Origin of the sequence: Bradyrhizobium sp. WYCCWR 12699 (assembly GCF_032144035.1) — a bacterium.
Taxonomy (GTDB): Bacteria; Pseudomonadota; Alphaproteobacteria; order Rhizobiales; family Xanthobacteraceae; genus Bradyrhizobium.
This window is the reverse complement of record NZ_JAVTJN010000033.1, coordinates 1-224,054: the sequence shown is the minus strand read 5'-3', so window position 1 is coordinate 224,054 and position 224,054 is coordinate 1. Positions and strand designations below refer to the sequence as shown.

Below are 224,054 nucleotides of genomic sequence, written 5' to 3'. Positions count from 1 at the left end.
TTCAAGTCGCGGGACGGCCAGCAGTTCTACGCCGTCGAGAAGGACGGCGCGATGGACTATCTCGAGGAAGACCGGCTGACGCCGGCTCCCCGCGTCGAGCTCGCGGCTTAAAGCCCACTCCATTCTATCGCGCTAGCGCGCGAGCCGGTCGAGACGCTCCGCGAATGGATCGTCGCCGCTCGCGATGCGATCGTTCGTGATCAGCAGCAGGCGATCGCGGCCCGCCGCAGCGTCCCAATGCGGCAGATCGGGGCCGTTGGGATCGCCGCTCCTGGCGAAGTTGACCCAATAGGATCCCATGCGCCTCGCAACCTCGCGATCACCGCGCGAGAAGATGCCCGCCCCGGGTACGCCTTCCGCGCCGAAGATGAATTGCAGCTCCCGCCCGTGCCCGCCCTCGGGACTGGCGCGCCGGGCTTCCGGCACATAGGCGAAGCGATAGCGAAAGGTTGCCGTGCCGCTTGCGGCATGCAGGCGGGCCAGCAGTCTTGCGGGCTCGGAAAAGACCTTGTCGGTATAGAACCTTGCCGCAAGGTCTGAGGACCTGACGATCTCGGGATAGAGCTTGCGCAGCTCATCGCTCGGGATACCTGACGCTGCCACCTCCTCCTTGGTATCGAACTCGCTGTCGAAGCCGGTCTCGTCGTCGTTGGAGCCGATGATCAGGGGAATGCGGCTTTGATGTCCGGCCGCAAAGCCGGCGGCAATGTCCTCGGTCACCAGGCTTCCATCCATCATCGGCGCGAAGCTGCGCCGCGACGTCTCCAGGAGACGATTTTGAGAGGCCAGCAGGCGACGCGGCTCTGCGGCGCGCACATCCGCCTGCGGTCCCAGCGCCGTCACGAACTGCCGGCCCATCGCCTCCGCCTCCTGCACCGAGCGCAGTCGCGCGCGCGCCGGGAGTGATTGCAGGATGGCTTTCTGGAACAGACCACGCGCGTGCGCGGACAGCATCAGTAGCGCGATCGACGTCGCGCCTGCGTCGCTGCCGAACAAGGTGACATTATCGGGATCACCGCCAAAGGCCGCGATGTTGTCGTGAACCCAGTGCAGCGCGGCGATCTGGTCCATCAGGCCGTAATTGCCGGAGCCGCCTTCCGACAGCGCGGGATGAGCAAGCCAGCCGAGCGCGCCGAGGCGATAATTGGCGGTCACGACGATGAGGCCGGCCTGCGCCAGCCTCGCACCATCGAACAGATGCTCATTGGCCGTGCCGCCGACAAAGCCGCCGCCATGAATGAACATCATCACCGGCAGCGGACCGTCGACCCCGAAGGGACGGAACACGTTCAGCGTGAGACAATCCTCGCTCGCATCACGCAGCGCCGGTTGAAGGCACGGCGCGCCATACGCGTAGGCAGTCTGCATCTCCGAGCTTTCGGGCGTCGGCTGCGGCGAACGCCAGCGCAGCGCGCCGATCGGAGGGGCCGCATAGGCCAGTCCCTTGAACGACGCCACTTCGCCTTCGACGGCGCCGAGCATCTGTCCTTCACGCGTCAGTGCGAACGGAAACTGTCCGACCGGCTGAGCCACGGCCGAGCCGGCGAGCAAAAAAAATGCGGAAGCCGCAATGAGCGCAAGCAGGGATCGCATCTCGGGATCTCGATGCGCGGACAGGTTCCCGTGAGGTTATGTCCGCGGCGCGCCAGGAGGCAAGCCTCGCGGCGGCTCACTCATCGCGCTTTGCGAGAATCTCCGCCAGCGCGTGCCGCGCGACGATGCCGAGCTCACCGAGCGTGGCGTGGCCGGCCTGCGCGGCCTCGATCAGGCGCTCGGCGATGAACCTGCGACTGTCGTGATCGCCGCCATGCGGCAATTGCCGGCATGTCTCCTCCAAGACGACGTCCATGTTCGCTTTGGTCCGCTCACTCAACTCTGGCATGACGCTCGGTCGCTACGCGTGGCTTGTAACCGCAAGCATACACAGGCGGATCGGGCATGATTATCCGGGTAATCACGGCCATTGTGCATCGCGATGCGTGTAGCGCCGCGACATTCACGTGGCCACGATGCCGCCGCAAACGACCACCGAAGATTGCACTTGCTCTGATGACAAGCTGAACCTGCAGCGATAGCCTGCCGGCAAAACGAAACATACGGGAGGAATGCGATGTCTGACGCAATGGTTGCTACTCGTGCCACCGAGAAACGCGGAACCGCTCAGCAGGTCGATGTCGCCGTGGTCGGCGCCGGATTTGCCGGCCTCTATCTGCTGCATCGCCTGCGCAAGGCCGGTTTCTCGACCGTCGGCCTCGACGAGGCCGGTGACGTCGGCGGCACCTGGTATTGGAACCGCTACCCCGGCGCACGCTGCGACATCCAGACCATCGATTACAGTTACACCTTCGATCCTGAGCTCGAGACCGCCTGGACCTGGTCGGAGAAATACGCGACCCAACCCGAAATCCTGCGCTATCTCGGCTTCATCGCCGACCGCTACGATCTCAGGCGCGACATCCGCTTCAAGACCAAGGTCACCGAAGCCAAATGGGACGAGCAGGCCGAGCGCTGGCTCATCACCACCGACAATGGCGAACCGGTTTCCTGCCGCCATTACATCATGGCCACCGGCTGCCTCTCGGCGCCGAAGCCGCCGGAGATCGACGGCGTCAAGGATTTCAAGGGCGAGGTCTATTTCACCGGACGCTGGCCGCATGACGGCGTCAATCTCGCGGGCAAGCGCGTCGCGGTGATCGGCACCGGCTCGTCGGCGATCCAGTCGATCCCGCTGATCGCCGAGCAGGCGGCGCATCTGACCGTGTTCCAGCGCACGCCGAACTTCGCATTGCCGGCGCATAACGGCCCGGCGCCGTCGGACCGCAAGACCTTCTTTGAAAGCGATCGCTCAGCCTATCGCGAGCAGGCGCGACAGTCGATGGCCGGCGTGCCCTATCCGCAGCAAACGGTCGTGAGCTGGCAGCTCAGTGACGCCGAACGTCGCGAGCGGTTCGAACGGGCCTGGGCGGCGGGCGACCTCGTCCACATCCTGACCCAGCTCTGGGCCGACCAGGCCGTCGATATCGACGGCAACAAGATCGTCCAGGACCTGATCCGCGAGAAGATCCGCGCGGCCGTGAAGGATCCCGAAACGGCGGCTGCGCTGATGCCGGATGACCATCCCTTCGGCGCCAAGCGCCCCTGCCTGGAGACCAATTACTACGCCACCTACAACCGGCCGAACGTCACCCTGGTCAATCTGCGCCAGGAGCCGATCAAGGCGATCACCGCCGGCGGCATCACGACGGCCAAGCGCAATTTCGACGTCGATGTCATCGTGTTCGCGACCGGGTTCGACGCCATGACCGGCGCGATCCGCGCCGTGCATCCGATCACCGGGCGCGGCGGCAAGTCGCTCACCGACGTCTGGGCGCAGGGACCGCAGAGCTATCTCGGGCTCACGGTGGAAGGCTTCCCGAACTTCTTCATGATCACCGGCCCCGGCAGCCCCTCGGTGCTCTCGAACATGGCGGTGTCGATCGAGCAGCATGTCGACTGGGTGGTCGACCGCCTGGCCGCGCTGCGCAATGCCGGCTTCACCACGATGGAGCCGACCGAGACGGCGCAGGCCGGCTGGAACAGGCACATGGCCGACTGCTCGATGCTAACGCTGCACCGGCTCGCCAACACCTGGTACACGGGCGCCAATGTGCCCGGCAAGGTGCAGGGCCTGATGCCCTATACCGGCGGCGTCGGCCCCTATCGCAGCATCTGCGACGAGGTGGTCAGCCGCGGCATGCTCGGTTTCAAGCTCACCGGTCCGGGAGGCGCCGGGCAATGCAATGACGGCGAGGTGGTGCGCCTGCAGCCGGACGTGCGGCTGGTGCTGGGCCTGCTCGCGACACTGAACCTGCCGCCGATCGAGTCGATGGGCGCGGAAGGCGCGCGCGCCTTCGTCAACGAGTTCAACAAGGGCCGGCCCGCAGGGCGGCCGATCGGCGACATCGTCGATGGCACCCTGCCCGTCACGGGCGGCGCGTTGCCTTACCGCGTCTACAAGCCGGCTACGCCGGGACCGCATAAGGTCGTGGTCTATTTCCACGGCGGCGGCTGGGTGCTCGGCGACGAGCAATCGGACGAGCCGTTCTGCCGCGACATGGTGCGGCGGACCGGCATGATGTTCGTCAGCGTCGGCTATCGGCACGCGCCGGAGCATCGCTTCCCGACCGCGGCCGAAGACGGCTATGCCGCAACGCGCTGGATCGCCGAGCACGCCGAACAGCTTGGCGGCAGCCCGGGCCCGGTGCTGGTCGCGGGGTGGAGCGCCGGCGGCAACGTCGCCGCCGTCACCTGCCAGCTCGCCCGCGACCGCGGCGGGCCCGAGATCGCCGGCCAGCTCCTGATCTGCCCGGTCACCGATTGCACCTTCGATCGTCCCTCCTACAACGACAATGCGGTCGGCTACTTCCTGACGCGCTCGCTGATGTACTGGTTCTGGGACCTCTATTGCTCGCCCGCCGACCGCACCGATCCGCGGGTCTCGCCGCTGCGCGGCAAGGTCGCCGGACTGCCGCCGGCCTTCGTGGCAACCTGCGAGTTCGATCCGCTGCGCGACGAAGGCATCGCCTATGCCGAGGCGATGTCGGCCGCAGGCGTCCCGGTCGAGCAGTTGAAGGCGCACGGCCATTTCCACTCGTCCTTCACCATGGTCGACGTGGTGATCACCGGCGTGCCGGGCCGGGTGCAGATGGCGGAAGCCTTGCGGCGCTACGCCGGGCTGCCGCCGGAGGTCAGTCGCGAGGAGCCTGGTCCTGGCTTCAAGATCGCGGCGGCGGCAAGCTGATTGCGGCAAGGCGGCCGGGAACCTTTTTCCGGCTGCTGCGTTGGGTCGCCGTGGCATTGAGATGCAGCGACAGGTGTAGGCCCCGGCCCGCGAACCCGCGTGCTGGGGCATTTTTTGCGTGAGGCGAGACGATGGGGGACGTTGTCGGAGAGTCCAAGGTCGATTTCAGTGCGCCTGCGGTCTTGTACAAATGGCCGTCCCTGGCAAATCAGCGCCGGGAGGATAGCACGCCCTATCAGGTGATCGAGGGCACGCTGGACGAATGCATTTCTGCTTTCACGGCAAAGCCGGCGACGACCCGGCATCTCTATGAGATCCGCACGGCAGCGCAACCGCCGCTGGTGACCGAAGTCCTCTCGCCCGAGCACGTCATCGAGCTGTCGCGCTGGCGAGAGTTTCTCTGACACTTCACGGGATCGCGCAGGAACCTTCTGCTGGTTTTTCCCGTTAACGGGATCGGAAGCCAAGTCCGGAAGCCAAGTCGCGAGTGCCCTGAGGATGCTTGAAGCTGGCGTATCGTCCCCCGTCGTGCCCTATGGCGCAGACCAGACCTTGTTCGTGGTGATCGATCGCCGCGATGAGGCGACCGAAATTCGCATCGAACGCAACGATCTCGAAGCGACCATCGGCGAGCTCGTCGCCGGCTGCTTCAACGACCCCATCAAGGTGATCTCGTTCAACACGCTCGAGCATTGGATGAAGGACATCTCGACCGACGTCGCCGGCGAGATCCGCGCGCGCTGCGACATCGACGGAATAGAGCTGCCGGACTATCTCAGCGACTTCGTCGAAAGCCATTCATAGAAAGAATTCATAGAAGGCCATTCGTGGAAAGTCCGGCGCGCTAGAAGTGCCGCGCTGTTTGCGCTGGCAACAAAAAAGCGCCGCTTCCGCGGCGCTTTTCGTGTGACACCCACTTAGTGGTGCCAGAACAATGCCAGCAGCAGAACGATCGGCAGCGGCACGCCAAGCAACCAAAGCAAAGCACCTCGTCCAAAACCCATGATGTCCTCCTCTTCTCTCCTGCCCAGATGACGCAGGAGGCGCGAAGAAGTTCCCCGGTTCGCGGGGAGGACGAATGCGTTCAGAGCATGGTTTGCTGGAGCTAAGCGCGCCGGTACTTGCCGGCGATGACGTCGATCTCGCGGCGGCGTTCGTCGGCAAAGGCCAGGAGCTTTTCGATCGTCAGCGTATCCGTGATCCGTTTGGCGAGCCGCTCGGCGCGCGCGGCCTGATCTTCGAGATACTGGATCGTGTTCAAGCGTCCGTCTCCCCAACAGCCCCAAATTGTCCGGACACCCATGGTGCTTGAGAAGCCGCTAACAGCCGGTTAAGCGCGCCGCGTCGTCTTGACGAGCGCGCTATTGCACGACCTCGAGGCGGACGTTGGTGATGCCCTTGTCGACCATGCCGAGCGCCTCGGCCGCGGACGGCGAGATATCGACAACGCGGCCGCGAACATAGGGCCCGCGGTCGTTGACCCTGACCGTGACGAAACGGCCGGAGTTGGTATCGGTGACGCGGAGCTTGGTGCCGAACGGCAGGCTGGGATGCGCCGCGGTCAACTCGTTCTTGTCGAACCGCTCGCCGCTCGCGGTCTCCGTATCGGAATAGAAGCTGGCGAGGCCATGCGACGCGGTCTGCTTGGCGTTACCGTCGGGGACGCGCGCCCGGCTGATCGGGCGCGGATGCAGCGCCGCCACGCGGTGCGGCCGCTCGACCGCGGCCTGCCTGTTGACGCCGGCGAGATCGGCCTTCTGGCGGCCGACCGGCGATTGCGCGCAGGCCGCAAGCGAGGCGGCGCCGGCGATGGCCAGCAGCAGCCGGCACGAGGTTGCGAAGGAAATCCGGGCAGTTTCGGCACGTGCAATGCAAGACATGGTACGCCCCTCCGAACGGGAGCGATTTTCGGTGGGCAATGAGGGCAGAACCTTGTCGGAACAAAAGCAGGCGTGGGGCCGCCGCCGTTTCGCGCCAGCTGTGACGATTCCACCACAGTGACGCGTCCTGAATCGGGACAGATTCGGCGAAAATCAGCGCGATACAATGCGCCAGATGATGGGCCGCGTGTCCGGCTGGCTCTCGGCCGGCTCCGCATCATCCTTCAGGAGCTGCGCGAACTCACGCCAATAGAGTCGTCGCCAGGTCGTCTTCAAGCTGGCGAGAAAATCGAGCTCTCCCGGGCATGACGATGCGGAAACGTGGCGCCGTTATCGCGCCGTTTGGGCGCGGGACGACTGCTCAGTAATGCGGCTCGTACATCTGCGACTGCACCAGGGCCTTGACGTCATTGGGCGCCGGCCCGTCCGCGAGCCCGCGCTGATAGGCAACGTCGGCAACGGCCGCGGCGATGCGGACCGAGACTTCGCGGATGCGCGGCAGCGCCGGATAGAGACTGCCCTGCGCGAGATCGTCCTTGCCGACGCAATCGGCGAGCGTATGGGCCGCCGCCATGAACATCTCGTCGGTGACGAGGCGCGAGCCGCTGGCGATGACGCCGAGGCCGACGCCCGGGAAGATGTAGGAATTGTTGCCCTGGCGCGGCACGAAGCTGCGGCCGGCCAGCTTGACCGGATCATACGGGCTGCCGCAGGCGAACAGCGCACGGCCCCCGGTGTAGCGATAGGCATCCTCCGCCGAGCATTCGGCCTTCGAGGTCGGGTTGGAGAGTGCGAACACGATCGGCTGTTCGTTGAGCTCCGCCATCGTCTTGAGCACCTCCGGCGTGAAGGCGCCGCCGACCGCGGCGACGCCGATGATCGCCGTCGGCTTCAGCGTCTTGATCGCAGTGAGGAAGTCGGCGATCGGCGCCTGATCGGTGTGGGCATAGCGGAGCTTGTGGCCGGACAGACCTTCGCGTCCGCCGACGACGAGACCGCGGGAATCCACCAGCCAGTTGCGGCGGAGCGCGTCCGCCTCGGAGGCGCCTTCCGCCATCATCGCGGACACCACGAGATCGGCGATGCCGGTTGCCGCCTCGCCTGCGCCCAGGAACAGGATCTTCTGGTCCTTCAACTTGCCGCCATTCACACGCAGCGCCGAGAACAGGCCGGCCAGCGCCACCGCCGCGGTGCCCTGGATGTCGTCGTTGAAGACGCAGGCTTCATCGCGATATTTGTGCAGCAGCTTGAACGCCGAATGATTGGCGAAATCCTCGAACTGGATCAGCACGCCCGGAAAGGTCTTTCGCGCCGCCTGCATGAATTCGTCGACGAAGCTGTCATAGGCTTCGCCGGTGAGCCGCCGCTCGCGCAGGCCGAGATAATAGGGATCGCTCAAAAGCTCTTCGTTGTTGGTGCCGACGTCGAGAACGATCGGCAGGCACGCTTCCGGATGCACGCCGGCGCAGGCTGAATAGAGCGAGAGCTTGCCGACCGGAATACCCATGCCGTTGGCGCCGAGATCGCCAAGTCCCAGAATGCGTTCGCCGTCGGTGACGACGATAAGCTTGGCCTGATAGGGCCAGTTCTCCAGGAGCTCGGCGATCTGGCCGCGATCGCGCGAGGAGATGAACATGCCGCGCGGCCGCTGGAAGATCAGGCCGTATTTCTGGCAGGCGAGCCCGACCGTCGGCGTGTAGATGATCGGCTGGATCTCGTCGATATTGTCGACGACGACGCGGAAGAACAGCGCCTCGTTTCGGTCATGCAGCGCGTTCAGCGCGACGTATTTTTCGAGGTCCGTCGGCAGCGTGCGCAGATTGGTGAGGACGCGCTGCGCCTGCGTCTCCATCGTCAGCACGCAAGGCGGCAGCAGGCCGCGCAGGCCGAGTGCTTCGCGCTCGGATTCCGTGAAAGCGGTGCCCTTGTTGAGCAGGGGATCGCGCAGCAGCGCCATGCCTTGCGGCGGATTTGACGACGTCGATTGGGCAACGACCCGGGCAGGTCTATTCACGAATTCCCCCAAGAAGCACATTGAACCGCGCACATTGTCGGCCAGCGCTCCATTGAGATCAAGGACGCAGACACTGAGGCACCGATTGTGATCTCGCACCGCAGCGAGATTTGCGCCAACGATTGGCAGTTGCGCGCGTAAAAGTTAACGCGGCAAGGCTCTCTACCCCTCGTCATTCCGGCTTGATGTTAGCCGCCTTCACGATCGGCCACCATTTCTCGGTCTCGGCCTTCTGGAACGCAGCGAGCGCTGCGGGCGTCTGCTGGTCGGTTGGCGGTATCTCCTGCCCGAGTTCGGTAAAGCGCTGCTTGACCGCGGCATCGGCGAGCGCGGCGACGATCGCCGCGTTGATCCGGGCGACGATGTCCTTTGGAGTGTTCTTCGGTGCCCAGATGCCGTGCCAATAGGAAATATAAAGCCCTGACAGGCCCGCCTCGTCGACGGTCGGAATGTCGGGAGCGGAGGCAAGCCGCGTCGGCGATGTCACCGCGAACGCCTTGACCGCGCCGCTCTTGACGTGTGCCAGCGAGTTCGCCGCCTGGTCGAACATGATGTCGATCTGGCCTGCGACGAGATCGATCATGGCGGGCCCTGCGCCGCGATAGGGCACGAACTGGAAATCGGTGCCTGTTTTATCCTTGAAGAAGACGGCGGCGACGTGGGCTCCCGTGCCCGCCCCTGAAGTTCCCGCGGTGGCCTTACCGGAATTGGCCTTCAGCCATGCGATCAGCTCCTTGAGATTGTTCGCCTCGAGCGACTTCCGGCCGACGATGAGTTGCGTGCCCATCGCGATCATTGCGACCGGCTCGAAATCGCTCACGACGTCATAAGGCAGCTTGAGGATCGCGCCGTTCAGCACATGGGTGCCCCAATGACCGATCGTGATCGTCGTGCCGTCAGGCGTCGCGCGGGCGGCGCGGGCACCTGCAATGCTGCCGGAGGCACCGGCGACGTTCTCGACCACGACCGTGGTGTGCAGCTCGGCAGCGATCCGCTCCGACAGGATCCGCGCCAGCGTGTCGGTCGGACCGCCCGCGGCGAACGGTACGATGAGGGTGATGGGACGCGATGACTGAGCGCCTGCCGGCGTGCACCACATCGCGCATGCGATCAACGCGCCAATGACGATCGCATGACCGCGCAGCACAGCCCACAGCCCCCGCATCAGTCTCTCCCGCCCTTTTTGTCGCCCGCATGTTGGCAGCGGGCTGGAGGGCGAGTGAACGCTGCCGGGCGACCCGAGGCAAGCGGTAAGTTGATAACGCGGTTATCCGGCCGCGCGCCGCGGCGTCAGATTGGCGGCGCTGTCGGCCGGCGGCGCGATATGCATCAGGATGGTCTGGGTGGCGGATGCGACGTTGATGCCGTTCTGCTGGAAGCGCAGCTTCATGCGGCGGTTGAATTCGCGCTGGACCGGCCAGCGCCCGGCTTCGGTGCAGCGGATCTGGCCGACGATCGACACCATCGCGCCGTCCACCTTGTCGATGCCCCAGAGATCGAGGTCGCCGCGGATCAATGCGCGGAAGTCCGGCTCGCGGCGCATCTCCTCGACGATGTCCTTGAGGATCTGGCCGGCGCGGTCGGTGTCTTCCTTATAGGCGACATTGACGCTGACGGAGGCGTTGCCCGCGCCGCGGCTCGCATTGGTGATGGTCGTGACCGCGCTGAACGGCACGATGTGAACGGCGCCGTCGCCCGCGCGCAGACGTATCGTTCGAATGGAAACGTTCTCGACCACCCCTGACAGGCCCGACACGCTGACATTGTCGCCGACCTGCACCGTGTTCTCCAGCAGCAGGAACAGCCCGGTGATGAGGTCCTGCACCAGCTTCTGCGAGCCGAAGCCGATGGCGATGCCGACGATGCCGGCACCCGCCAGCAGCGGCGCGACATTGACGCCGATCTCGCTCAGCGCGGTGAGGCCGACGATCGTGGCGATCAGGCAGAGCAGCGCGGTGCGCAGCATCGGCTGGAAGGTGCGCAAGCGCGCGGCGCGGGCGTAGTGCCCGTCCCGCGACAGCGTGTTGATCTGGCGGTCCAGGAGCGCGTTGCTGGCCTCCCAGATCGCCGCTGCGATGAATACGGCGAGGCCGATCGTCACCACGGCCGAGATCAGCCGGCTGCCGATCTGGCCGCCATAGAACCAGACGATGGCGTCCACACCCCAGACTTCGAGCATCGCCACGAAACCGATGAAGACGATCACGCCGGAGACGATCCTGCGCAGCAGCGGCAGGTAGCGGTTGGCGCGGATCTCGAGACCCGGAAAGCGCTGCAGGATCTCCGGCTGGATGCGGAAGCCACGGTCGATCAGGCTCAGCGTCAGCATGATGGCAACGCGCGTGATCACGGCAACGACGATAGTGCCGACGAAATATTGCAGCAGCAGCGAATAACCGTTGCGGATGTTGAGCGCCCACACCGCCCAGAGCGCGAGATCGAGCGCGATGGCGAGATAATGCCATCCGCCGGCGATGCGGTTGCGCAGGCGGGCCGCGATGCCCTGCCGGTCGGCCGGCGCCCGGATGGCCTCGGCGACCTGCCGGCGGCATTGCAGGATGATGACGACGACGAAGAGATGCACGATCAGCATCACCATGCGGAGCAGCGCGGCATAGCCGGCGCGGTGCAGGCCGAGCAGCAGCGCGACATTGGCAAAGGCGATGCCGGAGACGCCGACGCCGACGATGCGGCGCGCCCAGATCTCGACATAGGCGGCCGTCTCGGCGCGCACCGGAAACAGACCGAACGGCCCGGCCAGCGCCCGGACGACGCAGATGAGTCCGCGCGAAAACGCATAGGCGTTGACGACCGCGAGGATCACGAGGCGAACGGTGGTGGGCTGGCCGATCTCGGTGCCGAGCAGCGCCGTCGCGACACCGACGAAGAGCAGCACGGGAAGCAATTCGAGGACGAGGCGCCCGAACACGAAAGGCAGGCGCTGCATGATCTGCCAGACGCGCGCCAGGCTGTGACGGCGCTTGTGCAGTTCGGGCGCGGGGGTGACATCGGCAACCGACGACGGCGGATCCGCAATCGGCAACACCTGCGCCGGCAGATGCGCGGTTTGCGGCACACGCCCCTCGAGGAAGGCAACCGGGCGCCGGATCAGGCGAAACAGCACCCATTCGGCCGCGAGTGCGCAACCGACCACCAAGGCGAGCTTCCAGGCGATCTCGATCAGAAGATTGTAGGCCGCGGGATCGTTCGCGGTTCGCACGATCCAGTAATAGAACGCCGGGAAATGCGTGATCGTCCGCGCCACGCTGGCGATCTCGCTCGAGATCTCGCCGATCTCCTCCGACACCGTGAGCAGGAGCTGCGCACCGAGTCCGTCGGCCGAGAGCGGGATCGGCGACTTCTGCTCGGGCGCGGGCGTCGCAGGTTGCTGCGGACCGGACGCATTGGCGATCAGGCGTAGCGTATCGATCATCTGCGCGCGCTTCTTGTCGTCCTGAAGCGTCTCGAGCGCACGCTTGGCCTCGTCCGGCGACAACGCGGCGGCATTGTTCGCGGCCGGCTGAGGCGGCTGGGCGCGGGCGCTGGGGAAGGAGAAGAACGCGAGGAAGAGAACGGCGAGAACCGCCGGGGCAAGCTTATGCGACACGAGGAGTCCTTAAAAAAATGCATGCGCCGGCGGCGTCGGGACCACCGAAACACATGCGTCATGTCGGATTGAAGCTATTCGCCTCGCGCCTGTGTCGGAAGTTGGCCTTCGAGGCGACATTCTCTTGGCATTTGCCGCAATGCAGGGTCGGGGAACCTCGTCTCTGCAGAGTTCAGACGCCGAAGCGTGGTCCGTGCAACGCGATCCGTCCATTGCGGGATTCCCGCAGTTCGACTTTACAAGTCGTCACGCCCGGGCTTGTCCCGGCCATGGCGATGTGGTGACCAGTGCACCCCAAGTGCACAAATCATCCGCGGATCGCTCCGTCATTCCGGGAAGCGGCCCGGAATGACGGCGAGGAGGAAGGAGGGAGAAACGCAGGATGTCAAAGGCAGCTATCGCGGTCGGCCTCGTCAAGGCCATCCATACGATCGGCGACCAAAATACAGCGCCGGGAAGGTAGGGGCTCTGCCTTACTGATGCAGCCCGCTAAACCTTGACCCGGCGTGCCGTTCGCGGTTTCTGCCGCTATGCGATAGTCCGAACGAGCTCCATCGCACTTAACGCGGCTGGATTTGCGGAGGTGGTGTCATAGACCTCCCCTTGCTCATGAGGTGGACGTTGCGTGTCGCTTGTTTGCGACCGACGGCATGGTCCTCCTGTGCCACAAAACTGTCAAGCGGGATCAATCGGCGAAGAGATCACAATTGAGCATGCCGGTTCCGGGAGTGATCGGAACAGCGCCTGTTTTGCCCGACGCAACAACTCTATTTCGTGTAAATCGAAATGACTTTTCAACGATCGGCAAACCCTTGATTTTGCTCACGCCGTCTACTTTGCATGGGGTTGTTTTCGCGATTTCTTCGCTTGGCTCCTCTTGTCTTCCTTCTCCAGCGCCGTGCGCACCGCGTCGAACTCCTTCAGCGAGGCCTTGTCGGCGCGGGGAAAGCGCAGGTCGAGTTTTTCGAGCGTCGCATTGATCACCGAGCCGATCACGACGCGCGCAAACCATTTGTGATCGGCCGGCACGACATACCACGGCGCATGGGCCGTCGCGGTGTGCCGGACGATGTCCTGATAGACCGCCTGGTAACGCGGCCACAGCGCGCGCTCCTTGATGTCGTCCATCGAGAATTTCCACTGCTTGGCCGGGTCCTCCAGCCGATCGAGAAAGCGCTCGCGCTGCTCGTCCTTGGACACGTTGAGGAAGAACTTCAGCACCACGGTGCCGTTGCGGCAGAGATAGCGTTCCCATGCCGAGATGTCCTCGAACCGCTCCTTCCAGATGTTCTTGGTCAGCAGCTTCTGCGGCAGCTTCTCCTTGGCGAGAAGCTCCGGGTGCACGCGCGTCACCAGGCATTCCTCGTAATGGGAGCGGTTGAAGATGCCGATATGCCCGCGTTCGGGCAGCGCGATCACATGGCGCCAGAGGAAGTCGTGGTCGAGCTCCTTGCTGCTCGGCGCCTTGAAGGCGTGGACCTCGCAGCCCTGCGGATTGATGCCCTCGAAGATCGCCTTGATGGCGCTGTCCTTGCCGCCGGCGTCCATGGCCTGGAACACGATCAGGAGCGACCAGCGATCCTGGGCGTAGAGCTTCTCCTGAAACTCGACCAGCCGCTTCTTGTTGACGTCGAGGAGCGCCTGCGCCGTCTCCTTGTCGAGATCGCCCTTCTCGCTGGTCTTGTGATCCTTGAGATGAAACTTGCCCGAACCGTCATAGCGGAATGGCGTGATGTAGCGGTCAAGTTCCTGGGCGGGCGATTTGGACGGCTTCTTGCTCATGAGCGCGGGGCACCTTGCGTTGCGGCTTCAGTCGGTCGAGCAAGCTACCAAGGATGCCCTTGGGAAGGAATATGATGAAGAGCACGAGCAGCACGCCGTAGACGAGATTGTCCCAGCCGACGGCCTTGGTGCCGAAGCCGATGCGCAGGGTCTCGGCCAGCAGAATGGTGATGATGGCGCCGAAGGTCGGGCCGAGCGAGACGAACAGGCCGCCGACGATGGCCGCGAACACCATCTGCAGCGACACCGCGATGCCGCTGACGGTGTCGGGGGTGATGAACATCTGGTACTGGCAGTAGATCGCGCCCGCGAGCGCCGTCATCAGCGCGCTCAGCAGCGTGATCTTCAGCTTCTCCGCGGTGACGTCGACGCCGGCGGCCGCCGCCGCGTCCTCGTCCTCCGAGATCGCCTCCAGCGCATAGCGGGCCATGCTGCGGTCGACCCAGTGCCAGACCACGATGCCGAACAGCCAGACCCCGAGCGCGATCAGATACCAGGTCGTCTTGTCGTCGAACTGCAGCGCCCACAGCTTGTTGCCGGATGCGCGGTTCGGCGTGTAGCCGAGCGAGCCGCCGGTATAGTCGCGTGTCGCGGTGATGACCTGGAGCACGATGCCCGACAGCGCCAGCGTCACCAGCACGAAATAGTGGCCGGTGATGCGGAAGCGGAAGCAGGGATAACCGACGATCAGCGCCAGCGCGCCGGCCGCGACCATGCCGATGGGAATGCCGATCCAGGGCGACAGCCCGAGATGATTCCAGAGCAGCGCGGTGACATAGGCGCCGATCCCCATGAAGCCGCCATGGCCGAGCGAGACGAGGCCGAACCGCCCCATCATCGACCAGGAAGTGTAGGCGAACGACCAGATCAGGATCAGCACCAGGATGTGCAGATGATAGGGGTCGCGATAGACGAAGGGCAGCGCGACCAGTGCCGCGAGCCCGATGCCCCAGGCTGCCAGCCGCCCCTGCCCCATCATCGGCGCCTCGCCAGGAGGCCCGCGGGCCGGATGAACATCATGACGATGAAGAAGGCGAAGGCGAGCACGTAGCCCCATTCGAGATCGGAGAACAGGCCGCCGAGCGAGATGATCTCGGCGAATACGAAGGCCGCGATGAAACCGCCGATGAAATTGCCGAGCCCCCCGAGCACGCAGATCAGGAAGGTGATCGGCCCGAACGACAGCCCGACGAAGGGGTGCACGTCATATTGCAGCACCAGAAGGCAAGCGGCGAGCCCCGCGAGCGCGCCGCCGAGTGCGGAGGTGATGAGATAGATTCTCTTGGTGTCGACGCCCATCAGCGCCATGATCTGGCGGTCCTGCGAGATGGCGCGGATCGCGGTGCCGGTGAAAGTGCGCGTCATGAACAGATAGACCGCGACCATGCCGACCAGCGCCGCCAGGAACGACAGCAGCCGGGCGTAGCTGAAATTCATGTCGCCGAAGGCGAGCACCGGCAGGCGGATGCCGAGGTTGCGGAAGTCGATGCCGAAGGCGACGGTGGCAAAGCTCTGCAGCACGAACAGAACTCCGCCGGTCGCGAGCAGCTGGTTGATCGGCGGCGCGGTCAAGAGCGGCGCGATCACGAGGTAATGCAGCGCTGCGCCGAGCAGCGCGACCAGAACAACGGTGAGAGGCGCTGCGACGAAATAGCTGAGACCGTAGACCTGCACCATGAAATACATGGCATACATGCCGATCATCACGAGCTCGGCGTAGCAGATCCAGGTCACGTCGATGACGCCGAAGATCAAATTGAGCCCGAGCGCGAGCAGCGCCAGCACGCCGCCGAGCAGGATGCCGTTGATCACGGCCTCCAGCAAATAGATGTCGAAAATGTCCAGGAACGCCTGCATCAGCCTCACACCCCCAGATAAGCTTCCTTGACCGTGTCGCTCGCCAGCATCTCGGCCGAGGTGCCGGACGCCCTGATCGTGCCGGCCTCGATCAGATAGGCGCGGTCGACCACTTTCAGCACCTGCTGCACGTTCTGCTCGACGATCAGCACGGTCAGCCCGCGGCTGCGGATCCGCTTCACCAGTTCGAACACCTGCTGCACCACGACGGGCGCAAGGCCCGCCGAGGGCTCGTCCAGCAGCAGCAGCTTCGGATTGGACATCATCGCGCGGCCGATCGCACACATCTGCTGCTCGCCGCCGGACATGGTGCCGGCCATCTGGTGGCGCCGCTCCTTCAGGCGTGGGAACAGGTCGAACACGACCTCGAGCCGCTCGGCATAATGGCCCCGCGCCTCCTTCATGAAGGCCCCCATCTTGAGATTGTCGTCGACCGAGAGCTGCGGAAACAACCGCCGGTTCTCAGGCACATGCGCAATGCCGAGGCTGACGATCTTGTGCGGCGGCGTCGCCACGACGTCCGTGCCCTCCATCCGGATCGAGCCGCGCGCGGGGCGGATCAGGCCGGAGATGACGCGCATCAAGGTGGTCTTGCCGGCGCCGTTGGGGCCGATGACGCCGACGGCTTCGCCGGCCTTGACGTCGAGATTGACGTCGAACAGCGCCTGGAAGGTGCCATAGCCGGCATTGACGCCGCGGAGCTCCAGCATCACGCGCCTCCCGCGCGGCGGCGCGCTTCGGCGGCCGCGGCCTGCGTGGTCTCGGCATCGGTACCGAGATAGACCTCGATGACGCGCGGATCGCCCGCCACCGCACTCGGCAGGCCTTCCGAGATCTTCTCGCCGTGGTCGAGCACCATGACGCGATCGACGACGCGCATCAGCACGCCCATGATATGCTCGACCCAGATGATGGTGATGCCGAGCTCGTCGCGGATGTTGCGCAGCATGTCGGCGGCCTGATCCATCTCGGCCTCGTCGAGGCCGCCGAGACTCTCGTCGGCGAGCAGCAGCTTTGGCGCGGTGGCGAGCGCCTTGGCCAGCTCGAGCTTCTTCAGGCCGGCGGCGCCGAGACCATCGACGCTGGCGTGGCGATCGGTCGGCAGACCGACCATCGCGAGGGATCGCTCGGCAGCCTCTTCCGCCTTGACGCGGCTATGTCGGCCCTGGCCGTAGAAACCGGCGAGCGCGACGTTCTCGAAAATGGTCAGGCGGCGAAAGGGGCGCGGAATCTGGAAGGTGCGGCCGACGCCGCTGTTGATGATCCGGTGCGGCGCAAGGCCTGCGATCTCGTGCCCGGCAAACATGATCGAGCCCGAGGTCGGCGCCAGCGTGCCGGAGAGCATGTTGAAGATCGTGCTCTTGCCCGAGCCGTTGGGGCCGATCAGGCCGAGGATCTCGCCCTGATCGACCCGAAACGACACGTTGTTGACGGCGGTGAAGCCGCCGAACCGCTTCACCAATCCGCTGACTTCCAGCACCAAAGCCCTCCGCTGCTACTGGTTGCTGTAGGTGGTGCCCTTCGGCAGCGGCAGCACGGCGTCGCGCTGCGCCTGGCTCTTCGGCCACACCACGTGAGACTTGTCGTCGAGATACTGGATCACGACAGGGAACGAGCGCTCGTTCTGCCCGGCCATCGGCGTGCCCTCGCCGTAGAACTTCACGCCGAAGCCGAGCATGGTGCCGCCTTCGGGGATGTCGGTGTCGAGCGCCGCCTTGCGCAGCGCCTCGGGATCGACGCCGCCATATTTCTTGATCGCCCGCGGCAGCACATCCGCCATGAACACATAAGTGTTGGAGGCACCGATGCCGACATGGGCGGAGCGGATGGCGACGCCGGGCTTGATCTTGTCGAACTCTTCGCCGACCATCTTGATGACGGGCGGGAGCTTCGGATCCATGGTCTTCTGGTTGGCGAGCCAGATCGAGATCGGGTCGGTGTTGAAGATATAGGCGGCGTCGGCCCCCATGCCTTCCTTCAGCTTCTCATAGACGCCATAGCCGGCGCCATGGCCCATCAGCGCACCGAACTTCAGCCCCTGCTCGCGGGCCTGGCGCAGCAACAGGGTGATGTCCGGATTGTAGCCGGTGTGGAAGATGACGTCGGGCTTGGCGCGCTTCAGCTTGGTCACCAGCGGGGACAGATCGGGCGCGGTCGCCGAATAGCCCTCTTTGAGCACGACGTTGAAGCCGGCCTTCTTCGCGCCGGCCTCGTTGCCCTTGGAGACGTCGACGCCATAGGCGCCGTCCTCGTGGATGATGGCGACGCGCAAATCCTTCGGTTCCTTGCCGAGCTTCTCCTTGGCGTTCTGCGCGATGAAATCCATCGTCATCATGCCGAACTGGTCGCCGCTCGCCTGCGGGCGGAACACGTATTTGTAGCCTTTCTCGTTGAACACGGCCGACGAGATGCAGGTCGTCATCCACATGAACTTCTTGAGCTGCTCGACGCGGGCGGCCACCGGTACGCACTGGGCCGAGGAGAAGAAGCCGAGCACCATGTCGACCTTCTCCTGCTCGAGCAGGCGGACGGATTCGTTGATGGCGATGTCGGGCTTGCTCTGCGCGTCGGCATAGACCGCCTCGATCTTGTAGCCCTCCACGCCGGTCTTGGCGAAATGGTCGAGGATGATCTTCGCGCCGACATAATTGAGCTCGGAGCCGCCGCCGGCCAGAGGCCCGGTCAAATCAAAGACGACGCCGATCTTGATCTTCTTGTCCTGGGCCTGGGCGGACGCCGCCAAGCCCGTCGCTGCTATCGCGACCACCAGCCCATGTAGCAACCGGGCAGCCATGCGCAGGCGCATCAAAACCTCCCTGGACGATTGTGCATTGCATTCGTCTTGATCTTGCTTGCCCCCATCACATGGGCAGAGCGCAGGGATGTCAAGTCTTGCGCATCAGCGCGAGGCGAACTGCTGCTCGACAAAGGCCGTGACAAATCGCGGCATGGTCGGCCTGAGATCACTCATCCCGCGCACGAGATGAATGGCCGACAATTCGGGCTCGTCCTCGCTGGCGAGGTTGGCTTCGATGCGGGCGCGCGCCTCCTCGCCGGACATATCCAGGTTGAGCACCTGCATCATCGCAATCGCAGGGCCGCTGACGATGCAATGCCAGTCCGGCTCGGCCCGAAAGTCCGCCGCGGTGAGGCCGGTCTCTTCCTCGAGCTCGCGGACGACGCTGCCGGGAATGTCCAGCGTGTCACCCCTGACGTCGTCGAGATCGGGCGTGCCCGAGGGGAAATAGATTCGGCCCGCATTGGCGGTGTGCGGCGCCATCTCACCCATGACGAAGGCGCCGTCGGCGCTGCGCAGCGCGCCCATGCCAAAGCCGTTGAACACGGCAGGCCCGGGAAAGCCCCAGTCGCGCCAGGCGAGGAAGCTGGCGAAATCGGTCTCGAAATAGGTCGCAGCGAAACAGCCGTCCGCGAACACGGGATCGCGCCCGAGCAGGACGCGGCCATTCCATATCTTCGGCCGCTCGCGCTGCTTTTCGGCGAAATGCGCCGCGATCTCGTCGCGCCGTTCCTCCGCGAACGGCCAGACGATCGGCCGCACGGCAAGATCGAGCGTGGTGACGCGATGAATGATCGGTGACGTCATGAGCGACGGCTACCCCATCTTCGCGTCAGCTATTTGGCATTCCCCGTAGTCTTCTTGGCCTGCTCGACGAACTTGTTGGTGAAGGTCTTGCCGACATCGATCTTGGCATTGGCGACCTCGGGCGAGCCGACGCTGAACACCGAGAGCACGGCGTCCGCGCCCTTCGGGTCCATCTTGCCGGTCTCCGAGTACATCGGGATCGTGTTCTTCAGCGCGGCGAGATAGAGGTCCTTGTTCTTGCCGACCGTCTCCTCCGGCATCTTCGCCATGATCTCCTCAGGGGAGTGCGAATGGATCCAGGCGAGCGTGGCGAGGATCGCGTCGGTGAGCGCCTGCGTCTCCTTCTCGTGCTTGGCAACCCAGGCTGCCGTCGAGTACAGCGCGCCGCCCGGATATTCGCCGCCGAAAGTCTCGAGCGTGTCCTTCTGCGTGCGGGTGTCGGAGAGGATGCGCAGATCCTTGTGGCTGCCCTGGAGGACGGTGACGGAGGGGTCGAGCATCACGGCCGCGTCGATCTGGCCCTGCTCCATCGCGGCGACCGCGGTGGCACCGAGACCGACGCCGATCACGGCGGCGCTGGTGGGATCGACGCCGTTCTTCTTGAGCATGTATTTCAGGAAGAAGTCGGTGGAGGAGCCGGGCGCGCTGACGCCGACCTTCTTGCCGGCGAGATCCTTGACCGACTTGATGTCGTTGGTGCGCGAGGGCGCGACCACCAGCACGAGGCCGGGATAGCGGTCATAGACCACGAAGGACTGCAGCTCCTGCTTCTTGGCGGCCAGATTGACGCAATGGTCGAAATAGCCAGAGACCACGTCGGCGCTGCCGCCGAGCACGGCCTTGAGCGCGTCCGAGCCGCCCTTGAGGTCCACGAGCTCGACGCTGAGGCCGGCCTTCTCGTATTCGCCGAGCTGCTTGGCCAGTACCGTCGGCAGATAGCACAGGCAGGAGCCGCCGCCGACCGCGATGGTGACCTTGCTTTGCGCCGCGGCAAATCCGGTGGTGAGCGTCAGCGCGAGCAGCGCGCCGGCGAGCCTGGCAATCGTGTTCTTCATTGGTTTCCTCCGTTCGGCCGGCGGCACCATAGAGCAGCAGGACCGGCTTGAGAAGCGCGCCTTAAGGCACTGGCCATCGGCCTTTCGGCGCAATAGCATGGGCGCACAAGAACAATTCCTGATGGGGAGGATCATCCATGAATCGCTTCACTGCCGGGCTCGCGCTGGCCGCCGCCTTTGCCGCCGGATGCGGCGCGAACCAACTGCTCCGGCCGGCGCTGGCCGCGGAAAACATCACCGCGCAGATCATTCACACCGGCGAGACGGAAGGCGACGCGCTCGGCCCCGCCAACGCCGTCGGCTTCCGCTCGAAAATGTTCGCGAGCGCCGACGGCGCTACGATCTCGATCCAGGTCGGCAACGTGCCCAAGCACATGCACCCCAACACCAACGAGATCCAGTACATCCTGGACGGGACCGGGACGATCTGGCTCGGCGACAAGGAAGTGACGGTAAAGCCGGGCGACCTCGTCATCATCCCGAAGGGCACGCCGCACGGCGGGACCAAGCCGATCTCGGGACAGGTCAAGGCGATCGCGATCAAGACGCCGCCGCAAGCGCCGGATGATACCAAGCTGCTGGATTGAGACCCCTCAACCGGCGCGGGCGAATGCTCGGGCTCGCGCCGCTGCGCGGACCCGCTTGGTCGATTCCGGCGCTAGATCGGGCGCGCCTGCTTCCGAATCTCGTTCGCGATCGGCTTGAGAGTCTCCCCCGGAAGCTGGCCAACGAGCGTGTAACCCATGCCGCCATCCGCCCACACGAAGCCCGCGACATCGCCGGTCGATTGCGGCATCATCGGCGTGTCCAGGTTGCGGTTGCTCATCGGGCGCGTCAGCACAACGAGGCGATCCCCGCGATCGTCATCGTACATGAACATCGCGGCCGGGCCATGGGACGTCGCAACCAGGCGCCCCCCCATCAGCCTGTAGCCCGAGACAGAGAGGTCCGGCACCTTCACCGCCTGCTTCAGCCGAGTCGAGACCCATCGCGTGAGCTCCGCACTCTCGGAGGCGCGAATCTCGACCGGACGCACGCGGTCCGGTGCGTAGACGACATAAGAATAGGCTGCCTCCCGTGCCAGCGCCGACAGTCCGTTGGAACCCTCCTGCAACACGCTGCGCATGGTCCACCCGCCGAGACCGCCGATACCGAGGAGCAACGTCGCAGCGATCGCTCCCCACGTTCGCAGGGGACGTCGTCTTCGGCTCTCGATGACGCGCGACAAGTTCAATTCTGCCGGCAACGGCTCGTCGGCGATCGGCGCAAGCGCGCCGCGCAGCTGCTCGCGCTGGGTAGCGAAGGCCGCAACGCGCGCGGCAACATCCGGATGATCGTTCAGGTAGGATGCGACCTCCGCGCGACGCTCGGGCTCGAGCGCCTGGTCCACATAGGCGTGGAGATCATCCTCGGTGATCGGCCGCTGGTTCATTTCACGCTCCGCAAGGCCACGACATTTCCCGCCGCAGTGCCATCCATCTCCTGCTGCAGCCTCTCCCGCGCACGCGACAGGCGCGACATCACGGTCCCGATCGGGATGTTCAGCACCACTGCCGCATCCGCGTAGGAGAGGTCCTCGACCGCGACCAGCAACAACACGGCCCGCTGCTCCTCCGGGAGTTTCGCAAGCTTGGCAAGGACGTCCTGATAGATCAGCCTGTGCTCTTGCTCCGCCGCGCTGACAAGTTCCCGCTCGCCTGCATCGTCGATCGGCATATGCCTGCCCCGCGCTGTCGCCTGGCGAATCTGAGTGACAGCCAGGTTGTGAAGGATGGTGAACAGCCAGGCGCGCACGCTGCCGTCGCGCCGCTGGTGCCAGCGGCTGACGGCGCGCTCCAGGCAATCCTGAACCAAATCGTCGGCCGCGGCGCGTTCGCGCGTGAGCGCGCGGGCATAGCGGCGGAGCGCGGGGATTAGCGGCTCGACTTGAACCAGCATGTCCTTCATCAAGCGCTCCGCCATCTCTCGATTGGCGTTCGAACCGGAATCATTGAGCCTCGATCTGGACCGCCTCGCCCGGCATCGCCGCGTCGCCGGACGCGATCACCAAATAGCGCTTTGCGGCCGCGGCAGACTGGTCGACGATCTGCCGGATCGGACCGGCCGCGTTGACGATAGCGGATCCGGCCGGATTGGTCATGAAGGCCGCCAGCGGCTGCAATGGGCCGCCCCCGTCACTACGCTCCGCAAGCGCCAACACATATTTCCGCTTGGGCTGAAGTCCCGTCACTGAAGCCTGCAGGATCTGGATCAGGCCTTGATCGAAGAGCGAGACCGTGGTCGGCGCCTTACCGTGCTTTGTGCCGCCTTTCGACGCGAGCGCCAGATGAGCCACCTGGCCAGCCACGCCGAGCGCCTGCAGGTTCTGGCGGTCATCCGGGTCAGGCGCAGCATTCGGAACATAGGCGATCGCTTGCGGCGCCTGGCCGATCGGAACGTTCCCAACCACTTTGTTGGTCGCGGTGTCGATGGCCGCGAGCGCGTCGGCGTTCTCCAGCCCCACATAGATGCGGGTGCCGTCGCCGGACGGCCACACGCCGTGCGGCAGATTGCCGACCGGGATCGTGGCGACTTGCGAGAAGTCGTCGGTGCGGAACACCTTCAATTCGTTCAAGCCGCCGACGGTGACATAGGCGAACGTGCCTTTGGCGGTGTGCGCGAAGTTGACGTGATTGGTGATCGGCCCGGTGTCGATGGTCTTGATTGCATTGAACGGCGGCCTTGCGTTGAACACTTGTGTCCGGCCGACGTCCTTCAGCGTGAACCACACCTGATCTCCATCGGGCGTCGCCGCAATGTTCGGACAGAACGGACTTTCTTGCTTCACCGTAGCGATGATCTTGTGCTCGACGACCGAGACGACATCGGTCTCGGGATTGAAGGACGAGCAGATGTAGCCGTATTTGCCGTCAGGTGAGAATATCTGCATCCCCGGCCCGTTCGGCGTCGTGATGCGGGTCTTCTCCTTGAAGCTCGTTGGATCGATGACGGAGATGTAATTCTCGCCGCGGACGGTAACCCAGACCTCCTTGCCGTCGGGTGTAAAGAACGCCTCGTGTGGCGACCGCCCGACATAGGTCACGTGCCTGACCGCGTTGGTCGCAGTGTCGATGAAGCTCACTGAGTTCGAGCCGATCGACACTACGGCCAGCGTCTTGTGATCGGGCGAGAAACCCATGCCGTGCACGAGCACCTGCCCCTTGTAGAGCGGGCTGAAATTGCCGGGCTGCGGGTCACCAAGCCGGATTACGCCAAGCAGTTTGTTGTCGGCAGGGTCGGTGACCGAAACCGTGTTCGAGAACTGCTCAGCCGCGTAGACCCGATCGTGATGACTGATCGGAATGTCGGGGGAGGACAGCGCGCCAGGCGCCTGCCCCGCCCATGCGACGGAGCCGGTGGCGAGCATGGTGGCCGCCAGGAAAATGGTCCTCATCATATGGCTTCGAGACTTGGTCATCTGCCGCTCCTACTTCTTCATTCCAGTGGACATGTCCATCCGCATTACAGGATGATGATGAACAGTTGCGATGGGAACGGATTGCGGCTGGGTCGGAGCAGGCGTGGTGTCGGTCGCCGGCTCGCCGATGGCGAGCTTCATGGCAGCGATCTCCTGCATCTGGTCGACGATGATTTCCTGAGCGATGCGCCGAAGCTGCTCGTTCTTACCGTACCGCAGCTCGATCACGGCCATGTCGATGGCGCCCTGATGATGCGGGCTCATCATCGCGACAAAGTCGCGATCGATGTCGCCGGTCGGTTTGACCGCCATGTCGTTCATCATCCTGGTCATGGCGGCATCATTCTCTTGCAGGAAGGCGCTCTCTTCCGTGCTCGGCGCAGCAGGTGGGTTCGGATGGGACTCGTGCGCGAAGACGATTGGAGGAAGCGCGAAAGCGACGAGAATGCGCGCGGCAAGGAACGCTGTGCCGAGCCCGAGCCTCGGCCATCGACATCTGCCTGCACGCGCCGCTACCGCGGGGCGAAACTGTGAGGGGGGCATCCTGAACTCCCATGCAGGTGGTTGCATGGAGGTTTGACGCGTGGGCGCGCGTTCTATTCCGGCCGGTCGATCACATAAATGTCAGCTGTCGGGGGCGGCGGCCTAGCCGCGCCCGTCCACGGTCGGCCGCCAGACCAGCAGACGCCGCTCGACCAGCGTCACGCCGAAGTCGATCAGGATGACGAAGGCCGACAGCACGAACATGCCGGCGAATACGCCGGCGACGTCGAACACGCCTTCGGCCTGCTGGATGAGATAGCCGAGGCCCGCCGCCGATCCCAGATATTCGCCGACGACCGCGCCGACCACGGCGAAGCCGACCGAGGTGTGCAGCGAGGAGAACATCCAGGACAGCGCCGAGGGCCAATAGACGTGCTGCATCAACTGCCGCTCGCTCATGCCGAGCATGCGGCCATTGTCGAGCACGGTGCGGCTGACCTCCTTGACGCCCTGATAGACGTTGAAGAACACGATGAAGAACACCAAGGTGACGCCGAGCGCGACCTTGGACCAGATGCCGAGGCCGAGCCACAGCGCGAAGATCGGCGCCAGCACCACGCGGGGCAGCGCGTTGACCATCTTGACGTAGGGGTCGAACACCGCGGCCACCAGCGGCTGGCGCGCGAACCAGAAGCCGATCAGCACGCCACCGAGCGAACCGATCACGAAGGCGAGGATCGATTCCGTCAACGTGATGGCGAGATGCTTCCAGATCACGCCGGAGGCGAACCACTTTACGATCTGGCTGAAGACGTCGAGCGGGTTGGAGAAGAAGAACGGCGGCAGCAGGACCTTGCCGAACACGGGGACGGTCGACAGCACCTGCCACAGCACGATGCAGACGACCGCGACCAGGACCTGCAGCGCGAACAGCGTCGGACGCGACATCAGACCGCCTCCGCCGCTTGCGTGGATTGCGCGTAGCCCTTCATCACCTCGTCCTTGAGCACGCTCCAGATCTCGCGATGCAGCTCGTGGAACTCCTTGTCCAGCCGCACCTCGAAGATGTCGCGCGGGCGGGCCAAGCCGACGCGCCAGTCGCCGATGATGCGCGAGGACGGACCAGCCGACATGATCACGACGCGGTCGGCGAGCGCGATGGCCTCTTCCAGATCGTGGGTGACGAACAGCACCGCCTTGCGGTCGGCGTTCCACAGATCGAGCAGCAGATTTCCCATCACCTGGCGGGTCTGTGCATCGAGCGGCCCGAACGGCTCGTCCATCAAGAGGATCTTGGGATCGCGGATCAGCACCTGTGCGAGCGCCACGCGCTTGCGCTGGCCGCCGGAGAGCATGTGCGGATAGCGGCCCGCGAAGGCGCCAAGGCCGACGGAGGTCAGCCATTGCTGCGCGCGCGGCAGCGCTTCGGCCCGCGGCGTGCCCTTGATCTCGAGCCCGATCGCGACATTGTCGAGCGCGGTCTTCCAGGGGAACAGCGCATCGGCCTGGAACAGATAGCCGGCATCCCGGTTCAGCCCCGCGAGCGGCTGGTCGAAAATCCTGACACTGCCGGCGGCCGGCTTCAGCAGCCCGGCCGCGACGTTGAGCAGCGTAGATTTGCCGCAGCCCGTGGGGCCGACAATGGCCACGAACTCGCCCTGCGCCACCGTGAGATGGGCCTTTTCCACCGCCGTATAGACCCGCCCGTCCCCGAGCCGGAACGCGACCTTGGCATCTTCCAGCGCCACCGCCGTGGGCGTCGACATATGCTTCCTCCGGATTTCGCTTGATGCCTTAGCCGCTCGCGCGCGCAAGTTCAATCAAGCCGCCAAGCGTGCTAGGCATGCCGTGCCCTCCAAGGGAGGGGAAGGAAGAATGAGCTGCGTCGAATGCCTTCCAAGCCGACCATCAGCTACGCCCACGTGACCAAGCGGTTCGGCCCGCTGAGGGCTGTCGACGACGTCTCGCTCGACGTCGCCGAGGGCGAATTTCTGGCCATCGTCGGCGGCTCGGGCTCCGGCAAGACGACGCTGCTGCGGCTCGCCAACCGGCTGATCGAGGCCGATGGCGGCACCATCACGGTCGGCGGCGAGGACGTGCAAAACGTCGACCCGGTCGCGCTGCGGCGGCGGATCGGCTACGTCTTCCAGAGCGGCGGGCTGTTTCCGCATTTGAGCGTCGCCGACAATATCGGGATCACGCCAAAGCTGCTGGGCGAGCCGGCTTCGGCGGTCGCCGCGCGGGTCGACGAGCTGCTGGAGCTGGTGCAGCTCGAGCGCGATGCGCATCGCGACCGCCTGCCGGAGGCGCTCTCCGGCGGCCAGCGCCAGCGCGTCGGGGTCGCGCGGGCGCTTGCGGCGAGGCCCCGCATCATGCTGATGGACGAGCCGTTCGGCGCGCTCGATCCCCTCACCCGCGACGCGCTCGGCGACGACTATCGCTCGCTGCATCGCAAGCTCGGCCTGACCACGGTGATGATCACCCACGACATGACGGAGGCGATCCTGCTCGCCGACCGCATCGCGGTGATGCGAGAGGGGAAGCTGCTCGCCCAGGGCACTCCCGCCGAACTGTCGCGGAGCAGCGACGCTTACGTGCTGGAGCTGTTGCGCACGCCGCGCCGCCAGGTCGAGCGGCTGAACGCGCTGCTGCCGCAGGGCGGTGCGGCATGAGCTTGCTTGCCGATCCACGCTGGGGCGAGGCGCTGGGGCATCTGCCCGATTATCTCGGCAACCATGTGCGGGTCAGTCTCGCCGCGCTCGCGCTTGGACTCGCCGTCAGCCTGCCGCTGGCCATCCTGACGCGCAACCGCCCGGCGCCGCGCGCCATCCTGCTCGCGATCGCCAGCATCGTGCAGACCGTGCCGGGCCTGGCGCTGCTCGCGCTGTTCTATCCGCTGCTGCTGCTGGCGGCATCCGTGACGCTGGCCTGGTTCGGCGTGTCCTTTTCGGCGTTCGGCTTCCTGCCCGCGATGCTGGCGCTGGCGCTCTATTCGATGCTGCCGGTGCTGCGCAACGGCATCACCGGGCTCAACGGCATCGATCCCGCGCTGATCGAGGCCGCCAAGGGCGTCGGCATGACCGCGCGGCAGTCGCTGATCATGGTCGAGCTGCCGCTGGCCCTGCCGGTGATGATGGCGGGCATCCGCACCGCCGCGGTGTGGGTGATCGGCACGGCGACGCTGTCGACGCCGATCGGGCAGACCAGTCTCGGCAATTACATCTTTGCGGGATTGCAGACCCAGAACTGGGTGCTCGTGCTGTTCGGCTGCTTTGCCTCCGCCCTGCTCGCGCTCGCCGTCGATCAGTTGCTCGGCCTGATCGAGGTCGGCCTGCGCCAGCGAAGCCGCGCTCGCACCGTGCTCGGTGCCTCCGGTATCGCGGCGCTGGTTGCGGCAACGCTGGTGCCGACCATGGGACGCTCGCCGCAAGGCTATGTCGTCGGTGCAAAAACCTTCGCCGAGCAATATGTGCTGTCGGCGCTGATGCGGGATCGGCTGCAGGCGGCGGGCCTCTCGGCCACGGCGCGCTCGGGCCTCGGCTCCAGCGTGATCTTTGGGGCATTGAAGGCGGGCGACATCGATCTCTGTGTCGATTATTCCGGCACGCTGTGGGCCAACCAGCTGCATCGCACCGACATCAAGCCGCGCGCCGAGCTGATCGCGGAGCTGAAGACAGCGCTGGCGAAGGACAACATCACGCTGCTCGGCGAGCTCGGCTTCGAGAATGCCTATGCGCTGGTGATGCCGAAGAAGCGCGCCGAGGCGCTCGGCGTCCGCACCGTCGCCGATCTCGCGGCGCATGCGCCGACGCTGTCGATCGCCGGCGATTACGAGTTCTTCTCGCGCCCCGAATGGGCTGCGCTGCAGAAGGCCTACGGCCTTTCGTTCCGCGCCCAGCGCCAGATGCAGCCGGACTTCATGTATGCGGCGGTGGCCAGCGGCGAGGTCGACGTCATCGCCGGCTACACCAGCGACGGCCTGATCGCGAAATACGACCTCGTCGCGCTTGACGACCCCAAGCGCGCGATCCCGCCCTACGATGCGATCCTGCTGCTCGCGCCGAAGCGCGCGGGGGATGAGCGGCTCAAGGCGGCGCTGCAACCGCTGCTCGGAAAGATCGATATCGCCACCATGCGCGAAGCAAACCTGCGCGCATCCGGCAACGACGCGAACTCGTCGCCGGATGCGGTGGCGAAGTGGTTGTGGGAGAAGGTGGGCGGGCGATAGGGTGGGGTTTCGTAGGGCGGGCAAAGGCGCGTAAGCGCCGTGCCCGCGTCTTTGGATAACGCGCGACAGGTAGTGGGCACGCTTCCGCTTTGCCCACCCTACGCACGTAGCTATCGGCGCTACAGCCCCCGGATCATTCCCGCGTCGATCAAGAGGCGGTTCAGCCGCCGCGCTTCGGCGCCGTCCCTGCAGGCGTAGAAGACGCCCTTGCAGCGGAGCATAATCTCCTTCTGCTCGGCAAAAGACGGGTCGAGCGGGATGCCCGCGGCCTCCTGGATGACCAGCGGCAGATAGGGGCCGTCGATCGTGTCCATCACGGCATCACTTTTCACCGGCTCGAAATTGACGGCATCGATCGCGTAATAGGTCGCATAGAGGCGCGGATCGTAGGCGTCGAGCCTCTTGCCGATGGCGCCCTCGTCGAGCCCGGGCTCGAGGATCCCAGGCGCGAACTCCGGCTGATGATCGCCGTATCGCACGATCAGGAAGGGCTCGCCGGGGAATGTCTTCTTTAGCCCCGCGACGAACGCCTTGTACTGCTCGGCGCTCATCGCCTGCCGGCGCAGATATTCGTCGATGGACGCCACGTTGCCCGGCGCGCGCCAGTTCGGCAGCAGGTCGGGACGGAAGCGCGTCTCCCAGGGGAAATGATTGGCGCCGAGATAGATGAAGGTGAACAGCGGCTTGTTCGGCGGCTGCTGGCCCATCAGCTGGAGCGCCTTGCCGTAGAAGAAGCTGTCGGGCTCGACATCCTTGGCGCCGAGATCCTTGGAGTCGAGGAAGCGTTCGACGCCGGTCGTCATCTGGAAGCTGCGCGCCGCCATGAAGCCGCCATAGGCGGGATAGAGCGACATCGTGTCGTAGCCGCAGCGGCGCAGCGCCAGCGGCAGGCCGCGCTCGACGCGGTTTGAAGCGATGCGTGTCACGAAATAGGCGAAGCGGCCGAACGAACGCGAGGAGAGTCCCGCGAGCACGTTGTATTCGGTGAACCAGCTCGGCCCGCCATTGCTTTCGGCGAGGAACGTGCGCTGCTTGCCGTCCCAAGATTTGAAGTGGCTGCCATAGCCCTGCGGCACCTTGATGCCGGCGGCGGCGCGGATGTCGAAGCTCGATTCATCATGGATCATGATGATGTTCGGCCGGCGGCCCGCGGGATGGCAGGAATCGACCAGCGGCATGTTGAGCCGCTCATTGCTCGCGGCGGCCGATTCCATGAAGCCGTATTGCACGAAATCGGAGACCGAGCTGACGCCGGAGCGGAAGAACTTCGACAGATAGCCGTCGTCGTAATAGCCGCGCCAGGCCTCGTCGGGATGATAGAGCGAATAACCGACCAGTGCGGCGAGACAGGCCAGCTTGCAGGCGAGCGCGGGCAGGCGGCGGATGCGGAACGGATCGAGCCACCACAGCGCATACATCAGCGGCAGCGTGACGAAGCCGGCCAGGATCACCGACCAGCGCAAATTCGGGAAGATCGTGAACAGGAAGGCGACGGTGTCGCGGTCGATCATCATCAGGTCGATGAAGTTGACCGTCATCTGCACGACGTCGTGCTTCAGCCGCGACAGCAGCACCAGCACGACCACCATGGTCAGCGACAGCGCGCCCGAGAGCGCCGGCCGGCGCAGCAATGCGATCCAGAAGAAGTTGAGGATGCCCCAGGCCAGCGCGAAGGAGAGGCGCGAGCCGAAATCGGTCTCGGTCTGGTACATCAGCGCGAGCGCGGCCAGATGCGGCGCGGCAACGGCGAGCAGCCGCCAGATGCCGAGCGCGGCGACGCTCGCCAGCACGGCGGTGGTGGCAGAAGGACCTGGATTGGGCGCGGACGCCATCGAGGACACGCAACTCTGGTCCGGTGCGGTGATGCCAAGCCGTCTGGCCGGCCCGAAACGACCAGGGCCTCCGGCGCAGCCGGAAGCCTGCACCATGTCATAAAACTGTAACGGAACGGTCAAGGACAGGCAACGCGTGTCGTGATTTGACCGGCGCTTAATCCTGGTGGGCGACGAGGCGTCAGCGCTGCCCGACCCGCATGGTGAGGAGAAAGACCGGCGGCGGTTGCCCGCGGCGTCAGGATTTCGCGATGCCGGCGATGAACAGATCCAGCACGCCCTCCGCCATCCGCTCGATCTCACCGGCCTCGACGCCCCAGCGCGGAAAGTGGCCGTCGAGATTCATCCTGGCAAAACCGTAAACCAGGGCGCGGCCGGCGACCTGAATGCGCTTGAGGTCCGCCGAGCGCAGCAGGCCCTGCTCCGCCGCGTCAGCAAGGATCCCCTCGGTCAGCGCGATCAGCTCGGCATTGTCGCGCGTCAGTTCCGCGGAGCTGCCATGGACGAAGTAACGTCCAGTGGAGATGATCTCGAAATGGGCGGGATTGCGCATGGCCCAGCGCAGGTAGGCAAGGCCGAAGGCGCGGAAACGGGCGAGCGGCGCGGCGGCCGGGGCCTCGCTCAGGGCCGCGTCGATCTCCGCACGAAAACGCCGCTGCGCTTCCTCGGCCACTGCCGCCATCAGGGCGTCGCGGTTCGGAAAGTGCCGAAACGGCGCACCCGGCGACACCGCGGCCCGGCGGGCGGCCTCGCGGACCGAGACCTCCGCTCCTTCGGCCGCAAGCTGCAGCGCAGCATCAATCAGGACGCGGCGGAGGTCGCCATGGTGATACGGCCGGACTTGGGCTCTGGGACGGCGGGCACGCGGCTTGGACGGTTGACGGGCGGGCATGGGCGCTTCCTAGCATCACCCGAACGTGAATGTAAGCATCGATTACACCGTTGACCAACGCGCAGCATCGAAATGTAATCAGTGATTACATAGCGGAGGGAAGCATCATGTCGCAACGTCAAGGTTGGCTCGAAGGCTGGCGGCTGCTGGCCGCCCTCGCCCTCAGCCTGGTGGTCCTCAGCCTGTGGATCGCCTCGATGCGGCAGTTCGAGATCGAGGGCGTGCGGATGGTCATCCGTTTCACGGCGCGCAGCTCGCTGCTGCTGTTCTGCCTCGCCTTCAGCGCCGCAGCGCTGGCGCGACTGTGGCCCAATGGCTGGACGCGCTGGCAGCACCGCAACCGCCGCTATCTCGGCCTGAGCTTTGCCGCGTCCCACGCTATCCACGCGGCCGCGATCATCCTCTTCGCCAACATGGACCCGGTCGGCTTCGCGGCCGCGACCTCACCCGCCTCCTACATCTTCGGCGGCATCGGCTATGCCGTCATCATCGCCATGAGCGCGACCTCCTTCGACCGCGCCGCCGCGCTGATCGGACCGCGCGCCTGGCGGACACTGCATCTTGCCGGCGGTTATTATCTCTGGCTCCAGTTCATGGTCTCGTTCGGCAAGCGCGCGCCGGCGATGCCGCTCTATGCCGCGTTCCTCATTCCGCTCCTGATCGTGATGGCGCTGCGCATGATCGCGATGGCCCGCCATCCACGCGGGCAGACCGTCGCGGCGGGCTGAAGCGCCCATCTTTACTGCGGCAGGAATCCGAGCCGCTTGGCGATGATGCGATCGAGCGTCCGCTTCGGCAGCACGCTCGCGATCAGATGCCGCATCGGGTCCGGGGTGATCTGATAGCGCACCTTCGGGCTCGCCGCGGTGAGCGCCTCGAACACGATCTCGGCGATCCGCTCCGCAGGCAGGCCCTTGGCGCCGAGGTCCATCATGAAGGCCATGACCTTGTTCAGCGCCGGCAGGTAGGGCGAGTTCTGGTAGACGGAGAGATCGATCTCCTCGGCCTTGCTCCAGATCGGCGTCTTCACCGCGCCAGGGGCGACGATGATGACGTCGATGCCGAACAGCATCAATTCACGGCGCAGACTTTCGGAAAGGCCTTCGATGGCATGCTTGGAGGTGCAATAAGGCGCCGACAGCGGATTGCCGTTCTTGCCCGCGACCGAGCTGATCATCACGATCCGCCCTTTCGGCCCCTTCAGCGAGGGGTCGGCGCCGAGCAGCGGCCCGAAGGCCTGCGTCGCGATGACGGGGCCGATCACGTTGATGTCCATCTGGCGACGAAAATCGTCGGCCGACAATTCGAGCACGGGGCCGGCGACCGCGACACCGGCATTGTTGACGAGGCCGGCCAACGTCTCGCCGCCCAGCGCCTCGCGGGCCGTCCGCGCGGCCGCCAGCACGGCGGCTTCGTCGGTGACGTCGAACAGCAGAGGAGAGAAATTGGTGCCGAACTCGGCCGTCAGCCGATCGGCATCGGCCTGCTTACGGACGCTGCCGAAGACGCGATAGCCGCGCCCGATCAGGAATTTTGCAGTAGCCCAGCCGATGCCGGTGGACGCACCGGTGACGACGACAGATCGCATGGTCCTCTCCCTCAGGTTCCCGCGATCATGCCTTGGATTGTGACCGGTGTCCCAGACAAGTGCAGCGAAGCGAGCGCAGAGCCGGGACCCAGGAGCCGCAACCCCGGACCAGCAGCGCACCACTTGCGTGCTGCGCTGCATCCGGGGGACGCAAAGCTCAGTTCTTCGACTTGTCGACCAGCGCGCCCTTCTTGATCCAGGGCATCATGTCGCGGAGTTTCGCGCCGACTTCCTCGATCGGGTGCTGAGCGAGCTTGGCGCGGGTCGCCTTGAACGAGGTCTGGTTGACCTTGTTCTCGAGCATCCAGTCGCGGGCGAACTTGCCGCCCTGGATGTCGGCGAGAACCCGCTTCATCTCGGCCTTGGTCTCGGCGGTGACGATGCGCGGACCCGTGACGTACTCGCCGTATTCGGCGGTGTTGGAGATCGAGTAGTTCATGTTGGCGATGCCGCCTTCATAGATCAGGTCGACGATCAGCTTCACTTCGTGCAGGCACTCGAAATAGGCCATCTCCGGCGCGTAGCCGGCTTCGACCAGGGTCTCGTAGCCGCCCTTGATCAGTTCGACCAGGCCGCCGCAAAGCACGACCTGCTCGCCGAACAGGTCGGTCTCGCACTCTTCCTTGAAGGTGGTCTCGATGATGCCGGCGCGGCCACCGCCGACGGCCGACGCGTAGGACAGGCCGAGGTCATGGGCGTTGCCCGAGACGTCCTTGGCGATCGCGATCAGGCAGGGCACGCCGCCGCCGCGCTGATATTCCGAGCGCACGGTGTGGCCGGGACCCTTCGGCGCGATCATGAGCACGTCGAGGTCGGCGCGCGGGTCGAGCAGGTTGAAATGGACGTTGAGGCCGTGCGCGAACACCAGCGCCGCACCCTTCTTCATGTTATCGTGCAGGTGATCGCGATAGATGTCGCCCTGGAGCTCGTCCGGGGTCAGCATCATGACGAGGTCGGCCCATTTGGCGGCTTCGGCGACTTCCATCACCTTGAAGCCGGCGGCTTCCGCCTTCTTCACCGAGCCCGAATCCTTGCGCAGCGCGATGGCGACTTCCTTGACGCCGGAATCCTTCAGATTGAGCGCATGGGCATGGCCCTGGCTGCCATAGCCGACGATGGCGACCTTCTTGCCCTTGATCAGGTTCAGGTCGGCGTCGCGATCGTAATAAACACGCATAGGTCGTTTCCTCGTTCAGGGCCGAAAATCGGCCAATGGTCAGTGTCCGAAGGGTGAAATTTGCGGATTTCGGGGGCTGTCTAGAGCATTTCGGCCCCAGAGGGAAACCCGTTTCTGCATGGAAATCCGCGACATCATGCATCCATGAAAACGGGGTAGAGGGAAGCCAGCAGCAGGATCGCCATCAGAATATTGAAGGCGCGGACCAGCCGCTCCGAGGTCAGGACCGGCCGTAATGCGGAGCCGAACAGGGCCCAGACCACGGTCGAGACGGTGCCGACGATCAGGCTGATCAGGGTCTGGATCGCGATATTGAGCGGGAATTGGGCGATCGCCGCATAGGCGGTGATGGTGCCGATCACGATCACCCAGCCCTTGGCATTGATCCATTGGAACATCGCCGCGCCCCAGAAGGTCATCGGGCCTCGGCCATCTCCCTCCCCCGGCCTGGTCGGACCGGACATGGCGATCGCGGCGGCAAGATAGATCAGGTAGGCGGCGCCGGCATATTTCAGGATGGTCTGGAGGATCGGATAGGCCAGGAACACCGAGCCGAGCCCGAGGCCGACCGCGGCGACCATGAAGGCGAAGCCGAGGACGATGCCGACGATGTGCGGGATGGTCCGCCGGAAGCCGTAGGTGAGGCCCGACGACAACAGCATGATGTTGTTCGGCCCCGGCGTGAAATACATCACGACCATGAAGATGAGAAAGGCATAGAACAGCGACTGGGACATGCTCACCTCACGCCGTCTTCGTCGACGGTTCTTCGGGTAACGCGTTGGGCCGCTTCGCCAGCACCATGACGGCGATACCGGCGATCACCGTCAGCATGCCGGCCAGCCGCAGGGGCCCGAACCGCTCGCCGAACACGATGCTCGAGGCCGCCGAGCCGACGAACGGCACCAGCAGCGCGAACGGCACCACCTGCGCGGCGGGATAGTCGCGCAGCAATCGGCCCCACAGCCAATAGGCGATGCTGGTGGAGATGGCGCCGATCGCCAGCAGGCAGATGAAGCCGGTGAGCGACATGTGGATCAGCGACTGGAGGGTCGGCGCCGGCCCGTTGACGACCAGCGCAAGCGCGAAGAGCGGCACCGCGGCCGTGAGGCACAGCCAGGCAAACAGATCGAACATCGGCGCGCCGCGCGCCCCGCGCAGCAGAAGATTGCCGATCGCAAAGCAGACCGGAGCGATCATCAACACCACAAAGGCCGCGACGCTGAAATCGTAGCCGACCGTGCCGCAGATCATCAGGAGGCCGATTGCGGCGATGCCGATGCCGAGCGTCTGCACCGGCGTCGGCCGCTCGCCGAATGCGATCGCGGCGAAGCCGATCGTGAACAGTGCCTGGCTCTGCACCACGACGCTGGTCAGCCCGACCGGCACGCCATGGGCGATACCGTAGGCCTGGGACAGGAACTGGCCGAGGAACAGCGTGAAGCTGATCGCGATCAGGAGCGACCAAGCGACCTTGGGCTTCGGAATGAACAGGCACGGCGCCGCCGCAATGGCGAAGCGCATCGCCGTCATCAGCTCCGGCGAGAATTCGTCGAGCGCGATCCGGCTCGCCACGAAGGCAAGCCCCCAGATGATCGCCACCAGGAGGGCGATGAGGATATCGGCCGGCTTCATTGTTGTTCTCGGCTCTGCCCTGTCGTGCAGTCCTGTTGTTGTTCGTTTTAGCCTTGCTCGCCGGCTCTTGGTTTGCGCAGCAGATAGGTGCCGTGCATCGGTGCGTGGTAATCGGCCGAGACCAGCGTGAAGCCGACGTCGGTCAGCATCCGCTCCATCACCCAGCCGAAGGTGGAATATTCGTCCCGCATGTGCGTGACGACGCCATCGCGCGAAAAATCGTGGTTCTTGATCTGGAAATCGGCCCATTGCTCGACGTCGCGCTCGACCGCGTCCGGCATCGATGCGTAGACGATGTCGCGCAGATAGAACGTCGCGCCCGGCTTGAGCGCGCGAAAGATCCGCGACATCGCCACCGCCTTCCAGAAATCCGGCAAATGATGCAGCGTGAATTCGCTGACGATCAAATCGTAGGATTCCGGCCGATAGGCGAAGCTGAGCAGGCCTGCGGACTGGGTGCGCACGGGCGCCTTGCGATCGCGCGCGTAGATCTCGGCAAGCGCCAGCATCGCCGGCGAGATGTCGATGGCGTCGACCTCGGCGCCCATCAGCGCCGCTTCGGTCGCCAGCACGCCGTTGCCGCAGCCGATATCGGCGATGCGCCAGCCGCGCTGGACCCCCAGCATTTTCAGCGCGGCGCGCGCCCGCAGATCGGCATCGTCGTGGGCGTCGTAGATCGAGGCCACAGCGGGCTCGATCCCCATCCGGTTCCGCTCGTTATAGTACCAGTCGCGCGCCAGCATGATTCACATCCCTTCAGGCCCGCGGCCGATCGCGGCAACGCCGGTGCGCGACACCTCGACGAGGCCGAGCGGGCGCATCAGGTCGATATATTGATTGATCTTGTCGGTATTGCCTGTGATCTCGAACACAAAGCTCTCGGTGGTGGCGTCGATCACCCGGGCGCGGAACGCATCCGCCAGCCTCAGTGCCTCGACGCGATGCTCGCCCTGTCCGCGCACCTTGACCATGGCGAGCTCGCGCTCGATCGAACGCCGGGTCTGGGTCATGTCGACGACCTGGTAGACCGGGATCATGCGGTCGAGCTGGTTCTTGATCTGCGCGATCACCATCGGCGTGCCCGTCGTGACGATGGTGATGCGCGACAGATGCTTCTGGGCCTCGGTCTCGGAGACCGTGAGGCTTTCGATGTTGTAGCCACGGCCCGAGAACAGGCCGATGACGCGCGCGAGCACGCCGGGCTCGTTCTGCACCAGCACGGCGAGCGTGTGGGTCTCGTTCGGATCGTGGCGCTCTTCGATGAAGTAGGCGGATGCGGGCTGGTTCATTGTCGTCCCCTCAAATCTCTCTCGTCACACCAGCGCCTTGCCGCCGGCGAAGGCCTTCGCGGTCGCCTCGTCATTCGCCTGCTCCGGCAAAAGCATCTCGTTGTGCGCCTTGCCGGAGGGAATCATCGGGAAGCAGTTTTCGAGCGCCGCGACGCGGCAGTCGAAAAGCACCGGGCGTTTGACCGAGATCATCTCCTGGATGGCGCCGTCGAGATCGCCGGGCTTGTGCACCTGGATGCCGACGCCGCCATAGGCCTCGGCGAGCTTGACGAAGTCCGGCAGCGCCTCCGAATAGGAATGCGAGAGACGGTTGCCGTGCAGCAGCTGCTGCCACTGCCGCACCATGCCCATGTACTGGTTGTTCAGGATAAAGATCTTGATCGGCAGCTCGTACTGCACCGCCGTCGACATCTCCTGCATCGTCATCTGCACCGAGGCATCGCCCGCGATGTCGATGACGAGGCTGTCGGGATGGGCCACCTGCACGCCGACCGCGGCCGGCAGGCCGTAGCCCATCGTGCCGAGACCGCCCGACGTCATCCAGCGATGCGGCTCCTCGAAGCCGTAGAACTGCGCCGCCCACATCTGGTGCTGGCCGACTTCGGTCGTGATGTAGGTGTCCCTGCCGCGCGTCGCCTCGAACAGGCTCTGGATTGCGTGCTGCGGCAGGATGACGTCGTTGCTCTTCTTGTAATAGAGCGAGTTGCGGGCGCGCCATTGCGCGATCTGCTGCCACCACGACTTGATGTCAGGCCTCTTCGCCTCCGCCTTGAACACCTGCAGGATGTCGCCGAGGATATTGCCGCAATCGCCGATGATCGGCACGTCGACGCGGATGTTCTTGTTGATCGAGGACGGGTCGATGTCGATGTGGATCTTCTTCGAGCTAGGGGAGAACGCATCGACGCGGCCGGTGATGCGGTCGTCGAAGCGCGCGCCGACGCACAACATGACGTCGCAATCATGCATCGTCATGTTGGCTTCGTAGGTACCGTGCATGCCGAGCATGCCGAGCCAGTTCTTGCCCGACGCGGGGTATGCGCCGAGGCCCATCAGCGTGGAGGTGATCGGGAAGCCGGTGACCTCGACCAGCTCGCGCAGCAGCCTGGTCGCCTCGGGGCCGGAATTGATGACGCCGCCGCCGCTGTAGATCACGGGGCGCTTGGCGTTCGCGAGCAGCGAGACGGCCTTGCGGATCTGCGTCGCATCCCCCTTCACGCGCGGCGCGTAAGAGCGGTGCACGTCGGACTTGCGCGGCGGATGATAGGTGCCGGTCGCGAACTGCACGTCCTTGGGCACGTCGACCAGCACCGGGCCGGGACGGCCGGAGGTCGCGACGTAGAAGGCTTCGTGCAGCACTTTTGCGAGATCGTTGACGTCCCGCACCAGCCAATTGTGCTTGGTGCAGGGCCGCGTGATGCCGACCGTGTCGCATTCCTGGAACGCGTCGTTGCCGATCAGATGCGTCGGCACCTGGCCGGAGATGCAGACCAGCGGGATCGAGTCCATCAGCGCGTCGGTCAGCGGCGTCACCATGTTGGTGGCGCCGGGGCCGCTCGTCACCAGCGCGACGCCCGGCTTGCCGGTCGAGCGCGCATAGCCCTCGGCGGCGTGGCCCGCGCCCTGCTCGTGGCGCACCAGGATGTGCTGGACCTCGCTCTGCTGGAAGATCTCGTCATAGATCGGAAGCACCGCGCCGCCGGGATAGCCGAAAATGTCAGTCACGCCGTGATCGATGAGCGCGCGAACGATCATCGCGGCGCCGGTCATTTGGTTCGGATCGTGGCTCTTGTCGCTCATTGGCTTGCTCCGGATGCGCTGTTGTCAGCGGCTTCGTTCGTGTCGGGTTTGGGAAATAAAAAAGGCCCCGAAGAGGGCCCATGCACACCGCCTGTCATGTGGATGGCAGCTAGCCATCCCCGGCGGTGTGCCTGGGTACGACGGCGATAAGCAGTTTGGTAATAATGTTACGCATGGCAGGTGCCCGGCTTCCCAAAGGTTGCGCAAAACATAGCGGCCAAAGCCCGGATGTCAAGGCAATGCGGCCGTTCCCGCGCGATTTTGGCAGTGTAGCGGTGTTCCCCGGGTTCGGCGAGAGGTAAATTGGGGAACCCGGAGGGAAAGTGTGTCAGCCGCCGTCCCGCGCCGCCCTCACGACGGCCGCAAGCCACCCCCTCGCCTCCTCCGGCCTGACCCATGCGAAGTCCGGCAATTGGTGCCGGAACCAGGTGAATTGCCGCTTGGCGTAGTGGCGGGTGTCGCCACGCCCGATGGTGGCGGCCTGCTCAAGGCTGAGCTCGCCGCGCAGATGCCGGATCAGGGCCGGCACGCCATGGGCCTTCATCGCCGGCAGCAGCGGATCGAGCTGCCTCGCGGCGAGCCGCTCGACCTCCTCCAGCGCGCCGGCCTCCAGCATAGCATCGAAGCGGGCGTCGATCCGGGCATAGAGCGCGTCGCGCTCGGGCGCGAGGAAGACGGCGCGAAAGCTGTCCTTGGGCAGCAGCGGCGGCTGACCCTCCCGGTGCCAGTCGAGCAGCGACCGGCCGGTCGCTTCAATCACTTCGAGTGCGCGCGCGATGCGGGTGCGGTCTCGCAGGTTCAATCGCTCCGCGGCGCGCGGATCGCGGGCGGCGAGTTCCGCATGCAGCGCCTCCGCCCCGTTCCGCTCCAGCCGCGCGCGGACGTCCTCGCGCACCTCGGCAGGGATGGGCGGCACCACCGAGAGTCCCGCCGTCAGCGCCTTGAAATAGAGCCCGGTGCCGCCGATGAAGATCGGCAGGCGGCCTTCGGCGCGCGCCTCGTCGAGCGACTTGGCCGCATCAGTAACCCAGGCGCCGGCCGAGAAATTCACGGCGGCATCGACATGGCCGTAGAGACGGTGCGGAGCGCGCGCTTCCTCGTCACGGGTCGGCCTCGCCGTGATGATGCGCAGATCGCGGTAGACCTGCATGGAATCGGCATTGATGACGATACCGCCGGTGGCGAGCGCGAGCTCCAGCGCCAGCGCCGACTTGCCGCTGGCGGTCGGTCCTGCGATAAGCACGGCCTCGCCAACGGGCCTTCTGCCGACTTGCTCCTCGCTCACGAAAACCTCAAATGTCCCTCGTCGCCACGCTGATCTGCAACCCCGACAATCCCGCGCTCGAATCCACCATCGTCGACGGGGCCCGCGCCGTGCTGCCGCAGGCATCGCCCGCACACTGGCTGTTCGACGGCGTCGCGGTCGATATCCCCTTCGGTGCCGACAGTAACCTCGAAGCCGACCGCCACGCCATCGAGCAGCGGCTGCGCGAGCTGCGCGGCGACCTGCCCATTGACATCGTGGTGCAGCCTGTCGGCTTCAGGCGCAAGAAGCTTTTTCTCGCCGACATGGATTCCACCATGATCGGCCAGGAATGCATCGACGAGCTCGCCGATTTCGTCGGGGTGAAGGCGCATGTCGCCGCCATCACCGAACGCGCCATGCGCGGCGAGATCGAGTTCGAGCCGGCGCTGCGCGAGCGCGTCGCACTGTTGAAGGACCTGCCCGCCAGCGCGGTCGACGAAGTGCTGGAAAAGCGCATCACGCTGACCCCGGGCGGCCGCGCGCTGGTCGCGACCATGCGGGCCAACGGCGCCTATACCTGCCTCGTCTCCGGCGGCTTCACGCTGTTCACGACCGCGGTCGCGGCCAAGATCGGCTTCCAGGAGAACCGCGCCAACGAGCTCGTCGTGCGCGACGGCAAGTTCACCGGCGAGGTGAAGGAGCCGATTCTGGGCCGCGCGGCGAAGCTCGCGACGCTGGTCGACCTGATGGAATCGTTCGATCTCGACGACATCGACTCGGTCGTGGTCGGCGACGGCGCCAACGATCTCGCGATGATCCAGGCGGCCGGGCTCGGCGTTGCCTATCACGCCAAGCCGGCGGTTGCGGCGGCGGCGGCCGCGCGGATCGATCATGGCGATCTCACCGCGCTGCTTTATGCGCAGGGATACAAGCGCGAGGAGTTCGTGGAGGGGTAGCCACCTCCCCTCCGCCGTCATCACCCGCGAAGGCAGTGATCCAATATTCCAGAGACAGAGCGGGGATACGGGGAGGCCGCGGCGTACTGGATGCCCCGCCTTCGCGGGGCATGACAGCGAGTGTGGAGCGAAAAGCCAGCCTTACTGCACGCTCAGCGCCACGAAGCGCAGCTCGCCGTCGGCATTGGAGACCAGCAGCAGCACCGACTTCTTGCCGTCCTTCTTGAGCTGATCGACCCGCTTCTGGATGTCGGCACCGCTCGAGACCGCTTCCTGCGCAACCTCGACGATGACGTCTCCGGCCGAGAGGCGCTTCTCCGCGGCGTCGGAATTGGCGTCGACATTGGTGACGACCACGCCCTTGACGCTGTCCTTGATCTTGTAGCGCGTACGCAGATCCTTGTTCAGCGCGGCGAGATCGAGGCCGAGCGCCTTCTGCGTCACCGGCTTTTCCGGCGCCGGCTCGTCGGTCTTCACCGTGGCCTGCACCTTCTCGGGATCCTGGAGGCGGCCGAGGGTGACTTTCTTGGTCTGCTCCTGGCCCTTGCGGATGATGACAACATCGACCTCCTTGCCGACCGCCGTGTCGGCGACGACGCGAGAGAGGTCCTTCGGATCCTTGACGTCCTTGCCGTCAAACTTGACGACGACGTCGCCCGGCTCGATGCCGGCAGGCTTGGCCGGGCCCTTGTCGTCGACGCCCGCAACCAGCGCGCCGCGCGCGGGCTTGATGTTGAGGCTCTCGGCGATCTCGTCGGTGACGCTCTGGATGCGCACCCCGAGCCAGCCGCGGCGCAGCTCGCCGAACTGGCGCAGCTGATCGACGACGCCCACGACCGTCTTCGACGGCACGGCGAAGCCGATGCCGATCGAGCCGCCCGAGGGCGAGATGATCAGCGTGTTGACGCCGATGACGTCGCCATCGAGGTTGAACAGCGGACCGCCGGAATTGCCGCGGTTGATCGACGCGTCGGTCTGGATGTAGCTGTCGTAGGGCCCCGAGGAGATGTCGCGGTTCTTGGCGGAGACGATGCCGGCGGTGACCGTGCCTCCCAGGCTGAAGGGATTGCCAATCGCGACCACCCAGTCCCCGAGGCGCAGCTTGTCGCTGTCGCCGAACTTCACCGCGACCAGCGGCTTCGGCGGCTTGATCTTGAGCACGGCGAGATCGGTCTTCTTGTCGACGCCGACCAGCTCGGCCTTGATCTTGGTGCCGTCGTTGAGGATGACGTGGATCTCGTCGGCATCCGCGATGACGTGATTGTTGGTGACGACGACACCCGCGGTATCGATGATGAAGCCGGACCCGAGCGAGTTGGTCTTCTTCGGGGCGCTGCCGTTGTCGCCGCCCTTGCTGCCGCCGGGGCCCCTGCGGTTCTTGAAGAAGTCGTCGAAGAACTCTTCGAAGGGCGAGCCGGGCGGCAGTTGCGGCATGGTGTTGCTGCCGCCGCCCTTGGCTTCGACGGTCTGCGAGGTCGAGATGTTGACGACCGCGTCGATCACCTTCTCGGCGACGTCGGCAATGCCATCCGGTCCGCGCGCCTCTGCCGGCGTGCCGAACACGCTGAAAGCACTGACGACGAGCGCGGCCAGCCCTAAACGCAAGCGGGTCGGGGCAATGGTGGCAGCGGGCATTGGTTTCTCCAGAGAAAAGGATTCGGGTCCAGACTGCGCTCGAACGGGGGGACGGCGCAAGCACGGAGCTTAACGGCCTCAAGACCCCGATAATACGGCGAAAACCCGTCTTTCGGCTTCACTTTGGCGTTGGTGCGAGGGTCTAGACCGGACGCCGCATCACCCAGATCAGGATCAGGCCGGCGACCGCCGAACCGATCCCGACCACCCGCAGGATATTGTCCGGCGTGGCGATGGCGCTCTTCATGGCCTTGCGCATCCAGTTCGGACTGGCCGCAAACATCAGGCCTTCCAGCACGAACAGGATGCCCAAGCCGATGAGGAAATCGGAGAACGCAATGGACCTCATCGGATTGGAACCTCCCGTGACGCTGTTTTCGTTTGGACGAAGGGCGGCGAGATTCGCCGCCCTCTATCTAGCTTACGGCTTCGCCGGCGTCTCGGTGGCCATCTTGCCGGACGGGTTGCTGAAGTACCGGAAGAAATCCGAGTCCGGCCGCAGCAGGAAGCGGGTATCGTTCGACTTCAGGCCGTTCTCATAGGCGGTCATCGACCGGTAGAAGGCGAAGAAGTCGGCGTCCTTGCTGTAGGCTTCCGCAAACAGGCGGTTGCGCTCGGCATCGCCTGCACCGCGGGTCTGCTCGGCCTGCGAGTTGGCTTCCGCGATGATCACGGTCGCCTCACGGTCGGCCTTGGAGCGGATCTCCTGGGCCTTCTGGCCGCCCTGCGCGCGGAACTCGGCCGCTTCGCGCTCGCGCTCGGTCTTCATGCGCTGATAGACCGCCTGGCTGTTCTGCTCCGGCAGGTCGGCACGGCGGATCCGGACGTCGACGACCTCGATGCCGTAGCCGTCGGCCTCGTGATCGAGCTGATCGCGGATGCGCTGCATCAGCTTCTCGCGGTCGTCGCGCACCACGTTGATGAAGGTGACTTCGCCGAGCACGCGGCGCAGCGCCGCGTTGAGGAGCGTGGTGAGCTGGATGTTCGCAGCCTGGATCGAGCCGACGCTCTGATAGAAGCGCAGCGCGTCCTTGATGCGGTAGCGCGCGAAGGCATCGACCACGAGCCGCTTCTGGTCGGACGCGATCGCTTCCTGCGACGGGTTCTCCAGGTCGAGAATCCGCTTGTCGATGTTGATCACCGAATTCCACGGCGCCTTGAAGTGCAGGCCGGGGGCGGTGACGACGTCGACGGGCCGGCCGAACTGCAGCACGATGGTCTGCTCGGTCTGCTGCACAGTGAACAGCGACATGTAGCCGACGACCACGACGAACAGGAGCGCGATCAGCGTGACGAAACCTGTGACCGGAGACCTCATCGGTTGCCTCCGCTCGACTGCGGACCGGTGGTAGGCGGCCGCTTGGTGGTCAATTCGCCCAGCGGCAGATAGGGCACGATGCCCTGGCCCGAAGAGCCGCCATCATAGACGAGCTTGTCCGCGCCGCCGAGCACGCGCTCCATCGTCTCCAGATAGATTCGTTCACGCGTCACGTCGGGCGCCTTCTTGTATTCGTCGTACACCTTCAGGAAGCGCGCGCTCTGGCCCTTGGCCTCGGCGACCGCCTGCTCCTTGTAGCCTTCGGCGGCCTGCTGAATCTGCGCCGCCCGTCCGCGCGCCTGCGGCACGACTTGGTTGGCGTAGGTCTGCGCTTCGTTCTGCAGCTGCTCGAGATTGGCGCGCGCCGCCTGGACGTCGCGGAAGGCGTCGATGACCTGCGCGGGCGGGTCGACCTTCTGCATCTGTACCTGGCTGATCTGGATGCCGGCCCCGTAACTGTCCAGCGTCTTCTGGATCAGCTCCTGGACGCCCTGCTCGGTAACGTTGCGCGCACCGGTCAGGATCGGCTGGATCTGCGATCGGCCGATCACCTCACGCATCGCGCTTTCGGCGACCGCCTTCACGGTGCCTTCGGGGTTCTGAATGTTGAACAGGAAATTGCCGACGCCGTTGGGCTTGATGCGCCACAGCACGGTGAAGTCGACGTCGACGATGTTCTCGTCGCCCGTCAGCATCAGGCTCTCTTCCGGCACGTCACGGATGGAGCGGCCGCGCCGTGCGGGATCGTCGATCAGCGTCATGCCGATCGAGATGGTGTTGACGCGCAGCGCCTTGGGCAGCAGCACGGTCTCGATCGGATAGGGCAGATGATAGTTCAGGCCCGGGTCCACGGTGCGGACATGCTTGCCGAAGCGCAGCACGACGCCCTGTTCTTCGGACTGCACGCGGAAGAAGCCCGACAGCAGCCAGAACGCGATGATGAGCAGGATGATCAGCGTGATGCCGATGCCGGAGAAATAGCCGCCCGGCATGATCTGCTGGAGGCGATCCTGGCCGCGGCGCAGAAGGTCTTCCAGATCCGGCGGCCTCGGCCCGACCGGTTGCGGGCCTGAGCCCCATGGTCCCTTTGGACCCGAGCCCCATGGGCCACCGCCCTGATTCTTCCACGGCATTCGACGCTCTCCTCGGCAGGGTGGAATTGCCCCCGCCCGCTTTGTCCGGTCCGGCTTTATAGGGGACAGGCAGGTCCCTTACAACGCAGCCCTGACCGTCTTCCGAGCTATGCTCGGGCACGAAAAAGTCAATGTAAACATTGACGAAAGCGGTTAATGGCCGCGCCGCCGACGATATGTCACATAGGAGTAGTCGGCGCTGTCGAGGGGGCCGGCGGGATGGCGGACGCGTCCAACCTCGTCCCATTCCGCCTTGTCGATGTCGAAATGCGTGTCGCCTTCGGGCCGGGCATGCACTTCGGTGATCTCGAGGCGATCGGCGCGGTCGAGCCATTGCCGGAAGATCTCGGCGCCGCCGATCACCGCGATCTCGGTGACCGAACGCCGCAGGGCATCGCCAAGCGCAACCGCGCCGGCATCCGCGGCGGATGTCGTGACGACGGCCCCATTGGCGCGATAAGCCGCATCGCGCGTGATCACGATATTGGTCCGGCCCGGCAGGGGACGGCGGGGCAGCGATTCGAAAGTCTTACGGCCCATGATCACGGGCTTGCCGATGGTCAGCGCCTTGAAGCGCGCCATGTCGGACTTCAATCGCCACGGCATCGCATTGCCCGCGCCGATGACGCCATTCTCCGCGATCGCGACGACGAAGACGATCTCCATCAGGCAGAGCTCCCGGCAAGCCGTGTCAGCGCCGGCCCGGTGACGCGGCACAGCGTCCAGTCGTCCATCATGACGGCGCCAAGCGATTTGTAGAACGCGATCGACGGCGCGTTCCAATCGAGCACCGCCCATTGCAGCCGCGACCAGCCGTTGTCGACGCATTCCTTCGCGAGATAGACCAGCAGCGCCTTGCCGAGGCCTTTGCCCCGATGCGACGGCCGCACGTAGAGATCCTCGAGATAGATGCCGTGGCGGCCGCTGAAGGTGGAGAAGTTCGAAAACCAGACCGCAAAGCCGACGGCTTCACCGTTCCACTCGGCAATCGCGCAGTGGAGCTGCGGCCTGTCCCCGAACAATGCGTCGGCGATATCGGCCTCGGTTGCCTCGACCTCATGCGAGAGCTTCTCGTACTCGGCGAGCTCGCGGATGAAATCGAGGACGAGCCCGGCTTCACCCGGGCGCACGCGGCGGATGTTGAGCGACATCCGAGTCAGACCGCGACTTCCGCCTTGATGTGCGGATGCGGGTCGTAGCCAACGAGCTCGAAATCCTCAAAGCGGAAGGACGACATGTCCTTCACGTCAGGGTTGATCCGCATCACCGGCAACGGACGCGGCGTCCGCGTCAGTTGCAGCCGCGCCTGCTCCAGGTGATTGGAATAAAGATGGGCGTCGCCGAGCGAGTGCACGAAGTCGCCGGGCTTCAAGCCCGTGACCTGCGCGACCATCATGGTGAGCAGCGCGTAGGAGGCGATATTGAAGGGCACGCCGAGGAAAACGTCGGCCGAGCGCTGATAGAGCTGGCACGACAGCTTGCCGTTCGCGACATAGAACTGGAACAGCAGGTGGCAGGGCGGCAGCGCCATCTTCTCGACGTCGGCGGGATTCCAGGCGGTGACGATCAGCCGGCGGGAGTCCGGGGTGCGCTTGATCATGTCAACGACGTTGGCGATCTGGTCGATGCTGCGGCCGTCGGCCGTGGGCCAGGAGCGCCATTGGTGGCCGTAGACCGGGCCGAGATCGCCATTGGCATCCGCCCACTCGTCCCAGATGGTGACGCCGTTGTCGCGCAGATATTTGATGTTGGTGTCGCCCTTCAGGAACCACAGCAACTCGTGCACGATCGCCTTCAGCGGCAGCCGCTTGGTGGTCAGCATCGGGAAGCCCGCGGACAGATTGAAGCGCATCTGATGGCCGAACACCGAGAGCGTGCCGGTACCGGTGCGATCAGTCTTCTCCGCGCCGTCTGAAAGAATCCGCTCGAGCAGGTCCTGATACTGGTGCATGTGCGACTATGCCTTTGGGAAGGCGGCGAACTTAGCGACCGCCCCCGCGCTGCAACAGCGGCGATTCGCTGTCCGTACCGATTATACCCGGAAAAATGAGTGGTCTCGGCGCAAACGACAAGGGGCGGAACTCGGCGTCCCGCCCCTCGCCTATCAGCTTGAAAGTACAGCTTAAGTGGCCGGCTTCAGCACCGGGGTCCACTTCGCGATCTCGTTCTTGACGAGGGTGGCCAGCGCTTCCGGCGTGCGCTCCGCAGGGGTCGGGATGACGCTGCCGAGCTCGAGCAGGCGCTTCTTCACGGTCTCGTCGTCGAGCGCCTTGCTGGCCGCGGCGGTCAGGGTGGCCACGATCGCGGCCGAAGTTCCCTTGGGCGCGAACATCGCATTCCAGGCCTGGGCCTGGAATTTCGGCAGGCCGGCTTCCGCCGTCGTCGGCACGTTCGGCAGCGACGGATTGCGCTCCGGCGTTGCGATCGCGTAGGCCTTGATGGTGCCGGCGTTGATCTGCGGCACGGCGTTGACGATCTGGTCGCACATGTAGTCGACCTGGCCTGCCACCAGCGCGTTCATCGCAGGTCCCGTGCCGTTGAAGGGCACGCCGACCGGCTTGATGTCGAGGATCGAGTGCAGGAGCTCGCACGAGACGTGCGAGACCGAGCCCACGCCGGCATGCGCGGCGTTGACCTTCTCGGCATTGGCCTTCACGTAGGTCACGAACTCCTTCAGGTCCTTCGCCGGAAAGTCCTTGCGCGCCAGGATCAGGATCGGCGTGCCCGCGAGCAGCGCGATCGGCTCGAAGTCCTTCTCGGGATGATAAGCGAGTTTGGGATAGAGCGGCACGGAGGCGGCATGCGTGCCCATGTGCCCGGTGATCAGCGTGTAGCCGTCATTGGCCGCACGCGCGGCGCGCGTGGTCGCGGTGGTGCCGCCGGCGCCGACCACGTTCTCGATGATGATGCTCTGTCCGAGCGTCTGCGCCATGTGCGCGGTGACGATGCGCGCGACGACGTCGGTCGGGCCGCCGGCCGCGAACGGCACGACCATGGTGATGCTGCGGGTCGGGTAGGTCTGCGCCTCGGCTGGCGCAACGAACGTGCAAAGCGAGGCGAGCGCCGCGGCACATGCGCCCGTGAGCGCGCGAATGAAGGTCATGTCGATCCCCTTTGGACACAAAAATGCCGGCCCAAGGGCCGGCATTTCCATTTCACAAAGCCGTAACACAAGTCGATTGGACTTCCGAATGCGGCGTGCCGACGCAGGAGCGCGACCTCAGTTCTCGGATTCGGTGAACACCTCGTCGCGCTTCGATCGGAGCGCTGGCAGCACGGTGAGGACGAGAAGGGCCGCAGCGACCGCCAGCAGCACCGCCGACAACGGACGCGTCAGGAACACGCTCCAGTCGCCGCGCGAGATCAGCAGCGCACGGCGCAGGTTCTCCTCCATCAACGGTCCCAGCACCATGCCGAGCAGCAGAGGCGCCGGCTCGAAATCGTGCTTGATCAGCCAGTAGCCGACGAGACCGAACACGCCGGCAAGGATGACGTCGACTGGCGCGTTGTTCACCGAATAGATGCCGATCGCGCAGAAGATAACGATCGAGGGGAACATCAACCGGTACGGCACGCGCAGCAGTCTCACCCAGATTCCGACCAGCGGCAGGTTGATGATGATCAGCATCAGATTGCCGATCCACATCGAGGCGATCATGCCCCAGACGAGGTCCGGCTGCTTCTGCATCACTTGCGGGCCCGGCACGATGCCGTGAATGGTCATCGCGCCCACCATCAGCGCCATCACCGCGTTCGGCGGGATGCCGAGCGTGAGCAGCGGGATGAAGGAGGTCTGCGCCGCGGCGTTGTTGGCGCTCTCCGGCCCCGCCACGCCCTCGATCGCGCCGCGGCCGAACCGCGACGGGTTCTTGGCGAGCTTCTTCTCGAGCGTATAGGCGCCGAACGACGCAATCGTCGCGCCGCCGCCGGGAAGGATGCCGAGGATCGAGCCGAGCACGGTGCCGCGCAGGATCGCGGGCGCCGAATCGATCAGATCCTTTCTGGTCGGCATCAGGCCGGTGATCTTCTGCTGCACGAGATCGCGGCTCATCTCGGCGCCGGCGTCGAGATTGCGGATGATCTCGGCAAAGCCGAAGACGCCCATCGCCACCGTCGCAAAGCCGAGACCGTCGGCGAGCTCCGGAATGTTGAAGGCCATGCGGGAGGCGCCGGTCTCGATGTCCGAGCCGACCATCGACAGCAACAGGCCGAACACGATCATCGCGATCGCCTTCAGCACCGAGCCCTTGGCCAGCACGACCGCAAAGATCAGGCCGAGCACCATCAGCGAGAAATACTCCGCCGGACCGAACGCCAGCGCGAGCTTGGTCAGGGGCGCGCCGAGCACGGCGATGAGCACGGTCGCGACGCAGCCGGCGAAGAACGAGCCGATCGCGGCGATCGCCAGCGCCGGGCCGGCGCGGCCTTGCCTCGCCATCTGGTGGCCGTCGATGGCCGTGACGACCGACGTCGCCTCACCGGGTATGTTGACCAGGATCGACGTGGTCGAGCCGCCATACTGGGCGCCGTAATAGATGCCGGCGAGCATGATCAAGGCGCCGACCGGCGGCAGTCCGAAGGTGATCGGCAGCAGCATCGCGACGGTCGCGATGGTGCCGATGCCCGGGAGAACGCCGACCAGCGTGCCGACGAGAGCGCCGATCAGGCACATCAGCAGGTTGATCGGCGAGAGCGCGACGACGAAGCCGTGAGCGAGGTTGGCAAAAAGGTCCATCACGCCCTCACTGATTCAGGAAACGCGGAAACATCGGCATCGGCAGCCCGAGCACGTATGGAAAAAGGATCGCACAACCTACCGTCAGGCAGGCGCCGACGATCGCCGCTTCACGCCAGCGCGTCTCCTCCGAGCCCATCGCGGCGATCATGAAGCTGACAAAGGCCGTGACCACGACGCCGAGCGGCCGGATCGCCAAAGCGAAGAACAGGATCGCGGCCACCACGAACAATGGTCCTCGCCAGGCATAATGGGCCATCGCCGGCCCATCGGTCAGAAGACCGGTCAGGGCGATGCCGGCGGACAAGGCAACCAGCAATCCGCCGAACATGCGCGGCGCGGTGCCTGCGCCGAAGGAGAAGCCCCGCATGCCCTGCAAATCGCTCCCGGCCCACAGCGCGAACAGGGCAACCGCCATGAGGACGACGCCTCCGACATAATCCTGCGCCGACCGGACCGTCATGAACAGCGTGAGAATAGCCACCACGAACAGCGGGTAGGAATAGATCAGCGCGAGCAGCACATCCGATGACGCCTTCTTGGTGTCACCGCTGGCCGCACCGATCAACGCTCCTGGCGCGCCGGCGAGCAACGCCGTGGCGTGGCCGATCACCACGGCGGCCGGGCCGCGGCCGGTACCCCATCCGAAGATCGTCCCGATCGACCAGATCAATTCGAAGATCTGCGGCGCAATCGCCAGCAGACAAAAGCCGACCGCCAACCGGGTGTTTCGGGTGGCCGTCGTTGAGTGGCCCATCGTGTCGGCCATGCATGTCTCCTCCGCGACCCGTAAGTCACGAGCACTGTTGTTCTAAATCGGCTGGAACTGGATCCCCCGCCCGGATCACTGCCTAGCGATTTTCATTACACAATGCCAGCAAAACCCAACAGGCCCCCGACAAGCAGAAGCCAGAGTGGATTGAGGCGCGAGACCGATACAATGACCGCAACTATTGCGGTCAGAAGCAGTGCAGCAATTGTGCGATCGGTCGACTGGGCCAGGATCAGGGCACTCGCCGCCATCAATCCGATCGAGAGAGGAACCAGTGCAGCCTGAATCAGGCCGGGCCAGCGCGATCGGCTCGGCCTGTTGAGGAGCCGGCTGACATAATAGGCAAGCAGCGCCGTCGGCAGACACATCGCCAGCGTCGCCGCCAGAGCGCCGGGAATGCCGGCGACGGCATAGCCGATTAACGTCACGATAAGCACGTTAGGACCTGGCGAAAGTTGCGCGATCGCATAGGCATCGCTGAACTGCTTCTCGGTCATCCAGTGATGGACCTCGACCGCGATGCGGTGCATCTCGGGCACCGCCGCCGCGGCGCCGCCGACCGCGAACAGCGACATCAGTCCAAAGGTGGCGATCAGCGCCCAGATCGGATTCTCGGCGTTCATGCTGCTACTTTCCGTCGCAGGAAATAAGTGGCGCCGACACTCACAGGGATCGCGGCCAGCAGCACCGTCGGAAGCGGCAGGCGGAGCACGCCGATGGCGAGGAACACACCGAGCATCAGGATCAGCGCGAGGGGGTCCGTCCGCTTCAGCAGGGGCTTCATCATGCGGAAGACCACCGCGATCAAAAGGCCGACCGCCGCACAGGAGACGCCTGCGAGGATCCGCCGCAGCACCTCCACATCGCCGAACCGGGCATAGATGATCGCAAGCACCGTCATGATCAGGGTCGGCGGCAGCAGCAGCCGGCGAAGGCGGCAACGCCACCGGCAATCCCGCGCAGCCGCGCGCCGAACACCATCGACAGATTGACGATGTTGGGCCCTGGCAGGAAATGGCAGAGCGCAAAAGTCTCGTTGAACTCGTCCGCATTCATCCAGCGGTGCTGCTCGACGATGGCCCGCCGGGCAAACACCAAGACCCCGCCGAAGCCCGCCAGCGACATCCGGGCGAAAGCAAGGAACAGGTCGAGCAGCCCGGGCGGCACGGCGGCAGCGGCTGGATGGTCCGGCTCTTGTGGGGCCGGTGCAGAATCCTCGGACATGTCAGAAGCTTAGAACGGCGGCCGTGACGCGGCCAAGCCTGGCGGGAACCTATCTCAAGGGAACCTCGGGATGGCCGCTCGAAACACCTGTCATTTGAAACCTTTGCCCCCTATATTGGGGGTGCCGGTTCGCCGGCTATGGAAATAAACGGTCGTCGTAATAAACCATTCGGACCCGGGGGCGGTACCCGGCGCCTCCACCAAAGCCCACCAACGGACACTCCGGAAGCGGGCTTTGGCGGGGGCGAAATAGGATCGACGAGGGCGTAAAGGGCGTGCTTTTTCCCGGTATTGTTCCGCCGTTATCGGGCTACTGCAATAGTTGCCAACGACAACTTTGCTCCGGTTGCTCAGGCTGCGTAACGCAGTTTGAAAGACCATCTTAAAGTCCTAACGGGTTAAGCTCCGTTAGGCGGGGTTCGGAGGCACCTGGCAACAGAAGCCTCCACTTACCTTATTCCTACCCCGGCGATTTCCTGCCCGACGGGACTCCTGCTGACCCGTCAGGCGCGGTACTATCGCGGCTTGGCGAGTCGGGCCGGCAGGGCCCCACTCCTGCAATGCAACAGGACGACCATGGCGACCGATCATATCCGATACGATGTGCTGGCCCGCGACGCGCTGCGCGGCGTGCTGCGGAAGGTGCTGACCGATGCCGCGTCCCATGGACTGCCCGGTGAGCACCATTTCTTCATCACCTTCGTGTCGAAGGCCGAGGGCGTGAAGCTGTCGTCGCGGCTGCTGGCGCAATATCCGGAAGAGATGACGATCATCCTGCAGCACCAGTTCTGGGATCTGACCGTGCTCGAGGACCGCTTCGAGGTCGGCCTGTCCTTCGGCGGCATTCCGGAGCGCCTGATCGTGCCGTTCAGCGCCATCAAGAGCTTCCTCGATCCGTCCGTGAAATTCGGCCTTCAGTTCGACACCTCCGACGTCGCCGAGGTCGCGCCCGAGACGCTGCCCGCCGCTCCTGCCCCGTCCGCGGTCGCGGTGCCGGCGCCTGCCGCTCAAGCGGCGGAAAGCACGGAAGAGCCGGCGGCCCCGAACCAGGGTGGCGCCGAAGTCGTGCGGCTCGATCGTTTCCGCAAGAAATGATCTAGATTGGGCCGGAGCCCGTCGCGCCCGGCCAAACTCCCTATATAGAGGCACATGAAGAGGCCGTGCGGCGTTTCGCGCGGCGGAATGGATGCGCTCATGGCCAAATCTGCTCGCCCCAAAACTGCTCGCCCCGCGACCCGCACCGAGACCGACAGTTTCGGCCCCATCGAGGTCCCCGCCGATCGCTATTGGGGCGCACAGACCGAACGTTCGCGCCAGAACTTTCGCATCGGAACGGATCGCATGCCGATCGCGCTCGTGCACGCACTCGGCATCGTCAAGCTCGCCGCCGCGCAATCCAATCTTGAACTCGGCCTGCTCGACCAGCGCCGCGCGGGTGCCATCATCCGCGCCGCGCGCGAGGTGATCGAGGGCAAGCTCGACGATCATTTTCCGCTTGTCGTGTGGCAGACCGGCTCCGGCACGCAGACCAACATGAACCTCAACGAGGTGATCGCCAACCGCGCCAATGAACTGCTCGGCGGCGAGCTCGGCGCCAAGAAGCCGGTGCATCCCAACGACCACGTCAACATGAGCCAGTCGTCGAACGATTCGTTTCCGACCGCGATGCACATCGCGGCCGCAAGCCGCATCAACGCCGACCTCGTCCCTGCGCTCAACGAGTTGCTCCGCGCGCTACGCAAGAAGGAGAAGGCGTTCGCGAAAATCGTCAAGATCGGCCGCACCCACACCCAGGATGCGACGCCTCTGACGCTCGGCCAGGAGTTTTCCGGCTATGCCGCTCAGGTCGAAAGCGGCATCGCGCGGCTCAAGGTCGCGGTGAAGGACCTCCATCCGTTGGCGCAGGGCGGCACCGCCGTCGGCACCGGCCTCAACTCGAAGCCGCGCTTTGCAAAACTGTTCGCAAAGCATGTCGCCGGCATCACGAAACTCCCCTTCACCAGCGCCGCCAACAAATTCGAGGCGCTGGCCTCGAACGATGCCTATGTACTGGTGCACGGCGCCATCAATTCGGTGGCGACGGGCCTGTTCAAGATCGCCAACGACATCCGCCTGCTCGGATCCGGCCCACGTTCGGGGTTGGGCGAGCTGATCCTGCCGGAGAACGAGCCGGGCTCGTCGATCATGCCGGGCAAGGTCAACCCGACGCAATGCGAGGCGATGACCATGGTGTGCTGCCAGGTGTTCGGCAATCACACCGCGATCACGGTGGCCGGCAGCCAGGGCCATTTCGAGCTCAACGTCTACAAGCCCGTGCTCGCCTACAACATGCTGCACTCGATCCGCCTGATGGCCGATGCCGCGCGATCCTTCACCGAACATTGCGTCAGCGGCATCCGTGCCGACGAGAAGCGCATCGACGAGCTCATGCAGCGCTCGCTGATGCTGGTGACGGCGCTCGCCCCGAAGATCGGCTACGACAACGCCGCCAAGGTGGCCAAGACGGCTCATGCCAACGGCACCACGTTGAAGGAGGAGGCGCTGCGCCTCGGCCTGGTCTCGGCCGACGAGTTCGATCGCCTGGTGCGCCCCGAGAAGATGACCAGCCCGGGATAAAATTCCGAATTCCGATTGCCATCCGTAATGATACGGACCCCCACGCCTTAGAAATGTGCGGCTTTGGGGGCGGGATTTGATTACCGTCAATGTTCTGGCGGGACGGCGTGCTACGCAGCCCTTCTGCCCCCTCGACGGGGCCAATTTCATCCTTTGATGGCCCAAGGGGCCGATTGACGAGGACGAGCGAATGGCGATCAAGTCATGTGGGGCGCAACGCGGCACCCTGTTACGGAATGTTTCATCCAGCCTGAAGAGGATCGGATGATGGAGACGCGACATGGGGAACGTCATCAACCTGAATCGTTTCAGGAAGCGCGCCGAGCGGCAAGCCTCGGCGAAGCAGGCGGAGGCCAACCGGACGAAGTTCGGGCGCACGAAGGCGGACCGGTCGGCGGAGCAGACGCGCGCGGACAAGGCGAAGGCGCACCTGGATCAGCATCAGATCGATCGCGAGGAGCAGCCATGAAGTCGCCCGTCGTGAAACGGTCGATCGTCGTCGCCGGGCACAAGACAAGCGTTAGCCTGGAAGAGGCGTTCTGGAACGGCATGAAGGAGATCTCCGGCCTGCGCAACATGACGTTGTCCGAGCTGGTCGGCGAGATCGACAACAACCGCCAGCAGGGCAATCTGTCGTCGGCGATCCGTCTGTTCGTCCTGGACTACTTCAAGAGCCGCGCCATGGCCGCCCAGCCGGACAAGGTCCCGGCCCAATAGCCAGCCGTCGGGGGCGCCTTCGAGGGCGCCCCGCCGCCCGCACTTTAAAATCACTCTAAGGTGCGGTTTCAACGAGCGCATTCGCTTGACCTCAATGCCTTGCGTTGAAAATACAGGGCATGACCGACACCAATAATGACACGCGCCCGCATATGCCGCTGGGTCTGGCCCAGCGCGGCTATACCGGCGTCATCCAGCACCTGTCCGCGCGCGAGGCGGGCTCGGCGCTCTCCGACATCGAACTCGAGAGCCGCCTGATCGAGCTCGGCTTCGTCGAGGGCGCCCGGGTCGAGGTCCTGCACGAGGGGCTGGTCGGGCGCGATCCGATCGCCGTGCGGGTCGACAGCATCACGATCGCGGTCCGACGACGCGAGGCCATGGCCGTCATCGTCGCCTAGATGGCGACCGGACGCCTCATCCCAGGCTTTTCGACAAGCCTTTCGCCAAGCCGTTTGCCAGGCCTTTGATCACATGGAATTACCCCTGCTGCATCTCGCCCTGGTCGGCACGCCCAACAGCGGCAAGACGTCGCTGTTCAACGCCCTGACCGGCAGCCGGCAGAAGGTCGCGAACTATCCCGGCGTCACGGTCGAGCGCAAGGAAGGCTTCTTCGTCACCCCCCTGGGACGCCAGGTGTCGGTGGTCGACCTGCCCGGCACCTACTCGCTGCGCGGCCGCAGCCCGGACGAGGAGATCACCCGCGACTTCGTGCTCGGCAAGGCCTCCGGCGAGACCGTGCCCGATCTCGTGCTGTGCGTGGCCGATTCCACCAATCTGCGGCTGACCATCCGCCTGCTGCTCGAGCTCAAGCGCACCGGACGGCCGATGGTGCTCGTGCTCAACATGTTCGACATCGCCGCCCGCCGCGGCATCACCGTCGACGTCGAGCGGCTCGCCAAGGAGCTCGGCCTGCCCGTGGTCACCTCGATCGCGGTGCGCAAGGGCGGCACGGCCGACCTCCTGAAGCTGACCGACGAGATCTCGGCCAAGCTCGCCGCCGAGGCGGAGGCCAACAGCTGGCGTGCGCTCAGCGTCTCCGAACTCCGCGCGACCCAGCGCGAGGCCGACCGCATCATCGCCGACTGCGTCAGCCTGCCTACGAGGCCCGACACCTGGACCGCGCGGATCGACGCGGTCGTACTGCATCCCGTCGGTGGTCTCATCGTGCTGATGCTGATCCTGTTCGTGATGTTCCAGGCGGTGTTCGCCTGGGCGCAGCCGGCCATGGACCTGCTCAAGTCCGGCTTCGACTCGCTCGGGGAGCTGGTGCAGGCCACCCTGCCCGACGGCCTGTTGCAGAGCTTCCTGCAGAACGGCGTGATCTCCGGCGTCGGCAGCGTCATCGTGTTCCTGCCGCAGATCATCCTGATCTTCCTGTTCATCCTGCTGCTGGAAGATTTCGGCTACATGGCGCGCGCCGCGTTCCTGATGGACCGCATCATGGGCGGCGCCGGCCTGCATGGCCGCGCCTTCATTCCGCTGTTGTCGAGCTTTGCCTGCGCCATTCCCGGCATCATGGCGACGCGCGTGATCGACAACAAGCGCGACCGGCTGACCACGATCCTGATCGCGCCGCTGATGACCTGCTCGGCGCGCATTCCGGTCTACACGCTGATCATCTCCGCCTTCATTCCGGCAAAGGACATCTGGGGCTTCATCAACCTCCAGGGTCTCGTGATGTTCGGGCTTTATGCCTGCGGCATCGTCAGCGCGCTGGCCGTTTCGTTCCTGATCAAGTTCTTCATGCTGCGCGACTATGCGCCGGCGCCGTTCATGCTGGAGCTGCCGGACTACAAGATGCCGCGGCTGAAATCGATCGTGATCGGCATCTACACCCGCGCCAAGATGTTCCTGGTGCGCGCGGGCACCACGATCTTCTCGATGATGGTGCTGATCTGGTTCCTGGCCTCGTTCCCGCAGCCGCCGGCGGGCGCGACCGATCCAGCGATCGACTTCAGCCTTGCGGCGATGATCGGCAAGGCGCTCGAGCCGCTGCTCGCCCCGGTCGGCTTCAACTGGCAGATCGCGGTCGCGCTGATCCCGGGCATGGCGGCGCGCGAGGTCGCGGTCGCAGCCCTCGGCACCGTCTACGCGATCGAAGGCGGCAAGGAAGCGGCCGAGCAGATCGGCCAGGTGCTGGCGACGAAATGGTCGCTCGCCACCGCCCTGTCGATGCTGGCCTGGTACATCTTCGCACCGCAATGCGCCTCGACGCTGGCCGTGATCCGGCGCGAGACCGGCAGCTGGACCTGGATGGCCGTGACCTTCACCTACATGCTGGTGCTGGCCTATGCCGCGAGCCTTTTGACGTACAACGTCGCGGTCGCGCTCGGGGCTGGATAGCCCCTCCGAAACTAAAACCGCGAAAACAACCCCATGCACAGTAGGCGGGGTTGTGAAATCAACGACTTAAGTTTGACACGAAGGTCATCCGACCGAAGCTCCGCGCGGTTGCCTCGTCGGGCAAAACGGCGTCGTGGCATTGGCCAGTGAACGTCTCGGTGAGTGGATCGGCCGCACCGACTGAACCTGCCCGTGTTCAATTTTGAACCCAGGCCGAGAGCAGTCCGGCGCGACCCTTGGAAACGGCTCGCCGGGAACCGGGCCGCTGCTAAAGAGTTCCTTCTACGGGCCTACTTTGGTCCCGGTCCCGGCCCATCGATGCTGTGGGCCAGCGCTCTTCCAAGACATGCTGAGGGGGTTCAATGACTGATCCATCAGGGGCTGCTCCGGCCAGTGCCCTCAAGGATTTGCCGAGAATTTCGACAGGCAGCGAGGGTCTGGACGACATCCTCGGCGGCGGCCTGGACCCCAACAGGATGTACCTCTATGAGGGACGGCCGGGGACCGGCAAGACCACGATCGCGCTGCAATTCCTTCTCCGGGGTGTGCGCGACGGTGAGCGTGTGCTCTATATCTCGCTGTCAGAGACACGGCGGGAGCTCGAGCTTGTCGCGCATCGGCACGGCTGGTCTCTGCAAGGCGTCGATATTTTCGAGTTGGTCCCGCCCGAGACGACGCTCGATCCCGACCGGGAGCTCACAGTCTTCCATCCCGCGGAGATGGAGCTCAGCGAAACGACCGGCCTGATCTTCAAAGAGGTCGAGCGGATCAATCCTACCCGCGTCGTGCTCGACAGCCTGTCCGAGCTGCGCCTGCTGGCCCAGAACCCGCTGCGCTACCGGCGCCAAGTGCTGGCCTTGAAGCACTTCTTCACCAACCGCAACTGCACTGTCGTGCTGCTCGACGATCTGTCCTCCTCCCAGGACGATCTGCAGCTGCATTCGATCGCACACGGCGTCGTCATGCTCGAGCAAATGGCTATCGATTACGGCGCGGAGCGGCGCCGGCTTCGCGTGATCAAGATGCGCGGCATTCGATTTCGCGGCGGGTACCACGATTTTACGATCTCGCAAGGTGGCTTGCGGATCTTCCCGAGGCTCGTCGCAGCCGAGCATCACAAGGCGTTCCACGGCGAGTTCGTGTCCAGCGGTAACGCCGAGCTCGATCAACTGCTGGGCGGCGGGCTCGAGCGCGGCACCAACGCGCTTCTCCTCGGCTCTGCCGGTGTCGGCAAGTCCTCCCTCGCGCTGGCCTATGCCATCGCGGCGGCGGAACGCGGCGAGCACGCCGTGTTCTTCGCCTTCGATGAAGGCCGTGGGACGATCGAAGCACGTGCTCGGACACTGGGCCTGCCTCTGCAGGAACATCTGGATTCCGAGAAAATCCGCTTCCAACAAGTCGATCCTGCCGAATTGTCGCCCGGAGAGTTCGCGGCGACGCTGCGCCGGAGCGTCGAGATCGACAACGCCAGGGTTGTCATCATTGACAGCCTGAACGGCTATTTGAACGCGATGCCGGACGAGCGCTTCCTCATCCTGCAAATGCACGAACTCCTCAGCTATTTGGCCCAGCAAGGCGTGCTGACGATTCTGATCCTTGCCCAGCATGGGCTCGTCGGCCCGATGGATACGCCGCTCGATATCAGCTATCTGAGCGATGCAGTGGTGATGCTGCGCTATTTCGAGTTTGGCGGAACGGTGCGGCGCGCGCTCTCCGTCGTCAAGAAGCGCAGCGGCAACCACGAGCACAGCATCCGCGAGTTCCGGCTCGGCGGCACGGGGATCAGGCTCGGTCCGCCTCTGCAGGAGTTCAGCGGCATTTTTTCCGGCAATCCCCGTTATACCGGCACGGTGCTGCCGGAAGGACCGGCTGAATGAGCGCCGACCGGGACAACCGTGTTCTGATATTCGCCCCGATCGGCCGCGACGGACCGGCATCGGCGGAGCTTTTTCGCGGCGCGAGCCTGGAAGCGGTCAATTGCCGAAGTCTGCCCGAACTCGTTGCCGAGATGAAGGGTGGCGTTGGAGCGGTTTTCTTGGCCGAAGAGGGATTGTTCGGCAATGACACGGCGCCGCTCGCACAATGGATCGCGAACCAGCCGCCATGGTCCGACCTGCCTTTTGTCGTCCTCACCAGCCACCGGGAGCAACCGGCTGTCGTTGCATGGCGACGCAGCATCGTCGACCTCCTGCGAAACGTTTCGCTGCTCGAACGTCCGGTGCAGCCGATCACGCTGACCAGCGCGGTTCAATCCGCGATGAGGGCGCGGCGGCGCCAATATGAAATCCGGGCCCTGCTCCAGGCCCGTGAGCAGACCGCTCAGGAGCTCGAGAAGCTGGTGGTCGAGCGGACGCGAGAGCTGGAAGAGGCCAACGAACAGCTTCGCCTCGAAATGAACGAACGCACGCGCGTCGAGGAGACCCTTCGTCAGGCTCAGAAGATCGAAGCCATCGGCCAGCTCACCGGCGGCGTCGCGCACGACTTCAACAACCTGCTGATGGTGATCTCGGGCGGCCTCGACATGCTCGACCGCCAGACCGATCCGAACCGGCGCCGGCGCCTGATGGACGGCATGACCCAGGCCGCTCAGCGTGGCGCCAGCCTGACGAGGCAGCTCCTCGCATTCTCGCGCCGACAGAAGCTTCGGCCGGAGCCCGTCGACGTTGCCGCACAGATCGGCGGCATGCGGGAACTGCTCGATCGCAGCCTGAGGGGGGACGTCCACGTCGAGTTCGATTTCCCGGACTCGCTATGGCCGGTCGAGGTCGATCCCGGGGAGCTCGAACTGGTCGTCCTCAACCTCGCCGTCAACGCCCGCGACGCCATGCCCAACGGCGGGACGATCGTCGTCCGCGGGGAAAATTTGCCCGGCCTGAAAGACGATCCGATATCGGGTGATTATGTCCGCCTCTCCGTCGTCGACACTGGCATCGGCATGGCTCCGGATATCCTGTCGCGCGTATTCGAGCCGTTCTTCACGACCAAGGACGTCGGCAAGGGATCGGGGCTCGGGCTCGCGCAGGTCCATGGATTTGCCACGCAGTCACGGGGCACTGTCCGAATCCAGTCGGAGGTCGGCCGCGGCACCAGCATCGAGCTGTACCTGCCGCGATCGTTCGACGTTCCTTCGAAAGAGCGACATCTCATCGACCTCACACGCATACGGCCGAAGAAGAGCAATCATGGCCGAATCCTCCTGGTCGAAGACGACGACGAGGTTGCCGCCCTCGTGGGCGAGATGCTCGGCCAGCTCGGTTACGAAGTCACGCGTGCCGCCAGCGCCGCCGCTGCGCTCGGCGCCTTGGCTGATGGCCGCTCCGTCGATCTGATCTTTTCGGATATCATGATGCCGGGCGGCATGAACGGGGTCGAGCTCGCCCGGGAGATCAAGAAAAGGCGAAGCGACATCCCGGTGCTGCTGACCAGCGGATACGCCGAAGCTTCGGTCCATGAGGCGCAGCGGGCCGGCATCCAGATCCTGGCGAAACCTTACCACATCGACGAGCTGGCCGCCGCGTTGAGCACAGCAAAGTCGAACCTTCAGCTCGATTCAGAATCGCAACGCTCCGGTTCCTGTTGATCTCGGCCCTGACGGGACGGCCTTTCCGAAGGGCTGGGAGCCTTACCGGAAATATCCCAACACGAGATCGACATCCGCGCTGCGGGCCGCCGTGCCGGTCAGCTCGGCGTCGATGACGCGGCGACAGGCGTCGATCGCGGCATGGTCGCCGAGGTCATTGGCGGCTTCCAGCACGAGCCAGGCCGCGTCCACCGACGCCTTGTCCGGCGCTCCGCCGCCGATCTCGGCGGGGGCGACGCTGGTGAGGTTCTTCTTGCGAACGGCAGTGCCGAATTGAGGCAACATTGCAGATACTCCCCTGTCTTTAGTGTACCTGTCAGTGAACTTGGAGCTCGGGCTGACGGCCCGCGTCGTTACCCGTGCCGGTCTTGCGCGACTGGTAGAACTTCAAGATGCTGCGCGAAGTCTCGATCTTGAGGCGACCGTATTCGCGCTCGTTGTCCTGCAGCTCGCGCGCCGTGATCAGGTGATCCTTGGCGCCGAGGAACAGCAGCGACATCGTGGTATCCCAGGAGAAGTCGAGCGCCTTGCACAACATCAGGATCATCTCGCGGTTACGGTCCATCAGCGCGCGCTCGATCACGTCGACCGGGAGCGAGGAGAGCAGCGACAGGCCGATCTGCACCTCGTCGAAGCGGTGCTGGCGTGCATAATTCGAGATCGAGTCCTGATTGAGATTGCCCTGGCGGTACTGCGTCGTCACCACGCGCTTGGCGACGAAATAGCTGCGCGAGGACGGACCGAACTTGGACTGGAGATCGCCGGTGACTTCGGTCACCGAGCTCTGGATCTGCGCCATCATCTCGGGCCGCTCGGTCTCGAGGCGGCGGCGGACGTCTTCCGAGGCCTTCGAGATCAGCTGCTGGAAGACGTGGCGCGGCACGTCCTTGCGCAGGCCGAGCTGCTCGGCAAGGATCGAATCGCCCTCGGCGCGACGGACCATGTGCAAGAGGCCCGAGCCGGAGAAGCGCGCGCCCTCGTTCTTCGCAACCGACGTCACGACCTCCTGGTTGCCGCGCTTGACCAGCACGTCGGTCACAGCCTCGCCGATCGACTTGCGCTGGGCGATCGCCAGCAGATGCGACTGGCTCTTGGTCAGGGCGCTCTCGATCAGCATCTTCTCGTCGATACGGTTGGAGTCGCGCAGCACGGGACCGGCAACCTCGATCTCGTCGTCGAGCGCGAGCTTTTCGATGACGTTGAAGGGAGCGTGGTCGCAAGCCGACATCAGCTCCGACAGCTGCGCCCGCGCGGCGACCTCGATCTCCTCGGCGAGCCGGCCGATCACCTCGCCGAACGTGCTGATCTCGTCGTCGCTGTAGCGGCCGGTGATCAGAATGTCCGTCGCATGCCACAACGCCTTCGCCCGGCTCTCATCGGTGCCGCGCGCGATCGCGTCGTCCAGATCCTGCAGAAGCGATTTCGCCCCGTTCATCTCGATCACCCCAGTTCTTGGCCGTTCTTTTGCGAACCGTTGCGTCTCAACTGACGCGACGCCGAATTCCTCTGAAGCGACGTTAGAGTTGAAACGCGAGAATTCGGTAAAATCGGCAAATCAGTTTTGCCGGGCAAAATTCATTCAAATGCGAGGGAATGGGTTTACGGACGCACAGACTTGCAGTCGTCCAGAGACCAGAGGCACCGAAAGCCTCTCCTGCGTCATGGCCGGGCTTGTCCCGGCCATCCACGCCTTGCCGCACGACACGAAGAACGTGGATGCTCGGGACAAGCCCGGGCATGACAAGGAAACCTCACGGATTCTGCGGCGTCAGCACCAGCGGCGGCTTCGGCTTTGGTCTTGCGGGCGGCGGACCCGGGGCAGGCCTGACGTCGATGGCTGGCGGCAGCGGCGCGAGCTGCTGGCTGGCAAGCGGCGGGCTCGGCGCGGCGGGGGCGGCCTGCGGGGCCTTCGGCGTCGGCGCCGCCTTTGGCTTCAACGGCGCGCGGCGCGGATCCTGGCCCGGCAGCGGCACATTGGCGGGCGCCTGCTCGGGGGCCGGATCAGGAGACACCAGCGTCGGCAGCGCCGCCGTCGCCGGCGGTGGCTCGCCGCGCTCGATGGCATCCAGCCGGCGCGTCTCGCGGTCGATCGTGCGCACCGCAAGCCAGGAGGACAGCGGCGCAAGATCGATCGTGCGATTGAGCTTGTCGGGAGGCCCCGCCGCGAACAGCTGAATCTCCGGCGGGGCGCCGGAGAGGCCGGTCATGATCGGCGTCAGGCTGGCGCGGATGTCGGCCTGGTCGGCGGGAATGTCGTAGCCGCCGGAAACGATGGCGCGGGCGTTCTTGGCTTCCAGCGGAGTCGCGCCGACGCGCAAGCGTCCATCACGGATCGTGAACGGGATTTGCGCGGAAGCCACGGCGATCGGCGCGGCGGCAAGCGCGGGCTCGACCAGCTGCCGCAAGCGGTTGTCGTCTGAGACCTGGCCGCCGTCGCTGGCGCGGATCGCGATCTCGAAGGCGCGCGGATTGAGGCCGCTGATTTCCGCGGAGTCCAGCGTCACCGTGCCGTTGCCAGCGAGCGCGCCGGTGAGCGCCGCGACGCTGCGGCCCTGGCTGGTCAATGCCATCTGCACTGAGGCGCGCCCCTTCGGCAGCGCCAGATCGCGGTAGCGCAGCGCCGCTGCATCGACATTGCCGAGCTCGATGCGCGCGTTCAGAGCAAGGCCATTGGCACCGTTGCGCGCGTCAAAGCTCGCCGACATCTCGCCGCCGCCAACGCCGCCCTTCAGCGCATCGAGCGCGAGCGACTGGCCGTCGCTGCGGATCGTGCCGCCGAACGGGCGCAGCTCGATGCCGCCGGGCAACGTGCCGCGCAACGCCTGGAAGGCGATCCGGCCGCGCCAGCCGGTGATGAGCCCTCCACCCAGGGGGTCGCTCGCATCGTGTCCGGCTGCGCCGATCGCCATCGCGAGCGCCGGCGCCAGATCGAGCGTATCGAGACCGACTTCGCCGTCGACACTCTTGTCGGAATCCAGCATCACCGCCAGATGGCCGCGCAGATGCGAGCCGGCCGCATTGCCGTCGAGATCGTCGAAGGTCAGGCGATTGCCTGAAAGCCCGACGCGCGAGGACAGGCTGACGTTCTGCGCCGATTTGTCGGTCCGGCTGACGCCGAGCAGCGGCGCCAGATTGACGTTGCGCACACGCAGATTCACGCTGCCTTTCGGCTCCGACAATTCGACACTGCCTTGCGCGTCGGCATCCAGCCCGCCGCCACTGAGCTTTGCACTCACTTGCAACGGCCGCCGCCAGGCACCGGCCAGCTTGCCCTCGAACTGCGAGGCGCCTTCGCCTGCGGCCACCACGCGATCGAGCCCGAGCAGCGCCAGCAGCGCGCCGGCCTGCGGCGTCGACACCTTCGAGTCCAGCGTGAAGTCGCTGCTCTGCAGGCGGTTGAGATCGATGCCGCCGATGGCGGCTGCCGGCATCTGCGCGGCCAGCGTCGCGGTCGCCTTGAGCTGCGGCGCGTCGAGATCGAGCACGGCGCGGGCATTGCTGCGATCGGCATGCTCGGCATTCTTGTCGAGGCTGAGATCGAGCTTGAGGCGCGTCGCGCCGGCCAGCGGCGGAAGAGCATCGAGCCGCGCGCGGACCGAAGGCGCGAACGGCTCGATCAGCGCGGTGAGCTCGCGCAGCGAATTGGCCGAGGATTTCAGCGCGAGCTTGCCGGTGGCCTTGGCGCGGTCGAAGCTGCCGCTCGCCTCGGTGGTGACGCCGCCGGCCTGACCGAAGCGCAGCTGCTCCAGCGACAGCGATGCGGGGCCGTAGGCAAGCTTGGCCGCGAACGGCCGCAGCTCCTGGCCGGCGGAGATCGCGCGGCCGATGTCGAGCGAGAGTTTTGCTTCTTCCGGCCACTCGCCTTGCGGTCCCGCGAGCGCGCGCACGAAGCTTGCGGCCGCGTCGAGGTCGAGACGGTCGGCCTTGAGGTCGGCGTCGATCCGCGAGCCCTTGCTCGCGCCTGACTGCACGAAGGCGATGCGCCCTTCGACGGTGCCGCCTTCGATGTCGGCCTTGAGCTTGTCGACGGCGAGATGATTGGCGGCGACGATGACGTCGCCGGCAAGGCGCAGCGGCCGCGTGCTGCGGCGGTTGATCTCGCTGCGGCCCTGGAGCCAGGCCACCAGCGTATCGGGATCGGAGGATTCGACGCTGAGGCGGCCGCTGAAACTGTCGGCGCCCGGTGTTGCGCCGTTGAGCGAGAGCTGCGTCATGCCGGGCGCGCGCAGCTCGAGCCGCTGGAAGGTCCAGGACCGTCCGTCGGTCTGGAGTTCGGCCGTGATGTTCTGGAGCGGACGGCCGCCGAGCATGATCTGGTCGGAGTTGAACTCGATCTGGGCCGGGATCGGCGCCTGCGGAATCGCGGCGAGGCCTGCGCGCAGCGCCGGCAGGATGCGCAGCGGCTCGGCATCGTCCTTGTCCGTATTCTTGGCTGCGAGCTTGTCGGCATCGACCTGCCGCGCCGACAGCACCGCGCGCAGCAGCGGCGAGGCGCCGAATTTGAGGTCGCCGACGCCGCCGAGCTTCAGCGCGCTGTCTTCGGCGCCGAAGCTCGCGTCGATCTGCTCGAACTTGGCACCGGCCGGCTCCGCCTTCAGCTTGGTCGTGAGCTTCCACGGCGTCGGCCCCGCCTCGCCGGCCTTCTTCGCAGCGGGCACGGCCAGCGTCAGCGCGCCCTCGAATTTCGGCAGGCGATTGTCGAAGGCGAGCACGCCTTCGAGATCGGCGAGGATGGCGCGCTCGCCGGGATCGATGTTGAGGTGGAGACGGGTGGCAGTGCCGTCGGGGCTCGGACCGGACGAGACGCGGAACGGATAGCGCACCCCGTTGGCGGTGAAGCGGCCGTCGCCGCGCACCGAGCCCGCCAGCGAGCGAACGTCGCCGGAGAAGGCGATGTCGTTCAGCTCCAGCGTCGAGCGGCTGGCGGCATCGTGCAGGGCGATGCGGCCGGTGAGATTGAGCCGCTCGATGGCCAGCGAGGCCAGATTGAAGGTGCCGCTCGCGGTGGAGGGCAGATCGACCCGCCCCCGCGCATCGAGGCCCAGATCGACCGCCATGCCGCCCACCGAAAGCTCGGTGGCGCGCCATTCCCCCCGCATCAGGGAGCTGAGGCTGAACTCGACGTCGAGCTTGTCGGCACGCAGCCGGCCGAGATCGTTGTTGCCGCCGAAGGTGACCTGGCGCAGCCGCAGCGTCGGCGCCGGCAACAGCCGCGCGTCGAGCTCCCCCGCGACCCGCACCGGCACGCCGATGATCTTGCCAGCCTCCGCCTCGAACTGGGGCCTGAACTGGTTCCAGTCGACGTAGTAAGGCCCGATCAGCGCGGCCAGCAGCGCAATGATGAAGGCAATCGCCAATCCGAGCAGCGTCGTCTGCACGGGTCTCCCCTCGGCCAAACCGGCAACCGGACCAAACCCTGGCCTTAGCGGACTTCAGGCGTGCCGGAACAGCCCCTTATATAGGGGGAAGTGTGGCGAAGTCACAGCGACTGTTGCGCGCGGAGGTTAATGCCCGGGGGCGCCTCACCAGCTCGCCGGCAGCCGCTTGAGGCCGCGCAGCACGAAGGTCGGCCGCCATTCCGGGTTTTCGACGTCGTCGATACGCAAGTCCGGCAGCCGCCGCAGCAGCGTCGCGATGGCGATCTCGGCCTCGATGCGCGCCAATTGGGCCCCCAGGCAGAAATGGATGCCGCCGCCGAACGACAGCGGCTTCACGTTCGCCCGGGTGACATCGAGCCGGTCCGGCCTGTCAGGGTAGACCGCCGGATCGCGGTTGGCCGAGCCGAGCAGGCACAGCACTGTCTCCCCCCTGGGGATCCGCTTGCCGCCGAGATCCTCGATATCCTCCAGCGCGACGCGGCCGGTCATCTGCACCGAGGAATCGTAGCGCAGAAACTCCTCGATCGCGCCCTCCATCAGCTCGGGCCGCGCCTTGAGCAGCGCGAGCTGGTCCGGATTGCGGTGAAGCGCGAGCAGCCCGTTGCCGATCAAATTGACCGTGGTCTCGTGGCCGGCGCCGAACAACAGGATGATGTTGGCGGTCAGCTCCTCATTGGTGAGCTTGTTGCCGTCCTCCTCGGCCTGCACCAGCTGGGTGGTGAGATCGTCTCCGGGATTCTTGCGGCGCAGCTCGAACAGCTGCTGGAAATACATCTGCGCCATCAGGTTGCCCGCGTTGCCCTTCTGGATCTCCTCGGGCGTGAGGGGCACGGGGTCGAGCAGCCGCCCGCCGTCGCCCGAGTTCTTGTAGAAGACCTCGCGATGGTCCTCGGGGATGCCGAGCATGTCGCAAATGATGGTGACGGGCAGGCGGAAGGCGAAATCCTCGATCAGGTCCATGTGGCCGCGGTCGATCACGGCATCGATCGCCTGGTCGACGACCTGCTGGATGCGGGGCCGCATGTCCTCGACGCGGCGCGCGGTGAAGGCCTTCACGACGAGGCCGCGCAGGCGGGTGTGATCGGGCGGATCGGCCTGCAGCATCCAGTGGCTCATGCTGCGGAACACCGGCTCGTCCATGATCTTGTCGCTGTAGCGGCGCTTGGAGCGCTCGACGAAGTCCTTGCCGAAGCGCTTGTCGCGCATCACCAGGCTGACGTCGGCATGGCGGCTGGTAACGAACTGGCCGAACGGCGTCACATGGACCGGATCGATCCTGCGCAGCCGGTCGTAATGCGGATAGGGATCGCGGATGAAATCCGGCGAGAGCGGGTTGAACAGCGGCGCGCCGCCGGCGCCTTGCACGTGCTCGTTCATGGTGACCTCAAAACGGTTGCCGCATGACACGAATACGCCGAGCGCAGCCGCACTGCCCGGCGTAACCATCCCTCGAAATTATAAACTCGATACATTGTTGTATCGAGTTGCATTCTGCCCTACCCTCGTCCGATGTCAAGGGTGAGAACCAGGCCGACCAGGGACGATACGCGCGACAAATTGTTCGAAGCGGCCGCGCGCGTGTTCGAGGAGGACGGCATCGGCGGCGCCAGCATCGAGGCGATCGCGGCGGCGGCAGGCTTCACCCGCGGCGCGTTCTATTCGAACTTCAAAAGCAAGGACGAGCTGATCATTGCCATGCTCGAGAACCATGTCGAGCAGTCGATCCGGCGCAACATGGACATCCTCGCCGAGCACGACAATCTCGACGATTTCATCGCCGCACTGAAGACGATGGACCGCAGCAAGCAGGATCCGCTCGGCCGCTCGCCGCTGCTGCACATCGAGATGATCCTGTTCGTCGCGCGCGCCGAGAAGCGCCGGCCCGAACTCGCCAAACGTCTGCGCGCGCGGCGCAAGCTGATCGCCGACATCGTCGAGGCCACGTTGAGAAGCAACGGACGCAACACCAATCTGAACCCGCCCTGGATGGCGTCGGTGGTGCTGGCGCTGGAAGACGGCTTTCGCCTGCACCGGCTGATCGATCCCGAGACGACGCCGGCCGACAGTTTTCTGCGTGCGATCACCGATCTCAGGCGCAGGACGGGATTGGCGTCGAGCCAGGGCGAAGCGTCGTAAGGCGCGAGCCGGCTTTGTCTCGCATGCGGCGGCTCGGGCGGTGAGTGCGGCCTTCCAGTCGCTGCGAGCACGAGCCTTGTCGTTAGCGGCGCGCGGCCGGCCCCCGATTCCGCGCTAGCTCGCTCCTATTTTTTCTTTGCAGGTCCGAAATCCGGCTGCCAGGCGGCTTCCTTGCGGCTCGGCGCCGCGGCGATGACCTTGGACTTTTCCTTCTTCGGCTTCTTGGCTTCGCGATTGTTGCGTTGCTGACCCTTTGCCATGCCACTCTCCTCTGTAGGTTCAAGTTCGTCGAATTCATCCGGCTGAAGCACCCGTCCGCGCGGGGTGCATACCCTGACGTCCATGTAGCCTTCGCGCAACAGCTTTCGGGCAAGGCGTAGTGCGACCGTCGCATTGCCGCGGCCGAGATTGGAACTGCCGTATTCGTTGGTCCCGCTGACCAGATACGGCACGCGCGTCGGCCTAGCCATTTAGAAGGGCCGCGGCGCACACCAGAAGCAGAAGAAACAACGGAACGATCACCGGCGGCACGATCCATTCCAAGATCTGAACACGCGACATCGAACGCTCCTGCGAAGCCTTCGGCGGGAGCACACGTGACCCTCAGTCACCGGTCGAAGCCGTTGAGACGTGCGGTGATGGCCGCGACCTTACGCCCGCACAGCAGCGATAGCGAGCGCTAAATGCCTCACGGGCGTCTGTCGCGCTGTGACACTGCCGTTCTCGAGCGCGGTGACGATAGTGCTGGCTATTGCCGCGCCAGGAGCGCATGCTCGCGGGCAGCCGGCACCGGTTGGGGCTTCACTTGCGAAAGGCAGGCGTGCATGACCATCCGCTCGCGGCGAGAAACCGTCACGTTCAGGCATCCGTTCCGCGTGCGCGGCATCGACCGCGTCTTGCCGGCTGGCGCCTATGAGGTCGTCACTGACGAGGAGACGATCGAGGGCCTGACCTTTGCCGCCTATCGCCGCGTCGCCACGATGATCACCGTGCCCGCCGAAGGCGCGGGCGGCATCATGGAGATGCTGCCGATCGGCTCGATCGATCTTGCGAACGCGCAAGCCGCAGATGCGAGCATCGCCAATGACTGATCATACCGTGGATCTCGACAAGCACCGCGGCATGGCCGCACAGAAGGCCACCGACCTGCGCCGCGCGCTGGCGGAGGTCGAAGCCAACACCAGAGAGCTGCGCGAGCGCGAGGCCGATCTCGAGCACCGCATGATGACGGTGCCCGCCGCGTCCTGGCCGGAGGCCGCGGTGAAGGCGCGCCATTTGCTCAATCTCTACGCCGCGAACCTGCCCACCGAGGACACGCGCCACCGCGCGCTGGTGACGGCGCTGCTCGATGATTTCGCCCGGCTGTCGGGGGAGAGCTGAGGCGAACGACCGCCGCCTGCATTCTCAACGCGCTCCATGCGCGGCGGGAACGCAGGCGGCCGGTCACTCGCGGTGATTTGAGGGGCGCGATCGTGCCTGGCGATCACGCAACGGAGCAAACCATGACGTTGACCAGCGGCCGCTTCATCAGCCACGAATACGACCGGATGATCGTCCGGTTCTCGATGCATGACGGCGCCAGGGAGGTTCCCTGCGCCATCTCGACCTCCGCGATGGATGATCTCGAGCGTGGCCCGCAGGTCAGGCCCGAGCAGCGAGAGGCTCAGTTCACCCGCCTGCGCGATCGCATCGAAGCACGCGCGGCGAGCAAATATCACGCGACGGAGTTCGAAGGCACCCCGCCGGGCATCGTGCTGCGTGGCATCGATTTCAGGACATAGGAAACGGCGGCACCGCGACGGCGGATGTGCGGCGGAAGGACCGATATCGTCTCGGTCCCATGATCGCAGCCAACCCCGAGGTCGTCTCTACTCGGCCTTTGCCTTGATCTCCGGCAAGGGCGGCTTGCGTTCAAAGGGCTTCTTTTTCGGCGGCGCGGGCAGCAACCCCTCTCTGATCGCCTGCTTGCGGGCAAGCTTGCGGGCGCGACGAATGGCTTCGGATTTCTCGCGAGTCTTTTTCTCCGACGGCTTTTCATAGGAACGCCGCTGCTTCATTTCGCGGAAGACGCCCTCGCGCTGCATCTTCTTTTTGAGAACACGGAGCGCTTGGTCAACATTGTTGTCTCTGACGAGTACGTGCAATTGATTCTCCCTGCTGGGGGGCTGCAAATGCGACACGTCCTGCAGGGCAGCCCATTGCGCAGGAGTCTCATTGCGATTTTGGAGGACGGTAGCGGCGACATTCGTCGCGGCCTCGGATGAGCTGATCTGCTTGTCACAGCGATGCAGCTTCGTGGCGTGAACGTGACCACTGTCGTACAGCGCTGTCAATCGCTAAGGTCCCTGCTTGCGAGGTCGACGGACGCAAAGCGCCGCGATCGGAGCCGACGACATGCCTCGCAGGAAAACAAATCGGCCCCACTCCTTGCAAAATCGTGAAAACCATATATATTGGCCTGGTTCGATTAGCCGCTGTGCCTTGTTGAATGCGCCCGCGGGCTCCTTTTCCAGAGACATCGACGAAGTTGAAGATAACGCGCGATTGTTGCGCGGAATGCGCTTGCGCGCTTTGGAGAAGAAAATGGCAACAGGTACTGTCAAGTGGTTCAACGGCCAAAAGGGCTTCGGTTTCATTCAGCCAAGCGACGGCAGCAATGATGTGTTCGTTCACATCAGCGCAGTCGAGAGAGCTGGCCTTGCCGGTCTCGCAGAAGGCCAAAAGGTCAACTTCGAGGCCAAGACCGACAAGATGCGAGGCAAAGTCAGCGCCGAGAACCTCTCGCTGGCTTGATATCGTGGCGCCGTTTCACGGATGTACTGAAACGGCCGCCCTACCCGCTCAATCCCAGGATTGAGCGGGTTTAGTCGTTTACGGAGCCGGGTGAACGATGAGCACAAAGAAGACGGCAGAACCATCAGCCGAAAGCGTTGCGCGATCCGATCGGCGGCGTTTGGCCGCTGAAGAGGGCGTGCGGGCCATGGCTGACGCCGAAAGGCAGGCCATCGACGTTCGCAAGAACATGGCGCGGCTCCGAGCTGCGCGCGAGGCCAAGGAGGCGGCTGACGAAGCTGTTCGGCTCGCTTTGCCCCCACCGGCGCTCAAGAAGCGTTCGAAGAAGCCGACGCGGTAATCGTCTTCAAGACGCCGCCGAATTGAGGGGGCCGATCCCATGCCGGAGACTGCAGATCGTGCCTAGAATCAAACCCGACCACGGAACCATCACCTTCTTTCTCGCGTCCGGTGCAACTCGGCAGATGTGCCAGCTCGCCACGACGTTCAACACGCAGAAGCAGGCCTTCAGCTATTTGCAGAGGAATCGAACCGAGTTCGAGCGTATTGCTCGGTCACGGCTTGCTTCAGGCGAGCTCGAAGACGGGATCGTCGTGCTTTCGATGCTTTAGCCAAAGCGCTCGGGCTGTATGGCCGGCTCGCCGCGATCTCAATTGATCGGCTGAACTTTTTCGCAAACGAATATCGCCCTCAACACCGGTCCGCTCGCATCCCGAACATTGACGGCCAAACCGTCGCTGCTGGCGAGTGGCTCGAGCTGTCTGGCGATGTCGGCCAGAGACATCGCGGCCTCGACCTCCGCGGCGCGTTGGCCGGCCAGATCCAGGCCTTCTTCGTCAACGACGAGCGCTTCACCATCCCAGATGTCGAAGTAGAAGTGCGACATCTAACGCGTCCTGTCGGACGGGCTTGGTCGGTCAGCTTCCCTCGCCAACCGTTCAGCCTTCAATCGTTCCCGGTTATCCTTGAAAGCCTGTTCCGCTTTCTCGTAGTCGGTCGCCGGCTTCGCCGCGGCCTGCTTGAAGTGGCTATTCGCCTCATCCTCTGCACGCGATTGGGAATGCCGTTTCATCTTACGTCCTCTATCTCTCTGGCGGCTCGAAGTCCTCCGGTATGGGGGCTTCCAGGTGGTCGCCTCATTCCTGGATCGGCTTGCCGCGTTTGGCACGATCAATTCGCACGCGTCCGAACTCCTTGGGTCCATCGAGCAGATCCTGCTTGCGGATTGCCCGATCGTCCGCTGTCGTCGTCGCGTCGCCCATGCGATCAATCGTATCGCCGGCCATTTCGCGGGCGCGCAGCTTCTGTCGATCCTGGTCGGCGTGCGTAAGCCCCAGCTCCACCAGGCGAGTTATTGCCTGGGACAGGCTGGGCGTTTCCTCCTGAAGCGCCATCCATGCCGTGATGGCTCCGAGCAGCGGTTGCGACGGTCGAAAACCTGCCGATCGAACAAAGGGAATGGCGTCTTCCGGTTTCTTCGTCGGGCCCATGCATTCTCCAAACTGGATACGGCGTGGCGCCCCTCCGCGGATATCATAGATCAAACCGCCGGCGTTCCGATACGTTCCTATTGGCCGCGGAAGATCGCCGGCTAGGCAATTATGCCGACCGCTTCACCGCGGCCATGCCGGCCGGTCCCACCCCGAGCCGCGCCAGCATCGTCTTTGCCTGCTCGGCGCAATGCTCGATCAGCCAGCGCTCGAAGGCGACGGGGGGAAGCGCGGGGGCGTAGAGGAAGCCCTGCACGACGTCGCAGCCGAGCTCGGCCAGCGTCTTGCGCTGGCCCTCGGTCTCGACGCCTTCGGCGACGACGGTCATGCCGAGGCCCTGGCCGACGCGCACCACGGCGGTGGCGATGGCGAGGGCGCCTGCATCCTTCTCGATATCGCGCATGAAACTGCGGTCGATCTTGAGTTCGCGGATTGGCAGATGCGCGAGGCGGCTGAGGCTGGAATAGCCGGTGCCGAAATCGTCCACCGAGAGGCTGACGCCGAGCTCGCGGATCGCGTTCATCGTCTCCAGGGCGGCAACGCTGTCCTGCATGAACGCGCCTTCGGTGATCTCCAGCATCAAGGCTTCCGCCGGCAGATCGTATTCGGCGAGGATGTCCTTGAGCCGCGCGGCCAACGTGACGTTGCGGAAATTGATCGGCGACAGGTTCACCGACACGCAGGGGATGTCGAGACCGGCGCGGCGCCAGCTCGCCATCTGCCGGCAGGCCTCGCGCACCGACCACAGGCCGATCTGCTCGATCAGGCCGCACTCCTCGGCGAGCGGAATGAACTTGGCCGGCGAGACGTCGCCGAGCTCGGCGTCATGCCAGCGTGACAGCGCCTCGACGCCGTGGATCGCGCCGTCGGAGCTGCGGATCTGCGGCTGGTAACTCAGGCTGAGCGCTCCTTCCGCGATGGCGCGACGGAGCGCTGCGATCAGCGCCAGACGTTGCTCGGTGAGCCCGTTCATCTCGGCGCTGAAGATGCGATGGGTCGAGCGCCCGGCCTGCTTGGCCATGTACATGGCGGCATCGGTCTGCTGCATCAGCGTATCGATGTCGGTCGCATGATCGGGATAGAGGCTGATGCCGATGCTGGCCGACATCGGCATCAGCTTTGATCCCAGCCTCAAGGGCGCGGCTAGCGCCTCGGTGATCCCGGCCGCGACGCGCTCGGCGTCTTGCGCGTTGCGCTGCGGCAGCAGGATGACGAATTCGTCGCCGCCGAGCCGTCCCAGCATGTCTTCGGGGCCGATCTGCTCGCGCAGACGCTGGGCCAGCTGGATCAGCAGCTCGTCACCGGCGGCGTGACCCAGCGTGTCGTTGACGTCCTTGAAATGATCGACGTCGAGGAAGGCCAGCGCGATATGGCTGCCGGTCGGGCAGGCATCGATCGCGGTGGTGATCAGATTCCGCAGCTGCGCGCGGTTCGGCAGGCCGGTGAGGATGTCGTGATAGGCGAGCCGCGCGATCTCGGCGCGTGCCTCCTTGCGCTCGATCGCGAAGGCTCCGAGATTGACGCAGGCCTCGACGATGCGCCGGTGCCAGTTGCTCGGCGCGCGAGGCTCCCGATAGTAGAAGGCGAAGGTCGCGATGACTCGGCCGTCCTTGGCCTTGACCGGGGTCGACCAGCAGGCGCGCAGGCCGATCGCAAGCGGCATCGCCTTGTAGGGTTGCCAGCGGTGATCGGTCTCGAGGTCGGTCGCCAGCACCGGCTCGCCGTAGAAGGCGGCGGTGCCGCAGGAGCCGACATTCGGGCCGATCGCAATCCCGTCCAGCGCGCGGGAATAATCCTCGGGCAGCGAGGGACCGCCGAGCGGGTGGATCAGGCCGGCGGCATCGACGTGGAGCAGCGAACAGACGACGTCCGGCGCGATCTCCTCGACGCGGCGGCATAGCCTGTCGGCGATGTCGGTAATCGGAACTTCGTCCGCGAGCGAGCCCATGATGAGCTGCTGCAGCGAGCGCAACTGCTTGGTCTCGGTGATGTCCTCGAGCAGCGCGAAGATGTGCCTGACCTGGCCCTTCTTGTCACGGAAAGCATCGATCCGGGCGCAGACCCAGATCTCCTCGCCGTCCTTGTCGTAGGCCAGCACTTCGGCTTCGCCGCCGCGACCGCCATGCATCAGGCGCTTGACGAGCCTCTCGACCGCCCTGCGATCGGTGTGACAGCCGGCGATCAGCTCGCCTGCGCGGCGGCCCTCGGCCTCACCGCTGGCGTAGCCGAACAGCGCCGTGAAAGCCGAATTGACGTAGACGATGTTCTGCTCGGTATCGGTGATGATCACCGCCCGGTTGGTCTGATCGGAGACGGCGTGGAGAAGTCCGATCCTGACGCGGCGCTCGGCATCCGCGGTGACGTCGCGCGCGAACACGACGCGATGGGTCGCGCCGTCATGCGCAATCGACGACAGCGATATCGCGGCACGGATCCGGCTGCCGTCGTTCCGCACGAGGCTGATCTCGTCGCGGAATTCCGCGACCGGATCGGCTTGGAGGCATTTCAGGCTGAGAATTCCGGCATCGCGGCCGAGCGCGTCGGTCCGCGCGAGCTTCCAGATCCGCTCCGCACTGGCGTTGAAATGCGTGATGCGATGCGCGCTGTCGACGATGACGACGCCATCGTCGGCGCGTTCCAGCGCAGCAAGCAGCACGTCCGAAGTTTCTGTCACAAGACCATCGCAAGCAGACATCGGTGGACCCGGGGCATCGGGAAGAAGCGGCAATCGGCCCGAGGCTAACGCTCCGATGGTGTCCAAGACGTTTTTGCAATCCCCCTCGCATTTGCCAAGCCGCGACATGCTTAACATTCGGCGAAGGAAGCGCAGGTAATGCGGTGTGCCCGGAACTCACTCCGCGGTTCGGCCCTGGAGTTCGTGCAGCCGGCCGGCGACGGCCCGCACCTTTCCCGGCGATGCCCGCCAGATCGACAGCGCCGACAATCCACTCACGATCATCGCGATGCCGAAGGCGAGCGTGTAGTCGCCGGCGCGATCATAGAGCAGCCCGGTCACCCACGGTCCGGCCGCACCGCCCGCCAGCGCCGCCAGCATGATCGTACCGAAGATGCTGCCCTGGTGCTTGCCCTGGAATATCTCGAACACCACCGCGCCCATGATCGAGGTGAGGCCGTAGCCGAGCGCACCTTGCGCGAACACCATGACATAGACGAGCCAGAGCGAGGGTTGATACTTCAAGGCGATCAGCGCGGCGAAACAGATCACGAAGCCCGCACAGCTGATCGCCCAAACCCACTCCCGTCCGATGCGATCGGAGACATGGCCCAGCACGATCTGGCCGGGAATGCCGAGCAGGCTGACGATACCGAGCGCCCACACCGCGACACCGGGACTGAAGCCGATGTCGAGCAGGAATTTTGTCTGATGCACCTGCACCGCGTACCAGATGTACAGGCCGGAGAAATAGCCGATCGCGATCCACCAGAAGCGCGCAGTCGCCACGGCGCGTTTCAGCGTCCAGTCGGTGTTGACCCAAACGGGATCGACGATGTTGGAGATCGGTTGGGCATCGCCCGCAGCCGGGGCGGCATCGCCGTCCGGCTCGAGGCCGATGTCCTGCGGGCGCTTGTGCAGCAGCAAGTTGACCGGCGCCAGCACCACCAGGATGAGCAGGCCCATCGCGGTGCAGGCGGTGCGCCAGCCGGTCTGTTCGATCATGTGCTGCACCCATGGCAGCAGCGTCACCGAGCCGATGCCGACGCCGGCGAAGGCGATGCCGATGGCAAAGCCGCGCTTGCGGATGAACCAGTTCGGCAGGAACAGCGACTGGCCGGAATAGCCGAGACACACCGAGCCGGCGCCGACCATGACGCCGATGGTGACATAGAGATGCCAGGGCGCGCTGGTGAGCGGCGCGAGCAGCAAGCCGCCCCCCATCAGCACGACCCCGAGCTCCATCACCGCGCGCGGGCCGGCGCGGTCCATCAAGCGGCCGATCAGCGGGCTGACCGCGCCCGACACGACGAAGCCGAAAGAGAACGCGCCGGCGGTCACGCCACGCTCCCAGCCGAATTCGGAGATGATCGGCGGAAAGAACAATGAGAAGGCGGTACGCGCGTTGACGCCGATGGCCATGGTGACGAAGGTCACGGCGACCACGACCCAGCCGTAGAAGAACGGAAGCCGCATGATGTGATTGTTTCACCCCTAGATAGCGCTACCGACCATCCGGAGCCGTCCGGGTCAAGCGCTTTTCGCGTGTACGCTCGAGCCGCGGGGCTCGCATGATGCCAGAGCCTGGGCATGATGCTTCCGCATCGTCATGGCCGGGCGTGTCCCGGCCATCCACGCCCTTGTCACACGAGACACAGAACGTCGATGCCCGGGACAAGCCCGGGCATGACGGCTTCTTGTTCAAGGACCTTAGAGGCGGTGCGCTCAGGCGGCGTCGCGGCGCGACGGTTTGGCGGGGGCGTCGAACAGGATCCGCTCGATCGGCTGCGGGCGGCCGAACAGATAGCCTTGCGCGAAATTGACGCCGAGCGCCTTCAGCCGCTCGTACTCCTCGCGGGTCTCGACGCCCTCGGCCGTCACCGACATGTCGAGCCCGCGCGCCAGCGTCACGATCGAGGAGATGATGGCGGAGCTGCGCGGCTGCTGCGTGAGATTGCGGATGAACGACTTGTCGATCTTGATCTTGTCGAACGGGAACGCGGTCAGGTAGCTCAGCGAGGAATAGCCGGTCCCGAAATCGTCGAGCGCGAGCTCGATGCCGAGCTGCTTGAGCCGCTGCATGAAGGCGTGGTTCTCGCCGCCGCGTTCCAGCAGGACGGATTCGGTGATCTCGATCTCCAGCCGGTGCGGCGGCAGGCCGGAATCCGCGAGCGCCGCGCAGATCACCTCGAACAGCTCGGCTTCCTTGAACTGGATCGGCGACAGATTGACGGCGACCGCGAGATCGGAAGGCCAGCCGGCCGCATCAGCGCAGGCGCGCCGCAGCACGAATTCGCCGAGCGGCACGATCAGCCCGGTCTCCTCCGCAAGCTGGATGAACTGGTCTGGTGGGATCAGGCCGCGGGTCGGATGCCGCCAGCGCACCAGCGCCTCGAAGCCGCGCCGCGCGCCGCTGAGGGCGTCGATGAACGGCTGGTAATGCACCTCCAGCTGGCACCGCGCGATGGCATCGCGCAGGTCCCCCTCAAGCGTATTGCGGGCCTCCAGCTCGGCCGACATCGCCTCGTCGTAGATTGTGAAGCAGTTGCGGCCCGCCGATTTCGACCGATAGAGCGCAAGGTCCGCCTTCTTCAGCAACTGCTCCTGATCGCTGCCGTGATCCGGCGCGATGGCAATGCCGATGCTGGTGCCGATCTCGACGCGGTGGCCGGGCAGGAGGAACGGTTCGGTCAAGAGCTTGGCGATCCGCGCCGCCAGCTCGGTCGAGCAGGCGCGCTGATCCGCGCCGGCTTCCTGGATGACGGCGAACTCGTCGCCGCCGAGCCGCGCCAGCACGTCGTTGGCGCGCACGGCGGATTTCAGCCGCTGTGCCACCTGGCGCAGCAGCGCATCGCCGGCACCGTGACCGAGGGAATCGTTGACGTTCTTGAAGCGATCGAGGTCGAGCATCAGGATCGAGAACGGCAGGCCGCGCACGCCCAGCTGGCTGTTCATCTCGTCGAGCCGGGTCAGGAAGAAGGCGCGGTTCGGCAATCCGGTCAGGATGTCGGTCTGAGCGAGCTCGAGCACCCGCCGGTTGGCCAATGACAGCCGCCGTGAATTGCGGCTCGCGAGCATGAGATAGGTCGACAACGACAGCGTCAGCAACAAGCCGACGATCAGCACCGCGCCCGCGCGATCATAGGTCGTCTCCAGCGCACCGCCCGCGGTTGGAACCGCCCGCACCTGCCAATCGGTATCGCCGATCTTCAGGCTGCCCGACCAGTGCAGCGCCCGCGCGACGTCGCGCATCGACTGCGGCGCCGTGGCCGCCGACGAATAATCCGGCAGCATCTGCTCCAGGCCGACGATCTGCGCCGTGAATGGCGGATAGACGTTCATGCTGACCGCAGGGCTCGCGCCGGTGGTCACGCGAATGGTCTGAATCAACAGCGGCAGGTCGAAGATGCCGACCACGAAGCCGGCGAGATTGCGACGCCGGTCCGCAACCGTCTCGCGCGACGTTCCCTTGGCATAGACGGGAACGGCAACGAGGACGTCGGGCAGCCGGCCCCCCTCCTTCGGTTCGAACAGGCGCGTGCGGATGGCCGCGACCTTGTCGTTGTCGCGCGCGCGCTCCAGAACCGCACGGCGTTCCGGAACGGTGGCGTAGTCCATGCCGTAGACCATCGAGGTCTTCGGCTGGGTCGAGTAGAACACCGGAAAGTACTCGTCGCCCTGTGGCGCAGTCACGAATTTCTCGCCTTGAAGCGCCTTGATGCGATAGCCGGACACACCGTCGGTGATCGCCGCAGTCTCGTATTCGACGCGTTCCTTGCGGTTGACGCGCGGCAGCCAGGCAATGCGCAGCATGCCGGGATGGCGCTCGAACAGGCGGGCGCTGAAGGTCTCGAACTCGCTGCGGGTGACTTCGTCGTTGGTCGATTCGAACAGCGTGCGCAGCGCGACGAGCCTCGAGATGTACTCGCCCATGCCGTTCTGCATGACGATCGCTTCGGTCTCGGCCGCGTTCTCGAACTCGATCCTGTTGACGCGATCTTCCCACCGCGCCACGGCGGCCGCACCCACGACTGAGAACAGAAGGCCGACGCCGACCGCGACGAGCGCAGGGCGATAGAGCCCGAGCAGCGGCGCGGCACGCCACCATCCGCTCATCCGCCTTCGATCCTGATCGTTCTGATCGCGATCGCCCATCTTGAAAGCCGCCGTCCCCTATCCCGCGACAGCCGGAACCTCTGGTTGAGGCTGCGGCCCGGCTATCGGAACAAGACCGCGGTTAAGAACTGCACAATTTCGGAACCGGATCGTTTCGCACTGCATGGATTAGTTAACGAAGTGCGCGAATGACCGGGCATAGTGGAAACAACTTGCCGGTTTTGCCCGGAGTACTACGGCCCTTCGATACCGTGCCGCTTAGCGAGCTATTCAGGCTCGCAGGGATATGTTGCGGAAGGTTTCTTCCAGCATCCGGCAAGACCTCCCGATGTATCGATTTCGATCGACGAGATCCGTTGTCCTGACCTTCCTGCTCCTGGCAGCGACCGCGCTCGCCGCCAGAGGCGATGAGACCGGCGTCAGCGAGGATGCGATCCTGTTCGGCCAGGCCGCCGCGTTGGAAGGCCCCTCCTCCGCGCTCGGACAGCGCATGCGGCAAGGCATCGTCGCAGCCTTCACCGAGATCAACGCCAAGGGCGGCGTGCACGGCCGCAAGCTCCAGCTCATCAGCCGCGACGACGGCTACGACCCCGATCGTTCGGTGGCCGAGACGCTGCACCTGATCGAGGACGACAAGGTGTTCGCGCTGATCGGCGCGGTGGGCACGCCGACCGCGATGGCGACAATTCCGATCACCAGCGCCAGGAACGTTCCCTTCATCGGCCCGTTCAGCGGCGCCGAATTCCTGCGCGACCTCGAGCTCACGAACGTCGTCAACATCCGCGCGAGCTATGGCGCGGAAGCCGAAGCCTGGGTCAAGCACCTCACCGAGGATCGCCACTTCACCCGCATCGGCATCTTCTACCAGGACGATTCCTTCGGCCGCGACGGGCTGAGCGGTGTGAAGCGCGCACTCGCCAAGCGCGGCCTCGAGCTTGCCGCCGAAGGCACCTTCGAGCGCAACACCCGCGCGGTGACGGCCGCCTGGCGAACGATCAAGCGTGCCGAGCCCGAGGCCATCGTGATGGTCGGGACCTACGGGCCCTGCGCGGAGTTCATCAAGCTCGCACACCGCAGCGGTTTCTATCCGACCTTCGTCAACATCTCCTTCGTCGGCGCCACCGCGCTTGCCAGGGAGCTTGGCCCCGAGGGCGAAGGCGTCATCGTCTCGCAGGTCGTGCCGTTTCCGTGGGACCGCTCGCTCGAGCTCGTCGCCGACTACCAGGCGGCGCAGAAGGCGTTCGATCCGACGCTGACGCCGGACTTCGTGTCGCTGGAAGGCTATCTCTCCGGCCGCCTCGCGGCCGCGGCGCTGGAAATCGCCGGGCCGAAACCGACCCGCGCGAGCCTGCTCCGCGCCATCAACAATGTCGGCCGTTTCGACATCAGCGGCAGCACCGTCACCGTCGGCGTGCGCACATTCGACACACCGCCGAAGGTGTTTCTGACGGTGATCCAGAAGGACGGGACGTTCAAGGCTGTGGACCGGCTGTAGGGCCGCTTCACGGCCGCCGCGTCCAGCGGTCGGCGTTCACCGCGCCCGGCGGCACTTCGCCCTTCACGATCGCTGCCACCTGCCGCACGGTTTCCAGCGACTGATATTCGATCGCCTGCGGCGTCAGCCCGCCGACATGGGGCGTCGCGATGACGTTCGGCAATCTCGCCAGCTCCGGCGTCGGCATCTGGTCCGGCGCGCGGCCGACGTCCAGCGCGGCGCCGGCGATGCGGCCCTCGCGCAACGCCCGCGCCAGCGCCGGCTCGTCGACGAGATTCCCGCGCGAGAGGTTAATGAAGACGGCATGCCTCTGCATGCGCGCCAGCGCCGCTTCGCCGATCAGATTTTCGGTCTGCTCGTTGGCGATCGCGAGGCAGACGACATAGTCCGACGCGGCGAGCAGCTCGTCGAGGCCAAGCTGGCGGATCGCGGCATCGCTGACGTCAGCGAACGGATCGCAGACCAGCACCTCCATGCGCAGCACCTTTGCCACCTCGGCAAGGTATCGCCCGATGCTGCCATAGCCGATGATGCCGAGCCTGCTGCCGGCGAGCTGGCGGCCCATCCGCGCCTCCGGCTTGCGGCCGGCCTGGTAGTCCGCCGTCGTCCGCGAGACGCCACGCGAGAGATCGACCATGAAGCCGAGCGCGAGTTCGGCGACCGCCTGCACGAAGCCGGGGCCAGCGCGGGTGACGAGCACGCCGGCCGCCGAGGCCGCCTCCACATCGACGTTGCGGATATCTACGGCGCAGCGGACGAAAGCCCACAGACGCGGCAATTGCGCAAAGATTTCGCCGCGCCCTTCCGTCATGCGGTCGGCGACGATGATGTCGGCGTCCTTCGCGGCACGCACGAGGCCGGCGGCGTCCAAGGTTTCGTCGCTCTCGTGCAGGATCACCTCGGCGGCCGCCCGCAGCCCGTTGAGGCTACGGTCGCCGTAATAGTTGCGCCGCATCTCCGGCGTGTGCGCGAGCAGGACCTTCACGACATCTCTCCTTCAGTAGCCGAACGCCCGCGGCAGCGCGGTGCTCAGCCACGGCACGAAGGCGATGACGAGCAGGCAGAGGAACAACAGGCCGAGATAGCCCATGATCGGCTTCACCGTCTGCTCGATCGGCACGTTGCCGATCAGGCAGGCACCGTAAAGGCCGAGCCCGAGCGGCGGCGCGAACAGGCCGATGCCCATGGCGATGACCAGCACGACGCCGAAATGCAGGGGATCGACGCCGAGCTGCACCGCGACCGGCAGCAGCAATGGCCCGAAGATGATCAGCGCGGCCGCGCCTTCCAGCACCGAGCCCATCACGATCAGCACGGCGATCGCCAGCAGGATGAACAGCCAGACGCCCGAGGTCTTGGAGAGCCCGAGCATGAAATCGCCGACCGCATGCGGCACCTGCTGCAGGGTCAGCGTGAACGCCAGCGATTGCGCGGCGGCGACGATGAACAGGACGAGACCCGCGCGCGTCGCGGCCTGCACGAAGCTGTGCGCGGCCGATCTGAAGCTGAGCTCCCGGAACACCACGCTGCCGACGACCAGCGCATAAGCCACCGCGAAGGCCGAGATTTCGGTCGCGGTGGCAAAGCCGCTTTTGAAGCCGAAGAAGATCATGAAGATCAGGCCGAACGATGCGATCGCACCGCTCCACAGCCCCGACACCGGCATCTGCGGCTCGACCTCCTCGATCCGCTCCGGCCGCTTGCCGAAGATGATGGAGACCGCAATCAGCACAGAAGCCATCAGCGCCGACGGCAGCAGGCCGGCGACGAACAGGCCACCGATCGACAGATTGGCCACGAAGCCCAGAATGATCAGGTTGATGCAGGGTGGAATGGTCTCCGCCATCACCGCGGAGGCCGCGAGCAGCGCCACCGCGCCGCCCGGATTTTGCCTGGAACGACGCGCGGCCGGGATCAGCACGGAGCCGACCGCTGCGACATCGGCCATCTTCGAGCCCGAGATGCCCGAGAATAGCACCATGGAAGCGACCATGACGACGTTGAGGCCGCCGCGCATGCGCCCGACCGCGCGCTGCAACAGCTCGATCAGCCGCACCGACATGCCGTTGGCTTCCATGAGATAGCCGACGAGGATGAAAAAGGGGATCGCCAGTAGCACGAAATTGTCGATGCCGCGCGCCATCTGCTGGGCGAAGATCACGCCGGGCAGCGCGCCTTCGACCCAGATGAAGATCAGCGCGGCGAGCGCCAGCGCAAAACCGATCGGCAAGCCGCCGAACAGGGTTGCGAAGAAGCCGATCAGCATCAAGGTGCCCGCCGACGGCACCGAGGACGGCGACAGATAGTCCCAGGCCAGATAAAGGCCGGTGACGACGATGATCGCGATGAGCCCCCTGACGATGTCTGGCAGCGGCCTTGCGCAGAGATGGTCGATCGCGAACACCGTCATGAACAGCGCGCCGACCCCCATGGGATAGAAGGTCAATTCCAGCGGCAGGCCTGAGCCGGTGGTCTGGCCTGCGGTCAGCGAACCCAGCTTGATCGCGTTGTAGGCGACGTATCCGGAAATCAGCACGATCAACAGCGCGCTGGCGGCATCGACCAGCGCGCGCAGCCGCACCGGCAAGAGGTCGCGGAAGAAGGAAACACCGACATTCTCGCCGCGCGCGAGCGCGCTCGCCGCGCCGAAAAAGGCCGAGCCGACCATCAGCCCGCGCGCAACATCGTCGGACCATTCAACCGGCGCGTTGAAGAAGAACCGCAGCAGGACGGAGACGCAGACCACCACGAGATCGGCGGCGAGCAGGATCGCCGCGATCGCATCGCTGACGCGCAGCAGCAGGGCGATGCTGCCGTGGCGGCCGCCGGAAACGGGCACGGCGGCTGTCATCGTCATCAGGCTTGCGTCGCGCGGATGATGTCGATGACGGCCTTGGACTCCGGCCGCGCCTTCATGAAGTTCTCGGTCTGCGGCGCGACGCGCTTCTTGAACGCCTCGCGGTCGCATTCGGCCACCGTCACGCCCTTCTCGGTCAGGGCCGCAAGCGCCTCCTTCTCGACCGCGAGCCCATGGGCCCGGGTGTCGGCCGCGGCCTTCTTCGCAGCATCGAGGAAGCCTTCGCGCAGCTTCGGATCCATGCGGTTATAGGTCATGTCGCTGAAATAGATCGCGAGCGGCGAGAAATTATGCTGGGTCAGCGCGTAGAACTTCGACGTTTCGAAGAACTTGCTGGCCAGGATCGTCGGCGGATCGTGCTCCAGACCGTCGAGCACGCCGGCCTGCAGGGCCGTGTAGATTTCGCCGAACGCCAGGGGCGTCGCAGCAGCGCCCATCAGGCGCAGGCATTCGGTGATGACGGGGTTGGGCAGCGTCCTGATCTTGAGGCCGGCGAGATCCTCCGGCGTCTTCACCGGCTTCTTCGCCAGCACGCTGCGCGAGCCGAAATTATAGGCCCAGGCGATGATGCGGATGTTGCCGCCCTTGAGCAGCGCGTCCTCGATCGGCTTGGCCGCGCCGGCGTCGAACGCCTTGGTCTGCTGCGGGAAGCTCGAAAACAGGAAACCGAGATCGTAGGTGCCGACCAGTGGCACCAGATTGGCCGAGATCGACGAGCCCGACACCATGAGGTCGATGACACCGAGCTTCACCGAGTTGATGACGTCGATCTCCTGGCCGAGCTGGTTGTCGGGGAAGAAGGCGACCTCGATCTGCTCGCCGAGGCCATTCCCTTTCAGGTTCTTGACGAGGTTGTCGTAGTAGACCCGGCCGTTGGCGAATTTGGGATCGTTCGGCAGCGAGGAGGAGCATTTCAGCTTCAGCGTCGCAGCTTCGGCGCGGCCGATGATGGCGGGAGAGAGCGCGAGGCCGGCGGTGACCGCCGCCGATGACTTGATGAACGCGCGACGGTTCACGGGCACGATGGTCATGGTGCGGCTTCTCCCACATTGTTTTTGTTCGCCGCAGTCGTTGCTGGCGGCCTGTTGCGTGAACTCTATGGCCAAAGCGACGGAACAGGCAAGCGGGCGGCCGGCAAGCGCAAAGCGGCAGGGAGCGCGTACAGCAGGCGACCAGCGCGGCTGAACGACCGCAATTCCCCGGGGATTCGCGACGGGGGATCGACCTGCAGCCACATCCGCGCAACGGGCGCGGTCGCGCCGGGCCGGCATCGATCCAATTGGAGCATGGATCAATGCGCAACTGACATGGATGGGCCGAGAATGATGCCCTCCGGCCCGGCAGGCGCCCTGCCCCATTTTGCCGCACGCCGAACGTGATCCAGTACACAGACGGACGCATGGCGGCACCTTAGAAAAAGTGACATCATCGCGCGCATTGCCGATGGAGGTGACACCATGCGCCGTCCAGTCTTTTCCAATTTGCTTCTTGCATCCGGCCTTCTTGCGCTCGCTCAGTTGATGATTCCGACGGAGGCCGCGGCCGAAGCGCGGCTCGCGCTGGTGATCGGCCAATCCGCCTATCGCACCGTGCCCGAGCTGCCCAACGCCGCCAACGACGCCAAGGGCATGACAGAGCTGCTCGGCAATGCCGGCTTCACCGTCACCACCGCGGCCAATCTGGCGCAGAACGAGATGCGCGCCGCGATCTCGGATTTCGCAGGCAAGGTCAGCGCCAGCGGCGCCGACACCGTCGCGCTGGTGTTTTATGCCGGCCACGGTCTGCAGATCGACGGCGAGAACTATCTCGTTCCTGTCGATCTCGATCCCAAGCGCGAGGCCGACATTCCGCTCCAGGGCGTGCGCCTCAACGACCTGCTCAACACCCTCGGCGCGCTGCCGACGCGGGCGCGCATCTTCATGCTCGATGCCTGCCGCAACAATCCGTTCCCGGCGCTGAGCGGCGCCGGCCACGGCCTTGCGATCGTCGACACCAAGGCCGGCGCGCCCGGCTCCTTCATCTCCTATTCGACATCGCCGGGCGCCGAAGCCGAGGACGGCAGTGGCATCGACAGCCCCTACACCACGGCGGCGCTGACCATCGCCAAGCAGCCCAACCTGCCGATCGAGGAAGTGTTCAAGCGCATTCGTGTCGCCGTCGCACAATCGACCGACGGCCGGCAGATTCCCTGGGAAAGCTCCTCGCTGACCACCGACTTCAAGTTCTTCGGCGAGAGCAGCGGTCAGCCGTCCCTTCCGGGCGCAAATTGGATGGCGCTTGCCAGTGGCACGCGTAGCCTCGAGGACTGGCGCAAGGAATTGCAGGGCAAGCCTGCCATGGTCGCCTATGAACTCGTCATCACCGACGACACGGTGCCGGCGTACCAAGCCTATATCGAGCTGTACGCGCAGGACACCCGAACCCCGCGCGTGCGCACCGTGCTGGAACGGCGCCGCCAGATGCTGGCCTGGGAGCGCGCGACCGCGATCAACACCCGCGCTTCGTTCGAGGCTTATCTGGCCAATTGGGACAACAGCGACCTCGCCGCGACCGCGCGCCGGCTGCTGCTGCGCGTGCAAAACCGCAATTACGGCGTGCCCGTCGCCGCCGCGGCGACCCCGGTCGCCGTCGCAATGGCTCCGACCTGCCCGTGCTCGGCGCCGACACCGCCGGCGACGCCCGCCAATCCGAGCGTCGCGCCCATCATCAAGAAACGCGTCGACGACACTCCGCCCAAGCGCAAGGTGGTCGAGACGCCGCCGAAGCGCCGGCCGCCGCCCGACGAAGTGGTCTACGAGCGCGCGCCACCTCCCGGACCGCCGCCCGGCGCCGTGATGCAGGGCATCGGCGTCGGGATCGGCATCGGCATCGGAATGGGCGGCCGCGGCGGCGGCGGCGACCATTACCGCGGCGACTACCGCAGATACTGAGACGGTCCAGCTTCGACATCGCACCGGCTCGCGCCCAATCGCGCGCGAGCCGGATTTATTACGTCAGCGCCGGATAATCGCGCTGGATGGCCTCCCGGATCCAGCCGGCCTGGATTGCGCGAAACAGGATCTGCGCCGTCCTGAGATCATTGGCCTTCATGCAGAGGTCGACGATGCGGCGGACCGCATCGTCGCGCATCAGATCGTCTGCAATCTTCATCGCGATTTCCATCGCGACGCGGGCCGCACGCTCATAGCGCTCACGCTCGCGCGTGGCACTCTGCGCGGAGCCTCCGACGGCCTCCGCGCCCGCTCTGGCGGCCTCGCAGATGTTGCGGATTCGCTCCGCCGCGTCGATATCGCCGAGCGGCCCCAGGATCGCCTCATCCCAGATGTCGGCCGGCTGCCGCCTTGCGAACCACTTCATTGCCCCCACCAATGGTCGTCGTTGCTTGCACCGTTCAGGACGTGCGGCGCGGCCCGATCGCCTCGAACTGCGCCTTCTGCTCGTCGTTGAGCGTGGCGTAGAAATCATCGAGCGCCGCGCGCACCGACTTGATGCCGTCCAGCATCGCATCCAGCCGCTTGCGGATCGTGGCCATGCGGGCCGGCGGTGTCATGACCTCATTGGGCTCGCATGTTGCTTTCAGCGATGCGCTGGCCTTGACGCTGGTATCCTGCAGCACCTGAAGCGCCGCGCGCTGGGTGTCGCTCGGACGAAGTCTTTCCTCGATCGTGGCGCCGGGCCAATCGAACGCGGCGGGCACGCTGCAAGTCTGCACCGGCGATCCGCCCGCATTGTTCGATGCGCTGGCGCGCCGCTGATCGTCAGCGAGGGCATTGAAGCGCGCCTTCTGTTCGTCGTTGAGCGAACCATAGAACTGGTCGAGCGCGGGCTGGACCAGATCGACGGCCTTCTGCATCGCCTCGATGCGTTGCTGCATGGCCGCGAGCCGGCCGGGGGCCGTCGCTGCAGCCTGCGTCGGACAGGATGTGCGGATCAGAGCTGCCGCGTCGACCGAGGCGTTGCCGAGCGCATCGAGAGCTGAGCCCTGCGCATCCGTCGGCTGCACCGCGGATGCGATCTGATCGATGGGTAGCCCCGCGATGGCGCGGCGGTCACTGCCGCAGAGCTGATCGAGCGGTGCGCTGCGCGCCCGCCGTCGCCCCTGCGGTTGCTGCGGCAGATAGGCCGACAGGCGATCAAAACCGTAGGGGCCGAAAATGCCGGCATAGATGTCCGGGTAGCCATAACCCCAGAAGCCGAGCCCGTCGCCCCAGATCGTGTAGTCGTAGAGATCGTTGTAGGCGAACGGCCAGAACAGCGGACCAACCCAGCCATAGCCGCCACCCGCATGTTGCCACCAGCCGCTGCTCGCGCCGCTCCAGCCGGCGAGTGCGGCCGCGGCGGCGAGCTGCGCACGCGCCGCCGGATTGCTGATCAGCCGGCCGTTGCGGAATGCGCTGGAGTTGATGGCATTGCGGAAGCTCGCGGGGGGGATCGCCGCGTTGCGGATCTGACCAAAATTGGGCCCGCCGCGCCGGGCACCCGTGGTGAACCGCATGCCGCGATGATGTCCGCCGCCATGTACATGCCCGCCGCCATGACCGCGGAAATGTCCGCCGCCGTGATGGCCACCGCCGTGTCCGCCTCCGTGGCCGCCGCCATGACCCCCGCCATGTCCGCCCTTCGCCAGGGCCGCGCCCGCCAGCATGCAGGCAAACGCCATTGCGGCAATTCCAATGACCGGTCGCACCATCGCATCCTCCCGCAGAGCCGCGCCATTGAGGCACCGGAACTTGGCGGGAATTGGAACCGGCAGGATTGCCGAAAGTTCCCGGTCTACGCCTCGGGCACAATCTTGCCGGGATTGAAGATGTTGAGCGGATCGAGGGCCTTCTTCAGGGCCCGCATCGCATCCAGTGCCTCGGGGCCGAGCTCCGCCTTCAGATATTTCTGCTTGCCCTGGCCGATGCCGTGCTCGCCGGTGCAGGTGCCGTCCATGGCCTGCGCGCGCTCGACCAGGCGATGCATGAACTCTTCGCCGCGCGCCATCTCGGCGGCGTCGTTGGTGTCGCAGACCAGGGAGCAATGGAAATTGCCATCGCCGACATGGCCGACGATCGGCGACAGCAGGTTGAGCCGCTTGAGATCCTCCTCGGTCTCGCTGACGCACTCGGCAAGGCGAGAGATCGGCACGCAGACGTCGGTCGCGACCACGCCGATGCTGTCGCCGGGCCGCAGCGCCTTCACGGACCAATAGGCGTCGTGCCGCGCCTGCCACAGTTTGGTGCGGTCCTCCGGCTTGGTGGTCCAGGAGAAATCGCCGCCGCCGCAATCTTTCGCGATCTCGCCGAAAGCCTTGGACTGTTCGGCGACCTCGATCTCGCTACCGTGGAATTCCATCAGCAGCAGCGGCGTCTCCGGCAGCGTCAGCTTGGAATAGGCGTTGCAGGCCTGCACCTGCGCGGCGTTGAGCAGCTCGATACGCGCCACGGGAATGCCGGTCTGGATCGCCAGGATGACGGCCTGACAGGCCCCGTGCACGGTCTCGAACGACACCGCGCCGGCCGCGATCGTCTCGGGAATGCCGCGCAGGCGGATGGTCAATTCCGAGATGATGCCGAGCGTGCCTTCCGCCCCGACGAACAGATGGGTGAGGTCGTAGCCCGCCGATGACTTCTTGGCGCGCGTGCCCGTGGTGATGATCTCGCCGTCGCCGCGCACCACCTTCAACGCCAGCACGCTGTCGCGCATGGTGCCGTAGCGCACCGCATTGGTGCCGGAGGCGCGGGTCGAGGCCATGCCGCCCAGCGAGGCATCCGCGCCGGGATCGATCGGGAAGAACAGGCCCTGGTCGCGCAGGTGCTCGTTGAGCGCCTTGCGGGTCACGCCGGGCTGGATCACGCAGTCGAGGTCCTCGGCATGCACCGCGAGCACCTTGTTCATGTCGCGCAGGTCGATCGAGATACCGCCGGCGGGCGCGTTGACCTGGCCCTCGAGCGAGGTGCCGGTGCCGAAGGGAATGACGGGGACGCCGTTCTTGGCGCAGATCCGCACCACGTCCTGGATGTCGGCGGTCTCCTGCGCCATCACCACGCCGTCCGGCGGCTGGTTGGGAATCCAGGTGGTGGTATGGCCGTGCTGCTCGCGCACGGCCTGCGAGGTGATCAGCCGGTTACCGAAGCGTGCGGCGAGCTGCTCCAGCGCGCTCGCGAGGGCTTTCGGCTCCGGCCGCGGCGGATTATTGGTGATGGTCGTACCCACGGAATTCCTCCCGACAGAAGAACCGTGGCAAAGGACATAAAGCCGGTCAAGTCAAGCGACCGGACGCATAGCTTGGGAAGGAAACATGCCGGAGACTGCCGCCTCGACGCCCAAAGCAGAGCCGTTCCGCGCCGCGATCATGCAGATCGAGCCGCAATGGATCGACTACAACGGCCATCTCAACATGGCCTATTACAACGTGATGTTCGACCGCGCGATCGACCAGCTCTGGAGCGAGCTCGGGATCGGGCCGACCTACATGAAGCAGCGCGGCGGCTCGACCTTCACGGCCGAATGCCATGTGCGCTATCTGCGTGAAATCCACCTCGGCGATCCCGTGCAGATCCTGGTGTGGTTGCTAGAGGCCGACGACAAGCGGCTGCATACATTCGAGGAGATGCGGCACGCGACCGAAGGTTGGCTGTCGGCGACGTCCGAGAACATGTCGCTGCACATGGACATGAATGCGCGGCGCGTTGCGCCGTTTCCGCCCGATATCAGCGAGCGCATCGCTGCGGTCACGAAGGCCCACAGCGCGGTCCCGCGCCCCGAGGGCATCGGCCGGAACGTGGCGATGCCCTCGAAGCGCTAAGCGCTATACCCTGTTGCGGCCGCGGGCCAGGCCGACCACGGCCGAGACCAGGAACAGAACGACCGCGATGAAGAAGATGATCTTGGCGATCTCGATCGAAGCGCCGGCGACGCCGCCGAAGCCCAGGATGCCGGCGATCAGTGCGATAACCAGAAACGTCACAACCCAGCCTAGCATGGTCAAACCCTCGTCTTGATGTTGTCTGCGTCGACGCGGCTCGCCGCGCCACTTGCCCAGACAATCTCGAGGCGGGAACGATGGTTCCGGGCCCTGCAACAGCGAAATTCGTGGTCCGCGAAGGAACAAATTGACCTGCCGCGCACGTGGAAAACCTGTTTTCGCCGCCCCATATAGCCACCATCCCTGTTAGAAGGCTCCCTCCCGTCACCCCGCGGTGTCATCGTGGGGCCAAATGATTCGCATGACCGAGCCGAGCAAGATCACTGGCGTACCCGACCACCAGCCCGCAGCCGGCGGCATCGCCGCGCGTGCGCGCGCCTCGGTGGGCCCGAAATACCTGTCCGGGCTCAATCCAGAGCAGCGCGAAGCGGTGGAGACGCTGGACGGCCCGGTCCTGGTGCTGGCGGGCGCCGGCACCGGCAAGACCCGCGTGCTGACGACGCGTATCGCCCATATCCTGAGCCAGGGCCGCGCCCGCCCCGCCGAGATCCTGTCGGTGACCTTCACCAACAAGGCCGCGCGCGAGATGAAGCACCGGCTCGGCCAGATGCTCGGCCACGCCGTCGAGGGCATGCCCTGGCTCGGCACCTTCCACTCCATCGGCGGCCGCATCCTGCGCGTCCATGCCGAGCTGGCGCAGCTCAAGTCGAACTTCACCGTGCTCGACGTCGACGACCAGGTCCGGCTCTTGAAGCAACTGCTTCAAGCCGAGAGCATCGACGACAAGCGCTGGCCGGCACGCATGCTGGCCGGCCTGATCGACGGCTGGAAGAACCGTGGCCTGATGCCCTCGCAGGTGCCCTCGGGCGAAGCCGCTATGTTCGCCAACGGCAAGGGCGGCAAGCTCTATGCGAGCTATCAGGAGCGGCTGAAGATCCTGAACGCGGCCGATTTCGGCGATCTCCTGCTGGAGAATATCCGCATCTTCCGCGAGCACCCGGATATTTTGCGGCAGTACCAGCAGCGCTTCAAATTCATTCTGGTCGACGAGTACCAGGATACGAACGTCGCACAATATCTGTGGCTGCGGCTGCTGTCGCAGGCGCCGTCGGATTCGTCCTTCACCTCTCCCCGCGCACGGGGAGAGGTCGCATCGCCCGGCAGCGCAATTGCGCCCCTGAGCGATGCGGGTGAGGAGGACTCTCCGCAAGCTGAACCCGTGAAGACAACCTCTCTCCCCGTGCAGGACGGGGAGAGAGAGCAGAAGCCTCACGTCAAGAACATCTGCTGCGTCGGCGACGACGACCAGTCGATCTATGGCTGGCGCGGCGCCGAGGTGGACAACATCCTGCGCTTCGACCACGATTTCCCGGGCGCCAAGGTCATTCGCCTGGAGCGCAACTACCGCTCGACCGGGCACATCCTCGCCGCCGCCTCGCATCTGATCGCGCACAACGAGGGCCGGCTCGGCAAGACGCTGCGCACCGAGGATCAGGACGGCGAGAAGGTCACGGTCACAGGCTCGTGGGATTCCGAAGAGGAAGCCCGCGGCATCGGCGAGGAGATCGAGCAGATCCAGCGCAAGGGCGAGAAGCTCAACGAGATCGCGATCCTGGTGCGCGCGTCCTACCAGATGCGCGAGTTCGAAGACCGTTTCGTCACGCTCGGCCTGCCCTATCGCGTCATCGGTGGCCCGCGCTTCTACGAGCGTGCGGAGATCCGCGACGCGCTGGCCTATTTGCGCGTCATCAACTCCCCGGCCGACGACCTCGCCTTCGAGCGCATCGTCAACGTCCCGAAGCGCGGCCTCGGCGATGCCACCGTGCAGATGCTGCACGACCACGCCCGCAAGCGCCGCATTCCCCTGTTCGAGGCGGCCCGCGCGGTGGTCGAGACCGACGAGCTGAAGCCGAAGGCGCGCGGCTCGCTTCGCGACGTCGTCGCGCAGTTCGACCGCTGGCGCGCCCAGCGCGAGGTCACCGCCCACACCGATCTCGCCCAGATCGTGCTCGACGAGAGCGGCTATACCGAGATGTGGCAGAAGGACCGTTCGGCCGACGCCGCGGGCCGGCTGGAGAATTTGAAAGAACTCGTGCGCTCGATGGAAGAGTTCGAGAACCTGCAAGGGTTCCTGGAGCACATCTCGCTGGTGATGGACCGCGACAGCGGTGCCGACGAGGACGCGGTGTCGTTGATGACGCTGCATTCGGCCAAAGGGCTCGAATTCGACAACGTGTTCCTGCCCGGCTGGGAGGAAGGCCTGTTCCCGAGCCAGCGCACGCTGGACGAACAGGGCCGCGCGGGCCTCGAAGAAGAGCGCCGGCTCGGCCATGTCGGCCTGACCCGCGCCCGCCGCCGCGCCATGATCTATTTCGCGACCAACCGGCGCATCCACGGCACCTGGTCGACCACGATCCCCTCGCGCTTCCTCGACGAATTGCCGGCGGCCAATGTCGAGATCACGGAGTCCAAAGGCGGTTCGGCCTGGGGCGGCACTGGCGGCTACGGCGCCTCGCGCTTCGACGACATGGAGGCGTTCGGCTCGACCTATTCGACGCCGGGCTGGCAGCGCGCCCAGGCCAACCGCAACCGCGGCGGCGGTCGCAATGGCGGCGGCGGAAGCGGCGGCTTCGAGGAAGAAGCCGCGACGTTCTCCTCCTCGTCATCCGGACCGGATTTCGGCAGCTTCTCCTCGCGCCGTCGCGCTCCCCTGACGATCGAGGGCGAGCTGGTCGCCAAATCGACCGGCACGACGTCCGAATTCTCGCTGTCAGACCGCGTCTTCCACCAGAAATTCGGGTACGGCCGCGTCACCAAGATCGACGGCAACAAGCTCACCATCGCCTTCGACAAGGCCGGCGAGAAGAAGGTCGTGGACAGTTTTGTGCAGCGGGCGTGAGGCCTGGGATATGGCACAATACGTTGCTGTCATTGAGGACACCGATCCCGAAGCCGTCAGCTTGTGGTTTCCGGACCTGCCCGGCTGCATTTCCGGCGGCGACGACGTCGACGAGGCCATGGAGAATGCTCCAGAGGCCCTCGCATTCTATGCACAGGAGCTTGGTGCCGACGGCCGCCGGCTTCCTCCGCCGCGGACGCTGGACGAACTCAGGGCCGATCCGGAGTTTGCCGACGACCTGGGAAACCACACCGTCGTCCTGATCGAATGGCCACCCCTCGACACCGCCGAGTGAGGACTGTTCGCCGCACTCGCCTGGCCTTCGACGGTTCTCCTCCGAACAGGTCTTGACCATCGCGAACTTCCCCGTATCAGATAAAGCCATGGTCCGGGGCTCCATCACACTGATCTTGCTGACATTGGGGATGCCGTCGCTCAGCGCGGCGGAGACCATGAGCTTTGGCGATTCGATCGGAAAGCTGGCGGCGAGCTGCGGCGCGGAAATCGTCGCCAATTGCCGCGGCGTCAACCCGGACTCGACCCGCCTGAAGGAGTGCCTGTCGCGCAACCGCGACGTGCTGTCCCCGCAGTGCCAGAGCGACTATCTCGGCGCCTTCGACGCCATTCAGAAGCGCGTTGCCGCGCGCGTCACGGTGGCGAATGCCTGCCAGCGCGAGATCGTCAAGGTCTGCGGCGGCTCGACCAAGGAGACCAGCAAGTCGATCCCCTGCCTGGTTTCGACCCCCAAGGGCATCAGCAACAACTGCCTGAAGGCCGTCGACGACGCGGGGTATCGCTGATGCGCGCGACGAGGCACTTCATTGCCGGACCGGCCCTCGCGTTTGGCCTCGCTTGGCTCGCGGGCACAGCCGTCGCGCAGACGGCGGCGCCGACCCGCGACGACATCGTCGGCAAGCTCAACCATCTCGAAGAGCCCGGCGAGGTCGATCTTCCCGCGCTGAAGACGCAGGTGATGGAGCGCGCCAAGGCCAGGATCAAGAACGATCCCGGTCCGGTGAACCGGCCGCCGATCGCGCCTGATCTCGCAAAGCTGCCCGCCTTCAACGCGCAGATCCAGTTCGATGCCGACACGCCGATCATCCAGCCGGCATCCTACCAGACCGTCGGCCGCATCGCGGACGCGCTGGTTCATTCCTCGCTGCTGCCCTACACGTTCCTGATCGTCGGTCACGTCGAATCCAATTCGAAGACGCGCGAGGCCAATGCGATCCTGAGCCAGCGCCGCGCGGACGCGATCCGTGACGTGCTGGTGAACACCTTCAAGATCTCGACCAAGCGGCTGCATCCGATCGGCCTCGGCGAGGAGCAGTTTCTCGACCGCGCCAAGCCGACGTCGGCCGTCAACGGCCAGTTGCAAATCCTGACCTATGCCAAGGTGCCCGAGGAGGCGCCTGCGCGTCCGGCCGCAGCGCCCGCGCCTGCGGCGAAAAAGCCCGCCAAGAAGCGCTGAGCACACGGGCTTCGCACCCGGTGGAACCCTTTGAAGTCCTGATCGTTTTGTAACCTGTCCGGGGCGCACCCATACGGCTTTGCGCGACAAAAGCGCCGGTTTGTGCACCGCCCTGTCCAGTGCTATAGCCACTGTTCGCCCTTCCCGATCCCGTGCTGCATGAGACCAAAATGGGTGGCATTTTTCAGCGCCAACTTGCCGTTTACGTCGAGTACCATCGCGATCCCCGGAATACGGCGATGCATGTGGTTGGTATTCTTCTGTTGTTCACCGGCGCGGTGATGCCGCTGACGCTGGTCCGGCTTCCGCTGTTCGGTTTCGATGTCAGCCTGGCGGTGATCCTGGCCTTGCCGGTGCTGATCTATTGGCTGCTGCTGGATGTGGCGCTCGGGATCGGCATTCTGGCTGTTTCCATCGTGCTGTTTTCGGTGGCGACGACCATTGCGGCGCAGGTCAGCACTGCGAGCATGTGGGCTATTTTCGCCGCGCTGGTGGTGCTCGGCCTCGCCGCACAGACCATCGGCCACAAGGTTTTTGAGGGCCGCGAAGCCTCGCTGTTCACTTTTCCTTCGCATCTTTTGCTTGGACCGATGTTCGTCATGGCAAAATTATTCATTGCATTGGGCTTCCGTCGCGACCTTGCCGCGATTCTGGCGCCTCTTCCGGCGAATTCCCTTTCAACCCGATAGTTCTAGAAGCGAAACAGCAACCTTCTGCATGGCTCTCGTCCTGGTTACCGGTGGCAGTGGCTTCATCGGACATCATCTCGTCGAAGCGCTCCGCGCCCGTGGGCAGCGGGTGCGCGTGCTCGATGTCCGCGCGCCGGCCGCGGGGAACACTGACGTCGAACACGTGCAGGGTTCGGTGCTTGACGGCGCCGCGGTCGATGCTGCGATCGCCGGGGTCGATCAGGTCTATCACCTCGCCGGTCTGCCGGGCATGTGGGTCGCCAACAAGCAGGACTTTCACGAGGTCAATTGCCGCGGCACCGAGATCGTGCTTGCGGCCGCGATGAAGCGCGGCGTGTCGCGCTTCCTGCACTGTTCGACCGAATCGATCCTGTTCCCCTATTCCGACCTGAACGGCGTCCCCGCGGAAGAAGCGTTGCAGCCGGCCGATGCCATGCCCGGCGCCTATACGCGCTCGAAGTCGCTCGCCGAGCATTGCGCCGCAAAGGCCGCGGCCGATGGCTTTCCGCTCGTGATCGGCACGCCGACCATGCCGATCGGTGCCGCCGACCACAATCTGACGCCGCCGACCGCGATGCTGTGGTACTTCCTGCAGAAGAAGGTGCAGCCGCATCTCAACTTCCTGGTCAACCTCGTCGACGTTCGCGACGTGGCCATGGGCCTGGTGCTGACCATGGAGCGCGGCCGCCTCGGCCAGCGCTACATTCTCGGCGGGGACTGCGTCCCGCTCGGACGCATCCTGCGGATGATGTCGGCGATGAGCGGCCGCCGGCAGTTTCCGGTCGTCGTCCCCGGCAAGATCGCCGAGCTCTCCGCGATCATGCTGGAATACATCTCCGATCAATTCACGCGCCGGCCGCCCAACGGCACCGCCGAGGGCGTGCGCATCGCGCTCGCCGCGAGCGATCTTTCGATCGGCAAAGCCTGTAACGAACTCGGCTATTCGCCGCGTCCGATCGAGCCGGTGCTGCGCGAAACCATCACCCATCTGCTCGCCCGCAACGGCCAGCAGCCCACCGGCGCCATCGAGCATCGCACGCTCTCCTCGCGCGCAGGCTGAAGCCGCCGCCCAACGCAAAGAACCTTCATGTCATTCGATTTCAGCAAGCTTCTCTCCGTCGCCTGGGGTGGCTGGACCACGGCCTGGCCGACCGAACTCCTTGCCCTGGTCTGGCTCGCCTTTCTCGCCAGCTGGGTTGGTGCCTCGTTCTGGCAGGGGCGGACCAAGAAGCAGGTCATGACGCTGGAGTCGCAGCGCTATCGCCTGCCGATCCTGGTCGGCGGCATCCTGTACACGCCATGGGTTGCACAGCTCCTGGGCTGGAAGCCGCTTTGGGTGCTCGGCAATACCGGCATCTACATCGCTGCGGTCCTCTCCGCGGCCGGCATCGCCTTCGCCTGGTGGGGCCGGCTGCATCTCGGAAAATTCTGGTCGAACACCATCACCCACAAGGAAGATCACCGCGTGATCGACACCGGCCCCTACGGCATCGTGCGTCACCCGATCTACACCGGCTTGATCTTCGGCATGCTCGTCACCGGCATCGCGATCGGCCTCGTAACGACGATCCTCGGCGCGATCCTGATCTCGCTCGGCATGTGGCAGAAGGGCCGGATGGAAGAGGTGTTCCTCTCCAAGGAGCTCGGCGAAGACGCCTACGGCGCCTATTGCCGCCGCGTGCCGATGATCATTCCGTTCCTGTCGCCGCGTTAAGGGCGTAGCAACTGGCCCTCACTCTCGTGTCCCGGACGCGCTGCGCTGCGCTGCGCCCCGGGGGCACCAGCGCACGCTTCTGCGCACCAAGGAACCGCACCTCCCCTTGCCCGTTAGCTCCTCGACATCTGCACCACGCAGAGCATCGAGCCGAGCCCAAGCCATGTCGGACGCCTACGATTATTTCCGCGAGCACGCGATCGCCGCCTTGCGCAAGGCGCGGGCGCTGCCGCCTGGGCGTACCAAGCAGAAGCAGCGCACGGTCGCGCGGGTCTATCATCTGCTGTCCAGAGAAGCCGCGCTCGCACCCAACGTCCATCACCTCGACGATTTTCGCGCGGCACGGCAGCTCGAGCGGCAGATCGGCCGTTGATCTCCGGGCATCACCCGACGGCGCTCGTCCCATGCAAATTCGATCGGCTGCCATTCCCAGGGAATAGGCCCCAGCGGCATGCCGCATAGGTTGACGCCGGCCCCGTCAGCCAGTTGGATGCGCGCGCAAACAGGGGCACCTCATGACCTTCTCCAGCATCTTCGCGCAGTTCGTCGCGATCCTCGGCGGCATCGCGCTGCAATGGCGCAAGATGACGGGCACCGAGCCCGCGCCGGCCTGGGGCCTGACCCCCGCCATTCCCGAAGCGAAGCCGCAAGGCGCGATCCCGACCTTGAAGATGCCGACCGCGCGCGGCTGGAACGAGGGCCAGAAACCGACGGTCGCGCCGGGCCTTGAGGTCAACGCGTTCGCCACCGGCCTCGACCATCCGCGCTGGATCGAGGTGCTGCCGAATGGCGACGTGCTGATCGCGGAGGCGACGCAGATCGCGGGCGCGCCGAGGAGCGTGTTTCACTATGCCATGCAGGCGACGATGCGCCGCGCCGCCGCGCTCGGCGTGTCCGCCAACCGCATCACGCTGCTGCGCGACAGAGACGGCGACGGCGTCGCCGAAGTTCGCGGCGCCTTCATGGAGAACCTCAATCAGCCCTTCGGCATGGCGCTGGTCGGCGACACCTTCTATGTCGGCAACACCGACGGCGTGATGGCGTTTCCCTATGTCGCGGGGGCCGACCGCATCACCGCGCCGGGCAAGCGCCTCACGACTTTCAAGCCAGGCGGCCACTGGACGCGCAGCCTGCTCGCAAGTCCAGACGGCAGGAAGCTCTATGCCGGCGTCGGCTCGCTCAGCAACATCGCCGAGATGGGCATGGAGGTCGAGGAAGGCCGTGCCGCGGTGTACGAACTCGACCTCATCGCCGGTACGCATCGCATTTTCGGCGCCGGCCTGCGCAATCCCGTAGGCCTGGCCTGGGAGCCGAATACGAACGTGCTCTGGACCGTCGTCAACGAGCGCGACGGGCTCGGCGATGAGACGCCGCCCGATTATCTCACCTCGGTGCGCGACGGCGGCTTTTACGGCTGGCCCTATTGCTATTGGGGCAAGACGGTTGACGACCGCGTGCCGCAGGATCCGGCGATGGTCGCCAAGGCGCTGCAGCCGGACTACGCGCTCGGCGGCCATACCGCTTCGCTCGGCCTGTGCTGGATGCCCGCGGGCACCCTGCCCGGCTTCGGCGACGGCATGGTGATCGGCCAGCACGGCTCGTGGAATCGCAGCAAGCTGTCCGGCTACAAGCTGGTGTTCATCCCGTTCGAGAACGGCAAGCCGTCCGGTCCGGGTCGCGACATCCTGTCGGGCTTCCTGTCCCCCGACGAGAAGGAATCCTACGGCCGCCCGGTGGGCGTGACGATCGGCCCCGACAAGAAATCTCTGCTGATGGCCGACGACGTCGGCAACGTGATCTGGCGCGTCACGGGAGCGTAGAGCCTCACGTCCCCACGCACAGGGTGGCGCGCTGCTTCTTGAGCAGCGCAATCACCGACAGCGCCGTGATCAACCCGGTCTTGGGATTCTCCGACGGGATGTTCTCGATCCCCATCGAGAACCGTGCCGAATCCGCCTCGACCTCGATGCGGTGAACGTTGCGTGTCACGGTCGGGTCGGCCCAGACCTGGATCTGGGTGCGATCAGGCCCGATGCCCGCCAGCGACAGCGCAACGGCGACATTGACGTTCGCCGGAAAGCCTTTTGCGGCTTCGCGCGCGCTGCCCTCGAACAATTTCAGCGGCTCGCGCAGATTGTCGATATCGATGTTGTTCTGCACGATGAACGGCGCACCCTTCAGCCCGTCGATCGGCTTGCGCGTCACCATCTTCACGGAATGAATGGTGCCGATGGCGGCGGCGTTGACGGCGTCGAGCCCGATCAGCGCGCCGGTCGGCACGATGATGCGGCCGCCATTGGCGCGGGCGAGATCGACGAGATCGAAATTATCGAGCAGGCCGCCGACGCTGACCACGACCGCGGCCTTGCCGCGCTTCACCGCGGGCTCGACGATGGAGCGCAGATGATGGCTCGGCGCGCATTCGACCACGATGTCCGCGGCCTCGCCGAGCTGGTCGATCGGCAGGATTTGCGGCGGGCGGCGCAGGCTATCGAGGAACGCCTGATGCTTTGCGGGATCGCGCACCGCGACGGCGGACAGCGCCAGCCCCTCGATGCCCTGATCGAGCGCGGTCGCGATCTTGCTGCCGATCGAGCCCAGCCCGGCAATGGCAACGCGCAATTCACCCGGCGTCTTTTGTTCGCTCATCGCATCCACCTTCTCGCCCAGCCTACGTCATAGCCCCTCACGCCACCCGCGCATAGCGGCGCAGGCGCGCCTCCAGCACCGCCAGAATGGCATCGCGAGCCGGATCGCGCGTGCCGCGCAGCCAGACGGCGGCGAGCGGCAGCCGGCCGACCGGGCCGCTCTGCCTCAGCCGGAGCGGCACGAAGCGCACGCCCGACACCGCCATCCGCGTGGTCCAGCGCGGCACGATCGCGACGCCGAGCCTGGTGGCCACCAGATGGATGATGGTCTGCTTCTCGTCGGCGACCTGCACGATGCGCGGCGTCAGCCCGGCCTGCTCGAACAGCTTGATCGTGAGATCGTGGCTGTGCGGCCGCGAGCGGCGATCCGGCACCAGCATCGCCTCGTCGGCGATGTCGGCCAGCGTGATCGACTTGCGCCTCGCCAGTGCATGCCGCTGCGGGAACGCCACGATCGCGTTCTCCTGGAGCAGATCGCGGAATTCGAGCCGCTTGTCCGCGCGGCCCGGCGGGCGGACGAAGGCAAGATCGAGCGCGCCGGTCAGCACCTTCGGCAGCAGCCGGACCGTCTTGTCCTCGAGAAGCTGCACCGCGATGTCAGGATGGCTCCCGCGGAAGTCGCGCAAGAGCGGCGGCAGCAGCCCGGCCGCCGCGCTGTCGATGGCACCGATCCGCAGCCGCCGCGCGGCTCCCGCACGCGAGCGATTGCGAAGGCTGTTCTCGACCGCCTCGACCTTGGCGAGAATGGCGCGGGCATCGCGCAGCAGCGTCGTGCCGTCCTCGGTGAGCGACACCGCGCGCGTCGTCCGCGCAAACAGCCGCGTGCCGAGGTCCTCCTCCAGCAGCCTGATCTGCCGGCCCAGCGCCGAGGGCAGCATCTGGAGCTGCTGCGCAGCGCGGCCGAAATGCAGCTGCTCGGCTGCCGCCACGAAGCACCGAAGCTGATGCAATTCCATTCCCGGCCCTCTCACCTCAGACGGCGATGATTATATCATTTTTTTGTATAAACCAGCGCCGCTTGAGACGGTTTGGGCCACCGTCTAGATTCGGCGCCGACGCAGCCCGCCGGATCCGGCGCGGCACCACCGACATCCCAAACGGAGCCTCCCCCATGCGCACCCATTCGATCGCGGCCATTCCCGCCGACGGCATCGGCCCCGAGGTGATCTCGGCCGGCATCCGCGTGCTGGAGGCGCTGGCACAGCGCAGCGGCGATCTCGCCTTCGACGTCAAGACGTTCGACTGGGGCTCGGACTATTACAAGAAGCACGGCGTGATGATGCCGGCCGACGGTCTCGCTGAGCTCAAGAAGTTCGACGCGATCTATTTCGGCGCGGTCGGCGCCCCCGATGTGCCCGATCACATCACGCTGTGGGGCCTGCGCCTGCCGATCTGCCAGGGCTTTGACCAATACGCCAATGTGCGGCCGACAAAGATCCTGCCCGGCGTCGCCTCGCCGCTGCGCAATGTCGGCGTCGGCGATCTCGACTGGGTGATCGTGCGCGAGAACTCGGAAGGCGAATATGCCGGCATGGGTGGCCGCGCGCACAAGGGCCTGCCGGAAGAGGTCGGCACCGAAGTCGCGGTGTTCACCCGCGTCGGTGTCACCCGCATCATGCGCTATGCGTTCCAGCTCGCGCAGTCGCGCCCGCGTAAATTCCTGACCGTCGTGACCAAGTCCAACGCGCAGCGCCACGGCATGGTGATGTGGGACGAAATTGCCGCCGAGGTCGCGACCGAATTCCCCGACGTGACCTGGGACAAGATGCTGGTCGATGCCATGACGGTGCGCATGACGCTGCATCCGAAGAGCCTCGACACCATCGTCGCGACCAATCTGCACGCCGACATCCTCTCCGATCTCGCCGGCGCGCTGGCGGGAAGCCTCGGCGTGGCGCCGACCGGCAATATCGATCCGCAGCGCCGCTTCCCCTCGATGTTCGAGCCGATCCACGGCTCGGCCTTCGATATCACCGGCAAGGGCATCGCCAATCCGGTCGCGACGTTCTGGACCGGCGCGCAGATGCTGGAGCATCTCGGCGAGAAGGATGCAGCGATGCGGCTGATGGCGGCGGTCGAGAAAGTCTGCGCGGCCGGCGTGCTGACGCCCGACGTCGGCGGCAAGGCGACAACGAAGGAGGTCACGGACGCCGTGATCGATGCGATCCACGGATCGAATGTTTGAGAACGCCCTGCGTCATGCGCCGGCTTATCCCGGCCATCCACGATCTTTCGTGCGGCACCGAGAACGTGGATGCCCGGGACAAGCCCGGGCATGATGAACGAGGAAGACCGCCCGCCCAATCAACACCGCTTTTACAGCGGCAAAGCCCCTTATTTCCGCTTCGGCGGAGCCGCCGGCGGCGCGGCCATCGCGGCCGCAGGCTCCGGCGGCGTCAGGTGGCGCGGGACGATGATGGTTTGCCCCGGCGTGAGCTGCGCATTCTCGGCAAGCGAATTGCTCTGCGCGAGCGTCCACAGCGGCACGCGATTGGCGGCGGCGATGCTCTCCATGGTGTCGCCGCGGCGCACCGGCACCCGCACGCCGGAATCCCACAATTCGACCAACGTATCGGCAGGTACGAGATAGCGCAGCGGCACGGCATCGGCCTGGGTCTGCGGCGGAATGCGCGGCAACTGCGTCACCATCTCGAGGATCTGGCGATGGATGTCATCGGACTTCTCGATGTTGATGTGCGAGACGCGCGCGTTTTCCTTCAGGTCGTAGCTGGCGTAATGACCGCGAAAGCCCGGCACCGCGACGACGTCGCCTCCGCCGAGCACGCTGTCGGACAGGAAGATGTTGATGAAGCGCTCGACATTGAGCGGCACGTCACCGGTCGCGTGCGCGGGATCGATGGCGATGACGAGGCTGATCGGGATGTTCTCCTTGGCCGCCATCTCGGAGATGACGACCGAGCACAGCCCGCCCATGGAATGGCCGATCAGCACGATCGGCGCCGGGCTTTCCTTGTAGCTGGCGATGACACGATTGCCGATGAACCGGCACAGGGTGAACTCATAGACGTTGGCCGAGAAGCCGGCCTTCGTCAGCTTCTCCTCGAGCCGGTCCATGCCGGTCGAGAAGATGGGCCCCATGGCACCGCGGAACAGGTAGATCTTCGGCGGCGGCAGCGGCTCGAACGGCGGGGGCGGCGGCGCGGCAGGGACGGCGGCCGCCGCGGGCTTCGACTTGGCGGGTGAAGCGGCGGCCGGGCCGATGCTTAAGGCGAGCAGCGCAATCGCTGCCAGCGCAAGGATTCGCCTTGGTTCGAGCATCAGTCCAGCAGTCCCACCGTGGGAGGCAGAGGCCTCTCCCGCAGCGGTTCATGACCGCGGATTTGGCGGATTTTGCGGCGCCGAAACTGAGCCGATTCGTCTCAGTTCCTCGCCGGAGCCGTTGCCGCCGCGGAGCGCGCCTGCCGCGGCGCGCCGCGCTCGGCGACCGGCAAGGCCGGTGCGCGCGAGCGCATGATCGCGGCGTCGATCTCGGCGATGACGCGGCGCTGGATCGCCTCGTTCTTGTCGATCGAGATGTGGCCGACGCCGGTGCCGCGCACGTCGACATTGTCGAGCTTGCCGCGCAGGCCCTGCGCGGCCCGCACCGGCTCACCGGGACCGTCGCCGATATAGATGTTGATGTAGCGCTCCGCGCCGGTCGAGAGCCTGGTCTTGAACACGGAGTCGAGACCGATCGCGAGCTTCACGGGCACACCGAGCTGGTTGAGCTTGGCGATCATGTCGGGCAGCGCCGTGGCGCCGGAGGAATGGCCGACCAGGATGATGGTCTTGAGACGGCCGGCCTTGTAGGCGGTCGCGGCTTCGTCGGCGAGCGAGGACCAGGACACGAAGTTGGCGACGGTGACCGGGACGCCCTGCGCCTGCAGCCGGGCGCCGATTGTGTCGAGCCCGAGCGAGAAGATATTGAGCACGCCGCGGAGCAGGTAGACATGCGTGGTCGCGGCCTGGGCCTGGCTCGGTGCCGCGTTGGCGGGGGCAGGGCTCATGGCAACAGCTGACAGCAGGAGCAGGCCCATCGCCCAGACGCGGAGGGCGGACAATTGGGTGGCGCCGGCGGTGTGACGGCCGTTCGGTCTCATCGATGTTTTCCCTGGGGACATACGCTTTGCGATTGGCCGGAATCGTAGCCATGGCCTGCTCGCAGACGCAACAAAGAGCCGCGTGAACGGCAATCTTAGCCACAGCCCGTGACCATCGCGCAACACTTGCCTGGAACCTGCCACCGAAGAGCCTGTTTTGAGACCATTTTTCTCCAGCCGATTGCGGCCGGGCAATGGCATTCCTATCTCAGGGCTCCGCTGACCCGCCCTCCCGGCAGAGGCCAGCCTCCCCCTCCCCAGCCCTTGCCCCTCATCCTCGCGGCCATCATGTCCTCCATCATTTCCGTCGCCAATTTGTCGAAGACCTATGGGTCCGGCTTCAAGGCGCTCAAGAACGTCAATCTCGATATCAAGCGCGGCGAGATCTTCGCGCTGCTCGGCCCGAACGGCGCGGGCAAGACCACGCTGATCTCCATCATCTGCGGCATCGCCAATCCGAGCGAGGGACGCGTCCTGGTCGGCGGCGAGGACATCCAGACCTCCTACCGCAAGGCACGCTCGCTGATCGGCCTCGTGCCGCAGGAGTTGCACACCGACGCCTTCGAGAGCGTGTGGGCGACGGTGAGCTTCTCCCGCGGACTGTTCGGCAAGCCGAAGAACCCTGCGCATATCGAGAAGGTGCTGAAGGACCTCTCGCTGTGGGACAAGAAGGACAACAAGATCATCACGCTCTCCGGCGGCATGAAGCGCCGCGTGATGATCGCCAAGGCGCTGTCGCATGAGCCGCAGATCCTGTTCCTGGACGAGCCCACCGCCGGGGTCGACGTCGAGCTGCGCAAGGGCATGTGGGAGGTCGTGCGCACGCTTCAGCAATCCGGCGTCACCATCATCCTCACCACGCATTACATCGAGGAAGCCGAGGAGATGGCCGACCGCATCGGCGTCATCAACAAGGGCGAGATCGTGCTGGTCGAGGACAAGGCGACCTTGATGCAGAAGCTCGGCAAGAAGCGGCTGACGCTGCATCTGCAGGGCAAGATCGCCGCGCTGCCGGAAAGCCTTCATCATTACGAGCTCGAGCTCTGCGACAACGGCGCGACGCTGGTCTACGACTACGACACCAAGGGCGAGCGCACCGGCATCACCAGCCTGCTCGGCGATCTCCGTACCGCCGGCATCCGCTTCAACGATCTCGACACGACGCAATCGTCGCTCGAGGACATCTTCGTCGACCTCGTGAGGACGTCATGAACCATCGCGCCATCCGCGCCATCTATCTGTTCGAAATGGCGCGCACCTGGCGCACGCTGCTGCAAAGCATCGTCTCGCCGGTGGTCTCGACTTCGCTTTATTTCGTGGTGTTCGGCGCCGCGATCGGCTCGCGCATCAGCCAGGTCGAGGGCGTCAGCTACGGCACCTTCATCGTGCCGGGCCTGATCATGCTCTCGGTGCTGACGCAGAGCATCGCCAATGCCTCGTTCGGGATCTACTTCCCGAAATTCACCGGCACGATCTACGAGATCCTGTCGGCACCGATTTCCTACTTCGAGATCGTGCTGGGCTATGTCGGCGCCGCCGCGACCAAGTCGATCATTCTGGGCCTGATCATCCTGGCAACAGCCGGGCTGTTCGTGCCGCTGCATATCCATCATCCCATCTGGATGCTGGCTTTCCTGGTGCTGACGGCGGTGACGTTCAGCCTGTTCGGCTTCATCATCGGCATCTGGGCCGACGGCTTCGAGAAGCTGCAGATGATCCCGATGCTGGTGGTGACGCCGCTGACCTTCCTCGGCGGCAGCTTCTATTCCATCGACATGCTGCCGCCCACCTGGCGCACGGTGGCGCTGCTCAACCCGGTCGTCTATCTGATCTCCGGCTTCCGCTGGAGCTTTTACGAGATCGCGGACGTCAGCATCTCCGTCAGCATCGGCATGACGCTGGCGTTCCTGGTGATCTGCCTGGTCGTGATCTGGTGGATCTTCCGCACGGGTTATCGGCTGAAGAATTGATCTGTCGTTCCGGGGCACGCGATGCGTGCGCCCCCGGAATGACGTCAGCGGCCATCACCTGTAACAATGGAAGTGGTGATACCCGTCGTAATATCCGCGGCAGCGGTGGCGGTAATGACGGTGGGGAATGCCGAACACGCCCTCCACCGCACCCACGGCGCCTCCAACACCGGCCCCGACTGCGCCACCAACCACGCCGCCTACGGGACCGGCAATCCGGTTGCCTTCATACGAGCCTTCCTGCGCACCGCGCACGATGCCCTGAGCGTGGCCGGCGTGCGGCAAGGCCAGCAGCGCAAGCAGGCTGGCTGCGGCGAACAGCAGGCGGACGGGCAAGCCGGCCGGGAGCGCTGCGGCGGAGATACGGGCTTTGTTCATGTTCGACCCCAGGGGAAATAAAAGAGGTAGCGGCGGCGGACGCCGCCTGTCGAGGGTGGTGGTGCTCAACGCCCGGGGCAGCCGGATGGTTGCGCCTTTGTGACGAATTGCCGGCGTTGTGAACGCGCGTCAGCTCGCGAAAATGTCAGCAGCGCCGGCTGCCGAGCGGCACAAAGCGGCCTTGCTTAAGCCCGACGTCACGTTAACGATGGCTGAAGCAGGCCGCTGGAACGAAAGCCGGATTGCAGGCATACTGCACGCCGGGGACGGAGAGCCGCGGCGGCTAGCGAGAAGAGGCCGGAGGCCAGGATTCAAATGCGTTTCCAGATGCGTTCATTTTTCATTGCTTTCACGTCCCTGATGCTTTTGAGCGCGGGCACCGCGCAGGCCAAGGTCGAGATCACCGTCGACAAGGACAATCAGCAGATGACCGTCGCGGTCGACGGCGTCGCGCGCTATCACTGGCCGGTGTCGACCGGCATCCCCTCGCGCGAGACGCCGAACGGCGCGTTCCGCACCTTCCGCATGGAAGAGGATCACTACTCCAAGGAGTTCGACGACGCGCCGATGCCGCACGCGATCTTCTTCACCAAGGTCGGTCACGCCATCCACGGCACGGATTCGGTCGGCCGTCTCGGCTCGCCCGCCTCCCATGGTTGCGTCCGGCTGTCGCGCCAGAACGCCTCGACGCTCTATGCGCTGGTGCAGCAGCAGGGCGTGCTCAACACCACGGTGACGCTGACCGGCTCGGCTCAGGTGGCGCTGGCGCGCAATCCGCGCGGTCGCGCCAATGCTGCGGTGGCCCGCGCTCCCCAGCAGCCCGTCGAGGAGCAAGTCGCTACCACAGGCGATCCCGTGAACCTGACGCCGCCGGCGCAGCCCGCTCGCCGCTACATGCCGCAGGACGACAACTACATCTATCCCGCGGACGGCAGCGACACCGGCGCGCGCTATCCGGCGCCGCGTTCGGCCACCCGCCCGCTCTATGACGCGCAGGTCTATCAGCAGCAGCCGCAGCAATATTACAATCAGGGCTACGGCCAGCAGGGCTATTATTATCAGCCGCAACCCCGGCAGGTTTATCAGCCGCGCGGCTATTACTACCAGAATTGAAGCGGTCGCTTCTCGCCGCCGTCGGTGGTCAGCGCTAACAAGCGATAGCTATTCGAGGCACCATGCCGTCACGTGCCACGACTGTTCTGACCGTGCTCTCAGTTCTGATCATGGGGCGGGCCATGGCCTTTGATCTCGAGGCGCATCGCGGCGGGCGGGCGCTGTTGCCGGAAAACACCCTGCCGGCCTTCGCCAACGCGTTGTCGATGGGCGTGGACACGCTGGAGCTCGACGTCGGCGTGACCGCGGACGGCGAGATCATCGTGTCGCATGAGCGCGGGCTCAATCCTGATCTCACGCGCAACGCCGATGGCGCGTATATTCCCGCGCCCGGCACGCCTTTCGTGAAGCTGCGGCTGGACGAGGTCAAGACCTACGACGTCGGCCAGATCCGGCCGGACAGCAACTATGCAAAGCAATTCCCCGACCAGCGCGCCATGCCGGGGACGCGCATTCCGACGCTGGGCGAGCTGTTCGCGCTGGTGCGGAAATCCGGCAACGCGCGGGTGCGCTTCAACATCGAGACCAAGATCGACCCGAACCATCCGGACGACACGCTCGATCCGCAAGCGTTCGTCACGAAGCTGCTTGGGCTGATCCGGTCCGAGGCGTTTTCCGACAGGGTCATGATCCAGTCCTTCGACTGGAGGACCTTGCAGCTCGTCCAGCAGCAGGCACCGAAGATCCCGACGATGTACCTGACGCTCCAGCGCGGCTCGGGGCAGACGGTGGCGCTGGACAAGGCGACGAACTGGACCGCCGGCTTCAGCCCGGCCGATCACGGCGGCTCGCTGCCGCGGACGATCAAGGCAGCAGGCGGCGCGATCTGGTCGCCCTATTTCGGCGATGTCACCGCTGCGCTCGTTTCCGAAGCTCGAGCGCTCGGATTGCGCGTGGTGGTGTGGACGGTCAACAAGCGTGAGGACATGGCGCGGATGATCGAGCTCGGCGTCGACGGGATCATCTCGGATCGCCCGGATCTGCTGCGACAGGTGGCGGGCGAGAAGGGAATTGCGCTGCCGGCGGGGACGCCGGTCGAGCCTTAGAAGCCTCTCACCTTGTAGCCCGGATGGAGCGAAGCGCAATCCGGGAAAAGTGCCCATCACGCACGAGCGGCCCCGGATTACGCTTCGCTTCATCCGGGCTACGAAGTTACGAAGTGGCCCTACTCCCCGTCCCGCAAGCGCCGGTACAGCGCGCCCAGGATGTTGGAATAGTCGTCCGTCCAGACCCGCACCCTGTCGTCGGCTTCGGTCTGCTCCCAGGACTTGGATGAGGCAAGCCGGCCGATATCTGCTTCCTCCCGCGCGGAGATGACGACGTCGGTGGAGAAGATGTAGTCACCATCCCGCCCGGAATCCTCGTTGAAGACCCAGCTCTTGAGATCGTTGGCATCCGCAATGCCGACCACGACGGTCTCGAGATCGAGATGCCGGTTGGAGACGTGCATCACCACGGCGCCGTGCGGCGCGAGCTTGTCCTTGTAGATCTTCATCGCCTCTTCGGTGGCGAGATGAATCGGGATCGCATCCGACGAATAGGCATCGACGATGATGAGGTCGTAGGCGCCGTCGGGCTCTTTGGCAAAGGTGAGCCGCGCATCGCCGATCACCGGCTTCATGTCCGGCATGCAGCTCGAGATGTAGCGGAAATTCTTGGGGTCACGCGCCGCATCCACCATCGACTGGTCGATCTCGAAGAATTTCCAGTCCTCGCCGGGCACTGCGGCACACGCGAGCGTGCCGGAGCCGACGCCGATCGCGGCGACCTTGAGCGGCGTGCCCTTGCGTTCGCGGATCGCGCTGACGGCCTGACCAATGCCGCCGTCCTTGTGGTAATAGGTGATCGGCTCGGGGCGGCCCGCGACCGGCGTGCCGTCATTATTGCGGAAGCGCTCGGCTCCGTGGATGGTGGTGCCGTGCATCAGCACATGGAAATAGCCGCCGGGCGTCACCACGATCTTGTGCACGCCGAAGAAGCTGCGCACCGTCGTGACGCGGCCCTCGTCCGCGGGATAGACGCGGATCAACGCCAGCGCGAGCACGACGGTGGCAAAGATCTTCCAGCGTCCGGCATTGAGCGCCAGCGCGAGCAACGCGGCAAGCACGCCGACGCCGCCAGCGACCCAGACGCGGTGATCCTCGAACCAGGTCGAGAGATGGCCGGTGGCGTATGACGGCGCGACGAGCGCGATCGCAAGCGCGGCGAGCCCCAGCCAATACCATTTGACGACACCGGCAAACCGTTCGTTTGCGGCCGGCCGGCACAGCGCGGCAAGCGCGACCAGGATCGGATATTCGGCGATCCAGGAGAAGGTGAAGGGCGCGACGAGGCCGGCAAAAAGCCCGCCGACCATGCCGCCGAACGACAGCGCGACATAGAAGCCGGTGAGATATTTGGCTGCGGGGCGGGTCCGTGCCAGCTCGCCGTGGCAGGCCATGGCGATGACGAAGAAGCACAATTGATGGCCGCCGAGCGTCAGCAGCAGGTTCTGCTCGCCGCCGAAGGCGAGCAGGACGACGACGCCTGCGATCGCGACCGGCTGCAGCATCAGCATCCATTTGTGCGGCAGCAGCGGCCGCGACTGGAACACCACGACCCAGGTGAGCAGATACAGCGACAGCGGCAGCACCCACAGCAGCGGCGCCGCCGCAACGTCGGTCGAGATGTGCGCGGTGACGGCGATGAGCAGACCCGACGGCACCGCGGCCAGGAAGATCCAGCGCAGCCGCGTCAGGAAAGCCGGCGCTGGCGCATTGATGTCCTCGGTTTTCGGGTCGACGACCGCCAGCTTCGGCGAGCGCAACAACAGCGCGCCACAGGCGGCGATCAGGAGAATCAGGACGCCATAACCGGCGGTCCAGAGCCGGTTCTGCGTGTGCAGTGTGAACACCGGCTCCAGCAGGAACGGATAGGACAGCAGCGCGAGGAAGCTGCCGATGTTGGAGGAGGCATAGAGGAAATAGGGATCATGTCCGGCCGGATGGCCGGTGCGAACGAACCAGGCCTGCAACAGCGGATTGTTGGCGGCGAGCGCAAAGAACGGCAGGCCGATCGAGACCACGAACAGGCCGAGCAGCCAGAATGCATAACCGGACGCGGGCGGCTCGCCATAGGTCGAGGCGATACCGAGCGGCAGCGTGGCAAAGGCCGCGATCAGCAGCACCAGATGCACGGCCACCGGAACGACGCGGCTCCTCGCCTGCATCAACAGATGCGCATAGGCATAGCCCGCCAGCAGCAGCGACTGAAAGAACACCATCGCCACCGACCACACCGCCGGCGAGCCGCCGAGCCGCGGCAGCACCATCTTCGTGAACAGCGGCTGCACCGAGAACAGCAGCAGCGCGCTGACGAAGATCGCAGCGGTGTAGACCGTCAGCAGCAGCCGGTTGCGCGAGGCGGACGGCTGCTCCGTGGCGGCGGGTTGCACGATCGAATCCATGGAAGCTCCGGTTCAAGACCCGGCGGGCGCCGGACGCGCGCAATGGAGCACAAGGCGCCTGAACGGGCAATAAAGGGGCGCGTGATGTTGCAGCGAGGATTGCTTGATATAGAGATGTCATTCCGGGTCTGGTCCTTCGGACCATCCCGGAATGACGGTGGAACAATTTGAAGCTCTCATGACCGAAACCGACGTCGTCATCATCGGCGCTGGCCATAACGGCCTTACCTGCGCGGCCTATCTCGCGATGGCGGGCCTGCGCGTGCATGTGGTCGAGCGCCGCAAGGTCGTCGGGGGTGCCGCGGTCACGGAGGAGTTTCACCCGGGATTCCGCAATTCGGTCGCGGCCTATACCGTGAGCCTGCTCAATCCGCAGGTGATCCGCGATCTCAAGCTCACCGAACAGGGCCTGCGCATCGTCGAACGGCGTGCCCAGAACTTCCTGCCCGCGCCCGACGGCAGCTATCTCCTCACCGGCGAGGGCCGGACGAAGGCATCGGTCGAGCGGTTGAGTGCGCATGACGCAGGCGCGCTCGACGGATTTTCACGCGAGCTGGAAGACATCGCCGACGTGCTCAGGCAGTTCGTGCTGCGGGCGCCGCCGAACCTCGTCGACGGCTTTGGCACCGCGGCCATCCGCGAAGGCGTCAACGCCTGGAAGACTGCCAATATCCTGCGCGGCCTCACGCTGGAGCAGAGCCGCAGCCTGCTCGACCTCTTCACCCGCTCGGCCGGCGAGATGCTGGACGAGCGCTTCGAGCATGATCTGGTCAAGGCGCTGTTCGGCTTCGATGCCATCGTCGGCAACTATGCCAGCCCCTACGCCGCCGGCTCGGCCTATGTGATGCTGCATCACGCCTTCGGCGAGGTGAACGGCAAGAAGGGTGTCTGGGGTCACGCCATCGGCGGCATGGGCGCGATCACGCAGGCGATGGCGCGCGCGGCGCGCGAGCGGGGCGTCGTGATCGACACGGATGCCGGGGTGCGCGAGGTGATCGTCGAGCGCGACCGCGCGGTCGGCATCGTGCTGGAGAACGGCGAGACGATCCGCGCGAAATATGTCGCGGCCAACGTCAATCCAAAGCTGCTCTACACGCGCCTGATCGCGGCTGAGGCGCTGCCTGCGGACTTCCTCGCCCGCATCCGGCACTGGAAGAACGGCTCCGGCACCTTCCGCATGAACGTGGCGCTGGACCGCCTGCCCTCCTTCACGGCGCTGCCGGGCGAAGGCGACCATCTCTCGTCCGGCATCATCCTGGCGCCGAGCCTCGACTATATGGACCGCGCCTATCTCGACGCGCGGGCGCAAGGCTGGAGCCGCTCGCCCGTCGTCGAGATGCTGATCCCCTCCACCCTCGACGACACGCTGGCGCCCGCGGGACAGCATGTCGCGAGCCTGTTCTGCCAGCACGTCGCGCCGGAGCTTCCGGATGGAAAATCGTGGGATGACCATCGCGACGAAGTCGCCGATCTCATGATCGCGACGGTGGACAGCTACGCGCCGGGTTTTGCGGCGAGCGTGCTGGGCCGCCAGATACTGTCCCCGCTCGACCTCGAACGGCAGTTCGGACTTCTCGGCGGCGACATCTTCCACGGCGCGCTGACCTTGAATCAGCTGTTCTCGGCACGGCCCATGCTGGGCCATGCCGATTATCGTGGACCGTTGAAGGGCCTCTACCATTGCGGCTCCGGAGCGCATCCCGGCGGCGGCGTCACCGGAGCGCCCGGCCACAATGCGGCGCAGGCGATCCTGAGGGATCACCGGTCGCTGTTCGGAAGCCGTGGATAGGCCTGTGGATTGCCTGTGTACAGCCTGTTGGCAGAGCTGTGGAGAGGCTGCGGATGATTGGGCCAGAACCTCGTGACGAGCCCGGGGAAAACACGGTGGAAAAGCGCAGGGACAATTGCGGGAAAAGCGGGTGGATAGCGTCCTGGATAAGCAGCGGACAACCTGTGAGTCATCGAAAGCGCTGGCCAAAAACGACATCGCCCGCAAGGGGGAATTCCCCTCGCGGGCGGTGATCAGGAATAGCCTCAGAAGAAAAACAGCCCCCGCTGGGAAGTGGAGGCGGAATTTACTTCAAGGAGGTGTTAATCGACGTGAACTTGTCGTTCATGGTGCTACCCAGGCTGTTCACCACGGTGATGATCGCCAGGGCGATGCCCGCGGCAATCAGACCGTATTCGATCGCCGTCGCACCGGACTCATCCGACCAGAACTTCCAAATCATGCTCTTCAAGACTCGCCTCCGTTTCAATTTCAAATTGCACTGTCTGAATTCGACATCCGAAAATGTACGGGGCGCGACCTTCGACCCGGTTAACCCGGCAACCGCAACTTTCGCGGAAAATCGCCAACAAAAGTTCCAAAAATTGAACCCAATGGAACCCTGAATGCAGCCTTCTCCAACCCATCGCGCCAGCTTTTCGATCGGCAGCGAGGCCGACGCGAGGCGCGTCGTCGACGTGCTCACCGAGGTGTTTTTCGAGGGCGACGCGGCGGTCGCGGCGTTCGAGCGGCCGGACGGACAATGGGACGTCACGCTCCATTTCGCGGAGGCGCCCGATCAGGCTTGGCTGCGCGAACTCATTGTGAATTCAGCAGGAAATGAGATTGCCGCGACGCTTGTCTTCGACACGATCGAGGCGAAGGACTGGGTCAAGGCCAGCCTGGAAGACCTGGTCCCGGTGCCGGCCGGCCGCTTCGTCGTGCACGGCAGCCACGACCGCGACCGGGTGGCGCCGAACAAGCTCGCCATCGAGATCGAGGCGGCGCTCGCCTTCGGCACCGGCCACCACGGCACGACGCGCGGCTGTTTACTGCTGCTTGACCATGTCCTGAAGAGTTCCCGTCCGAGGAACCTGCTCGACCTCGGCACCGGGACCGGCGTGCTGGCCATCGCCGCGGCGAAAGCGCTGCATCGCCACGTGCTCGCCTCCGACATCGACCCGCCGTCGGTGCGGGTGGCAGCCGAAAATGCGATGCTGAATGGAGCCGGCACCCATGTGCGGGTGATCCGCGCCACCGGATTCGCCGCGCCGGATTTCGGACGGGCCGGTCCGTTCGACCTGGTGCTGGCCAACATCCTTGCCAACCCCTTGCGGCAATTGGCGGGCCCGATGGCGCGGCATCTCGCGCCCGGCGGACGCGTCATCCTCTCCGGCCTGCTGACGCACCAGGCCCCCGCCGTGATCGCCGCCTATCGCGCGCGCGGCCTCGTGCCGTTGAAGCATCTGCGAATCGAGGGGTGGAGCAGTCTGTTATTGCGACGCACTCACAGAACCTAGTCGTACCGCGCCCACCTTCTAGCTCTAGTTGCGCAAGCCGAATGATGAGGTACATTACGCTTCAAATTGATTTGAATTCTGCCATTTTCAGGGTGATCGCGGATGACCCAGAGCATCATATTGCTGGCGATTGGAGCGGTAGTCGTTGCATCGCTTTTCATTTGGTCGAGACGCTCTCCGACGCCGAGCGGAGCAGATACCAGCGCCAACAACAAGAAGTACGATGAGATCGTAAGGCTTGCCATCGACGATGCCGCGCAACTATTGGCGTATGCCTCACGGACCGGCACTTCGTTGAATAGCGCCGACGTACAGGCCATCATTCTGGCGCATAGCGCGGGAAATTCAATCACGCCTGAGCAAGAAGCCACTTTCTGGACCGCGGCGTCTGCGATTTCCAAGGCTATCTCTCCAGTCACCTTGGAAACGATCAAGTCAACGAATTCCGCCGACGGAAAGAGCGCCGCCGCACGAGCGGCGAGCAGCTATCGAATTCGAACGATGGTCACGCTCGTTGCACTCCTTGTATTTCAAATCTATGGCTCGTGGGCGCCACGATCTGCACAGATCTGAAGGAAATCAGGGGACGACTCGAAACCCTCGCCGAGCAGGGCAGCAAAGAGGGGGCAGCGGCGAGAGCTCTGAACGACAAGGATCCAGACTATGCCGCAAAGAAGGTTCTAGCGGATCAAGTTTTTGACCGCTGGGACAGCCTGTTGTGGCAGGAAAAGATAAGCGCTTGGGCAGACTTCGAGGTATTGAGGAACTGGAACGTCCTGAAATTGGTGCTCATTCCAAAGAGCGAAAGCGCACCCCTTCCAGAGTCGAGCTTGGCAACCACAAAGGACGGAGAGCGTCGCGCGGACGAAATCAAAGAGACTGATCACTTTCTTTGGGTCTTTACCCCCGGAAATGCTGAGCAAATTCAAACGGCTCAAATCGTTCTTACTGCCCTGCTGAAGTACGTCTTGCCGATCTTATACGGCGCGCTCGGCGCAAGCGCCTACATCGTGCGAATGATCGCGGACGAAGTCAGGAGCTACACCTTCTCACGCGACTCGATTGTGCGTTACGAGCTTCGATATTACTTGGGCGCGGTGGCGGGCTTTTCCATCGCCTGGTTCACTTCAGAATCGAAATCCACTGAAACAGCCGGAATATTGCAATCTCTTTCGCCCTTAGCGCTGGCGTTCTTGGCGGGCTATAGTGTCGATCTTCTCTTTTCATTCCTGGACAGGTTGGCTTCTGCCTTCTCATCTCCGGCGCCTAAGCAAAGCGGTTGACGTGCGCCGGCACAACCTCAATCACCAGATGAAGAACCGATCGGCTGACTTTTCTTGGATTTCACGGCAGCGCGTTTGGCGCGGCGCTCGGCGATCCGGTCGATCATCTGGTTGATGACGCTACGCGGCTTCTGCGGTGCCGCCGCGGCCGCGCCGCGGCGCGCCGGCGGCGATATCTTTTCAAACGAGAACGCTGGCATCACGTGTCCCCTCGTCGTTGAGATGAACCACCTGCTCGAATGTCCCTGTCACCCGGACGAAGCGCGGCAGCCGCATCCTTTACTCCACTCATTCGAATGGAACCATTCAAGCACAGTCCATGCCAGATGCGACGCAAATGCGACGAGATTGCGGACTGATCCCCATGATCCTAAAGTGATCCACCATGTTCGAAGCACACTTCCAGACATTCGAGGAGCCAGAGGCCGGCGTCGCATTGACGGCGCGGCTGGCGGCACTTCGCGAAGAACTCGCCCGTCGCAAGCTCGCCGGCTTCGTCGTTCCGCGTGCCGATCAGCAGCAGAACGAATATGTGCCGCCGTCGGAAGAACGGCTGGCCTGGCTGACCGGATTTACAGGCTCCGCGGGATTCGCGGTGGTTCTGGCCCAGGAGGCCGCGTTGTTCGTCGACGGCCGCTACACGCTGCAGGCGGCCAAGCAGGTCGATGCAAAGGCCTGGGCCGTGGAATCGCTGATCGACCCGCCGCCGGAGAGCTGGGTGTCGGCGCATCTGAAAGCCGGGGACCGCCTCGGATTCGATCCGTGGCTGCACACTTTTGCGGCAGCCGAGCGCCTGTCCGCCGCCTGCGCCAAGGCCGGTGCCGAGCTGGTCGCGGTCGACAGCAATCCGATCGACGCGATCTGGCAGGACCGCCCCCAGCCGCCGCTCGCCCCCGTCGCCGTGCACGGACCCCAGCATGCCGGCGTCACGGAAGCCGAGAAGCTGACGCAGATCAGAAGCGAGATCGGCAAGCTCGGCGTCGACGCGCTGGTGCTGTCCGACAGCCACGCGGTCGCCTGGACCTTCAACATCCGCGGCGCAGACGTCGCCCATACGCCGCTGCCGCTGTCCTACGCGCTGGTACCGAAAGACGGACGTCCCACCATCTTCATCGATAGCCGCAAGCTCTCAAACCTCACGCGCGACCATCTCGAGCAATCCGCCGACGTGCGCGAGCCCGATGCGATGGCGCCGACGCTGATGGCGCTCGCCAAGGGCGGCGGGTCGATCGCGCTCGACGGCGCCACCGCGGCCGACGCGCTCAGCCGGCTGATCGCGGCCGCCGGCGGCAAACCGCTGCGCGGCAGCGATCCGATCGCGCTGCTCAAGGCCGTCAAGAACCCGATCGAGATCAAAGGCACGAAGACGGCCCACGTGCGCGACGCCGTGGCGCTGGCGCGTTTCCTGGCGTGGGTCGACCGGGAAGCGCCAAGCGGCAAGCTCACCGAGATCGACGCGGTCGAGGCGCTGGAGACGTTCCGCCGCGACACCGGCGCACTGAAGGACGTGTCGTTTCCGACCATCTCCGGCACCGGCCCGAACGGCGCCATCGTGCATTACCGCGTCACGCGCAAGAGCAACCGGCGGATCGCGCCCGGCGACCTCCTGCTGATCGATTCCGGCGCGCAGTACGAAGACGGCACCACGGACGTCACGCGCACCATGGCCGTCGGCGAGCCGACCGACGAGATGCGCGACCGCTTCACACGCGTGCTGCGGGGCCATATCGCGATCGCACGTGCGATCTTCCCCGACGGCACCACGGGCGCGCAGCTCGACACGCTGGCACGGCAATATCTCTGGGCCGCCGGCGTCGATTTCGAGCACGGCACCGGCCACGGCGTCGGCAGCTACCTCTCGGTGCACGAAGGACCGGCGCGGATTTCGAAGCTCGGCACCACACCGCTGAAGCGCGGTATGATCCTCTCCAACGAGCCCGGCTATTACAAGACCGACGGTTTCGGCATCCGCATCGAGAACCTCGAACTCGTCGTCGCCGCCGACATCAAGGGCGCCGAGAAGCCGATGAACGCGTTCGAGACGCTGACGCTTGCACCGATCGACCGCCGGCTGATCGACGTCGCGATGCTGAGCAAGGACGAGCTCGACTGGCTCAACGCCTATCACGCGCGCGTCCGAGCCGAGGTGCGGCCGGCGCTGGACGAAGCGACCCGGGGCTGGCTCGATCAGGCGACGGCGGAGCTGAAGACGTAACGCATACCGCCACGCGATGAGCGCAAGGCTGCTTCCCAACCGCCGCCGTCATGCCCCGCGAAGGGGCAATCGAATACGCCGAGGCCTCTCGATTCAATCAGCGTAGCCTCTGGAATACCGGATTCCCCGCATTTGCGGGGAATGACACCGAAGTTGAGGCGCGAGCGCACAACATCCCGGCACGCGCGCCCCGTAAGATAGTGCCTCCGCCCTCCCTCATCGCAACCCTCCCGGAATCCGTATAGCCGCATTCCGAAACGCCGATATCGGTCTTGCGCGAGCGCGCTACAGTCGATTCGAACTGCAACGAGATGGGCCCGCATGCACGGCATGATCAGCAAGCCGCCGAAAGCGGCAACCAACCTTGCGACCTCGCGCGGGGTGCTGCTGTTGCTGGTCGTGATGACCGGGATTGCGCCGATCTCGCTCTACATCCTGGTTCCGGCGCTGCCGGTGCTGGCGACGAATTTCGGCAGCGACATCTCCATCGCGCAGATGACGGTGTCGCTCTACATGGTCGGCATCGCGCTGTCGCAGCTGATCATGGGGCCGCTGTCCGACCGGTTCGGCCGCCGCCCGGTGCTGCTCGGAGGGCTGGCGCTGATGGTCGTGGCGAGCGTCGCCTGCATCTTTGCCGAAACCCTGCCGCAGCTGATCGCAGCCCGCTTCTTTCAAGCCCTGGGCGGCGCCGCCGGCATGGTGGTGAGCCGCGCCATCATCCGCGACATCTATGAGCGCGACCGCGTCGCCTCGATGATCAGCCTCGTGGTCGCGGCGCTGATGTTCGGACAGATGGTCTCTCCGCTCACCGGCGGCCTGATCGAGACCGCGTTCGGCTGGCGCGCGATCTTCTACGCCATCACCATCGCCGCGATCATCGTCGCCGTCGGGATCGCATTCGCGCTGCCCGAGACCCGCCGCAGCCGCGCGGCCGGCAGCGGCTTCCGCGGCGACGTCGGCATTCTGATCAAAAACCGCGCCTTCGTCGGCTATGTGATGTGCCAGGTGCTGGCCTCGCAGATCATCTTCACCTTCGCGGGCGGCGGCCCCTACATCGTGGTGACGCAGATGGGCCGAACCAGCGCCGAATACGGCGCCTGGTTCGCGACAACGGGATTTGCATTTCTCGTCGGCAATCTGCTCTGCGTGCGCTTTGCGCCGCGGCATTCGCTGGAAAAGCTGATCTGGTTCGGGCTCGCGCTCCAGCTCGCCGGCAGCCTGCTGAATCTGCTGTGGAGCTTCACCGGCTGGAACGAGGCGCCAAGCTGGCTGTTCGGCACGCAGATGATCGTGATGGTCGGCAATGCCTTCGTGATGTCGAACTCCGCCGCCGGTGCCATCAGCATCCGCCCCGAAGCCGCCGGCGCCGCGTCGGGCGCCATGGGCTTTCTGCAACAGGGGATCGGCGCGCTGATGTCGCAATTCGGCGCCTATCTCGGCGGCCATTCAGCCACGACGCTGCCACTGACCGCGGCCGTCCTCGCCGTCTCGCTGCTCTGTGCCTGCATGATGATCTTCATCGTCCCGCGCCGCGAGGTGATGGTGAGCGAGACGATGATCGAACAGGCGGAGGAGGAAGAGAGCGGGATCATGTGACTCATTCTTCCTTCTCCCCTTGTGGGAGAAGAAAAGACCCCTCACTCCCCGATCAACTTTAGCCACTCGTCCTCGGTCAGCACCTTGACGCCGTGCTTGTTGGCCTCCGCGAGCTTCGAGCCCGCGCCGGGGCCGGCGACGACGAGATCGGTCTTCTTCGACACCGAGCCCGACACCTTTGCGCCTAACCGCTCGGCGGTGGCCTTGGCCTCGTCGCGGGTCATCTTCTCCAGCGATCCCGTGAACACGACCGTCTTGCCGGCGACGGGCGAATTGCTCTTCGGTTTCTCGGCGTCGACGATCTCGACCTCCTTGGTCAGCCGCTCGACGATGCCGCGATTGTGGCTCTCGCCGAAATAATCGGCGATGCTCTTGATCACGGTGTCGCCGATCTGGTCCAGCGCGTCCATGTCGGCCATCGCCTCCTCGTCGCCGTCGGCGACCTTCAGGCAGGCGTCGTGGAAGGCATCCCAGGAGCCGTAGCCGCGCGCCAGGGCCAGCGCGGTGGTCTCACCGACATGGCGCATGCCGAGCGCATAGACAAAACGCTCCAGCGCGATCTTGCGCCGGCTCTCGATGGCTGCGAACAGATTGCGTACTGAAGTCGCACCGTAGCCCTCGATCTCCTCGAGCTTGAGCTTGGAATTGCGCTTCTCCAGCGTGAAGATGTCGGCGGGCTCCTTGACCCAGCCTTCATCGAAGAAATACTGCAGCTGCTTTTCGCCGAGACCGTCGATGTCGAAGGCACGGCGCGACACGAACAGCTTCAAGTGCTCGATCTTCTGATAGGGACAGGCGAACTCGCCGCTGCACCGGGCGCGGGATTCCTCTTCGCCGGCAGCCGTCTCTCCGCGCACGACGTCGGTGTGCAGCGGGCATGGGCATTTCTTCGGGAAGGAAAATTCCTTGGCACTCTTCGGCCGCTTGTCGAGCACGACGTCGACGATCTGCGGAATGACGTCGCCGGCGCGCTGGATCACGACGGTGTCACCGATCCTGATATCGCGACCCTCGCGCAGCACTTCGCCCTTGTTGCCGATGCCCTTGATGTAGTCCTCGTTGTGCAGCGTGACGTTCTGCACGATCACGCCGCCGACGCCGACCGGCTCGAGCTTGCCGACCGGCGTGAACGAGCCGGTGCGGCCGACCTGGATCTCGATGTCGCGCAGCACCGTCATGGCGCGCTCCGCCGGGAATTTGTGCGCGATGCCCCAGCGCGGCGTGCGCGAGACGAAGCCAAGACGCTCCTGCCAGTCGATGCGGTCGACCTTGTAGACGACACCGTCGATATCGTAGTCGAGCTCGGCGCGCTCTTCCTCGATGCTCTGGTGGAACGCGACCAACTCCTCGACCGAGTGGCAGAGCTTGGTCAGCGGATTGGTCTTGAAGCCACAGCGCTCGAACCAATGGATCATGCCGGTCTGCGTCTCTTCCGGCATCGCGCTCATCTCGCCCCAGGCATAGGCGAAGAAGCCGAGCGGACGCGAAGCGGTGATGGTCGGGTCCTTCTGCCGGAGCGAGCCCGCGGCCGAATTGCGCGGATTGGCGAAGATGGTATCGCCCGCCGCCTTCTGCCGCTCATTGAGCGCGAGGAACGCCTTCTTGGTCATGTAGACCTCGCCGCGGACCTCGCAGATGTCGGGGACGTTGCGCCCCTTCAGCTTCTGCGGCACGTCTTCGAGAGTACGAATGTTGGCGGTGACGTCCTCGCCCACCGCGCCGTCGCCGCGTGTCGCCGCGGTGACGAGCTCGCCGCCCTCGTAGCGCAGCGACATCGACAGGCCGTCGATCTTCGGCTCGGCGGAGAAATTGACCTCGTCGTCGCCGAGCTTGAGGAACCGCACGATGCGGCCGACGAAGTCGCGCACGTCCTCTTCGGCAAAGGCGTTGTCGAGCGACAGCATCGGAACGGAATGCCGGACCTTCTTGAAGCGGCCGGACGGCGCCGCGCCGACCTTCTGCGAGGGCGAGTCCGCCGTGACGAATTCCGGAAACCGCTTCTCGATGGCGTTGAAGCGCTGGCGCAACGCGTCGTATTCGGCGTCGGTAACGGAGGGCGCGTCCTCTTGATAGTAGCGCTCGTTGTGCCCCTCGATCTCAAGCGACAGCCGCATGTGCTCGACCTTGGCCTGGGCCTTGGTGAGATCGGCGACGTCGCGAAGCGGTTTTGCTTTGGATTTTGCTGCTCTGGCCATGATGCTTGGATACGACAGAGCGGGCGGCAGGGTAAAGGCGTGTGGAAATCTCGTGCTCCGCACGCAGCGCAACGTTCCCGGCGAAGCGCAGCATCGTCCGGTGCGGTGCGCTGCAGAGCCGAGGCCACCTGGCAGCGCTCTGGATCCCGGCTCTGCGGAGCGGCACTGCGCGCCGCACCGCGTCCGGGACACGAACCTAGCTCGCCGCCTTGAGCAGCCGTTCCGCGGCCGCCCGCGCCTCGGCCGTGATCTCGGCCCCCGCCAGCATGCGGGCGATTTCCTCGCGGCGGTGGTCGGCGGCCAGCGCGTTGACGCGGGTGGCGACGCGCTTGCCCTTGTCGAGGGCGTCCTTGGAGATGAGCAGGTGCTGGTCGGCGCGGGCGGCGACCTGCGGGGCGTGGGTCACGGCCATCACCTGGACCTTGCCGGCGAGCCGCGCCAGGCGCCCGCCGATGGCGTCGGCGACGGCTCCGCCGACACCCGTGTCGATCTCGTCGAACACCAGCGTCGGTGCCGAGCCGCGATCGGACAGCACGACCTTGAGCGCGAGCAGGAAGCGCGATAGCTCGCCGCCGGAGGCGACTTTCATCATCGGCCCCGGCTTGGTGCCCGGATTGGTCTGCACCCAGAACTCGACCCGATCGAAGCCCTGCGGGCCCGGCGCGGCCTCGTCGGTCGCGACCTGGGTCGTGAACTTGGCGCGTTCGAGCTTGAGCGGCGCGAGCTCGGCATTGACGGCCTTGTTGAGCTTCTCGGCCGATTTCTGCCGCGCCGCCGACAGCTTCTTGGCGGCCGCTGCATAGTGTGCGTCGGCCTCGATCGCAGCCTGCTCCAGCTTCTTCAGGCGCGAAGCACCGGCATCGATCAGCACGACGTCGGCGGCATATTTGGCGGCGAGCGCTGCGAGCCCGTCGACCGGCGTCGAATATTTGCGCGAGGCAGCGCGCAACGCAAACAGCCGCTCCTCGATGCGCTCGAGCTCGGCCGGGTCGAAATCGGTTGCGGCCAGCGCGGCCTGGAGATGCTGGTCGGCCTCCTCCAGCGCGTTGATCGCGGCGTCGATCGCCCTCACGGCAGGCTCGACCAGGGCCGGCGAATTGACGCCGCGGCGCTCCAGCCGGCGTACCGCGGCCGACAGCGCCGCCACCGGCGAATGGTGGCCGCCGACCGCCTCCTGCGCCTCGCGCAGATCGGAGGCGATCTTCTCGCCCTGCATCATGGTGGTGCGGCGCTGGGCGAGCGAGGTCTCCTCGCCGTCCTTGGGCGCGAGCTGCTTCAGCTCGGCGGAGGCGTGGCGCAGATAGTCGGCCTCGCGCGCGGCGCGCTCCATGCCGGCGCGATGCTCCTCCAGCGCGGTGTTGGCGGTCCGGCGTGCGTCCCAGAGCGTCTCGACCGCAGCGACGTCCTTCTCGAGGCCCGCGAAGGCGTCGAGCAGGCGGCGATGGGTGGCGGCGTCGACCAGCGCGCGCTCGTCGTGCTGGCCATGGATCTCGACCAGGGCGGCGCCGACGGCCTTCAGCGTCTGCACGCTGATCGACTGGTCGTTGATGAAGGCGCGGGTGCGGCCGTCGGCGAGCTGCACGCGGCGCAGGATCATCTCGCCGGTATCGTCCAGACCGTTCTCGGCGAGGATCTTCGCCGCAGGGTGATTCTTGGGGACATCGAACACGGCGGTGACCTGCCCCTGCTCCGCGCCGTGACGCACGAGGCCGGCATCGCCGCGGCCGCCGAGCGCCAGCGCAAAGGCATCGAGCAGGATGGATTTTCCCGCACCGGTCTCGCCGGTCAAAACCGCAAGGCCGGTGGCGAATTCGATATCGAGCCGTTCGATCAAGACGATGTCACGGATCGATAGACGCGCCAGCATGGAACCAAATTTCCTAGCCGAGGCCCATCTTCTTGAAGGTCTTGCTGATCCAGGACCCCTGATTCTCGCTCGGCTCGAGACCGCCGGATTTTACAAGATTATAGGCGTCCTTGTACCAGCGGCTGTCAGGAAAATTGTGGCCAAGCACGGCCGCCGCGGTCTGTGCCTCGCCGACGATGCCGATCGCCATATAGGCTTCGGTCAGCCGGTACAACGCCTCCTCGACATGGCGGGTGGTCTGGTACTGCGTGACGACGGTCTTGTAGCGGTTGATGGCGGCTGTGTAGTCGCGCTTCTGCGCGTAATAGCGGCCGGTATTCATTTCCTTGCCGGCGAGCTGGTCGCGCGCGCCCTCGATCTTGGCCTTGGCCGAAGTGGCATATTCCGAGTTCGGATATTTGCGCACCACCTCTTCCAGCGCGGCGATCGCCTTCTCGGTACGGGCCTGGTCGCGGCTGACGTCCGGGATCTGGTCGTAATGGGAGGCGGCGATCAGATATTGCGCATAGGCCGCGTCCGGGCTGCCGGGATGCAGCGTGACGTAGCGGGTGGCCGCGCCGATGCAGCCGTCGTAGTCGCCGCCCTGATAGGACGCATAGGCGGACATCAGCAGCGATTTGCGGGCCCACTCGGAATAAGGATGCTGGCGGTCGACTTCTTCGAACTTCTTGTTCGCCGCCTTCATGTCCTTCTTCTCGTTCATGAGGTACAGGCCCTCATTGTAGATCTTGTCGGCGGGCTCCTCGACGAAGGTGTCGTCCTTGGCGGTGAACTTGTCCCAGAGCGAGCCGGTGCCGCAGCCGGCGAGCGGCAGCGCGAGAAGAATGAAGGTGACAGCCTGAAGCAGCCCACGGGCTCGCAAGGAGACCGAGAAATATCCGCGCGTCGTACGCTGTGCCGACATGAGTTTAAGCCCTGACGCCCTGTGAGCGGTGCCCGCCAGCCCATGAACCCCGTCATGGGCGCGAAATGTGTTCGTGGTGCCTGCCATGCGACCACGCCGATGGATCCGAAAAGCGATCTTTAACCAACCGGATAGGCAGGCATTCCGCCCGGATTAAGGCGAACTTGCCGCAATGCTAGCTGATCATGGTTACCAGGAGTTTCCCGGGGTAAGCCGCTGCCAGAGGCCGCGACACCAGCTCTGTTCAGGACACGTCCGGCCCGTAGGCCGCAGCGACCCGGCCGCCGACGATACCGCGACCGACTTCGCCCACGGGACGCGTGGTCCGGCGGGCCGCCTCGCCCTCGACCACCCGCCAGGCGGTACGGTCGGCCAGCAAGGCGGTCAGGACGGCGTGGTTCAGCTTGTGGCCGCCGCGCACCGAGCGGTAGGCGCCAAGCAGCGGCAGGCCGGCCAGCGCGAGATCGCCGATCACGTCCAGCACCTTGTGACGGGCGCATTCGTCGGCGTAGCGCAGGCCTTCGGGATTGAGGAGGCGTTCCTCGTCGAACACCACGGTGTTGCCGAAGGAGGCACCGCGACCGTAGCCCGCGGCCCAGAGCCGCGCCTGATCGCACATCAGACCGAAGGTCCGGGCGCGAGCGACCTCGCGGCGGAACCGCTCCGGCACCAGCTCCAGCGTGTAGCTCTGCCGGCCAATCACGGGATTGGCGAAATTGATCTCAACTTCAGCGCGGAAGCCGTCGGCATAGGGCCGCAATTCGCCAAAGGAGTCGCCGATTGCGACCGAAATGGGTTTCAAAACCTGAATGAAGCGGCGTTGTGCGGGTTGGGTGACAATGCCGGCCTGATCGATCGCCGCAACGAAGGCCGCGGCGCTGCCGTCCATGATCGGCACTTCGGGACCGTCGACCTCGATGGTGGCGTTGTCCACGCCCATGCCCCGCAGTGCAGCAAGCACGTGCTCGGCGGTGGAAACGAGCGGTCCCTCGCTGTCACCCAGCACGGTCGCGAGATCCGTCGCGACCACTTGTCCGGCGGTCGCCTGAACTTCGCGGTCACTTCCCTCAAGGCCCGTGCGGACAAAAATAAAACCTGCGTCGACAGGCGCAGGCCCAAGCGTGAGAGTGACGGGAAGACCGGAATGAACGCCCACGCCTGCCACCGAGGCTTGCGCACGAAGCGTTGTTTGCCGGCTAAATTTCATCAGGAACCCGCCCCACTACGACCCATTGCGACTTATACGAGACCCACTTGGCCGGCTAGTGCCGGCACCCCTGCGAATCCGTATCCCCAAGTCACGCCAAACCATAGTCACTGCCTCAAACAGCGCCAACTCACGCTTTTTTACCGATTGTTACCCCAAACCCGCCGTATTCGCGCCAAGGCTTAACCAAATTGCGCCGAGCTTTTGGGCCGCTTCCGGCAATTCTACCGAACACCCGAACTCGTAATTAATGATTTAAAATCAGTTGTTTGACTGCGCAATCCGGGTATGCACGGGACAAAAGGAAAGGTCCCGGCAAGCGTGTTGCCGGGACCTTTTTTCGTCTGCCTTATTATAACAATCCTCAGGTCGCCTGCCGCCGCAGGAAGGCCGGGATATCAAGATGGTCGTCACCCTGTGGCGCCGGCGCAACAGGCGCGGGACGGCCATGCATGTCCAGGCCCTGCGGCGCGGGACGGCGGGCATACTCCGATACCGGCTCGCTCGATGCGATCTGCTGCGCCACGGTCTTCTGCGGCCGGCGCTCAGGCAGCGGCGGCATTGCGGGACCGGCGGTGCGGGCTGCGACCGGCGGCTCGCTCTCTTCGTCACGACGGCCGAGGCCGACATTGGCGAGGCGCTGGAGCAGCGACAGGCGGCTCTTCGGCGGCGTCTCCTCCTCGACCTCACCGCGAGCCTGGCGAAGCTCGGCCTGGGCCGGCATCGGCAGCTCGTCGATGCGCGGCATCCTGGGCGCACGGACCGGGCGCTCGGCCTGCGGCGGGATGAAGGTCTCGGGCGTCATCGGCTCCTGCATCGCGAGCGGGGCCTGCTCGGGCTCCGGAAACAGGGTTGGCTTCTGGGCGATCGGGCGCACGGTGACGTCGCCGTAGGTCTGCATCGGCGCCGGCGCCTGCGGAACGTCCGCCACGGCAGCCGCGATGGCGGCGAGCGCGGCGCGCTCGACGTTCGGACGGGGCGCCATCGGCGCAGCAGCGACCGGAGCCTGGCTTGCAGCCGGCATCTGCGCTTCCAGCTTCTGGGCGCGCTCGGCCATGCGCTGATTGTCGGCGCGGAGGCGCGCGGTCAAATCGGCGAGACGGCTCTCGGCGGCTGCGGCCGGAGCCGCGGGCGCCTGCTGGGCCTGCGGCGCCGCGTTCGCGACGGGAGCGGAGGTGGCCTGGCTGTTGCGGGCGATCGCGGCCTGTTCGATGCCGGTGGCGACGACGGAGACGCGGATCAAGCCGTCGAGCGCTTCGTCGAAGGTCGCGCCGACGATGATGTTGGCGTCCTGGTCGACTTCCTCGCGGATGCGGGTCGCGGCTTCGTCGACCTCGAACAGAGTGAGGTCCTTGCCGCCGGTGATGGAGATGAGGAGGCCCTTGGCGCCCTTCATCGAAGAGTCGTCGATCAGCGGGTTGGCGATCGCGGCTTCAGCGGCGGTCAGCGCGCGCTTGTCGCCGGAGGCCTCGCCGGTGCCCATCATCGCCTTGCCCATCTCCTTCATCACCGCTCTCACGTCGGCGAAGTCGAGATTGATCAGGCCTTCCTTGACCATCAGATCCGTGATGCAGGCAACGCCGGAGTAGAGCACCTGGTCGGCCATCGCGAAGGCGTCGGCGAAGGTGGTCTTCTCGTTGGCGACCCGGAACAGGTTCTGGTTCGGGATGATCAGCAGGGTATCGACCACTTTGTGCAGCTCGGCGATACCGGCTTCCGCCGTGCGCATGCGGCGGGCGCCTTCGAAGTGGAACGGCTTGGTCACGACGCCGACGGTGAGGATGCCCATGTCGCGCGCGATCCTGGCGATCACGGGAGCAGCACCCGTGCCGGTGCCGCCGCCCATGCCGGCGGTGACGAACACCATGTTGGCGCCGGAGAGATGGTCGCGCAGCTCGTCGATCACCTCTTCCGCCGCGGTGGCGCCGACGTTCGGCTGCGAACCTGCGCCGAGGCCCTGCGTGACCACCGTGCCCATCTGCACGATGCGCTGCGCCTTCGACATCGTCAGCGCCTGCGCGTCGGTATTGGCGACCACGAAGTCGACGCCCTGAAGGCCGGCCGTGATCATGTTGTTGACGGCGTTGCCACCGGCGCCACCGACGCCGAACACGGTGATCCGGGGCTTCAGTTCGTGAATATCAGGAACGTTGATGCTGATGGTCATGGTTGCTGCCTCTCGATCACGCGCGCGTGGGTTCGCCCCGGCCGGTGGCCGCGGGAGTTGGTGAAAATCGATAATTGCGGACAGGAGTCATCAGAAGCCCTCGCGTAGCCATCGTCCGACCTTTCCGAAATAACCGCCGGTCCCTGTCTTGACCTGCTGCCGCGTATGCCGCGGTTCGACATGTTCGAGGTGAACATATTGCGGGTAGACGAGAAGTCCGGCCGGCACCGCGAACGCGGCGTTCTTCGCCTCGTTGGGCAGCCGGCCGAAGCCGAGCGGACGTCCGACCCGCACGGGCCGGCCGAGAATCTGGGTGCCGAGTTCGACGAGGCCGGTGAGCTGCGAGGCGCCGCCCGAGAGCACGACGCGGCCGTTGCGCTCCGAGGCGAAGGGCGAATCCTTCAGCTTGTCCCGAACCATTTCGAAGACTTCCTCGGCACGGTGCTTGACGATGTTGGCGATGGTGGCGCGGGAGACGATCTGCGGCAGATCCTGCTCGTCACCGGCCGTCGGCACAGACATCAGCTCACGCGAGTCCGATCCGCCGGTGATGACGGTGCCGTATAACGTCTTGATTCGCTCGGCATCGGCAATGGTCGCGGAGAGTCCGCGCGCGAGATCCATCGTGATGTGTTGCCCGCCGACCGCAAAACCCGCCGCATGCACGAAACGGCCGCCTGAATAAACGGCAATCGTGGTGGTGCCGGCGCCCATCTCGACGACGGCGGCGCCGAGATCGGCCTCGTCGTCGGTCAGCACCGACAATCCGGCGACATAGGGGCTCGCCGCCATGGCTTCGACATTGATGTGGCAGCGCTCGACCGCCAGCATCAGGTTCCGCGCCACGGTGGCGTCGCAGGTGACGACGTTCATGTCGACGCCGAATTGATGGGCGACCATGCCGCGGGGGTCGCGGATGCCCTTGACGCCATCGAGCGTGTAGCCGACCGGCAGCGCGTGCAGCACGGTGCGGCCTTCGCCGGTGGCGTGGCGCATGCCGGTGGAGGTGACGCGGCTGACATCGGCCTGCGTCACGGCACCACCACGGATGTCGGCGGCAGCTTCCACCAGCTGGCCGGACAGCCGGCCGCCGGAGACCGAGAGCAGCACGGACTCGACCCGCACCTTGGCCATCTTCTCCGCGAGCGCGACGGCCTGGCGCACGGCCTGCTCGCATTCGCCGAGATCGATCACCGCGCCGGCCTTCATGCCGCGCGACTGGATCTGGCTGTATCCGATCAATTCCACCGCATGGGTGCGGCCGCGCAGCGCCTCGCTCGGCGCCGACGGCTTCAGCCGCGCGATCATGCAGGCGATCTTGCTGGTGCCGATGTCGAGGCAGGCGACGAGGCCGCCGCGCTTGTGCGGCATCGGGCGCGTCTTCGGGGTCTGGGTGCGATCGAGACCGGTCATGCAGCGTCCCCGGCCTTCTTTTTCTTCTTGTCCTTGAACAGATCTTCGCGCGCCTTGGCGGCGTCTTCGGACAGCTGCACCACCAGGCGATCGGGCAGGCGCATGTCGACGGCGACGATATCGCGGGAGAACAGCCTGTCCTCCTTGTCGAGCTTGGACAGCATCGCGAGCGCGTTGCCGATGTCCTGCTCGGGCAGGCGAATGTCGAGGCCGTCCTTCAGCCTCAGATTCCAGCGCCGCTCGCCGACATAGATCGCAGCTTTCGTCACGGAATTGACCTGCGGATAGCGCGCCAGCAGCGCGAGGAAATCGCGGGCCTGGGTCTCGGCGCCCTTGCCGACCACGAGCGGCAACGACAGGAAGCGGCGCGAGACGTAGGGCTCGAGCACCGCGCCGTCATCGGCGATGACCGAAAGCCGGCCGGCCTCCTGCCACAGCGCGAACGCCTTGCGCTCGGTCAGCTCGATCATGAGCTGGCCCGGATAGAGCTTCAGCACGGTCGCATCCGCGATCCAGGGATTGGCCTTGAGCTTGTCGCGCACCGCGTCGGCGTCGAGGAACAGCAGCGAGGAGCGGCCGCTGACGCCGCCGATCGCCAGGATCTCGTCCTGGGTGAGCTGCTTGCGGCCGTTGATCACGACCGAGGTGATGCGGAACCCGGCGGAATTGGCCAGCGCGTTGCGGGCATCGCTGACCGCGGTGACGAAATCCTGGAGATGGCCGCCTTTAACGATGCCGAAGCCGGTGCTGCCGATCAGCAGCAGCACGGTCATGCTGATCCCGACCCGGCGCGGCAAATAGCGCTCGACCAGCGCGACCACGCGCGGCGGCGGCTCGCGCTCGACTGCGGCCTTGGCCTTCGCCCTGGTCTTGATCCTGTCCTTGGCGGCGGCACGCGCCCCGGCGTGCTTGTCCTGCAGCCACTCGCGCAGAAGCACGACCGCTCCGACAGCGGCCGCCTTCAGGTCAGCTTGGGGCCTCAGCGATCTGAAAAGAGACCGGGTGAGGCTTCCTGCTCCATCCATTGCACGAGCTCGTCAACAGTTAGTCCGCGACATCGCGCGGATCCTGGCGAACATGACGTCTTGAACATGCCGGGCCGGGTGCTGGTCTTCAGCAGAAGAAAACCTCTCCCCTTCAAAGCGTTCGCTGGAGGTGACATCACCCGCGACAGCTCACGCGCCGGCAGCCAAAGCGCCATATGCGCCGCCAGCGTTAACCTTCGGACGTCCTGGTAAACAAAAGGTAAAGTTCGTTAACGTCCGGCGCATTTTGCCCCGGTGTGTGAGGCATTTATGCCGCGATGTCCGGCATTTTACCGGTTTTGGACCCCAAACCGGCCCGTTTCGCCCATTTGGCCGTTAACCAGTCCTAATTATTTCCGCACGGCCCGCCCGGCGAGCTCCACGAGGCCGCGCAGGAAGTCGACGAAGGCGATGCCTTCGGCTTTCAGCGCCTTGGGGTAGAGCGAGGACTTGGTCAGCCCGGGCAGCGTGTTGGTCTCGAGATAGACGAGGCCCTTGTCCGAGACGATGAAGTCCGACCGGGAGTAGCCGCTGCAGGACATCGCGCGATGCGCCAGCATCGCCTGCGCCTTCAGCGCGGCGGTGATCTCGGGCGCGAAACGGCCGGGGCAGATCTCCTGGGTCGACTTCAGCAGATATTTCGCGGCGTAGTCGAAGCTGCCCTCGCCCGGAATGATCTCGATCGGCGGCAGCGCGATGATCGAACCATCGGCGCGCTCCAGCACACCGCAGGTCGCCTCGATGCCGGCGATGTAGGGCTCGATGACATAGTCTTCGTGCTTGGCCGCGTTACGGACGGCGACGAGATCCTGCTTGGCGTTGACGAAGATCAGACCGTAGCTCGAGCCGTCGCGCGCCGGCTTTGCGATCAGTCTTCCGTATTCGGCGAAGGCTTCGTCGATGTCGTCGAGCGCAACGTTCGGCGGCGATGCCACGCCGCCGAGCGCGGCGAAATGCTTGGCCGCGATCTTGTCGAAGGCCAGATGCGAGGAGGCCGAGCCCGATCCGGTGAAGGGCACGCCGCGCGCCTCGCACATCACCTGCAATTCGCCGTTCTCGGCACGCCCGCCATGCAGGCCGAGCACCAGCACGCGGTTCTCGGCCTTGGCCTGGTCGAGCGCCTGCTCCAAGGGAATACCACGCGTGCCCGGCTTGAACTCGTCCTCGAAGGGACGGGCGTGCTCGAGCAGCTGCTTGGACTGCACGACATGCACCTTGTCCTCGACGTCCCACCACCAGAGATCAGCCTCGGGCAGCGCCTGATGCAGCGCCTGCGCCGAGGCGACCGAGACGAGACGCTCGCGGTTGGAGCCGCCGAAGAGGATGGTGATGCGCATGGTCATGGTCTGCAATCTCTCCATTCGTCATTCCGGGGCGCGACGAAGTCGCGAACCATGGTGCGCAATTGCGCACCTGAGAATCCATTTCCCCATCGTCTCTGCCGTCCGATGGATTCCGGTTCTCGCTTCGCGAGCCCCGGAACGACACTCACGCGGGAATCCCGATCCGCTTGATTTCCCAGTGTAGCTCAATCCCGGAATTCGCCTTCACGCGTTCGCGTACGGTCTCGCCCAGCGTCTCGATATCGTGCGCGGTGGCATCGCCATTGTTGATCAGGAAGTTGCAGTGCATCTCCGAGACCTGCGCACCGCCGACGCGCAGGCCACGGCAGCCGGCGACGTCGACCAGCTTCCAGGCGGAATGGCCGGGCGGATTCTTGAAGGTCGAGCCGCCGGTCTTCTCGCGGATCGGCTGCGCTGTCTCGCGATGGCTCTGCACCTCCGCCATCCGCGCGCGGATCGTCTCCGCATCCCTGATCTCGCCGCGAAAACGCGCGGAGGTGAAGATGATGGAGGGATCGACGCCGCTATTGCGATAAACGAACTTCATGTCGGCATTGGAGAAGACGTGCTTGGTACCGTCGCGACCGACGCCGCGCGCCTCGATCAGCACGTCCTTGGTCTCGCCGCCATTGGCGCCCGCATTCATCCGCAGCGCGCCGCCGATGGTGCCGGGAATGCCGAAGTAGAATTCGAGCCCGCCGATATTGGCGGAGGCGGCCACCTCCGCCACGCGCTTGTCGAGCGCGGCCGCGCCGGCGGTCACGACGTCGCCGCTCGCGCTCGCTTCGCCGAAGGCGCGCGGCGCCAGGCGGATCACGACGCCCGCAATGCCGCCATCGCGCACGATGAGGTTGGAGCCGACGCCGACGACATAGACGGGGATGTCGGGCGCAAGACGCGCCAAGAAGTAAGCGAGATCGTCCTCATCCGCCGGCGTGAACAGCACCTGCGCCGGACCGCCGACGCGAAACCAGGTCAGCTCGGCCAGCGACTGGTTGGCGAGCAGCCGGCCGCGAAGTTGCGGCATCGCGGCTTTGAGGTCGGGCGTGATGTCGGGGAAGCTCACCACCCTACCCCAGCGCCTTCAACTGATCCGGCAAGGCATACGCCCATTGCGTGATGTTGCCGGCCCCTAAGCACACGACGAGATCGCCGGACGTCGCGAGCCGCTTGACGATGCCCGCGAGCTCCGGTGCCGCCGGCAGCGGCACCACCTCGCGATGCCCATGGGCGCGCAGGCCTTCCACGAAATGGTCGCGGTCGATGCCGTCGATGGGCGCTTCGCCGGCGGCATAGACGTCGGCAACAACAACCGCATCCGCGTCGTTGAAGCAGGTGCAGAATTCCTCGAACAGTGATTGCAGGCGGGTGTAGCGATGCGGCTGCACCACGGCGATCACCTTGCCGGTGTAGGAATCGCGTGCCGCTTTCAGCACCGCCGCGATCTCCACGGGGTGATGGCCGTAATCGTCGATGACGGTGACGCCGTTCCACTCGCCGGTTTTGGTGAAGCGGCGCTTGACGCCGCCGAAGCCGGCCATCGCCTTGCGGATCGCATCGTCGGACACACCGAGCGCATGCGCGACCGCAATCGCTGCCGTCGCGTTCGACGCATTGTGCCGGCCCGGCATCGGCAGCGCGAGATCGGCGATCTCATGCGTGGTGCCGGCCTTGCGGTCGCGGATCACGACCTTGAATTTCGAGCCGCCGCCGCCCGCGGTGAGATCGACAAGCCGCGCGTCGGCCTGCGGGTTCTCGCCATAGGTGATGATGCGGCGATCCTCGATCTTGCCGACAAGAGTCTGCACCACGGGATGGTCGATGCACATCACGGCGAAGCCATAGAATGGCAGATTCTCGACGAAATGCCGGAACGCGTCCTGCACGGCCTCGAAGGTCTTGAAGTGATCGAGATGCTCGGGGTCGACATTGGTGACGATGGCGACATCGGTCGGCAGCTTCAGGAAGGTGCCGTCGCTCTCGTCCGCTTCCACCACCATCCAGTCGCCGGCACCCAGCCGCGCGTTGGAGCCATAGGCGTTGATGATGCCGCCGTTGATCACGGTGGGATCGAGGCCGCCGGCATCGAGCAGCGTTGCGACCATCGTCGTCGTCGTGGTCTTGCCGTGGGTGCCGGCGATCGCGACGCAGCTCTTCAGCCGCATCAGCTCGGCCAGCATCTCGGCGCGGCGCACCACGGGAATGCGCCGTTCGCGCGCCGCCATCAGTTCCGGATTGTCGCGCTTGATCGCGGTGGAGACGACGACGACTTCGGCGCCGTCGACATTCTCGGCCTTGTGGCCGACCGAAACCTTCGCGCCCTTCTTGCGCAGTCGGTCGAGATTGTAATTGTCGGAGGCATCCGACCCCTGCACGGCATAGCCGAGATTGACCAGCACCTCGGCGATGCCGCTCATGCCGATCCCGCCGATCCCGACGAAGTGGATGGGTCCGATCTCGCGCGGCAGTCTCATGCTCTGTTCCCTGACCTCGCCGCCTTCCGCAGGCGGCATCTGGCGAAGGTCACGGCCAAATCAGCCGCGCGCCTTTCTTACTGGATGCCTCGCTTTAGAAGGCGAAGACAAGGGCTTTTTCGCGTCAGATTCCCGCAACCTTGACCACCAGATCGGCCAGCCGCTCCGCGGCATCGAGCCGGCCCGCGCCACGGGCCGCTGCGGCCATGGCGGCGAGGCGCGCGGGTTCGGCGGCGAAGGCGGAGATTTCGGACGCCAAACGGTCGGAGGTGAACTCGGTCTGCGGGATACGGATCGCGCCATCCACCTTGACCAGCACGCCGGCATTGGCGAACTGGTCCTGGTCGATCGAGCCCGGCAGCGGCACCAGGATCGAGGGCCGGCCGATTGCCGCGAGCTCGGCCACCGTGCCGGCGCCGGAGCGCGATACCACGAGATGATTTGACGCGAGCCGGGCCGGCAGGTCGGTGAAGAACGGCGCCAGCTCCACCTTGATCTTCAGCCCGTCGTAGACCGCGCGGACGCGGCTCATGTCCTCGTCGCGCACCTGCTGGGTGAGAACAAGCCGGCCCCACAGCGCAGGCTCGAGCCGCTCGATCGCACCGGGCACGATGTCGGCCATGATGCGCGCGCCCTGGCTGCCGCCGACGACGAGCAGGCGCAGCGGGCCGTTCACCTCGGGCGCAGCATAGGGCACGGCGGCAGCAGCGAGCACCGCCGGCCGCATTGGCGTGCCGACGGTGGTGGTCTTGGCCGACAGCGCGGGATCGCGGTCGAGCACGCCCGGCAACGACGTCGCGATGGCGCGCACGCGGCTCGACAGGAACCGGTTGGCGCGGCCGAGCACCGCGTTGGCGTCGTGGATGATGCCGGGCACGCCGGCGAATTTCGCCGCGACCAGCGGCGGCAGCGTCGGATAGCCGCCGAAGCCGACGACTGCGACAGGCTTCAATCGCTTGATCAGTCCGTAAGCGGACAGCGTGCCGGCCACGAGCGTGAGCCCGGCATAGGCGAGCTGAAGCGGATCGCGGCCGCGCGCGGTCTCGCTGGCCACGACGTCGATCATGTCCTTGCTGAACAGCCCGCTATAGCGCAGCGCGCGCTCGTCCGTGACGAGGCGGACGCGATAACCGCGCCGGATCAATTCGACGCCGAGCGCCTCGGCCGGAAACAGATGGCCGCCGGTGCCGCCCGCGGCGAGAAGAATCAGGGGGGACGTGGTCATGGTGGCGGAGTTTTACAGGGAGTTTTCCGTCATTGCGAGTGCGGCAACGAAAGTGTTCGTGCCCCGGGCGCGGCGCAGCGCGCTGCCCTTCGCAGCGTGGTGCGCTGCTGAACCGGGGCCCATTGGTTGCAGCATTCTGGATCCCGGCTCTGCGCTCCGCTTCGCGGAGCTTGTCCGGGACACGTGCAACTACGCGTAACTCCGCATCGCCTCGGCGTGGCCGCTGGCTTCGACCTCGGTGCGCGGGCGCAGCCGCGTCAGCGCCAGCATCATGCCGACGCCATAGGCCAGCGACACGATCGAGGAGCCGCCATAGGAGATGAACGGCAGCGTCATGCCCTTGGCGGGGATGAGCTGCAGGTTGACCGACATGTTGATTGCGGCCTGCACGCCGAACAGGATCGCAAGTCCCGAGGCGGCGAAGCGCGAGAACATGTCCTCGTTGGCATAGGCGCGCGACAGCGTGCGGATGACGACGAAGGCGAACAGCGTCAGCATCGCAAGGCACAGGATGATGCCGAACTCCTCCGCGGCGACTGCGAACACGAAATCGGTGTGACTGTCCGGCAGGCTGCGCTTGGCGATGCCCTCGCCCGGGCCCAAGCCGAACCAGCCGCCGTTGTAAAAGGCCTCCATGGCGGTATCGACCTGGAAGGTGTCGCCGGAGGCCGGGTTCATGAAGCGCTTGATGCGGCCCGCGACGTGCGGGACGAACAGGTAAGCGCTGAACAGGCCGGCCGCCGCGGCGCCGGCGAGGCCGAACACCCAGATCATGCGCATGCCCGCGATGAAGAACAGAGAGCCCCACACCATCAGGATCAGCATGGTCTGGCCGAAATCCGGCTCCATCACCAGCAGCGAGACCAGCATCAACAGCAGCACCAGCGCCATCGTGGTCGCCGGCATCTCGGGCCGCTTGGTCGATTCCGCAAACAGCCAGGCCGCGATGACGACGAAGGACGGCTTGGCGATCTCGGAGGCCTGAATGTTGACGCCGAGCAGCGTGATCCAGCGTCGCGAGCCCTTCACCTCAGGGCCGATCGCGAGCGTCAGCACGATCAGGATGATGCTCGCCGCGAAGATGATCAGGGCCGAACGGCGGATCGCGCGCGGCGACAGGAAGGACACCCCGAGCAGCACGATGCAGGACGGCACCAGGAACAGCACGTGGCGGCTGAAGAAGTGGAAGGGATCGAGCCCGATGCGGGTCGCGACCGGCGGGCTCGCCGCCAGCGACAGGATCACGCCGGTCAGCATCAAGGCCAGGATCGCGCCCATCAGCGGCTTGTCGACGGTCCACCACCACTCGGAAAAGGGGGTGCGTTCTTCACGGGAGAGCATGGGCGGCCGCTTTCGGACAGAGGTCAGCCCATTGGTCGCCGAGGTTGGTTACCGGGGGGTTAAGGAGGCCGTTATCTTTTCGAGATAGCCTTTGATCTAAGGGGCTCGATGGCATCAGGCAGGTAGGTGTGCAGGTCTAATGCGATGTGCAGGCGGGCCATCGACTTCAGCAAATCACTACTGAATGTCTCGCCTGAATGTTCATCAAGGAACCAGCCGACTGAAAGAGTTGCCTTCCCACCCGTGGATGACAGCTTCCGCAGCACCGTTCGATGAGGCTGAAGCCGTTCCAGCGCAGCCTCGATTTGCCTAGCCACCGTTTTTCGCGATGTCGGCCCTAATTCAATCAAACAGTAAGAGCTGTCGCGTTTGCTGCCAAGCGGCATTCCTTTCGGCACAGGTTGTTCATCCCCCCTCTTCCAAATGCGTTTTGGCTCAAATCCGAGAGCCTTGCACAGGCGCGAAAGATCGCGGGTCGGGTGCGTCAGTTTGAGAGAGACCGTCGCCCGGTACCGATTCACCTCACACCACCGGCTTCACACCCGGCAGCGCCTGCACCAGCTCGCGAAACTTTGTGCCGCGGATTTCGAAGTTGCGGTACTGGTCGAACGACGCGCAGGCCGGCGACAGCAGCACGACGGCATCGGCGAGACCTGAGTCTTCCGCATCGCGCGCGGCGTGCTCGACCGCAACGTCGAGCGTCTGGCTGATCTCGTGCGCAACCGAGCCGAGGGTGCTCGAAAACTCCTGCGCGGCCTCGCCGATCAGATAGGCTTTTCGGATGCGCGGGAAGAAGCCCGTCAAACCGGTGATGCCCCCGGCCTTCGGCTTGCCGCCGGCGATCCAGAAGATATCGCCGAAAGACGACAGCGCATGCGCGGTGGCGTCCGCGTTGGTGCCCTTGGAGTCATTGACAAACAGCACGTTGCCGCGGCGGCCGACCTGCTCCATGCGATGCGCAAGGCCGGGAAAGCTGCGCAGGCCGTTCTGAAGCACATCGAGGCTGATGCCCATTGCGAGTGCGGCGGCGGCCGCGCACGCCGCATTCTGCGCGTTGTGCTGGCCGCGCAGCGAACCAATGCCGCCGAGCGCGGCGATCTCGCTGCGCGCACCGCCCGCGGTGCGCACGATATTGCCGTGCTCGACATGGATGCCCGACGCCAGCGGGTTCTTGACGGAGATGCGCACCACATTCTTGCCCGAGCGGTCGAGCCGGTCGGCGATGTCGCGGCAAAAGCCGTCGTCAACGCCGACGATCGCGGTGCCGCCTCCTTGCACGCCCGCAACGAGGCGCTCCTTCACCGCGGCGTAGCGCGCGATGGTGCCGTGACGATCGATATGGTCTTCGCTGACATTGAGCAAAATGCCGACGGAGGGATCTAGCGAGGGCGTGAGGTCGATCTGGTAGGACGACATCTCGATGACGTGGACGCGGCCCATGCGCGGCGGCTCCAGCGACAGGATCGCGGTGCCGATATTGCCGCCCATCTGGGTGTCGTAGCCGGCAACCTTCGTGAGGTGCGCGATCAGCGCCGTCGTGGTCGACTTGCCGTTGGTCCCGGTGATGGCGACGAACGGCGCATCCGGCGCATGGCGCCGCCGCTCGCGGCAGAACAGCTCGATGTCGCCGATCACCTCACAGCCCGCCTCGCGCGCCTTCAGCACGCTCCAATGCGGGACCGGATGAGTCAGCGGCACGCCGGGCGCGAGCACGAGCGCCGCAAAGTTCGCCCAGGACACGTTGCGCAAATCCGCGGTGATGAAGCCGGCCTGCGCAGCCTTGGCGACGTTCTCGGCGTTGTCGTCGGCCGCGATCACCTCGGCGCCGCCGGCCTTTAGCGCGTGGCAGGAGGCGAGCCCGGAGCCGCCGAGGCCGAACACCGCGACGGTCTTGCCGGCAAAAGAGGTGACGGGGATCATCGAGCGATCACCGCAGCTTCAGCGTCGACAGGCCGGCTAGCGCCAGCATCACCGAGATGATCCAGAACCGGATCACGATCTGCGGCTCGGTCCAGCCGAGCTGCTCGAAATGGTGATGGATCGGCGCCATGCGGAAGATGCGCTTTCCGGTCAGCTTGAACGACACCACCTGCACGATGACGGAGACCGCCTCCAGCACGAACAGGCCGCCGATCACCGCTAGCACGATCTCGTGCTTCACCGCGACCGCGATCGCACCGAGCATGCCGCCGAGCGCGAGCGAGCCGGTGTCGCCCATGAAGATCGACGCCGGCGGCGCGTTGAACCAGAGGAAGCCGAGGCCGGCGCCTAGAAGCGCGCCGCAGAGCACCGCGAGCTCGCCGGTGCCGGCGACATATTTGATCTGGAGATATTCGGCGAACACCGCGTTGCCGGCGAGATAGGCGATCATCGCAAAGCTCGCGGTCGCGATCATCACGGGCACGATGGCGAGGCCGTCGAGACCGTCGGTGAGGTTCACCGCGTTGCCGGAGCCGACGATGACGAAGGCACCGAAGATCACGAAGAACCAGCCGAAATGCAGCACGGTGTCCTTCAGGAAAGGAATCGTCAGCGCGGTGGACGCGGGATCGCGGTTCAGCCGCACCAGGGCGTAGCAGGCCACCAGCGCGATCGCCGCCTCGATCAGCAGGCGAAGCTTGCTGCCGAACCCGCTCGTGGTCTGCTTGGTCACCTTGAGGTAGTCGTCATAGAAGCCGACGAAGCCGAAACCGAGCGTCACCGCCAGCACGATCCAGACATAGGGGTTGAGCGGATTGGCCCAGAGCACGGTACCGACGGTGAGGCCGGACAGGATCATCAGCCCGCCCATCGTGGGCGTTCCCTTCTTGGCGAGATGCGATTGCGGACCGTCGGTCCGGATCGGCTGGCCCTTGCCTTGGCGGATACGCAGATGGTCGATGATCCAGGGCCCGAACAGGAACACGAACAGCGCACCGGTGACCACCGCGCCGCCGGTGCGGAAAGTGATGTAGCGGAAGACGTTCAGGAAGGTGCGAACGGCACCGAAGCCCGGAAATGTGTTGGAGAGCTCGATCAGCCAGTAAAACATTCAGACGGTCCTATGGCGCCTCTGCACGCACGATCTTGGCGTGCCTCTCGCGCATTCGCTGGTCTTCATCATGGGTCGCGCGCCCCCAGGGAAACCGGACGGCTTCGCGCCGCAAAGGGTGGGATTCGGGAACGGCGCCTTCCAAGCAGTTTACGCCTTTGCCTGCAAGGCGGCCACCAGGCCCGGCACAAACTTGTTGACCCAGAACATCTTCTTGCTGCCCTTGACAACCACGACATCGCCTGCCTGCAGCAGGCTCGCGACCTCGACCGGCTTCAGCGTGGCGGGGTCGTCGTGCCAGCCGAGACCCTTGCCTGACGGCAGCACGTCGTAGAGGTGCCGCATCAGAGGGCCGACGCAGTAGACCCCGTCGATGCCGTCGAGGTGCTTGGCAAGGGCGGTGTGATAGTCCGGGGCGTCTTCGCCCAGCTCCAGCATGTCGCCGAGCACCGCAATGCGGCGGCCGCCGGTCATGTTGCGTGCCTGCAGGCTCTGCAGCGCGGCAGCGACGCTGGCCGGATTGCCGTTGAAACTGTCGTCGATCACGGTGATGCCGCCGATCGTCTGCTCGACGCCGCGGCCGGTCATGATGCCGACCCGGTCGAGCTTGATCGCGAGCGTCGCCGCATCGAGATTGGCGGCACGAATCGCAGCGAGCGCGGCCAGCGCATTCTGAACGCGGTGCGGCGCGCCCGGCGTCAGACTGAAGGCAAGTTCCTTCTTGCCGATCATGGCCACGATCTGCCAGCTCTCGCCGTGCGGCGCGTGCGCGACCTCGTGCACCTCGGCGTGCTCACCGAAGCGGACGACCTTGCCCTTCCATTCCGACGCCTTGAGCCCGGCGGGCAGCACCAGCACCCCGTCCTCGGGCAGGCCGAGCGCAATCGAGACCTTCTCGCGCCTGATGGCTTCGAGCGAGCCGAGCTTTTCCAGATGCACGGGCTGGACATTGACGACGAGCGCGACCGTCGGCCGCGTCAATTCGCTGAGCCGCGCGATCTCGCCCTTCTGGTTCATGCCCATCTCGACGACCCAGAGGCTGGCATCGGTGCGCGCATTGCAAAGCGTCAGCGGCACGCCCCAGAAATTGTTGAAGCTCGAGGGGCTGGCATAGGCGTTCGGATAGGCCGCCAGAAATTCCTTGGTGCTGGTCTTGCCCGCGCTGCCGGTGAGCCCGATCACCGGCCCGTTGAACCGCGCGCGCGCGGCGCGTGCGAGGCCCCAGAGGCCGTCGATCAGCGTATCCTTGACGACGATCTGGGGAATGCGGATGCCGGCGATCTCATGCGGCACGATCATCGCGACCGCGCCGGACGCCTCAGCCTTGTCTGCGAACTCCCAGCCGTCTCGCGCGCTGGCAAAGGCCGAGACGAAGCCGCCGCTCGGCGTGCCTGATAGCGCGACGAACAGGCTGCCCGGTTTCACCAGGCGGCTGTCCTGGGTGACGAAATCGATCGGAGTGTCCGGGAACGATCCGTCCGCGCCCAGCGCGCGCGCCACTTCGGCAACCGTCCATATCGGCGCGCTCATGCAACCCTCGACGCTAATGCGGCGGCGACCGCCTCGTGATCACTGAAGGGCAAAACCTCTCCGCCGACGATCTGCCCGGTCTCGTGGCCCTTGCCGGCTACGAGCAGCGCATCGCCCTCCTGCAATTCCTCGATCGCGGCGCGGATGGCAGCGGCACGGTCGCCGATTTCGCGGGCGCCCCTGGCGGTAGCGAGGATCGCGGCGCGGATCGCTTCCGGCCTCTCGCTGCGCGGATTGTCGTCGGTGATAATGATTCCGTCAGCGTTCTCGGCTGCGATCTCGCCCATGATCGGACGCTTGCCGGCATCGCGGTCGCCGCCGGCGCCGAACACGACGACCAGCCTGCGCCTGGCATAGGGACGCAGCGCCTGCAGTGCCTTCACGAGCGCATCGGGCTTGTGCGCGTAGTCGACGAAGATCGGCGCGCCATTGCGCTCGCCGACGAGCTCGAGTCGTCCCTTGGCGCCTTCGAGATGCTCAAGGCTTGCAAGCACGTTGGCCGCATCGCTGCCGGTCCCGATCGCAAGACCCGCCGACACCAGCGCGTTCTCGATTTGGAATTCCCCGACCAGCGGCAGGCGGATCGCATAGCGCTTGCCGCGATGCTCGAGCCCGAGCACTTGCGAAAAGCCTTCGACCCTGGCGTCCGCGAGACGAATGCCCTCGCCTGCCCCGTCGCCGTTGCGACCGACCGCCATGACGCGCAGGCCGCGCGCCTTCGCAGCGCCGATCGCTTCCGCCGAGCAATCATGATCCGCCGAGATCACCGCCGCGCCGCCGGGCGGCACCAGCTCGCGGAACAAGCGAAGTTTCGCGGCAAGGTAATGCGCGACGGTCGGATGATAATCCATGTGGTCGCGCGAGAGATTGGTGAAGCCGCCGGCGGAGACGCGCACGCCGTCGAGCCTGAATTGATCGAGCCCGTGCGACGACGCCTCGAATGCGAGATGGGTGACGCCCTCGCGCGCGATCTCGTCGATCTGCCGGTGCAGTGCGATCGGATCCGGCGTCGTCAGCGAGCCATAGACCGTACGCTTGGGCGAGACGAGACCGATGGTGCCGATGCTGGCGGAGACATGCCCCAGCCGCTCCCAGATCTGGCGCGTGAAGGCTGCAACAGAGGTCTTGCCGCTGGTGCCGGTCACGGCCGCGATGGTCGCCGGCTGGGCGGGGAAGAAGCTTGCGGCGGCCAGCGCCAGCGCACGGCGCGGATTGGCGACGGCGATGAACGGCACCTTGCTGCCATCCGGCGCATGGTCGCCGACGACGGCGACCGCGCCCGCGGCAATCGCGGCGTCGACGAAGCGCGCGCCATCGGTCTTGCTGCCCGCCAGCGCGAAGAAGAGATCGCCCGGCTTGACGACGCGGCTGTCGAGCGCAAGGCCGGTCACATCGAGCGCGGCGATAGCGGGCTCGATCGCGGCATCATTGCCCAGAATATCCAGACCCAGGAGGTCGCGCAGCTTCATGGTCTTCCAGTCGACATGCCCTGCCGGGAAGCCGAATACGGGTGGAGAATCCCGACTCAGCCGCGGCGAAAAGCCTACCCCGTTGATTACTGGGTTGTCCTGGATGCTGCAAGAATAAGGCGCTCCGCAGGCGGCAGGTCGAACCGCGGCTCGACGCCCAGGAGCGGCGCGATCCGCTCGATCACCTTGCCGCCGGTCGGAACAGCGTTCCAGCCCGAGGTGATGAAACCCTTCGTTTCCGGAATGGCCTGCGGCTCGTCCAGCATGATCAGGATCTGATATTTGGGATCGTCGCAAGGCATGATCGCCGTGAAGGAGTTGAGCACGCGCTTCTTGGCGTAACGACCGTTGATGACCTTTTCGGACGTGCCGGTCTTGCCGCCGACGTAATAGCCCTTGATATCGGCGGTCTTGGCGGTGCCAATCTCGGCGTTGAGCCGCATCAGGAACCGCATCTTGTCGCTGGTCTCGGTCTTGATGACGCGCTTGGCGATCGCCGCGGCTTCGGACTCGCTGCGCTTCATGAAGGTCGGCGGAATCAGATAGCCGCCGTTCACCAGCGCATTGATGCCCATCACCGCTTGCAGCGGCGCCACCGACATGCCCTGACCGAACGCGATGGTGACCGTGTTCAGCTCGCCCCAGCGCCGCGGCACCAGCGGCGCCGCGCTCTCCGGCAGCTCGGTGCGCAGCCGCGTCAATTGGCCCATCTTGGCGAGGAACGCCTTGTGTGCCTCCACGCCCTGGCTGAGCGCGATCCGCGCCGCACCGATGTTGGACGAGTAGGTGAACACTTCCTTGGTGTTGATGAAACGTCCGAGCGGGTGGCTGTCGTGGATGGTGAACTTGCCGTAGTGCAGGTTTCCACGCGCGTCCCACGACGAGTTCAGATTGATCTTGCCGGAATCGAGCGCCATCGCCAGCGTGAACGCCTTGAAGGTGGAGCCCATCTCGTAGACGCCGGTGGTCAGGCGGTTGATGCGATCGGGATCGTGCGCTTCCTTCGGGTTGTTGGGGTCGAAATCCGGTAAGGAGACCATCGCCACGAGCTCGCCGGTCTTGACGTTCGAGATGATGCCGGAGGCGGCCTTGGCGTGGAACTTGTCCTTGGCCTTCAGAAGCTCGTCGCGCAGCGCATGCTCGACGCGCAGGTCGATCGAAAGCTCGATCGGCTTTTGCAGCCGGTCGGTGGCAAAGCCGGCGCGGTGGAGATCGGCGAGGCCCTGATTGTCGAGCCACTTCTCCATGCCGGCGATGCCCTGGTTGTCGATGTTGACGAGGCCGATGAGGTGGGCGACCTCGTTGCCGGTCGGATAGACGCGCTTGTTCTCGCGCAGGAAGCCGATGCCGGGAATGCCGAGCTTGTGGATGGCCTGCTGCTGCTTCGCCGTGACCTCGCGCTTGAGCCAGACGAAACCCTTGCGCGTCCTCAGGCGCTCGCGCACCTCGGCCTCGTCGAGGTCGGGCACGGTCGCAGTGAGAAGCTCGATCGCCTCGTCCTTGTCGATGATGCGGCGCGGCTCGCCGAACAGGCTCGCCGCCTTGACGTCGGTGGCGAGGATCGCGCCGTTGCGGTCGACGATGTCGGGACGCGCGGTCGCCACCACCTCCTGCGCCGCGGCGCGGCGTGCGCCATGGGCATCGGCGCCGATCGCGAACATCACGAGCCGGCCGCCGATCAGGGCATAGACCGAGGCGAAGGCGAGCATGGCGAGGCCGACGCGCGCGCGCGCCTTCGCGGCGCGGTCGACGTTGCGCCCGTAGAGCAGGCTGCGGATCAGACGCTGCCGCCAGGGCTCAGTCGGCTTTTCTGCAGGTTTGGCCGGAGTCGCAGCGCTCATTGATTGTCCTCGGGCTGAGGCACGGAGCCCGTCACGGTGTCGGGATCGCTGGCGGCTTCGATCGTGTTCAGCATGGCCCCGATCGGATCGGGCTCGCCCGGCCTGAACATCCGCGGCGGACGCTCCGGCAGGTTCTTCAGCGAATCATATTGGGTGCCATTGACCGGCTTGAGCTGCAGATGCCGATCGGACAGGCCTTGCAGCCGGTGCGGCGCATCGAGCCTGGCCCATTCGGACCGCAGAGACGCGATCGCGTCGCGCTGCTCGCGGATCTCCGCATGCAGCCGCAGCACCTTCTCGACGCGCGCTGTCGAGTCCATCTTGATGCGGTAGACATAGGCCGCCGCGAAGATCAGCGCGCCGATGACGAGAAGGTGGATGATGCGCATGCGCTAGCCGCCCCTCATCACGTCGGAGAGTTTCGGCCAGGACGATGGCTCGTCATCATGATGCGCCGGCGCGGAGGTGCGCTCGGCTGCGCGCAGTTTTGCGGAACGCGCCCGCGGATTATGCGCGACTTCGTCGTCCCCGGCGACCACAGGCCGCCGCGTCAACAACTGGAAGCTCGGCGGAACCTGCGCGACTTCCGGCAGATGCCGCGAGCCGCCGCCGGTCTTCGAACGCGCGGCGAAGAAATTCTTGACGATGCGGTCTTCCAGCGAATGGAACGAGACCACGACGAGGCGGCCACCGGGCTTGAGCACGCGCTCGGCGGCGGCGAGCGCGGTCTGCAGCTCCTCGAGCTCCTCGTTAACGAAGATGCGCAAGGCCTGAAACGTCCGCGTCGCCGGATGGATGTCGCCGGGCTTGGAGCGCACGATCCTGCCGATGAGATCGGCGAGCGCGCGCGTGGTCGTGAACGGCGTCTCCTGCCGGTCGGCGACGATGGCGCGGGCGATGCGGCGCGACTGCCGCTCCTCGCCGAACAGATAGATGATGTCGGCAAGATCGCCTTCGGAGGCATGCGCGACCACGTCGGCCGCGGTCGGCCCAACCTGTCCCATCCGCATGTCGAGCGGACCGTCGAGGCGGAACGAGAAGCCGCGACCGGCCTGGTCGAGCTGCATCGAGGACACCCCGACATCCATCACGACGCCATCCACGGCGTCGATGCCCTGGGCCGCGCAGACATCGGCGAGATTGGAGAAGCGGTCCTCGACCAGCGTCAGCCGGCCGTCGGAACGTTCGACCAGTTCAGCGCCGCCGGCAATGGCAGTTCGATCGCGGTCGATCGCGATCAGGCGGGTTCCAGGCACGTCGAGGATGGCGCGGCTATAGCCGCCCGCGCCGAAGGTGGCATCGACATAGATCCCGCCCGCCCGCGGCGCGAGATGATCGATGGCCTCGCGGCCGAGCACGGGAATGTGGGGAGCGGAGCTCATGCGCCAAGCCTGGTGATCCAAAGCCTTGTGACCCAAAGCCCGCCGAAGGCCTTGCCTGACGTCCAAGCGAGATCGGGGACGGACAAGCCCATAACGCCTCGAATCATTCCGCGTCGCGGCGGTTCCACGACAAAGCTCCCGTCCGGCATGGTTACCGAGCCCGGTCGTCCCGGGCGGCAAACCCAGTGTTGCCAGTGGAATTTGTCGGGCAGCCATGGGATTTCGAGCCAAAATACGCTTTGGCCGCCTCCGGACGCGGGTCGGCTCTTCATCCCTCAGTAACGGCCCTTAGCGTTAAGAAAGCGTTGCTCGGCTGCCTACAAGTCGAAAAGCTGATGGCGTGGTGATGCTTCATCCACACACATGCGCCAAAATGCACCCGTTAACCGCGCCGCGCGATTGCGTGCGGTGGAGGGTAAAGGAATAGTAAAGAGAAGGGCTTGCCCATTCTCGTCCGACCTGAGTTGTCTATGCCGCCGTCCGGTTCGTCCACGCCGTCTGGATCTGATTCGAAGCGTCAACGCGTTCTCCCGGTTCCCAAGGCCGCGGCGAACATGCGGACGTTCGAGCCGGACTCCTCGATCGTCTCCGACATCATCCCCTCGCCGAACTTCGGCGAGCGCAACAAGGGCCGGCAGCCCGACATGATCGTGCTGCACTACACCGGCATGCCCGACGTCGAGGGCGCGCTGGCGCGGCTGTGCACGGCCGGAACGGAAGTGTCGGCGCATTACGTCGTGCTGGAGGACGGCCGCATCGTGCAATGCGTGTCCGAAACCAAGCGCGCCTGGCACGCCGGCGTTTCCTCGTGGGCCGGCGAAGACGACATCAATTCCTGCTCGATCGGCATCGAGATCATCAATCGCGGCCATGACTGGGGCTATCCGGAGTATCCGCTGCGCCAGATCGCCGCCGTGATCGCGCTGTGCCGCGGCATCATGCTTCGCCGCAAGGTGCCGGCCCACCGGGTGCTCGGCCATTCCGACGTCGCGCCCGCGCGCAAGAAGGACCCCGGCGAGAAGTTTCCGTGGCACTCGCTGGCCAATTCCGGCGTCGGCCATTGGGTCACGCCTACTCCTGTCGTGCGCGGCGAGACCCTGATGCTCGGCACCATCAGCGACGAGGTGCTGAGCCTGCAGCAGGCGCTCGCCAGATACGGCTACGGCGTGCCGCTATCAGGCAAATACGACGCCGCGACCATGGAGGTCGTCACGGCCTTCCAGCGCCATTTCCGCCCGGCGCGGCTCGACGGTGTCGCGGACCATTCGACGCTGTCGACCTTGCAAGCGCTGCTGGCGAGCCTGCCGGCAGAGGGGACGCCGGTCGCGTCGAAATGACGGCGACGGCCACATAGTTCACTCTCGTGTCCCGGCTCTGCAGCGCATCGTCGAAGTGACGCTGCGCTGCGTCCGGGGCACGAGAGCCCTACCCCATCTCCCTCACCCGTCGCGCATATAGCCGCCGCAGCGGCTCCAGCTGCGTTTCCTCCGTCGCCGCACGATACGCCTCGCGCGCTTCGTCCTTGCGACCCAACCTTCGCAACAGATCCGCGCGCACTGCAGGTAGCAGCTCATAGCCGCGCAGGTCGCCGCGCGCACTGAGCGCCTCGACGAGATCGAGCGCGCGGGCCGGCCCATCGACCATCGACACGGCGGCAGCGTGGTTGAGCTCGATCACGGGAGACGGACCGATGCGCAGCAACACCTCATAAAGCCCGGCGATCTGCGGCCAGTCGGTCTGCCCGAAGCTGGGCGCTCGCGCATGCAGCGCGGCGATCGCGGCCTGCACGGCATAGGCTTGCGGCCGGCCGGGGATACGCAGCGCGTCGTCGACCAGGCGCAGGCCCTCCTCGATCTGCGCGCGGTCCCACAACATGCGGTCCTGCTCTTCCAGCAGCACAATATCGCCGGCCGTCGTCGCGCGCCCGGCGCGGCGCGCATCGTGCAGCAGCATCAGGGCGAGCAGGCCCTTGATGCCGGCGCGATCCGGCATCAGCCGGTCGAGCAGGCGGCCGAGCCGGATCGCCTCGGCCGCAAGATCGGGTCGCATCAGATCCGCGCCCTCGGTCGCGACATAACCCTCAGTGAAAACCAGATAGATCACGGCGAGCACGCCATCGAGCCGCGGCGCCAGCGCGTCGCGCTCGGGCACCTCATAGGGGATGCCGGCGAGCCTGATCTTCTGCTTGGCGCGGACCAGCCGCTGCGCCATCGCCTCCTCGCCGACAAGGAAGGCGCGCGCGACCTGCGCGGTCGAGAGCCCGCAGACGGTGCGCAGCGTCAGCGCGACCTGGACTTCGGCCGCGAACGCCGGATGGCAACACGTGAAGATCAGCCGCAGCATGTCGTCGTCGAGCATTGCCGGCAGTTCCTCGGGCGCCTGCGCATTCAGCTCGAGCTCGTGCACGATCGCCTGCTGCTTGCCGCGGAAGGCAATCTGGCGGCGGACCCGGTCGATCGCCTTGTGCCTGGCGACGTTGACCAGCCAGGCGCGCGGATTGTCCGGGATCTCGCAGGCCGGCCAGCGCTCCAGCGCCACGGCAAAGGCATCCTGGAGCGCATCCTCGGCGAGATCGAAATCGCCGACGAGACGGATCAGCGTGGCCAGCGCCCGCCCCGCCTCGTCGCGAAATACTTTGTCGATCTCGGACGGTGTCATGCGCCGACGCGCAGGCTAGTCGTCACTTGTCGTAGACCCAGATCGGCCGCACCTCGATCGAGCCGATGCGCGCGCTCGGAATGCGCGCCGCGATCTCGATCGCAGCGTCGAGATCCCTGGCCTCGATCAGATAGTAGCCACCGAGCTGCTCGCGCGTTTCCGCGAACGGACCGTCGGTCGTCAGCACCTTGCCGTCGCGCACGCGCACAGTGGTTGCGGTCGTGGTCGGCTGGAGCCGGTCGCCGGCCTTGAAATTGCCGCTCTGAATGATGGACTGGGTGAAGGTCTGATATTCCGCCGTCATCTGCTGGCCGGCCGCCGGACGCATGTTCGCGTACTCGGCTTCGTTCTGGTAGATCATCAGCAAATACTGCATCTCTAACTCCTGTTGCACGGCTGGATCGCCGACATCCAGTCGAACGGGGCCCACTCCAAACGACATCTTCAGGATAAATCATTTGCAGGCCGCGTGCGCGGCGATACCGGCTTGACGGAACCGTCGCAAATGCCCCATGCGTTACCGGTCAGTCGGCCGGACGGCCGCTCCGGCAAGGGTCGAAAGGCCGCCGGGGAGGAAAGTCCGGGCTCCCTTGACATGCGGTGCCGGATAACGTCCGGCGGGGGCGACCCCAGGGAAAGTGCCACAGAGAACGAACCGCCCCGCTTCGCCTTTGGCTTCGCGGGGTAAGGGTGAAAAGGTGCGGTAAGAGCGCACCGCGGCTGCGGCAACGGAGCCGGCATGGCAAACCCCACCGGGAGCAAAACCGAATAGGGACGGCGTAGCGGGCTGTTCGCGTAAGCGATAACGCCGCGGGGCGATGTCAGGCCCGCCGTCCGGGTAGGTTGCTCGAGGCCATGTGCAAACATGGTCCCAGAGGAATGGCCGTCACGTATCGTTCGCGCAAGCGGGCGGTGCCTTACAGAACCCGGCTTACAGGCCGGCTGATACTTGCAACGAGGGGTTCGGCGTGACTGCGCCGGGCCCCTCACCATTTGGGCTGACGCGCAGCCATTCGACCGCTGTCATTCCGGGGCGTGCGCAGCACGAGCCCGGAATCCATCGGGCGGCAATGTTGGTCGAGGAATGGATTCCAGGCTCTCGCTTCGCGAGCCCCGGAATGACAGCGATAACTACGCCGCGCGCGCGTCCGCCTTCACCAGCACCGGCGCAAGCTCGTCGGCTTCGCGCCGTAGCTGGCTCGCCTCGAATCCGTGCATGCCGAGCTGCCATTGCAGAGCGACGATGGCGCCCTTGGTCGGCTGCAGCAATGCGAGCGAGGCGAACAGCGTCACCGGCAGCCACACCGCGAGCTGCAGCCACTCCGGCGGCGCATAGGCGGTCTCGACCGCGAGGATCGCCGGCACCACGAGATGGCCGACCACGACCATCACGAGATAGGCCGGGAAGTCGTCGGCGCGCTGGTGGAACAGCTCCTCTCCGCAATGATCGCACTGGTGGGCGACCTTCAGGAAGCGGCCGAACAGATGGCCCTCGCCGCAGTTCGGGCACCTGCCGCGAAAGCCGCGCCACATCGCCTTTGCCAGAGAGACCTTCGCCAGAGAGACAGACATGACCACACCTCTTCCTTTCCAACGATCCATACAATATTATCTTGCCTCCATACATTCAAAGGATATGGGCCTTAATTGCATGGATTGGACTCCTACAATCTCGGAGCTCTCAGGGCCGCGCTACCAGCGCATCGTGGACGCCATGGAAGCCGACATCGCCGCCGGCCGGCTGGTGCGCGGCCAGCAATTGCCGACGCAGCGCGCGCTGGCAAAGACGCTCGGCGTCGACCTCACCACGGTGACGCGCGCCTACACCGAAGCGCGGCGCCGCGGCATCATGGAGGCGCGGGTCGGACAGGGCTCGTTCGTGTCGGAGACCAGCGCGCGCCGCTCGGTCGACCTGCCGCATCCCGTCGCGATCGATCTGTCGATGAACGTGCCGCCGCATCCGCTGGAGGCGCAGCTCGACGAGCGCATCATCGCCGGGATGGATTTCATCCGCGCGCAATCGGGCCTGACGGCCTATCTCAACTACCAGCCGCCCGGCGGCAGCGCGCATGAGCGCGAGGTCGCCGCGCGCTGGATGCGTTCACGGGTGCCGCACGCGCAAGCCGACAGGCTCGTGATCTTTCCCGGCGCGCAGACGATCCTGTTCAACCTGCTTGCGCATCTTGCGCGGCCGGGCGACATCGTGCTGACGGAGGCGCTGACATTTCCCGGCATCAAGGCCGCGGCCGTGCAGCTCGGCATCAAGCTCGTCGGCGTCGCCATGGATGATTGCGGCATCCTGCCAGATGCGCTGGCGAAGGCCTGCCGCGCGCACCGGCCCAAGGCCGTCTATCTCATTCCGACGCTGCACAATCCGACCACCGCGACGCTTTCCCCCGAGCGGCGCCGCGCCATCGCAAAGATCATCCGCGACACCGACACGATCCTGATCGAGGACGACGCCTACGGCCTGCTCGACCGCTCGGCCTCGCCGATCGCCAACCTCATTCCGGAGCGGACGTATCTTGCGACCACGTTGTCGAAATGCATCGCGCCGGCGCTGCGCGTTGCCTATCTGGTGACGCCGGACGGCGACACGCAGCGGCAGATGCGGACGTCCTTGCAGGCGACCGTGCAGATGCCGGCGCCGCTGATGGTCGCATTGGTGACGCATTGGATCGAGAGCGGCATTGCGGATCGCATCATCACCGCCATCCGCAGCGAAGCGGTCGGCCGTCAGCAGCTCGCGCAACGCACGTTGAAGGGCTTCCAATTCCAGGCCAAGCCCGCCGCGCATCATCTGTGGCTGCGACTGCCCGAGGGCCGGCCCGACGTCGCCGCACATCTCTTGCGGAACGGACTTGCGGTGGTCGCCGGCGACGCTTTCACCGTCGACGGGACACCACCGCACGCGGCGCGCGTCTCGCTCGGGGCGGCCCGGAACAGATCTGAATTGACGGAAGCGCTGCGCATTCTGGTCGGCGCGCTGCACAAGCCCGCCGACATCAGGCAGATCGTCTAAAGCATGATCCGGAAAAGTGCGCGGCGGTTTTCCGAGAAGAACATGCTCAAACAACAACCTAAAGCGCGAGGACGATTCATCCTCATCGCGCTTTAGATCATCGACGATGACGGCGATGGCCGGAGCGCACGGCCGGCGCCGCGGGCGACGGATAGGCCTGCGACGCGTACGCATCATTGGGCGCTCCCTGCCGGCCAAGAGCCGCACGTGCGGCGGGCGTGAGCTGGCCGCCATTCAGCACGTCGCGGTCGGGATGCGCGGCCTGATAGGCCGCAGGCTCGGACAACTGCGCCTGGGCCATTGTCGGCATCAACGCCGTCGCCGACACTAGCCCGGCCGCAATGGCAATCTTGGTGCGGGTCATGGTCATTCTCCATCATCGCGTTCGGGGCCGAGCCGATGATCACGCCAGATAGCGGCCCGAATTGAAGTACGACCGTCATGTAGGCGCGTCTTCCGCGAATGCCCGACGCCGCAGATCACGCCTGCGTGCAGCATGGATTGACCTGCACGGCAGCAAGCGTGCTATGCGAGCCGGAGCGATCAACTGTTCGGGATCGCCGCCGCGAAGAGGACAATCCGTTGGAAACGCTCACCTATGTCCTGCTGCTGTTCGGCGCGCTGGCCGGGGGCTTCGTTTCGGGGCTGGCAGGGTTCGGCACGGCGTTGATGGCGCTCGGCATCTGGCTCTACGTGCTGCCGCCCTCGCTCGCGGTGCCCTTGGTGCTGATCTGCTCTGTGATCGCGCAGACCTCGACCTTGCCCTCGATGTGGAAGAGCTTCGATCTCTCGCTGGTCTGGCCGTTCCTGATCGGAGGGCTGATCGGCGTGCCGCTGGGGACCATGCTGATCGCCTCGGCCGATCCCAAAGTGTTCAAGCTGAGCGTCGGCGTTCTGATTCTGATCTTCTCGACGGCGCTCTATCTGAACAAGAGGACGCTCGCCGTCACGTTCGGCGGCCGCATAGCCGACGGTGCGGTCGGCTTTGCCGGCGGCATTCTTGGCGGCCTCGCCGGCTTGTCAGGGCCGCTGCCGATCCTGTGGGCCAACATCCGCGGTTGGAACAAGCACGAGCGCCGCGGCATCTTCCAGCTATTCAATTTCACGGTGCTGGCCACCGCGCTGGTGCTGCAAGCCGCATCGGGTCTCGTCGAACTCAAAGTGGTCTGGCTCGCACTGGTCGCCTTTCCCTGCACATTGATCGGCGCCTGGGCCGGCGCGCGCGTCTATCACGCCCTCAACGACAAGCATTTTGGCGATGTCGTGCTCGCTCTGTTATTCCTGTCGGGCCTCACTCTCGTCTGGAACAGTCTCGGCGCGCTTTAGCTCTGCGTTCGCTTCGCGGCGAGCGCCATGCCGCCGGCGACACCGACGCCGAGCACGTAGATCCAGCCCGCTGTGAAGTCGAACAAATGGGTGTTGAACAGCGAGGTCAGCATGTTCTGCACCACGACCAGCAGGCCGATCCAGGAGGCGAGCCCCTCGCCGCGAAACAGCGCGAGATGCGCAAACCAAAGTGCGTAGAGGATCAGCACACCAACGACACCCCATTGCACGGCCGCACTGAGGGTCTGGTTGTGCGGATTGCTGACGATCTCCCCGCGCAGCGGATCCATCTCCGCATCGACAGCCACGCTTGCGAACAGGCCGCGGATCGATCCGGTGCCATGGCCGATCAGCGGCGCATCGGCGATGAAGCCAAGGGACTTCCGCCAATATTCCAGACGCGAGCCCATGCCGCTGACCTGACTGTCCTGCACGCTCATCTCATAGTCGGCCTGGAACTTCGCGACCGTCATGCGCAGATGCGGTGACACGCCAAAGAGCAGCACGGCCAGCAGTCCCATCGCGCCGGCGGCAAGCAGCGCCGTACGCAGGCGCAGATGCAGCAGCGCGAAGAGCAGAACCAGAATCGGCAGCGTCACGAGCGCCGTGCGCGAGACCACCACGAAGATCATGTTGGCGAGGAATCCGGCCGCGAGGCCTGCGAACAACGCCGCGCTGCGTGAGCGACCTTGTCGCAGCAGCGACACGACCGGATAGACCAGCGCGAGCGCGCAGAGCGCGAATTCCTGGCTCTGGTCGATGTAGTTGCGCACCGCGATCCCGCTTTCGACCTTGTAAGGCACACGCGACAGATAGAGCTTCAAGGAGCGCGCGGGGTCGATTGCGACGGCAAATGAATAGAGCATCAAGGCCGTGCAGGACGCCAGGAACGCGGCAAACACCCAGCCGCCATAGGGCCAGCGCTCGAACTGGTAGATCAGAAGCGGGATGACCAACAGCTTCGCGGCCGGTCCGAGGGCGTGGATTCGCTCCGGCCATGGCGCATTCGACCAGAGCATGCCCAAGGCGGCGAGCGCGACCAGCGCGATCGGCAGCAGGCAGATCGGGCGAAGCAACGAACGCGGAAATGCGCGGAGATCGAGGAACGCGAACGCGATCAGCCAGGGTATCAGCGCGAAGGTCAGCCCGGTCGTGGTCCACGGCAGCAGCAGCGCGATAAGCGCGACGAAGCGTGCCGGCGTGCGGTAGCGCGCCGCCCAGATCGCGGCGAGCCATGACACCCGCCGCTGCTCGTTCGTCGCTCCGGTCATTGGCCCGTCTGCAGCCCGCCATCCCCGCCGTCCGGCAAATCAGCCGGAGCAGCCGGGATGGAACAGGCCGCGTTACGCAGGTTCGCGGGCGAGAGGCGCAATGGCTTCGGGGCTCTCCTGCCCTAGAGCCTTCTCATGCGGCGCCGGCGCCAAGCGCTTTGCGAGCTCGCGGTGCAGCAGCCACAGGCTCAAGCCCGCCTGCAACATCGTCGCCGCGACCGAGAGATACCAGACGTATTCCATGCGAAAGCCCGGGCGCGTCGAGAGCCAGATCGCCGGCAGCGAGTAGGTGAACACGCGCGACGCCGAGGTCAAAAGCACCGGCTTGGTGTTGCCGAGGGCCTGGAACATGCTCGAGCAGGTGAAGATCAGCCCCTGCGCGATCATGTTGAGCGAGATGATCCGCAGAAACAGATAGGCGATCTCCATGGTCTCGCGGTCGTTCGAGAATCCGCCGAGCAGCAGCTCCGGCTTCACCTGGGCAAGGATCATGAAGCCGGCCATCACGGTCGTGACGATCAAGGCCGCCTTGACAAAGGTTTCCCGCACGCGCGCGGCGTTGGCAGCGCCGACGTTCTGGCCGGCGATCGGCCCGGCCGCCAACCCGACCGCGAGCGCAGGCATGTTGATCAGGCCGAGCACGCGCTGCCCGATGCCGAAGCCGGCCTGCGCCGCCGCGCCGAAATCGCGCAGCACGTAATAGACCACCGCCATGAAGATGAACATCATCGCGAACTCGCCGCCGGCGGGCAGGCCGACATTGAGAATGCGCTTCAGATGGCGCGGCTGCGGACGCCACTGCGCTGCGTTGAACGCGACATAGCGCTCGACCTTGCGGAAATAGGCCAGCAGCATCAGCGCGCCGATGGCGACCGCGATCGAGCTCGCCAGACCCGCACCGGCCACCCCGAGCGCATGGCCGGTGCCCCAGCCCGTGATCAGAACCGGCGCCAGGACGATATTGATGGCCACGGCAAACGTCTGCACCAGCATGACGGGACGAACGATACCGGTCGCACGCAACGCCGATCCCATCACCTGCGTCGCGAACTGCAGCGCGAGCGCCGGCATGAACCACAGCAGGTAAGTGGTCCCCGCCTCGATCGTGGCCTGGTCCGCGGCAATCGCATGCATATAGGCGCGCGACAGCGCGGCACCCGCAACCAGGGTCGACAGTCCGAACAGCACCGACAGCATCATCGCCTGATTGAAGATCAGGTTCGCATCCGTCCGGTCCTTGCGTCCCACGGCATGCGCGATCAGCGCCACCGCGCCGACGCCAAGCACCTGCATCAACCCGTTGACGAGGAAACCGGCATTGCCGGCCGCGGCAACGCCGGCGACGGCCGCATCACCCAGGCCCGACACGAAGTAGAGGTCGACCAGCTGGCAGATCATGATCGTGACCATGCCGACCATGATCGGCGGCGCCATGACCAGGATGTGTCTCACGATGGAGCCGTTCGTCAGGTCTTTCATGTCATTCGGTCCTTGACGTAGTCGCTGGCGCCGCGGCAGCGGGACGTTCACCCCGCTGCCGCACGCCTCATTCCGCTGCCGCGATATGCCCGAGCTCAACCACCTGCCGCTCGAACAGGCCGCGGTAGATGCCGCCCGGCTTGCCCGCCAGCAGAGCATGCGTGCCCTGCTCGACGATTTCGCCGCGGTCGAACACCAGGATTCGATCGAGGCTCCGCACCGTCGACAGCCGGTGCGCAATCACGATCGAGGTGCGGCCCTTCATCAACCGCTCCATCGCCTGCTGGATCAGCGCCTCCGATTCCGAATCCAGGCTCGAGGTCGCCTCGTCCAGGATCAGCATCGGTGCATCCGCCAGGAACGCACGCGCCAGCGCCACGCGCTGCCGCTCGCCGCCCGACAGTTTCACGCCGCGCTCGCCGACCAGCGTGCCGTAACCCTTCGGCAGACGCAGGATGAAGTCGTGCGCGTTCGCCAGCCGCGCCGCCTGCTCGATCGCCTCGAGGCTGGCACCTGGCCGGCCGTAGGCGATGTTCTCGGCGAGCGAGCGGTGAAACAGGATCGGGTCCTGCTGCACGATCGCGATCTGGCTGCGCAACGATTGCTGCGTGGCGTGCGCGATATCCTGCCCGTCGATCAGCACGCGGCCGCCGCTGACGTCGTGGAGCCGCTGCACCAGCTTGACGAAGGTGGTCTTGCCGGAGCCGGAGCGTCCGACGAGGCCCACGCGTTCGCCGGCGCGGATCGTCACCGAGAGCCCGTCGTACAGCGGCGTGCGATGACCGCCATAGTGGAACGTGACGTCGTCGAACACGATCTCGCCGCCCTCGATCGCGATCGGCCGCGCGTCCCTGGCATCCGCAATTCCGATCGGCTCGTCGTGGATCGCCACCAGCTCCTCCATGTCGTTGACCGAGCGCTGGAGGTTGTTGATGTGCATGCCGACGTCGCGCAAATAGGCGTGGATGACGTAGTAGCTGGTGAGCACATAGGTGACGTCGCCGGGCGAGGCATGCCCGGACATCCACAGCAGCACCGAACCGCCGATCACGGACCCCCGCAGGCACAGCAACAGCGAGAGCTGCGCCATGGCGGTGTAGTTGTAGCGATACCAGGTCCGCCGCACCCGCACGCGCCAGCGGTTGATGACGCGGGCGAGCCGTGCGTCTTCGCGCAGCTCGGCGCCGAAGGATTTCACCACCGCATTGCAGGTCAACGCATCCGCCAGCGTGCCGCCGACCTTGGTGTCCCAGGCATTGGAGACACGCGCGGCCGGCGCGATGTAGCGGGTCGAGAACAGCACCGTCATCGTGACATAGACAAGCGCGCCGAGCGCGATCACCGCGCCGAGCGAAGCCCAGTGCACGCCGAGCAGGATCATCGATCCGATCAGCACCGCCAGCGAGGGCAGCAGGGCCAGCAGGATGGTGTCGTTCAACAGATCGACCGCCCACATGCCGCGGGTGACCTTGCGCACCGTGGAACCGGCGAAGGAATTGGCGTGCCAGTCGGTCGAGAAGCGCTGCACGCGCAGGAAAGCATCCTGCGCCAGGTCGGACATGATCTTCAGCGTGAACGGTACGATGGCCTGAAGGCCGATGAGCCGCAGCACCATCGAGGCCGCGCCCAGCGCCACGATCGCGCCGAAGGCCACCAGCGCCGCGTGGCGCGCCTCCAGGTCGGATGGGCCGCGCGTCAGCGCGTCGATCAGGTGTCCGGAGAACACCGGCATGAAAAGGTCGGCGGCGGTCGCACCCAACAGACCGGCGACGATGACGAGCGTGCGCGCCGGCTGCTTCAGCCAGTGCCGAAATACGAAGGGCAGCACCACGCGAATTGCGGCGGGTTTCTTGGACAGAGCGGTCATGACATCATCCAGCCGCCTCTGGGGCAGGCCGGCTCCATCGATGGACGCAAACCGGCCGCGAGGGCCGAGGCGGCGTCACCTAAGATTGATTTTGACTTGGGAAGCGGAGCGATCGGGACACAAAACCCAATCGAAGCTGGCGGAAAGGACCTCTAGGAGGTCGAGCACATACCGAGCCAGGACATCATCGACGACATCATCGAGCGCGGGCGTACGATCTGCGAATGCGACGAAATCATGCAAATCCTCCCGGTTCGATTGAATGAGTTGCGCTTTATAGATGTGCAATGCGCGTTTTGCAACGGGGCTCGCGCGAGATCACGGATGAGTGTTGCATTTTGGTGCGGAGGTGGCGCGGAGCGCATTGCCCTGGCGGGTGACACCGAATGTGTGGCTCACCAACCATATGGCGATCAGTGCGCGTCGCCGCCGCCGGTCAGCGAGGCCGGCTTGTTCAGCAGCGTCACCAGCAGGCTGAGGCCGAGATAGAACAGCGTCAGGATGAAGAAGGCGTCGCCGAAGCTCATCACCACCGCCTGGCGGTGCACCAGCTGCGAGAGCTGCTTCATCGCCATCAGCGTGGAATCGCCGAGCCCCTGGAACTTCTGCATGAACATGGTCAGGGTTTCGGTCGCGGTCGCGTTGCCCCAGGTCACGCGCTCCTGCAAACGCGTGATGTGCAGATCGGTGCGGTCGTTGAGCACGGTGTTGATGACGGCGAGGCCGACCGCGCCACCGAGGTTGCGCATCAGGTTGAACAGGCCCGAGGCGTTCTTCACCTTGTCCGGCGCGAGCGTGCCGAGCGCGATGTTGTTGGTCGGCACCATCGCGAACATCATGCCGATGCCGCGCAGGATCTGCGGCACCAGCAGCTCGTAGAAATCGTAGTCGCGCGTGATCCAGGTCATCTGGTAGGAGCCGATCGCGAACACGACGAGGCCGAACGCGATCATGTAGCGCATGTCGAACTTCACCATGAGGCGGCCGACCAGCGGCGCGACCAGGAACATGGTGATGCCGGAGACGAACATGGTCTCGCCGATCATCAGCGCGCTGTAGCCGCGCACTTCGGCGAGATAGCGCGGATAGATGTAGGTCAGGCCGTAGAGGCCGATACCGATGCAGAATTGCAAGAGGCAGCCGATCGCGAAATTGCGGTTGGAGAAGGTCCGCAAATTGACGATCGGCTCGGCCGCCGTGAAGACGCGCCAGAAGAAGGCGATCGCCGAGATGCCGCAGATCCACGCGCAGATCGCGACCGAGGTGTCCTGCATCCATTCATATTGCGGCCCCTCCTCCAGCACATATTCCAGCGCACCGAGGAAGCCGGCCATGAACAACAGGCCCCACCAGTCGAAGCGGTCGAGCAGCTCGAAATGCGGCTCGTCGAAATCGACCAGCGCCAACACGCCGACGGTGATGCCGATGCCGGGCACGACGTTGATGAAGAACAGCCAGTTCCACGACATCAGGTCGGTGATGTAGCCGCCGACCGTCGGGCCGATCGTGGGAGCGAGGGTCGCGACAAGCCCGATGATGGGGCCGACGATGTGGAATTTCGATCGCGGGAAGACGGTATAGGCCGAGGCGAACACCGTCGGGATCATGCCGGCGCCCAGAAATCCCTGCAGCGCGCGCCAGAGGATCATTTCCTCGATGGTGGTCGCAAAGCCGCAGAGCAGGCTCGAGGCGGTGAAGCCGGCCGCCGAGATCGCGAACAGCAGCCGCGTGCCGAAGGCTCGCGACAGGAATCCCGACAACGGAATGGCGATGACCTCGGCGATCAGATAGGCGGTCTGCACCCAGGAGACTTCGCTGGAGCTCGCCGACAGTCCGGCCTGGATCTCGCTGAGGGACGCCGAGACGATCTGGATGTCCAGGATCGACATGAACATCCCGAACACCATGATGATGAAGGCGAACAGCCGCTTCGGCGCGATGCGCTCCGAAGCAGGATCCGCCATCATGGCAGGTGAAGCAGTGGTGGCGTTGGCCATGGTCGTCCGACCTCGCAGCGCTGGGATCGCGATTTACTGCGGGTGGATCGCCGTGGGATCGTCGAGATCGACCTCGCTGTCGGCGTCGGCCGCGCCCTTGTTGGTGTCGACGGTCGCATAGACCGACATGCCGGCACGGAGCAGGTTCTGCTTTGCCACCGACTTCGGCACGCGGATGCGCACCGGCACGCGCTGCACGATCTTGGTGAAGTTGCCGGTGGCGTTGTCGGGCGGCAGCAGCGTGAACACCGAGCCCGCACCCGCCGCGATGCTGTCGACCACGCCGGAGAATTTGCGCATGCCGTAGGCGTCGACCTTGATCGTCACGGGCTGGCCGGGACGGATGCGCTTGAGCTGCGTTTCCTTGAAATTGGCGTCGATATAGACGTCGTCCAGCGGCACGACGTTGCCGAGGCGCTGGCCGACCGCGACGAAGTCGCCGGCGTTGACCAGGCGATTGGAGAACGTGCCGCCAACCGGCGCGCGCACCGCGGTGAAGCTGAGATCGCGCTCGGCCTTGGCGAGCGTGGTCTTGAGCTCGGCGAGCTGGGCCTGCGCTTCGGCCTGCTGCGCCTTGGCGACATCGACATTGCTGACGGCGACATCGTAGGCGGCCTGCGCGGCCTTGACCGCGGCGGCGCCCTGGTCGCGTCCGGCTTCCGAGCTCTCGAAGGTGGCGCGCGAGGCAAAGCCCTTGTTGCTCAGGGCCTGCTGGCGCTCATAATCGAGATCGGCGCGCTTGAGGCCCGCTTCGGCCGAGACGAGCTGTGCCCTGGCCTGCGCGACCTGGCTGTCGAGTGCCGCGACCTGGCGGCCGATGCGATCGATGGTGGCCTGCTGGGTCGCGATCCTGGTCGCGGCGGCGTCGACCGCGATCTTGTAATCGCCTTCGTCGATACGGAGGACGACGTCGCCCGCTTTCACCGGCATGTTGTCGCCGGCGAGGATCGCGGCGATATGACCGGAAACGCGCGCGCCCAGCATGGTGTTGTTGGCGCGGACATAGGCGTCATCGGTGGAGATGTAGAAGCGGCCGACCAGCGTGTAATAGCCGGCATAGCTCGCGGCGGCGAGCGCCAGCACGAGGCCGACGCCCATCAGGACGAACTTGCGCTTGCCGGATTTGGCAGCGCCGGCGGCGGATGCGTCAGGCGCAGGCGCGGCCGGCTTGTCGATCACAGGCTTCTCCGGCGCCTCAGCGGTGCGGCGCTTGGCTTCCTCGGCTACATGCGCGCGCAGCTGCCCGGCAAGGGGAGCCGAGTTCTCGGCCGCAGCGTCACCGCCCGCGTGCTCCTCCACCGCTTCCTGGCGTAGGACGCGCGCAGCCTGGTCTCTCGATACGGCCATCAAGGCCTCCCCAAAAAAGCGCGATCGAGGCGACGGCCGGCAAGCGGCCTGGTCCCCCTCGCTGATCCAAATACCATTGACCGAACGGTTCGGTCAATATACATAATAATCCCGGCCGGACCCTACTGACGAGAATCCTTTATTCGGGTTTCATGGCCGCAGACCCGACTCAAAAACCTTCCGAGACCCTGAACCAATGGTTGTAGCTGCCAGCGACCGTCTGCACGTCATCCAAGAGGAGGACGGCTCCAAACGTCGCCAGATCCTGGACGGTGCCCGCAAGGTGTTCATGGATCTCGGCTTCGACGGCGCCAGCATGGGCGAGATCGCGCGTGCGGCGCAGGTCTCCAAGGGCACGCTCTACGTCTACTTCGCCGACAAATGTGCGCTGTTCGAAGCCATCCTCGAGCAGGAGGCGCTCCAGCACGGCCAGGTCGTGTTCAACTTCGATCCCGCGCGCGATGCCGAGACCACGCTGAAGGAATTCGGCCAGGCCTACATCCACCTGCTCTGCCGTCCCGGCGGCGGATCGGCGATCCGCACCGTGATGGCGATCGCCGAGCGCATGCCCGATGTCGGCCGCCGCTATTATGCGCGGGTGCTGGACAAGACCATCAATCGCCTCTCCGACTATCTCAAGACCCACGTCGCCTCGGGCGATCTCAAGATCGACGATTGCGATCTTGCGGCCTCGCAGTTCATGGAACTGTGCAAGGCCTCGCTCTTCCTGCCCTTCGTTTTCCAGGCCGCGCCCGCCCCGTCGGAACAGCGCATGACCGAAGTGGTCGACAGCGCGACACGGATGTTCCTGGCGGCGTACCGGGCGACGTAGCCGCGCGTTGCGCGGGCCGGTCCGGCCGAATTATATTGCGATCATGTCCCGTGATCTTCGCCCGCCCGTCGATATCCTCCATTACGAGATCGTCCAGGAACAGGCCTCGGCGCTCGGACGGATGGGCCGTACGCTCGAACAGGCACTGGCGCGTTTGCGCGAGTTCGACGCCGCGCACGGCACCACGGAAATTGCAGCCTCGGTGCGGCAGGCCCGGCGAAAGCTGGTGCTGGAAGCCGGCCAGGCACTGTGGATGTTCGTGGTGCAGCGTGAGGCATCCGGCTTGCGCGACAGCCGTCACATCATGCGCACCTACAATGTTCCAAGCGAAGTGCAATTGTGCATGGGGCTGGCGCCGGCGCCGCTGAAGCCTTCAGCGAAATAGAGCTGGCTAGTCCGTGATCTGCTTCCTCAACGCGGCGAGATCGTTGACGACCAACTTGGTCGGGCCGGTCGAGATGATACCGTCATCCTGGAGACGACTCAGGATCAGGCTGATCGATTGCCGCGTCGCGCCGATCATGCGCGCGAGATTGGCCTGTGTGATGCGGCCGAGCGATATCGGGCTATTCTCGTCCTGCGCCGCGTTCTCGCATAGCTTGACCAGCAGCAGCACCAGCCGTTCCGCCGCTTTCTGCCCGGCCAGCGTCTGCGCCAGCATCGAATAGGTCTCGCCCTTGAAGCCGAGACATTCGATCAGCGCGACCGCGAACGACGGCGACTGCGCGATCAGCCTGCGGATCGCGTCCTGGTCGAGATGCAGTGCCTCGACCCGGCCCAGCGCGCGAGCAGACCAGCTATGGCGGTGATCGCCGAGAATGTAGGGCGCACCGACGAAGTCGCCGGCCTCCCAGGTCGCCAGCATCAGCTCGCGCCCCTGCGTGCCGGCATGGGTGCTTTCGACGATGCCGCTCAGGATGACGTGAATGCCGTTGGCGGGCTCGTTCTCCCTCAGCAGATAGTCGCGGTTCTGGTAGGCGGCGAGCCTGCCGGTTCGCATCACCAGGTCGAGATCGGCCTTGTCCAGCGCCTTCAACACGTAACGCCCGGCTCCGGCCCTTCGCTGTTCGGTGCGCGGCTCACCCGCATCAGCCACCTCATGCGCATGATTGGGCTCCACCAACGATCTCCCTCCGAGTGACGGCTCGAAGGCTAGGAGGTCTCCGCTCGGATTGCAACGCGGCGCAAATGCTCAAGGCTGCGCTGCCTCCCCCGTGAATGCACAGGCGAGGTCAGTGAGCAGGCGCTCCCGGCCGGCCGGCGCCAGAAAGGTGATGCCATAGGGCACGCCCGCCCCGGTCACCGCATTCGGGACCGCGATTGCGGCAAGCCCGAGCGGGTTCGCGAAATTGGTGTAATAGCCGTTGTCGAAATTGGCAGCCAAAGGATTGCGCGCGACGTCGTCGATGCTGAGCACGGTTCCGACCGTCGGTACCACCAACGCGTCATGGGCCTCCCAGAAGTCGCGCAGCGAGCACTGCGCCTCCTTGACCGCGTAGAGCGCGCGATAGGCATCGGCCGCGGAAAACTTGCGACTGCCGATGACGAGATCGCGGACGATCTTCACGCCCGCATCCGGATTGGCGTCGAGGAACGCGCCGACGGAGACATCGCGCTCGGCGAGAAACGGCCCGAAGAACATCAGATCGTTGATCGAGGTGAACGGAGAGAAATCAGCCGACGAGACTGACATGTCGAGCCGCCGCAGCTTGCGAAGCGCACCGCCGAACAACTCCTCCGTCTCGGCATTGCCGAAGAATCTGAGTTGATCGATACGCGGCGTGGCGAGGCGAAGCGGCCGCGCTGGCGGCGCCTGCTCGGCCCAGCCGGCAAACTCGACCGGCGAGAAGCTGTCGTGGGCATCGCGCCGCGCCAGCGCGCGGTAGATGTCGTATCCGTCCCGCGGCTCGCGGGTGTAGAGCGAGATCGTATCGAAACTCCGGCACGCATAGACCATGCCGCGCTGGCTGAAGGCGCCAGGCGCCGGCTTGAAGCCGGTGACGCCGCAATAGGACGCCGGCACCCTGCCCGATCCGCCGGTATCGGTGCCGAACGCAAAGGACGACGTACCGGTCGCCACCGACACCGCCGCGCCCGAGCTGGAGCCACCGGGTATGTAATCCGGATTGTGCGGGTTGCGCGCGACGCCATAGGGCGAGCGCACGCCGACCAGGCCGGTCGCGAACTGGTCCATGTTGGTCTTGCCGACATAGATCGCGCCCGCGGCGATGGCATCTGCCACCACCGGGCTCGTATCCGTCGCGACATGGGAGAACTCGGGGCAAGCCGAAGTGGTCTGCTCGCCCGCGACGTCGATGCAGTCCTTGACCGAAAAGATCAACCCGTAGAGCGGCAGCGTGTCGATCTCGCCGATGCGTGCATCTGCCGCGCGCGCGGCAGCCATCACGCTTTCGGGATTCGCCGTCGAGATCCAGACGCCACTCTGGTCGGCATCCGTCAGACGCGACAGCACGTGCGCGACGACATCGGAAGGCTTGAGCGCGCCGCTGCGATAGGCGGTACGAAGACGGCGGGGTGAGATATCCATGTCAATCCTGCGGGAATATGCCGGCGGGACCAGCCCGTCGGCACCGGCCTCAGCGGCCAACCACCTTCTCCAGGTAGGCGGGCTGGATGAACGCCTCGAAGTCGGCACGCGGCAACAGCTTCGGCAGACGCTCCTGCTTCACCAGGAAGTCGGCGGTCGAGACCAGCGTGTCGACGAACTTGCCCTTCTTCGCGGACGTGCCGAGATACTCCTCCGTGAGCTGCTTGTTGCAGGGGACCATTCCCGTGCCCTTCATCATGCGCGTCGCATCCTCGAGCGGCAGAGACAACTCGTCCGCGATGATCTGCGCCGTCTTCTCCGGATTCTTCAGCCAGAAATCGATCCCCTCGCATTCGGCCTTGATGAACTTCTCGACATAGGACGGATATTTTTCCGCGAACGCGTTCATGACGACGCCGATGTCCCAGGTCGGATAGCCGCGCTTGGCCATCTCGCCCGAGGTGACGAGGATCTTGCCGCCGTTCTTGACGGCCTTGTCGAGGTTCGGCTCCCAGAACCAGGCGGCATCGATATCGCCGCGCAGCCAGGCTGCCGCGATGTCCGAGGGCGCGAGATCGATGATCTTCATCGAGGCGGGATCGACGCCATCGTCCTTCAATGCCTGCAGCAGCAGGTAATGCGTGGTGGATCCGAACGGCGCGGCGACCGTCTTGCCCTTGAGGTCCTTGAGCGACGTGATGTTCTTGTCGGAGCGCACCACCATCGCCTCGACATAGTCGAGCATGTTGATCACCAGGATGCCCTTGATCGGCAGCGCCCGGGTCGCACCGATTGCCGTCGGCGGATTGCCGAGGCCGCCGAAATCGACGTCGTTGCCGGCGATCGCACGCAGCATGTCGCCGCCGCCGCCGACCTTGACGTATTTGATGTCGACGCCCGGCATTTCCTTGGCGAGCAGGCCGAGATGCTTGGTGACGAGCTGCGCGTTCACCAGATTCAGATAACCGACGGTTACCTTGGCCGGCTTTTCCTCGGCGCGAGCGGCGACCGTGAGCGACAGCGTAGCAAGTGCGAGTGTTGCAACAAGTCTCTTCATCATGTCGATCTCTCCTCGATCAGATCAGGTTCGGGCCCAAGGCATCAACAATTTGGCGATGCCGCGCATCATCAGGTCGAGCACGACGCCGGTCAGGCCAAGCACGATCAGGCCCATGATCACGACGTCGGACAGCAGGAATTTCGCGGCATCCCAGATCATCCAGCCGATGCCGGCCGAGGCCGCAACGATCTCGGCGGCGACGAGGACGGTGTAGGTGAAGCCGAGCGAGATGCGCATGCCTGCGAGGATCAGTGGTCCCGCAGCTGGCAGATAGACGTGAAAGAGCAGGTGTCGGCGGGTCGCACCGAGGGATTGCGCGGCGCGCACATAGACCGGATCGACGCTGGTGACGGCCTGGATCGTCGAAATGACGATGCCCGGCAGGCCCGCCAGGAACAGCAAGGACAGTTTGGAGCTCTCGCCGATGCCGAGCCACATCACCAGCAGCGTATAGAGCCCGAGCGGCGGCAGCGGCCGGTAGAATTCAATCAGCGGATTGAGCAGCGCGCGTGCATTGCGCGAGACGCCCATGAGAACGCCGAGTGGAATGCCGACGAGGCACGCCAACGCGAAAGCCGTGAGGATGCGGTACAGGCTGGCGCCGAGATGCTGAAGCAGCGTGGCGCCCTGATAGCCCTTCGTCATGGTCTTGACGAACGCGGCCCATACCGCCTGCGGCTTCGGCAGGAACAGCTCGTTGGCCCAGCCCATCTCCGTGACGACGACCCATGCGGCCAGCAACACGGCGACGGTGAGCGTCGAGAGCAACACCGACCGGGAGACTGTCGGCAGCCGCAAATTGCCCCGTCGCGTACGATCGGCCGAGATCGGAATCGCCATGGGGCTTGCCTCGACGCTCATGTACGCACTCCCAGGATCTGCATGATGGTCAGCGCGTAGATCCGCGTCGCCATCACCGACTTGGTGATCGAGATGTTCTCGTTGTCGACGGCCCAGCCATCCTCGCCCGGACCGAACGTCACCGCGTTGATGCCGGCCTCACGGAAACGGATGGTATCGTTGAATGCGTTCTTGCGATTGACGCCGGGCTCGCGGCCCATCAGCCGGCGATAGACCGCACGCAGGGAGCGGCACGGTTCTTCCTCGACCGGCACCGGCTCGGTCGCATTGACGAACAGCGAGCCGGGCACCTGGCGGACGGCAACCTTGACGTCGTTCACCCCGGCAAATGTCTGCTGGCTGAGCCCCTCGATGTCGGAGATCACGCTGGCGAGCGTCATGCCCGGCACGATGCCCACCACAGCGAGCGTGATGGTGCAGGCATCTGGCGAGAACTGCATCTCGCCGGGCAGGCCGCCGCGGATGCGCACCACCGAGCAGCAGGGCGGCGTGTGTCCCATGAACGTGCTCGGAACATGCGTGAACGCCATCTCCTTCAGCTTCGGCAGCAATTTTGCCGCTTCCATGATGGCGTTGACGCTGATGTCGGGCCGCCAGATGTGCGACTTGATGCCCTCGACCGTGACCTCGATCAGGCAATGGCCCGAATTGGCCACCGAGAGGTTCATGCCCCAGTCTTTGCTGACATCGCCCCAGGCCGTCGGCTCGGCCGTGATCTCGTAATCGGCAGTGAGGCCGACTTTGTCGAGCATGTAGATCGAGCCCTCAGTGCCGTTGCGCTCTTCGTCGACGGTGTAGCAGCACATCAACGTGCCATCGAATTTCACGCCCTCCTCGATCAGGGCCTGAACCGCGAGCAGCGAAGCGGCGAGATTGCCGCGCGTATCGGACGTCCCGCGCGCGTAGAGCAGATCGCCATGGCGCGTCGCCTTGAACGGATCGTAATCCGTCATATGCCATTTCTCGGGCTCAACCGCCGGATAGGTGTCGAGATGATCGTTGAGGATCAACGACGGCGCGCCCTCACGCCCTTTGAGCACACCGAGCACATTGGGCCGGTGCGGCTGCGCGCTGTGCTTGGTCACCTCCATGCCGAGAGCTTCGAGCTTGCCGGCGACCAGCATGGAGATCGCCTCCTCCTCGGCGGGCGGCAGGTCGGGATCGAGCGGATTGCCGGAGCGCGGCTGACCGGTGCCGATCAGTTCGGATGCAAGGTCAAGCCAGCGTTGCTCCGTGATGCGCGACAGCACGCGCCGCTCGAGATCGGAGTAAGATGGGGCGACAGGCATCTGCATGACGGGTCCGCTGGCTCACAGCGCCGGCTGCGCTGCTTCGTTGCAGGCTCTTCACTGCACCGACTGTGCCAATTGCCGGCCACGCCCGCTCGGACACGAATAGCGATTGCAATTCAATGATTTGGTCTAGAATCGAGGCCGCGCAAATTTTTGCGCGTCAGCAGCGCTTTGCTGAAGACACGGGGCCGGCTGAACAGACCAGCCGCAGCGCGTTGACGGCCGCTTCAGCTCCGGCGGACGTCTAATCGTCGGCGTAGTCGTCTTCCTCGCGCTTGCGCGCCATGCTCTTGCGCGCGCCGAGCGAACCGGTGACGGAGGGCTCGCGCGCATTGGCATAGGGACTGCGCGACTGCGCACGCGAGGCAACTTCCTCGCCGGAGACCGCGGCGGGCTGGCAGATCAGGCGGCGGCTGGCGCGGCGCATCAGGTCCACGTGGATGTGATCATAGTGATAGACGTTGGAGCCCGGCGCCAGCACCGTGGTGAAATGCGCGCAGGCGCCCGCCTGCACGTCGCGCAAGAATCCCTGCTCCTCCGGCATGCCGCGCCAGCCGTCCTTCACGGTGACACGGCGTCCGTCGGCCAGCACGAAGGCAGCAATATCGAGCGCATTGCCGAAGGCGTGCTCGGAGATATGGGCGCGCGAGTTACCGTTCATGCCGCGGCAGGAATAGGCGGAGATCTGCTTGATCTCGGCGACGCGGACGCCGAACCAGCGCATCGACGAAGGCTGCACGGTATCGGCGAGCCAGCGGTCGAGCTCGGACACGATCGGACAGGCCAGCGTCGCGGTCGGCTTGATCGCGACAGGACCGACGGCTGTGACACCATTGCCCTGCGCCGGACCAAGACGCGGCAGCGCCTGCTGTGCGGGCGCCTGCGAATAAGGCGCGGGATTCGCCGGCCGGGCCGGATAGCTCGGCGCATTCATGTAGCGCGAGGCTCCCGCGGCATCAGTGCCCTCGGGCGGCAGATCGATCTCGTCTTCCTCCGGCGCGACGCCGGGCGCGTTCAACGACATCGGCCCCGTCGAGGTGCCATAACCGCTGGGTTGGCGGACCGCGCTTTCGGGATAGTTCGAGCGCGACGGAGTGGAGGACGCCGGATAATTCTGGCTCTGCGGGTAGTTCGAGCGCGGCTGCGCCACCGGCCAACGTGGCTGGCCACCGATGCTGCCCGGCGGCCGCAGTTCCTCGTCGGCAAAGCCGTAAGTGCCTGAGGCTTCGCCGAGGGCGGCGACCTTGAGTGGAAACTCGGCGCCGCACTGGCCGGGCCCCGAGATCGGGTCAATCCGGACCAGATCCGGCCCCTCTTTCACCGCGCCCGATTTCAGGCATGCGGCCTCAGCCTCGGCCCGCCATGGTTCACGTTCGGCCTGGAAGAAGCCGCGTCCGCAACCCGCTAGCGAAACAAGGACGATGGAGCCGACGAGATACAAACAAACTCCGCGCGTCATGCACGCACGTTCGATGAATTTACTTAAAGACTCTTCAACACGTTGATTTCAGTGTTCTTTAACCATACCGGCTCACGCATGCCGAACCCCGGGCAGAACCGAGCGACAGCAAGGCTGACTTTTTCGCGCCGAGACTCTCTGTTAACCATACCGGCTCGCGCGCCAAAGCAGCGCGCAGGGTGGGAGCGACCTCATGACGTTCGCCGGGAGACTGAGCGTAGTCACCGCGTACCTCGCCATGGCCTTCGTCGGCGCCATCGTGCTCGGCATGATCTAGCGGTTTACCAAGCCCGTCGCAGGCGATCTCTTCCCTTTTTCCCCTTGTGGGAGAGGGGAGCAGCGGGACTGCCGCAAATATTAAGACCGTGCATTCCACTGCCGCGACGTGGTGATCAGCTGCTCCTGCGGCGCCTCGACGCGCGTCCAGTCGTTGCCCGAGCACCAGAAACGCCAGAACGCGCAGGCCTCGACGTGGAGCCTGCCGGGGCTCTTCAGCGTCATCGTCGAGTAATAGGTGTTGCCGCTGGAGCGGCTGTAGATGCTGCCGGTCCAGGCGTCGTGCGATTTCGGCTTCATGTTGACGAGCACGCTCTCGCCCCGGCTCAAAGCCTCGGTCAGCGCGTAGCCGCACAATGCGGGCCCGCAGCGCTCGATGCGGACCGTGCCCTTGGCACCGACACTCTCCCATTCGCCGAGCGGCGTATAGGCCTGCTCGTCGTCGTTGCGCTGTGCAGCCGCCGCGGTCGGCTTGATCTCGGGGCTCGGAACGGGCGGCGGCTCCATGCGCGGCGGATCGAGCATGACGGTCTTCGGTGGATCGATGCGCGGCAGCTCAACCCGTGGCGGATGCGGGCTCGGCGCCTCGGGTCTTGACGCCTCGGGTTTTGGCGCCGGCGGCAGCACGACGGGTTGCGACGTCGTCGCGGCCATGACGGGAGCCGCCGGCACCGGTGACGGCACGACCACGGTCGCCGGCCTGACCGGAATGACGACATTGGCCGGCGGCGCGGCCGCAGCCGGCGCTGGCGGGGTCGATGTCACACCGGCATCTTCTGTCGGCCGGATGCTGCGATTCGAGGACACCGAAACACAGGACGCAGATCGGCAATTGCGCGGCGCCTCGACACGGAAGCGGTGACCGCCAATCGAGAACGAATAGGAGCCGGCCTCGGCCGCCGGCGCGATCGCCAGCAGTGCGATCATTATGCCAAGCGAAGTCGCAAGCCGTTGCATCGCCGTCTCCCTCAGTATCGCGACGACCTTACGCAGAGGAACCGCGGCTGAATGTGCGCTGCCTCACCCAGGCGGCGCGCACCGTTGTGACCCCCATCACAGAACGCCCGGCCAGTCCGGCGTAGGGTCGAACCACGCTTCATCCACCAGCGTCTTCAGCCCATCTCGGGACCAACGCCATTTCGGAGGTTGTCATGAACAAGCTCACCATCGCCGCCACCGCACTCTTCCTGGCGTCGACCGCTGCCGCCCATGCCGGCGGCAATACGATCTCGTTCCAGATCGAGGGCCAGCACATCCGCATCGAGACGCCGCGCAACTGCGCCTCGCTCAATTGCGTGACCATCGTCGCGCCGGGCCTGTCGGACAAGCCGATCAAGCTGAACAACATCAACCTCAAGGGCCTCGGCGGCTCCAAGGACGATGACGTCGACACCACGCCGGCTCCGGCCACGACCGCGCAGCCCGCACCGGCTCCGGTGCAGCAGCCCGTGCAACAGGCGCCGGTCCAGGCCACCGCGCCGGCCGCGCCCGTTGTCGCTCCGGCCGCACCCGCGCCGACCGTTGCCGCCGCGCCGTCCCTCGACACGACGACGCAGCCTGCGCCCGTCGCGGCGCCTGCTCCCGTTGCTGCTCCCGCGCCGGTCGCGGTTGCGCCCGCTCCGGCCCCGGTTGCCGCCGCGCCCGTGGCCGCGGCGAACTCGCCGATCGGCGTCTGGGCGACCGAAGAGGGCAAGGGCAATGTCCGCGTCGAGCAGTGCGGCGCCAATCTGTGCGGCTACGCCGAGAAGACCAACGAGCGCATCCTGATCAACATGAAGCCCGAGGGCGCGAAGTGGAGCGGCCGCATTCACGATCCCAACTCCGGCCGCAACTACGACTCGACCATCGCGATGAAGGGCCCGAATGCGATGCGCGTGCAGGGCTGCGCCTTCGGCGGCATGTTCTGCGGCGGCCAGACCTGGAAGCGCGTGAGCTGACACGCGGAGCGCGTCATCCGGGGCGATGCCAAGCACCGAACCATGGCGCGCAATTGCGCATCTGAGGATCTCGCGCCACAGCTGCAAATCTTCGTCATGCCCGGGCTTGTCCCGGGCATCCACGTTCTGAGTGACGCGAAGCAAGGCGTGGATGGCCGGGTCAAGCCCGGCCATGACGGCGTAGAGAGGTTTAGCCCCAAGCTGGCACCGCACACCATTTGGCCTTCTCACCCCTGCGACACATGTTCATCCGCCATTCAGGTCCCTCCGGCTGATATCGGCCGATCTCGCCTCGCGTTCTCACCGGGACTTCCTCGTGACATCATTGCTGGCCTGGCGCCGCTTCGTGTTCGCGCTTGCGCTGCTGGCATTGCCGCTGGCGGGCAGCGGCGCAGCGCATGCATCCGATGCAATCGAGCTCGCGCAGGCGCAGCCGCAGGCAGAGCCGGCGCCTGCTTCTTCCCCAGCCCCTTCCGCCTCCCCGACGCCTTCGGCCTCGCCTGCCCCCTCGACAGATGCGCAATCCACCGTCGAGCCGATCGGCAACGTCGCGACCGTCACGGGGATCGCGACCGTGATCCGCGACAAGAACTCCTATCCGCTGCGGTGCGCGACGACATCTACCTCAACGACATCGTGCAGACCTCGTCGAACTCCACGCTCGGCATCACCTTCAACGACGCCACCACGTTCAACCTCTCCGCCTCGTCGAAGATCACTATCGACAATTACGTCTATGAGGACGGCGGCAAGCAGAACTCCGGAATTTTCGACGTCGGCAAGGGCACGGTCGCCTTCGTCGCGGCTGCCGTGGCGAAGACCGGCAACATGAAGATCACGACGCCGACAGCGACGCTCGGCATCCGCGGCACCACCGGCGTCGTCGACGTGCCCGAAGGCGCGGCCGCGAGCAGCGCGCGCAACGTCAACATCAAGCTCTATCCCGATGCCGACGGCCGCGTCGGCCACATCGACGTCGACGACCGCACCAGCGGCACGCGGCTCGGCGCGTTGACGCAAGGCGCGAGCGGCTTTGCGATCCGGCCTGGCGCTGCCGGCGCGGGCGGCATGCGCTTTGCGGCGGTGCCGATCACGATTCCCGCGCAGCAGATCGTGCGCGACCGCGGCTTCGTCAGTCAGGTGCATCTGGCGCAAACCACGGGCCGTCAGATCGTCACCGAGCAGCGCGACTTCCGCCGCGCCAATCCGACGGCGCAGAGCCGCATTCCGCGGCCGGCGCTGCCGCCGCAGCAACAGCAATTGCGTCCGGCGACCACCGTACCGGGACAGCAGCCCCAGCGCCCGAACGGCCAGCCAGGCCAGAACAACCGTCCTGGTCAGCAGCAGCCGGGCGCACCGGGCCGGCAAGGGACCCAGCCAGGCGCCCAGCCGCCGCAGCAGCGGCAGGGCCAGCAAGGTGGCGCGGTGCAACCGGGCACACCGCGTGCGGGTCAGGGGCAACAGCAACAAGGCCAGCAACAGCCCGGCCAGCAGCAAGGCGCAGGACGTCCAGGAGCACCCCGCGCCGGACAGCGCACACCGCCGATCGGCACGCCGCAAACCCAGCCGCAACGCGGCGGACAGATTCAGCCCGGGGGAGTCGTGCCGCCACAGCAGCCGGCTACACAGCCGCAACTGCCGCGCACCGGCATGCAATCGGGCCAGCCGCCTGCGGCTCAACCGCCGGGCATGCAACGCCCCGGCGGATTCCAGCAGCGCCTCCCCGCCGCGCAGCGTCCGGCGGCCCCGCGCAAACCAGCACCCGCTCCGAAGGAGAAGGAGCGGCGGTGACCCTCGAGGCAGCGCCCGCGTCCGCACGATAGCGCTGGAGGAGCACCCCTCCCCCTCCGTCAGCCCACGCTTCCACCGGCATATCGACTTGCGGATGGTCTCCAGGCGCGCCAGCAGCGCAGCGTGCCTCACGCCTCGCCGCGCAGCCAGGCCTTCACCTTCTGCAACAGGCCGTGGCGCAACTCGTCGACGGAGGCGGCTTCGGCGGGTGTCAGCGCCTGCAAGGCTGCATCCATGTCATCGGCCGATTGCACCGGCTCGGGCGCCGGCGACGGCGCGAGCACCGCGGCCGCAAGCGCGATCGGGCCAATCTGGGTCAGGAACGCGCGTTCATATTCGCGCGACAGCCGCGCGATCGCGTCGTCCAGCGCGAGCCAATCGACCGCCTTGATGTCGTTCATCAGCTTGCGGACGGGACCGCCCTCGGCTTCCATGCGCCAGAAATGCACGACCTTCGAACGTCCGCCGGACTGGTAGACGAGCGTGCCGAGAAATTCGTGAACGGCGACGTCGTGGCCGGTTTCTTCCAGCACCTCGCGATGCGCGGCCTCCTTCGGCGTCTCGCCGTCGTCGAGCTTGCCCTTGGGCAGGACCCATTCGTTGCGCTTGCGCTGGCGCACGACCGCGATCAGCGGCGTCGAACCACGCCGCAGCACGATACCACCCGCCGCCATCACCGGCGCCCGCGCCATCACCAAATCCGTCGCCGTCGAATCGTCCCCACCGACGATATAGGCGGCCGGAACGGCAGATTGAAGGCTACTTTCTTCTGAGCAGCGCCTCGCCGGCACGGATGCGCGTGCCCTCGGCGATGCCGTCACAGAAGCTGAAATCGCCCGGCGCGAGGATGATGATGGTCGAGCCATGCTCGAACCAGCCGAGTTCCTCGCCCTTGGTCACGTTGACGTCGCAGGGAAAGTTGACCGGACCGCGCGTCTGCGCGTTCAGCACCCTATCGAGGAAGTGCAGGCGGATGCTCGCGACCAGGATCGCGGCGACCGGTACCAGCGTCACGGCCTCGCCGGTCGACAAATGCGTGCGGATCACCGCGCGCTCGTTCTTGCAGAACAGGCGCTCGACGCGCTTGAGCGCGATCGGATTGACGTTCCAGACGTCGCCGTGGATCAGCGTGACGCGCTCGATATGCGCATCGAAGGGCGCATGGAAGCGATGATACATGCTCGACGTCAGCCGCAGCGTCACGAAGCTGCCGTTGCGGTGCTGATCCACCAGCGCGGAATCGCCGACGAGGTCGAGCAGCGAATAGGGCGCGCCCTTGACCTGGAACAGCTCGGTGTCCGCGATCCTGCCGTGAGCGCCGACAATGCCATCCGAGGGGCTGGCGACAATGGTGGGGTCGGGATCAAAGGGGCGCAAGCCCGGCTTCAGCTCCCGGGTAAAACAATCGTGCAGGCTCTTGAAGTGGGTCTTCTTCGCCTCGGACAGATCGAGGTCGGAGAACAGCTTCCACAGCGCGATCGAGAAGTCCCGCACGAGGGGATTCTCGATCTTGGAGAACCAGCCCATGAAGCGGGTCAGCGCCGCGCGCGGGATGCGGTTGGTCAACAGAAAGTTGAGGTCTTCCTGCTGGGTGAAAGAGGCGATGAGGGCTTTGACTGTCATGAATCTGTCAGCTCACAGTATTAGCGCTTGTTGTCATGGAAACGACACTCCCGATTCTCTCGATGTCCGTGGCCGCCGCAGCGTCTGCTGCCGCCGTCCTCCCGAAGCTGAAAGCGCGGATCGAACTGTCCCGCGCCAAGCATCGCTCGCTCGCCGGGCACTCCAAGATGTCGCGCCGGGTGGCAAAGCTGCTGCCGTTCTACGAATACGGAGAGAACGACATCTTCTCGTGCGACGGTGCGCCGGCGGACATCGCCGCGCAGCGCAAGGAGGCCTTCTTTCGTCTCGCCGCCCTCTACGCCGAGCGCTACCCGAAGGGCCGCGCGATGACGAAGGAAGCGGCGGACAAGATCTCCGACCTGAACTTCACCGAGAGCTACCGCGTGCCGTTCCAGTTCTCGCGCCTGGTCCGCGAGCACCTGGGCACCTCGACCTTCGTGGAGTCGTCCAGCGGCGTCACCGTCACGGATGTCGACGGCAACACGTCCTACGATCTCACGGGGTCCTACGGCGTCAACATTTTCGGCAACGATTTCTACAAGGAGTGCATCGAGGGCGCCGAGAAGCGCGCGCATGCACTCGGCCCGGTGCTCGGCCCCTACCATCCCGTGATCCTCGACAATGTGCAGCGTCTCTGCCGGATCTCGGGCCTCGACGAGGTCTCGTTCCACATGTCCGGCACCGAGGCCGTGATGCAGGCGGTGCGGCTGGCGCGCTACCACACCAAGCGCACGCATCTGGTCCGCTTTGCCGGCGCCTATCACGGCTGGTGGGGCGACGTGCAGCCGGGCGTCGGCAATCCCATTGCCGCGCACGAGACCTACACCCTCGCCGAGATGTCGGAGAAGACGCTGCATGTGCTGCGTACGCGCAAGGACATCGCCTGCGTGCTGGTCAACCCGCTGCAAGGCCTGCACCCGAACGCCAACGCGCCCGGCGATTCCTCGCTGGTGGATTCCTCCCGCGGCGGCAACTTCGATCGCGCGGCCTACACCGAATGGCTCAAGAAGCTGCGCGAGGTCTGCGACCAGCGCGGCATCGTGCTGGTCTTCGACGAGGTCTTCGTCGGCTTCCGGCTCGCCGCCGGCGGTGCCCAGGAATATTTCGGCGTGAGCGCCGACATGGTGACCTACGGCAAGAGCCTCGCCGGCGGCCTGCCGGTCGGCGTGGTCTGCGGCAAGCGCGAGCTGATGCGCCGCTTCCGCGATGACCGTCCTGCCGACATCTGCTTCGCCCGCGGCACCTTCAACTCGCATCCCTACGTCATGACGGCAATGGACGAGTTTTTGAGCCGGCTCGCCAGCCCGAACTTCCATGCCATTTATGATGGACTGGAAGAAACTTGGAACGGTCGCGTCCAAATGCTCAACCAGATGATGACGGACGCCGACCTGCCGGTGCGGTTCGCCAACTTCTCGTCGATCTGGACGGTGAAATACACGACGCCCTCCCGCTACAATTGGATGCTGCAATATTATTTGCGCGCCGAGGGCCTGGCGCTGAGCTGGGTCGGCACCGGCCGGCTGATCTTCAGCCTGAACTACACCGACGCCGACTTCACCGAAGTCGCCGACCGCTTCGTCCGCGCGGCCGGGAAGATGAAGGCCGACGGCTTCTGGTGGCACGACGGCGTGCTTACCAACAAGACTATCAAGCGGCAGATCCTGAAAGAGATGCTGGCCAAGCGTTTTGGGCGCTGAGGCCACACTTCGCGGGCTTGCCGCCGATGCCGCGGGGTTGTGTGCGCCATATGCGATTGCCCTACCGCACGCGGGCAGAGGCGAAGCAGCCCCCAGCACGTGGATGCCCGGCACGAGGCCGGGCATGACGTAACCATCAGACATCGGAGTGTGTTGTGTACGTAGCGCGCTCAGGCGTGCTGCTCTTCGAGCGTGGGCTCGCCGATGAGGCCCAGCGTGTGCTCGGGGTTGAGGTGCAGGCCGGGATCCATCAGCTCACCGCGCATCAGGGCAAGCGGAGCACTGCGGTAGAGCATCAGATCGTGGAACGGATCGGTCAGGATCTTGGTCATCCAGACGAGGCCGGTCTCGACGTCGCGGATGAAGAACAGGTGCACGGTGCGGAACAAGAGGCCGCCGCCGCCGACCACGAGCCAGATCTTGGCGACCTGCCGCATGAAGTCGGTCGCGCCGGCCCAGGGCGTGAACAGGCCGAACAGCGTCGGGTCGAGGAACAGCACCAGCGGCGAGGCCGCCCAGATCGCCATCAGCACCACCTTGCGCTGCAAATTGTAGCCGACCTTGATCTCTTCCTTGTACTCGTGCGTCGCCTGGTTGATGTGGTCGTAGGTGTGCGGCTCGAAGAAGAAGTGACCGGCCTGGCGCGAGGTCATCGAGACCAGCCAACCGACCAGCGCGGAGACGACAGGGTCGACGAACAGCCAGACATAGGCGAAGAGGAAGCTCAGCGCGCTGACGAAGTGCAGGCTCTGATTGATGCGGCTGTGGTGATAGTAGCGATGGTCGTCCCAGCGCTGGATCCGCAGCTGCTCGAGATAATTCTTGATCATGCTCTTCCCCAAGATGCTTTCGGGTACCGGGTTAAACGGATTCGATGTACGCCGTGTGACAACATCATCCTGTCATGTGACGGCACGCAGCGGCGCGATGACGCACGCGACGCGTAGGCTCACGCCGCCTTGGCGATGTCGATCTTGCGGAAGCGCACCAGCGAGAAATGACCGAGCGGCGGAATCAAACGACGTTCGGCGAGCTCGATGCCGTGGGCGCCGGCCAGCCATTTCGCATAGCGCGACCAGGCGAACTCGGCGGTGCGGAAGCCGAGCGGACGCACCACCGGCTGCAGCTTCTGTTCGATGAACCGGCGCATGCCGGCGTCCGCGCTGACGCGGGTGAGGATGATCAGCTCGCCGCCCGGGCGCAGCACGCGGGCGAATTCGTCGAGCGCCTTCTCCGGGTTCGGCACCGCGGTGACGACATATTGCGCCATCACGACGTCGAAGGAATTGTCGGGAAATTCGAGCTTCTCGGCGTCCATCACCGCGAGGCCCTCGACGTTCTTCAGCTTGCCCTCGGTAACGCGCTGGCGCGCCTTGTCGAGCATGGCTTCCGAAATGTCGGTGCCGAAGATGCGCAGGTGCGGGGCATAGAGCGGCAGCGAGATGCCGGTGCCGACACCGACCTCGAGCACGCGGCCGCCGATCTTGTTGGTGGCCGCGATCGCGGCCTGCCGGCCCTTGGCGAACACGCCGCCGAACACGAGGTCGTAGACCGGCGCCCAGCGGTCATAGGCCTGCTCGACCGTGCCGCGGGTGAGGTCGAGCTGCTGGGTGCCGTCAAGGTTCATGATCTTAGCCATCGATGAGGTTCTCGCTGTGGGTCAAAGTATGGATCAACCGCGCACCGGCCGCCGCGCCATGCGGGGCGAAGCGCGCAAGACGCGGCTGGGCTGAAGTGAGGTGAGATTGCCGACGAACTGGCGCGCGCTGTTCTCCCAGGAACGCTCCAGCGCGAAGTTGCGACAGGTCTCGCGCGACATGGCGAGCGCGCGCAGGCACGCGGACCGCAGATCGTGGTCGATCGCGCCGATCGGATGATCGGCGATGACGTCCTTCGGGCCCGTGACCGGAAATGCGGCCACCGGCGTGCCGCAGGCCAGCGCCTCCAACTGCACCACGCCGAACGTATCGGTCAGGCTCGGAAACACGAACACGTCGGCGGCGGCGAGATGCGCGGTGAGATCGGCGCCCTTCTTCTCGCCGAGAAAGACGGCATCGGGATATTTCCTTTCGAGCGCGGCCCTCTGCGGGCCGTCGCCGACGACGACCTTGGTGCCGGGCAGGTCGAGCGAGAGGAACGCTTCGAGGTTCTTCTCCACCGCGACGCGGCCCATGGTCATGAAGATCGGACCCGGCAGGTCGAGCCTCGCCGGAGCGTCGGGATGGAACAGCTCGGTGTTGACGCCGCGCGTCCAGAAGCCGAGCCGCTTGAAGCCACGCTCGGACAACTCCTGCCGCAGCGACGGCGTCGCCACCATGGTCATGGCGGCGGCATCGTGGAAATGGCGCAGCACGGCATAGCCGACGCTGGCGGGAATGCCGGTCCGCACCGAGACGTATTCCGGAAAGCGCGTGGTGTAGGAGGTGGTGAAGGCGAGCCGGTTGCGCCGGCAATAGGCCCGCGCGGCCCAGCCGATCGGCCCCTCGGTCGCGATATGCAGCGCGTCCGGTGCCCCCTTCTCGATCCGCCGCGCGATCTCTTTGCCCGAAGGCAGCGCGATGCGCAGGCTCGGATAGGTCGGCAGCGGCCAGGACGGAAAGCCGTCGGGTGTCAGAAAGTCGATCTCGACATCGAGGGCCTTGGCCGCATTTGCCAGCGAGGTCAGCGTCCGGACCACGCCGTTGACCTGCGGATGCCAGGCGTCGGTCGCGATTAATACCCGCATGGGAAAATCCCGAGAGTTTGATGATTCTCAGGCATCGACCATCAACGAAGGATATTTCAGGCGTGTGACGTCATAGAAGTGTCCGCGGGCTGTTTTGTTCGTTAACGGGCGGACCCAGCCACGAAACCGTCATGAAACAATCCTTGCCGCCGTGAAACCGTTTTCGGTTTTCCGCGCAAATGTCCCGAAACGTTTTGCCGTTAGTGATCCAGGCAACAGAGCACCGCAACGGTGCCGCGGTGGCCAAGACCACCGAGCAAACAGGGGCGATCACATGTTCAATCTGGATATTTTCAAGACGTTTTCGCGCGCCGTTGCTTTCGGCGCAGTCGCGGTCTCCGCGATTGCATTCGCAGGTCCAGCCAGGGCCGCACCGGTGCAGATCTTCCCGTTCTTCCAGCCGCTGCCGCCGATGGCCGCGCCGCAGCCATTCCAGCCCTACCAGCCCTATCAGGCGCCCACCTACCAGACCGAGCCGTCCGAGGATCAGGACGCCGTCGAGATGCCGGCCCGTTTCCGCCGCCAGACCGTTTCCTATGCAACGCGCGAGGCGCCGGGCACCATCATCATCGATACCCCCAACACCTATCTCTATTACGTGCTCGGCAACGGTCAGGCGCTGCGCTACGGCATCGGTGTCGGCCGCGACGGCTTCACCTGGTCCGGCATTCAGTCGGTGACCCGCAAGGCGGAATGGCCGGCCTGGACGCCTCCGCCGGAGATGATCGCCCGCCAGCCCTATCTGCCGCGCCACATGGCCGGCGGCCCCGGCAATCCGCTCGGTGCGCGCGCCATGTATCTCGGCGGCACCATCTACCGCATCCACGGCACCAACGCCCCCGAGACCATCGGCAAGCGCGTCTCGTCCGGCTGCATCCGCATGACCAATGACGACGTCACCGACCTCTACTCCCGCGTCAACGTCGGCACCAAGGTCGTGGTGCTGCCGATGACGGAGCGCCGCGCCGAGCTCGGCACCGCGACGCGCTGAACCGGCAGGACATTGTGACGCAAACGGCCCCGGAACCCACCGGGGCCGCTTTCGTTTGCCTCGACATGTCGACGCGCGCTTGCTGCGGCGCGGTCCCCAATGGAGACGCAGATGCGATCACGCCTGCAATCCCCGCCGTATCGACGGCTGCACGCCCTCGTCTGCGCCGGCGCACTGACGCCGCTCGTGTCCGCCCCCGCCTCGCTCGCGCAGCAACCTGCGGGCGCTGAGGCAGCGCAGCAGGCCTTCAACAATTCCTGCCGCACCTGCCATTCCGTGAAGGAAGGCGACAACCGCCTCGGCCCCAACCTCAACAAGATCGTCGGGCGCAAGGCCGGCGCGCTGCCGGACTACAACTACTCCTCGTCGATGAAGGAAGCCGGCTTCACCTGGGACCAGGACAAGCTGACGCGCTTCATGCTCAAGCCGGACGAGGTGGTGTCGGGCAACAAGATGCAGCCTTATGGCGGCGTGTCGGCGGAGGAAGCCGGGAAGATCGTGGCTTACTTGCAGACGGCAGGCGGGCAATAGCCGCCCCGCCGCTCCGCAATCCACCTCAGCCACGCCGCCGAGTGAAACGCGCTCATCAGGAGATACATCGACACCATTCCGCCGAGCAGAGATCCCTGCCCGGCGCCGCACAGCATGTCCGCGGGGCCGCCGATCACAGCCGTCAGCACGGCCATGATCGCGAAGGTCGGGCTTGCCGCCAGGGCCAGCCATCTGGCGAGGTGGCGCGCGGCCACGACGCTTGCGCGGCCGGCGCTGGCGGTTGCGCTGATGGGACTAGTCACGTCCTTGCGCAGCCTCCTCGCGAAAGGCCTTCTCGCCGGCGGTAGAGATCTCGACCCACTTCTGGTCGGGCGCGGCGCCTTCCGTATAGCTGTCGTGCCAGTTCCACCATTTGTAGGTCGGCGTCTGCGGATAGCCTTTTGGCGAGTCTTCCCAAAGCTCCTGGCGGCCGAGCGGCGTGATGTCGAGATAGTTCCAGGTGCCGCCCATCTGCTCGTCGCCGCGGCTCTTGACGAAATAGGTGCGGAAGATGCGCGTCCCGTCGCGGTAGAACACGTTGGTGCCGTGCCATTCGTCGACGCCGAAATCGGCATCGAAATTGTCTGTTACGGTGACCCATGGCATGGTCCAGCCCATCCGCTGCTTCAGCCTGATAATATCGGCCTGCGGCGCGCGCGAGGCGAACACCAGCGTGGTGTCGCGGGCATTCAGATGCGCGACATGGGCGACCTGATCGGCCACCATGGAGCAGCCGCGGCAGGCGTGATCCGGCCAGCCGAACACGCCCGGCTCGAAGAACGCGCGGTAGACGATCAGCTGCCGCCGGCCCTGGAACAGGTCGGCGAGACTGAGCTTGCCGCCGGGCCCCTCGAACGCATAGGTTTTGGCCACTTCCATCCAGGGCATGCGCCGACGCTCGGCGGCCAGGGCGTCGCGGGCACGGGTATGCGCCTTTTCCTTCACGAGCAGTTGCTGACGGGCTGCCTCCCAGTCCTGCGGCGACACCACCGGCGGTGTTTGCATCACAGCCTGTCCGTTATTCGGTTCGTTCTGGGCTAATGTCATCATGACTCTCCAAATCTCTTATTCGGGCGATCGGCCTGCAGGTCGCGGAACCGCTCGCCCCTCACCGCACATCGTCGGCTGGCAACGATTTCTGGCACCGCGCGGTTGCGCGGTGGGAGTAACAAGTGTGGCGGGATTTGAATGGAGTCGCTGATCACGGCCGCCGCACGGGCGCTCGAGGCGGGCGATCCACTCGGTGCCCTGAACCGCGTTGCGCTGCGCAACGACGCGCCGTCGCTGGCGCTGCGCGGCATCGCGATGGCGCAGCTCGGCGACCTCGCCAAGGCCAAGTCGCTGCTGCGCAGCGCTGCGCGCGCGTTCGGCCCGCGCGAGGCGGTGGCGCGCGCCAGATGCATAGTGGCCGAAGCCGAGATCGCGCTGGTCTCGCGCGACCTCGGCTGGCCGGCGAGGGCTCTTGCCGCCGCAAGGGCGACGCTCGAGCACCACGGCGATCTCGTGAATGCCGCCCATGCGCGCCACATCGAGGCCCGGCGCCTCCTCCTCGTCGGGCGCCTCGACGAAGCCGAGCGCATTTTGGCCGAGCCCGGCGCCGCCCTGCTCCCGCCGGCATCGCAGGCCGTCCGCGCGCTCGTCGTCGCCGGCATCGCCATCAGGCGCCTCAGAACGAAAGACGCGCGCGCGGCGCTTGACCAGGCAGCGCGCGGCGCGAGGCTCGCCGGCATCCCCGCGCTCGCGGCCGAAGTCGAAAGCGCGAGCCGCGTGCTCGATGCGCCGGCGGCGCGGCTGATCACGCGCGGCAACGAGCGGCCATTGCTGCTTGCCGAGGTCGAGGATCTCCAGACATCCGAGGCGCTCGTCGTGGACACGTTCCATCATTCGATTCGCAGGCGCGGCACCGTCGTGCCGCTCGGCACGAGGCCGGTGCTGTTCGCCCTCGTTCGCGTCCTGGCGCAGGCCTGGCCCGCGGACGTCTCCCGGCAGACGCTGATCGCGAACGCGTTTCGTGCCAGGCATCTCGATGAATCGCATCGCGCGCGGTTGCGCGTCGAGATCGGGCGGCTCCGCACTAAGCTGAGCCCACTTGCCGATGTGACCGCGACGAAACAGGGTTTTGCGCTGACGCCGCGCAAGACGCGACAGGTTCTCGTGCTGGCGCGGCCCGTCGAGGAAAAGCACGCGAGCATCCTCGCCTTCCTCTCCGACGGCGAGCCCTGGTCGAGTTCGGCGCTCGCGCTGGCGCTCGGAACGAGCGCGCGCACGGTGCAGCGGGCGCTCGACGAGCTGGCACGCGCGAACAAGGTGCAATGCTTCGGACATGGCCGGGCGCGGCGCTGGATGACGCCACCCGTTCCGGGTTTCCCGACAGGCTTGTTACTCCCCACGCCGCTCCTGAAGTCGTAACGTCAAGGCCACATCACAGGGAGCGAGCAGATGAAGCGTTCAGCCGCCGAGATCGTCAGGGAGTATGGGCCGTTCGAGGGCGTCGAGGCCGTGCATGGCGTCAGCTATGACGGCAGCCATGTCTGGTTCGCATCCGGCGACAGATTGAATGCGGTCGATCCTGAGAGCGGCAAGGTCGCGCGCTCCATCGACGTCGCCGCGCATGCCGGAACGGCATTCGACGGAAGGCACCTGTTCCAGATCGCCGAGGATCGCATCCAGAAGATCGATGCGGCCTCGGGCAAGGTGCTCGGCACGATTCCGGCGCCGGGAGGCGGCGGCGATTCCGGCCTCGCCTGGGCCGAGGGCTCGCTCTGGGTCGGGCAATACCGCGAGCGCAAGATCCATCAGGTCGATCCGGAAACCGGCAAGGTTCTTCGCACCATCGAGAGCAAGCGCTTCGTGACCGGGGTGACCTGGGTCGACGGCGAGCTCTGGCACGGCACCTGGGAAGGCGAGGACAGCGACATCAGGCGGATCGACCCTGAGACGGGCAAGGTGCTGGAGCAACTCGACCTGCCCGCGGGCACAATGGTCTCGGGCCTCGAGTCAGACGGCGGCGACCGCTTCTTCTGCGGTGGCGGTCCTCGCGGCAATGTGAGAGCAGTCCGCCGTCCCCGCCGTTAACCCATTCGCCGCAATTCCACCCCATCGTTGCGCTCTAGCGCCCTCCTCGCTCGCCCTGTAAAATCTCGTCGGGGCGGCCTGGGGGATAGATGCGACTAACGTTGAACTTGAAGACCATCACGATCGCCGTCGCAGTGCTCGCGGCGTCGTTCTTCATCAGCTTGAAGGCGATGGACTGGCTCGCGCCGCGCGCGACGAATTCGGCGCCGCCGGTCGCACAATTGCCGCCGCTGCCACCGGTCGCGAAGAGCTCGATCGTGATCGCGCCGGTCGCGATCGCGATCGCGGCGATCCGCGAGCAGGCCGAGAAAGCCGCGCCGCGCAATTTCGCAGGCAAGGCCGACAACCCCGTCTCGCAGATCCTGGAGAACGCCGACATCGGCTGGACCGCCGTGCGCGGGCCGATGGCAGCGGCGGGCGACAAGGACGTGCTGACGATCTCGACACCGCTCTCCGGCAAGCTGAACGTGACGGGCTCGCTGTCGGCGAAGGCCACGGGCGCGCTCGGTGACGCGCTCGGCAGCGTGCTCGGCGGTGACGCCGCGAAGCGGATCGGCGCCGTCAACATCAAGAATTTGAACGCCAGCGCCGAGATCAAGGGCAACGTGGTCATCACCTCGCGCCCGAAGCTCGCGGCCAACTGGCATCTCGAGCCCAATCTCGGCGCCCAGGTCAATCTCGGCGACACCAACGTCAACGTCGCCGGCGCCAAGGTCAACGTGCCGGCGCAGGTCAAGCCGCTGATCGACAAGAATGTCGGCGAGCAGATCAACATCGTCTCCGAGCGCATCCGCAACGATCCGAGCCTGCGCGAGAATGCGAAGCTGCAATGGGCCAAGGCGTGCCGCTCGATCCCGCTGCAGGGCTCGGGCTCCTCGGCCGCGCTTCCGCCGCTCTGGCTGGAGATGAAGCCGATCCGCGCCATCGCCGCGCAGCCGCGCGTCGACGCGCAGGCCGTGACGCTGCTGATGGGCCTGGAAGCGGAGACGCGCGTCACCTCGACGCCGACCAAGCCGGACTGTCCGTTCCCCGACAAGATCTCGATCGTGCCGCCGAGCGGCACCGGCGTGAACATCGGCGTTCCCATCGACGTGCCCTTCACCGAGATCAACAAGCTGATCACCGCGCAGATGGTGGGCCGCACCTATCCCGAGGACGGCTCCGGGCCGGTCGACGTCACCGTGAAGAGCGCCAACGTGATCCCGTCCGGCGACCGGCTGCTGATCTCGCTCTTGGTGCGCGCCAAGGAGAAGAAGAGCTGGCTCGGCCTCGGCGCCGAGGCGACCGTGCACATCTGGGGCCGGCCGGTGCTCGACCAGGCGCAACAGACGCTGCGGCTCACCGACATCCAGCTCGCGGTGGAATCCGAGGCGGCGTTCGGCCTGCTCGGCGCCGCGGCGCGCGCCGTCGTGCCCCAGATGCAGCAGGCACTGCTGCAGAGGGCAACGCTCGACCTGAAGCCGATCGCCGCCAACGCGCGCGAGAAGATCGCCGCCGCCATCGCCGATTACCAGAAGAGCGAGGACGGCCTCAAGGTCGACGCCAAGATCGACAGCCTGACGCTGGCCGACATCGCCTTCGATTCCAAAACGTTGCGCGTGGTCGCGGAAGCCGGCGGCTCGCTGAATGTATTTGTGAGCAAGCTGTCGGGGATGTAGCGGCTCCCACGCCTCTTCATCCCTCGCACCGCTGGCATTCTCATCCGAGGATGCTAAGCTGCCCCTTGCAACCTCGAACGAGGTGCTGACAGCATTGTAGCGGCAAGCCGAGGACAACATGGAAGCCGGCATGGTGACGCCCGCGCCGGCATTGGTGCGCTTTTCCGGCATTCAGAAGACCTATGATGGCGAGCATCTCGTGGTGAAGAACCTCGATCTCGACATCAGGAAGGGCGAGTTCATCACCCTGCTCGGCCCGTCGGGCTCGGGCAAGACGACCACGCTGATGATGCTGGCCGGCTTCGAGGTTCCGACCCATGGCGAGATCTATCTCGGCGAGCGGCCGATCAAGAACATGCCGCCGCACAAGCGCGACATCGGCATGGTGTTCCAGAATTACGCCTTGTTTCCGCACCTGACGATCGCCGAGAATATCGCCTTCCCGCTATCCGTTCGCAAGACGAGCAAGGCGGAAGCGCAGGAGCGCGTCAAATCGGCATTGCGCATGATCAAGATGGAAGCCATGGCGCAGCGGCGGCCCGGACAGCTGTCCGGCGGGCAGCAGCAGCGCGTGGCGCTGGCGCGCGCGCTGGTTTTCAACCCGCAGCTCGTGCTGATGGACGAGCCGCTCGGTGCGCTCGACAAGCGCCTGCGCGAACAGATGCAGCTGGAGATCAAGCAGCTGCACGAGAAGATGGGCATCACGATCGTCTACGTCACTCACGATCAGAGCGAAGCGCTCACCATGTCGGATCGCATCGCCGTGTTCAACGACGGCATCGTGCAGCAGATCGACAAGCCCGACGCGCTTTACGAGCACCCGGTGAACAGCTTCGTGGCCCATTTCATCGGCGAGAACAATGTGCTTTCAGGCACCGTCGAGACGGTCGAGAAGGACTATTGCCGCGTCGCGCTGGCCGGTGGCGGCGCGGTGACCGCGCGGGCGGTCAACATCCAGGGCGCTGGCGCGTCCACCTCGCTGTCGGTCCGGCCGGAGCGGATCGCCATTGTCCCGGACGGCGCGTCCTGCGACGGACCGAACCGCCTGCCGGCGAGGGTGCAGAACACCATCTATCTCGGCGATCACGCGCTGGCCGTGCTCGACGTCGCCGGCAACGGCGAGTTCATGGTCAAGCTTCAGCCGGGCGCACATGACGGCCTGAGACAAGGTGAAAGCGTATTCGTCAGCTTCCGCCCCGAGGACTGCCTGGCGCTCGATCCGGTCTGACCCAACGCAAGCGGACCTGACATACTCAACCTCAACGCAACTCGCATGAAGAAGGAACCAGGACCATGATGAAGCGCAAGACGATTGCTCTGGGTTTCGCCGCGGCGTTCGTTGCCAGCGCTGCGCTGATGACGGTCGCAGAGGCGCGTGACCTCACCGTCGTGTCGTGGGGCGGCGCCTATCAGGATGCCCAGAAGAAGGTCTATTTCGAGCCGTTCAAGAAGGCGGCCGGGATTGCCATGAACGACGAGTCCTGGGACGGCGGCGTCGGCGTGTTGCGCGCCAAGGTGCAGGGCGGCGCCGCCACCTGGGACGTCGTCCAGGTCGAGAGCGACGAACTGGCGGTCGGCTGCGAGGAAGGCCTGTTCGAGAAGATGGACTACACCAAGATCGGCGGTGAGGCGGCCTACATTCCGCCGTCGGTCAATCCGTGCGGCGTCGGCGCCATCCTCTATGACTTCGTGCTCGGCTACGACAAGGACAAGCTGAAGGAAGCCCCGAAGGGCTGGGCCGACTTCTTCGACACAAAGAAGATCCCGGGCAAGCGCGCTTTGCGCCAGGGGCCGAAGACGACACTGGAGATCGCGCTGATGGCAGACGGCGTCCCGCCGAAGGACGTCTACCAGGTGCTGGCGACCGACGATGGTGTCGATCGCGCGTTCATGAAGCTCGACACCATCAAGGGCGACATCGTCTGGTGGAAGGCCGGCGCCCAGCCGCCGCAACTGCTCGCCTCCGGCGAGGTGGTGATGACCTCGGTCTACAACGGCCGCATCGACACCGCGAACAAGAACGAGAAGAAGAACTTCGGCATGGTGTGGGACGGCGCGCTCTTCACCCTCGACAGCTGGGTCATCCTGAAGGGCAGCCCGAACAAGGACGCGGCCTACAAGTTCCTGGACTTCGCCGGCAAGGCGGAGAACCAGGCGAAACTGTCGGAGCAGATCGCCTACGGCACCTCGAACAAGGACGCGGCCGGCAAGCTCGCGCCCGCCGTCCTGAAGGACCTGCCGACCGCACCCGACAACATCAAGAACGCGGTCGAGATCAACGTTGCGTTCTGGCTCGAGAACATCGACCGCCTGACCGAGCGCTTCAACAAATGGGCGGCGAAATAGCCACCCATGACAGCGTCCGCGACCAGTGCCGATGCGTCGACCGAAGTTCCGCTCAAGCGCCGATTGAGGCGTGCAGAGCGGGCACGTCAGGTCAAGGCATTGGCGCTGGTTGCGCCGCTTCTCGTCTTCCTGCTCTTCACCTTCGCCGGGCCCATCGCCGGCATGCTGTGGCGCGCGGTCGATGACCGCGAGGTGCGCCAGGTTCTGCCTCAAACCATAGCTGCTCTCGCCGAGTGGGACGGCAAGGAGTTGCCGGACGAGAAGGCCTACGCGGCGTTGGCGAGCGACGTCCAGGCGGCGCGCGCCTCCGGCACCATCGCCATCGCGGCCAAGCGGCTGAACTACGCGCTGAACGGTTTCCGCACGATCCTGACCAGCACCTCACGCAATCTCAAGACCGCGCCCGAACCCGGCACGGCCAAGGAGACTCTAGGCAAGATCAATCCGGCCTGGCGCGAACGCGCGACGTGGACGACGATCAAGGACGCCGGCGGCCCCATCACGGGCTTCTACCTTCTGGCCGCGCTCGACCTGACGCGAAACGTGGACGGCGCGATCGTCGCGGCCCCGCCGGACCAGGCCATCTACCGCAGCCTGTTCGCGCGCACCTTCGTCATCAGTCTCAGCGTCACCGCGCTCTGCCTCATCCTGGGCTTCCCCGTCGCCTACCTCCTGGCGACGCTGCCGCCGGGCAGGTCGAACCTCCTGATGATCTTCGTCCTGCTGCCGTTCTGGACCTCGCTGCTGGTCCGCACCTGCGCCTGGATCGTGCTGCTGCAAAGCAAGGGCGTCGTCAACGACAGCCTGCACTGGCTCGGCATCATCGACGAACCGTTGCGCCTGATCTACAATCGCTTCGGCGTCTGCGTGGCCATGACCCACGTGCTGCTGCCGTTCATGATCCTGCCGCTGTACAGCAGCATGAAGGCGATCTCGCCGGCTTACTTGCGGGCCGCCGCCTCGCTCGGCGCACCGCCGCTCACCGCCTTCCTGCGCATCTACCTTCCGCAGACCCTGCCCGGCGTCAGTGCGGGAAGCCTGCTCGTCTTCATCCTGGCGCTCGGCTATTACATTACGCCGGCCCTCGTCGGCGGCGCCGCCGATCAGATGATCAGCTACTTCATCGCCCTCTACACCACCGAGACCGCCAATTGGGGCCTTGCTTCCGCGCTCGGTGCGGTGCTGCTGCTGGCCACCATTCTCTTGGCGCTGGTCTATGGCAAGCTGGTGCAGGGCCAGCAGGTCACGGGAGGCATGAAGAATTGAGCGACAATGCCTCCCTGCGCACGCCGAGCCAGCGCATCGCGTGGACAACGACCCTCGTGGTCTCCACGCTGGTGTTCATTTTCCTGATCGCGCCGATCCTTGCGATCATGCCGCTGTCTTTCAGTTCGAGCTCGTACCTCACCTATCCGCTGCCCGGCCTGTCCTTGCGCTGGTACGACGACTTCATCAATTCGCCGCGCTGGATGAATTCGCTGAAGAACAGCGTGATCATCGGCGTCGCCTCGACGGCACTGTCCATGGTGCTCGGCACGCTGGCAGCGCTGGGGCTGGCGCAGTGGAAGAGCCGGTTCAAACCGCTGGTGCTGGCTTTCGTGCTGTCGCCGGTCGTCGTGCCCGGCGTCATCACCGCGGTCGGCCTGTATTTCTTCTTCGCGCCGATTGGCCTCACCGGCAGCTATCTCGGCCTGATCCTGGCCCACACCGCGCTGGCAACGCCGTTCGTGGTGATCACGGTCGGCGCGACGCTGCAGAGCTTCGACACCAATCTGGCGCGCGCCGCCGCCTCGCTCGGCGCCTCGCCGCTTCAAGCGTTCCGCCGCGTGATCCTGCCGCTGATCCTGCCGGGCCTCGCATCGGGCGCGCTGTTCGCCTTTGCGACCAGCTTCGACGAGGTGGTGATCGTGCTGTTCATGGCAGGTCCCGAGCAGCGCACCCTGCCGCGCGAGATGTTCAGCGGCATCCGCGAGAACATCAGCCCGACCATCACGGCCGCAGCGGTGATCCTGACGACAGTCTCGGTCATCCTCCTCGCCACCATGGAAGCCTTGCGCCGTCGCAACGAACGGCTCAAGCGTGGTGGTTGAAAGGACTCCTTCCTTCGTCCTCTCCCCGCAAGCGGGACGAGGTAAGAGAAACGACACGACAGCGCGCCCGGTGAAAACCGGGCGCGCTTCGTTCAGATGGCTAGAAGCCCATTACTCCGAATACTTGAACTCCGGCATGTTCTTCAGCTCGTCCTTGCTGGCATTGAACACGGCGTGATCCGGATACCATTTCGAGGTGGACGACGTCGTGGTCGCGGCGGGCTTGGTGTCGGCGGTGCCGGTCGCAGCGCCCGTGGTCGTGGTCGCGGCGGGCTTCGCGCCGGTGCCGGTGCCGGTGCCGGTGTAGGCGACGGCCTCGTTGACGAACTTCAGCTTCTCGTAGGGCACGGCAACCAGATGCTCGCCCATGCCGAGGAAGCCGCCGACGCCGATCACGGCAATCTTGATGTCACCGCTCTTGTCCATCAGCAGGTCGTTGATCGTGCCGATGTTCTCGTTGGCTTCGTTGTAGACCTTCAACCCGTCCATCTTGGACGTACGCCACTGTCCCGATGCGGTGGTGGTGGTCGTCGTGGCGGTGGTTGCCGCAGGCGCCGCCTTGTCGGTGGTGGCGGTCGGCGACTGCGCGAACGCAACGGTCGTGAGCAGTGCAGTGCCGGCAAGGCCGGCGACGATCGTCTTCATCATGTTGTCCTCTCCTTCAACGAAAAACTCGTGTGGAGAAAACAGCGCTGATCACGCGCAGTTCCGTGCGCGCGGCAATTTCGTCGCGCGATGCGAGTGCAAGAACTTCGCAAGGGTGTTCCTGCGTCACTCAGTAACATTTTGCGACGCACGGTTCCCCGCCGACGATCGTGCGCCCTGGGTGAAGCACGATCGCGGCGAGGAGCCGCGTCGCTCGGGGTCAGCTCTTGTAGTCGATCAGAAGCGCAGAGAAGCCGGAGCTGCCGGATGAGCCGCCGTTGGCGCCGTAGGACGATGTCGACGATTGCGATTGCTGCAGCGCCTGGAGGAACTGCTGCAGGATCTCGGCAATGGTCTGGTCGCTGGAGCTGCTGCTGGTCGTGTCCGTGGACGACGAGGAATCCGAGGAGCTGTCGTCCGGCGGCGGACCGGGCGGCGGCCCGCCTGCGCCACCGGGGCCGCCCGCCCCGCCGGGACCGCTCGCGAAGGCGGACTGAAACACGCCCTTGAGCGCTTCGGCCTGGTCCGAGGTCAGCGTCCCGTTCGACACCTCGTTCGAGATGAGATCGTCGATCTTCGACTGCATGTCCGCCTTGGAGGGGCGCGTGCCGCTCGACCCATCGCTCGACCGGCTCTGCTGGAGTGCCGTGTCGATGTCGGTCAGCGCCGTCGAGAGCGCGGACTGATCCGCCGACGAGACCGTGCCGGCGGACACTTCCGATTGCAATTCCTGCTGCAGCCGCTGCAGCGGCGACTGGATGTTGCCGGCGGAGGCCGCCGAAATCGAGGTCATGATGACTCCGTGGGTTTTGCGGGGTTTCACTGCTGTCCACGCCACGGTATGGTTAACGGCCTTAACGAGACCTTGCTGCTCCGCGATCACACGATTGCCGCCTGTTGCGGGACGCGGGACAGAAACAATCCGAAACAAAAATCTTCGCCATTTGGCCCGAATCTTGGACAAACAAAGCGCATGGCCATTCCCAATCCCAACATCCTGGTCGTCGAGGACGACCGCGAAACCCGGACGTTGATTGCGAAGTACCTGCGCAACAACGCCTGCAACGTCACCGCCGTGAGCGACGGCCGCGAGATGTCGCGCGCCATGGCCGATCACCGCATCGACCTGATCATTCTCGACGTCATGCTGCCCGGCGAGGACGGTCTCAGCCTGTGCCGCAAGGTGCGTGCCGAGGGGCAGACGCCGATCATCATGCTGACCGCGCGCGGCGAGGACGTCGACCGCATCGTCGGCCTCGAGATGGGCGCGGACGATTATCTGCCAAAACCCTTCAACCCGCGCGAGCTGCTCGCCCGCATCAACGCGGTGCTGCGCCGCCAGGCCGCGGCGCAGGCGGCGAGCTCGATCGAAGGCGCCTCCACGCTCACCTTCGAGGGCTGGCACATCGATCTGCGGCTGCGCGAACTGCGCAATCCGGAGGGCGCGCGCGTCGCGGTGACCAGCGCCGAATTCGATCTGCTGCGCACCTTCTGCGAACGGCCCGGCCGCGTGCTGTCGCGCGACAGCCTGCTCGACCTCACGCAAGGGCGCAACACCGGCTCGTTCGAGCGCTCCATCGACGTGCTGGTCAGCCGCATCCGCCGCAAGATCGAGCCCAACCCGGCCGATCCCACCCTCATCAAGACGGTGCGCTCCGGCGGCTATCTGTTCACGCCGCGAACCCAGGTCGCAAATCCTCAAGCGGCAAGCCTTCCCGCGGCAAGCACCCAGGCAGCAGGCATTGAAGCGGTTGCGGCGCCCCTGAGCAATTAAGGGGACGCCGACGATGAAGCCGTTCGGGTTCTTCCACCTCAAGGGGATCGGCGGGCAGATCGCCGCGCTGGTGCTGGCGTCGACCCTCGCGCTGCATCTCGTCGTTACCACCGCCTTCCTGATCAGCCGGCCGGATCGCCCCGACACGCCGCCGGACGGCGCGCACCAACTGACCGATGCCGCGCTGCTGCTCGGCTCTGCCGAGCCCGGCGAACGGCCCCGCCTCGTCGCCGATCTCGCGCGCGCCTTCCCCAAGCTCGGCATCGAAGTGCTCGCCCCGGGCACCGCAAGCGTCGAGGAGAGCGACAACCAGCACCTGCGCGCAATGCGCCGTCATCTCGGGCGCGGCTACAAGCCGGTCCAGCTGGCCTCGATCGACAACCAATCCCGCATCGGCATCGAGTTGCCCGACGGCACCCTGATATCAGGGCATGTCGACGGCGGGCCGCGGCCATGGTTCTGGGGCGCGCCCTGGCTGATGGCGCTGATGAGCGCCTTCATCTGCGTCACCGTGCTCGGCCTGTGGGCGGCGCGCGCGCTGGCAGCTCCCCTGTCGTCCTTCGCCAAGGCCGCCGAGAATTTCAGCCTGGACGGCGGGGCCGAGCCGCTGCCGGAGCGCGGCCCGGAAGAGATCCGCTCGGTGGCGCGCGCGCTCAACCGCATGCACGAGCGGATCGCCCGCCTGATGTCGGACCGCACCCGGATGCTGGCCGCGATCAGCCACGATCTGCGCACGCCGATCACGCGGCTGCGCCTGCGCGCCGAGTTCATCGAGGACGAGACCAACCGCAAGCGCATGCTGATCGACCTCGACCAGATGCGCGCGATGCTGGAGAGCGTGCTGTCGCTGCTGCGCAACGACCGCAAGGTCGAGGCCGTGACGCTGGTCGATATCGCCAGCACGCTGCAGCTCGTCGCCGACCAGTTCGGCGACATGGGCCATGTCGTGCATTACGACGGCCCGGCCTCCGCGACCGCCGCCGCGCGGCCCGACGATCTGCATCGCGGCGTCACCAACCTCGTCGAGAACGCGGTGCGCTTCGGCGCCGAGGTGACGATCCGCCTCGACGTCTCCGGCAGCAGGCTCGTGATCGACGTCGAGGACGACGGCCCCGGCATTTCGGACGCGCGCAAGCAGGAGATGCTGGAGCCGTTCGTGCGCGGCGACGATGCGCGCACCATGGACGAGTCCACCGGCTTCGGGCTCGGCCTGTCGATCGCGCGCGCCATCGCGCTCGCCCATGGCGGCGAGCTGTCGCTGCACGACCGCGAACCGCACGGACTGATCGTGCGGATGCAATTGCCGCTGTGGCAGCAGCCGCGCCTGGCTGCGGCTTAGGATCGCCCGTTACGCCGCGAGCGGCGGGTGCTCGACGGCCGCCTCCTCGAAGATCGCCACCGCCTCGAAGCGATAGTTGCAGGCGTGGCAGGTCCAGAGATAGGAGACGCGCCCCTCGCCCGGCTCGATCCAGTCGGGCCGCGGGATCGGCGTGCCGCACTGGGCACAGGGGTTTTGCCTGGGGGTGTCGCTGAGGACTGCTTTTGTCATGGCACCTCTCCCGATTTGCTAGCCGCTTCCTACTCGCTTTCGCGCGCTTGTGCGACTAGACAGCCTTGCTGCCGCGAGCGGGGGTCGTCCGCCCTGAAGGAACCCTTAGCCCGGCATTGAGTCGTAACAGCGGCTCGGCGCCGCAAAATCGTCAGCGGCGGCGTTTGGTCACATCATCGCCGCGTTCGGGAGGCCTATCGGCAGCTTGGCGCAGGTCACCTAGAGGGCCTCAGGGATATCTTATGAAGATTTTACGCATTGCCGCGCTGCTCACGGCCGGACTGACATTGCCGCAGGCGGCCTTCGCCGGTGAAGCCGAATATGCCGAGATGGTCGCGGCCCATGCCCGCGCCAACGGCGTGCCGGAAGCGCTGGTGCACCGCGTGATCATGCGCGAGAGCCGCTATCAGCCCCACCTCGTCGGCCGGGGCGGCACCATCGGGCTGATGCAGATCAAGCTCGCGACCGCGCGCGGCGTCGGCTACACCGGCGATGCCGCGGGCCTGCGCGATCCCAACACCAACCTCACCTATGCCGTGAAATACCTCGCCGGCGCCTATCGCGCCGCCAATGGCGACCACGCCCGCGCCGTGCGCTATTTCGCCGGCGGCTATTACTACGCCGCCAAGCGCCAGCGTCAGGAGGCCGTACAGGTGGCCAACATGGGCGAGACCATGGGCCAGGGGGGGTATGGGTCAACCTTGGCTGGAGCCGAACGGCAATCCGCAGCCGATGTTCGGCAATGTGCCGCACCGCAAGCTGGCCCAGCGCGTGCGCAACGCGCGGGCTCAGGCCTCGCGGTAACTCTCCGTGTCCCGGACGCGCCGCAGCGTGCAATGCTGCTGCGCAGAGCCGGGACCCAGCATCCCACATAAGCATGGGCCCCCGCTCAGCAGCGCACCACTGCGTGATGCGCTGCGTCCGGGGCACGAGCGGTGAGGTTCCCACCTAACGCGTTGACCACCCCGCCCCACTGTCCTACATTAGACCCGTTCCGAGGGGTGCTCCGAGGAGGAGCTGAGATACCGCTAAACGGGCAATGCCGATCAACCGGCTTGCCAGGACCGCGGTGACCCTTTGAACCTGATCCGGGTCATGCCGGCGAAGGGACAGGGATGTTGCAAACGACCAAGCGACCGGATTCACCGGTATCCATCATCGGCGCAGGCATTGCGGGCGCTTGGCAGGCCCTGCTGTTCGCACAGGCCGGCCATGCCGTGACCTTGCACGAGCGCGGTGACGAGGCGATGACGGACGCCACCAGCCATTGGGCCGGCGGCATGCTCGCGCCCTATTGCGAGGCGGAGGTCGCCGAACCCATCATCAGCCGGCTCGGCCTGCGCTCGCTCGACGTCTGGCGGCGCGAGCTGCCCGACACGCCGTTCAACGGCTCGCTCGTCGTCGCCCATCCGCGCGAGCGCAACGATTTCGAGCGCTTTGCCCGCATGACCGAGGACCACCGCCGGCTCGACGCCGCCGGCCTCGCCGCGCTCGAACCGTCGCTGGAGGGCCGCTTCCGCGACGCGCTGTTCTTCCCGGCCGAGGGCCATGTCGAGCCGCGCCGCGTGCTGCCGCAGCTGCACGAACGCATCCGCGCCGCCGGCGGCACCATCAAGTTCGAAAGCGACGTCACCGTCGACGATCTCGCAAAAGACCCTGACGGCATCGTGATCGACTGCCGCGGCCTCGGCGCCCGCGACGAGCAGCCAGAGCTTCGCGGCGTCAAGGGCGAGATGATCCTGATCGAGACCGCCGAGGTGCAGCTGGCCCGCCCGGTGCGGCTGATGCATCCGCGCTGGCCGCTCTACGTCATCCCCCGCGAGAACAATCTGTTCATGCTGGGCGCGACCTCGATCGAGGCCGAGGACACCGGCGTCAGCGTCCGCTCCGCGCTGGAGCTGCTCGGCGCCGCCTATGCGGTGCATCCGGCGTTCGGCGAAGCCCGCATCGTCGAGTTCGGCTCGGGGCTTCGTCCCGCTTTTCCCGACAATCTGCCGCGCATCGGCATTCGCGGCCGCAGGATCACCGTCAACGGCCTCTATCGCCACGGCTTCCTGATCGCCCCCGCGCTCGCCGAGCTGACGCTCGCCTATGTCGAGCGCGGCCAGATCGACAACGAGGTGATGCAATGCGTCTGATCGTCAACGGTGAGCAGCGCGACGTGAACGCGGCCAGCGTCGACGCGCTGCTCGCCGAGCTCGACTACGAAGGCACCCATTTCGCGATCGCGCTGAACTACGACGTCGTGCCGAAAAGCCGCTGGGCCGAGACGCGCCTGAAGGCCGGCGACGAGATCGAGATCATCACGCCACGGCAGGGAGGGTGAGCGGGATGGCACGCTCCCTCCACTTGTCGTCCCCGCGAACGCGGGGACCCATAACCCCAGGGAGCGGTTGTGGCAGTCGGTCTCTCCCCACGTGCCCCGCGAGAAATCACGCGGTATGCCCCGCTTTCGCGGGGAGGACAGCTACGTTTGCGCTGACACCGTCATTTGAGGAGACACCTTCGACATGGTGACCTTCTACGGCAAAACCTTCGCCTCGCGCCTGCTCATCGGCAGCGCGCTGTATCCCTCGCCGGCGATCATGCAGAGCGCGATCCGCGCCTCCGGCTCGAACATCGTCACGGTGTCGCTACGGCGTGAATCCGCCGGCGGCAAGACTGGCGACGCGTTCTGGAACCTGATCCGCGAGCTCGACGTCACCGTGCTGCCGAACACCGCCGGCTGCCGCACCGTGCGCGAGGCGGTGACCACCGCAAAACTCGCCCGCGAATTGTTCGGCACGAGCTGGATCAAGCTCGAGGTCATCGCCGACAACGACACGCTGCAGCCCGACGTCGTTGGCCTGGTCGAAGCCGCCACCATCCTGATCAAGGACGGTTTTGAGGTATTCCCCTATTGCACCGAGGATCTCTCGGTGGCCAACCGCCTGGTCGATGCCGGCTGCAAGGTGGTGATGCCATGGGCCGCGCCGATCGGCAGCGCCAAGGGCATCACCAATCGCGATGCGCTGAAGCTGATGCGCGACCGGCTGCCCGATATCACCCTGGTGGTCGACGCCGGCCTGGGCGCGCCCAGCCACGCCGCGCAGGCGCTGGAGCTCGGCTATGATGCCGTGCTGCTCAACACCGCGATCGCAAAGGCCGCCGATCCCGTCGCGATGGCCAAGGCCTTCCGCCTCGGTATCGAGGCCGGCCGCACCGCTTACGAGGCCGGGCTGATGAACGTCCGCGACTTCGCCTCCCCTTCCACCCCTGTCGTTGGGACCCCGTTCTGGCATGCCGTATCCTGATCGATTTTATCCCGTCGTCGACAGCCTTGCGTGGGTCGAGCGCCTCACAAGACTCGGCGTCGGCACCATTCAGCTGCGCGCCAAGGAGCTCGACGACGGGCAGGCCTTGCAGATGGTCACCGACGCGCTGGCGATCACGAAAGGCACGCAAGCCAAGCTGGTCGTGAACGATTATTGGCGCGCTGCGATCGTCGCCGACGCAAAATATCTGCATCTCGGCCAGGAAGATCTCGCAGAGGCCGACCTCAAGGCGATCCGCGAAGCGGGCCTGTCACTCGGCATCTCCACCCATGACGATGCCGAGCTTGAAACCGCGCTCCAAGCCAAGCCCGATTACGTCGCACTCGGCCCGATCTTCTTCACCACGCTCAAATCGATGCGCTTCGAGCCGCAGGGCATCCCTAAGATCACCGAATGGAAGAAGCGCATCGGATCGATCCCGCTGGTCGCCATCGGCGGCATCAAATTCGAGCACGCCGCGGAGATCTTTGCCGCGGGGGCGGATTCGATTGCGGTGGTCAGCGACGTCACGCAGAATCCCGACCCGGACGCCCGCGTGCGGCAATGGCTCGGCCTGTCGAACGAGGGGGCGTGATGCGCCTCGCTCACACTTTTCCCCGTCACCCCCGCGCAACGGCGAAGCCGTTGTCGCTGGAGGTGGCCGCGCAAGCGGCCCTCGAAGGGCGACGGCCCGGCTCCATCCTTCGAGGCTCGCAAGTGCTCGCACCTCGGGATGACGAACAGCACGCAACGACGCGATAATCATATTCACCGGAGGATCCCATGAACATCCGCTCCAACCCCGAAAAAACCGTCCCCGCCGTCACCACCGGCCCGCTCCCCTCCTCGCGAAAGATCTTCGCCTCCCCGGACGCCGCGCCCGAGCTGCGCGTGCCCCTGCGCGAGATCATCCTGTCCGAAGGCGCGGGCGAGCCGAACCTGCCGGTGTACGACACCTCGGGCCCCTACACCGACCCCTCCGTCACGATCGACGTCAACGCCGGCCTTGCCCGCAGCCGCAAGCAATGGGTTCTGGAGCGCGGTGGCGTCGAGGAATATGAGGGCCGCCAGATCAAGCCGGAAGACAACGGCAGCGTCTCCACCGACAAGGCCGCGCGCGCCTTCTCGGCCTATCACAAGCCGCTGCGCGGCCTCGACGGCCACAAGATCACGCAGCTCGAATTTGCTCGCGCCGGCATCATCACTAAGGAGATGATCTACGTCGCCGCCCGCGAAAACCTCGGCCGCAAGCAGCAGCTCGAGCGCGCGGAAGCCGCGCTCGCCGACGGCGAAAGCTTCGGCGCATCGGTGCCCGCCTTCATCACCCCGGAATTCGTGCGCGACGAGATCGCGCGCGGCCGCGCCATCATCCCCTGCAACATCAACCACAGTGAACTCGAGCCGATGATCATCGGCCGCAACTTCCTGACCAAGATCAACGCCAATATCGGCAACTCGGCGGTGACCTCCTCGGTCGAGGAAGAGGTCGAGAAGATGGTGTGGGCGATCCGCTGGGGCGCCGACACCGTGATGGACCTCTCGACGGGCCGCAACATCCACACCACCCGCGAATGGATTTTGCGCAACTCGCCGGTGCCGATCGGCACGGTGCCGATCTACCAGGCGCTGGAGAAGTGCAACGGCGATCCCGTCAAGCTGACCTGGGAGCTCTACAAGGACACCCTGATCGAGCAGTGCGAGCAGGGCGTCGACTATTTCACCATCCACGCCGGCGTGCGGCTGTCCTACATCCATCTCACCGCCAGCCGCGTCACCGGCATCGTCAGCCGCGGCGGCTCGATCATGGCGAAGTGGTGCCTGGCGCATCACAAGGAGAGCTTCCTCTACACGCATTTCGATGAGATCTGCGACCTCATGCGCAAGTATGACGTCTCGTTCTCGCTCGGCGACGGCCTGCGTCCGGGCTCGATCGCCGACGCCAACGACCGCGCGCAGTTTGCCGAGCTCGAAACCCTCGGCGAACTGACGAAGATCGCGTGGGACAAGGGCTGCCAGGTCATGATCGAGGGCCCCGGCCACGTGCCGATGCACAAGATCAAGATCAACATGGACAAGCAGCTCAAGGAGTGCGGCGAAGCCCCGTTCTACACCCTCGGGCCCCTGACCACCGACATCGCGCCGGGCTACGACCACATCACCTCGGGCATCGGCGCCGCCATGATCGGCTGGTTCGGCTGCGCCATGCTGTGCTACGTCACGCCGAAGGAGCATCTCGGCCTGCCCGATCGCAACGACGTCAAGACCGGCGTCATCACCTACAAGATCGCCGCCCACGCCTCTGACCTGGCCAAGGGCCACCCCGCCGCGCAACTGCGCGACGACGCTCTCTCCCGCGCCCGTTTCGACTTCCGCTGGAGCGACCAGTTCAACCTCGGCCTCGATCCGGATACCGCGAAGAACTTCCACGACGAGACCCTGCCGAAGGAAGCCCACAAGGTCGCCCATTTCTGCTCGATGTGCGGTCCAAAATTCTGCTCGATGAAGATCACGCAGGACGTGCGCGACTACGCGGCGACGCTGAACGATCCGAACTCGGTGGGCATGTCGCTGGCCGGCACCGCCGAAGACGGCATGGCCAAGATGAGCGCGAAGTTCAAGGAGATGGGCGAGAGCTTGTATCTGGATGCGGAGAAGGTGAAGGAGAGTAATCGGGTGTTGTGACCTACTCTGCAAATAGCATCCGTCAATGGCAAAAGACCGGGTAAGCGCCCGGTCTTTTTCGCTGACGCTCATGCGGGCTACAAGACCAGAGCTATTCTATTTGCCCCCCCATCGCCTCCCCGACCAACTCCGCCCCGACCTCCGCCTCGTCTTCGTCGGCACCGCCGCCTCGACGCGCTCGGCCGAGCTCGGGCACTATTACGCCCATCCCGGTAACCGCTTCTGGCGCGCGATCCATGAGGCTGGCATCACGCCGCGGCGCTATCAGCCGAGCGAATACGCCGCGCTGCTCGACCTCGGGCTCGGCTTCACTGATCTGTCCAAGACGGGCGCGGGGATGGATCACCAGATCGCGGCGGAGACGATCGACGTACCGGGGTTCTGGGCCAAGATGGAGGCGTATCGGCCGCGGACGATTGCGTTCACGAGCAAGAAGGCGGCGAGCTTGTTTTACGGCAGGCCGTCAGCTGCGATCGCGCTGGGGCGGCAGGTGCGCGACGAGAGCTTGCCGGAGATATTCGTGCTCCCCTCGCCGTCCGGCGCGGCTTCCGGGCATTGGACGATCGAGCCGTGGCGCGAACTGGGGGCGTGGATTGGTCGCGCACCCTGAACGGCGACTGCCGGATTGCGTCTGCTCTCGTGTCCGGGGCAAGCGTAGCGCAGACCCGGGATCCAGAAGCTCCGGCACGCGTTCGTCATGGGCCCCGGCTCTGCAGCGCATCGCGCCGCAAGTGGCGGCGCGCTGCACTGCATCCGGGGCACGCCACCACCGATATTTCGCACACAGTCTGTCGGAGACAGCATCCGTCGTTCGTCCTGGAAACGATCACCCCGGAGCCTCCAATGCCTCCCACCATCACCGCCTTCGAAAACTCCCCCGACCGCGGCAAGGGCCAGGCGCGCGACATGCGGGTGCGCTGGGCGTTCGAGGAGGTCGGTCAGCCCTACGACGTCCGCCTCCTTTCCTTCGCCGCGATGAAGCAGCCGGCGCATCTGGCGCTGCATCCGTTCGGGCAGATTCCGACCTATGAGGATGGCGATCTCGCGCTGTTCGAGTCGGGCGCGATCGTTCTGCACATCGCCGAGCGCCACGAGGGCTTGCTGCCTCACGACGCCAATGCGCGCGCCCGCGCGATCGCGTGGATGTTCGCCGCGCTGAGCACGGTCGAGCCGCCGATCGTCGAGCTCACCATGGCCATGCTGTTCGAACGCGACAAGAGCTGGTCCGCGGAGCGGCTGCCGATGTTGCAGGATCGCGTCCGCGTCAGGCTCGGCGAATTGTCCGCTCGCATCAGTGGTGCCGACTGGCTCGACGGCGCGTTCAGCGCCGGCGATCTCATGATGGTGACGGTGCTGCGGCGGTTGAACACATCGGGCTTGCTCGATGAATATCCTGCCATCGCCGCTTACGTCGCGCGCGGCGAGGCACGGCCGGCGTTCCGGCGGGCGTTCGAGGCGCAGCTTGCGGTGTTCACCGCAACGGCGCGCTCGTAGCCGTCCCCTACCGCATCGTGATCGCGAGCCCGCTGAGGTCCGCGTTCGCCATCAGGCCGACCTGTTGCCCCGTCAGTTCCAGCACGGCGCCCTTCTGGTTGGTCAGCACGATGGCGCGGGCGCCGGCGCCCACGGCAAGGCCCGCGCCGGCGGCGCCGTAGACCCCGGCGACGTCGGAGGGACGGTTGATGTTGCTGACGCGGCCGCGCAGCACGGTCTTGGATCCCCCGAACACGAGGCCGTAGTCGAGGCCGCCGGTGGAGAGCCCATAGGTGCGGCCGCGGAAGTTGAGCACGCCGCTCCCGCCCGAGCCGCCGATGATCCAGCCCGCCTTGTAGATCGTCAGCGTCACGAAACCGCTGTCGGCCTGTGCCGCGGTCGAGAGTCCGGCCAGGGCCGCGATGGCGACCAGCGCGGCGCGAAGGGTGGATGCGAGCTTCATGGGGATCTCCGAGAGCTGTTTCTGAGGGGGATTCGAATCAGACGCGGCGAATGTATCTGATTGATCGGGGCGGCAACATGATGGGGGCCAGCGTCAGTCGCGCTGTTCGCCAAACACCGAGCTGTCATCGCCCGGCCAGTGCGCAGTTTGCGGTCGATCCAGCATTCCAGAAACCGCCAGAGCCGGGCATGACAGCGGAATCCGGAGCCACGGACGAGACCAACCTCATCATGCCATCATGCCCCTGTTTTGCCCGACGATGCAATTCATCATCCTCGGTATAACCGAATTCGAAAACCCCAATGATTTCCGTCCCCCTCCTACTGTGCATGGGGTTGTTTTCGCATTTTTTGTTTTGAGGCCTCTTCACCTGCCGCTACGCTTGTGGCATCAGCGACCGTCCTTGCGAGGTGATCCCATGCCGATCCAGCATTTCGCGCCCCCGCCTCACGTGAAAGCGCCGCCGCTGTCCTTTGCCACGCGGGTCGGCGATCTCCTGTTCGTCTCGGGCATTCCCGGCTTCGACGGCAACGGCGCGCTGCCTGATGGTTTCGAGGCGCAGTTCGCCAATGTGGTCGTCAACATCAAGCGCGTGCTGGACGAGGCCGGCGCCGGTGTCCGCGACCTCGTCAAGGTCAACGTGCTCTTGACCCGCCCCTCCGACGTCGCCGCCATGAATGCCCTCTATGCCGGCGCCTTCGGCCCGCCGCCTTATCCGGCGCGCACGACGTGCGTGGTGCAGGCCCTGCCCGATCCGAAGATGCTGATCGAGATCGAGGCGGTAGCCTCGCTGGCGAAGGGCTAGTTCGAACGGCGGACGGACGGCTGACATATCCGTGATCGACCGCCGCCCGGCTTGCCAGAAGCACTGTTTTGCCGCACCAGTTTTCCTCTCACCTTCCCTTCAGGAGATATTTCATGCGTCGCGTTCTCGCCCTCTGTGCCGTTGCCGGCATCGCTTCCTCCGTGTTCGCCGTGCCCGCATCCGCCAAGGCCGGCTATTACGTGATCCGCTGGGACAACACCGGCATCTGCCAGGTCTGGAACGAGGACCTGCAGTACAAGCCGCTCCAGATCGGGGTGTCGACCTACAAGGTCGTCAGCAAGCCGATGCCGACCTTCCAGCAGGCGTCCGACCTCCAGATCAAGATGCGCGCGGAGCGCCGCTGCACGCTCTAGGCTTGACGCGACAAGACGGATGTCGAGGGCGGATCGCGCGAGCGGTCCGCCCTTTGCTTTTGCGGGGCTCGCGCATTTTTTTGCCGCCGAAACCGGCCAGGTCTCGCTCGCGATCTTTGAACCTGATCGGCGCGTGGAATGACTCACATCTTGTCCGGCGCGCATCACCCACAGGCGTCCGGCACCAGCCCTCCCCGCATTGCCGGGAGGCGCATCACATCATTCATTTGAGGAGCTGATCATGCGTCGTATTTCCGTGCTGTGCGCTGCCGCCGGTCTTGCCGTCACCGCGTTCGTCGCCGCGAGCCCTGCACAGGCCAGCTATCACCTGATCCGCTGGCAGGACAGCGGCTTCTGCCAGATCTGGGACGAGAGCATCCCGACCACGCCGTGGCCGGCCGGCTATCACCGCGCCAGCGCGAGCATGCCGACCTTCATCGACGCACTCGCGGCGAAGGACGCCGCGCTGAAGAACGGTCACTGCACCTGGTAGGATTTCGATCGGCGGACGAAGAGCCGGGCAAGGACGAAGACCTCGTCCTTGCCCGCTTTGTTTTTCACGCGTCCTTGTGCGCGCCGGGATGGATCAGCACGTCACGCGCGGCGGCGAGGTCGATGAAGGCTTGCGTGCTGCCGCCGTGGTCGGGATGCATGCCCTTGGCGGCGCGGCGATAGGCCTGGTTGATGTCCTCGCAGGTGAGCTGCACCGCGAGCGGCAGCCCGAGCATCTTGCGGGCGCGATCCTCGCTGGAGAGCTTCTTCGGCGTAGCGTTGCGGCGGCCGAAGCGCGGCGCGGTCAAATCATGGACGACCTCGAGCACCACGCCGAGACGGCGCTGCGCCGCCAGCGTGACGCCGTCATCGTCATTGTCGACCGCCTGGCGCAGCACCGGCAGCGCCTGCTCCGCCGCCTGGCGCAGCGTGACGTCGACACTCATCCGCGCGATCTCGGCCACGAGCCGGCCCGCCTCGGCGAAGTCGGCCGATTGCGCCGACCGCAGGCGTTCCAGAGCCAGTTTCCAGGAGTCCAGCCGAGTGTCGAGCCGTTCCATCATGCGCGCAACGTTTAGCAATCGAGATCAGTATGCCAAGGCTGCCGTTTCCGACCCCTTAATTTCGAGTTAGCGTTTGGTGAAACTTCGAAAAGAAATCGGGAGGAAAATGTCATGGCATTGCTCGCAAACCACATCGCCGTCGTCACCGGGGCCGGTTCCGGCATCGGCCGCGCGATCGCCGCCGGCTATGCGCGCGAGGGCGCGCGGGTGGTGCTGCTCGACGTCAATTCCGACACGGTCGCGGAGGCCGCGCAGGAGATCCGAGAAGCGGGCGGCAAGGCCGAGAGCTTTGCGCTCGACGTGACCAGGCGCGAGGATTGCTTCGCGCTGGCAAAGCAAGTTGAAGGCAAGGTCGGGCAGGTCTCGATCCTCGTCAACAATGCCGGCATCACCCGCCGCAACGCCTTCACCGCGGAGACCGAGACGGTGGCGAAGGACTGGAACGACATCATCTCGCTCAACCTCAACGGCGTCTTCAACGTGACGCAGGCCTTCCTCGCGCCTCTGCGCGCGAGCAAGGGCCGCATCGTCAATATCGGCTCGATCCAGTCCTTCGTGCATCTGCGCACGCCGAGCTCGGCGGCCTATACGACCTCGAAGCACGGCGTGCTCGGCTTCACCAAGGCGCTTGCGGTCGAGCTCGGCAGGGAAGGCGTGCGCGTCAACGCGATCGGGCCGGGCTTCATCGAGACCAACATCAACGCCAATGTGCGCGCCACCAATCCGGCGCTGGTGCAGGCCTTCGTCGACCACACCCCGCTGGCGCGCACCGGCAAGCCGGAGGATATCGTCGGCCCCGCGCTCTTCCTTGCGTCGGATCTGTCGGCCTATGTCACGGGAACGATCGTGATGGTGGACGGCGGCTACCGGACGGTGTGAGGGAGCAGACCGGGCCGCACTGATATGCATCTTCTGCCAATCGCGGCGGCTTCGCGGCATTCCCGAGGTCATCTGGTGCGATGCCCCGCAATTAACCTTTCATTAACCAAACCCGACCACCGTGGATCTACGGCTTGGGGGTCGTTTGTTCTCGATCCGCTTCCAACGATGGAAGCGGGCGTTGATCGGGGAGTGTGTTGATGACCACTGTTCATGTCGCCGCGTCCGGGCCGGGCGCGCAATTTCTTGCTCCTAACCAGATCGTTCCGCTTCTGATCGGCGCCACCGTCGACGAGGTCGAGCGCGAGCTCGTACTCCAGACGCTGGCGCGCTGCGACGGCAACCGAACGCGCGCCTCGCGCGTGCTCGGACTGTCGGTGCGCACGCTGCGCAACAAGATCAAGCTCTACGCCGCCTCCGGCATCGACGTGCCCGCCTATCAGGATTAGCGCGCGGAATTGCTGCTGTCGTCAAACGCCGCTAAGTAGCTTGCTTCCGTGACAGGGAGCAGTGGCGTGGCAGACGATCAGGGACGGCGGCAGGGACCTCAAGGGCCGCGCGGACGGCAGGGCGAGCCGGGACGGCCGGGACCGCAGGGTCATCCGGGCCGGCGCGGCCCCGACGGCGCGCGCGGCAAGCCGGGTCCGCAGGGCAAGCCGGGGCCGCTCGGAAAGGCGGGACCTCAGGGCAAGCCCGGTCCGCAAGGCAAGCAAGGCGAGGCCGGCCCGCGCGGGGCCATCGGCGCGCAGGGTCCTGCAGGGCCGCAGGGACCTGCGGGGCCGCAAGGCCCGCGCGGCGAGCCGGGACCTGCCGGTCAATTGCCCTCGATCGAACAGGTGCTGCCATGGCTCGATCAGCTGTTCGACGCCTGGGACGAGCGGCGCCGCCAGCGCGAGCGCGAAGCCGCCGAGCGCGAAGCGCTGGAGGCCGCCGTGCAGGAGCCCGATGCAGCGACCGTCGACACCGAGAGCGACGACGGCGAAGGCGACGGGCCCAGGAAGAAGAAGAAAAAGAAGAAGCACGGCCAGAAGGATTAAGTGCCGCATCCGAGCGCTTAGTGCCCTGGACGCAGCGCGGCATGCAATGCTGCGCTGCTGAGCGGGGGCCCGTCTCGCCAAGCGATGTGCGGGTCATTTTGGCTCCCGGCTCTGCGGAGCGGCACTTCGCGCCGCACCGCATCCGGGACACCAGCCAATCAAGACGAACCGGACGCATCGTCCTTGTGCGGCAGCATGCCCATGCGCTCGAACTGCCAGCGCATGGCGCGATACCAGAGATAGCCGACCGCCGCGCCGCACAGCGCCAGGATGATCACGTTCGCGCTCGAGAACGAGCCGCTCCACCACATCATCCACGCCGTCCATAGCAGCGTGAAAACAATGGCACCTGCTTTCAGCGGAAGAAGGGGGCGGTTCATGATCGTGCTCCGGGCTGTCAAAACCCCGGCGAACACCATCGCTTACCTGGAGGCTTTCTTCCGTGAGCCAGATCACGGAATGGGCTTGTCAGCGATCGCTAGCCGAAGCGCAGCCGCGAGCGCTCCTTGGCCCTCTCCGCCTCGACCTCGCGGTCGCGCGCCGGGGCATGGGTGTGCAGCGAGCTCAGGAGTTTCCGCGCGGCCTCCGAGACCTCCGCCACGGCAAGGTCGAACGCCGCCTCGTTGGCCTGCGACGGCTTGTTGAAGCCGGACAATTTTCGCACGAACTGCAGCGCGCTGGCGTGGATCTCATCCTCCGTCGCCGGCGGCTCGAAATTGAACAGCGTCTTGATGTTGCGGCACATGCAGGCCTCTCTCCGGATGTTTCCATGAAGACGATCGGCGGAGCTGAAATCCTACATCCTTCTTCGCAGTTCTGCTAAGTTCCGCCGTAACGCGGCCGCCGACCATGAGCCGCAAGGGGGAGAACAACATGAAGATGCTCTGCGCGGCGCTGTCGGCCGTTCTGCTGTCGATTTCGGTGTCGACCATCTCCACACCCATATCGGCCGCCGATCATCCCGCCCCCAAGCAAGGCGACTGGATCGCCAAGGACTTCAAGTTCCACACCGGCGAGACCATGCCGGAGTTGAAGCTGCATTACACCACCGTGGGCGAGCCCACGGGCCAGCCGGTGCTGGTGCTGCATGGCACGGGCGGCTCGGGCACGGGCATGCTGGGGCCTTCCTTCGGTGGCGAGCTGTTCGGCCCGGGACAACCGCTCGACGCCTCCAAATATTACATCATCATTCCCGACGGGATCGGCCATGGCAAATCATCGAAGCCGTCGGACGGAATGAAGACCAGCTTCCCGAAATACAATTACGACGACATGGTCGAGGCGCAATATCGCCTGGTGACGGAAGGCCTCGGCGTCAAGCATCTCCGCCTCGTCATCGGCAATTCGATGGGCGGCATGCACACCTGGCTGTGGGGCGAGAAATATCCGAAGGCGATGGACGCGCTGATCCCGATGGCCTCGCAGCCGACCGAAATGGCCTCGCGCAACTGGATGATGCGGCGGATCATGCTCGACACCATCCGCAACGATCCCGACTACAATGGCGGCAACTACACCAGCCAGCCGCGCATGATGAAATACGCAGCCACCGCTTACGGCATCGCCAGCATCGGCGGCACACTGGCTTATCAGGCGCAGGCGCCGACCGCGGCCAAGGCCGACAAGATGGTCGACGACCGGCTGGCGACGCCGATCACGGCGGATGCCAATGACTTCGTCTACCAGTGGGAGTCCTCGCACGACTACAATGCCGGCGAGAAACTCGAAGCCATCGAAGCATCGCTGCTGCTGATCAATTCCGCCGACGACGAGCGCAATCCGCCGGAGACTGGCATCACCGACGCAGCGATGAAGCGGGTCAAGAACGGCAAGCTGTATCTCATCCCCGCAAGCACCGAGACGCGCGGCCACGGCACCACGGGCAATGCCAAATTCTACGTCGAGCAGGTCCGGCAATTGTTGCAGACCGCCCCGCAGCGGACGATGTAATGCGAGCAGCAAGACGGCATGTCGAAATCCCGCTTTCGCAAGTCTGCACTCGCGCTTCCCGGCGTCATCGAGGGCGAACATCACGGCCATGCCGACTTCCGCATCGGCAAGCGCGTGTTCGCGACGCTGGGTTATCCCGATGACACATGGGGCATGGTGAAGCTCACGCCGGACCAGCAGGCCATGCTGGTCGACGCCGAACCGGAGCTGTTTCGTCCGGTCCCTGGCGCCTGGGGAAAGAGCGGCAGCACGAATGTGAAACTCGCTAAGGTCGATCCGACGTCGTTGCGGAGCGCGCTCGATATGGCCTGGCGCAACGTTGCACCGAAATCGCTGCTCGCGTCGATCGCGACGCGATCGCGAAACTGATACCGCATCGCATCATGCGCGGCGCCCCTGCGCCGCATATTATTTGGGCATGCAATGCGCCGATAGCTCGGGCTTAATCGCGTCAACGATGGAATCGACGCGAGCAAGACTCGCACGCGAAGATCAGGCCACGACGAGGAGGGATCGCATGCACAGGCTCGCACTGTGCGTCTGGCTGATCGCGATGACGGCGCTGACCGGCGCCGCACTCGCGTTCGACAACGGTCAATACGACCATGTCCCGCCCGACATCCGTGCATGGTTCAAGCGCGTCATCGCGCCGAACGGAGTGCCCTGCTGCGACATCTCCGATGGCCATCGCACCGACTACGACGTGCGCGGCGGCACTTATTGGGTGCCGATCGAAGGACAATGGATGGAGGTGCCCGACCGCGCCATCATCCGCGACCAGGGCAATCCGGTCGGTCAGGCCGTGGTGTGGTATGTCCACCACCGCGGCGCCATCATCATCAGCTGCTTCGTGCCGGCGGATGCGGTCTAGCCGCGCGATGGCGCGTCAGTGCTGCGCGTGGTAGTTCGAGCGATGGCTTCTGAACCCGACCGCAGGCGCGCGGTGATGCGCTTCGCTCTTGCCGCACTCTACGTCGCTGCCGGGTTTGCGCATCTGGCCGTCCCCGACAAGTTTCTCGCGATCGCGCCGTCCTGGATTCCCTTCCCGATAGAGGTCATTCTCGTCACCGGCATTTGTGAGATTGCGGGCTCGATTGCATTGCTAATGACGCCGCTGCGCTGGTGGGCAGGCGTGGCGCTCGCGCTCTATGCGCTTTGCGTTTGGCCTGCGAACATCAAGCACGCGCTGGAGGGTATCGACGTTCCGCCCATCCCCAATAGCTGGCTTTATCACGGTCCGCGCCTGGTGCTTCAGCCCGTGCTGATCTGGGGGGCACTTTACTGCGCCGACGTGATCGCATGGCCATGGCGGCGACAAAAGGGATAGCGGGGCGGCCGGGGAATGATAGTCTCGACACGTCAATCAAGGAGACCTTCGTGACCCAGCTTTGCGCCGAAGACCTCGCCACAATCTATGCCAAGCCGAGCCCGCGCGTGATCGCAAAGGCGCGTCCCGCGATCGACGCGCACGCGAAGAAATTCATCGAGATGTCGCCATTCTGCGTGCTCGCGACGTCGGGAGCGGACGGCAGCGTCGATGCCTCGCCGCGCGGCGGCGGCGTCGGCTTCGTCCACGTCGCCGGCCCCAACCAGCTGTTGATGCCCGACCGCTCCGGCAACAACCGGATCGACAGCTTCCGCAACGTGGTCGAAGGCTCGGGCTTCGTACAGCTGTTGTTCTTCGTCCCAGGGATCGACGAGACGCTGCGCGTCGGCGGTCGCGGCACGCTGTCGGCCGATCCGGATCTGCTTGCCTCCATGGTGGAGTTCGGCAAGCCGCCGCGCGCGGTGCTGAACGTCACTGTGAGCGAAGTCTATTTTCACTGCGGCAAGGCGCTGATGCGCTCGAAGCTGTGGTCGTCGGAGAAGGTGCAGCGCTCGGTGATGCCGAGCATCGTCACGGTCATTCACGACCAGACCGGCCTTGGCGAGCCGGCCAGCCAGGAAACCGTGGAAGAAATCTACAAGACGCAGTTGTAGCTGAAGCTCAATTCAGCGGTGGAGCAATAGCCACGGTGTCATCCGGGCGAACGCCGGGTCCCATAACCCCAGAAGGGGTTTGGCGAGGGCTTGCAGTGAAGAGCCTATCCGGCGGTACGAACACCGCCACTTGCAGATCGATCGCGCGGTGTGGATCCCCGCGTTCGCGGGGACGACACTGGATTATGCGGCGAAAGCCGGAGCTTAGTGCCCCTCGCCCTCGAGCCCGCCGACGTGCTTCTGGGTGTAGAGCTCGAGACCGATGCGGCCGATCAGGTCGAGCTGGGTTTCGAGGAAGTCGATGTGGTGCTCCTCGTCGCTCATCAGCTTCTCGAACAGGTCACGCGTGACGTAGTCCTTGGCGCCGTGGCAATAGGTGGCCGCTTCCTGATAGAGCGCCCGCGCGCTCATCTCGGCGGCGAGATCGCACTCGATGATCTCCTTGACGTTCTGGCCGATGCGCAGGGGATCGAGCACCTGCATGTTCGGGAAACCGTCGAGGAACAGGATGCGCGCGGTCAGCTTGTCGGCATGCTCCATCTCCTCGATGGACTCCTTGCGCCAGACCTTGGCCATGTCGAGCAGGCCCCAATTGTCGAGGAAGCGGTAGTGCAGCCAGTACTGGTTGATCGCAGTGAGTTCGTGACGCAGCGCCTTGTTGAGATAGTCGATAACTTTTGCGTCGCCCTGCATGGTTCACTCCAGCTCTTGCATTCCAAATCGGCCCCAACCGAATTTAGAACGCTTCTAAGTCAGTTTACGGATGAGGGCAACTGGCCACGCGGACGCAGCCGGGGAAAAGCGCAGCCAATCCGAAGGGAAGATTTCAGCAGGCCGCGAGGGCGAACTGGGCGGGCTCCGCCCTCTCGTCATTGGCGGCCACGGTGTGACTGTGCGGGCAGCCGGCACAGCAGGACTGGGCGCAGGGGCCAAGGGCTTCGTCGATGATGGTCTTGATCGTCCGCGCACAGCGGCCGCATTCGGCGCTACAGCCGAGGCATCCATAGACCTGCTTGGCGTGGCGCACGGCGTCGTCGGACTCGGCGACGGCGGCGCGGATATCGTCATCGCTCAGCACGTTACAGGAACAAACGATCATGGAAGCAGCAGGCCCCTCGGTGATGCGTCATCATCGATATTTAACGGGCCGGCCGGATGCAAAAGGAAAAACCGGTATTTGAAGCTATTCCAAACTGGCCCGAAAGCAGCCTAGAACGGCCCTAAATTACGGCGTTGCGCTGGATCAAGATTTGAGAGGATCTAATCGCCGCCGCCTCCCCCCGCCGTCGCCGCCGCCGCCTCCGCAATCACCGCCACTGCTGCCGCTATCGCTGCTGGAGCAACTGCCACCGTCGCTCGAGCTGCCCGAACTGTCGCTTGAAAACCAGCTCCCCAGCGAGAAGCCGTCGCTGGTTCCAGAGCCGGCGCTGCTGCTTCCACTGTCGCCGCCAGCCCCGGCGCGCGAGCGCCGGCCGCGGTTCTGGAGATGGGTCAACCAGCCATAGCCGATCGCAAAAACGATCCCGGCAGCGACCAGTGCATTTATCATCGCGTTGCCCATCATCGCCTCCCTGGCAGAGCCGCAGTCCGCATGAATTGGTCGGGCCTGGCAAAGGTGCCGTTCATTGAACATTCAAACGAAGTATGGAACTCTGCTCCCAAAGGGTTCCAGCGTGTTTGTGCGAGAGGTCAAACCAATGAAGAAATTGCTCCTGGCGGTCGCGGCCGTCGCCACCCTGGCCGTTGCGGCCGTAACACCGGCCCAGGCCCAGCGCGGTGTCGCGGCAGGCGTGGCGGCCGGGATCATCGGCGGCGCCATTGTCGGCGGCGCGCTGGCGTCTCCGTATTATTACGGACCCGGCCCGGGCTATTACGAACCCGGCTACTACCCGCGCCGCTACTATGCGCCGGGTCCCGGCTACGTCGCCGACGGCTATTATGGCGGAGGCTGCGTCTGGCAGAAGCAGCGCTTCTGGGACGGCTATGGCTGGCGTGTCCGCCGCGTCAGAGTCTGCGGCTGAGGCGCCGCAAGCAGGGTTCGTGTGGACCGGTTCACTACGGATGCGCCGTTCATCTCGGGGCCTGAAAAAGACCGCTTTTTCTCGTCACAGCTCCGTGTGCGTTTACCGTGGGTTGACCAATTGCGCGCTTCCTAGCTGCACGGCCAATTCCCTCAGCGTGTGCGTGAACCTTTGAAACCCGGGCGCCTCTAACAAGAGGAACCCATCTCCCAGGAGAGCCAAGAGCATGAAGAAGACTTTAGTTGCCGCCCTCACGGTCGCGACGGTCGCCGGTTCGCTGGTGACCGCCACGCCGTCCGCGAAGGCCCATGACGGCGTCGGCGCCGGCATCGCGGCCGGCCTGATCGGCGGCGCCATCGTCGGCGGCGCCATCGCGTCGAGCCGTCCCGCCTATGGCGGCCCCGTCTACGTCGCTGAGCCCCCGCCGCCCGCGCCCTGCTACTGGCAGCGCCAGCGTTATTGGGATGGCTACGGCTGGGTCGTTCGCCCGGTTCGCGTTTGTTACTGATCTGATCGCATGGCGCTCGTCAGCGCCGCGATCGAAGCCCGGCCGAGACCATCGGCCGGGCTTTTTCTTTGAGATCAGAGAAGCGTGACCTGCTATCGCGCCGCCTGAATCGAACGCAGCACCTCTTCGCTCGGCCAGCAATCGACCTTGAGGCCTGCCGACTTCTGATAGGCGCCCAGCGCCGCGCGGGTCTGCATGCCGGCCTTGCCGTCGATCTTGTCCTTGTAGAGCCCTATCCGCGTGAGGCCGCGCTGCATCGTCTCGACATCCCTGGTACGCAATTGCTTGGAGGCCGACCAGGGCGTTGCGAACGGCAGCGGGCTCGTCATGCGGTCGGCAAGGTGGCCGACGAACAGCACATAGAGGTCGGAGAAATTGTATTCCTTAATGACGAAATAGTTCTTCGTCGTGAGGAATGACGGGCCGTAGATGCCCTCGGGCTGCAGCAGCGAAGCCGGCTGCGCCTGCTCGGCGGCGCTGAGCTTCTGTCCGCGCACCGGCACGAAGCCCTCGCGCAGCCATTGGCCGATCGGCTTCGTCACCTCGGGCACGCCTGTGCTGCAATCGACCTTGGCCGGCGCCTGCACCTCATAGGCCCAGCGCAGGCCGCTCTGCCAGCCCTTGTTGACGAGCTGCTGCGCGGCCGAGGCCAGCGCATCCGGCACCGAGTGCCAGATGTCGATGCGGCCGTCGCCGTCGAAATCGACGCCGTGCTTGTAGTATTCGGACGGCAGGAATTGCGTCAGCCCGGTGGCGCCCGCCCAGGACGAGCGCATGTCCTTGCGCGTCACCACGCCCTCGCCCAGGATCTTCAGCGCGAGGATGAACTCGGTGCGGTACTGATCCTTGCGGCGTCCGACATAGGCCTGCGTCGCCAGCACGCGGACGAGATCGTAAGGCAGGGTGTAGCGGCCGTAATCGGTCTCGCGACCCCAGATCGCGAGCATCACGGTCGCCGGCACGCCGGACTTCTTTTCGATCTCGCTCAGCGCGGCGCGATATTTTTGCAGCAGCCGCTGTCCCTCGCCAGCAAGCCGCGCGATCGAGGCTTCCCTGACGTAATCCGCCGGCACCTGCACGAACTCGGCCTGCGACGGCGCGCCCGTCGCCGGGCGCCCGGGCAGGATCAGGTCGGGCAGCTTGTAATCAGGCTCGAGACCGCGCGTCTGCGCGTCGAACACCGCGCGCGAGACGCCTTCCGCCTGCGCTTCCGGCCACAGCGAGGCGATGAATTGTGTAAAGGCCGCGTCGGCGGCGCGGGCGGAATGACAGAGAATCGACGCGAGCAATAGAGCAGCGACGACGCACCCAAGCAGTCGGCTCAGTCCGTTCACGCGTCAGCCAAATCGAGACGTCGTTCAATCCGCTCGATGCGAACATCCATGCGATCAAGCCGGTTCGACATGTTCGCGTACTGGCTTCCCAGATTGCCGATGCGCTGCTTCATCTCGCGGATATCATCCCGCACGTCATCGACGCCGCGCGGATGTGGCGCAAGAGCTCCAGAACCATGCTGTCAGGCTCGACCATGCGGACATCTTATCACAGGGGCTATCGGATGAAAATGCTGGGCCGCCGGGGATGCGCCCGCGGCAAATCGCGGGCGCCAATAGCCGTCACCGCGTCAGCTTCTTGTACTTCACGCGGTGCGGGATGATGCTGTCCTGGCCGAGCCGGCGCATCTTGTCCTTCTCGTAGTCCTGGAAGTTGCCTTCGAACCATTCGACGTGGCTGTCGCCTTCGAAGGCCAGGATGTGGGTCGCGATACGGTCGAGGAACCAGCGATCATGGCTGATGATGACGGCGCAGCCGGCAAAATCCTCCAGCGCCTCTTCGAGCGCGCGCAGCGTGTCGACGTCGAGGTCGTTGGTCGGTTCGTCGAGCAGCAGGACGTTGGCGCCGGACTTCAGCATCTTGGCAAGATGCACGCGGTTGCGCTCACCGCCGGAGAGCGCGCCGACCTTCTTCTGCTGGTCGGCGCCCTTGAAGTTGAACGCGGAGCAATAGCCGCGCGAGTTCACTTCCTTCTTGCCGAGCAGGATCAGCTCGTTGCCGCCGGAGATTTCCTCCCACACGTTCTTGTTGCCGTCGAGCGCGTCGCGCGACTGGTCGACATAGCCGAGATGAACGGTCTCGCCGACCGTGATCGAACCGGAATCCGGCTTCTCCTGGCCGGTGATCATCTTGAACAGCGTGGTCTTGCCGGCGCCGTTGGGGCCGATCACGCCGACGATGCCGCCGGGCGGCAGCTTGAAGGTGAGGTTGTCGATCAGGAGGCGGTCGCCGAAGCCTTTGCTGAGGCCTTCGAAATCGACCACGTTGGCGCCGAGCCGCTCGGCGACGGGGATGATGATCTGCGCGGTCTGGGTCTGCTTCTCGCTCGCCTGCTTGAGCAGATCCTCATAGCGCTGGTAGCGCGCCTTGGACTTGGCCTGACGCGCCTTCGGTGACGAAGCGACCCATTCCTGTTCGCGGGCGAGCGTCTTCTGGTGCGCGGCGTCCTCGCGTCCCTCCTGCTCCAGCCGCTTCTGCTTCTGAACCAGCCAGGACGAGTAATTGCCCTCGTAGGGAATGCCCTTGCCGCGGTCGAGCTCGAGGATCCAGCTCGTGACGTTGTCGAGGAAGTAGCGATCGTGGGTGACGATCAGGATCGCGCCGGGATAGCTGCGCAGATGGCTTTCGAGCCACGACACGGATTCGGCGTCGAGATGGTTGGTCGGCTCGTCCAGCAGCAGCAGATCGGGCTGGTCGAGCAGCAGCTTGCACAGCGCGACGCGGCGGCGCTCGCCGCCGGAGAGCTTGGTCACATCGGCCTCGTCGGGCGGGCAGCGCAGCGCGTCCATGGCCTGGTCGACCTTGCTGTCGAGATCCCAGAGGCCCTGGGCCTCGATCTCGTCCTGCAGCTTGGTCATCTCGTCGGCGGTTTCCTCGGAATAGTTCATCGCCAGTTCGTTGTAGCGATCGAGGATGGCTTTCTGCTTGGCGACGCCCAGCATGACGTTCTCGCGCACCGAAAGCTTGGCGTCGAGCTGCGGCTCCTGCTCGAGGTAGCCGACGCGGGCGCCCTGGGCGACCCAGGCCTCGCCGTTATACTCCTTGTCGAGGCCGGCCATGATCTTGAGCAGCGTCGACTTGCCCGAGCCGTTGACGCCGAGCACGCCGATCTTGGCGTCCGGGTAGAAGCTCAGATGAATGTTATCGAGCACCTTCCGGGTCGGGTAGCTCTTGGTCAGGCCTTGCATGAAATAGATGAACTGGCGCGCCATCGGTCCCGAAAACCTTCGATTTGAGGAAATTTGCTTCGCCTGCGATGTAGCGATCCCGCCCCGAAAGGGCAACGTTTTCCGTCCGTTCACCACGGACGAATACGGGATGGACACCATCCGGCCACCGATCCGGACAATTGAAACCATCTTTTAATAAATCAGGCCGAAAGCTCGGTTTCGCGCGGAAACAGCGCCACCCGCTCAGAACGAACGGGAGCACAGCGAGGCCGCATCATGGCTCTGATCGAGACCCATTCTCTTCCTGTTCCGGCAGAAGCCGGCCACGTCTCCGACTTCGCCTCGGAGATCAAGGGCTTCTGGAAGCGCTTCTTCGCCACCGCCTTCAACCCCTACCGGCCCGAACTGCATTACATGCGCGGCCCCGGCCCCGCCTGGCGCGCCAAGCACGGCATGGATGCGCCGTTCCGCCTGAAGCCCCGCGACCTCTAAGCGCCTCTCTCCTGTCGGACTTTTGAAGACGCAAGCGGCTTGCGCGCTGGTGCGATTGCGCGCAACCATGGCCTTGGGTTCCGACGACGGCGCTCCCCTCGCGCCCTCACCTCTCGCGATCAACTCTGGCCCTGGATCAACGCTGATGAGCCGGCTGCGCTGTGCAATTCTCGACGACTATTTCGATCTCGCGCTCGACGTCGCCGACTGGCAGAAACTGTCCGACCGCGTCGACGTCACCGTGTTCAGCCATCCCTTCGCCTCCGAGCAGGCCGCGGCGAGCGCGCTTGCCGACTTCGAGATCATCTGCGCGATGCGCGAGCGCACGGCCTTCCCCAAGGGCCTGTTCGAGAGCTTGCCGAAGCTGAAGCTGCTCCTGACCTCCGGCATGCGCAACGCGTCGATCGACATGGAGGCGGCCAAGGCGCGCGGCGTCGCGATCGGCGGCACGCAATATTCCCGCGATCCCACGGCACCGCTGACCATGGGTCTGATCCTGGAGCTGACCCGCGGCATTGGCCGCGAGAACGCGCGCATGCATGCCGGCGAGCCCTGGCAGAGCTTTGCCGGCGTCGAGATCGAGGGGATGACGCTCGGCATCGTCGGGCTCGGCAAGCTCGGCAGCAAGATGGCCGGGATCGCCAAGGCGTTCGGCATGAACGTGATCGCCTGGAGCCCGAACCTGACCCCGGAGAAGTGTGCGGCGGCCGGCGTCAGCTACGCCACCAAGGAGGAGCTGTTCGCCAAGGCCGACATCGTCACCATCCATGTCGTGCTGAGCGAACGCTCGCGTGGTCTCGTGGGCCGCGCGGACCTGGCGCGGATGAAGCCGACCGCCTTCCTCGTCAACACCGCGCGCGGGCCGATCGTGGACGAGCAGGCGCTGCTCGAAGCGCTGCAGCAGCGCAAAATCGCGGGCGCCGGCATCGACGTGTTCTCGGTCGAGCCGTTGCCGGTCGATCATCCCTTCCGCAAGCTCGACAACCTCGTGCTGACGCCGCATCTCGGCTACGCCACCGAGGACGGTCTGCGCATCCATTACGGCCAGATGGTCGAGGCAATCGACGCCTTCACCAAGGGCGGCGAGCTGCCGCGCAAGCTGGCCTGAAAACGAAAAGGGCGTGCCGACGGCACGCCCTTCGCAATCTGATCTGGTTCGCAGCGCTTAGCGCACGGTGACCGGTGCGGGCAGCGGCGGCACCACCGTCGGCTGGGTGCCCGGAACGGGGCCGGCCTGGGCGGCCATCGGAGCCGGGCCTGCGGCAGGACCGGGCGCCGGCGCAGCGGAGGCGGTCGCCGTTCCCGGCGGCGGGCCACCCGGCATCACCACCACGCGGGTGCCGACCTTGACGCGGTCGAACAGGTCGGAGACGTCCTCGTTCAGCATGCCGATACAGCCCGACGAGACGAACTTGCCGATGGTCGAGGGCTGGTTGGTGCCGTGGATGCGGTAGACGGTCGAGCCGAGATACATCGCGCGGGCGCCGAGCGGATTGCCGGGGCCGCCGGCCATGAAGCGCGGCAGATAGGGCTGGCGCTCGATCATCTCGGTCGGCGGATGCCAATCCGGCCACTCGGCCTTGCGGGTGATCTTCTGCACGCCGGTCCAGGTGAAGCCGTCGCGGCCGACGCGGACGCCGTAGCGGATCGCGCGGCCGCCTCCGAGCACGTAGTAGAGGTAGGTGTTCGGCGTATCGACCACGAGGGTGCCGGCCGGCTCCTTGGTTTGGAACGAGACCTCCTGGCGGCGCAGGTTCGGCGGCAACTGCACCGGGGCAGCATCGGGCTGCTCCTCGGGCGGCAGCGCGGCCATGGTCATCGGACGGCCATCGGCGCCGACGGGCGGCTGGCCGGCCTGGACCGTCCCTGTCGCGGCGGGACCACCGACAGCTTCCGGCGGACGCATGCCGTCACCGGCGGGGGCCTGACCCTGCTGACCCGGACGATTGGCATAGATCACCGGCGGCGGGCCGGCGGGGCGGCCGTAGCGGGGATCGTCGGGCGACATCACGGGGCCCTGCGACGGCGCGGCCGAATAGACCGGCGGGCTACCCGCCGGGCGGCCATAACGCGGATCGTCCGGCGACATCACCGGGCCCTGCGGCGGGGCGGCCGAGTAGACCGGCGGTGCGCCGGCGGGGCGGCCATAGCGCGGATCGTCGGCGGGGCCGGGCGGCGGCAACGCGGCCTGCGGCATCGCGTCGTCGTCATCGTCCAGCGCGTCGAAATTCGGCGCACGGTCACCGGGCCGATATTCGGCCGGGGCGCCGTAGCTCGGTGCCTGCTGGACCGGATAGCTCTGAGCCTGCGCGAGCGAGGTTCCCGCCGCAGCGACGGTTGCGGCAGCGCATATCGTCAGAAAATGTTTGATCATCATCGCTCTTGTATAGTCCCCAAGCCCGATCGGACCGTTAACGGCCAGATGACGGAAGATAGCGGCACATTCAAGACATATCAGGCTTATTTGCGCCGGATTGGCCGATTTGTGATCCGCAAGACTACCGTTGCCCCGTTGCATCACGGGGCGGAAATCCGCTTCCGCCGTCATTTGCCGGAGTCTGCGGCCCCGTTTTTTAGGGAACGGGTCGAAATCGTTGCGGTATGTTCGAATCAGCCTGATTCGCCGCCCATTTGAGCTCTCGATCCCGCGCGGCGAACGCGGCCAACAGTACCGTCACCGCGTTCAGATGGCTCATGGGCCCCGGCACCCCACGCCGCCCGGGCGGAAATTCGTAACCCTTCGATGCTTCCCGGCTTTCGCTTCCTGTTTGCCGCGATCCTGCTGTCAACCTCCATTTTGGTGTTCGGCCTGGGCGCCGCCGCCCTCCTGCGCGCGAGCCACGAGCAGTATGCCAATAACCCGTCCTGGCTGAACGGCCCGCAGGAGCAGCGGTTCGCGCAAGGACCCGAGCCAGCCCAGCCGGTGCTCGCGGTGCTCCGCACCGAGCCGGAGGTGGCGGCCGAGTCCGAGCCGTCGTTGCGCGACCAGGTGCCGACCATCGGCCTGCCGGCAACCGGGGCCGAGCAGGTCGCCGCGCTGACGACCGAGGCCGACGTCCAGACGCAGGCCGCTGCGCCTCCGGCAGAAGCTGCGGCCGTCGAGCCGGCCAAGGCCGAGCCGACGACGGAGGCCGCAATGCCGGCGCCCGCCGACACGCTCACCCAGGCCGACACCACGGCCTCGCTTCCGGATGCCAAGCCTGACCTTGGCGCTGCCGCTGCCGCCACCGTCGGCGAGCCGCCGGCGGCTGATCCGGCCCTCGCCTCCTCCGCGCTCGAAATCGCCGCGGCCAAGCTGGCCGCACTGAACGAGCCGGCGACGACGGCCGTAAAGGATCCGCCGGCGAAGAAGGTCGAGAGCAAGGCCGACGACAAGGCGACCAAGCGCAAGGCCAAGGCGAAGAAGCGGCAGCGCGTGGTGCGGCGTCCGCTGCCTCAGCAATTGCAGCAGCAGCTCGATCCGTTCGGCCAGCAGCAGACATTCGCGACGACGACGGCCACGAGGTCGCGCCAGTAATTTACGCCGGCCCGGTCGCGATGGCCGGACCGCTCTCCTGGCCCCATTCCGACCACGAGCCGTCATAGAGCGCCGTGTCGGTGATCCCTAAGCGATACAGCGCGAGCGTCAGCACGCCGGCGGAAACGCCGGAGCCGCAGCTCGTCACGATCGGCGCGTCGAGCTTGACGCCGGCGCCGGTGAAGGCGGCGCGCAGATCGTCGAGCGGCTTCATCTCGCCGGTCGCGGCATCGAACAATTGATTGTACGGCACGTTGCGGGCGCCGGGAATGTGACCGGAGCGGATGCCCGCACGCGGCTCGGGCGCGCGGCCTTCGAAACGATCGGCGGCCCGCGCGTCGATCACCTGCTCGGCACGGCTTTCGACATTGGCGATCAGCTGCTGCATGCTGCGCACGCGCTTCGGATCGAAGCTCGCCTTGAACGTCGCCGGCTTCGGCTTCACTTCGCCGCTCTCGACCGGCCGCCCCTCGGCCTGCCACTTCTTCAGGCCGCCATTGAGGATGCGCACGTTGTTATGGCCGAAGGCCAGGAACATCCACCACGCGCGCGGCGCGGCAACCCAGCCGCCGGCATCGTAGAGCACGACGGTGTCGGCGTTGGAGATGCCGAGATTGCCGATGTCGCGGCCGAACTGCTCGGCGCTCGGATACATGTGCGGCAGCGGGTTGGAATGATCCGAGACCGCATCGACGTCGAAGAACGCAGCGCCCGGCAGATGCGCGGCGAGATAGTCGTCCTTCGGCAGCGGCAGCACGCCCGGCAGCTTGAAGCTGGCGTCGAGGATCTTGACGTTGGCCTCGCCCATATGGGCGTCGAGCCATTCGGTGGAGACGAGGGGGTCGGTGGCGGTCATAGGTTTTCCTTGTCATTCCGGGGCGTGCGCAGCACGAACCCGGAATCCATCGTGCGGCAACGTTGGTGGATGAATGGATTCCGGGCTCGCGACTTCGTCGCGCCCCGGAATGACGAGAGTGATTACCCCTTCTTCTTCGGCTCCCATGTCTCGGTCGGCCCGCCGGCATCGCGCCAGGCGGCGTAGCCGCCGGCGATGTGCGCGACGGGTTTCAGGCCCATGTCCTGCGCGGTCTTGGCGGCGAGAGCGGAGCGCAGGCCGCCGGCGCAGTGGAAGACGAACTTCTTGTCTTCCTGGAAGATCGGCTTGGCGTACGGGCTCTGCGGATCGATCCAGAATTCGAGCATGCCGCGGGTGCAGGCGAAGGCGCCGGGGATGCGGCCGTCGCGCTCGATCTCGCGGGGGTCTCTGATATCGACGATGACGACGTCGCCGTTCTTGGAGATCTCGATGGCGTCCTTGGCGTTGAGCGTCTCGATCTCGGCATTGGCCTCGTCGATCAGCGCCTTGATGCCGCGGGTGATGTTTTGGGGCATGTCGTTCTCCCTCGTTATTTCGTGGCCGTTGCTACGGTGCTTACGCGCCGAATACTCAGTCTAACCTCTCCCGCTTGCGGGGGAGGTCGCGGCGCGAAGCGACGCGGGTGGGGGCTCTCTCCTCTTGGGGAGCGTCGCCCGTGGCGATACCCCCTCCCCAGCAAGCGGGGGAGGGAGCGCACTTCCATCGCCGATCGCACCGGGCCGGTCATAAGCTAGTGCGTCAATTCCTTCATCGCACCTTCCAGCCCTTCGATCGTGATCGGGTACATCCGATTGGCGAAGATGCGCTTGATGATGGTGGTGGATTCCGAATAGTCCCAGTGCTTCTGCGCGACCGGGTTCAGCCACACCGCGTGCGGATAGGTGCGGATGATGCGGTCGAGCCAGACCGAGCCGGGCTCCTCGTTGACGTGCTCGACCGAGCCGCCGGGCACCATGATCTCGTAAGGCGACATCGAGGCGTCGCCGACGAACACGATCTTGTAGTCGTGCGGATACTTGTGCAGCACGTCCCAGGTCGGCGTGCGGTCGGTGAAGCGGCGCTTGTTCTGCTTCCACACGCCTTCATAGAGGCAGTTGTGGAAGTAGAAATACTCCATGTGCTTGAACTCGCTCTTCGCCGCCGAGAACAGCTCCTCGACCTGCTCGATATGCGCGTCCATGGAGCCGCCGATGTCGAAGAACACCAGCAGCTTCACCGCATTGCGCCGCTCGGGGCGCATGTGCACGTCGAGATAGCCGTGATTGGCGGTCTCGCGAATAGTGGTGTCAAGATCGAGCTCGTCCGGCGCGCCGGTGCGCGCGAACTTGCGCAGGCGGCGCAGCGCCACCTTGATGTTGCGGATGCCGAGCTCGACATTGCCGTCGAGATCCTTGAACTCGCGCTTGTCCCACACCTTGACGGCGCGGTTGTTGCGGTTCTTCTCCTGGCCGATGCGGACGCCTTCGGGGTTGTAGCCGTGGGCGCCGAACGGCGAGGTGCCCGCGGTGCCGATCCATTTCGAGCCGCCCTGGTGACGGCCCTTCTGCTCCTCAAGACGCTTCTTCAAGGTCTCCATGAGCTTGTCCCAGCCCATGGCCTCGATCTGCTTCTTCTCTTCGTCCGTCAGGTACTTTTCGGCGAGCTTCTTCAGCCACTCCTCGGGGATCTCCGCCTTCTCCATGGCGTCGAGCAGGTTTTCCAGCCCCTTGAACACCGTACCGAAGACGCGATCGAACTTGTCGAGGTTGCGCTCGTCCTTCACCAGGGCGGTGCGCGACAAATAGTAGAAATTCTCGACCGAATAGTCCGCAAGGTCGGCGTCGAGCGCCTCCACCAGCGTGAGGTATTCGCGCAGCGTCACAGGGACCTGCGCGTCGCGCAGAGAGGTGAAGAATTGCAGGAACATGGCTGACAGATTGCCCGTCGGGGGACGAACGTCAAGGGGCGGAGGCTGCCGCTGAACGCTGGACCCGGGTGCTTTTTGCTCTAGAATTGGCGCCCTCACGGGGTTGTTTGGGGACGTATGCAATGGGAATTGTCGCAGCGCTCATCATCGGCGCGATCGCAGGCTGGCTTGCCGGCAAGATTGTCCACGGGGCGGGATTTGGGCTGGTCGGCAACATGGTCGTCGGCATCATCGGAGCGCTGGTCGCGAGCTGGGTTCTGCCGCAGCTCCATATCGGGCTGGCCACCGGCACGGTCGGCGCCATCGTCGATGCCACCATCGGCGCGGTGATTGTGCTCGTCATCCTTTCGCTGATAAAACGGGTCTGAAAGCCTGACCGAACCAGGAACGGCCGCCGCGAGCGGCCGTTCGCTTGTCGCGACGGGACGAGCGCCTCTCGCCGACGATGACCCAAGGACACGCAATGAAATTTACCGGCACCAAGGACTATGTTGCGACCGACGATCTCAAGGTCGCCGTCAACGCCTCGATCGTGCTCGAGCGTCCGCTCCTCATCAAGGGCGAGCCCGGCACCGGCAAGACGGTGCTGGCGGAGGAAGTGGCGAAGGCGCTGAACGCGCCGCTTTTGACCTGGCACATCAAGTCCACCACCAAGGCGCAGCAGGGCCTCTACGAATACGACGCGGTGTCGCGGCTGCGCGACAGCCAGCTCGGCGACAGCAGGGTCTCCGACATCAAGAACTACATCAAGCGCGGCAAGCTGTGGGAGGCCTTCACGGCCGAGCAGCGCCCGGTGCTCCTGATCGACGAGATCGACAAGGCCGACATCGAATTCCCCAACGATTTGCTGCTCGAGCTCGACCGCATGGAATTCCATGTCTACGAGACCGGCGAGACGATCAAGGCCAAGCAGCGCCCGATCATGATGATCACCTCCAACAACGAGAAGGAGCTGCCGGACGCCTTCCTGCGCCGCTGCTTCTTCCACTACATCAAGTTCCCGGACGCCGACACGATGGGCCGCATCGTCGACGTCCACTTCCCCGGCATCAAGAAGCGCCTGGTGGAAGAGGCGCTGCGCATCTTCTTCGAGGTGCGCGAGGTACCCGGCTTGAAGAAGAAGCCGTCGACCTCGGAGCTGCTCGACTGGCTCAAGCTGCTGCTCAACGAGGACATGAGCGTGGAGCAGCTGCGCGAACGCGACCCGCGCAAACTGATCCCGCCGCTGCACGGCGCGCTGCTGAAGAACGAGCAGGACGTGCATCTGTTCGAGCGGCTGGCGTTTTTGAGCCGACGGGAAGTGTGAGGCTCGTGTCCCGGACGCGCTGCAGCGTGCAACGCTGCTGCGCAGAGCAGGCAACTGTTATGTTGGTCTGGTGTACAGGTACGGCTTTCGATCGCGCATGATGGCGTTGAGGACCGTCAACAGCTTCCTGGCAACGGCAATGAGAGCGAGCTTGGCAGGTTTACCGGCCTGTCGC

At 65.4% G+C, this 224,054-nt stretch carries 216 protein-coding genes, 2 other RNA genes, 4 pseudogenes and 1 riboswitch (1 of these 223 running past the window's edge); of the genes and pseudogenes, 94 read left to right on the top strand and 128 right to left on the bottom strand.

Translation table 11 applies throughout. From position 1 onward, the window contains the following. Positions 1-111, top strand: partial view of a hypothetical protein gene (locus RPS27_RS21150; protein WP_194403805.1) — the 3' portion only. 69 nt of this gene lie to the left of the window's left edge; 111 of the gene's 180 nt are visible here — the last part of the coding sequence; its start codon lies off the left edge, out of view; its stop codon occupies positions 109-111. Between the two features lie 21 nt (positions 112-132). Here RPS27_RS21150 and RPS27_RS21145 read toward each other — a convergent pair whose 3' ends face one another. Further along, on the bottom strand, positions 133-1,593 hold the full coding sequence (locus tag RPS27_RS21145) for a carboxylesterase family protein (RefSeq protein ID WP_313754231.1): 1,461 nt from the start codon (positions 1,591-1,593) through the stop codon (positions 133-135). 76 nt (positions 1,594-1,669) lie between these two features. Then, positions 1,670-1,849 carry a hypothetical protein gene (locus tag RPS27_RS21140; RefSeq protein ID WP_249131937.1) on the bottom strand — a complete coding sequence of 60 codons (180 nt, stop codon included), beginning with the start codon at positions 1,847-1,849 and terminating at the stop codon, positions 1,670-1,672. A 261-nt stretch (positions 1,850-2,110) separates the two neighbouring features. Here RPS27_RS21140 and RPS27_RS21135 point away from each other — a divergent pair, with 261 nt between their 5' ends. The 3 genes from RPS27_RS21135 to RPS27_RS21125 all read left to right on the top strand — a co-directional run bounded on the left by RPS27_RS21135 (position 2,111) and on the right by RPS27_RS21125 (position 5,584). Further along, the gene (locus tag RPS27_RS21135) at positions 2,111-4,780 is read left to right on the top strand and encodes an alpha/beta hydrolase fold domain-containing protein (protein WP_313754230.1); all 2,670 of its coding nucleotides are present in this window, start codon (positions 2,111-2,113) and stop codon (positions 4,778-4,780) included. A gap of 131 nt (positions 4,781-4,911) precedes the next feature. Continuing rightward, positions 4,912-5,184, top strand: coding sequence for a hypothetical protein (locus RPS27_RS21130; protein WP_313754229.1), 273 nt, complete (start codon positions 4,912-4,914; stop codon positions 5,182-5,184). Between the two features lie 94 nt (positions 5,185-5,278). After that, a complete protein-coding gene (locus tag RPS27_RS21125; RefSeq protein WP_194403810.1) occupies positions 5,279-5,584 on the top strand; it encodes a hypothetical protein in 306 nt (101 codons plus the stop codon). Between the two features lie 301 nt (positions 5,585-5,885). Here RPS27_RS21125 and RPS27_RS21120 read toward each other — a convergent pair whose 3' ends face one another. The 13 genes from RPS27_RS21120 to RPS27_RS21060 all read right to left on the bottom strand — a co-directional run bounded on the left by RPS27_RS21120 (position 5,886) and on the right by RPS27_RS21060 (position 20,579). After that, the gene (locus RPS27_RS21120) at positions 5,886-6,041 is read right to left on the bottom strand and encodes a hypothetical protein (RefSeq protein ID WP_167771231.1); all 156 of its coding nucleotides are present in this window, start codon (positions 6,039-6,041) and stop codon (positions 5,886-5,888) included. 100 nt (positions 6,042-6,141) lie between these two features. After that, positions 6,142-6,660, bottom strand: a complete 519-nt coding sequence (locus tag RPS27_RS21115) for a septal ring lytic transglycosylase RlpA family protein (protein ID WP_313754228.1) — start codon at positions 6,658-6,660, stop codon at positions 6,142-6,144. A 361-nt stretch (positions 6,661-7,021) separates the two neighbouring features. After that, positions 7,022-8,674, bottom strand: coding sequence for an NAD-dependent malic enzyme (locus tag RPS27_RS21110; RefSeq protein ID WP_349629327.1), 1,653 nt, complete (start codon positions 8,672-8,674; stop codon positions 7,022-7,024). A gap of 172 nt (positions 8,675-8,846) precedes the next feature. Then, positions 8,847-9,839 carry a Bug family tripartite tricarboxylate transporter substrate binding protein gene (locus RPS27_RS21105; RefSeq protein ID WP_212067567.1) on the bottom strand — a complete coding sequence of 331 codons (993 nt, stop codon included), beginning with the start codon at positions 9,837-9,839 and terminating at the stop codon, positions 8,847-8,849. Positions 9,840-9,941: 102 nt separating this feature from the next. Next, positions 9,942-12,281: a mechanosensitive ion channel domain-containing protein gene (locus RPS27_RS21100; protein WP_212067574.1), complete on the bottom strand. Its 2,340-nt coding sequence runs from the start codon at positions 12,279-12,281 to the stop codon at positions 9,942-9,944. A gap of 831 nt (positions 12,282-13,112) precedes the next feature. Then, positions 13,113-14,063, bottom strand: a complete 951-nt coding sequence (locus tag RPS27_RS21095) for a polyphosphate kinase 2 family protein (RefSeq protein WP_212067576.1) — start codon at positions 14,061-14,063, stop codon at positions 13,113-13,115. After that, a complete protein-coding gene (locus RPS27_RS21090) occupies positions 14,023-15,042 on the bottom strand; it encodes a branched-chain amino acid ABC transporter permease (protein ID WP_194403822.1) in 1,020 nt (339 codons plus the stop codon). Before RPS27_RS21090 ends, RPS27_RS21095 begins: the two co-directional genes overlap by 41 nt. After that, the gene (locus RPS27_RS21085; protein ID WP_194403823.1) at positions 15,039-15,920 is read right to left on the bottom strand and encodes a branched-chain amino acid ABC transporter permease; all 882 of its coding nucleotides are present in this window, start codon (positions 15,918-15,920) and stop codon (positions 15,039-15,041) included. Before RPS27_RS21085 ends, RPS27_RS21090 begins: the two co-directional genes overlap by 4 nt. 5 nt (positions 15,921-15,925) lie before the next feature. Next, positions 15,926-16,630, bottom strand: a complete 705-nt coding sequence (locus RPS27_RS21080) for an ABC transporter ATP-binding protein (RefSeq protein ID WP_212067578.1) — start codon at positions 16,628-16,630, stop codon at positions 15,926-15,928. Then, a complete protein-coding gene (locus RPS27_RS21075) occupies positions 16,630-17,400 on the bottom strand; it encodes an ABC transporter ATP-binding protein (protein ID WP_194403825.1) in 771 nt (256 codons plus the stop codon). The genes RPS27_RS21080 and RPS27_RS21075 overlap by 1 nt, the downstream gene beginning before the upstream one ends. 15 nt (positions 17,401-17,415) lie before the next feature. Then, positions 17,416-18,726 carry an ABC transporter substrate-binding protein gene (locus tag RPS27_RS21070; RefSeq protein ID WP_194403826.1) on the bottom strand — a complete coding sequence of 437 codons (1,311 nt, stop codon included), beginning with the start codon at positions 18,724-18,726 and terminating at the stop codon, positions 17,416-17,418. A gap of 93 nt (positions 18,727-18,819) precedes the next feature. Beyond that, entirely contained in the window at positions 18,820-19,524 is a 705-nt protein-coding gene (locus tag RPS27_RS21065) for an NUDIX hydrolase (RefSeq protein WP_313754227.1), read from the bottom strand. Positions 19,525-19,553: 29 nt separating this feature from the next. Continuing rightward, positions 19,554-20,579, bottom strand: a complete 1,026-nt coding sequence (locus RPS27_RS21060) for an ABC transporter substrate-binding protein (protein ID WP_211416367.1) — start codon at positions 20,577-20,579, stop codon at positions 19,554-19,556. A 137-nt stretch (positions 20,580-20,716) separates the two neighbouring features. Here RPS27_RS21060 and RPS27_RS21055 point away from each other — a divergent pair, with 137 nt between their 5' ends. Then, positions 20,717-21,166, top strand: coding sequence for a cupin domain-containing protein (locus RPS27_RS21055; protein WP_212067584.1), 450 nt, complete (start codon positions 20,717-20,719; stop codon positions 21,164-21,166). Positions 21,167-21,237: 71 nt separating this feature from the next. Here RPS27_RS21055 and RPS27_RS21050 read toward each other — a convergent pair whose 3' ends face one another. From RPS27_RS21050 to RPS27_RS21025, 6 genes are all read right to left on the bottom strand, one after another. After that, on the bottom strand, positions 21,238-22,011 hold the full coding sequence (locus RPS27_RS21050) for an anti-sigma factor (RefSeq protein ID WP_212067586.1): 774 nt from the start codon (positions 22,009-22,011) through the stop codon (positions 21,238-21,240). Next, on the bottom strand, positions 22,008-22,526 hold the full coding sequence (locus RPS27_RS21045; RefSeq protein WP_313754226.1) for a sigma-70 family RNA polymerase sigma factor: 519 nt from the start codon (positions 22,524-22,526) through the stop codon (positions 22,008-22,010). The genes RPS27_RS21050 and RPS27_RS21045 overlap by 4 nt, the downstream gene beginning before the upstream one ends. Positions 22,527-22,566: 40 nt before the next feature. Further along, entirely contained in the window at positions 22,567-24,036 is a 1,470-nt protein-coding gene (locus tag RPS27_RS21040) for a YncE family protein (protein WP_212067589.1), read from the bottom strand. A 9-nt stretch (positions 24,037-24,045) separates the two neighbouring features. Then, positions 24,046-24,579 carry a DUF305 domain-containing protein gene (locus RPS27_RS21035; RefSeq protein ID WP_212067591.1) on the bottom strand — a complete coding sequence of 178 codons (534 nt, stop codon included), beginning with the start codon at positions 24,577-24,579 and terminating at the stop codon, positions 24,046-24,048. Between the two features lie 102 nt (positions 24,580-24,681). After that, the gene (locus RPS27_RS21030; RefSeq protein ID WP_212067593.1) at positions 24,682-25,467 is read right to left on the bottom strand and encodes an ABC transporter permease; all 786 of its coding nucleotides are present in this window, start codon (positions 25,465-25,467) and stop codon (positions 24,682-24,684) included. Continuing rightward, positions 25,467-26,285, bottom strand: a complete 819-nt coding sequence (locus tag RPS27_RS21025) for an ABC transporter ATP-binding protein (protein ID WP_194403834.1) — start codon at positions 26,283-26,285, stop codon at positions 25,467-25,469. The genes RPS27_RS21030 and RPS27_RS21025 overlap by 1 nt, the downstream gene beginning before the upstream one ends. A gap of 123 nt (positions 26,286-26,408) precedes the next feature. On the opposite strand from RPS27_RS21025, the gene RPS27_RS21020 reads away from it, so the two are divergent. Both RPS27_RS21020 and RPS27_RS21015 read left to right on the top strand, forming a co-directional pair. After that, positions 26,409-27,191: an ABC transporter ATP-binding protein gene (locus tag RPS27_RS21020; protein WP_212067595.1), complete on the top strand. Its 783-nt coding sequence runs from the start codon at positions 26,409-26,411 to the stop codon at positions 27,189-27,191. Then, a complete protein-coding gene (locus tag RPS27_RS21015) occupies positions 27,188-28,747 on the top strand; it encodes a glycine betaine ABC transporter substrate-binding protein (RefSeq protein ID WP_212067597.1) in 1,560 nt (519 codons plus the stop codon). The genes RPS27_RS21020 and RPS27_RS21015 overlap by 4 nt, the downstream gene beginning before the upstream one ends. Positions 28,748-28,866: 119 nt before the next feature. Here the strand turns inward: RPS27_RS21015 and RPS27_RS21010 are convergent, their stop codons facing one another. Both RPS27_RS21010 and RPS27_RS21005 read right to left on the bottom strand, forming a co-directional pair. Continuing rightward, a complete protein-coding gene (locus RPS27_RS21010) occupies positions 28,867-30,579 on the bottom strand; it encodes a sulfatase-like hydrolase/transferase (RefSeq protein ID WP_211416359.1) in 1,713 nt (570 codons plus the stop codon). 238 nt (positions 30,580-30,817) lie between these two features. Continuing rightward, on the bottom strand, positions 30,818-31,471 hold the full coding sequence (locus RPS27_RS21005; RefSeq protein ID WP_212067602.1) for a TetR/AcrR family transcriptional regulator: 654 nt from the start codon (positions 31,469-31,471) through the stop codon (positions 30,818-30,820). Between the two features lie 107 nt (positions 31,472-31,578). Between RPS27_RS21005 and RPS27_RS21000 the strand changes: the two genes are divergently transcribed. Continuing rightward, complete coding sequence (locus RPS27_RS21000; protein WP_212067604.1) at positions 31,579-32,199, top strand: hypothetical protein; 621 nt, start codon at positions 31,579-31,581, stop codon at positions 32,197-32,199. Between the two features lie 11 nt (positions 32,200-32,210). Here RPS27_RS21000 and RPS27_RS20995 read toward each other — a convergent pair whose 3' ends face one another. The 8 genes from RPS27_RS20995 to miaA form a co-directional block, all read right to left on the bottom strand. Further along, the gene (locus RPS27_RS20995; RefSeq protein ID WP_212067606.1) at positions 32,211-33,059 is read right to left on the bottom strand and encodes an SDR family NAD(P)-dependent oxidoreductase; all 849 of its coding nucleotides are present in this window, start codon (positions 33,057-33,059) and stop codon (positions 32,211-32,213) included. Between the two features lie 157 nt (positions 33,060-33,216). Continuing rightward, a complete protein-coding gene (gene ilvC, locus RPS27_RS20990; protein WP_194403842.1) occupies positions 33,217-34,236 on the bottom strand; it encodes a ketol-acid reductoisomerase in 1,020 nt (339 codons plus the stop codon). 134 nt (positions 34,237-34,370) lie between these two features. Next, entirely contained in the window at positions 34,371-34,973 is a 603-nt protein-coding gene (locus RPS27_RS20985) for a LysE family translocator (protein ID WP_194403843.1), read from the bottom strand. 7 nt (positions 34,974-34,980) lie between these two features. Then, positions 34,981-35,871, bottom strand: coding sequence for an EamA family transporter (locus RPS27_RS20980; RefSeq protein ID WP_212067609.1), 891 nt, complete (start codon positions 35,869-35,871; stop codon positions 34,981-34,983). A 47-nt stretch (positions 35,872-35,918) separates the two neighbouring features. Beyond that, positions 35,919-36,614: a class I SAM-dependent methyltransferase gene (locus tag RPS27_RS20975; protein WP_194403845.1), complete on the bottom strand. Its 696-nt coding sequence runs from the start codon at positions 36,612-36,614 to the stop codon at positions 35,919-35,921. A gap of 3 nt (positions 36,615-36,617) precedes the next feature. Next, complete coding sequence (gene ilvN / locus RPS27_RS20970) at positions 36,618-37,160, bottom strand: acetolactate synthase small subunit (protein WP_028145447.1); 543 nt, start codon at positions 37,158-37,160, stop codon at positions 36,618-36,620. Positions 37,161-37,184: 24 nt separating this feature from the next. Then, positions 37,185-38,960, bottom strand: coding sequence for an acetolactate synthase 3 large subunit (locus RPS27_RS20965; protein WP_259217095.1), 1,776 nt, complete (start codon positions 38,958-38,960; stop codon positions 37,185-37,187). 328 nt (positions 38,961-39,288) lie between these two features. After that, positions 39,289-40,245 carry a tRNA (adenosine(37)-N6)-dimethylallyltransferase MiaA gene (gene miaA / locus RPS27_RS20960; protein ID WP_212067622.1) on the bottom strand — a complete coding sequence of 319 codons (957 nt, stop codon included), beginning with the start codon at positions 40,243-40,245 and terminating at the stop codon, positions 39,289-39,291. An 11-nt stretch (positions 40,246-40,256) separates the two neighbouring features. Here miaA and serB point away from each other — a divergent pair, with 11 nt between their 5' ends. Then, entirely contained in the window at positions 40,257-41,162 is a 906-nt protein-coding gene (gene serB, locus RPS27_RS20955) for a phosphoserine phosphatase SerB (RefSeq protein WP_212067624.1), read from the top strand. 141 nt (positions 41,163-41,303) lie between these two features. Here serB and RPS27_RS20950 read toward each other — a convergent pair whose 3' ends face one another. The 12 genes and pseudogenes from RPS27_RS20950 to RPS27_RS20895 form a co-directional block, all read right to left on the bottom strand. Then, a complete protein-coding gene (locus tag RPS27_RS20950; protein WP_212067626.1) occupies positions 41,304-42,797 on the bottom strand; it encodes a Do family serine endopeptidase in 1,494 nt (497 codons plus the stop codon). A 142-nt stretch (positions 42,798-42,939) separates the two neighbouring features. After that, entirely contained in the window at positions 42,940-43,146 is a 207-nt protein-coding gene (locus RPS27_RS20945) for a DUF2065 domain-containing protein (RefSeq protein ID WP_194403850.1), read from the bottom strand. Positions 43,147-43,218: 72 nt separating this feature from the next. Then, entirely contained in the window at positions 43,219-44,115 is an 897-nt protein-coding gene (gene hflC, locus RPS27_RS20940) for a protease modulator HflC (RefSeq protein ID WP_194403851.1), read from the bottom strand. After that, on the bottom strand, positions 44,112-45,248 hold the full coding sequence (gene hflK / locus RPS27_RS20935; protein WP_211416352.1) for an FtsH protease activity modulator HflK: 1,137 nt from the start codon (positions 45,246-45,248) through the stop codon (positions 44,112-44,114). Before hflK ends, hflC begins: the two co-directional genes overlap by 4 nt. A 153-nt stretch (positions 45,249-45,401) precedes the next feature. Beyond that, positions 45,402-45,914, bottom strand: a complete 513-nt coding sequence (locus RPS27_RS20930; RefSeq protein ID WP_212067629.1) for a dihydrofolate reductase — start codon at positions 45,912-45,914, stop codon at positions 45,402-45,404. Continuing rightward, complete coding sequence (locus tag RPS27_RS20925) at positions 45,914-46,399, bottom strand: GNAT family N-acetyltransferase (protein WP_212067631.1); 486 nt, start codon at positions 46,397-46,399, stop codon at positions 45,914-45,916. The genes RPS27_RS20930 and RPS27_RS20925 overlap by 1 nt, the downstream gene beginning before the upstream one ends. Before the next feature lie 5 nt (positions 46,400-46,404). Further along, positions 46,405-47,199 (bottom strand): thymidylate synthase, encoded by a 795-nt coding sequence (locus RPS27_RS20920; RefSeq protein ID WP_212067633.1) that lies wholly within the window; start codon positions 47,197-47,199, stop codon positions 46,405-46,407. A gap of 171 nt (positions 47,200-47,370) precedes the next feature. Continuing rightward, positions 47,371-48,351 carry a tripartite tricarboxylate transporter substrate binding protein BugD gene (locus RPS27_RS20915; protein WP_212067634.1) on the bottom strand — a complete coding sequence of 327 codons (981 nt, stop codon included), beginning with the start codon at positions 48,349-48,351 and terminating at the stop codon, positions 47,371-47,373. 117 nt (positions 48,352-48,468) lie between these two features. Next, positions 48,469-49,983, bottom strand: a complete 1,515-nt coding sequence (locus RPS27_RS20910) for a tripartite tricarboxylate transporter permease (RefSeq protein ID WP_246776340.1) — start codon at positions 49,981-49,983, stop codon at positions 48,469-48,471. 7 nt (positions 49,984-49,990) lie between these two features. Next, the gene (locus RPS27_RS20905) at positions 49,991-50,752 is read right to left on the bottom strand and encodes a tripartite tricarboxylate transporter TctB family protein (protein WP_212067635.1); all 762 of its coding nucleotides are present in this window, start codon (positions 50,750-50,752) and stop codon (positions 49,991-49,993) included. A gap of 95 nt (positions 50,753-50,847) precedes the next feature. After that, a complete protein-coding gene (locus RPS27_RS20900) occupies positions 50,848-51,378 on the bottom strand; it encodes a chromate transporter (RefSeq protein WP_212067636.1) in 531 nt (176 codons plus the stop codon). Continuing rightward, positions 51,375-51,979 (bottom strand): annotated as a pseudogene (locus tag RPS27_RS20895) (chromate transporter). The gene RPS27_RS20900 and the pseudogene RPS27_RS20895 overlap by 4 nt, the downstream one beginning before the upstream one ends. Positions 51,980-52,063: 84 nt before the next feature. Here RPS27_RS20895 and ssrA point away from each other — a divergent pair. From ssrA to RPS27_RS20850, 9 genes are all read left to right on the top strand, one after another. Continuing rightward, positions 52,064-52,429: a transfer-messenger RNA gene (gene ssrA / locus RPS27_RS20890) on the top strand. Positions 52,430-52,555: 126 nt separating this feature from the next. After that, positions 52,556-53,074, top strand: a complete 519-nt coding sequence (locus tag RPS27_RS20885; RefSeq protein WP_212067637.1) for an SspB family protein — start codon at positions 52,556-52,558, stop codon at positions 53,072-53,074. An 87-nt stretch (positions 53,075-53,161) separates the two neighbouring features. Next, positions 53,162-54,595: a class II fumarate hydratase gene (gene fumC / locus RPS27_RS20880; protein ID WP_211416346.1), complete on the top strand. Its 1,434-nt coding sequence runs from the start codon at positions 53,162-53,164 to the stop codon at positions 54,593-54,595. Positions 54,596-54,875: 280 nt separating this feature from the next. Continuing rightward, positions 54,876-55,064 carry a DUF4169 family protein gene (locus RPS27_RS20875; protein WP_194403863.1) on the top strand — a complete coding sequence of 63 codons (189 nt, stop codon included), beginning with the start codon at positions 54,876-54,878 and terminating at the stop codon, positions 55,062-55,064. Further along, on the top strand, positions 55,061-55,312 hold the full coding sequence (locus RPS27_RS20870) for a ribbon-helix-helix domain-containing protein (protein WP_025038043.1): 252 nt from the start codon (positions 55,061-55,063) through the stop codon (positions 55,310-55,312). Before RPS27_RS20875 ends, RPS27_RS20870 begins: the two co-directional genes overlap by 4 nt. 119 nt (positions 55,313-55,431) lie before the next feature. Continuing rightward, positions 55,432-55,710 carry a ferrous iron transport protein A gene (locus RPS27_RS20865; RefSeq protein WP_194403864.1) on the top strand — a complete coding sequence of 93 codons (279 nt, stop codon included), beginning with the start codon at positions 55,432-55,434 and terminating at the stop codon, positions 55,708-55,710. Between the two features lie 73 nt (positions 55,711-55,783). Next, positions 55,784-57,655, top strand: coding sequence for a ferrous iron transporter B (locus RPS27_RS20860; protein ID WP_212067638.1), 1,872 nt, complete (start codon positions 55,784-55,786; stop codon positions 57,653-57,655). Between the two features lie 362 nt (positions 57,656-58,017). Then, positions 58,018-59,532, top strand: coding sequence for an ATPase domain-containing protein (locus RPS27_RS20855; RefSeq protein WP_212067639.1), 1,515 nt, complete (start codon positions 58,018-58,020; stop codon positions 59,530-59,532). Next, the gene (locus RPS27_RS20850) at positions 59,529-61,235 is read left to right on the top strand and encodes an ATP-binding protein (protein WP_211416344.1); all 1,707 of its coding nucleotides are present in this window, start codon (positions 59,529-59,531) and stop codon (positions 61,233-61,235) included. Before RPS27_RS20855 ends, RPS27_RS20850 begins: the two co-directional genes overlap by 4 nt. 42 nt (positions 61,236-61,277) lie before the next feature. On the opposite strand, the gene RPS27_RS20845 is transcribed toward RPS27_RS20850, so the two are convergent. The 4 genes from RPS27_RS20845 to RPS27_RS20830 form a co-directional block, all read right to left on the bottom strand. Beyond that, positions 61,278-61,520: a hypothetical protein gene (locus RPS27_RS20845; protein ID WP_211416343.1), complete on the bottom strand. Its 243-nt coding sequence runs from the start codon at positions 61,518-61,520 to the stop codon at positions 61,278-61,280. A gap of 31 nt (positions 61,521-61,551) precedes the next feature. Next, positions 61,552-62,670 carry a DUF2336 domain-containing protein gene (locus RPS27_RS20840; RefSeq protein ID WP_212067640.1) on the bottom strand — a complete coding sequence of 373 codons (1,119 nt, stop codon included), beginning with the start codon at positions 62,668-62,670 and terminating at the stop codon, positions 61,552-61,554. A 316-nt stretch (positions 62,671-62,986) separates the two neighbouring features. After that, positions 62,987-66,613 carry an AsmA-like C-terminal region-containing protein gene (locus tag RPS27_RS20835; protein ID WP_212067641.1) on the bottom strand — a complete coding sequence of 1,209 codons (3,627 nt, stop codon included), beginning with the start codon at positions 66,611-66,613 and terminating at the stop codon, positions 62,987-62,989. 144 nt (positions 66,614-66,757) lie between these two features. Then, the gene (locus RPS27_RS20830) at positions 66,758-67,990 is read right to left on the bottom strand and encodes a cytochrome P450 (protein WP_194403872.1); all 1,233 of its coding nucleotides are present in this window, start codon (positions 67,988-67,990) and stop codon (positions 66,758-66,760) included. 132 nt (positions 67,991-68,122) lie between these two features. Between RPS27_RS20830 and RPS27_RS20825 the strand changes: the two genes are divergently transcribed. Further along, the gene (locus tag RPS27_RS20825; protein WP_212067642.1) at positions 68,123-68,749 is read left to right on the top strand and encodes a TetR/AcrR family transcriptional regulator; all 627 of its coding nucleotides are present in this window, start codon (positions 68,123-68,125) and stop codon (positions 68,747-68,749) included. A 125-nt stretch (positions 68,750-68,874) separates the two neighbouring features. Here the strand turns inward: RPS27_RS20825 and RPS27_RS20820 are convergent, their stop codons facing one another. Next, positions 68,875-69,201, bottom strand: coding sequence for a hypothetical protein (locus RPS27_RS20820; protein WP_313754225.1), 327 nt, complete (start codon positions 69,199-69,201; stop codon positions 68,875-68,877). 372 nt (positions 69,202-69,573) lie between these two features. On the opposite strand from RPS27_RS20820, the gene RPS27_RS20815 reads away from it, so the two are divergent. From RPS27_RS20815 to RPS27_RS20805, 3 genes are all read left to right on the top strand, one after another. Beyond that, the gene (locus RPS27_RS20815) at positions 69,574-69,840 is read left to right on the top strand and encodes a hypothetical protein (protein ID WP_212067643.1); all 267 of its coding nucleotides are present in this window, start codon (positions 69,574-69,576) and stop codon (positions 69,838-69,840) included. Then, the gene (locus RPS27_RS20810) at positions 69,833-70,129 is read left to right on the top strand and encodes a hypothetical protein (protein WP_212067644.1); all 297 of its coding nucleotides are present in this window, start codon (positions 69,833-69,835) and stop codon (positions 70,127-70,129) included. The genes RPS27_RS20815 and RPS27_RS20810 overlap by 8 nt, the downstream gene beginning before the upstream one ends. Positions 70,130-70,251: 122 nt before the next feature. Next, entirely contained in the window at positions 70,252-70,530 is a 279-nt protein-coding gene (locus tag RPS27_RS20805) for a DUF1488 domain-containing protein (RefSeq protein ID WP_212067645.1), read from the top strand. Between the two features lie 87 nt (positions 70,531-70,617). Here RPS27_RS20805 and rpsU read toward each other — a convergent pair whose 3' ends face one another. Further along, complete coding sequence (rpsU, locus tag RPS27_RS20800) at positions 70,618-70,893, bottom strand: 30S ribosomal protein S21 (protein ID WP_211416613.1); 276 nt, start codon at positions 70,891-70,893, stop codon at positions 70,618-70,620. A gap of 439 nt (positions 70,894-71,332) precedes the next feature. Here rpsU and RPS27_RS20795 point away from each other — a divergent pair, with 439 nt between their 5' ends. From RPS27_RS20795 to RPS27_RS20785, 3 genes are all read left to right on the top strand, one after another. Then, positions 71,333-71,542: a cold-shock protein gene (locus RPS27_RS20795; protein ID WP_194408426.1), complete on the top strand. Its 210-nt coding sequence runs from the start codon at positions 71,333-71,335 to the stop codon at positions 71,540-71,542. 97 nt (positions 71,543-71,639) lie between these two features. Continuing rightward, on the top strand, positions 71,640-71,882 hold the full coding sequence (locus RPS27_RS20790) for a transcriptional regulator (RefSeq protein WP_211416335.1): 243 nt from the start codon (positions 71,640-71,642) through the stop codon (positions 71,880-71,882). A gap of 49 nt (positions 71,883-71,931) precedes the next feature. After that, positions 71,932-72,153, top strand: a complete 222-nt coding sequence (locus tag RPS27_RS20785; RefSeq protein ID WP_212067744.1) for a hypothetical protein — start codon at positions 71,932-71,934, stop codon at positions 72,151-72,153. A gap of 38 nt (positions 72,154-72,191) precedes the next feature. Here RPS27_RS20785 and RPS27_RS20780 read toward each other — a convergent pair whose 3' ends face one another. From RPS27_RS20780 to RPS27_RS20755, 5 genes are all read right to left on the bottom strand, one after another. Continuing rightward, the gene (locus RPS27_RS20780) at positions 72,192-72,428 is read right to left on the bottom strand and encodes a DUF6894 family protein (protein WP_211416334.1); all 237 of its coding nucleotides are present in this window, start codon (positions 72,426-72,428) and stop codon (positions 72,192-72,194) included. A 250-nt stretch (positions 72,429-72,678) separates the two neighbouring features. Then, positions 72,679-73,032 carry a hypothetical protein gene (locus RPS27_RS20770; RefSeq protein WP_212067646.1) on the bottom strand — a complete coding sequence of 118 codons (354 nt, stop codon included), beginning with the start codon at positions 73,030-73,032 and terminating at the stop codon, positions 72,679-72,681. Between the two features lie 109 nt (positions 73,033-73,141). Next, entirely contained in the window at positions 73,142-75,727 is a 2,586-nt protein-coding gene (locus RPS27_RS20765; protein ID WP_313754224.1) for an EAL domain-containing protein, read from the bottom strand. 156 nt (positions 75,728-75,883) lie between these two features. Further along, entirely contained in the window at positions 75,884-77,182 is a 1,299-nt protein-coding gene (locus tag RPS27_RS20760) for an MFS transporter (protein WP_212067648.1), read from the bottom strand. Positions 77,183-77,431: 249 nt separating this feature from the next. Further along, a complete protein-coding gene (locus tag RPS27_RS20755; RefSeq protein ID WP_249131941.1) occupies positions 77,432-79,822 on the bottom strand; it encodes an EAL domain-containing protein in 2,391 nt (796 codons plus the stop codon). 328 nt (positions 79,823-80,150) lie between these two features. On the opposite strand from RPS27_RS20755, the gene RPS27_RS20750 reads away from it, so the two are divergent. Further along, complete coding sequence (locus tag RPS27_RS20750; RefSeq protein WP_212067650.1) at positions 80,151-81,317, top strand: ABC transporter substrate-binding protein; 1,167 nt, start codon at positions 80,151-80,153, stop codon at positions 81,315-81,317. Positions 81,318-81,324: 7 nt separating this feature from the next. Here the strand turns inward: RPS27_RS20750 and RPS27_RS20745 are convergent, their stop codons facing one another. The 3 genes from RPS27_RS20745 to RPS27_RS20735 are packed head-to-tail and all read right to left on the bottom strand — an operon-like array spanning position 81,325 to position 85,205. Then, a complete protein-coding gene (locus RPS27_RS20745; protein WP_212067651.1) occupies positions 81,325-82,302 on the bottom strand; it encodes a hydroxyacid dehydrogenase in 978 nt (325 codons plus the stop codon). Positions 82,303-82,314: 12 nt separating this feature from the next. Next, complete coding sequence (locus RPS27_RS20740; RefSeq protein ID WP_212067745.1) at positions 82,315-84,168, bottom strand: TRAP transporter large permease subunit; 1,854 nt, start codon at positions 84,166-84,168, stop codon at positions 82,315-82,317. A gap of 5 nt (positions 84,169-84,173) precedes the next feature. Further along, a complete protein-coding gene (locus RPS27_RS20735) occupies positions 84,174-85,205 on the bottom strand; it encodes a TRAP transporter substrate-binding protein (RefSeq protein ID WP_212067652.1) in 1,032 nt (343 codons plus the stop codon). Between the two features lie 426 nt (positions 85,206-85,631). Here RPS27_RS20735 and RPS27_RS20730 point away from each other — a divergent pair, with 426 nt between their 5' ends. Continuing rightward, positions 85,632-87,104 (top strand): caspase family protein, encoded by a 1,473-nt coding sequence (locus RPS27_RS20730; RefSeq protein ID WP_313754223.1) that lies wholly within the window; start codon positions 85,632-85,634, stop codon positions 87,102-87,104. 58 nt (positions 87,105-87,162) lie between these two features. On the opposite strand, the gene RPS27_RS20725 is transcribed toward RPS27_RS20730, so the two are convergent. The 3 genes from RPS27_RS20725 to RPS27_RS20715 form a co-directional block, all read right to left on the bottom strand. Then, on the bottom strand, positions 87,163-87,531 hold the full coding sequence (locus RPS27_RS20725; protein WP_212067654.1) for a hypothetical protein: 369 nt from the start codon (positions 87,529-87,531) through the stop codon (positions 87,163-87,165). A 34-nt stretch (positions 87,532-87,565) separates the two neighbouring features. Next, complete coding sequence (locus tag RPS27_RS20720) at positions 87,566-88,864, bottom strand: Spy/CpxP family protein refolding chaperone (protein WP_212067655.1); 1,299 nt, start codon at positions 88,862-88,864, stop codon at positions 87,566-87,568. An 83-nt stretch (positions 88,865-88,947) separates the two neighbouring features. Next, a complete protein-coding gene (locus RPS27_RS20715; protein WP_194403890.1) occupies positions 88,948-90,372 on the bottom strand; it encodes an FAD-binding oxidoreductase in 1,425 nt (474 codons plus the stop codon). An 85-nt stretch (positions 90,373-90,457) separates the two neighbouring features. Between RPS27_RS20715 and RPS27_RS20710 the strand changes: the two genes are divergently transcribed. Next, positions 90,458-90,964, top strand: a complete 507-nt coding sequence (locus RPS27_RS20710) for a thioesterase family protein (RefSeq protein ID WP_211416323.1) — start codon at positions 90,458-90,460, stop codon at positions 90,962-90,964. Positions 90,965-90,967: 3 nt separating this feature from the next. On the opposite strand, the gene RPS27_RS20705 is transcribed toward RPS27_RS20710, so the two are convergent. Next, positions 90,968-91,141 (bottom strand): DUF1328 domain-containing protein, encoded by a 174-nt coding sequence (locus RPS27_RS20705; RefSeq protein ID WP_028138034.1) that lies wholly within the window; start codon positions 91,139-91,141, stop codon positions 90,968-90,970. Between the two features lie 235 nt (positions 91,142-91,376). Between RPS27_RS20705 and RPS27_RS20700 the strand changes: the two genes are divergently transcribed. The 9 genes from RPS27_RS20700 (at position 91,377) to RPS27_RS20660 (ending at position 99,677) form a co-directional block, all read left to right on the top strand. After that, positions 91,377-93,983, top strand: a complete 2,607-nt coding sequence (locus tag RPS27_RS20700; RefSeq protein ID WP_212067656.1) for an ATP-dependent helicase — start codon at positions 91,377-91,379, stop codon at positions 93,981-93,983. A gap of 10 nt (positions 93,984-93,993) precedes the next feature. Beyond that, positions 93,994-94,278 carry a type II toxin-antitoxin system HicB family antitoxin gene (locus RPS27_RS20695; RefSeq protein ID WP_212067657.1) on the top strand — a complete coding sequence of 95 codons (285 nt, stop codon included), beginning with the start codon at positions 93,994-93,996 and terminating at the stop codon, positions 94,276-94,278. A gap of 88 nt (positions 94,279-94,366) precedes the next feature. Beyond that, the gene (locus RPS27_RS20690; protein ID WP_194403894.1) at positions 94,367-94,783 is read left to right on the top strand and encodes a hypothetical protein; all 417 of its coding nucleotides are present in this window, start codon (positions 94,367-94,369) and stop codon (positions 94,781-94,783) included. After that, complete coding sequence (locus RPS27_RS20685; protein ID WP_212067658.1) at positions 94,783-95,454, top strand: OmpA family protein; 672 nt, start codon at positions 94,783-94,785, stop codon at positions 95,452-95,454. The genes RPS27_RS20690 and RPS27_RS20685 overlap by 1 nt, the downstream gene beginning before the upstream one ends. 170 nt (positions 95,455-95,624) lie before the next feature. After that, positions 95,625-96,143: a DUF962 domain-containing protein gene (locus RPS27_RS20680; RefSeq protein ID WP_212067659.1), complete on the top strand. Its 519-nt coding sequence runs from the start codon at positions 95,625-95,627 to the stop codon at positions 96,141-96,143. 28 nt (positions 96,144-96,171) lie between these two features. After that, positions 96,172-97,203, top strand: a complete 1,032-nt coding sequence (locus tag RPS27_RS20675) for an NAD-dependent epimerase/dehydratase family protein (protein ID WP_212067660.1) — start codon at positions 96,172-96,174, stop codon at positions 97,201-97,203. A gap of 27 nt (positions 97,204-97,230) precedes the next feature. Further along, the gene (locus tag RPS27_RS20670; RefSeq protein ID WP_018319663.1) at positions 97,231-97,857 is read left to right on the top strand and encodes a methyltransferase family protein; all 627 of its coding nucleotides are present in this window, start codon (positions 97,231-97,233) and stop codon (positions 97,855-97,857) included. Positions 97,858-98,020: 163 nt separating this feature from the next. Then, the gene (locus RPS27_RS20665; RefSeq protein WP_194403898.1) at positions 98,021-98,230 is read left to right on the top strand and encodes a hypothetical protein; all 210 of its coding nucleotides are present in this window, start codon (positions 98,021-98,023) and stop codon (positions 98,228-98,230) included. 142 nt (positions 98,231-98,372) lie between these two features. Then, positions 98,373-99,677 (top strand): sorbosone dehydrogenase family protein, encoded by a 1,305-nt coding sequence (locus tag RPS27_RS20660; RefSeq protein ID WP_313754222.1) that lies wholly within the window; start codon positions 98,373-98,375, stop codon positions 99,675-99,677. A 4-nt stretch (positions 99,678-99,681) separates the two neighbouring features. Here the strand turns inward: RPS27_RS20660 and RPS27_RS20655 are convergent, their stop codons facing one another. Further along, positions 99,682-100,506, bottom strand: coding sequence for an aspartate dehydrogenase (locus RPS27_RS20655; protein WP_212067662.1), 825 nt, complete (start codon positions 100,504-100,506; stop codon positions 99,682-99,684). A gap of 37 nt (positions 100,507-100,543) precedes the next feature. Next, positions 100,544-101,461 (bottom strand): LysR family transcriptional regulator, encoded by a 918-nt coding sequence (locus RPS27_RS20650; RefSeq protein ID WP_212067663.1) that lies wholly within the window; start codon positions 101,459-101,461, stop codon positions 100,544-100,546. Between the two features lie 155 nt (positions 101,462-101,616). Between RPS27_RS20650 and RPS27_RS20645 the strand changes: the two genes are divergently transcribed. Next, positions 101,617-102,690, top strand: coding sequence for a tartrate dehydrogenase (locus RPS27_RS20645; RefSeq protein ID WP_211416316.1), 1,074 nt, complete (start codon positions 101,617-101,619; stop codon positions 102,688-102,690). A gap of 149 nt (positions 102,691-102,839) precedes the next feature. On the opposite strand, the gene RPS27_RS20640 is transcribed toward RPS27_RS20645, so the two are convergent. Further along, entirely contained in the window at positions 102,840-103,784 is a 945-nt protein-coding gene (locus RPS27_RS20640; protein WP_212067664.1) for a LysM peptidoglycan-binding domain-containing protein, read from the bottom strand. Positions 103,785-103,885: 101 nt separating this feature from the next. Continuing rightward, on the bottom strand, positions 103,886-104,605 hold the full coding sequence (locus RPS27_RS20635; protein WP_212067665.1) for a hypothetical protein: 720 nt from the start codon (positions 104,603-104,605) through the stop codon (positions 103,886-103,888). 288 nt (positions 104,606-104,893) lie between these two features. Here RPS27_RS20635 and RPS27_RS20630 point away from each other — a divergent pair, with 288 nt between their 5' ends. Both RPS27_RS20630 and RPS27_RS20625 read left to right on the top strand, forming a co-directional pair. Further along, positions 104,894-105,817, top strand: a complete 924-nt coding sequence (locus RPS27_RS20630) for an ABC transporter ATP-binding protein (RefSeq protein ID WP_211416313.1) — start codon at positions 104,894-104,896, stop codon at positions 105,815-105,817. Beyond that, complete coding sequence (locus RPS27_RS20625) at positions 105,814-106,575, top strand: ABC transporter permease (protein ID WP_194403908.1); 762 nt, start codon at positions 105,814-105,816, stop codon at positions 106,573-106,575. Before RPS27_RS20630 ends, RPS27_RS20625 begins: the two co-directional genes overlap by 4 nt. A gap of 54 nt (positions 106,576-106,629) precedes the next feature. Here the strand turns inward: RPS27_RS20625 and RPS27_RS20620 are convergent, their stop codons facing one another. Beyond that, complete coding sequence (locus RPS27_RS20620) at positions 106,630-106,953, bottom strand: hypothetical protein (protein WP_194403909.1); 324 nt, start codon at positions 106,951-106,953, stop codon at positions 106,630-106,632. A 315-nt stretch (positions 106,954-107,268) separates the two neighbouring features. Between RPS27_RS20620 and RPS27_RS20615 the strand changes: the two genes are divergently transcribed. Both RPS27_RS20615 and RPS27_RS20610 read left to right on the top strand, forming a co-directional pair. After that, positions 107,269-108,066: a L,D-transpeptidase gene (locus RPS27_RS20615; RefSeq protein ID WP_194403910.1), complete on the top strand. Its 798-nt coding sequence runs from the start codon at positions 107,269-107,271 to the stop codon at positions 108,064-108,066. Positions 108,067-108,128: 62 nt separating this feature from the next. Next, positions 108,129-109,112, top strand: a complete 984-nt coding sequence (locus tag RPS27_RS20610; RefSeq protein ID WP_212067666.1) for a glycerophosphodiester phosphodiesterase — start codon at positions 108,129-108,131, stop codon at positions 109,110-109,112. 119 nt (positions 109,113-109,231) lie between these two features. Here RPS27_RS20610 and RPS27_RS20605 read toward each other — a convergent pair whose 3' ends face one another. Beyond that, positions 109,232-111,511: a fused MFS/spermidine synthase gene (locus RPS27_RS20605; RefSeq protein WP_212067667.1), complete on the bottom strand. Its 2,280-nt coding sequence runs from the start codon at positions 111,509-111,511 to the stop codon at positions 109,232-109,234. A gap of 178 nt (positions 111,512-111,689) precedes the next feature. On the opposite strand from RPS27_RS20605, the gene RPS27_RS20600 reads away from it, so the two are divergent. Beyond that, positions 111,690-113,300: an NAD(P)/FAD-dependent oxidoreductase gene (locus RPS27_RS20600; RefSeq protein ID WP_212067668.1), complete on the top strand. Its 1,611-nt coding sequence runs from the start codon at positions 111,690-111,692 to the stop codon at positions 113,298-113,300. Positions 113,301-113,586: 286 nt separating this feature from the next. Here the strand turns inward: RPS27_RS20600 and RPS27_RS20595 are convergent, their stop codons facing one another. Continuing rightward, positions 113,587-113,742, bottom strand: a complete 156-nt coding sequence (locus tag RPS27_RS20595) for a Flp family type IVb pilin (protein WP_371746368.1) — start codon at positions 113,740-113,742, stop codon at positions 113,587-113,589. A 163-nt stretch (positions 113,743-113,905) separates the two neighbouring features. On the opposite strand from RPS27_RS20595, the gene RPS27_RS20590 reads away from it, so the two are divergent. The 3 genes from RPS27_RS20590 to RPS27_RS20580 all read left to right on the top strand — a co-directional run bounded on the left by RPS27_RS20590 (position 113,906) and on the right by RPS27_RS20580 (position 116,082). Continuing rightward, complete coding sequence (locus RPS27_RS20590; protein WP_212067670.1) at positions 113,906-114,799, top strand: 50S ribosomal protein L11 methyltransferase; 894 nt, start codon at positions 113,906-113,908, stop codon at positions 114,797-114,799. A 102-nt stretch (positions 114,800-114,901) separates the two neighbouring features. Further along, complete coding sequence (locus tag RPS27_RS20585; protein WP_212067671.1) at positions 114,902-115,372, top strand: hypothetical protein; 471 nt, start codon at positions 114,902-114,904, stop codon at positions 115,370-115,372. Then, on the top strand, positions 115,345-116,082 hold the full coding sequence (locus tag RPS27_RS20580) for a hypothetical protein (protein ID WP_212067672.1): 738 nt from the start codon (positions 115,345-115,347) through the stop codon (positions 116,080-116,082). The genes RPS27_RS20585 and RPS27_RS20580 overlap by 28 nt, the downstream gene beginning before the upstream one ends. Positions 116,083-116,099: 17 nt before the next feature. Here RPS27_RS20580 and RPS27_RS20575 read toward each other — a convergent pair whose 3' ends face one another. Continuing rightward, on the bottom strand, positions 116,100-116,282 hold the full coding sequence (locus tag RPS27_RS20575) for a hypothetical protein (RefSeq protein WP_212067673.1): 183 nt from the start codon (positions 116,280-116,282) through the stop codon (positions 116,100-116,102). Positions 116,283-116,467: 185 nt separating this feature from the next. On the opposite strand from RPS27_RS20575, the gene RPS27_RS20570 reads away from it, so the two are divergent. Both RPS27_RS20570 and RPS27_RS20565 read left to right on the top strand, forming a co-directional pair. After that, a complete protein-coding gene (locus RPS27_RS20570; protein ID WP_212067674.1) occupies positions 116,468-118,297 on the top strand; it encodes an aminopeptidase P family protein in 1,830 nt (609 codons plus the stop codon). Between the two features lie 321 nt (positions 118,298-118,618). Next, positions 118,619-119,893, top strand: coding sequence for a multidrug effflux MFS transporter (locus RPS27_RS20565; protein ID WP_313754221.1), 1,275 nt, complete (start codon positions 118,619-118,621; stop codon positions 119,891-119,893). 41 nt (positions 119,894-119,934) lie between these two features. On the opposite strand, the gene ligA is transcribed toward RPS27_RS20565, so the two are convergent. From ligA to rsmH, 20 genes are all read right to left on the bottom strand, one after another. Further along, entirely contained in the window at positions 119,935-122,088 is a 2,154-nt protein-coding gene (ligA, locus tag RPS27_RS20560) for an NAD-dependent DNA ligase LigA (RefSeq protein WP_194403920.1), read from the bottom strand. A gap of 196 nt (positions 122,089-122,284) precedes the next feature. Next, positions 122,285-123,955: a DNA repair protein RecN gene (gene recN / locus RPS27_RS20555; RefSeq protein ID WP_212067675.1), complete on the bottom strand. Its 1,671-nt coding sequence runs from the start codon at positions 123,953-123,955 to the stop codon at positions 122,285-122,287. 13 nt (positions 123,956-123,968) lie between these two features. After that, the gene (locus RPS27_RS20550; RefSeq protein WP_194403922.1) at positions 123,969-124,859 is read right to left on the bottom strand and encodes an outer membrane protein assembly factor BamD; all 891 of its coding nucleotides are present in this window, start codon (positions 124,857-124,859) and stop codon (positions 123,969-123,971) included. Positions 124,860-125,103: 244 nt separating this feature from the next. Continuing rightward, on the bottom strand, positions 125,104-126,066 hold the full coding sequence (gene lpxC / locus RPS27_RS20545; protein WP_212067676.1) for a UDP-3-O-acyl-N-acetylglucosamine deacetylase: 963 nt from the start codon (positions 126,064-126,066) through the stop codon (positions 125,104-125,106). Between the two features lie 364 nt (positions 126,067-126,430). Further along, entirely contained in the window at positions 126,431-128,233 is a 1,803-nt protein-coding gene (gene ftsZ, locus RPS27_RS20540) for a cell division protein FtsZ (protein WP_211416300.1), read from the bottom strand. Between the two features lie 90 nt (positions 128,234-128,323). Beyond that, on the bottom strand, positions 128,324-129,646 hold the full coding sequence (gene ftsA / locus RPS27_RS20535; RefSeq protein ID WP_212067677.1) for a cell division protein FtsA: 1,323 nt from the start codon (positions 129,644-129,646) through the stop codon (positions 128,324-128,326). Beyond that, a complete protein-coding gene (locus tag RPS27_RS20530; protein WP_212067678.1) occupies positions 129,643-130,671 on the bottom strand; it encodes a cell division protein FtsQ/DivIB in 1,029 nt (342 codons plus the stop codon). The genes ftsA and RPS27_RS20530 overlap by 4 nt, the downstream gene beginning before the upstream one ends. Positions 130,672-131,021: 350 nt before the next feature. Further along, positions 131,022-132,008 carry a D-alanine--D-alanine ligase gene (locus tag RPS27_RS20525; protein ID WP_212067746.1) on the bottom strand — a complete coding sequence of 329 codons (987 nt, stop codon included), beginning with the start codon at positions 132,006-132,008 and terminating at the stop codon, positions 131,022-131,024. A gap of 151 nt (positions 132,009-132,159) precedes the next feature. Further along, a complete protein-coding gene (gene murB, locus RPS27_RS20520; RefSeq protein WP_212067679.1) occupies positions 132,160-133,080 on the bottom strand; it encodes a UDP-N-acetylmuramate dehydrogenase in 921 nt (306 codons plus the stop codon). Positions 133,081-133,084: 4 nt separating this feature from the next. Further along, positions 133,085-134,488 (bottom strand): UDP-N-acetylmuramate--L-alanine ligase, encoded by a 1,404-nt coding sequence (gene murC / locus RPS27_RS20515; protein WP_313754220.1) that lies wholly within the window; start codon positions 134,486-134,488, stop codon positions 133,085-133,087. A gap of 124 nt (positions 134,489-134,612) precedes the next feature. Continuing rightward, positions 134,613-135,713 (bottom strand): undecaprenyldiphospho-muramoylpentapeptide beta-N-acetylglucosaminyltransferase, encoded by a 1,101-nt coding sequence (gene murG, locus RPS27_RS20510; protein ID WP_212067681.1) that lies wholly within the window; start codon positions 135,711-135,713, stop codon positions 134,613-134,615. A 189-nt stretch (positions 135,714-135,902) separates the two neighbouring features. After that, positions 135,903-137,054 (bottom strand): putative lipid II flippase FtsW, encoded by a 1,152-nt coding sequence (gene ftsW / locus RPS27_RS20505; protein WP_194403930.1) that lies wholly within the window; start codon positions 137,052-137,054, stop codon positions 135,903-135,905. Between the two features lie 71 nt (positions 137,055-137,125). Next, entirely contained in the window at positions 137,126-137,575 is a 450-nt protein-coding gene (locus tag RPS27_RS39735) for a DUF4279 domain-containing protein (RefSeq protein ID WP_212067682.1), read from the bottom strand. A 1-nt stretch (position 137,576) separates the two neighbouring features. Next, on the bottom strand, positions 137,577-138,974 hold the full coding sequence (murD, locus tag RPS27_RS20500) for a UDP-N-acetylmuramoyl-L-alanine--D-glutamate ligase (protein WP_212067683.1): 1,398 nt from the start codon (positions 138,972-138,974) through the stop codon (positions 137,577-137,579). 7 nt (positions 138,975-138,981) lie between these two features. Next, positions 138,982-140,085 (bottom strand): phospho-N-acetylmuramoyl-pentapeptide-transferase, encoded by a 1,104-nt coding sequence (mraY, locus tag RPS27_RS20495; protein WP_194403932.1) that lies wholly within the window; start codon positions 140,083-140,085, stop codon positions 138,982-138,984. Between the two features lie 150 nt (positions 140,086-140,235). Beyond that, positions 140,236-141,615 (bottom strand): UDP-N-acetylmuramoyl-tripeptide--D-alanyl-D-alanine ligase, encoded by a 1,380-nt coding sequence (murF, locus tag RPS27_RS20490; RefSeq protein WP_212067684.1) that lies wholly within the window; start codon positions 141,613-141,615, stop codon positions 140,236-140,238. Continuing rightward, a complete protein-coding gene (locus RPS27_RS20485) occupies positions 141,612-143,084 on the bottom strand; it encodes a UDP-N-acetylmuramoyl-L-alanyl-D-glutamate--2,6-diaminopimelate ligase (RefSeq protein ID WP_212067685.1) in 1,473 nt (490 codons plus the stop codon). The genes murF and RPS27_RS20485 overlap by 4 nt, the downstream gene beginning before the upstream one ends. Before the next feature lie 86 nt (positions 143,085-143,170). Continuing rightward, positions 143,171-144,925 (bottom strand): peptidoglycan D,D-transpeptidase FtsI family protein, encoded by a 1,755-nt coding sequence (locus RPS27_RS20480; protein ID WP_194403935.1) that lies wholly within the window; start codon positions 144,923-144,925, stop codon positions 143,171-143,173. Then, a complete protein-coding gene (locus tag RPS27_RS20475; protein ID WP_194403936.1) occupies positions 144,922-145,314 on the bottom strand; it encodes a hypothetical protein in 393 nt (130 codons plus the stop codon). The genes RPS27_RS20480 and RPS27_RS20475 overlap by 4 nt, the downstream gene beginning before the upstream one ends. Positions 145,315-145,317: 3 nt before the next feature. Further along, complete coding sequence (gene rsmH, locus RPS27_RS20470) at positions 145,318-146,307, bottom strand: 16S rRNA (cytosine(1402)-N(4))-methyltransferase RsmH (RefSeq protein WP_212067686.1); 990 nt, start codon at positions 146,305-146,307, stop codon at positions 145,318-145,320. Between the two features lie 554 nt (positions 146,308-146,861). Here rsmH and RPS27_RS20465 point away from each other — a divergent pair. Continuing rightward, positions 146,862-147,644: an N-acetylmuramoyl-L-alanine amidase gene (locus tag RPS27_RS20465; RefSeq protein ID WP_212067687.1), complete on the top strand. Its 783-nt coding sequence runs from the start codon at positions 146,862-146,864 to the stop codon at positions 147,642-147,644. Positions 147,645-147,732: 88 nt separating this feature from the next. Here the strand turns inward: RPS27_RS20465 and RPS27_RS20460 are convergent, their stop codons facing one another. Together RPS27_RS20460 and RPS27_RS20455 are read right to left on the bottom strand one after the other, a co-directional pair. Next, entirely contained in the window at positions 147,733-148,965 is a 1,233-nt protein-coding gene (locus RPS27_RS20460) for an RNA polymerase sigma factor (protein ID WP_212067688.1), read from the bottom strand. 22 nt (positions 148,966-148,987) lie between these two features. Beyond that, positions 148,988-149,341, bottom strand: coding sequence for a YciI family protein (locus RPS27_RS20455; protein WP_194403940.1), 354 nt, complete (start codon positions 149,339-149,341; stop codon positions 148,988-148,990). Between the two features lie 148 nt (positions 149,342-149,489). Here RPS27_RS20455 and rnpB point away from each other — a divergent pair. Next, an RNA gene (gene rnpB / locus RPS27_RS20450) (RNase P RNA component class A) lies at positions 149,490-149,915 on the top strand. Positions 149,916-150,096: 181 nt separating this feature from the next. Here rnpB and RPS27_RS20445 read toward each other — a convergent pair. Then, positions 150,097-150,537 (bottom strand): DUF983 domain-containing protein, encoded by a 441-nt coding sequence (locus RPS27_RS20445; RefSeq protein WP_249131943.1) that lies wholly within the window; start codon positions 150,535-150,537, stop codon positions 150,097-150,099. A gap of 79 nt (positions 150,538-150,616) precedes the next feature. Here RPS27_RS20445 and RPS27_RS20440 point away from each other — a divergent pair, with 79 nt between their 5' ends. Next, a complete protein-coding gene (locus tag RPS27_RS20440) occupies positions 150,617-151,987 on the top strand; it encodes a PLP-dependent aminotransferase family protein (RefSeq protein WP_313754219.1) in 1,371 nt (456 codons plus the stop codon). A gap of 97 nt (positions 151,988-152,084) precedes the next feature. Here the strand turns inward: RPS27_RS20440 and RPS27_RS20435 are convergent, their stop codons facing one another. Beyond that, a complete protein-coding gene (locus RPS27_RS20435; protein ID WP_211416289.1) occupies positions 152,085-152,351 on the bottom strand; it encodes a hypothetical protein in 267 nt (88 codons plus the stop codon). Positions 152,352-152,569: 218 nt separating this feature from the next. Between RPS27_RS20435 and RPS27_RS20430 the strand changes: the two genes are divergently transcribed. Continuing rightward, positions 152,570-153,313, top strand: a complete 744-nt coding sequence (locus RPS27_RS20430; protein ID WP_211416288.1) for a sulfite exporter TauE/SafE family protein — start codon at positions 152,570-152,572, stop codon at positions 153,311-153,313. Here the strand turns inward: RPS27_RS20430 and RPS27_RS20425 are convergent. The 5 genes from RPS27_RS20425 to RPS27_RS20405 form a co-directional block, all read right to left on the bottom strand. Continuing rightward, a complete protein-coding gene (locus RPS27_RS20425) occupies positions 153,310-154,584 on the bottom strand; it encodes an O-antigen ligase (RefSeq protein ID WP_212067691.1) in 1,275 nt (424 codons plus the stop codon). The genes RPS27_RS20430 and RPS27_RS20425 overlap by 4 nt on opposite strands. 72 nt (positions 154,585-154,656) lie before the next feature. Continuing rightward, positions 154,657-156,063: an MATE family efflux transporter gene (locus RPS27_RS20420; protein WP_212067692.1), complete on the bottom strand. Its 1,407-nt coding sequence runs from the start codon at positions 156,061-156,063 to the stop codon at positions 154,657-154,659. Between the two features lie 67 nt (positions 156,064-156,130). Then, the gene (locus RPS27_RS20415) at positions 156,131-157,930 is read right to left on the bottom strand and encodes an ABC transporter ATP-binding protein (RefSeq protein WP_212067693.1); all 1,800 of its coding nucleotides are present in this window, start codon (positions 157,928-157,930) and stop codon (positions 156,131-156,133) included. 413 nt (positions 157,931-158,343) lie between these two features. Beyond that, positions 158,344-159,927, bottom strand: coding sequence for a DHA2 family efflux MFS transporter permease subunit (locus tag RPS27_RS20410; protein WP_212067694.1), 1,584 nt, complete (start codon positions 159,925-159,927; stop codon positions 158,344-158,346). A gap of 33 nt (positions 159,928-159,960) precedes the next feature. Continuing rightward, positions 159,961-161,274 carry an HlyD family secretion protein gene (locus RPS27_RS20405; protein ID WP_212067695.1) on the bottom strand — a complete coding sequence of 438 codons (1,314 nt, stop codon included), beginning with the start codon at positions 161,272-161,274 and terminating at the stop codon, positions 159,961-159,963. A gap of 196 nt (positions 161,275-161,470) precedes the next feature. Here RPS27_RS20405 and RPS27_RS20400 point away from each other — a divergent pair, with 196 nt between their 5' ends. Together RPS27_RS20400 and RPS27_RS20395 are read left to right on the top strand one after the other, a co-directional pair. Further along, positions 161,471-162,106: a TetR/AcrR family transcriptional regulator gene (locus RPS27_RS20400; protein WP_194403950.1), complete on the top strand. Its 636-nt coding sequence runs from the start codon at positions 161,471-161,473 to the stop codon at positions 162,104-162,106. Positions 162,107-162,149: 43 nt separating this feature from the next. Next, the gene (locus RPS27_RS20395) at positions 162,150-162,491 is read left to right on the top strand and encodes a DUF6665 family protein (protein WP_211416281.1); all 342 of its coding nucleotides are present in this window, start codon (positions 162,150-162,152) and stop codon (positions 162,489-162,491) included. A 6-nt stretch (positions 162,492-162,497) separates the two neighbouring features. Here the strand turns inward: RPS27_RS20395 and RPS27_RS20390 are convergent, their stop codons facing one another. From RPS27_RS20390 to RPS27_RS20360, 7 genes are all read right to left on the bottom strand, one after another. Continuing rightward, positions 162,498-163,226, bottom strand: a complete 729-nt coding sequence (locus RPS27_RS20390) for a Crp/Fnr family transcriptional regulator (protein WP_212067697.1) — start codon at positions 163,224-163,226, stop codon at positions 162,498-162,500. Between the two features lie 72 nt (positions 163,227-163,298). Further along, the gene (locus tag RPS27_RS20385) at positions 163,299-164,654 is read right to left on the bottom strand and encodes an amidase family protein (RefSeq protein ID WP_212067698.1); all 1,356 of its coding nucleotides are present in this window, start codon (positions 164,652-164,654) and stop codon (positions 163,299-163,301) included. A 49-nt stretch (positions 164,655-164,703) separates the two neighbouring features. Then, complete coding sequence (locus RPS27_RS20380) at positions 164,704-165,714, bottom strand: ABC transporter substrate-binding protein (RefSeq protein ID WP_212067699.1); 1,011 nt, start codon at positions 165,712-165,714, stop codon at positions 164,704-164,706. Between the two features lie 21 nt (positions 165,715-165,735). Next, positions 165,736-166,575, bottom strand: a complete 840-nt coding sequence (locus tag RPS27_RS20375; protein ID WP_194403955.1) for an ABC transporter permease — start codon at positions 166,573-166,575, stop codon at positions 165,736-165,738. Then, the gene (locus RPS27_RS20370) at positions 166,572-167,870 is read right to left on the bottom strand and encodes a M20 family metallopeptidase (protein WP_313754218.1); all 1,299 of its coding nucleotides are present in this window, start codon (positions 167,868-167,870) and stop codon (positions 166,572-166,574) included. Before RPS27_RS20370 ends, RPS27_RS20375 begins: the two co-directional genes overlap by 4 nt. A 241-nt stretch (positions 167,871-168,111) precedes the next feature. Then, on the bottom strand, positions 168,112-169,326 hold the full coding sequence (locus RPS27_RS20365; protein WP_212067701.1) for an extensin family protein: 1,215 nt from the start codon (positions 169,324-169,326) through the stop codon (positions 168,112-168,114). 357 nt (positions 169,327-169,683) lie between these two features. Continuing rightward, positions 169,684-170,559 (bottom strand): DUF2147 domain-containing protein, encoded by an 876-nt coding sequence (locus tag RPS27_RS20360; RefSeq protein WP_212067702.1) that lies wholly within the window; start codon positions 170,557-170,559, stop codon positions 169,684-169,686. Positions 170,560-170,753: 194 nt separating this feature from the next. Here RPS27_RS20360 and RPS27_RS20355 point away from each other — a divergent pair, with 194 nt between their 5' ends. After that, positions 170,754-171,539 (top strand): DUF2147 domain-containing protein, encoded by a 786-nt coding sequence (locus RPS27_RS20355; RefSeq protein WP_211416274.1) that lies wholly within the window; start codon positions 170,754-170,756, stop codon positions 171,537-171,539. Between the two features lie 325 nt (positions 171,540-171,864). Next, a pseudogene (locus RPS27_RS20350) lies at positions 171,865-173,330 on the top strand (FecR domain-containing protein). Between the two features lie 128 nt (positions 173,331-173,458). On the opposite strand, the gene RPS27_RS20345 reads toward RPS27_RS20350, so the two are convergent. After that, positions 173,459-174,022, bottom strand: coding sequence for an NUDIX hydrolase (locus RPS27_RS20345; protein ID WP_212067703.1), 564 nt, complete (start codon positions 174,020-174,022; stop codon positions 173,459-173,461). Between the two features lie 67 nt (positions 174,023-174,089). Beyond that, complete coding sequence (asd, locus tag RPS27_RS20340) at positions 174,090-174,953, bottom strand: archaetidylserine decarboxylase (protein ID WP_212067704.1); 864 nt, start codon at positions 174,951-174,953, stop codon at positions 174,090-174,092. A 35-nt stretch (positions 174,954-174,988) separates the two neighbouring features. On the opposite strand from asd, the gene RPS27_RS20335 reads away from it, so the two are divergent. Beyond that, positions 174,989-176,653, top strand: coding sequence for an aminotransferase class III-fold pyridoxal phosphate-dependent enzyme (locus tag RPS27_RS20335; protein WP_212067705.1), 1,665 nt, complete (start codon positions 174,989-174,991; stop codon positions 176,651-176,653). 170 nt (positions 176,654-176,823) lie between these two features. On the opposite strand, the gene RPS27_RS20330 is transcribed toward RPS27_RS20335, so the two are convergent. From RPS27_RS20330 to RPS27_RS20320, 3 genes are all read right to left on the bottom strand, one after another. Then, positions 176,824-177,483 (bottom strand): hypothetical protein, encoded by a 660-nt coding sequence (locus RPS27_RS20330; protein ID WP_211416269.1) that lies wholly within the window; start codon positions 177,481-177,483, stop codon positions 176,824-176,826. A gap of 119 nt (positions 177,484-177,602) precedes the next feature. Continuing rightward, positions 177,603-178,292, bottom strand: coding sequence for a class I SAM-dependent methyltransferase (locus RPS27_RS20325; protein ID WP_211416268.1), 690 nt, complete (start codon positions 178,290-178,292; stop codon positions 177,603-177,605). Positions 178,293-178,325: 33 nt separating this feature from the next. Beyond that, a complete protein-coding gene (locus tag RPS27_RS20320; RefSeq protein ID WP_212067706.1) occupies positions 178,326-179,378 on the bottom strand; it encodes a glycosyltransferase family 4 protein in 1,053 nt (350 codons plus the stop codon). Positions 179,379-179,652: 274 nt separating this feature from the next. Between RPS27_RS20320 and RPS27_RS20315 the strand changes: the two genes are divergently transcribed. Beyond that, positions 179,653-180,369 carry a L,D-transpeptidase gene (locus RPS27_RS20315; protein WP_212067707.1) on the top strand — a complete coding sequence of 239 codons (717 nt, stop codon included), beginning with the start codon at positions 179,653-179,655 and terminating at the stop codon, positions 180,367-180,369. A gap of 111 nt (positions 180,370-180,480) precedes the next feature. Beyond that, a complete protein-coding gene (locus tag RPS27_RS20310; RefSeq protein ID WP_249131947.1) occupies positions 180,481-180,900 on the top strand; it encodes a c-type cytochrome in 420 nt (139 codons plus the stop codon). On the opposite strand, the gene RPS27_RS20305 is transcribed toward RPS27_RS20310, so the two are convergent. After that, positions 180,873-181,163, bottom strand: a complete 291-nt coding sequence (locus RPS27_RS20305) for a hypothetical protein (RefSeq protein ID WP_212067709.1) — start codon at positions 181,161-181,163, stop codon at positions 180,873-180,875. The two genes, RPS27_RS20310 and RPS27_RS20305, sit on opposite strands and share 28 nt — an antisense overlap. Further along, the gene (locus RPS27_RS20300; protein ID WP_374762356.1) at positions 181,156-181,947 is read right to left on the bottom strand and encodes a DUF899 domain-containing protein; all 792 of its coding nucleotides are present in this window, start codon (positions 181,945-181,947) and stop codon (positions 181,156-181,158) included. The genes RPS27_RS20305 and RPS27_RS20300 overlap by 8 nt, the downstream gene beginning before the upstream one ends. A 141-nt stretch (positions 181,948-182,088) precedes the next feature. On the opposite strand from RPS27_RS20300, the gene RPS27_RS20295 reads away from it, so the two are divergent. The 7 genes from RPS27_RS20295 to RPS27_RS20265 all read left to right on the top strand — a co-directional run bounded on the left by RPS27_RS20295 (position 182,089) and on the right by RPS27_RS20265 (position 190,069). Next, the gene (locus tag RPS27_RS20295; protein ID WP_211416262.1) at positions 182,089-183,309 is read left to right on the top strand and encodes a helix-turn-helix domain-containing protein; all 1,221 of its coding nucleotides are present in this window, start codon (positions 182,089-182,091) and stop codon (positions 183,307-183,309) included. A 30-nt stretch (positions 183,310-183,339) separates the two neighbouring features. Beyond that, positions 183,340-183,975, top strand: coding sequence for a DUF6923 family protein (locus RPS27_RS20290; RefSeq protein ID WP_194403970.1), 636 nt, complete (start codon positions 183,340-183,342; stop codon positions 183,973-183,975). 89 nt (positions 183,976-184,064) lie between these two features. Further along, complete coding sequence (locus RPS27_RS20285) at positions 184,065-185,633, top strand: DUF4403 family protein (protein WP_212067710.1); 1,569 nt, start codon at positions 184,065-184,067, stop codon at positions 185,631-185,633. Between the two features lie 118 nt (positions 185,634-185,751). Then, the gene (locus tag RPS27_RS20280) at positions 185,752-186,861 is read left to right on the top strand and encodes an ABC transporter ATP-binding protein (protein ID WP_212067711.1); all 1,110 of its coding nucleotides are present in this window, start codon (positions 185,752-185,754) and stop codon (positions 186,859-186,861) included. 65 nt (positions 186,862-186,926) lie between these two features. Next, positions 186,927-187,979, top strand: coding sequence for an ABC transporter substrate-binding protein (locus RPS27_RS20275; protein WP_211416260.1), 1,053 nt, complete (start codon positions 186,927-186,929; stop codon positions 187,977-187,979). 6 nt (positions 187,980-187,985) lie between these two features. Then, positions 187,986-189,245, top strand: coding sequence for an ABC transporter permease (locus RPS27_RS20270; RefSeq protein ID WP_211416259.1), 1,260 nt, complete (start codon positions 187,986-187,988; stop codon positions 189,243-189,245). Continuing rightward, positions 189,242-190,069: an ABC transporter permease gene (locus RPS27_RS20265; RefSeq protein ID WP_212067712.1), complete on the top strand. Its 828-nt coding sequence runs from the start codon at positions 189,242-189,244 to the stop codon at positions 190,067-190,069. The genes RPS27_RS20270 and RPS27_RS20265 overlap by 4 nt, the downstream gene beginning before the upstream one ends. A 111-nt stretch (positions 190,070-190,180) precedes the next feature. Here the strand turns inward: RPS27_RS20265 and RPS27_RS20260 are convergent, their stop codons facing one another. Beyond that, positions 190,181-190,717, bottom strand: a complete 537-nt coding sequence (locus RPS27_RS20260; RefSeq protein ID WP_212067713.1) for a PRC-barrel domain-containing protein — start codon at positions 190,715-190,717, stop codon at positions 190,181-190,183. Positions 190,718-190,934: 217 nt separating this feature from the next. After that, positions 190,935-191,507 (bottom strand): hypothetical protein, encoded by a 573-nt coding sequence (locus RPS27_RS20255; RefSeq protein ID WP_212067714.1) that lies wholly within the window; start codon positions 191,505-191,507, stop codon positions 190,935-190,937. 180 nt (positions 191,508-191,687) lie between these two features. Between RPS27_RS20255 and RPS27_RS20250 the strand changes: the two genes are divergently transcribed. Both RPS27_RS20250 and RPS27_RS20245 read left to right on the top strand, forming a co-directional pair. Continuing rightward, complete coding sequence (locus RPS27_RS20250) at positions 191,688-192,488, top strand: response regulator (RefSeq protein ID WP_211416257.1); 801 nt, start codon at positions 191,688-191,690, stop codon at positions 192,486-192,488. Between the two features lie 13 nt (positions 192,489-192,501). Continuing rightward, on the top strand, positions 192,502-193,827 hold the full coding sequence (locus tag RPS27_RS20245) for an ATP-binding protein (protein WP_212067715.1): 1,326 nt from the start codon (positions 192,502-192,504) through the stop codon (positions 193,825-193,827). 9 nt (positions 193,828-193,836) lie between these two features. On the opposite strand, the gene RPS27_RS20240 is transcribed toward RPS27_RS20245, so the two are convergent. Continuing rightward, a complete protein-coding gene (locus RPS27_RS20240) occupies positions 193,837-194,037 on the bottom strand; it encodes a hypothetical protein (RefSeq protein WP_194403980.1) in 201 nt (66 codons plus the stop codon). A gap of 242 nt (positions 194,038-194,279) precedes the next feature. On the opposite strand from RPS27_RS20240, the pseudogene RPS27_RS20235 reads away from it, so the two are divergent. The 8 genes and pseudogenes from RPS27_RS20235 (at position 194,280) to RPS27_RS20200 (ending at position 201,506) form a co-directional block, all read left to right on the top strand. After that, positions 194,280-194,841 (top strand): annotated as a pseudogene (locus tag RPS27_RS20235) (transglycosylase SLT domain-containing protein). A gap of 183 nt (positions 194,842-195,024) precedes the next feature. After that, a riboswitch (TPP riboswitch) is annotated at positions 195,025-195,165 on the top strand. Next, a complete protein-coding gene (locus RPS27_RS20230) occupies positions 195,153-196,175 on the top strand; it encodes an FAD-dependent oxidoreductase (protein ID WP_212067717.1) in 1,023 nt (340 codons plus the stop codon). (Overlaps the previous riboswitch by 13 nt.) After that, on the top strand, positions 196,166-196,363 hold the full coding sequence (gene thiS / locus RPS27_RS20225) for a sulfur carrier protein ThiS (RefSeq protein WP_212067718.1): 198 nt from the start codon (positions 196,166-196,168) through the stop codon (positions 196,361-196,363). The genes RPS27_RS20230 and thiS overlap by 10 nt, the downstream gene beginning before the upstream one ends. A 184-nt stretch (positions 196,364-196,547) precedes the next feature. Further along, the gene (locus RPS27_RS20220; RefSeq protein ID WP_212067719.1) at positions 196,548-197,330 is read left to right on the top strand and encodes a thiazole synthase; all 783 of its coding nucleotides are present in this window, start codon (positions 196,548-196,550) and stop codon (positions 197,328-197,330) included. After that, the gene (locus RPS27_RS20215; protein ID WP_212067720.1) at positions 197,317-197,925 is read left to right on the top strand and encodes a thiamine phosphate synthase; all 609 of its coding nucleotides are present in this window, start codon (positions 197,317-197,319) and stop codon (positions 197,923-197,925) included. The genes RPS27_RS20220 and RPS27_RS20215 overlap by 14 nt, the downstream gene beginning before the upstream one ends. Before the next feature lie 188 nt (positions 197,926-198,113). Further along, positions 198,114-200,012 (top strand): phosphomethylpyrimidine synthase ThiC, encoded by a 1,899-nt coding sequence (gene thiC / locus RPS27_RS20210; protein ID WP_212067721.1) that lies wholly within the window; start codon positions 198,114-198,116, stop codon positions 200,010-200,012. A gap of 70 nt (positions 200,013-200,082) precedes the next feature. Continuing rightward, complete coding sequence (locus tag RPS27_RS20205) at positions 200,083-200,622, top strand: mismatch-specific DNA-glycosylase (protein ID WP_212067722.1); 540 nt, start codon at positions 200,083-200,085, stop codon at positions 200,620-200,622. A gap of 233 nt (positions 200,623-200,855) precedes the next feature. Continuing rightward, positions 200,856-201,506, top strand: coding sequence for a glutathione S-transferase family protein (locus RPS27_RS20200; protein WP_212067723.1), 651 nt, complete (start codon positions 200,856-200,858; stop codon positions 201,504-201,506). A 7-nt stretch (positions 201,507-201,513) separates the two neighbouring features. Here RPS27_RS20200 and RPS27_RS20195 read toward each other — a convergent pair whose 3' ends face one another. Continuing rightward, positions 201,514-201,948, bottom strand: coding sequence for a hypothetical protein (locus RPS27_RS20195; RefSeq protein ID WP_212067724.1), 435 nt, complete (start codon positions 201,946-201,948; stop codon positions 201,514-201,516). A 418-nt stretch (positions 201,949-202,366) separates the two neighbouring features. On the opposite strand from RPS27_RS20195, the gene RPS27_RS20190 reads away from it, so the two are divergent. The 3 genes from RPS27_RS20190 (at position 202,367) to RPS27_RS20180 (ending at position 203,620) form a co-directional block, all read left to right on the top strand. Further along, entirely contained in the window at positions 202,367-202,753 is a 387-nt protein-coding gene (locus RPS27_RS20190; protein WP_211416245.1) for a RidA family protein, read from the top strand. Positions 202,754-202,866: 113 nt separating this feature from the next. Beyond that, complete coding sequence (locus RPS27_RS20185) at positions 202,867-203,127, top strand: hypothetical protein (protein WP_194403992.1); 261 nt, start codon at positions 202,867-202,869, stop codon at positions 203,125-203,127. A gap of 241 nt (positions 203,128-203,368) precedes the next feature. Further along, on the top strand, positions 203,369-203,620 hold the full coding sequence (locus tag RPS27_RS20180; RefSeq protein ID WP_194403993.1) for a hypothetical protein: 252 nt from the start codon (positions 203,369-203,371) through the stop codon (positions 203,618-203,620). 64 nt (positions 203,621-203,684) lie between these two features. Here the strand turns inward: RPS27_RS20180 and RPS27_RS20175 are convergent, their stop codons facing one another. Next, complete coding sequence (locus RPS27_RS20175; protein WP_212067725.1) at positions 203,685-204,182, bottom strand: J domain-containing protein; 498 nt, start codon at positions 204,180-204,182, stop codon at positions 203,685-203,687. Positions 204,183-204,293: 111 nt separating this feature from the next. Between RPS27_RS20175 and RPS27_RS20170 the strand changes: the two genes are divergently transcribed. From RPS27_RS20170 to RPS27_RS20160, 3 genes are all read left to right on the top strand, one after another. Continuing rightward, positions 204,294-205,061: an SDR family NAD(P)-dependent oxidoreductase gene (locus RPS27_RS20170; protein WP_212067726.1), complete on the top strand. Its 768-nt coding sequence runs from the start codon at positions 204,294-204,296 to the stop codon at positions 205,059-205,061. Positions 205,062-205,261: 200 nt separating this feature from the next. Further along, entirely contained in the window at positions 205,262-205,510 is a 249-nt protein-coding gene (locus RPS27_RS20165; protein WP_135168630.1) for a helix-turn-helix domain-containing protein, read from the top strand. 66 nt (positions 205,511-205,576) lie between these two features. After that, positions 205,577-206,098 carry a collagen-like protein gene (locus RPS27_RS20160; RefSeq protein ID WP_212067727.1) on the top strand — a complete coding sequence of 174 codons (522 nt, stop codon included), beginning with the start codon at positions 205,577-205,579 and terminating at the stop codon, positions 206,096-206,098. A 158-nt stretch (positions 206,099-206,256) separates the two neighbouring features. On the opposite strand, the gene RPS27_RS20155 is transcribed toward RPS27_RS20160, so the two are convergent. Next, positions 206,257-206,478, bottom strand: coding sequence for a hypothetical protein (locus RPS27_RS20155; protein ID WP_194403997.1), 222 nt, complete (start codon positions 206,476-206,478; stop codon positions 206,257-206,259). Positions 206,479-206,576: 98 nt separating this feature from the next. Further along, positions 206,577-206,843, bottom strand: coding sequence for a DUF2277 domain-containing protein (locus RPS27_RS20150; protein WP_211416241.1), 267 nt, complete (start codon positions 206,841-206,843; stop codon positions 206,577-206,579). Positions 206,844-206,971: 128 nt separating this feature from the next. Between RPS27_RS20150 and RPS27_RS20145 the strand changes: the two genes are divergently transcribed. The 5 genes from RPS27_RS20145 (at position 206,972) to RPS27_RS20125 (ending at position 210,028) form a co-directional block, all read left to right on the top strand. Further along, positions 206,972-208,048, top strand: coding sequence for an alpha/beta fold hydrolase (locus tag RPS27_RS20145; RefSeq protein WP_212067728.1), 1,077 nt, complete (start codon positions 206,972-206,974; stop codon positions 208,046-208,048). 18 nt (positions 208,049-208,066) lie between these two features. Further along, a complete protein-coding gene (locus RPS27_RS20140) occupies positions 208,067-208,417 on the top strand; it encodes an MmcQ/YjbR family DNA-binding protein (RefSeq protein ID WP_211416239.1) in 351 nt (116 codons plus the stop codon). Between the two features lie 148 nt (positions 208,418-208,565). Continuing rightward, positions 208,566-208,919, top strand: coding sequence for a hypothetical protein (locus tag RPS27_RS20135; RefSeq protein ID WP_212067729.1), 354 nt, complete (start codon positions 208,566-208,568; stop codon positions 208,917-208,919). A gap of 42 nt (positions 208,920-208,961) precedes the next feature. After that, the gene (locus tag RPS27_RS20130; RefSeq protein WP_313754216.1) at positions 208,962-209,375 is read left to right on the top strand and encodes a DoxX family protein; all 414 of its coding nucleotides are present in this window, start codon (positions 208,962-208,964) and stop codon (positions 209,373-209,375) included. A gap of 50 nt (positions 209,376-209,425) precedes the next feature. Beyond that, positions 209,426-210,028 carry an MSMEG_1061 family FMN-dependent PPOX-type flavoprotein gene (locus RPS27_RS20125; RefSeq protein ID WP_212067731.1) on the top strand — a complete coding sequence of 201 codons (603 nt, stop codon included), beginning with the start codon at positions 209,426-209,428 and terminating at the stop codon, positions 210,026-210,028. 204 nt (positions 210,029-210,232) lie between these two features. Here RPS27_RS20125 and bfr read toward each other — a convergent pair whose 3' ends face one another. Together bfr and RPS27_RS20115 are read right to left on the bottom strand one after the other, a co-directional pair. Next, positions 210,233-210,721 carry a bacterioferritin gene (bfr, locus tag RPS27_RS20120; protein WP_024339472.1) on the bottom strand — a complete coding sequence of 163 codons (489 nt, stop codon included), beginning with the start codon at positions 210,719-210,721 and terminating at the stop codon, positions 210,233-210,235. Positions 210,722-210,854: 133 nt separating this feature from the next. Then, positions 210,855-211,127, bottom strand: a complete 273-nt coding sequence (locus RPS27_RS20115; RefSeq protein WP_212067732.1) for a bacterioferritin-associated ferredoxin — start codon at positions 211,125-211,127, stop codon at positions 210,855-210,857. A gap of 598 nt (positions 211,128-211,725) precedes the next feature. On the opposite strand from RPS27_RS20115, the gene RPS27_RS20110 reads away from it, so the two are divergent. Together RPS27_RS20110 and RPS27_RS20105 are read left to right on the top strand one after the other, a co-directional pair. Then, complete coding sequence (locus RPS27_RS20110) at positions 211,726-212,049, top strand: hypothetical protein (RefSeq protein ID WP_194404005.1); 324 nt, start codon at positions 211,726-211,728, stop codon at positions 212,047-212,049. Positions 212,050-212,275: 226 nt separating this feature from the next. Further along, positions 212,276-212,557, top strand: a complete 282-nt coding sequence (locus tag RPS27_RS20105) for a hypothetical protein (RefSeq protein WP_063201912.1) — start codon at positions 212,276-212,278, stop codon at positions 212,555-212,557. Between the two features lie 92 nt (positions 212,558-212,649). Here RPS27_RS20105 and RPS27_RS20100 read toward each other — a convergent pair whose 3' ends face one another. Both RPS27_RS20100 and ettA read right to left on the bottom strand, forming a co-directional pair. Further along, on the bottom strand, positions 212,650-213,846 hold the full coding sequence (locus RPS27_RS20100; protein WP_409517556.1) for a lytic murein transglycosylase: 1,197 nt from the start codon (positions 213,844-213,846) through the stop codon (positions 212,650-212,652). Positions 213,847-214,173: 327 nt separating this feature from the next. Next, complete coding sequence (ettA, locus tag RPS27_RS20095; RefSeq protein WP_194404007.1) at positions 214,174-215,823, bottom strand: energy-dependent translational throttle protein EttA; 1,650 nt, start codon at positions 215,821-215,823, stop codon at positions 214,174-214,176. Between the two features lie 234 nt (positions 215,824-216,057). Here ettA and RPS27_RS20090 point away from each other — a divergent pair, with 234 nt between their 5' ends. Together RPS27_RS20090 and RPS27_RS20085 are read left to right on the top strand one after the other, a co-directional pair. Then, positions 216,058-216,273: a hypothetical protein gene (locus RPS27_RS20090; protein WP_063201904.1), complete on the top strand. Its 216-nt coding sequence runs from the start codon at positions 216,058-216,060 to the stop codon at positions 216,271-216,273. 145 nt (positions 216,274-216,418) lie between these two features. Then, entirely contained in the window at positions 216,419-217,381 is a 963-nt protein-coding gene (locus RPS27_RS20085; RefSeq protein WP_212067733.1) for a D-2-hydroxyacid dehydrogenase family protein, read from the top strand. Between the two features lie 57 nt (positions 217,382-217,438). Here RPS27_RS20085 and RPS27_RS20080 read toward each other — a convergent pair whose 3' ends face one another. Next, positions 217,439-218,647: a L,D-transpeptidase gene (locus RPS27_RS20080; protein ID WP_194404010.1), complete on the bottom strand. Its 1,209-nt coding sequence runs from the start codon at positions 218,645-218,647 to the stop codon at positions 217,439-217,441. Between the two features lie 369 nt (positions 218,648-219,016). On the opposite strand from RPS27_RS20080, the gene RPS27_RS20075 reads away from it, so the two are divergent. Further along, positions 219,017-219,790: a hypothetical protein gene (locus RPS27_RS20075; protein WP_313754215.1), complete on the top strand. Its 774-nt coding sequence runs from the start codon at positions 219,017-219,019 to the stop codon at positions 219,788-219,790. 1 nt (position 219,791) lies between these two features. Here the strand turns inward: RPS27_RS20075 and sseA are convergent, their stop codons facing one another. From sseA to RPS27_RS20060, 3 genes are all read right to left on the bottom strand, one after another. Then, positions 219,792-220,646: a 3-mercaptopyruvate sulfurtransferase gene (gene sseA, locus RPS27_RS20070; protein ID WP_212067735.1), complete on the bottom strand. Its 855-nt coding sequence runs from the start codon at positions 220,644-220,646 to the stop codon at positions 219,792-219,794. Between the two features lie 122 nt (positions 220,647-220,768). Further along, positions 220,769-221,182, bottom strand: a complete 414-nt coding sequence (locus RPS27_RS20065) for a rhodanese-like domain-containing protein (protein ID WP_212067736.1) — start codon at positions 221,180-221,182, stop codon at positions 220,769-220,771. A 215-nt stretch (positions 221,183-221,397) separates the two neighbouring features. After that, on the bottom strand, positions 221,398-222,573 hold the full coding sequence (locus RPS27_RS20060) for a vWA domain-containing protein (RefSeq protein WP_212067737.1): 1,176 nt from the start codon (positions 222,571-222,573) through the stop codon (positions 221,398-221,400). Positions 222,574-222,695: 122 nt separating this feature from the next. Between RPS27_RS20060 and RPS27_RS20055 the strand changes: the two genes are divergently transcribed. Further along, positions 222,696-222,941, top strand: a complete 246-nt coding sequence (locus RPS27_RS20055) for a GlsB/YeaQ/YmgE family stress response membrane protein (RefSeq protein ID WP_194404015.1) — start codon at positions 222,696-222,698, stop codon at positions 222,939-222,941. A 95-nt stretch (positions 222,942-223,036) separates the two neighbouring features. Further along, a complete protein-coding gene (locus RPS27_RS20050; RefSeq protein WP_063201884.1) occupies positions 223,037-223,879 on the top strand; it encodes an AAA family ATPase in 843 nt (280 codons plus the stop codon). A gap of 57 nt (positions 223,880-223,936) precedes the next feature. On the opposite strand, the pseudogene RPS27_RS20045 reads toward RPS27_RS20050, so the two are convergent. Continuing rightward, positions 223,937-224,054, bottom strand: a pseudogene (locus RPS27_RS20045) (IS110 family transposase); the annotation flags it as partial.

Excerpts from the sequence above, each read along its gene's own strand:
- RPS27_RS21145 (WP_313754231.1), bottom strand. The coding sequence starts at position 1,593 with ATGCGATCCCTGCTTGCGCTCATTGCGGCTTCCGCATTTTTTTTGCTC.
- RPS27_RS21140 (WP_249131937.1), bottom strand. The coding sequence starts at position 1,849 with ATGGACGTCGTCTTGGAGGAGACATGCCGGCAATTGCCGCATGGCGGC.
- RPS27_RS21135 (WP_313754230.1), top strand. The coding sequence starts at position 2,111 with ATGTCTGACGCAATGGTTGCTACTCGTGCCACCGAGAAACGCGGAACC.
- RPS27_RS21130 (WP_313754229.1), top strand. The coding sequence starts at position 4,912 with ATGGGGGACGTTGTCGGAGAGTCCAAGGTCGATTTCAGTGCGCCTGCG.
- RPS27_RS21125 (WP_194403810.1), top strand. The coding sequence starts at position 5,279 with ATGCTTGAAGCTGGCGTATCGTCCCCCGTCGTGCCCTATGGCGCAGAC.
- RPS27_RS21115 (WP_313754228.1), bottom strand. The coding sequence starts at position 6,660 with ATGTCTTGCATTGCACGTGCCGAAACTGCCCGGATTTCCTTCGCAACC.
- RPS27_RS21105 (WP_212067567.1), bottom strand. The coding sequence starts at position 9,839 with ATGCGGGGGCTGTGGGCTGTGCTGCGCGGTCATGCGATCGTCATTGGC.
- RPS27_RS21095 (WP_212067576.1), bottom strand. The coding sequence starts at position 14,063 with ATGAGCAAGAAGCCGTCCAAATCGCCCGCCCAGGAACTTGACCGCTAC.
- RPS27_RS21090 (WP_194403822.1), bottom strand. The coding sequence starts at position 15,042 with ATGATGGGGCAGGGGCGGCTGGCAGCCTGGGGCATCGGGCTCGCGGCA.
- RPS27_RS21085 (WP_194403823.1), bottom strand. The coding sequence starts at position 15,920 with ATGCAGGCGTTCCTGGACATTTTCGACATCTATTTGCTGGAGGCCGTG.
- RPS27_RS21080 (WP_212067578.1), bottom strand. The coding sequence starts at position 16,630 with ATGCTGGAGCTCCGCGGCGTCAATGCCGGCTATGGCACCTTCCAGGCG.
- RPS27_RS21070 (WP_194403826.1), bottom strand. The coding sequence starts at position 18,726 with ATGCGCCTGCGCATGGCTGCCCGGTTGCTACATGGGCTGGTGGTCGCG.
- RPS27_RS21065 (WP_313754227.1), bottom strand. The coding sequence starts at position 19,524 with ATGACGTCACCGATCATTCATCGCGTCACCACGCTCGATCTTGCCGTG.
- RPS27_RS21060 (WP_211416367.1), bottom strand. The coding sequence starts at position 20,579 with ATGAAGAACACGATTGCCAGGCTCGCCGGCGCGCTGCTCGCGCTGACG.
- RPS27_RS21055 (WP_212067584.1), top strand. The coding sequence starts at position 20,717 with ATGAATCGCTTCACTGCCGGGCTCGCGCTGGCCGCCGCCTTTGCCGCC.
- RPS27_RS21050 (WP_212067586.1), bottom strand. The coding sequence starts at position 22,011 with ATGAACCAGCGGCCGATCACCGAGGATGATCTCCACGCCTATGTGGAC.
- RPS27_RS21045 (WP_313754226.1), bottom strand. The coding sequence starts at position 22,526 with ATGAAGGACATGCTGGTTCAAGTCGAGCCGCTAATCCCCGCGCTCCGC.
- RPS27_RS21040 (WP_212067589.1), bottom strand. The coding sequence starts at position 24,036 with ATGACCAAGTCTCGAAGCCATATGATGAGGACCATTTTCCTGGCGGCC.
- RPS27_RS21035 (WP_212067591.1), bottom strand. The coding sequence starts at position 24,579 with ATGCCCCCCTCACAGTTTCGCCCCGCGGTAGCGGCGCGTGCAGGCAGA.
- RPS27_RS21030 (WP_212067593.1), bottom strand. The coding sequence starts at position 25,467 with ATGTCGCGTCCGACGCTGTTCGCGCTGCAGGTCCTGGTCGCGGTCGTC.
- RPS27_RS21025 (WP_194403834.1), bottom strand. The coding sequence starts at position 26,285 with ATGTCGACGCCCACGGCGGTGGCGCTGGAAGATGCCAAGGTCGCGTTC.
- RPS27_RS21020 (WP_212067595.1), top strand. The coding sequence starts at position 26,409 with ATGCCTTCCAAGCCGACCATCAGCTACGCCCACGTGACCAAGCGGTTC.
- RPS27_RS21015 (WP_212067597.1), top strand. The coding sequence starts at position 27,188 with ATGAGCTTGCTTGCCGATCCACGCTGGGGCGAGGCGCTGGGGCATCTG.
- RPS27_RS21010 (WP_211416359.1), bottom strand. The coding sequence starts at position 30,579 with ATGGCGTCCGCGCCCAATCCAGGTCCTTCTGCCACCACCGCCGTGCTG.
- RPS27_RS21005 (WP_212067602.1), bottom strand. The coding sequence starts at position 31,471 with ATGCCCGCCCGTCAACCGTCCAAGCCGCGTGCCCGCCGTCCCAGAGCC.
- RPS27_RS21000 (WP_212067604.1), top strand. The coding sequence starts at position 31,579 with ATGTCGCAACGTCAAGGTTGGCTCGAAGGCTGGCGGCTGCTGGCCGCC.
- RPS27_RS20995 (WP_212067606.1), bottom strand. The coding sequence starts at position 33,059 with ATGCGATCTGTCGTCGTCACCGGTGCGTCCACCGGCATCGGCTGGGCT.
- ilvC (WP_194403842.1), bottom strand. The coding sequence starts at position 34,236 with ATGCGTGTTTATTACGATCGCGACGCCGACCTGAACCTGATCAAGGGC.
- RPS27_RS20985 (WP_194403843.1), bottom strand. The coding sequence starts at position 34,973 with ATGTCCCAGTCGCTGTTCTATGCCTTTCTCATCTTCATGGTCGTGATG.
- RPS27_RS20980 (WP_212067609.1), bottom strand. The coding sequence starts at position 35,871 with ATGAAGCCGGCCGATATCCTCATCGCCCTCCTGGTGGCGATCATCTGG.
- RPS27_RS20975 (WP_194403845.1), bottom strand. The coding sequence starts at position 36,614 with ATGCTGGCGCGCGACTGGTACTATAACGAGCGGAACCGGATGGGGATC.
- ilvN (WP_028145447.1), bottom strand. The coding sequence starts at position 37,160 with ATGAACCAGCCCGCATCCGCCTACTTCATCGAAGAGCGCCACGATCCG.
- RPS27_RS20965 (WP_259217095.1), bottom strand. The coding sequence starts at position 38,960 with ATGAGCGACAAGAGCCACGATCCGAACCAAATGACCGGCGCCGCGATG.
- serB (WP_212067624.1), top strand. The coding sequence starts at position 40,257 with ATGTCCCTCGTCGCCACGCTGATCTGCAACCCCGACAATCCCGCGCTC.
- RPS27_RS20950 (WP_212067626.1), bottom strand. The coding sequence starts at position 42,797 with ATGCCCGCTGCCACCATTGCCCCGACCCGCTTGCGTTTAGGGCTGGCC.
- RPS27_RS20945 (WP_194403850.1), bottom strand. The coding sequence starts at position 43,146 with ATGAGGTCCATTGCGTTCTCCGATTTCCTCATCGGCTTGGGCATCCTG.
- hflC (WP_194403851.1), bottom strand. The coding sequence starts at position 44,115 with ATGAGGTCTCCGGTCACAGGTTTCGTCACGCTGATCGCGCTCCTGTTC.
- hflK (WP_211416352.1), bottom strand. The coding sequence starts at position 45,248 with ATGCCGTGGAAGAATCAGGGCGGTGGCCCATGGGGCTCGGGTCCAAAG.
- RPS27_RS20930 (WP_212067629.1), bottom strand. The coding sequence starts at position 45,914 with ATGGAGATCGTCTTCGTCGTCGCGATCGCGGAGAATGGCGTCATCGGC.
- RPS27_RS20925 (WP_212067631.1), bottom strand. The coding sequence starts at position 46,399 with ATGTCGCTCAACATCCGCCGCGTGCGCCCGGGTGAAGCCGGGCTCGTC.
- RPS27_RS20920 (WP_212067633.1), bottom strand. The coding sequence starts at position 47,199 with ATGCACCAGTATCAGGACCTGCTCGAGCGGATTCTTTCAGACGGCGCG.
- RPS27_RS20915 (WP_212067634.1), bottom strand. The coding sequence starts at position 48,351 with ATGACCTTCATTCGCGCGCTCACGGGCGCATGTGCCGCGGCGCTCGCC.
- RPS27_RS20910 (WP_246776340.1), bottom strand. The coding sequence starts at position 49,983 with ATGGACCTTTTTGCCAACCTCGCTCACGGCTTCGTCGTCGCGCTCTCG.
- RPS27_RS20905 (WP_212067635.1), bottom strand. The coding sequence starts at position 50,752 with ATGGCCGACACGATGGGCCACTCAACGACGGCCACCCGAAACACCCGG.
- RPS27_RS20900 (WP_212067636.1), bottom strand. The coding sequence starts at position 51,378 with ATGAACGCCGAGAATCCGATCTGGGCGCTGATCGCCACCTTTGGACTG.
- RPS27_RS20885 (WP_212067637.1), top strand. The coding sequence starts at position 52,556 with ATGGCGACCGATCATATCCGATACGATGTGCTGGCCCGCGACGCGCTG.
- fumC (WP_211416346.1), top strand. The coding sequence starts at position 53,162 with ATGGATGCGCTCATGGCCAAATCTGCTCGCCCCAAAACTGCTCGCCCC.
- RPS27_RS20875 (WP_194403863.1), top strand. The coding sequence starts at position 54,876 with ATGGGGAACGTCATCAACCTGAATCGTTTCAGGAAGCGCGCCGAGCGG.
- RPS27_RS20870 (WP_025038043.1), top strand. The coding sequence starts at position 55,061 with ATGAAGTCGCCCGTCGTGAAACGGTCGATCGTCGTCGCCGGGCACAAG.
- RPS27_RS20865 (WP_194403864.1), top strand. The coding sequence starts at position 55,432 with ATGACCGACACCAATAATGACACGCGCCCGCATATGCCGCTGGGTCTG.
- RPS27_RS20860 (WP_212067638.1), top strand. The coding sequence starts at position 55,784 with ATGGAATTACCCCTGCTGCATCTCGCCCTGGTCGGCACGCCCAACAGC.
- RPS27_RS20855 (WP_212067639.1), top strand. The coding sequence starts at position 58,018 with ATGACTGATCCATCAGGGGCTGCTCCGGCCAGTGCCCTCAAGGATTTG.
- RPS27_RS20850 (WP_211416344.1), top strand. The coding sequence starts at position 59,529 with ATGAGCGCCGACCGGGACAACCGTGTTCTGATATTCGCCCCGATCGGC.
- RPS27_RS20845 (WP_211416343.1), bottom strand. The coding sequence starts at position 61,520 with ATGTTGCCTCAATTCGGCACTGCCGTTCGCAAGAAGAACCTCACCAGC.
- RPS27_RS20840 (WP_212067640.1), bottom strand. The coding sequence starts at position 62,670 with ATGAACGGGGCGAAATCGCTTCTGCAGGATCTGGACGACGCGATCGCG.
- RPS27_RS20830 (WP_194403872.1), bottom strand. The coding sequence starts at position 67,990 with ATGAACGAGCACGTGCAAGGCGCCGGCGGCGCGCCGCTGTTCAACCCG.
- RPS27_RS20825 (WP_212067642.1), top strand. The coding sequence starts at position 68,123 with ATGTCAAGGGTGAGAACCAGGCCGACCAGGGACGATACGCGCGACAAA.
- RPS27_RS20815 (WP_212067643.1), top strand. The coding sequence starts at position 69,574 with ATGACCATCCGCTCGCGGCGAGAAACCGTCACGTTCAGGCATCCGTTC.
- RPS27_RS20810 (WP_212067644.1), top strand. The coding sequence starts at position 69,833 with ATGACTGATCATACCGTGGATCTCGACAAGCACCGCGGCATGGCCGCA.
- RPS27_RS20805 (WP_212067645.1), top strand. The coding sequence starts at position 70,252 with ATGACGTTGACCAGCGGCCGCTTCATCAGCCACGAATACGACCGGATG.
- RPS27_RS20795 (WP_194408426.1), top strand. The coding sequence starts at position 71,333 with ATGGCAACAGGTACTGTCAAGTGGTTCAACGGCCAAAAGGGCTTCGGT.
- RPS27_RS20790 (WP_211416335.1), top strand. The coding sequence starts at position 71,640 with ATGAGCACAAAGAAGACGGCAGAACCATCAGCCGAAAGCGTTGCGCGA.
- RPS27_RS20780 (WP_211416334.1), bottom strand. The coding sequence starts at position 72,428 with ATGTCGCACTTCTACTTCGACATCTGGGATGGTGAAGCGCTCGTCGTT.
- RPS27_RS20770 (WP_212067646.1), bottom strand. The coding sequence starts at position 73,032 with ATGGGCCCGACGAAGAAACCGGAAGACGCCATTCCCTTTGTTCGATCG.
- RPS27_RS20765 (WP_313754224.1), bottom strand. The coding sequence starts at position 75,727 with ATGTCTGCTTGCGATGGTCTTGTGACAGAAACTTCGGACGTGCTGCTT.
- RPS27_RS20760 (WP_212067648.1), bottom strand. The coding sequence starts at position 77,182 with ATGCGGCTTCCGTTCTTCTACGGCTGGGTCGTGGTCGCCGTGACCTTC.
- RPS27_RS20755 (WP_249131941.1), bottom strand. The coding sequence starts at position 79,822 with ATGAGCGGATGGTGGCGTGCCGCGCCGCTGCTCGGGCTCTATCGCCCT.
- RPS27_RS20750 (WP_212067650.1), top strand. The coding sequence starts at position 80,151 with ATGTATCGATTTCGATCGACGAGATCCGTTGTCCTGACCTTCCTGCTC.
- RPS27_RS20740 (WP_212067745.1), bottom strand. The coding sequence starts at position 84,168 with ATGACAGCCGCCGTGCCCGTTTCCGGCGGCCGCCACGGCAGCATCGCC.
- RPS27_RS20735 (WP_212067652.1), bottom strand. The coding sequence starts at position 85,205 with ATGACCATCGTGCCCGTGAACCGTCGCGCGTTCATCAAGTCATCGGCG.
- RPS27_RS20730 (WP_313754223.1), top strand. The coding sequence starts at position 85,632 with ATGCGCCGTCCAGTCTTTTCCAATTTGCTTCTTGCATCCGGCCTTCTT.
- RPS27_RS20725 (WP_212067654.1), bottom strand. The coding sequence starts at position 87,531 with ATGAAGTGGTTCGCAAGGCGGCAGCCGGCCGACATCTGGGATGAGGCG.
- RPS27_RS20720 (WP_212067655.1), bottom strand. The coding sequence starts at position 88,864 with ATGGTGCGACCGGTCATTGGAATTGCCGCAATGGCGTTTGCCTGCATG.
- RPS27_RS20710 (WP_211416323.1), top strand. The coding sequence starts at position 90,458 with ATGCCGGAGACTGCCGCCTCGACGCCCAAAGCAGAGCCGTTCCGCGCC.
- RPS27_RS20705 (WP_028138034.1), bottom strand. The coding sequence starts at position 91,141 with ATGCTAGGCTGGGTTGTGACGTTTCTGGTTATCGCACTGATCGCCGGC.
- RPS27_RS20700 (WP_212067656.1), top strand. The coding sequence starts at position 91,377 with ATGATTCGCATGACCGAGCCGAGCAAGATCACTGGCGTACCCGACCAC.
- RPS27_RS20695 (WP_212067657.1), top strand. The coding sequence starts at position 93,994 with ATGGCACAATACGTTGCTGTCATTGAGGACACCGATCCCGAAGCCGTC.
- RPS27_RS20690 (WP_194403894.1), top strand. The coding sequence starts at position 94,367 with ATGGTCCGGGGCTCCATCACACTGATCTTGCTGACATTGGGGATGCCG.
- RPS27_RS20685 (WP_212067658.1), top strand. The coding sequence starts at position 94,783 with ATGCGCGCGACGAGGCACTTCATTGCCGGACCGGCCCTCGCGTTTGGC.
- RPS27_RS20680 (WP_212067659.1), top strand. The coding sequence starts at position 95,625 with ATGGGTGGCATTTTTCAGCGCCAACTTGCCGTTTACGTCGAGTACCAT.
- RPS27_RS20675 (WP_212067660.1), top strand. The coding sequence starts at position 96,172 with ATGGCTCTCGTCCTGGTTACCGGTGGCAGTGGCTTCATCGGACATCAT.
- RPS27_RS20670 (WP_018319663.1), top strand. The coding sequence starts at position 97,231 with ATGTCATTCGATTTCAGCAAGCTTCTCTCCGTCGCCTGGGGTGGCTGG.
- RPS27_RS20665 (WP_194403898.1), top strand. The coding sequence starts at position 98,021 with ATGTCGGACGCCTACGATTATTTCCGCGAGCACGCGATCGCCGCCTTG.
- RPS27_RS20660 (WP_313754222.1), top strand. The coding sequence starts at position 98,373 with ATGACCTTCTCCAGCATCTTCGCGCAGTTCGTCGCGATCCTCGGCGGC.
- RPS27_RS20655 (WP_212067662.1), bottom strand. The coding sequence starts at position 100,506 with ATGAGCGAACAAAAGACGCCGGGTGAATTGCGCGTTGCCATTGCCGGG.
- RPS27_RS20650 (WP_212067663.1), bottom strand. The coding sequence starts at position 101,461 with ATGGAATTGCATCAGCTTCGGTGCTTCGTGGCGGCAGCCGAGCAGCTG.
- RPS27_RS20645 (WP_211416316.1), top strand. The coding sequence starts at position 101,617 with ATGCGCACCCATTCGATCGCGGCCATTCCCGCCGACGGCATCGGCCCC.
- RPS27_RS20640 (WP_212067664.1), bottom strand. The coding sequence starts at position 103,784 with ATGCTCGAACCAAGGCGAATCCTTGCGCTGGCAGCGATTGCGCTGCTC.
- RPS27_RS20635 (WP_212067665.1), bottom strand. The coding sequence starts at position 104,605 with ATGAGACCGAACGGCCGTCACACCGCCGGCGCCACCCAATTGTCCGCC.
- RPS27_RS20630 (WP_211416313.1), top strand. The coding sequence starts at position 104,894 with ATGTCCTCCATCATTTCCGTCGCCAATTTGTCGAAGACCTATGGGTCC.
- RPS27_RS20625 (WP_194403908.1), top strand. The coding sequence starts at position 105,814 with ATGAACCATCGCGCCATCCGCGCCATCTATCTGTTCGAAATGGCGCGC.
- RPS27_RS20620 (WP_194403909.1), bottom strand. The coding sequence starts at position 106,953 with ATGAACAAAGCCCGTATCTCCGCCGCAGCGCTCCCGGCCGGCTTGCCC.
- RPS27_RS20615 (WP_194403910.1), top strand. The coding sequence starts at position 107,269 with ATGCGTTTCCAGATGCGTTCATTTTTCATTGCTTTCACGTCCCTGATG.
- RPS27_RS20610 (WP_212067666.1), top strand. The coding sequence starts at position 108,129 with ATGCCGTCACGTGCCACGACTGTTCTGACCGTGCTCTCAGTTCTGATC.
- RPS27_RS20605 (WP_212067667.1), bottom strand. The coding sequence starts at position 111,511 with ATGGATTCGATCGTGCAACCCGCCGCCACGGAGCAGCCGTCCGCCTCG.
- RPS27_RS20600 (WP_212067668.1), top strand. The coding sequence starts at position 111,690 with ATGACCGAAACCGACGTCGTCATCATCGGCGCTGGCCATAACGGCCTT.
- RPS27_RS20595 (WP_371746368.1), bottom strand. The coding sequence starts at position 113,742 with ATGATTTGGAAGTTCTGGTCGGATGAGTCCGGTGCGACGGCGATCGAA.
- RPS27_RS20590 (WP_212067670.1), top strand. The coding sequence starts at position 113,906 with ATGCAGCCTTCTCCAACCCATCGCGCCAGCTTTTCGATCGGCAGCGAG.
- RPS27_RS20585 (WP_212067671.1), top strand. The coding sequence starts at position 114,902 with ATGACCCAGAGCATCATATTGCTGGCGATTGGAGCGGTAGTCGTTGCA.
- RPS27_RS20575 (WP_212067673.1), bottom strand. The coding sequence starts at position 116,282 with ATGCCAGCGTTCTCGTTTGAAAAGATATCGCCGCCGGCGCGCCGCGGC.
- RPS27_RS20570 (WP_212067674.1), top strand. The coding sequence starts at position 116,468 with ATGTTCGAAGCACACTTCCAGACATTCGAGGAGCCAGAGGCCGGCGTC.
- RPS27_RS20565 (WP_313754221.1), top strand. The coding sequence starts at position 118,619 with ATGCACGGCATGATCAGCAAGCCGCCGAAAGCGGCAACCAACCTTGCG.
- ligA (WP_194403920.1), bottom strand. The coding sequence starts at position 122,088 with ATGGCCAGAGCAGCAAAATCCAAAGCAAAACCGCTTCGCGACGTCGCC.
- recN (WP_212067675.1), bottom strand. The coding sequence starts at position 123,955 with ATGCTGGCGCGTCTATCGATCCGTGACATCGTCTTGATCGAACGGCTC.
- RPS27_RS20550 (WP_194403922.1), bottom strand. The coding sequence starts at position 124,859 with ATGTCGGCACAGCGTACGACGCGCGGATATTTCTCGGTCTCCTTGCGA.
- lpxC (WP_212067676.1), bottom strand. The coding sequence starts at position 126,066 with ATGAAATTTAGCCGGCAAACAACGCTTCGTGCGCAAGCCTCGGTGGCA.
- ftsZ (WP_211416300.1), bottom strand. The coding sequence starts at position 128,233 with ATGACCATCAGCATCAACGTTCCTGATATTCACGAACTGAAGCCCCGG.
- ftsA (WP_212067677.1), bottom strand. The coding sequence starts at position 129,646 with ATGACCGGTCTCGATCGCACCCAGACCCCGAAGACGCGCCCGATGCCG.
- RPS27_RS20530 (WP_212067678.1), bottom strand. The coding sequence starts at position 130,671 with ATGGATGGAGCAGGAAGCCTCACCCGGTCTCTTTTCAGATCGCTGAGG.
- RPS27_RS20525 (WP_212067746.1), bottom strand. The coding sequence starts at position 132,008 with ATGCGCATCACCATCCTCTTCGGCGGCTCCAACCGCGAGCGTCTCGTC.
- murC (WP_313754220.1), bottom strand. The coding sequence starts at position 134,488 with ATGAGACTGCCGCGCGAGATCGGACCCATCCACTTCGTCGGGATCGGC.
- murG (WP_212067681.1), bottom strand. The coding sequence starts at position 135,713 with ATGACCACGTCCCCCCTGATTCTTCTCGCCGCGGGCGGCACCGGCGGC.
- ftsW (WP_194403930.1), bottom strand. The coding sequence starts at position 137,054 with ATGCTCTCCCGTGAAGAACGCACCCCCTTTTCCGAGTGGTGGTGGACC.
- murD (WP_212067683.1), bottom strand. The coding sequence starts at position 138,974 with ATGATCCCCGTCACCTCTTTTGCCGGCAAGACCGTCGCGGTGTTCGGC.
- mraY (WP_194403932.1), bottom strand. The coding sequence starts at position 140,085 with ATGTTTTACTGGCTGATCGAGCTCTCCAACACATTTCCGGGCTTCGGT.
- murF (WP_212067684.1), bottom strand. The coding sequence starts at position 141,615 with ATGAGCGCGCCGATATGGACGGTTGCCGAAGTGGCGCGCGCGCTGGGC.
- RPS27_RS20485 (WP_212067685.1), bottom strand. The coding sequence starts at position 143,084 with ATGAAGCTGCGCGACCTCCTGGGTCTGGATATTCTGGGCAATGATGCC.
- RPS27_RS20480 (WP_194403935.1), bottom strand. The coding sequence starts at position 144,925 with ATGAGCGCTGCGACTCCGGCCAAACCTGCAGAAAAGCCGACTGAGCCC.
- RPS27_RS20475 (WP_194403936.1), bottom strand. The coding sequence starts at position 145,314 with ATGCGCATCATCCACCTTCTCGTCATCGGCGCGCTGATCTTCGCGGCG.
- rsmH (WP_212067686.1), bottom strand. The coding sequence starts at position 146,307 with ATGAGCTCCGCTCCCCACATTCCCGTGCTCGGCCGCGAGGCCATCGAT.
- RPS27_RS20465 (WP_212067687.1), top strand. The coding sequence starts at position 146,862 with ATGCGGACGTTCGAGCCGGACTCCTCGATCGTCTCCGACATCATCCCC.
- RPS27_RS20460 (WP_212067688.1), bottom strand. The coding sequence starts at position 148,965 with ATGACACCGTCCGAGATCGACAAAGTATTTCGCGACGAGGCGGGGCGG.
- RPS27_RS20455 (WP_194403940.1), bottom strand. The coding sequence starts at position 149,341 with ATGCAGTATTTGCTGATGATCTACCAGAACGAAGCCGAGTACGCGAAC.
- RPS27_RS20445 (WP_249131943.1), bottom strand. The coding sequence starts at position 150,537 with ATGTCTGTCTCTCTGGCGAAGGTCTCTCTGGCAAAGGCGATGTGGCGC.
- RPS27_RS20440 (WP_313754219.1), top strand. The coding sequence starts at position 150,617 with ATGGATTGGACTCCTACAATCTCGGAGCTCTCAGGGCCGCGCTACCAG.
- RPS27_RS20435 (WP_211416289.1), bottom strand. The coding sequence starts at position 152,351 with ATGACCCGCACCAAGATTGCCATTGCGGCCGGGCTAGTGTCGGCGACG.
- RPS27_RS20425 (WP_212067691.1), bottom strand. The coding sequence starts at position 154,584 with ATGACCGGAGCGACGAACGAGCAGCGGCGGGTGTCATGGCTCGCCGCG.
- RPS27_RS20420 (WP_212067692.1), bottom strand. The coding sequence starts at position 156,063 with ATGAAAGACCTGACGAACGGCTCCATCGTGAGACACATCCTGGTCATG.
- RPS27_RS20415 (WP_212067693.1), bottom strand. The coding sequence starts at position 157,930 with ATGACCGCTCTGTCCAAGAAACCCGCCGCAATTCGCGTGGTGCTGCCC.
- RPS27_RS20410 (WP_212067694.1), bottom strand. The coding sequence starts at position 159,927 with ATGGCCAACGCCACCACTGCTTCACCTGCCATGATGGCGGATCCTGCT.
- RPS27_RS20405 (WP_212067695.1), bottom strand. The coding sequence starts at position 161,274 with ATGGCCGTATCGAGAGACCAGGCTGCGCGCGTCCTACGCCAGGAAGCG.
- RPS27_RS20400 (WP_194403950.1), top strand. The coding sequence starts at position 161,471 with ATGGTTGTAGCTGCCAGCGACCGTCTGCACGTCATCCAAGAGGAGGAC.
- RPS27_RS20395 (WP_211416281.1), top strand. The coding sequence starts at position 162,150 with ATGTCCCGTGATCTTCGCCCGCCCGTCGATATCCTCCATTACGAGATC.
- RPS27_RS20385 (WP_212067698.1), bottom strand. The coding sequence starts at position 164,654 with ATGGATATCTCACCCCGCCGTCTTCGTACCGCCTATCGCAGCGGCGCG.
- RPS27_RS20380 (WP_212067699.1), bottom strand. The coding sequence starts at position 165,714 with ATGATGAAGAGACTTGTTGCAACACTCGCACTTGCTACGCTGTCGCTC.
- RPS27_RS20375 (WP_194403955.1), bottom strand. The coding sequence starts at position 166,575 with ATGAGCGTCGAGGCAAGCCCCATGGCGATTCCGATCTCGGCCGATCGT.
- RPS27_RS20370 (WP_313754218.1), bottom strand. The coding sequence starts at position 167,870 with ATGCAGATGCCTGTCGCCCCATCTTACTCCGATCTCGAGCGGCGCGTG.
- RPS27_RS20365 (WP_212067701.1), bottom strand. The coding sequence starts at position 169,326 with ATGACGCGCGGAGTTTGTTTGTATCTCGTCGGCTCCATCGTCCTTGTT.
- RPS27_RS20360 (WP_212067702.1), bottom strand. The coding sequence starts at position 170,559 with ATGCAACGGCTTGCGACTTCGCTTGGCATAATGATCGCACTGCTGGCG.
- RPS27_RS20355 (WP_211416274.1), top strand. The coding sequence starts at position 170,754 with ATGAACAAGCTCACCATCGCCGCCACCGCACTCTTCCTGGCGTCGACC.
- RPS27_RS20345 (WP_212067703.1), bottom strand. The coding sequence starts at position 174,022 with ATGGCGCGGGCGCCGGTGATGGCGGCGGGTGGTATCGTGCTGCGGCGT.
- asd (WP_212067704.1), bottom strand. The coding sequence starts at position 174,953 with ATGACAGTCAAAGCCCTCATCGCCTCTTTCACCCAGCAGGAAGACCTC.
- RPS27_RS20335 (WP_212067705.1), top strand. The coding sequence starts at position 174,989 with ATGGAAACGACACTCCCGATTCTCTCGATGTCCGTGGCCGCCGCAGCG.
- RPS27_RS20330 (WP_211416269.1), bottom strand. The coding sequence starts at position 177,483 with ATGATCAAGAATTATCTCGAGCAGCTGCGGATCCAGCGCTGGGACGAC.
- RPS27_RS20325 (WP_211416268.1), bottom strand. The coding sequence starts at position 178,292 with ATGGCTAAGATCATGAACCTTGACGGCACCCAGCAGCTCGACCTCACC.
- RPS27_RS20320 (WP_212067706.1), bottom strand. The coding sequence starts at position 179,378 with ATGCGGGTATTAATCGCGACCGACGCCTGGCATCCGCAGGTCAACGGC.
- RPS27_RS20315 (WP_212067707.1), top strand. The coding sequence starts at position 179,653 with ATGTTCAATCTGGATATTTTCAAGACGTTTTCGCGCGCCGTTGCTTTC.
- RPS27_RS20310 (WP_249131947.1), top strand. The coding sequence starts at position 180,481 with ATGCGATCACGCCTGCAATCCCCGCCGTATCGACGGCTGCACGCCCTC.
- RPS27_RS20300 (WP_374762356.1), bottom strand. The coding sequence starts at position 181,947 with ATGACATTAGCCCAGAACGAACCGAATAACGGACAGGCTGTGATGCAA.
- RPS27_RS20295 (WP_211416262.1), top strand. The coding sequence starts at position 182,089 with ATGGAGTCGCTGATCACGGCCGCCGCACGGGCGCTCGAGGCGGGCGAT.
- RPS27_RS20290 (WP_194403970.1), top strand. The coding sequence starts at position 183,340 with ATGAAGCGTTCAGCCGCCGAGATCGTCAGGGAGTATGGGCCGTTCGAG.
- RPS27_RS20285 (WP_212067710.1), top strand. The coding sequence starts at position 184,065 with ATGCGACTAACGTTGAACTTGAAGACCATCACGATCGCCGTCGCAGTG.
- RPS27_RS20280 (WP_212067711.1), top strand. The coding sequence starts at position 185,752 with ATGGAAGCCGGCATGGTGACGCCCGCGCCGGCATTGGTGCGCTTTTCC.
- RPS27_RS20275 (WP_211416260.1), top strand. The coding sequence starts at position 186,927 with ATGATGAAGCGCAAGACGATTGCTCTGGGTTTCGCCGCGGCGTTCGTT.
- RPS27_RS20270 (WP_211416259.1), top strand. The coding sequence starts at position 187,986 with ATGACAGCGTCCGCGACCAGTGCCGATGCGTCGACCGAAGTTCCGCTC.
- RPS27_RS20260 (WP_212067713.1), bottom strand. The coding sequence starts at position 190,717 with ATGATGAAGACGATCGTCGCCGGCCTTGCCGGCACTGCACTGCTCACG.
- RPS27_RS20255 (WP_212067714.1), bottom strand. The coding sequence starts at position 191,507 with ATGACCTCGATTTCGGCGGCCTCCGCCGGCAACATCCAGTCGCCGCTG.
- RPS27_RS20250 (WP_211416257.1), top strand. The coding sequence starts at position 191,688 with ATGGCCATTCCCAATCCCAACATCCTGGTCGTCGAGGACGACCGCGAA.
- RPS27_RS20245 (WP_212067715.1), top strand. The coding sequence starts at position 192,502 with ATGAAGCCGTTCGGGTTCTTCCACCTCAAGGGGATCGGCGGGCAGATC.
- RPS27_RS20240 (WP_194403980.1), bottom strand. The coding sequence starts at position 194,037 with ATGACAAAAGCAGTCCTCAGCGACACCCCCAGGCAAAACCCCTGTGCC.
- RPS27_RS20230 (WP_212067717.1), top strand. The coding sequence starts at position 195,153 with ATGTTGCAAACGACCAAGCGACCGGATTCACCGGTATCCATCATCGGC.
- thiS (WP_212067718.1), top strand. The coding sequence starts at position 196,166 with ATGCGTCTGATCGTCAACGGTGAGCAGCGCGACGTGAACGCGGCCAGC.
- RPS27_RS20220 (WP_212067719.1), top strand. The coding sequence starts at position 196,548 with ATGGTGACCTTCTACGGCAAAACCTTCGCCTCGCGCCTGCTCATCGGC.
- RPS27_RS20215 (WP_212067720.1), top strand. The coding sequence starts at position 197,317 with ATGCCGTATCCTGATCGATTTTATCCCGTCGTCGACAGCCTTGCGTGG.
- thiC (WP_212067721.1), top strand. The coding sequence starts at position 198,114 with ATGAACATCCGCTCCAACCCCGAAAAAACCGTCCCCGCCGTCACCACC.
- RPS27_RS20205 (WP_212067722.1), top strand. The coding sequence starts at position 200,083 with ATGCGGGCTACAAGACCAGAGCTATTCTATTTGCCCCCCCATCGCCTC.
- RPS27_RS20200 (WP_212067723.1), top strand. The coding sequence starts at position 200,856 with ATGCCTCCCACCATCACCGCCTTCGAAAACTCCCCCGACCGCGGCAAG.
- RPS27_RS20195 (WP_212067724.1), bottom strand. The coding sequence starts at position 201,948 with ATGAAGCTCGCATCCACCCTTCGCGCCGCGCTGGTCGCCATCGCGGCC.
- RPS27_RS20190 (WP_211416245.1), top strand. The coding sequence starts at position 202,367 with ATGCCGATCCAGCATTTCGCGCCCCCGCCTCACGTGAAAGCGCCGCCG.
- RPS27_RS20185 (WP_194403992.1), top strand. The coding sequence starts at position 202,867 with ATGCGTCGCGTTCTCGCCCTCTGTGCCGTTGCCGGCATCGCTTCCTCC.
- RPS27_RS20180 (WP_194403993.1), top strand. The coding sequence starts at position 203,369 with ATGCGTCGTATTTCCGTGCTGTGCGCTGCCGCCGGTCTTGCCGTCACC.
- RPS27_RS20175 (WP_212067725.1), bottom strand. The coding sequence starts at position 204,182 with ATGATGGAACGGCTCGACACTCGGCTGGACTCCTGGAAACTGGCTCTG.
- RPS27_RS20170 (WP_212067726.1), top strand. The coding sequence starts at position 204,294 with ATGGCATTGCTCGCAAACCACATCGCCGTCGTCACCGGGGCCGGTTCC.
- RPS27_RS20165 (WP_135168630.1), top strand. The coding sequence starts at position 205,262 with ATGACCACTGTTCATGTCGCCGCGTCCGGGCCGGGCGCGCAATTTCTT.
- RPS27_RS20155 (WP_194403997.1), bottom strand. The coding sequence starts at position 206,478 with ATGAACCGCCCCCTTCTTCCGCTGAAAGCAGGTGCCATTGTTTTCACG.
- RPS27_RS20150 (WP_211416241.1), bottom strand. The coding sequence starts at position 206,843 with ATGTGCCGCAACATCAAGACGCTGTTCAATTTCGAGCCGCCGGCGACG.
- RPS27_RS20145 (WP_212067728.1), top strand. The coding sequence starts at position 206,972 with ATGAAGATGCTCTGCGCGGCGCTGTCGGCCGTTCTGCTGTCGATTTCG.
- RPS27_RS20140 (WP_211416239.1), top strand. The coding sequence starts at position 208,067 with ATGTCGAAATCCCGCTTTCGCAAGTCTGCACTCGCGCTTCCCGGCGTC.
- RPS27_RS20135 (WP_212067729.1), top strand. The coding sequence starts at position 208,566 with ATGCACAGGCTCGCACTGTGCGTCTGGCTGATCGCGATGACGGCGCTG.
- RPS27_RS20130 (WP_313754216.1), top strand. The coding sequence starts at position 208,962 with ATGGCTTCTGAACCCGACCGCAGGCGCGCGGTGATGCGCTTCGCTCTT.
- bfr (WP_024339472.1), bottom strand. The coding sequence starts at position 210,721 with ATGCAGGGCGACGCAAAAGTTATCGACTATCTCAACAAGGCGCTGCGT.
- RPS27_RS20115 (WP_212067732.1), bottom strand. The coding sequence starts at position 211,127 with ATGATCGTTTGTTCCTGTAACGTGCTGAGCGATGACGATATCCGCGCC.
- RPS27_RS20110 (WP_194404005.1), top strand. The coding sequence starts at position 211,726 with ATGAAGAAATTGCTCCTGGCGGTCGCGGCCGTCGCCACCCTGGCCGTT.
- RPS27_RS20105 (WP_063201912.1), top strand. The coding sequence starts at position 212,276 with ATGAAGAAGACTTTAGTTGCCGCCCTCACGGTCGCGACGGTCGCCGGT.
- ettA (WP_194404007.1), bottom strand. The coding sequence starts at position 215,823 with ATGGCGCGCCAGTTCATCTATTTCATGCAAGGCCTGACCAAGAGCTAC.
- RPS27_RS20090 (WP_063201904.1), top strand. The coding sequence starts at position 216,058 with ATGGCTCTGATCGAGACCCATTCTCTTCCTGTTCCGGCAGAAGCCGGC.
- RPS27_RS20085 (WP_212067733.1), top strand. The coding sequence starts at position 216,419 with ATGAGCCGGCTGCGCTGTGCAATTCTCGACGACTATTTCGATCTCGCG.
- RPS27_RS20080 (WP_194404010.1), bottom strand. The coding sequence starts at position 218,647 with ATGATCAAACATTTTCTGACGATATGCGCTGCCGCAACCGTCGCTGCG.
- RPS27_RS20075 (WP_313754215.1), top strand. The coding sequence starts at position 219,017 with ATGCTTCCCGGCTTTCGCTTCCTGTTTGCCGCGATCCTGCTGTCAACC.
- sseA (WP_212067735.1), bottom strand. The coding sequence starts at position 220,646 with ATGACCGCCACCGACCCCCTCGTCTCCACCGAATGGCTCGACGCCCAT.
- RPS27_RS20065 (WP_212067736.1), bottom strand. The coding sequence starts at position 221,182 with ATGCCCCAAAACATCACCCGCGGCATCAAGGCGCTGATCGACGAGGCC.
- RPS27_RS20060 (WP_212067737.1), bottom strand. The coding sequence starts at position 222,573 with ATGTTCCTGCAATTCTTCACCTCTCTGCGCGACGCGCAGGTCCCTGTG.
- RPS27_RS20055 (WP_194404015.1), top strand. The coding sequence starts at position 222,696 with ATGGGAATTGTCGCAGCGCTCATCATCGGCGCGATCGCAGGCTGGCTT.
- RPS27_RS20050 (WP_063201884.1), top strand. The coding sequence starts at position 223,037 with ATGAAATTTACCGGCACCAAGGACTATGTTGCGACCGACGATCTCAAG.